The 172,251-nt window shown below is 29.3% G+C and carries 182 protein-coding genes, 3 tRNA genes and 5 pseudogenes; 133 read left to right on the top strand and 57 right to left on the bottom strand.

Annotated features, from left to right (window positions below; all coding sequences use genetic code 11):
* Positions 1 to 155: 155 nt before the first annotated feature.
* Positions 156 to 231, top strand: a tRNA-Ala gene (locus FMM56_RS02995).
* Between the two features lie 109 nt (positions 232 to 340).
* Here the strand turns inward: FMM56_RS02995 and gdhA are convergent.
* On the bottom strand, positions 341 to 1,705 hold the full coding sequence (gdhA, locus tag FMM56_RS02990; RefSeq protein ID WP_150141309.1) for an NADP-specific glutamate dehydrogenase: 1,365 nt from the start codon (positions 1,703 to 1,705) through the stop codon (positions 341 to 343).
* 133 nt (positions 1,706 to 1,838) lie between these two features.
* Between gdhA and corA the strand changes: the two genes are divergently transcribed.
* The gene (gene corA / locus FMM56_RS02985) at positions 1,839 to 2,810 is read left to right on the top strand and encodes a magnesium/cobalt transporter CorA (RefSeq protein ID WP_150141307.1); all 972 of its coding nucleotides are present in this window, start codon (positions 1,839 to 1,841) and stop codon (positions 2,808 to 2,810) included.
* Positions 2,810 to 3,340: a molybdopterin adenylyltransferase gene (mog, locus tag FMM56_RS02980; RefSeq protein WP_150207754.1), complete on the top strand. Its 531-nt coding sequence runs from the start codon at positions 2,810 to 2,812 to the stop codon at positions 3,338 to 3,340. The genes corA and mog overlap by 1 nt, the downstream gene beginning before the upstream one ends.
* A 1-nt stretch (position 3,341) precedes the next feature.
* Here the strand turns inward: mog and FMM56_RS02975 are convergent, their stop codons facing one another.
* The 8 genes from FMM56_RS02975 to FMM56_RS02940 are packed head-to-tail and all read right to left on the bottom strand — an operon-like array spanning position 3,342 to position 9,241.
* Complete coding sequence (locus FMM56_RS02975) at positions 3,342 to 3,827, bottom strand: HIT family protein (RefSeq protein WP_150141303.1); 486 nt, start codon at positions 3,825 to 3,827, stop codon at positions 3,342 to 3,344.
* A complete protein-coding gene (gene trpC / locus FMM56_RS02970) occupies positions 3,828 to 4,613 on the bottom strand; it encodes an indole-3-glycerol phosphate synthase TrpC (RefSeq protein ID WP_150207752.1) in 786 nt (261 codons plus the stop codon).
* Complete coding sequence (locus tag FMM56_RS02965) at positions 4,610 to 5,881, bottom strand: tetratricopeptide repeat protein (RefSeq protein ID WP_150141300.1); 1,272 nt, start codon at positions 5,879 to 5,881, stop codon at positions 4,610 to 4,612. Before FMM56_RS02965 ends, trpC begins: the two co-directional genes overlap by 4 nt.
* Positions 5,854 to 6,228 carry a YkgJ family cysteine cluster protein gene (locus FMM56_RS02960; RefSeq protein WP_150141298.1) on the bottom strand — a complete coding sequence of 125 codons (375 nt, stop codon included), beginning with the start codon at positions 6,226 to 6,228 and terminating at the stop codon, positions 5,854 to 5,856. The genes FMM56_RS02965 and FMM56_RS02960 overlap by 28 nt, the downstream gene beginning before the upstream one ends.
* Positions 6,218 to 6,919, bottom strand: coding sequence for a tRNA1(Val) (adenine(37)-N6)-methyltransferase (locus FMM56_RS02955; protein WP_150141296.1), 702 nt, complete (start codon positions 6,917 to 6,919; stop codon positions 6,218 to 6,220). The genes FMM56_RS02960 and FMM56_RS02955 overlap by 11 nt, the downstream gene beginning before the upstream one ends.
* The gene (locus FMM56_RS02950; RefSeq protein ID WP_150141294.1) at positions 6,916 to 7,509 is read right to left on the bottom strand and encodes an IMPACT family protein; all 594 of its coding nucleotides are present in this window, start codon (positions 7,507 to 7,509) and stop codon (positions 6,916 to 6,918) included. The genes FMM56_RS02955 and FMM56_RS02950 overlap by 4 nt, the downstream gene beginning before the upstream one ends.
* Positions 7,506 to 7,802: a hypothetical protein gene (locus FMM56_RS02945; RefSeq protein ID WP_150141292.1), complete on the bottom strand. Its 297-nt coding sequence runs from the start codon at positions 7,800 to 7,802 to the stop codon at positions 7,506 to 7,508. The genes FMM56_RS02950 and FMM56_RS02945 overlap by 4 nt, the downstream gene beginning before the upstream one ends.
* Before the next feature lie 23 nt (positions 7,803 to 7,825).
* Positions 7,826 to 9,241, bottom strand: a complete 1,416-nt coding sequence (locus tag FMM56_RS02940) for a replicative DNA helicase (protein ID WP_150141290.1) — start codon at positions 9,239 to 9,241, stop codon at positions 7,826 to 7,828.
* Positions 9,242 to 9,355: 114 nt separating this feature from the next.
* Here FMM56_RS02940 and FMM56_RS02935 point away from each other — a divergent pair, with 114 nt between their 5' ends.
* On the top strand, positions 9,356 to 10,273 hold the full coding sequence (locus FMM56_RS02935; protein WP_150141288.1) for a DUF2860 family protein: 918 nt from the start codon (positions 9,356 to 9,358) through the stop codon (positions 10,271 to 10,273).
* Here FMM56_RS02935 and FMM56_RS02930 read toward each other — a convergent pair.
* A complete protein-coding gene (locus FMM56_RS02930; protein ID WP_150141286.1) occupies positions 10,270 to 10,605 on the bottom strand; it encodes an AraC family ligand binding domain-containing protein in 336 nt (111 codons plus the stop codon). The genes FMM56_RS02935 and FMM56_RS02930 overlap by 4 nt on opposite strands.
* Positions 10,606 to 10,801: 196 nt before the next feature.
* Between FMM56_RS02930 and FMM56_RS02925 the strand changes: the two genes are divergently transcribed.
* The 12 genes from FMM56_RS02925 (at position 10,802) to FMM56_RS02870 (ending at position 21,238) form a co-directional block, all read left to right on the top strand.
* A complete protein-coding gene (locus FMM56_RS02925; protein WP_150141284.1) occupies positions 10,802 to 12,052 on the top strand; it encodes a response regulator in 1,251 nt (416 codons plus the stop codon).
* Positions 12,043 to 12,849 carry a TatD family hydrolase gene (locus FMM56_RS02920; protein WP_150141282.1) on the top strand — a complete coding sequence of 269 codons (807 nt, stop codon included), beginning with the start codon at positions 12,043 to 12,045 and terminating at the stop codon, positions 12,847 to 12,849. Before FMM56_RS02925 ends, FMM56_RS02920 begins: the two co-directional genes overlap by 10 nt.
* Positions 12,846 to 13,994 carry a lytic transglycosylase domain-containing protein gene (locus tag FMM56_RS02915; RefSeq protein WP_150141280.1) on the top strand — a complete coding sequence of 383 codons (1,149 nt, stop codon included), beginning with the start codon at positions 12,846 to 12,848 and terminating at the stop codon, positions 13,992 to 13,994. Before FMM56_RS02920 ends, FMM56_RS02915 begins: the two co-directional genes overlap by 4 nt.
* The gene (locus FMM56_RS02910) at positions 13,942 to 14,766 is read left to right on the top strand and encodes a septal ring lytic transglycosylase RlpA family protein (protein ID WP_150141278.1); all 825 of its coding nucleotides are present in this window, start codon (positions 13,942 to 13,944) and stop codon (positions 14,764 to 14,766) included. Before FMM56_RS02915 ends, FMM56_RS02910 begins: the two co-directional genes overlap by 53 nt.
* Positions 14,767 to 14,771: 5 nt before the next feature.
* A complete protein-coding gene (locus FMM56_RS02905) occupies positions 14,772 to 15,260 on the top strand; it encodes an HAD-IIIA family hydrolase (RefSeq protein ID WP_150141276.1) in 489 nt (162 codons plus the stop codon).
* Positions 15,251 to 15,760 carry an LptA/OstA family protein gene (locus tag FMM56_RS02900; protein ID WP_150141274.1) on the top strand — a complete coding sequence of 170 codons (510 nt, stop codon included), beginning with the start codon at positions 15,251 to 15,253 and terminating at the stop codon, positions 15,758 to 15,760. The genes FMM56_RS02905 and FMM56_RS02900 overlap by 10 nt, the downstream gene beginning before the upstream one ends.
* Entirely contained in the window at positions 15,745 to 16,203 is a 459-nt protein-coding gene (lptA, locus tag FMM56_RS02895; protein ID WP_150207750.1) for a lipopolysaccharide transport periplasmic protein LptA, read from the top strand. Before FMM56_RS02900 ends, lptA begins: the two co-directional genes overlap by 16 nt.
* Positions 16,200 to 16,787 (top strand): ribosome biogenesis GTP-binding protein YihA/YsxC, encoded by a 588-nt coding sequence (gene yihA / locus FMM56_RS02890; protein WP_150141270.1) that lies wholly within the window; start codon positions 16,200 to 16,202, stop codon positions 16,785 to 16,787. The genes lptA and yihA overlap by 4 nt, the downstream gene beginning before the upstream one ends.
* Positions 16,784 to 17,278, top strand: a complete 495-nt coding sequence (locus FMM56_RS02885) for a hypothetical protein (protein WP_150207747.1) — start codon at positions 16,784 to 16,786, stop codon at positions 17,276 to 17,278. The genes yihA and FMM56_RS02885 overlap by 4 nt, the downstream gene beginning before the upstream one ends.
* Positions 17,275 to 19,047 carry a penicillin-binding protein 2 gene (gene mrdA, locus FMM56_RS02880; protein ID WP_150207745.1) on the top strand — a complete coding sequence of 591 codons (1,773 nt, stop codon included), beginning with the start codon at positions 17,275 to 17,277 and terminating at the stop codon, positions 19,045 to 19,047. The genes FMM56_RS02885 and mrdA overlap by 4 nt, the downstream gene beginning before the upstream one ends.
* Positions 19,048 to 19,193: 146 nt before the next feature.
* A complete protein-coding gene (locus FMM56_RS02875; protein ID WP_150207743.1) occupies positions 19,194 to 20,789 on the top strand; it encodes a methyl-accepting chemotaxis protein in 1,596 nt (531 codons plus the stop codon).
* Positions 20,790 to 20,797: 8 nt separating this feature from the next.
* On the top strand, positions 20,798 to 21,238 hold the full coding sequence (locus tag FMM56_RS02870; RefSeq protein ID WP_150141262.1) for an META domain-containing protein: 441 nt from the start codon (positions 20,798 to 20,800) through the stop codon (positions 21,236 to 21,238).
* On the opposite strand, the gene FMM56_RS02865 is transcribed toward FMM56_RS02870, so the two are convergent.
* From FMM56_RS02865 to tgt, 3 genes are all read right to left on the bottom strand, one after another.
* Positions 21,235 to 21,852: a YggS family pyridoxal phosphate-dependent enzyme gene (locus FMM56_RS02865; protein ID WP_150207741.1), complete on the bottom strand. Its 618-nt coding sequence runs from the start codon at positions 21,850 to 21,852 to the stop codon at positions 21,235 to 21,237. The genes FMM56_RS02870 and FMM56_RS02865 overlap by 4 nt on opposite strands.
* Before the next feature lie 27 nt (positions 21,853 to 21,879).
* A tRNA-Arg gene (locus tag FMM56_RS02860) sits at positions 21,880 to 21,956 on the bottom strand.
* Positions 21,957 to 21,990: 34 nt separating this feature from the next.
* Positions 21,991 to 23,112, bottom strand: coding sequence for a tRNA guanosine(34) transglycosylase Tgt (gene tgt / locus FMM56_RS02855; protein WP_150141258.1), 1,122 nt, complete (start codon positions 23,110 to 23,112; stop codon positions 21,991 to 21,993).
* A 31-nt stretch (positions 23,113 to 23,143) separates the two neighbouring features.
* On the opposite strand from tgt, the gene FMM56_RS02850 reads away from it, so the two are divergent.
* The 25 genes and pseudogenes from FMM56_RS02850 (at position 23,144) to FMM56_RS02750 (ending at position 47,186) form a co-directional block, all read left to right on the top strand.
* A complete protein-coding gene (locus FMM56_RS02850; protein WP_150207739.1) occupies positions 23,144 to 24,535 on the top strand; it encodes a COG3400 family protein in 1,392 nt (463 codons plus the stop codon).
* Positions 24,536 to 24,574: 39 nt separating this feature from the next.
* Positions 24,575 to 25,630: a 3-dehydroquinate synthase gene (gene aroB, locus FMM56_RS02845; RefSeq protein WP_150141254.1), complete on the top strand. Its 1,056-nt coding sequence runs from the start codon at positions 24,575 to 24,577 to the stop codon at positions 25,628 to 25,630.
* Positions 25,627 to 27,183, top strand: a complete 1,557-nt coding sequence (locus tag FMM56_RS02840; RefSeq protein WP_150141252.1) for a mechanosensitive ion channel family protein — start codon at positions 25,627 to 25,629, stop codon at positions 27,181 to 27,183. Before aroB ends, FMM56_RS02840 begins: the two co-directional genes overlap by 4 nt.
* Positions 27,180 to 28,427 (top strand): tRNA (N(6)-L-threonylcarbamoyladenosine(37)-C(2))-methylthiotransferase MtaB, encoded by a 1,248-nt coding sequence (mtaB, locus tag FMM56_RS02835; protein WP_150141250.1) that lies wholly within the window; start codon positions 27,180 to 27,182, stop codon positions 28,425 to 28,427. Before FMM56_RS02840 ends, mtaB begins: the two co-directional genes overlap by 4 nt.
* Positions 28,417 to 30,021, top strand: a complete 1,605-nt coding sequence (locus tag FMM56_RS02830) for an AAA family ATPase (protein ID WP_150141248.1) — start codon at positions 28,417 to 28,419, stop codon at positions 30,019 to 30,021. The genes mtaB and FMM56_RS02830 overlap by 11 nt, the downstream gene beginning before the upstream one ends.
* A 112-nt stretch (positions 30,022 to 30,133) precedes the next feature.
* A pseudogene (locus FMM56_RS09160) lies at positions 30,134 to 30,715 on the top strand (DNA cytosine methyltransferase).
* 52 nt (positions 30,716 to 30,767) lie between these two features.
* The gene (locus FMM56_RS09155; protein WP_263312602.1) at positions 30,768 to 31,298 is read left to right on the top strand and encodes a hypothetical protein; all 531 of its coding nucleotides are present in this window, start codon (positions 30,768 to 30,770) and stop codon (positions 31,296 to 31,298) included.
* Between the two features lie 31 nt (positions 31,299 to 31,329).
* On the top strand, positions 31,330 to 31,677 hold the full coding sequence (locus FMM56_RS09150; protein WP_263312601.1) for a hypothetical protein: 348 nt from the start codon (positions 31,330 to 31,332) through the stop codon (positions 31,675 to 31,677).
* Positions 31,649 to 31,915, top strand: coding sequence for an Eco57I restriction-modification methylase domain-containing protein (locus tag FMM56_RS09290; RefSeq protein ID WP_317845769.1), 267 nt, complete (start codon positions 31,649 to 31,651; stop codon positions 31,913 to 31,915). The genes FMM56_RS09150 and FMM56_RS09290 overlap by 29 nt, the downstream gene beginning before the upstream one ends.
* Positions 31,916 to 32,056: 141 nt before the next feature.
* On the top strand, positions 32,057 to 32,302 hold the full coding sequence (locus tag FMM56_RS09140; protein ID WP_263312600.1) for a hypothetical protein: 246 nt from the start codon (positions 32,057 to 32,059) through the stop codon (positions 32,300 to 32,302).
* Between the two features lie 258 nt (positions 32,303 to 32,560).
* Positions 32,561 to 32,740, top strand: a complete 180-nt coding sequence (locus FMM56_RS02820; protein ID WP_150207736.1) for a hypothetical protein — start codon at positions 32,561 to 32,563, stop codon at positions 32,738 to 32,740.
* Between the two features lie 203 nt (positions 32,741 to 32,943).
* A complete protein-coding gene (locus tag FMM56_RS09385) occupies positions 32,944 to 33,216 on the top strand; it encodes a hypothetical protein (RefSeq protein WP_150207734.1) in 273 nt (90 codons plus the stop codon).
* Between the two features lie 317 nt (positions 33,217 to 33,533).
* Positions 33,534 to 33,779 (top strand): hypothetical protein, encoded by a 246-nt coding sequence (locus FMM56_RS09380; RefSeq protein WP_150207732.1) that lies wholly within the window; start codon positions 33,534 to 33,536, stop codon positions 33,777 to 33,779.
* Positions 33,780 to 33,926: 147 nt separating this feature from the next.
* Positions 33,927 to 35,312 (top strand): CitMHS family transporter, encoded by a 1,386-nt coding sequence (locus FMM56_RS02805; protein WP_150207730.1) that lies wholly within the window; start codon positions 33,927 to 33,929, stop codon positions 35,310 to 35,312.
* 46 nt (positions 35,313 to 35,358) lie between these two features.
* Positions 35,359 to 35,853 (top strand): shikimate kinase, encoded by a 495-nt coding sequence (locus FMM56_RS02800; protein WP_150207728.1) that lies wholly within the window; start codon positions 35,359 to 35,361, stop codon positions 35,851 to 35,853.
* Positions 35,850 to 36,809: a tryptophan--tRNA ligase gene (gene trpS, locus FMM56_RS02795; protein WP_150207726.1), complete on the top strand. Its 960-nt coding sequence runs from the start codon at positions 35,850 to 35,852 to the stop codon at positions 36,807 to 36,809. Before FMM56_RS02800 ends, trpS begins: the two co-directional genes overlap by 4 nt.
* Positions 36,810 to 36,818: 9 nt before the next feature.
* A complete protein-coding gene (gene serS / locus FMM56_RS02790; RefSeq protein WP_150141240.1) occupies positions 36,819 to 38,054 on the top strand; it encodes a serine--tRNA ligase in 1,236 nt (411 codons plus the stop codon).
* A gap of 10 nt (positions 38,055 to 38,064) precedes the next feature.
* On the top strand, positions 38,065 to 40,548 hold the full coding sequence (locus FMM56_RS02785; protein WP_150207724.1) for a tetratricopeptide repeat protein: 2,484 nt from the start codon (positions 38,065 to 38,067) through the stop codon (positions 40,546 to 40,548).
* Between the two features lie 19 nt (positions 40,549 to 40,567).
* Entirely contained in the window at positions 40,568 to 41,317 is a 750-nt protein-coding gene (locus FMM56_RS02780; protein WP_150180520.1) for an SDR family NAD(P)-dependent oxidoreductase, read from the top strand.
* Complete coding sequence (gene trmA, locus FMM56_RS02775; RefSeq protein ID WP_150141234.1) at positions 41,317 to 42,360, top strand: tRNA (uridine(54)-C5)-methyltransferase TrmA; 1,044 nt, start codon at positions 41,317 to 41,319, stop codon at positions 42,358 to 42,360. The genes FMM56_RS02780 and trmA overlap by 1 nt, the downstream gene beginning before the upstream one ends.
* A gap of 131 nt (positions 42,361 to 42,491) precedes the next feature.
* Entirely contained in the window at positions 42,492 to 43,883 is a 1,392-nt protein-coding gene (fumC, locus tag FMM56_RS02770) for a class II fumarate hydratase (protein ID WP_150141232.1), read from the top strand.
* 68 nt (positions 43,884 to 43,951) lie between these two features.
* Complete coding sequence (locus FMM56_RS02765) at positions 43,952 to 44,623, top strand: response regulator transcription factor (protein ID WP_150151473.1); 672 nt, start codon at positions 43,952 to 43,954, stop codon at positions 44,621 to 44,623.
* Complete coding sequence (locus FMM56_RS02760) at positions 44,610 to 45,839, top strand: sensor histidine kinase (protein WP_150207722.1); 1,230 nt, start codon at positions 44,610 to 44,612, stop codon at positions 45,837 to 45,839. The genes FMM56_RS02765 and FMM56_RS02760 overlap by 14 nt, the downstream gene beginning before the upstream one ends.
* A 152-nt stretch (positions 45,840 to 45,991) precedes the next feature.
* A complete protein-coding gene (locus tag FMM56_RS02755; RefSeq protein ID WP_223811461.1) occupies positions 45,992 to 46,831 on the top strand; it encodes an adenine-specific methyltransferase EcoRI family protein in 840 nt (279 codons plus the stop codon).
* A gap of 133 nt (positions 46,832 to 46,964) precedes the next feature.
* Positions 46,965 to 47,186: a hypothetical protein gene (locus tag FMM56_RS02750; RefSeq protein ID WP_190319010.1), complete on the top strand. Its 222-nt coding sequence runs from the start codon at positions 46,965 to 46,967 to the stop codon at positions 47,184 to 47,186.
* A gap of 582 nt (positions 47,187 to 47,768) precedes the next feature.
* On the opposite strand, the gene FMM56_RS02745 is transcribed toward FMM56_RS02750, so the two are convergent.
* From FMM56_RS02745 to flgH, 4 genes are all read right to left on the bottom strand, one after another.
* Positions 47,769 to 48,944 carry a molybdopterin molybdotransferase MoeA gene (locus tag FMM56_RS02745; RefSeq protein ID WP_150207718.1) on the bottom strand — a complete coding sequence of 392 codons (1,176 nt, stop codon included), beginning with the start codon at positions 48,942 to 48,944 and terminating at the stop codon, positions 47,769 to 47,771.
* A gap of 1 nt (position 48,945) precedes the next feature.
* Positions 48,946 to 50,208, bottom strand: coding sequence for a UDP-N-acetylglucosamine 1-carboxyvinyltransferase (gene murA, locus FMM56_RS02740; RefSeq protein WP_150207716.1), 1,263 nt, complete (start codon positions 50,206 to 50,208; stop codon positions 48,946 to 48,948).
* Positions 50,209 to 50,321: 113 nt separating this feature from the next.
* A complete protein-coding gene (locus tag FMM56_RS02735; protein ID WP_150141214.1) occupies positions 50,322 to 50,852 on the bottom strand; it encodes a hypothetical protein in 531 nt (176 codons plus the stop codon).
* A gap of 108 nt (positions 50,853 to 50,960) precedes the next feature.
* The gene (gene flgH, locus FMM56_RS02730) at positions 50,961 to 51,659 is read right to left on the bottom strand and encodes a flagellar basal body L-ring protein FlgH (protein ID WP_150207714.1); all 699 of its coding nucleotides are present in this window, start codon (positions 51,657 to 51,659) and stop codon (positions 50,961 to 50,963) included.
* 111 nt (positions 51,660 to 51,770) lie between these two features.
* Between flgH and pta the strand changes: the two genes are divergently transcribed.
* Positions 51,771 to 53,270, top strand: a complete 1,500-nt coding sequence (gene pta / locus FMM56_RS02725; protein ID WP_150207712.1) for a phosphate acetyltransferase — start codon at positions 51,771 to 51,773, stop codon at positions 53,268 to 53,270.
* 10 nt (positions 53,271 to 53,280) lie between these two features.
* Positions 53,281 to 54,468, top strand: a complete 1,188-nt coding sequence (locus FMM56_RS02720) for an acetate kinase (RefSeq protein WP_150207709.1) — start codon at positions 53,281 to 53,283, stop codon at positions 54,466 to 54,468.
* A 32-nt stretch (positions 54,469 to 54,500) separates the two neighbouring features.
* Here the strand turns inward: FMM56_RS02720 and FMM56_RS02715 are convergent, their stop codons facing one another.
* On the bottom strand, positions 54,501 to 55,232 hold the full coding sequence (locus tag FMM56_RS02715) for a hypothetical protein (RefSeq protein WP_150207707.1): 732 nt from the start codon (positions 55,230 to 55,232) through the stop codon (positions 54,501 to 54,503).
* Entirely contained in the window at positions 55,229 to 56,110 is an 882-nt protein-coding gene (locus tag FMM56_RS02710; protein WP_150207705.1) for a DNA-methyltransferase, read from the bottom strand. The genes FMM56_RS02715 and FMM56_RS02710 overlap by 4 nt, the downstream gene beginning before the upstream one ends.
* Positions 56,111 to 56,319: 209 nt before the next feature.
* Here FMM56_RS02710 and FMM56_RS02705 point away from each other — a divergent pair, with 209 nt between their 5' ends.
* Positions 56,320 to 56,931 carry a trimeric intracellular cation channel family protein gene (locus FMM56_RS02705; RefSeq protein ID WP_150207703.1) on the top strand — a complete coding sequence of 204 codons (612 nt, stop codon included), beginning with the start codon at positions 56,320 to 56,322 and terminating at the stop codon, positions 56,929 to 56,931.
* A gap of 12 nt (positions 56,932 to 56,943) precedes the next feature.
* Positions 56,944 to 57,180 carry an EexN family lipoprotein gene (locus FMM56_RS02700; RefSeq protein WP_150207701.1) on the top strand — a complete coding sequence of 79 codons (237 nt, stop codon included), beginning with the start codon at positions 56,944 to 56,946 and terminating at the stop codon, positions 57,178 to 57,180.
* Between the two features lie 29 nt (positions 57,181 to 57,209).
* On the opposite strand, the gene FMM56_RS02695 is transcribed toward FMM56_RS02700, so the two are convergent.
* The gene (locus FMM56_RS02695) at positions 57,210 to 57,467 is read right to left on the bottom strand and encodes a hypothetical protein (protein WP_150206292.1); all 258 of its coding nucleotides are present in this window, start codon (positions 57,465 to 57,467) and stop codon (positions 57,210 to 57,212) included.
* Complete coding sequence (locus FMM56_RS02690) at positions 57,451 to 57,633, bottom strand: hypothetical protein (protein ID WP_150141195.1); 183 nt, start codon at positions 57,631 to 57,633, stop codon at positions 57,451 to 57,453. Before FMM56_RS02690 ends, FMM56_RS02695 begins: the two co-directional genes overlap by 17 nt.
* 162 nt (positions 57,634 to 57,795) lie before the next feature.
* Between FMM56_RS02690 and FMM56_RS02685 the strand changes: the two genes are divergently transcribed.
* The 14 genes from FMM56_RS02685 to argS all read left to right on the top strand — a co-directional run bounded on the left by FMM56_RS02685 (position 57,796) and on the right by argS (position 69,605).
* The gene (locus FMM56_RS02685; RefSeq protein ID WP_150207699.1) at positions 57,796 to 59,499 is read left to right on the top strand and encodes an acetolactate synthase large subunit; all 1,704 of its coding nucleotides are present in this window, start codon (positions 57,796 to 57,798) and stop codon (positions 59,497 to 59,499) included.
* Positions 59,496 to 59,960: an acetolactate synthase small subunit gene (ilvN, locus tag FMM56_RS02680; protein ID WP_150141191.1), complete on the top strand. Its 465-nt coding sequence runs from the start codon at positions 59,496 to 59,498 to the stop codon at positions 59,958 to 59,960. The genes FMM56_RS02685 and ilvN overlap by 4 nt, the downstream gene beginning before the upstream one ends.
* Complete coding sequence (lpxD, locus tag FMM56_RS02675) at positions 59,957 to 60,910, top strand: UDP-3-O-(3-hydroxymyristoyl)glucosamine N-acyltransferase (protein WP_150141190.1); 954 nt, start codon at positions 59,957 to 59,959, stop codon at positions 60,908 to 60,910. The genes ilvN and lpxD overlap by 4 nt, the downstream gene beginning before the upstream one ends.
* 212 nt (positions 60,911 to 61,122) lie before the next feature.
* Positions 61,123 to 61,389: a hypothetical protein gene (locus FMM56_RS02670; protein WP_150141188.1), complete on the top strand. Its 267-nt coding sequence runs from the start codon at positions 61,123 to 61,125 to the stop codon at positions 61,387 to 61,389.
* Positions 61,390 to 61,478: 89 nt separating this feature from the next.
* Positions 61,479 to 61,682 (top strand): hypothetical protein, encoded by a 204-nt coding sequence (locus tag FMM56_RS02665; RefSeq protein ID WP_150207697.1) that lies wholly within the window; start codon positions 61,479 to 61,481, stop codon positions 61,680 to 61,682.
* Between the two features lie 146 nt (positions 61,683 to 61,828).
* A complete protein-coding gene (locus tag FMM56_RS02660) occupies positions 61,829 to 62,068 on the top strand; it encodes a hypothetical protein (protein WP_150207695.1) in 240 nt (79 codons plus the stop codon).
* A gap of 254 nt (positions 62,069 to 62,322) precedes the next feature.
* Positions 62,323 to 63,114 (top strand): 30S ribosomal protein S2, encoded by a 792-nt coding sequence (rpsB, locus tag FMM56_RS02655; protein WP_150141182.1) that lies wholly within the window; start codon positions 62,323 to 62,325, stop codon positions 63,112 to 63,114.
* A complete protein-coding gene (tsf, locus tag FMM56_RS02650; protein WP_150141180.1) occupies positions 63,114 to 64,190 on the top strand; it encodes a translation elongation factor Ts in 1,077 nt (358 codons plus the stop codon). The genes rpsB and tsf overlap by 1 nt, the downstream gene beginning before the upstream one ends.
* A gap of 1 nt (position 64,191) precedes the next feature.
* Entirely contained in the window at positions 64,192 to 64,827 is a 636-nt protein-coding gene (locus FMM56_RS02645) for an ABC transporter ATP-binding protein (protein ID WP_150141178.1), read from the top strand.
* Positions 64,814 to 65,581 carry a flagellar biosynthetic protein FliR gene (gene fliR, locus FMM56_RS02640; protein ID WP_150141176.1) on the top strand — a complete coding sequence of 256 codons (768 nt, stop codon included), beginning with the start codon at positions 64,814 to 64,816 and terminating at the stop codon, positions 65,579 to 65,581. The genes FMM56_RS02645 and fliR overlap by 14 nt, the downstream gene beginning before the upstream one ends.
* A 53-nt stretch (positions 65,582 to 65,634) precedes the next feature.
* Positions 65,635 to 67,161 carry a hypothetical protein gene (locus FMM56_RS02635; RefSeq protein ID WP_150141174.1) on the top strand — a complete coding sequence of 509 codons (1,527 nt, stop codon included), beginning with the start codon at positions 65,635 to 65,637 and terminating at the stop codon, positions 67,159 to 67,161.
* Positions 67,158 to 67,775, top strand: a complete 618-nt coding sequence (gmk, locus tag FMM56_RS02630) for a guanylate kinase (protein WP_150141172.1) — start codon at positions 67,158 to 67,160, stop codon at positions 67,773 to 67,775. Before FMM56_RS02635 ends, gmk begins: the two co-directional genes overlap by 4 nt.
* 15 nt (positions 67,776 to 67,790) lie before the next feature.
* Entirely contained in the window at positions 67,791 to 68,006 is a 216-nt protein-coding gene (gene tatA, locus FMM56_RS02625) for a twin-arginine translocase TatA/TatE family subunit (RefSeq protein ID WP_411675305.1), read from the top strand.
* 3 nt (positions 68,007 to 68,009) lie between these two features.
* Complete coding sequence (gene argS / locus FMM56_RS02620) at positions 68,010 to 69,605, top strand: arginine--tRNA ligase (protein ID WP_150141168.1); 1,596 nt, start codon at positions 68,010 to 68,012, stop codon at positions 69,603 to 69,605.
* On the opposite strand, the gene hemW is transcribed toward argS, so the two are convergent.
* Complete coding sequence (gene hemW / locus FMM56_RS02615) at positions 69,602 to 70,657, bottom strand: radical SAM family heme chaperone HemW (protein ID WP_150151487.1); 1,056 nt, start codon at positions 70,655 to 70,657, stop codon at positions 69,602 to 69,604. The genes argS and hemW overlap by 4 nt on opposite strands.
* Before the next feature lie 91 nt (positions 70,658 to 70,748).
* Between hemW and FMM56_RS02610 the strand changes: the two genes are divergently transcribed.
* The 10 genes from FMM56_RS02610 to cmoA are packed head-to-tail and all read left to right on the top strand — an operon-like array spanning position 70,749 to position 79,928.
* The gene (locus FMM56_RS02610; protein WP_150141164.1) at positions 70,749 to 71,219 is read left to right on the top strand and encodes an RNA pyrophosphohydrolase; all 471 of its coding nucleotides are present in this window, start codon (positions 70,749 to 70,751) and stop codon (positions 71,217 to 71,219) included.
* On the top strand, positions 71,219 to 72,418 hold the full coding sequence (locus FMM56_RS02605) for an aspartate kinase (protein WP_150141162.1): 1,200 nt from the start codon (positions 71,219 to 71,221) through the stop codon (positions 72,416 to 72,418). Before FMM56_RS02610 ends, FMM56_RS02605 begins: the two co-directional genes overlap by 1 nt.
* A gap of 1 nt (position 72,419) precedes the next feature.
* Positions 72,420 to 72,953 (top strand): HobA family DNA replication regulator, encoded by a 534-nt coding sequence (locus tag FMM56_RS02600; protein ID WP_150141160.1) that lies wholly within the window; start codon positions 72,420 to 72,422, stop codon positions 72,951 to 72,953.
* 9 nt (positions 72,954 to 72,962) lie between these two features.
* The gene (locus FMM56_RS02595) at positions 72,963 to 73,574 is read left to right on the top strand and encodes a DNA polymerase III subunit delta' (RefSeq protein ID WP_150141158.1); all 612 of its coding nucleotides are present in this window, start codon (positions 72,963 to 72,965) and stop codon (positions 73,572 to 73,574) included.
* Positions 73,571 to 74,725, top strand: a complete 1,155-nt coding sequence (gene folP, locus FMM56_RS02590) for a dihydropteroate synthase (protein ID WP_150141156.1) — start codon at positions 73,571 to 73,573, stop codon at positions 74,723 to 74,725. Before FMM56_RS02595 ends, folP begins: the two co-directional genes overlap by 4 nt.
* On the top strand, positions 74,722 to 76,668 hold the full coding sequence (gene ligA, locus FMM56_RS02585) for an NAD-dependent DNA ligase LigA (protein ID WP_150207693.1): 1,947 nt from the start codon (positions 74,722 to 74,724) through the stop codon (positions 76,666 to 76,668). Before folP ends, ligA begins: the two co-directional genes overlap by 4 nt.
* A gap of 31 nt (positions 76,669 to 76,699) precedes the next feature.
* A complete protein-coding gene (locus tag FMM56_RS02580) occupies positions 76,700 to 77,650 on the top strand; it encodes a hypothetical protein (protein WP_190319009.1) in 951 nt (316 codons plus the stop codon).
* Entirely contained in the window at positions 77,640 to 78,398 is a 759-nt protein-coding gene (locus FMM56_RS02575; RefSeq protein WP_150141150.1) for a TlyA family RNA methyltransferase, read from the top strand. The genes FMM56_RS02580 and FMM56_RS02575 overlap by 11 nt, the downstream gene beginning before the upstream one ends.
* A complete protein-coding gene (locus FMM56_RS02570) occupies positions 78,367 to 79,227 on the top strand; it encodes a bifunctional riboflavin kinase/FAD synthetase (RefSeq protein WP_150141148.1) in 861 nt (286 codons plus the stop codon). Before FMM56_RS02575 ends, FMM56_RS02570 begins: the two co-directional genes overlap by 32 nt.
* On the top strand, positions 79,224 to 79,928 hold the full coding sequence (gene cmoA, locus FMM56_RS02565; protein WP_150141146.1) for a carboxy-S-adenosyl-L-methionine synthase CmoA: 705 nt from the start codon (positions 79,224 to 79,226) through the stop codon (positions 79,926 to 79,928). Before FMM56_RS02570 ends, cmoA begins: the two co-directional genes overlap by 4 nt.
* 86 nt (positions 79,929 to 80,014) lie before the next feature.
* Here cmoA and tpx read toward each other — a convergent pair whose 3' ends face one another.
* Both tpx and FMM56_RS02555 read right to left on the bottom strand, forming a co-directional pair.
* Positions 80,015 to 80,530: a thiol peroxidase gene (tpx, locus tag FMM56_RS02560; protein ID WP_150207689.1), complete on the bottom strand. Its 516-nt coding sequence runs from the start codon at positions 80,528 to 80,530 to the stop codon at positions 80,015 to 80,017.
* Positions 80,531 to 80,604: 74 nt separating this feature from the next.
* A complete protein-coding gene (locus FMM56_RS02555; RefSeq protein WP_150207687.1) occupies positions 80,605 to 82,629 on the bottom strand; it encodes an ATP-dependent helicase in 2,025 nt (674 codons plus the stop codon).
* 106 nt (positions 82,630 to 82,735) lie between these two features.
* On the opposite strand from FMM56_RS02555, the gene FMM56_RS02550 reads away from it, so the two are divergent.
* The 19 genes from FMM56_RS02550 to FMM56_RS02460 all read left to right on the top strand — a co-directional run bounded on the left by FMM56_RS02550 (position 82,736) and on the right by FMM56_RS02460 (position 102,306).
* Complete coding sequence (locus FMM56_RS02550; protein ID WP_150207685.1) at positions 82,736 to 83,620, top strand: hypothetical protein; 885 nt, start codon at positions 82,736 to 82,738, stop codon at positions 83,618 to 83,620.
* A gap of 21 nt (positions 83,621 to 83,641) precedes the next feature.
* Positions 83,642 to 86,254, top strand: coding sequence for a valine--tRNA ligase (locus tag FMM56_RS02545; protein ID WP_150207683.1), 2,613 nt, complete (start codon positions 83,642 to 83,644; stop codon positions 86,252 to 86,254).
* The gene (locus tag FMM56_RS02540; protein ID WP_150141136.1) at positions 86,251 to 87,264 is read left to right on the top strand and encodes a methionine ABC transporter ATP-binding protein; all 1,014 of its coding nucleotides are present in this window, start codon (positions 86,251 to 86,253) and stop codon (positions 87,262 to 87,264) included. Before FMM56_RS02545 ends, FMM56_RS02540 begins: the two co-directional genes overlap by 4 nt.
* Positions 87,254 to 88,171, top strand: a complete 918-nt coding sequence (locus FMM56_RS02535; RefSeq protein ID WP_150141134.1) for a methionine ABC transporter permease — start codon at positions 87,254 to 87,256, stop codon at positions 88,169 to 88,171. The genes FMM56_RS02540 and FMM56_RS02535 overlap by 11 nt, the downstream gene beginning before the upstream one ends.
* Positions 88,172 to 88,233: 62 nt before the next feature.
* A complete protein-coding gene (locus FMM56_RS02530) occupies positions 88,234 to 89,004 on the top strand; it encodes a MetQ/NlpA family ABC transporter substrate-binding protein (protein WP_150151489.1) in 771 nt (256 codons plus the stop codon).
* A gap of 6 nt (positions 89,005 to 89,010) precedes the next feature.
* Entirely contained in the window at positions 89,011 to 89,778 is a 768-nt protein-coding gene (locus FMM56_RS02525; protein WP_411675341.1) for a MetQ/NlpA family ABC transporter substrate-binding protein, read from the top strand.
* Positions 89,779 to 89,781: 3 nt separating this feature from the next.
* Positions 89,782 to 90,441 (top strand): flagellar basal body P-ring formation chaperone FlgA, encoded by a 660-nt coding sequence (gene flgA / locus FMM56_RS02520; RefSeq protein WP_150141128.1) that lies wholly within the window; start codon positions 89,782 to 89,784, stop codon positions 90,439 to 90,441.
* Positions 90,438 to 91,001, top strand: a complete 564-nt coding sequence (locus tag FMM56_RS02515; protein ID WP_150141126.1) for a UbiX family flavin prenyltransferase — start codon at positions 90,438 to 90,440, stop codon at positions 90,999 to 91,001. The genes flgA and FMM56_RS02515 overlap by 4 nt, the downstream gene beginning before the upstream one ends.
* Before the next feature lie 53 nt (positions 91,002 to 91,054).
* Positions 91,055 to 91,531: a pantetheine-phosphate adenylyltransferase gene (coaD, locus tag FMM56_RS02510; protein WP_150141124.1), complete on the top strand. Its 477-nt coding sequence runs from the start codon at positions 91,055 to 91,057 to the stop codon at positions 91,529 to 91,531.
* Entirely contained in the window at positions 91,522 to 92,097 is a 576-nt protein-coding gene (gene tmk / locus FMM56_RS02505; RefSeq protein ID WP_150141122.1) for a dTMP kinase, read from the top strand. The genes coaD and tmk overlap by 10 nt, the downstream gene beginning before the upstream one ends.
* The gene (gene hisS / locus FMM56_RS02500; protein WP_150141120.1) at positions 92,090 to 93,313 is read left to right on the top strand and encodes a histidine--tRNA ligase; all 1,224 of its coding nucleotides are present in this window, start codon (positions 92,090 to 92,092) and stop codon (positions 93,311 to 93,313) included. Before tmk ends, hisS begins: the two co-directional genes overlap by 8 nt.
* Positions 93,310 to 95,139 (top strand): biosynthetic arginine decarboxylase, encoded by a 1,830-nt coding sequence (gene speA / locus FMM56_RS02495; RefSeq protein ID WP_150207681.1) that lies wholly within the window; start codon positions 93,310 to 93,312, stop codon positions 95,137 to 95,139. The genes hisS and speA overlap by 4 nt, the downstream gene beginning before the upstream one ends.
* Positions 95,136 to 95,771 (top strand): serine O-acetyltransferase, encoded by a 636-nt coding sequence (cysE, locus tag FMM56_RS02490; protein ID WP_150141115.1) that lies wholly within the window; start codon positions 95,136 to 95,138, stop codon positions 95,769 to 95,771. The genes speA and cysE overlap by 4 nt, the downstream gene beginning before the upstream one ends.
* Before the next feature lie 331 nt (positions 95,772 to 96,102).
* Complete coding sequence (locus FMM56_RS02485) at positions 96,103 to 98,178, top strand: TonB-dependent receptor plug domain-containing protein (RefSeq protein WP_150151866.1); 2,076 nt, start codon at positions 96,103 to 96,105, stop codon at positions 98,176 to 98,178.
* A 33-nt stretch (positions 98,179 to 98,211) separates the two neighbouring features.
* The gene (locus tag FMM56_RS02480) at positions 98,212 to 99,156 is read left to right on the top strand and encodes an ABC transporter substrate-binding protein (protein WP_150141111.1); all 945 of its coding nucleotides are present in this window, start codon (positions 98,212 to 98,214) and stop codon (positions 99,154 to 99,156) included.
* A complete protein-coding gene (locus tag FMM56_RS02475) occupies positions 99,153 to 99,896 on the top strand; it encodes a class I SAM-dependent methyltransferase (protein ID WP_150141109.1) in 744 nt (247 codons plus the stop codon). The genes FMM56_RS02480 and FMM56_RS02475 overlap by 4 nt, the downstream gene beginning before the upstream one ends.
* Positions 99,897 to 99,900: 4 nt before the next feature.
* Entirely contained in the window at positions 99,901 to 100,893 is a 993-nt protein-coding gene (locus FMM56_RS02470; RefSeq protein WP_150141107.1) for a FecCD family ABC transporter permease, read from the top strand.
* On the top strand, positions 100,887 to 101,636 hold the full coding sequence (locus tag FMM56_RS02465) for an ABC transporter ATP-binding protein (protein WP_150141105.1): 750 nt from the start codon (positions 100,887 to 100,889) through the stop codon (positions 101,634 to 101,636). Before FMM56_RS02470 ends, FMM56_RS02465 begins: the two co-directional genes overlap by 7 nt.
* Entirely contained in the window at positions 101,629 to 102,306 is a 678-nt protein-coding gene (locus FMM56_RS02460) for an energy transducer TonB (protein ID WP_150141103.1), read from the top strand. Before FMM56_RS02465 ends, FMM56_RS02460 begins: the two co-directional genes overlap by 8 nt.
* 1 nt (position 102,307) lies before the next feature.
* Here the strand turns inward: FMM56_RS02460 and FMM56_RS02455 are convergent, their stop codons facing one another.
* A complete protein-coding gene (locus tag FMM56_RS02455; protein WP_150141101.1) occupies positions 102,308 to 102,724 on the bottom strand; it encodes a PepSY-like domain-containing protein in 417 nt (138 codons plus the stop codon).
* 100 nt (positions 102,725 to 102,824) lie between these two features.
* Here FMM56_RS02455 and FMM56_RS02450 point away from each other — a divergent pair, with 100 nt between their 5' ends.
* Together FMM56_RS02450 and FMM56_RS02445 are read left to right on the top strand one after the other, a co-directional pair.
* The gene (locus tag FMM56_RS02450; RefSeq protein ID WP_150207679.1) at positions 102,825 to 103,361 is read left to right on the top strand and encodes a rhomboid family intramembrane serine protease; all 537 of its coding nucleotides are present in this window, start codon (positions 102,825 to 102,827) and stop codon (positions 103,359 to 103,361) included.
* Positions 103,358 to 103,852: a SixA phosphatase family protein gene (locus tag FMM56_RS02445; protein ID WP_150207677.1), complete on the top strand. Its 495-nt coding sequence runs from the start codon at positions 103,358 to 103,360 to the stop codon at positions 103,850 to 103,852. Before FMM56_RS02450 ends, FMM56_RS02445 begins: the two co-directional genes overlap by 4 nt.
* On the opposite strand, the gene FMM56_RS02440 is transcribed toward FMM56_RS02445, so the two are convergent.
* Genes FMM56_RS02440 through FMM56_RS02420 form a run of 5 tightly spaced genes read right to left on the bottom strand, consistent with a single transcriptional unit; the run spans position 103,842 to position 108,098 of the window.
* Positions 103,842 to 104,762 (bottom strand): glycosyltransferase family 9 protein, encoded by a 921-nt coding sequence (locus FMM56_RS02440; protein WP_150207675.1) that lies wholly within the window; start codon positions 104,760 to 104,762, stop codon positions 103,842 to 103,844. The genes FMM56_RS02445 and FMM56_RS02440 overlap by 11 nt on opposite strands.
* 42 nt (positions 104,763 to 104,804) lie before the next feature.
* A complete protein-coding gene (locus FMM56_RS02435; protein WP_150207673.1) occupies positions 104,805 to 105,560 on the bottom strand; it encodes a flagellin in 756 nt (251 codons plus the stop codon).
* 34 nt (positions 105,561 to 105,594) lie between these two features.
* Entirely contained in the window at positions 105,595 to 106,065 is a 471-nt protein-coding gene (locus tag FMM56_RS02430) for a DUF4149 domain-containing protein (RefSeq protein ID WP_150151887.1), read from the bottom strand.
* Between the two features lie 51 nt (positions 106,066 to 106,116).
* Positions 106,117 to 106,914: a HemK/PrmC family methyltransferase gene (locus FMM56_RS02425; RefSeq protein WP_150141089.1), complete on the bottom strand. Its 798-nt coding sequence runs from the start codon at positions 106,912 to 106,914 to the stop codon at positions 106,117 to 106,119.
* Positions 106,911 to 108,098, bottom strand: coding sequence for a M48 family metallopeptidase (locus FMM56_RS02420; RefSeq protein ID WP_150151890.1), 1,188 nt, complete (start codon positions 108,096 to 108,098; stop codon positions 106,911 to 106,913). Before FMM56_RS02420 ends, FMM56_RS02425 begins: the two co-directional genes overlap by 4 nt.
* Before the next feature lie 75 nt (positions 108,099 to 108,173).
* Here FMM56_RS02420 and FMM56_RS02415 point away from each other — a divergent pair, with 75 nt between their 5' ends.
* The 3 genes from FMM56_RS02415 to FMM56_RS02405 all read left to right on the top strand — a co-directional run bounded on the left by FMM56_RS02415 (position 108,174) and on the right by FMM56_RS02405 (position 110,052).
* Complete coding sequence (locus FMM56_RS02415; protein WP_150141085.1) at positions 108,174 to 108,356, top strand: molybdenum cofactor biosynthesis protein; 183 nt, start codon at positions 108,174 to 108,176, stop codon at positions 108,354 to 108,356.
* Positions 108,357 to 108,424: 68 nt separating this feature from the next.
* On the top strand, positions 108,425 to 109,396 hold the full coding sequence (locus FMM56_RS02410; protein ID WP_150151891.1) for a hypothetical protein: 972 nt from the start codon (positions 108,425 to 108,427) through the stop codon (positions 109,394 to 109,396).
* Entirely contained in the window at positions 109,396 to 110,052 is a 657-nt protein-coding gene (locus tag FMM56_RS02405) for a DNA/RNA non-specific endonuclease (RefSeq protein WP_150151894.1), read from the top strand. Before FMM56_RS02410 ends, FMM56_RS02405 begins: the two co-directional genes overlap by 1 nt.
* Here FMM56_RS02405 and FMM56_RS02400 read toward each other — a convergent pair.
* Genes FMM56_RS02400 through FMM56_RS02385 form a run of 4 tightly spaced genes read right to left on the bottom strand, consistent with a single transcriptional unit; the run spans position 110,041 to position 112,390 of the window.
* Complete coding sequence (locus FMM56_RS02400) at positions 110,041 to 110,649, bottom strand: DedA family protein (RefSeq protein WP_150151897.1); 609 nt, start codon at positions 110,647 to 110,649, stop codon at positions 110,041 to 110,043. The genes FMM56_RS02405 and FMM56_RS02400 overlap by 12 nt on opposite strands.
* A 15-nt stretch (positions 110,650 to 110,664) precedes the next feature.
* Positions 110,665 to 111,174, bottom strand: a complete 510-nt coding sequence (locus tag FMM56_RS02395; RefSeq protein WP_150151900.1) for a peptidylprolyl isomerase — start codon at positions 111,172 to 111,174, stop codon at positions 110,665 to 110,667.
* A 10-nt stretch (positions 111,175 to 111,184) separates the two neighbouring features.
* Entirely contained in the window at positions 111,185 to 111,889 is a 705-nt protein-coding gene (locus FMM56_RS02390; protein ID WP_150141075.1) for a YebC/PmpR family DNA-binding transcriptional regulator, read from the bottom strand.
* 51 nt (positions 111,890 to 111,940) lie between these two features.
* The gene (locus FMM56_RS02385) at positions 111,941 to 112,390 is read right to left on the bottom strand and encodes a methylated-DNA--[protein]-cysteine S-methyltransferase (RefSeq protein ID WP_150141073.1); all 450 of its coding nucleotides are present in this window, start codon (positions 112,388 to 112,390) and stop codon (positions 111,941 to 111,943) included.
* Positions 112,391 to 112,445: 55 nt separating this feature from the next.
* Here FMM56_RS02385 and FMM56_RS02380 point away from each other — a divergent pair, with 55 nt between their 5' ends.
* From FMM56_RS02380 to FMM56_RS02350, 7 genes are all read left to right on the top strand, one after another.
* Positions 112,446 to 114,992, top strand: a complete 2,547-nt coding sequence (locus tag FMM56_RS02380) for a bifunctional aconitate hydratase 2/2-methylisocitrate dehydratase (RefSeq protein WP_150207671.1) — start codon at positions 112,446 to 112,448, stop codon at positions 114,990 to 114,992.
* Positions 114,993 to 115,109: 117 nt separating this feature from the next.
* The gene (locus FMM56_RS02375) at positions 115,110 to 116,333 is read left to right on the top strand and encodes an ankyrin repeat domain-containing protein (RefSeq protein WP_150207669.1); all 1,224 of its coding nucleotides are present in this window, start codon (positions 115,110 to 115,112) and stop codon (positions 116,331 to 116,333) included.
* A gap of 6 nt (positions 116,334 to 116,339) precedes the next feature.
* Positions 116,340 to 116,660 carry a DMT family transporter gene (locus FMM56_RS02370; RefSeq protein WP_150207667.1) on the top strand — a complete coding sequence of 107 codons (321 nt, stop codon included), beginning with the start codon at positions 116,340 to 116,342 and terminating at the stop codon, positions 116,658 to 116,660.
* Entirely contained in the window at positions 116,657 to 116,968 is a 312-nt protein-coding gene (locus FMM56_RS02365) for a DMT family transporter (protein WP_150141064.1), read from the top strand. The genes FMM56_RS02370 and FMM56_RS02365 overlap by 4 nt, the downstream gene beginning before the upstream one ends.
* A 48-nt stretch (positions 116,969 to 117,016) precedes the next feature.
* The gene (locus FMM56_RS02360) at positions 117,017 to 117,961 is read left to right on the top strand and encodes a cation diffusion facilitator family transporter (protein WP_150151903.1); all 945 of its coding nucleotides are present in this window, start codon (positions 117,017 to 117,019) and stop codon (positions 117,959 to 117,961) included.
* Positions 117,951 to 118,145, top strand: coding sequence for a heavy-metal-associated domain-containing protein (locus tag FMM56_RS02355; RefSeq protein WP_150141060.1), 195 nt, complete (start codon positions 117,951 to 117,953; stop codon positions 118,143 to 118,145). The genes FMM56_RS02360 and FMM56_RS02355 overlap by 11 nt, the downstream gene beginning before the upstream one ends.
* Positions 118,145 to 120,271, top strand: a complete 2,127-nt coding sequence (locus tag FMM56_RS02350) for a heavy metal translocating P-type ATPase (RefSeq protein WP_150207665.1) — start codon at positions 118,145 to 118,147, stop codon at positions 120,269 to 120,271. The genes FMM56_RS02355 and FMM56_RS02350 overlap by 1 nt, the downstream gene beginning before the upstream one ends.
* On the opposite strand, the gene FMM56_RS02345 is transcribed toward FMM56_RS02350, so the two are convergent.
* Both FMM56_RS02345 and FMM56_RS02340 read right to left on the bottom strand, forming a co-directional pair.
* Positions 120,268 to 121,443 carry a MalY/PatB family protein gene (locus FMM56_RS02345; RefSeq protein ID WP_150207663.1) on the bottom strand — a complete coding sequence of 392 codons (1,176 nt, stop codon included), beginning with the start codon at positions 121,441 to 121,443 and terminating at the stop codon, positions 120,268 to 120,270. The genes FMM56_RS02350 and FMM56_RS02345 overlap by 4 nt on opposite strands.
* Before the next feature lie 9 nt (positions 121,444 to 121,452).
* A complete protein-coding gene (locus FMM56_RS02340) occupies positions 121,453 to 123,267 on the bottom strand; it encodes a Na/Pi cotransporter family protein (RefSeq protein ID WP_150151911.1) in 1,815 nt (604 codons plus the stop codon).
* A gap of 288 nt (positions 123,268 to 123,555) precedes the next feature.
* Here FMM56_RS02340 and FMM56_RS02335 point away from each other — a divergent pair, with 288 nt between their 5' ends.
* From FMM56_RS02335 to dnaK, 3 genes are read left to right on the top strand one after another with little or no spacing between them, the layout of a single operon-like run.
* Positions 123,556 to 124,341: an HrcA family transcriptional regulator gene (locus FMM56_RS02335; RefSeq protein ID WP_150141052.1), complete on the top strand. Its 786-nt coding sequence runs from the start codon at positions 123,556 to 123,558 to the stop codon at positions 124,339 to 124,341.
* Positions 124,338 to 124,856 carry a nucleotide exchange factor GrpE gene (gene grpE, locus FMM56_RS02330; protein ID WP_150141050.1) on the top strand — a complete coding sequence of 173 codons (519 nt, stop codon included), beginning with the start codon at positions 124,338 to 124,340 and terminating at the stop codon, positions 124,854 to 124,856. Before FMM56_RS02335 ends, grpE begins: the two co-directional genes overlap by 4 nt.
* Positions 124,857 to 124,877: 21 nt before the next feature.
* Positions 124,878 to 126,755, top strand: coding sequence for a molecular chaperone DnaK (gene dnaK, locus FMM56_RS02325; protein WP_150141048.1), 1,878 nt, complete (start codon positions 124,878 to 124,880; stop codon positions 126,753 to 126,755).
* Between the two features lie 175 nt (positions 126,756 to 126,930).
* Here dnaK and FMM56_RS02320 read toward each other — a convergent pair whose 3' ends face one another.
* The 5 genes from FMM56_RS02320 to FMM56_RS08885 all read right to left on the bottom strand — a co-directional run bounded on the left by FMM56_RS02320 (position 126,931) and on the right by FMM56_RS08885 (position 128,379).
* Positions 126,931 to 127,113, bottom strand: a complete 183-nt coding sequence (locus FMM56_RS02320; protein WP_150141046.1) for a hypothetical protein — start codon at positions 127,111 to 127,113, stop codon at positions 126,931 to 126,933.
* Positions 127,114 to 127,208: 95 nt separating this feature from the next.
* Positions 127,209 to 127,679 carry a hypothetical protein gene (locus tag FMM56_RS02315; protein WP_150141044.1) on the bottom strand — a complete coding sequence of 157 codons (471 nt, stop codon included), beginning with the start codon at positions 127,677 to 127,679 and terminating at the stop codon, positions 127,209 to 127,211.
* A gap of 42 nt (positions 127,680 to 127,721) precedes the next feature.
* Positions 127,722 to 127,862, bottom strand: a complete 141-nt coding sequence (locus FMM56_RS08665) for a hypothetical protein (protein WP_190319008.1) — start codon at positions 127,860 to 127,862, stop codon at positions 127,722 to 127,724.
* A gap of 142 nt (positions 127,863 to 128,004) precedes the next feature.
* Entirely contained in the window at positions 128,005 to 128,181 is a 177-nt protein-coding gene (locus FMM56_RS08890; RefSeq protein WP_223811460.1) for a hypothetical protein, read from the bottom strand.
* A gap of 54 nt (positions 128,182 to 128,235) precedes the next feature.
* The gene (locus tag FMM56_RS08885) at positions 128,236 to 128,379 is read right to left on the bottom strand and encodes a hypothetical protein (RefSeq protein WP_190317961.1); all 144 of its coding nucleotides are present in this window, start codon (positions 128,377 to 128,379) and stop codon (positions 128,236 to 128,238) included.
* 241 nt (positions 128,380 to 128,620) lie between these two features.
* On the opposite strand from FMM56_RS08885, the pseudogene FMM56_RS02305 reads away from it, so the two are divergent.
* The 6 genes and pseudogenes from FMM56_RS02305 to FMM56_RS08655 all read left to right on the top strand — a co-directional run bounded on the left by FMM56_RS02305 (position 128,621) and on the right by FMM56_RS08655 (position 132,227).
* Positions 128,621 to 129,478, top strand: a pseudogene (locus FMM56_RS02305) (hypothetical protein).
* 114 nt (positions 129,479 to 129,592) lie between these two features.
* On the top strand, positions 129,593 to 130,135 hold the full coding sequence (locus FMM56_RS02300; RefSeq protein ID WP_150207661.1) for a hypothetical protein: 543 nt from the start codon (positions 129,593 to 129,595) through the stop codon (positions 130,133 to 130,135).
* A 268-nt stretch (positions 130,136 to 130,403) separates the two neighbouring features.
* Positions 130,404 to 130,565, top strand: coding sequence for a hypothetical protein (locus tag FMM56_RS08660; protein ID WP_190317959.1), 162 nt, complete (start codon positions 130,404 to 130,406; stop codon positions 130,563 to 130,565).
* A gap of 529 nt (positions 130,566 to 131,094) precedes the next feature.
* On the top strand, positions 131,095 to 131,292 hold the full coding sequence (locus FMM56_RS02295; RefSeq protein ID WP_150207658.1) for a nitric oxide synthase oxygenase: 198 nt from the start codon (positions 131,095 to 131,097) through the stop codon (positions 131,290 to 131,292).
* An 18-nt stretch (positions 131,293 to 131,310) separates the two neighbouring features.
* Positions 131,311 to 131,901 (top strand): annotated as a pseudogene (locus FMM56_RS02290) (cysteine peptidase family C39 domain-containing protein).
* A gap of 179 nt (positions 131,902 to 132,080) precedes the next feature.
* On the top strand, positions 132,081 to 132,227 hold the full coding sequence (locus FMM56_RS08655; protein ID WP_190318968.1) for a hypothetical protein: 147 nt from the start codon (positions 132,081 to 132,083) through the stop codon (positions 132,225 to 132,227).
* Between the two features lie 304 nt (positions 132,228 to 132,531).
* Here the strand turns inward: FMM56_RS08655 and FMM56_RS02285 are convergent, their stop codons facing one another.
* The 4 genes from FMM56_RS02285 to FMM56_RS02275 form a co-directional block, all read right to left on the bottom strand.
* Entirely contained in the window at positions 132,532 to 132,756 is a 225-nt protein-coding gene (locus tag FMM56_RS02285; RefSeq protein ID WP_150141036.1) for a hypothetical protein, read from the bottom strand.
* Between the two features lie 113 nt (positions 132,757 to 132,869).
* The gene (locus FMM56_RS08650) at positions 132,870 to 133,022 is read right to left on the bottom strand and encodes a hypothetical protein (protein ID WP_190317957.1); all 153 of its coding nucleotides are present in this window, start codon (positions 133,020 to 133,022) and stop codon (positions 132,870 to 132,872) included.
* 412 nt (positions 133,023 to 133,434) lie between these two features.
* Positions 133,435 to 134,316, bottom strand: coding sequence for a polysaccharide deacetylase family protein (locus FMM56_RS02280; protein ID WP_150141034.1), 882 nt, complete (start codon positions 134,314 to 134,316; stop codon positions 133,435 to 133,437).
* A complete protein-coding gene (locus FMM56_RS02275; RefSeq protein WP_150207656.1) occupies positions 134,295 to 135,161 on the bottom strand; it encodes a carbon-nitrogen hydrolase family protein in 867 nt (288 codons plus the stop codon). Before FMM56_RS02275 ends, FMM56_RS02280 begins: the two co-directional genes overlap by 22 nt.
* Before the next feature lie 132 nt (positions 135,162 to 135,293).
* Here FMM56_RS02275 and radA point away from each other — a divergent pair, with 132 nt between their 5' ends.
* Together radA and FMM56_RS02265 are read left to right on the top strand one after the other, a co-directional pair.
* Complete coding sequence (radA, locus tag FMM56_RS02270; protein WP_150141030.1) at positions 135,294 to 136,631, top strand: DNA repair protein RadA; 1,338 nt, start codon at positions 135,294 to 135,296, stop codon at positions 136,629 to 136,631.
* Position 136,632: 1 nt separating this feature from the next.
* Positions 136,633 to 137,010 carry a hypothetical protein gene (locus FMM56_RS02265; protein ID WP_150141028.1) on the top strand — a complete coding sequence of 126 codons (378 nt, stop codon included), beginning with the start codon at positions 136,633 to 136,635 and terminating at the stop codon, positions 137,008 to 137,010.
* A 13-nt stretch (positions 137,011 to 137,023) separates the two neighbouring features.
* On the opposite strand, the gene FMM56_RS02260 is transcribed toward FMM56_RS02265, so the two are convergent.
* The 3 genes from FMM56_RS02260 to FMM56_RS02250 are packed head-to-tail and all read right to left on the bottom strand — an operon-like array spanning position 137,024 to position 140,912.
* The gene (locus FMM56_RS02260) at positions 137,024 to 139,189 is read right to left on the bottom strand and encodes a DEAD/DEAH box helicase (protein WP_150207654.1); all 2,166 of its coding nucleotides are present in this window, start codon (positions 139,187 to 139,189) and stop codon (positions 137,024 to 137,026) included.
* Positions 139,189 to 139,872, bottom strand: a complete 684-nt coding sequence (locus FMM56_RS02255; protein WP_223811459.1) for a DNA methyltransferase — start codon at positions 139,870 to 139,872, stop codon at positions 139,189 to 139,191. Before FMM56_RS02255 ends, FMM56_RS02260 begins: the two co-directional genes overlap by 1 nt.
* Positions 139,851 to 140,912 (bottom strand): DNA methyltransferase, encoded by a 1,062-nt coding sequence (locus FMM56_RS02250; protein ID WP_150207651.1) that lies wholly within the window; start codon positions 140,910 to 140,912, stop codon positions 139,851 to 139,853. The genes FMM56_RS02255 and FMM56_RS02250 overlap by 22 nt, the downstream gene beginning before the upstream one ends.
* A 190-nt stretch (positions 140,913 to 141,102) precedes the next feature.
* Here FMM56_RS02250 and FMM56_RS02245 point away from each other — a divergent pair, with 190 nt between their 5' ends.
* The 11 genes and pseudogenes from FMM56_RS02245 (at position 141,103) to FMM56_RS02195 (ending at position 152,141) form a co-directional block, all read left to right on the top strand.
* The gene (locus tag FMM56_RS02245) at positions 141,103 to 142,323 is read left to right on the top strand and encodes an argininosuccinate synthase (RefSeq protein WP_150141022.1); all 1,221 of its coding nucleotides are present in this window, start codon (positions 141,103 to 141,105) and stop codon (positions 142,321 to 142,323) included.
* Between the two features lie 13 nt (positions 142,324 to 142,336).
* On the top strand, positions 142,337 to 142,780 hold the full coding sequence (rplI, locus tag FMM56_RS02240) for a 50S ribosomal protein L9 (protein WP_150141020.1): 444 nt from the start codon (positions 142,337 to 142,339) through the stop codon (positions 142,778 to 142,780).
* Positions 142,780 to 143,322 (top strand): ATP-dependent protease subunit HslV, encoded by a 543-nt coding sequence (hslV, locus tag FMM56_RS02235; protein ID WP_150141018.1) that lies wholly within the window; start codon positions 142,780 to 142,782, stop codon positions 143,320 to 143,322. The genes rplI and hslV overlap by 1 nt, the downstream gene beginning before the upstream one ends.
* Entirely contained in the window at positions 143,319 to 144,638 is a 1,320-nt protein-coding gene (gene hslU, locus FMM56_RS02230; protein WP_150152108.1) for an HslU--HslV peptidase ATPase subunit, read from the top strand. Before hslV ends, hslU begins: the two co-directional genes overlap by 4 nt.
* A complete protein-coding gene (gene era, locus FMM56_RS02225) occupies positions 144,635 to 145,510 on the top strand; it encodes a GTPase Era (RefSeq protein WP_150207648.1) in 876 nt (291 codons plus the stop codon). Before hslU ends, era begins: the two co-directional genes overlap by 4 nt.
* Positions 145,507 to 146,595, top strand: coding sequence for a hypothetical protein (locus FMM56_RS02220; RefSeq protein ID WP_150207647.1), 1,089 nt, complete (start codon positions 145,507 to 145,509; stop codon positions 146,593 to 146,595). Before era ends, FMM56_RS02220 begins: the two co-directional genes overlap by 4 nt.
* Complete coding sequence (locus FMM56_RS02215; RefSeq protein ID WP_150206253.1) at positions 146,588 to 147,145, top strand: hypothetical protein; 558 nt, start codon at positions 146,588 to 146,590, stop codon at positions 147,143 to 147,145. Before FMM56_RS02220 ends, FMM56_RS02215 begins: the two co-directional genes overlap by 8 nt.
* Before the next feature lie 3 nt (positions 147,146 to 147,148).
* The gene (locus tag FMM56_RS02210; RefSeq protein WP_150152117.1) at positions 147,149 to 148,957 is read left to right on the top strand and encodes an aminopeptidase P family protein; all 1,809 of its coding nucleotides are present in this window, start codon (positions 147,149 to 147,151) and stop codon (positions 148,955 to 148,957) included.
* Between the two features lie 48 nt (positions 148,958 to 149,005).
* Positions 149,006 to 149,173 (top strand): annotated as a pseudogene (locus FMM56_RS02205) (glucose-1-phosphate cytidylyltransferase); the annotation flags it as partial.
* A gap of 62 nt (positions 149,174 to 149,235) precedes the next feature.
* Positions 149,236 to 150,834, top strand: a complete 1,599-nt coding sequence (locus tag FMM56_RS02200; RefSeq protein ID WP_150207645.1) for a glycosyltransferase family A protein — start codon at positions 149,236 to 149,238, stop codon at positions 150,832 to 150,834.
* Positions 150,831 to 152,141 (top strand): glycosyltransferase family 8 protein, encoded by a 1,311-nt coding sequence (locus FMM56_RS02195; RefSeq protein ID WP_150207643.1) that lies wholly within the window; start codon positions 150,831 to 150,833, stop codon positions 152,139 to 152,141. The genes FMM56_RS02200 and FMM56_RS02195 overlap by 4 nt, the downstream gene beginning before the upstream one ends.
* A gap of 268 nt (positions 152,142 to 152,409) precedes the next feature.
* On the opposite strand, the gene FMM56_RS02190 is transcribed toward FMM56_RS02195, so the two are convergent.
* Positions 152,410 to 153,786: a sodium-dependent transporter gene (locus FMM56_RS02190; protein WP_150207641.1), complete on the bottom strand. Its 1,377-nt coding sequence runs from the start codon at positions 153,784 to 153,786 to the stop codon at positions 152,410 to 152,412.
* Positions 153,786 to 155,471 carry a protein-disulfide reductase DsbD gene (gene dsbD, locus FMM56_RS02185; protein ID WP_150207639.1) on the bottom strand — a complete coding sequence of 562 codons (1,686 nt, stop codon included), beginning with the start codon at positions 155,469 to 155,471 and terminating at the stop codon, positions 153,786 to 153,788. The genes FMM56_RS02190 and dsbD overlap by 1 nt, the downstream gene beginning before the upstream one ends.
* A gap of 107 nt (positions 155,472 to 155,578) precedes the next feature.
* Here dsbD and ppk2 point away from each other — a divergent pair, with 107 nt between their 5' ends.
* Complete coding sequence (gene ppk2 / locus FMM56_RS02180; RefSeq protein WP_150207637.1) at positions 155,579 to 156,550, top strand: polyphosphate kinase 2; 972 nt, start codon at positions 155,579 to 155,581, stop codon at positions 156,548 to 156,550.
* Between the two features lie 2 nt (positions 156,551 to 156,552).
* Positions 156,553 to 157,737: a M20 family metallopeptidase gene (locus FMM56_RS02175; protein WP_150207635.1), complete on the top strand. Its 1,185-nt coding sequence runs from the start codon at positions 156,553 to 156,555 to the stop codon at positions 157,735 to 157,737.
* A 98-nt stretch (positions 157,738 to 157,835) separates the two neighbouring features.
* Here FMM56_RS02175 and FMM56_RS02170 read toward each other — a convergent pair whose 3' ends face one another.
* The gene (locus tag FMM56_RS02170) at positions 157,836 to 158,744 is read right to left on the bottom strand and encodes a hypothetical protein (protein ID WP_150207633.1); all 909 of its coding nucleotides are present in this window, start codon (positions 158,742 to 158,744) and stop codon (positions 157,836 to 157,838) included.
* Between the two features lie 51 nt (positions 158,745 to 158,795).
* Positions 158,796 to 159,068: a 30S ribosomal protein S15 gene (gene rpsO / locus FMM56_RS02165; protein WP_150140992.1), complete on the bottom strand. Its 273-nt coding sequence runs from the start codon at positions 159,066 to 159,068 to the stop codon at positions 158,796 to 158,798.
* 147 nt (positions 159,069 to 159,215) lie between these two features.
* Between rpsO and FMM56_RS02160 the strand changes: the two genes are divergently transcribed.
* Genes FMM56_RS02160 through FMM56_RS02140 form a run of 5 tightly spaced genes read left to right on the top strand, consistent with a single transcriptional unit; the run spans position 159,216 to position 163,683 of the window.
* The gene (locus tag FMM56_RS02160; protein WP_150140990.1) at positions 159,216 to 159,620 is read left to right on the top strand and encodes an Rrf2 family transcriptional regulator; all 405 of its coding nucleotides are present in this window, start codon (positions 159,216 to 159,218) and stop codon (positions 159,618 to 159,620) included.
* The gene (gene flhA / locus FMM56_RS02155; RefSeq protein ID WP_150140988.1) at positions 159,607 to 161,778 is read left to right on the top strand and encodes a flagellar biosynthesis protein FlhA; all 2,172 of its coding nucleotides are present in this window, start codon (positions 159,607 to 159,609) and stop codon (positions 161,776 to 161,778) included. Before FMM56_RS02160 ends, flhA begins: the two co-directional genes overlap by 14 nt.
* Positions 161,779 to 161,790: 12 nt before the next feature.
* Positions 161,791 to 162,828 carry a DHH family phosphoesterase gene (locus tag FMM56_RS02150; RefSeq protein WP_150140986.1) on the top strand — a complete coding sequence of 346 codons (1,038 nt, stop codon included), beginning with the start codon at positions 161,791 to 161,793 and terminating at the stop codon, positions 162,826 to 162,828.
* Positions 162,821 to 163,051 (top strand): hypothetical protein, encoded by a 231-nt coding sequence (locus tag FMM56_RS02145; protein WP_150140984.1) that lies wholly within the window; start codon positions 162,821 to 162,823, stop codon positions 163,049 to 163,051. Before FMM56_RS02150 ends, FMM56_RS02145 begins: the two co-directional genes overlap by 8 nt.
* Positions 163,048 to 163,683 carry a hypothetical protein gene (locus FMM56_RS02140; RefSeq protein ID WP_150140982.1) on the top strand — a complete coding sequence of 212 codons (636 nt, stop codon included), beginning with the start codon at positions 163,048 to 163,050 and terminating at the stop codon, positions 163,681 to 163,683. Before FMM56_RS02145 ends, FMM56_RS02140 begins: the two co-directional genes overlap by 4 nt.
* Here FMM56_RS02140 and FMM56_RS08645 read toward each other — a convergent pair.
* The 3 genes from FMM56_RS08645 to FMM56_RS02130 form a co-directional block, all read right to left on the bottom strand.
* Entirely contained in the window at positions 163,680 to 163,820 is a 141-nt protein-coding gene (locus FMM56_RS08645; protein WP_190317956.1) for a hypothetical protein, read from the bottom strand. The two genes, FMM56_RS02140 and FMM56_RS08645, sit on opposite strands and share 4 nt — an antisense overlap.
* Before the next feature lie 82 nt (positions 163,821 to 163,902).
* Entirely contained in the window at positions 163,903 to 164,538 is a 636-nt protein-coding gene (locus tag FMM56_RS02135; RefSeq protein WP_150152135.1) for a disulfide bond formation protein B, read from the bottom strand.
* A 1-nt stretch (position 164,539) separates the two neighbouring features.
* Positions 164,540 to 165,166 carry a thiol:disulfide interchange protein DsbA/DsbL gene (locus FMM56_RS02130; protein WP_150152138.1) on the bottom strand — a complete coding sequence of 209 codons (627 nt, stop codon included), beginning with the start codon at positions 165,164 to 165,166 and terminating at the stop codon, positions 164,540 to 164,542.
* A 601-nt stretch (positions 165,167 to 165,767) separates the two neighbouring features.
* On the opposite strand from FMM56_RS02130, the pseudogene FMM56_RS02125 reads away from it, so the two are divergent.
* The 4 genes and pseudogenes from FMM56_RS02125 to FMM56_RS02110 form a co-directional block, all read left to right on the top strand.
* Positions 165,768 to 166,829: pseudogene (locus tag FMM56_RS02125) on the top strand (tyrosine-type recombinase/integrase); the annotation flags it as partial.
* A 150-nt stretch (positions 166,830 to 166,979) separates the two neighbouring features.
* On the top strand, positions 166,980 to 167,357 hold the full coding sequence (locus tag FMM56_RS02120; protein WP_150139705.1) for a hypothetical protein: 378 nt from the start codon (positions 166,980 to 166,982) through the stop codon (positions 167,355 to 167,357).
* A gap of 3 nt (positions 167,358 to 167,360) precedes the next feature.
* The gene (locus FMM56_RS02115; RefSeq protein WP_150139707.1) at positions 167,361 to 167,735 is read left to right on the top strand and encodes a hypothetical protein; all 375 of its coding nucleotides are present in this window, start codon (positions 167,361 to 167,363) and stop codon (positions 167,733 to 167,735) included.
* Between the two features lie 61 nt (positions 167,736 to 167,796).
* Positions 167,797 to 167,871, top strand: a tRNA-Gly gene (locus tag FMM56_RS02110).
* 207 nt (positions 167,872 to 168,078) lie between these two features.
* On the opposite strand, the gene dnaE is transcribed toward FMM56_RS02110, so the two are convergent.
* Complete coding sequence (gene dnaE, locus FMM56_RS02105; RefSeq protein ID WP_150207628.1) at positions 168,079 to 171,669, bottom strand: DNA polymerase III subunit alpha; 3,591 nt, start codon at positions 171,667 to 171,669, stop codon at positions 168,079 to 168,081.
* A 66-nt stretch (positions 171,670 to 171,735) separates the two neighbouring features.
* A complete protein-coding gene (locus tag FMM56_RS02100; RefSeq protein ID WP_150139711.1) occupies positions 171,736 to 172,146 on the bottom strand; it encodes a hypothetical protein in 411 nt (136 codons plus the stop codon).
* Positions 172,147 to 172,251: the final 105 nt, after the last annotated feature.

Genomic DNA, 172,251 nt, shown 5'->3' with positions numbered 1-172,251 from the left:
ATAAGTGAAAAATATGGGCTTTATAATTTTTAATAACAGGCTTTTTTAAAGGTTTTAAAAATTCAATACTATTTTTTTTAATTTATAAAATTTATCTAAATGTAAATTTAAAATAAAATTTAAGCAAAATTTAGGCATAATTATACTTTTGGAATGGGGCATTAGCTCAGCTGGGAGAGCACAACGCTGGCAGCGTTGGGGTCAGCGGTTCGAACCCGCTATGCTCCACCATTTTATATTGCTTATATATTATCATAGGGCTTTTTTAATAGAATTTCAAAGATTAGGTTTTAAAAATTTAGTAGCTTTTATAAAAAAGCTGCAAGTTATTGCAGCTTTTTTATACATAGCCTTGGTCTATCATCGCATCAGCTACCTTTCTAAAGCCTGCGATATTTGAACCTAGCACTAAATTTCCTTTGTCGTTAAATTCAACAGAGGTATCATAACTTTCATTAAAGATATTTATCATAATTTTATGAAGTTTATTGTCTACTTCTTCAAAGGTCCAAGATTGCATACTGGCATTTTGAGACATTTCAAGTCCACTAGTAGCAACGCCACCTGCGTTTGCAGCCTTAGCAGGACCAAATAAAAAGTCTTTTTTAGCCAACATAAAATCAATGGCTTCAAGTGTACTTGGCATATTTGCACCCTCACAAACTAAGCGACAGCCATTGTTATAAAGGGTTTTAATGTCTTCAAGGTTAAGTTCATTTTGTGTAGCACTAGGAAAGGCTGCATCACAAGGTATGGACCAAACGCCATTAGTACCACTTTTATACTTGCTAATTGAGGTAAATTCAACGCCTTTTTTTGCATTAGCATAAGCACTAAGTTCTAGTCTTTTAACTTCTTTAATCTCTTTTAATAAAGCTACATCAATGCCATCTTTATCATAAACAAAGCCTGTAGAATCACTCACCGTAATAGGCAAAGCCCCAAATTGATAAAGTTTTTCAGCTGTATAAATGGCTACATTTCCAGCCCCACTAACTGAGCATTTTTTACCTTCTAAGCTTGAATTTGCTTTTTTTAGCATTTCATTAGCAAAATAAACTGAACCATAACCAGTGGCTTCAGTTCTTGCTAGGCTACCACCCCAGCTTAAACCTTTACCTGTTAATGCCCCATCAAAGCGATGAGTTAATTTTTTATATTGACCAAACATATAGCCTATTTCTCGCCCTCCAACGCCTATATCACCGGCTGGAACATCTTTTACATCACCTATCATTTTAAATAATTCATTCATAAAGGCTTGACAAAATCTCATAATCTCGCCATCGCTCTTACCCTTAGGGTCAAAATTTGCCCCTCCTTTTCCACCACCAATATTAACACCAGTAAGTGAGTTTTTAAAGATTTGTTCAAAGCCTAAAAATTTGATAATATCAAGGCATACTGATGGGTGAAATCTTAATCCTCCCTTGTATGGTCCAAGGGCTGAGTTAAATTCTACCCTGTAACCAAAGTGCGTACAAGGTTCGTTTTTATCATTCATGTAAGTAACTCTAAAAATATTTGTTCTTTCAGGCATTACGATACGTTCTATGATTCTGTGTTTTAAATATTTTTCCTGTGCTTCTAATAGGGGCTCTAAGCTATGTAAAACCTCTGTTGCAGCTTGTAAAAAGGTATTTTGACCAGGACTACTTTGTTTAATGCGTTCAAGCGTGTAGTTAATGTATTCTTTAACATTCATTTTAAACCTCCGAAAATAATTTGATTTAAATTATATTAAAATTTTTTTTAAAGCTTTATTTAATTTTGAGATTTTTTAAAAATTTTAAGCAAATGCTAGTATAATACCTTAAAATGCGAAAAGGGGGTATAAAATGCTTTATATTTATATTAAAACTCAAGATGCTCTTGTAAAAAGGATAGAATTTAAGCCAGAAGGAAGTTTGCCACCTGATATTTTATGGATCGATTTACTTCACCCTAGTACAGATGAGATTATTTATATTTCATCTAAATTTAAATTGAAATTTCCAAATAAAGAAGAAAGAGAAGAGATTGAACAAAGTTCTAAGTATTGGGAAGATAATATAAATATCACCATTAATGCAAATTTTTTGGTTAGGGATTTTAGCTCAGATGAAGATAATTTTAGATTAAAAAGCGAGGTTATTACCTTTGCAACTGCTAAAAAGGTACTTTTTACCATTAGATATAATGAATTTAGCACCTTTGAAGAAATTCAAGCAAGGATTCTTGCAAGTCCTAAGAATTTTGAAGATGGTTATGATATTATCGATAAAATGTTTGAGGTACGCGTTGAAAAGGATGCGGATTTGCTTGAGTGGATAGATAAAGAGGCAAGACGTCTTAGGGCAAATGTTTTAAAGAAAAAAGATGAGTATAGTTATGATGAAATGCTAAAAGATATCTCTTCTTTGCAAGAATTAAATATGAGAATAAGGGATTCTTTATTTGATAAAAGACGGGCTATGACCTCCTTGCTTAAAAGTGACAAGATAGACAAGGATATTAAGCAAAATTTAACTATAGTTTTAAAGGACTTAAATTCCTTGGTTGAATTTGGTATTTCTCAGTTAAATGTGCTAGATAACATACAAACTATTTTAGCAAATCAGATTAATATAGAACAAAATAAGACTATAAAATTATTCACGGTTGCCACTGTGGCTATGATGCCACCTACCTTAATAGGCACGGTTTATGGAATGAACTTTGAATTTATGCCTGAACTTGATATGCCTTATGCTTATCCTATAGTGCTTAGCATAATGATAATATCTATTATAGCACCTGTGATATTTTTCAAAAAGAAAGGTTGGTTGTAATGGATATTATAAATATAGGAATTCTTACCCTGAGCGATAGGGCTAGTAGTGGACTTTATGAAGATAAGGCTACACCTGTTATAGAAATGCTTTTAAAATCTTATATAAAAAATGATATTGTTTTTCATAAAATTTTAATTGCTGATGAGTATAAAAAAATCATTAAAACATTAAAATTTTTAAGCGATAAAAAGCATTGTGATTTGATTATCACAAGTGGTGGTACAGGACCTGCATTAAGGGATGTAACGCCAGAAGCTACAAAGGCTGTTTGTAAGAAAATTTTGCCAGGTTTTGGCGAACTTATGAGAAAGGAAAGTTTAAAATATGTTCCAACTGCTATTTTGTCACGTCAAGTAGCTGGAATTCGTAAAAAAAGCCTTATTTTAAATTTGCCCGGTAATCCAAAGGCTATAAAGGAGTGTTTAGAACCTGTCTTTCCTGCGATTGCTTACTGCATAGATTTAATTGGTGGGGCTTTTATACAGGCAAATGAAGAAGTGATTAAGGTTTTTAGGCCTAAAAAATAGTTTATAAATTTTGCTTAAAAGCACTCAGTAATTTTTCGTATAATTTATCAAAATCAACCCCACAAACTCTAGTTTTTGCTATTGTGGTAATGAAATTTGTATCGCCATTATATCTTGGTACTAAGTGATAATGACAATGTGGGGCTATTCCTGCCCCTGCCATATTGCCTAAATTCATACCTATATTTACGCCCTTTGCCTTTATGCTATCTTTTAAAATTTTAACGCCTATTCTTACAAAAAAGCTCATTTCTTGCCAGGTTTTTTCATCTAAATTTTCTATATTTTCTTCGTGTTTATAAGGAATTATCATAAAATGACCTGGTGAGTAAGGATATTTATTCATAACGCCAAAACAAAACTTAGCACGAAATAAAATACCAAATTCATGGTCTTTTTCTTCGTTTTCAACGCATTTACAAAAAGGACAACCTTCTTCTTTCTTTGTAAAATAAATCTCTCTCCAAGGTGCGTATAAGTGTTGCATTTATTTTCCTATAAATTCTTTTAATGCAAGTCCTTCATCTTTTTGTCTCATAAAATATTCACCAACTAAAAAGGCATCAACCCCACATTTTTGAAGGTGTTTAATAAAGTTTTTATCATTACTTAGTCCACTTTCTGCTACTATTATCTTAGAATTTGGAATATGTGGAATTAATTTATCGCACAAATCAAGATGCATTGAAAAATCATTTAAATCTCTATGATTAATGCCTATTATATCAGCACCTGCAAAAATAGCCTTTGTTAAGTCATTTAAATCATGAATTTCAACTAAGACCTCTAAGCCTAAGTGTCTTGCAAATTCAAGCAGTTTTTTAAGTTCTTTTTTACTAAGCATTTTTGCTATTAAAAGTGCAAAATCAGCCCCATAGACTAGGGCTTGTAAAAGTTGATACTCATCAAAGATAAAGTCTTTTCTAAGTAGTGGAATTTTTGTGTACCTTCTAATCATGCTTAAATATTCAAGCTCACCCTTAAAAAAGAAAGGTTCAGTTAAAACAGAAATTGCACTAGCATTGTTTTTTTCATAGTTTAAGGCTATGTTTAATGGTTCAAAATCTTCTCTTATTATGCCCTTGCTAGGACTTGCTTTTTTTACTTCTGCTATAACTCTTATCTCTTCACCTTGCCTTTTTAAAGCACTCTTAACATCTTTTGGAAAAAAAGGATTTGACGCAAGGGACCTACCCAGCATATCATAAGGCAATTCTTTTTTTTGTTTTTCTAAGGCCTGTTTAGTTGTTTCAAAAATTTCGTCTAAAATCATTTCATACAAGCCTTAATTGCCCTAATGTGTGCTTTACTTTCATTAGAGTTTTTAAATTCAAGGTCTTTAAAGGTTTGACTTATAATCTCGTAAGCCTTATTGCAATCTCCAAGTTTATAATATCCCCAAGCTAAGGAATCAATATAATATAAATTCCCCGGGTCCTTTTGAAGTGCTAATTCAACTAATTTCATGCCCTTTTCAATCTCTAAATCATTATCTATTAGCAAATAACCATAATAATTTAAATATAAATCATCGCTATTTTCATTAATCATTTTTTCAAATTTTTCTATCACGGGTTTAATAGTGTTTTTATTAACTTGTTTTTTAAGGCTTAATTCTTCAAATTCAAACATGGCGGCTTGTAAAATAAACTCATCATCCTTTTTTTCTTCGTAAAGTTGTAAACAAAGTTCCTTTGCTTTGTCATAAAATTTTAAGGATTGATACAAATATAATTTAATTTCATCGTTTAAATCATATTTTAAAGCTAAATCAAGGGCCTCTTTTTTTTCTTCTTTAAAATCAAACATTCTAACCAAGCTTAAAATAAAGTCTTGATTTGAAGTAATATCATAAAGTTCTATGTAAAGTTCTTTTAAGGCTCTTAAATTTTGTTCTTCGCTGTAAATTTTGCCTAAGATTAAGCAAGTTTTTATGGTACAACCATTGCTTTGTCTAAAATTTTCAAGCATAATTTTTGCATTGTTTTTATCATTTAATAGGGCATAAACACTCACTATTTTTAACAATAAATCCTCATTTACATTCCCTGCGTAAGCTAAACGATAATAAATTAAGGCCTCTTTTAATTTATTTTTTCTTATTAAAACATCTGCGTAAAGTTCGAAATTTCTAGGGTCATTATCCTTTTTAGCAAGTAGTTCAAGGCATAATTTTTGAGCGTAATCAAGATTTAGAGTTTGTAAGGCGTAAAGTACGCTTAATCTTTTTAAATTATCACTTCTATATAAATTTTGCTTAACTAAATTTTCTAACTCATCTGTTTTATCTAAATTATGTGAAAGGGTGATTAAATAGGCATTTTCTAAAAAGATTGTGCTATTGTAATCATTAAAAAGTTCTAAAAATTTAGTTCTAGCTTCTTTTGATTTTCCTACTTTTTCATAGTTAAAAGCTTGCATAATGCGTTTATTTATGCTAGTTTCATTGCTTTCATATTCTTTATAAACAACTATGTTTTTAGTGGTACAAGCACCTAAAAATAGGGCGACAATTAAGATAAAAAACAAATTCCTATACATTCTTTTTTTACTTCCTCAATATGTGTTTTATAATATTCCCAAAAGGGAAAACTTTTGCACTGGCTGGGTCTTAGTGCGTAAATTGAACAACAAAGCCTTTTTGTATCAAAGAAAATACAAGCAAAGCCGTTTTTAAATTCAACCTCTTTAAAACTAAGTCTAAAACCAACTTTTTTTAAAAATTTATCTTTAAATTCGTCTTTTTCTAGACTCAAATGCTTTCTTATAAGTTCTAATTCTTCTTTACTTGCAAATATATTTCCACTCTCTCCCGTGCAGCATTTGCCACCACATTTTTTACAAGCATTTTCATTAAAACTATAAGGAAAATTTTTTTCAAAAATCATAGCTTAAAATCTTAAACTTTAAGCAAATTTCTTTCATTTTCTTGCTTAAATTTTTATTTTTAAAAATATAAAAGGGTTCTAAAATTTCACAAGGGCTTTTAACACCCTTTCTAGCTTGTATTAACACAAATTTAGCAGCTTGTTTTGGTTTAGAATGAACGCATTGTAATTTTGTAAGCTTAAATTTTTTATCTTCTAAAAGAAAACAAATTTTATCAATTGCTAGGGCCTCGTAGCAAAAATATAAAATCCCTCTAGGTTTTAATAAAGAGTTGGCCTTGCTTATTAAGGTAGATAGTGGCAAAAATTGAGCAGTTTTGCTTATATTTTTATGATTATTTTCACTTTGTAAGACACCTTGTCTGTAAAATGGAGGATTGCAAATTATAATATCAAATTTTTTATCACTTTCAAAGTCCTTAAAATCACAGCAAAAAAGCCTTGCGTTAATATTATTTTCTTTTAAATTTTTTTCTATAAGTTTTATATTTTCAGCTTGAATTTCAAGTAGGTTTAAATTTAAATTTTTACACTCATTTTTAAGAAGTATGCCTATAATTCCACAGCCACACCCCACATCTAAAAGTTCGTTTTTAATCCCAAGTTTTAGGGCAAAATTTGTTAATATTAAAGAAATGCTATTGTATCTATAAGCATCTTTAAATTGTGCAAATTTTAGTGTTTTTTTCAAGACTCATTCTCGTTTTTTAATTGTTGTGGTGAAAATTTAGAACAAAAAGCAAACAAGCTTTCTTTTTGCAAATTTGTAAAATATATAGTTAAAAGTACTTTTTTTTCGTTAAATTCCTTTTCAAATTCGATTTTTTTATCTTTTAAAAAATATTCCATTTTGCTTAAAAGACCTATATCAAGGCAAAGTTGAAGTTTTTCTTTAAATTCAAAGTCTAATAATTTTGCATTTGCTATGGCTAAGTTTGTAGCATCTGAGTACGCCCTTACAAGCCCACCAACGCCAAGCTTTATGCCACCAAAATAACGAACCACTATAACCCCACATTCTACTAAATTTATGCCCCTTAACGCGTTTAAGCAAGGCATAGCCGAACTTCCCTTTGGTTCTTTATCATCGTTTTTATTTTCTATTAATTGCTTATTTTCGTTAAATTTTCTATATGCCCATACAAAATGAAGAGCCTTTGGGTGTTCATTTTTAAGCCTTTCAAGCATATTTTTAAAGTCCTTAAAAGGACATAAAAAGGCTAAAAATATAGATTTTTTAATTTCTAATCTGCTGGTAAAACACTCATTTATGATTTTCATTTACAATTATTTTCACACAAGGTAATAAAGGCATTTTTGCAATTATTTACATTAATGCTATCAAGTCCTTTATTTTCATAAAGTGTTCTTAAAATTTTATTGCGTTCATCTTTATGAAGTAAGTCTTTATGTAGTTCTTTATCAGCCTTTTTAAAGCACCATTTTACCTTAGTTAAGGCCTCTTCTTTATTTGAGTAAGTTTTTAGCTTATCATCGTGCAAGGTATCGTTTTGACAGGCAAACAAAAGGTAAGAAAATAAGCATAAAACAAGACATAAAAACAACTTTTTCATTTTTTCTCCTTAAATTTTAAAAATCACTCACTCAAAAATTCAGTTTGTGTAAAACTGCCTTCATAATTATCAAAGTTATCAATTGCTTCTACAAAATGAGAATTTTCTTTTCTAAATGTAGCCTTTATCATACCTATTGGTCCATTGCGATTTTTTCCTATTATAATCTCAGCTTCTTCTTGGATTTGATTTATTTTAAGTTGGTCTAATTCCTTTTTTAATTTATTCATTACTTCTATTTTGTTATTTGTAGCCTTTAATTTTTCCCTTAAATCATTTTCCCTATAAACACAATCTCTATAAACAAATAAAATAGTATCTGCATCTTGTTCTATAGCCCCACTTTCCCTTAAATCACTAAGCATAGGACGTTTATTTGAACGACTTTCTAAGGAGCGGTTTAGTTGAGAAAGTGCTATTATAGGAATATCAAGTTCCCTTGCTAAAAGCTTTAAACTGCGAGAAATTTCAGCCACCTGTAAGTGCCTATCGCTAAAATTTGAATTACTCATCATAAGCCCTATATAATCAATCACGCAAAGTCCTAAATTTTTATATTGATTTTTAAGTTTTCTAGTAATAGCCCTAACATCATTAACCGTTACATAACCACTATCATAAATAAAAAAACTGCATTTTTCATACTCATTACAAGCATCTTGAATTTGCATGTATTCTTCATCATTTAAATCACCAGCTAAAATTTTTTGCAAGGCAAGAGAGGTTTTAGCAGCCAACATTCTTTGTAAAATTTGCAAAGCAGGCATTTCTAAGGAAAAAAACACCACGCCCTTATCTTGCTTTAAAACACTATCGATAAAATTTAAACAAAGCGTGGTTTTACCCATTGAAGGTCTTGCAGCTATGATAATTAATTCTCCACCCTTAAAGCCCTTTGTCATGGAATTTAATTTAGAAAAACCTGTATTAAGCCCTATAATATCTTTGTCTTTATTTTCTTTTTGTCTTTTAAATTCTTCTAATAACTCCCCAACTACTATAGAAACATTCTTAATATCCTTTGCATGGGCAGAATTTGTAATCTCAAAAAGCTTTTGTGCAAACTCATCGGCTATATCATTTACATTGCGATTTTCATTTATCTTGCTTGGCAAAAGGTGTGCTAATGCTAAGAGTTGCTTTTTTATAGATTTTTCTTTAAGTTCTTTAGCATAAAATGCTATATCATCAATTGCGGTTATGTTTTTAATCTTGAAAAGTTCTTCTTCATCAATCTTTGCATGTTTTTTTAAAAAGGTATCTTCTAATGGCTCGCCAGCATTAATACAAGCACCAATAGCCTCAAAAATGATTTTATTAGCTTGCAAGCTAAAATCATTTGAATTTATCTCATCACAAATTGTAGAATATACATACTCGCCACCATTTATACATGAGCTTAAAATAGTTCGTTCTAGTGTTAAATCGCTGTGTTCCATTTATACTCTTTAAAAATTTTGTGAATTGTAATTGTATCTAAAAAAACTTAAAGTTGTTAATAAATGTTAATAAAAAGTAAGTAAGATTACACGAAATTTTTTAAAGGATAAAATGTGAAAAAAATATTTTTTATTTTTAGTTTATTTGCTTTTTTAAGTGTTGCTTATGCTAAGGTAGAGGATGGGTTTAACGCAAATTTAAGTGCAGGGGTTGGTTTGCGTGATATAAAAAGCAATATTTCTCCACTTGCAAATAGTGATTATTTAAATTCTTATAGTAGCGATAATGATGATTTATCCTTTACTGGCTTTGTAGGCATTGAACTTAGTTATGGTGGCTTATTTGGCAATGATATGATTTATTTAAAAAATCACAATGGCAGAAATTTTAGTGGTCTAGCACTTGGTTATGAAATGGGTCAAAATCAATTTTCAACTAGTATTGATTTTGTAACTTCCCTTAGAGAGAGTGCTTATGCAAATCCTTATTTAATAGGCAATAGAGAAGAAATTGATGTTAAAAAATATGGGGTTAAATTTACTCAAAATTATTATAGTGATATTGGTGATTTTTCGGGTTCTTATTTGTTTTCTATACAAGATTATGAAAAAGATAGTGTTCCTTATAGTTCTTTAAAAAGGGAAGGTTATTATCATGGCTTTGAACTTGCTTACAAAAATAAGCTTTTTAATGTAGGTGTTCATTATGATTATAACGATGCTGATGGCAAGGCTTCAAGTTATACAAGATATGGCTTTAACGCTGGTATAAACTTAGCCATACAAGAATATATTTTAAGTCCAAATTTTGCTTATGCTATACAAGATGCAAGTGGAACAGACCCAGTTTTTGCAGCAAAACAAGATGCAAACATTTATAAAATAGGCGTTAGGGTGCTTAAAAATAGATTATTAAATTATGATAAATTATATGGTTTTGTAAATTATGGTATAGAAAAACGCAATAACGATATAAATTTTTATGATGAAACCTTTCAAATTTTCCTTGTAGGACTTGGTTATAAATTTTAATTTTTTAACACAGCACTTATCCTTTGAATTTTATCAAATTTGCTAAGGGATAATCTTACAATGCTATTATTTAGGGCTAATAAAGAATGCGTGATATTTGGGGCTAGGCTTATTAAATCTAGTTCCTTTAAAATCATTGTTTCATTATTTAAGGTAAATTTAATCTCTCCTTTTAAGACTTGAATTCTTACTGCAAAGGGTGCTTTATGTTCTTTCATAAATGCGTTTTTTCCAAAGATTATTTGAATTTCTTTGCCAAATTCATCATCTACTAAGCAATTAATATTAACTTTATTTTCTATAAATTCAGCTTTCAAAAAGGGTACTATCATCTTTTATCCTTTATAAAATTTGAAAAATTATATAAAAAAAATTTTTTATAAATTTTAACCTTTGTTAAATTAATTTAGCAAAATATCTAAAAAAAACGAAAAAATTTTTATTAAAGTTTACTAATTTTTTAATTTTTTTTGATAAAATAGCGATTTTAAGCTTAAATTTATGTTTTATCCAAAAGGATTTATAGTTATGAGTAAAAGAATTTTAATAGTTGATGATAATAAAATGCTTAGCAAACTTTTAGCAAAAAAAATTGAGTTTACCTTTAAATATGAAGTGGATATTGCCTTTGATTATGCCCAAACTGCCGAGTTAATCGCACAGAATAATTATTTTTTAAGCTTTGTTGATTTATGTCTGCCTGATGCCTTAAATGGTGAAACTATTGATTTTCTTATAGGAAAAAATATACCAGTTGTCGTTTTAACTGCAAATAATGATAAAAAATCTAGGGATGAATTTATGGAAAATAAGGAAATTTTAGACTATATTTTTAAAGAAGATGATGATTGTATAGAACAAATTTTAAATTCCATTAAAAGATTAAAGCATTGTGATAAAACAAAAATTATAGTAGCAATGCCAAAACTAAATGAACGCAATCAAATCAAAAAATATCTTTCAAGAAAGCTTTTTAATGTCTTACTTGCAGCCCATGGCGAAGAAGCCTTAAGTTATTTACAGGATAATGATGATGTTAAAATGGTGATTTGTGATGTTAATATGCCTGTGATTAATGGTATAAATTTCTTAAAAGAAGTTAGAAAGCAGTATGATAAAAACAATATTTCAGTTGTGATTTTAGGCGAAAAAGATGATAGCTTGGAAGCTCAGACTATTAAGGAAAAGGCAAATGATTTTATAATAAAGCCCTTTAATAAAGACTTGTTTTATCGCCGTTTAGATAGGGTTATGGATCATGCTGAGAATACAAATTTTTTAAGGGTTTATAAGGATATTGACCATATTTCAGGACTTAAAAATTATAATAGCTTGGTTGCTGATATAAGTGATTATTTAAGCAACATTTCAAAACATGATGAAAATTTCGCCTTTGCCTTTTTAAATATAGATGAATTATCTGTTATAAATGATGAATATGGCTACAATATAGGCGATGATGTGGTTAAAATTTGTGCAAATGAGATTAAAAATGAAACTAAGGGATGCGATATAATAGGTCGTTATGATAAGGAAAGATTTTGCATAGTTTTAAAGAATTTAACAGAAGAAAAGGCTATAAAAATATTCTTAAAAATACTTGCAAATATTAGAAAAAAAGGCATTTTGATAAATTTGGATGAAATTTATTTTACAGCTAGTATAGGTTATGTTTTTGCAAATTCAAGTACTGGTTTAAAAGAACTTACAACAAAGGCAAATGAGGCCTTGATTAGTGCTAAAACAAATGGTAAGGATAGAGTAGAAGTATGTTCTTAAATTTAGAGTTTAATAATAATGAAAAAATAATCGACACGCATTGTCATTTAGATAGTGAAAGCTTTTATGATGATTTAGATGAAATGCTTTTTCATGCTTTTAATAATGGCATAGAAAAAATTATAATTCCTGGTGCTGATATTAAGGACTTAGCAAGGGCTAGGGAATTAGCTATGAAATATAAGCAAATTTATTACGCAGCAGGTGTTCATCCTTACGAAGTTGATGGCTTTGATGAAGAAATTTTAAGAGAGCATTTAAGTAATGAAAAATGCGTAGCTGTTGGGGAATGTGGGCTTGATTATTATCGTTTAAAAGCTGGTGATGAGTTAGAAAAAAATTTACAAAAAAAGATTTTTAAAGCCCAGCTAGAATTAGCTTGTGAATTTGAAAAACCTGTGATTATACATTGTAGGGAGGCAAATGAGGATATTTATGGAATGTTAATTGCTTATGTGTCTAGGTTAAAGGGTGGAGTGTTACATTGTTTTAATGCAAGTAAGCATTTATTGCAGTTAGCAAATAATGGTTTTTATTTTGGAATAGGCGGGGTTTTAACTTTTAAAAATGCTAAAAATTTATTGGAAATTTTGCCCTTAATTCCAAGGGATAAATTATTAATCGAAACAGATGCACCTTATCTTAGCCCAGAACCTTTTCGTGGTAAGAGAAATGAACCTATTTTAACGCATTTTGTAGCACAAAAAATGAGTGAAATTTTAAAACTTTCAAAAGAGGAAGTTTTAAAACTTTGCTTTGCAAATTCAAATAATTTATTTTTTAAAGGCTATGTATGAAAAAATTAATATGTGCATTATTACTTAGCGTAAGCTGTGCTTTTTCACAAATTTACGCCCCAGAACATTATGAAAATCAATTAAATGTGTTAAGAAATTTAGATATACACCCTAGTTTTATAAGTGATGTTATCTTTGTCGAGGCCAGGACTGATATAGAGTCAAAACATTCTAAAACCTTGATTAATTCTGTGCAAAATTTCACAAAATTAACCCCTATGATAAGAAAAATTTTAGCATCAGAAGAAGTACCTGAAGAAATTTTATATCTAGCTATGGTAGAATCAGGACTTAAATCAAAAAGCGTTTCTCGTGCTAAGGCCGTTGGGGTATGGCAATTTATGCAACCAACTGCTAAAATGTTAGGACTTAGAATAGATTCTTATGTTGATGAAAGAAGGGATTTAGTAAAGTCAACCCATGCAGCTGCACAATATTTAAAAGATTTAAAAACTGAATTTGGAAAATGGTATTTAGCAATTTTAGCTTATAATTGTGGCAGTGGTAAGCTAAGAAAGGCTATAGCACAGGCTGGTACGGATGAGCTTAAAGTATTAATCGACCCTGATAAAAAATATTTAGCCTTAGAAACTAGAAATTACATAAGAAAAATTTTAACCCTTGCTTTCTTGTCACAAGATAGGGAATTTTTACTTGATAAAGATGAATCAGTTATGAACTATGCTGTTTATAATGAATTTATTAAGGTTGATATACCTTCATCAGTAGCCTTAAAAGATATTGCAAAAAGTGCAAAATTGGACCTAGATACGCTTAAAAAATATAATCCTCAATTTAAACATAGCTTTACACCCCCTGGAAATGGTTATTATATGTATATTCCACTTGATAAGGTGGCAAATTTTAATAAATATTTTGAAGGAGAGAGTTTAAGTAAGGTTGATACAAGATTACCAGTGCCTACAAGGGTAACTAAAAATAAAATTTATATAGTAAAATCAGGCGATACCCTTTCAAGCATATCTAAAAAATATGGCGTTAAGGTTAAGGATATTCAAAATTTAAATAATTTAAAAGGAACTAAATTAAGCCTTAAGCAAAAATTGATTTTACCAACAAAGGAAAGTAAAAATGCAAATTATCAAAAATCAAAAAATACCTATTCTCAAGTTTTCAATCGCTAGTTTAAGCTTAGTTTTTTTTACAGCTTGTTCTGATTTATTTACTAATTCATCAAGTGTTGATGTTTATTATGCAGGAACAAGTAATGATTTTAAAAGTAGTCCAAGTAGTTCAGGTACTAGTGGGACAATGAAACCTTATACTATAAATGGAAAAACTTATTATCCTACTGCTGTTGCTGTTGGTGAAACAGCTGATGGGATTGCTTCTTGGTATGGTCCTGGTTTTCATGGTAAAAAGACAAGCAATGGCGAAACATATGATCAAAACGGCTTAACAGCAGCTCATAAAACTCTGCCTATGAATACGGTGGTTAAGGTTACAAATTTAAATAACAACAAACAAACAACGGTTAGAATCAATGATAGAGGTCCCTTTGTAACAAATCGTATTATAGATTTATCAAAGGGTGCTGCTAGTCAAATTGATATGATTAGTGCAGGAACTGCCCCTGTTAGACTTGAAGTTGTAGGTTTTGGAAGTACTACTTCTACAAGTTCTAGTACTAGTTCTTCAAGTGGCAACATAGTAAATAATGGCACTATTTACGAGGGTGGAAATTTCATGGTTCAAATCGGAGCATTTAGAAATTTAGAAGGGGCTAAAAGCATAGCTGCAAAATACAAAACCTATAGAACTTATACCTCTACCATAAGGACAAGTTCAGTTGATGGCTTAAATCGTGTCTTTTTAACAGGCTTTAGGAGTATAGAAGAGGCTAGAGATTTTGCTTTAAGTGGTGCATTTAGTGGGGCCTTTGTAGTTAGGGATTAAAAGCGATGATAGAACTTATTTTTTTAGATATTGATGGTTGCTTAACTGATGGAAAGATTATTTATACGCAAGATTCAAAAGAGATAAAAGAATTTGATGTTAAGGATGGAGCTGCAATAGAAGCTTGGTTAAAGCTTGGTAAAAAAATAGTTATTATCACGGGAAGGACCAGTCCTTGCGTTAGCCAAAGGGCTAGCGATTTAAAAATAGACCTTGTTTATCAAGGAATTAAAGATAAATTAAGTTGTGCTAAAAATATTTTAGAAAGCTTGAATTTAAATTTTTCTCAAAGTGCAGCAATAGGGGATTATTTAAATGATTCAAAATTGCTTGAAAATGTTGGACTTAGTTTTAAGCCAAAGGATGGGCATAAAAAATTAAAGGTTGATATTAAGCTTAGTAAAAAAGGTGGTCGTGGGGCTGTTTCTTCTATGATTGAGTATATCGTTAAAAAAAATGGAATGCAAAAAGAATGGGATAAGCTTTGGCTATAAGAATTTTTTCAATTTTAATCGCCCTTTTTACTATAAGTTTTACTATAATCAGCTTACAAGACCCTTATTCTTTGAATATTCAAAATTACAATCTTGATTATAAGCAAATACAAGCTTATAATATAAATGCTTATGAGTTAAATTCTAGTAATACAAAATCATATTACAAAGCAAATTCTTGGACTAGATATAAAGAAAAAGATGAATTTAAGGATTTTTACACAAGGCATTTAGATTTTAATATAAGTGCCAATAGTTTAGAAATTTTAAATGATAATAGCAATAAAATCATATTTAAAGACAAGGTAACTTATATAGGGGATGATAAAAAAATAACAAGCGATGAAGTAATTTATGAACAAGATAAAAGATTTATTACTTCAAATTCGGGCTTTAAGGCATATATCGGTAAAAATATCATTAATGGAAATGTGCTAAAGTATGATTTAAATAATAAAATTTTAGAAGTTCAAGGGGCAAAGGCGTGGTTAAACAACTAGTTTTACTTATATTTTTTAGCATTTTTGCCTTTGGTGATCAAATTGAAATTCAAGCAGATAATTTTTACGCCGATGAAAACACGGGAAAAAGTACACTTAGTGGCAATGTTACCATAAAGCAAGGAAGCGATATATTAAGTTCTGATAAGGTTATAATCTATATGGATAAAAACCGAAAACCTCTTCGATATGAGGCTATTAATAATGCTAAATTTAGTCTTAATTTAAAGGGTAAGCTTTATAATGGAAGTGGGGATAAATTTGTTTATAATGTAAATCAGGATACCTATGAGATTAATGGAAATGCCTTTATACACGAAATTAACACAGATAAAAAGCTTTATGGAGAAAAGATTGTAGTTGATAGAAAAAATAATGTTTATAGAGTTCAAAGCAAGGATAAAAAGCCGGCACGTTTAGTTTTTGATGTGGAGCAACAATGATTGTGGGGGCAAAATTTATTACTTCTTTTGAAAAATTTTATGAAAATTTTAATTCTAATATAAGCGAGATAGCCTTTTTAGGTCGTTCAAATGTAGGAAAAAGTTCTTTAATAAATGCCCTTTGTAAACAAAAAAATTTAGCAAAATCTTCTTCAACTCCTGGAAAAACAAGGCTTATTAATATTTTTGAAGTAAGGTGTAAAAAAGATGAGGATAGCTTTAATATAAATTTTATTGATTTACCTGGCTTTGGTTATGCTAGGGTTAGTAAAAGTATGAGAGAAAATTGGGATAAAAATTTGGATTTATTTTTGAAAAAAAGAAGTTCTATAAAACTTTTTGTCCATTTAATCGATTCAAGGCATACAAATTTAGAACTTGACTTAGATATACAAAATTACTTAAATTCTTTATTAAAGCCAGACCAAACACTCTTAAAAATTTTTACAAAATGCGATAAATTAAATCAAAGTCAAAAAAGCAAACTTAAACAAAATTTTAAAGATGCTTACCTTGTTTCAAATCAGGGTCAAAATTTAGACAATATTGAAAATTTATTAATTAATAAGGCTTTGGGATTATGAGAAAAACTCAAGTTTATGATAGCGTTAATTTAAATTTTGGCTATATAATCGCCGGGCTTTTTTTAATATTTTATGAGATAATAAGTTCTGTTTTTGCGTATTTTCCTATACTTTATGGGGTGTTTTTTTGCTATATGTTTAAGCTTTTAGAAGAAAGAGAATACAATGTCTCAAGCCTTGATTTTCGCTGGTATTTTTCTTTATTTTTCCTTGCATTTTGTGACATAACACATAGTTTTTTTATCTTTTCATCTTGGTTAGCCTTTTTGATATTTTATATAGCTTGTGCAGAATGGGTGCAAACAAATTTAAAGGTAGGTAAACTAACTGCTCCCATACTTGTACTTATAAGTTACGCACTTATATTTTTAATTGATTATATTTTTTCTTATGTTATAGACCAACATTTTAAAATATTAAGCTATGAAACACCTATAACAATACTTATAGAAGCCTTGATTGCTTTTATATTTTTTAAGGATAAATTTTGAAAGTTCGAATAGTTATAGTCTTTGTATTGATTTTTTTTATTTTTTTATTAAGTAGAGTTTATTATTTAAGCATTAAATCAAATATTTATTATGAAGAACTTGCAAAGCAAAATGCTATTAAGACAAAATTTCTAGCCCCAGCCCGTGGTCAAATCATAGATAGAAACGGCACTCACTTAGCCATTAATGATTTAAGTTTTAGTATATCAATAAAGCCTTATTTGCATATAAGAAAGAAAAATCGTCCTATCTTAGAAAGAGAAATTAATAACATAGTCCATTTTTTCCCTGATTTAAATGCAAGTACTCTAATGAGAAATTATGTGGCTGGTGATTCTTATTATAATCAAGAATTTATAAAGGTTGTTGACTTAGTAACCTATGATGCGATAACTCCTCATTTTTCAAATTTAAGCTTAAATGATAATATAAAAATTGAGCCAATTATTACTCGCAAATATCCATTTAATAGCCTAGCATCTCATATTATAGGTTATGTTGGCAAGTCAAATTTGCAAGATATAAGCGAAAATGAGATTGCAAAACTAGCAAATTATACGGGCAAAAGTGGGATTGAACGTTATTATAATACCATTTTGCAAGGTACAAAGGGAATTCAAACCTATAAGGTTAATGCCTTAAATAAGATTGTTGAAGAAGTAACTTATAATATACCTGAAAGTGATAATATACACTTAACTATTGATTTTGAGCTACAAAAATACTTAAGTGAGTTATTTAATGAAAATGCCGGTGCTGTTGTTGTAATGGACGTTAAGAATGGAGAAATTTTAGCAGCAGGGTCCTTTCCTGAGTATGATTTAAATCCCTTTGTTACAGGAATTTCGACTAAAGATTGGAATGAACTTACTAATAACTTAGACCACCCTTTTTCAAATAAGTTAATAAATGGACTTTATCCTCCGGGTTCAGTTGTAAAAATGGGTGTTGCCTTGTCTTTTTTAAATACAAATTCTATTAATCGTTTTACCTCTTTTTATTGTTCGGGTGGGGTAGAACTTGGAGACCGAGTTTTTCGTTGCTGGAATAGAACAGGACATGGTAGGGTTGATTTAAAACATGGAATTCAACATAGTTGCGATGTGTATTTTTATGAAGGAAGTATTAGAGCAGGTATTACTCAAATAAGTTCTACACTTGGTAGAATTGGCTTTGGAGTTAAAACAGGTATAGATTTACCTAATGAATTTGTAGGGACCGTTCCTAGTAGGGAGTGGAAACAACAAAAATTTAAACAACCTTGGGTGCAAGGCGATACATTAAATACTAGCATAGGGCAAGGTAATTTTTTGGTAACCCCTATGCAAATAGCAAGATATACAGCCCAGATTGCAAGTGGTAAAGAGGTGATTCCTCATTTAAATAAAGAATTAAAATATGATAAAAAAGATGTTTATACCCTTGTTGAACAATCAAATTTGCCTTATATTAGAGAGGCAATGTATGCAGTAGCAAACGAACCAGGTGGCACGGCCTTTCGTTATTTAAATAATCTACCCGTAAAAATTGCTGCAAAAACAGGTACTGCACAAGTTGTAGGCTTTTCTCAAAAGGATAAAAATAGGGTTATTGAGTCAATGCTTGAATATTACACCCGTTCTCATAGTTGGCTTACAGCTTATGCCCCTTATGATAATCCAAAATACAGCATAACGGTTCTTGTAGAACATGGAGGGCGTACTATTACTTCTGGCGTAGCAATGGCAAGTATTGTTAGAAAAATGAATGAAATGGGATATTTTAAATAAATGTAACAAAAAATACAAAATATTTACAAATTTATAAGCAAAATTACGCAAAATAAAGAATTCAAGCTTTTTAAAAATAAACAAAGTTTATAAAATGTATAATAATTTGAACTTAGGAATTTAAGGATTATTTATTAGGAGAAAATATGTTTAAAAGTATAGGATTTAAGGTTTCAGTAGCTATATTACTTGTTTTATTGCTTAGTTTTATCATTGTTCAAATTATCATAAATTTAGATTTCAAAAATTCAGCTAACAAAATGAGTAGGGAAAATCTTGACACGGTGAGTACTTCTGTTTTTCAAACCCTGCGTATGTCTATGAATTTAGGAGATCCTCAGGTCATACACGATGCCATTGAAAATGCAAAGAAAATAGAGGGCATTAGTGATGTTATTATCTACCCTTCAAAAGAAATTATCGAACTTTTTGAAATTCAAAATCCAAATACCACAAATGAGACATTAATCGTAGAACAATTTAGCAAACCAGAGCTTAAAAGTTTGCAAACCGAGATTAATGGTATAAATTACATAAGGCTTATTAGACCCTTAATAGCCGATGATGAAACCTGCCTTACTTGCCATGCTACTACAAAATTGAATGATGTTATGGGCGTTATGGATATTTATCATTCTTTAGAACATGTAGAAAACGATATAGCAAAGGCAAGTAGAAATTATATTATTATTTTTAGCTTAGCCTTGATAATCACCGTTGCAGTGGTACTTTTTATGTTAAAGATTGTAGTTGGAAATCCTATTGTAGAACTTTTAAATCATGCAAAAGAACTTGCACAAGGTGATGGAAATTTAAGAGCTAGAATTAAGATAAAAGGAAAAGATGAAATAGCCGGGGCTTGTTCTTATATCAATCAATTTATAGAAAAAACGCAAAAAACGGTTAGTTCAGTACATAATAGCTCAAAAAAGGTTGAAACACAGGCTAAAACGCTAAATTCAAATGCTATAGCCCTTGATGAAGTAACAGAAAAAAGCCATAAAAAAATAGATGAGGGCTTTCATTTAAGTGAAAATGTAGGTACAGAACTTGGAGAATTAGCCACTCTTTCAAGCGAGGCAAGTAAGGCAAATGATAAATCTTATGAGGTCTTAACTCAAATGCTAAATTCGCTTTCAAATGTTGCAAATAAAGTAACTAGTGCAGTTGATAATGAAAATTTATTAGCTGTAAAGGTTAAAAACATGATGGAACAAGCTAGTAATATACAAAAAACGGTACAGATGATGGATGAAATAGCTGATAAGACAAATTTACTTTCATTAAATGCTGGTATTGAAGCAGCTAGAGCGGGTGAGCATGGACGTGGTTTTTCTATTATTGCAGAAGATGTTCGCATTTTAGCACAAAATAGCGAGGAATTTGTGGGTTCTGTTACTCAAATAACCAAAGAGCTTTTAGCAAGTATGAAAGAAGTAAGTGATGAATTAACTAAGAATGCTGAAAATATAAATTCCTTAAATGATGATACTTCGCTTTTAGTAAATGATGCAAACGAGGTTCAAATTTCAAATAAAAGTGCTAGAGACCTTGTTTTGCAATGTACTGACAAGATAAAATCTGCACAAGAAAATATGCAAAATTTACTTTCTTGTATGCAAGAAAATGTCGAGGCTAGTGAGCAAAATGAAGGAATTGCAAAATTATTGCTTGGCGTTGTTGATGAGTTAAAAATAGTATGTAATAATTTAGAAAAAGAATTAAAACAATTCGAAGTTTAAGGAACACTATGAAAAAACTCTTAATTTTATTTATATTTTTATTTTTTATAAGTTGTGCTACTAAAAATTCAGCTATTACAACCCAAAACACTACTATAAAAGACAAGATAAATATACAAAATCAACTTTTTGAACTTGAAAAATTTAGTTATTCTTATAAAATTTATAGTAGTGAGAATTTTGAAGAAAAACCAAATTTGCGTTTTGAAAATGGGCGATTTTATGGGGATACTGCTTGTAATCGCTTTTTTGGAACTTATATAATTGATGGAGATATTTTAGAGATAAGAGATGGTATGGGTGTTACAAAAATGCTTTGTGCGTCCGGTGAGTTAATGGAATTTGAAGATAGTTTTTTGAAAAATTTTAAGGGCAGTTTTGAAATTTCAAAAGAAGAAAATTATATAGTGCTAGTTAACGATAATATGAAGCTTTATTTAAAATTTTAATTAAATAAAATGCTACCAAGCCTAATCATATTAGAACCACACTTAATGGCTAGTTCAAAGTCATTACTCATGCCCATAGAACAAATTTTAGCCCCTTCTTTTTGCAATTTTTCATAAATTTTAAAGGTATTTTCAAAGCTTTTGATAATATCTTTTTCATCATCACTTAAAGCCCCTATACTCATAACTCCACAAAGATTTAAATTTTTACATTCTTCTTTGATTTGTAAATATTCTTCAATTGCTTTCTCGCTTTCAATGCCATTTTTTGAAAACTCATTAGCTGAGTTTATTTCAAGCAAACAATCAAGCTTATAATCAAGCCTTGAATTTACAGCCCTTGCAATCTTTATACCATTACAAGATTGCCACAAAGTAGGTCTTTGTTTTAATAAAAGATTTATTTTATTGCTTTGTAAATTTCCTATAAAATGCCAAATGATATCTTCATTTTTTAAGCTTTCTTTTTTACTAGTTAGGGCTTGTACTTGATTTTCCCCAAATTCTTTAACTCCTTTTTCAAAAAGTGCTTTTATAGCTACAAAATCTACATACTTACTAGCTGCAACTAAGCGAACATTCTTTGTTTTTTCTAAAAGTTCTTCTAAATTCATTGAAAATTCCTAAGTAGATTAAGAAAGTGGTGCGCTCTAGGGGATTCGAACCTCTGGCCTTTTGAACCGCAATCAAATGCTCTATCCAGCTGAGCTAAGAGCGCGTAAATAAAAAGGGTAATTATAAAAAAAATTTTCTTAAAAAGCCCTTTTTAAGTAGAATTCTTTTTTAAATTTCGCAAATGAATTTAACCTTATAGCTTCTTGCATTTGCTTAACTAAGCTTAAATAATAATGTAAATTATGCAAACTAGCAAGGCGAAAAAAGGTTAACTCCTTAGCCTTAAATAAATGATTTAAATAAGCCCTTGAAAAATGAGTACAAGTATAACAACTACAACCCACTTCAATAGGCTCATTGTCATTTATAAACTCACTTCTTTTTATATTTAACTTGCCAAAATTTGTAAATAAGGTCCCATTTCTAGCATTTCTTGTAGGCATAACGCAATCAAACATATCAATCCCTCTTTCAACATTTTCAACTAAGTCCTCAGGGGTTCCTACACCCATTAAATAGCGAGGCTTATCGTGTGGTATTAGCGTGGTTAAATTATCAACCACCTCATACATTTTAGCATTTTCTTCCCCAACGCTTAAACCTCCAATTGCAAAGCCATCAAAATCAAGTTCGCAAATGTTTAAAGCACATTCTTTTCTAAGCTCTAAGTCAGTTCCACCTTGCAAGATAGCAAAAATATTTTGTTTTGTGCCTATGCCTTGATTTTGCTTTATTTTATGATAAGTTATAGCTTCTTTTGCCCATTTTATAGTCCTTTCAATTGAAAGCTTAAGTCTTTTTTTACTAGCTGGTAAGGCTACTAAATCATCTAAAATCATCATAATATCAGAATTTAAAGCATACTGAGTATCTAGTACGCTACTTGGGGTAAAAAGGTGCTTAGACCCATCAATATGGCTTTTAAATAAAATTCCTTCTTCGCTTTGTTTTGAATTTTTACTTAAAGAAAAGGCTTGAAAACCTCCACTATCAGTTAAAAAACTTCCATTAAAGCCGGTAAATTTATGCAAACCTCCACAATTTTTAACCACACCTGCTCCTGGTCTTAAATATAAATGATAGGTATTTGCTAAAATAATCTTTACATTAAGTAACTTTTGCAAGTCTATAAAATCAAGACTTTTAACACAAGCACTTGTTCCAACAGGCATAAAAATAGGGGTTAAAAAAGAAGAATGAGCTGTTTTTATCTCACAAACTCTAGCATTTTCATTTTGATACCTTACTTTAAATTCCATTTGCTATAATTCCTTTTTTTTGGAGTTAAAAATGAATAATGTCTTAATAATAATCGATGGTATTTTAGCAAAGCATTTCTTAGAAAGGCTTTGTTTTGAAAATGGTTTAGGGTATTTTTTTACTATAATTAGTCCTAATGCTTTAAGTATAGAGTCATCAAATACGCCTTTTGAAATTCATCATTTTGACCCTACTAGTAGACCTCGCCTTGAACTTATTATGAAAGATTATAAACTTGCCTTTATTTATATGAGAGATAAGTTTAACACTCAAAAAAGTTATGAAGCTTTGCGTTCTTTGGATTTAAATTTAGAAATAGATATTATGGATTTTTGGGGCCTTAGCTTTGAGGATAAAAATTGTCATATCATAGATGGACGCACTACCTTAACTAAACGTTTGGTTGATTATCTACCAGATATTGCTAAAACAGCACAATATATAGGACTTGGCACAGGTGAGATAATGGATGTTAAAATTCCCATAGGTTCAATTTTTGCATATAGACATATTAGTTCTATTCAGCAAAAAAGGTGGAGAATAGTATTAATTTATAGGGATTCAAAGATAAATTTCGTTCGCCCTAGCTTTGTTTTGCAACCAAATGATAGAATTTTAATAGTAGGCGACCCCATTGTTTTACAAAATGTTTTTAGGATAATTAAGGCAAATGAAGGTCAGTTTCCAGTACCCTTTGGTAGTAATATATTTACCTTAATTGATATGGTTAATATGAGTGAAAAAACTCAAATTTTACTCATTAAAACAAGCCTTTATTTAAGGCAAAAAACAAATGCTAAAAAGGCATTTATAAGGGTCATTAATCCAACTTTAAATGAAAATTATAGCTTGATTAAAAAATTAATTGATGAAAATGAAAATATCATTATTGATTATAAAAATACCAAATTTAACATAGACAAAGAAAGGATTAAAAACCATGATATAGGACTTTTTCTTACTGATACAAATCATTTTGAAAAATTTAAAAAAAGCTTTTTTGAACTTAAAATTCCTATTTTAAAAGTAGGGGAGATTGATTTTGAAGAAGTAAGGCAGAGTGTTATTTTAAGTGCTAATGAAAGTGAGCTAGAAAATCAAGCAAATGTGATAATTGATTTAAGTAAGCAGTTAAATTTAAGTGTAAATTTGCACTATTATAACCCAAATATAAAGGATACTAGTGGCATAAAAGAGTATTTTGCAAGTTTATCTAAGCTTTATGAAAAGCATATAAATATTAATGATAAAAACGATATCAATCCACTTTTAACCTTGTGTGATGAGAATAATTTACTGCATTTTGTATTTTTTGAAAAAAAGCTTTTAAAAAGCAAAATACATAGAAATTTAAGTGTGAACTTAAATAAACATTATTATAAAATGTCTAAAAATTATCAGCTTTTTATTCCTGCTGATTAATAAAAAATTGTATAATTTATTTTAAAAAACGAGGTTAGCATGCAAATAGAAGTAAAATTAAGTCAAAATCCTTATAAAGTTTATGTTGATGAGTTAGAAAATTTAAGCTTTGATTGCAAGGTAGCAATCTTAACAAATCCCAAAATTTCAGGGCTTCATTTAAAAAATTTATTAAATAAAATAAAATGCAAAGAACTTTTTATAATAAGCGTAAAGGATGGGGAAGAATATAAAAATTTAAGCACTATTGAAGAAATTTTAAATCAAATGTTTAATTCAAAGCTTGATAGAAAAAGCCTTTTGATAAGCTTTGGAGGTGGGGTTATCTCTGATATGGGTGGCTTTGTGGCAAGTATTTATCAAAGAGGCATTGATTTTATAAATATACCTACTACCTTACTTGCTTGTGTTGATGCTGCAGTTGGTGGAAAAACAGGGGTTAATAATGCTTTTGGAAAGAATTTGATAGGTTCTTTTTATCAACCAAAGGCAGTTTATTGTCAAAGTGAGTTTTTAAGGACCTTGCCACAAATAGAACTTAGTGCTGGGATGGCTGAGTTTATAAAAATGGCTATGGTTTTTGATAAAAGTTTGCTTGAATTTATTGAAAGTATTGATGCTGATGCTTTTTTAAATGCTAAAATAGATGATGAAATTTTAAGAAAAATCATAGCAAAAAGCGTTGAATTAAAGGCAAAAATCGTTGAAAAAGATGAAAAAGAAGCAGGACTTAGAATGCTTTTAAATTATGGTCACACTTTTGCACACATTATAGAAAATCAAACAGCTTACAAGCAGTACTTGCACGGAGAAGCTGTAGCAATTGGTATGAATATGGCAAATATTTTAGCCTTAAATTTAGGATTTTTACAAAAAAGTGATTGCCAAAGACTAGAAAAAATTTTGCTTAAATTTAAGCTACCTACTACTTACAAAATACAAGATATAAACGAATTTTATAACGCCTTTTATTTGGATAAAAAAAGCTTAAATGCAAAATTAAATTTTATAATTTTAAAGAACTTAGGAAAGGGCATTATAAAAGATGATATAGATAAAAGCATTATTTTAAAATGCTTAGAGGTCTTTACATGAGAAAGATTATCTTTTTTTTAGTGTTTTTTGTTTTTACTTATGCTGAGCTTAATCAAAGCAAGTTAGATGATTTTGAAGATAAGATTAATAAGCTTGATGCCATTATTAATTCAAGTATTTATAATATTAGATATGAAAATTTTATAACCTATCAAAAAATAAATGATGAGTTGATTTTATTAAATTTAGAACTAAAAAAGCCAAATTTAAAACAAAGTGATTTAGATGAATTAAAAAGGCATATTAGCACTTTAGAAGAACAATTAAATTTATTAAGTGAGTATAAGGACTTAAATTTTGCTCAAAGTTTGAGTGCCCCTGAAAATGTAGAAATTTTACCAAAATTAACAAACCCTCTTGCTATAATTAGTGGCTTTTCTCATATTAAAAAATTAAAGGGTGGAAAAGAAGAGGTTAATCAAAAATTAAATGATTTTACAAGCTTGGTTGAAAAAATTAAAGAAAAAAATACCCAACTTAAAGAAGAAAGTCACAAAAAGCCCCATATTATAGATAGTGCAAGGATTAAAAATTCAGATAAAAAGCTAGATGAATTTAATCAAGCCTTGCAATTTGCTAAGGTTTCTTATTCTATTTATGAGAAAAAAATCGATGATGAGATAGCTAGGATTAATTTGGAAATTAAAATTCAAACCCTAAGGGCCATAAATATCCTAATTGCCATTGTTTTAAGCATAATCATATCTTTTTCTTTAAAATTTGTAGCAAAAAAGTATATAAAGGATATAGAGCGTTACTACATGGCTACAAAGATTATAAATTTTATAAATATAAATGTGATTTTTTTAATCTTGCTTTTTGCTTATATAGAAAATATTACCTATCTTGTTACCATACTTGGTTTTGCATCGGCTGGCCTTGCAATTGCTATGAAAGATATGTTTATGTCAATGCTTGGGTGGTGTGTTATAGTCTTTGGTGGCAGTTTAAGAACAGGTGATAGAATCAAAGTTATACAAAACAACCTTACTTATGTGGGCGATATCATAGATATTTCTTTTTTAAGGATTACCATTTATGAAGATATAACCCTTGAATCTTACGTGAAAAATCGCAGAAGTGGACGCATTATTTTTATACCAAATAATTATGTTTTTACGCATTTAATCTCAAATTACACTCACCATGGAATGAGAACAGTGCTTGATGGAATCGATATAACAATTACCTTTGATTCAAATTTAGAAAAAGCACAGCAAATTGTTGAAAATATAGTTAAATTTCACGCAAAGGGCTATACTGAACTTGCTAGAAAGACTATGCAAAAATTACAAAATGAATATAGTATTAAGGATATAAAGGTAGCTCCTAGATTTTTTATATTTTTTGAACATTGGGGCATGAGAATTTCAGCTTGGTATATGACAAATTCTTACGCAGCCCTAGCCCTTAGAAGCGTTATTTGTAAGGATATTATAATTGAGTTTAACAAGCATAAGGATATTAAAATAGCATATCCTTCACAAAATCTTTATATGTCAAAGAATTTACCTCCTGATGAGTTTAAAGAACTTGCAAAGGACAGCTTTTGAAAGTTTTTTTTAAAACATTCGGGTGTCGCACAAATATCTATGATACTGAGCTTTTAAAGTCTTATGTTAAGGATTTTGAATTAACAAATGATGAAAATTTAGCCTCCATAGTTGTTATAAATTCTTGCACGGTTACAAATGGGGCAGATAGTGGTTTGCAAAATTATGTAAATTCCTTGCAAAAAAAGGGCATTAAGGTCTTAATTACTGGTTGTGGGGCATTTTCAAAAGGACAAAACCTTTTGAAAAGGGGTGAAATTTTTGGAGTTTTTGGAGCATCTAAAAAGGAAAAAATAAATGAGTTTTTAAAGGCAAAAACAAGCTTTTTAGAACTTGGAAATTTGGAATTTATAGATAAAAATATAGTTACAACTTACAAAAATCACAGCAAGGCCTTTGTTAAAATTCAAGAAGGTTGTAATTTTTCATGTTCGTATTGTATTATTCCAGCAGTTCGTGGAAAATCAAGAAGTGTAGATGAAAAAACTTTACTTAATCAAATTAAAATTTTAACTCAAAATGGCTTTAATGAAATCATTCTAACAGGCACAAATATAGGCTCATACGGACAAAAAATGGGTACAAATTTAGGTCTTTTACTTCAAAAAATAGGAAAGATTAACGGCGTTAAAAGGGTAAGGCTTGGGAGTTTAGAACCTAGTCAGCTAAATGAGGATTTTTTTGAAATTTTAAATGAACCTTGGATAGAAAGGCATTTACACATAGCACTTCAACATACAAGTAATCAAATGCTTAAAATTATGAGAAGAAAAAATCGCTTTGAAAGTGATTTAAAACTCTTCGAATTTCTAGCTAGTAAAAATTATGCCTTAGGAACTGATTTTATCGTAGCACATCCCGGAGAAAGTGATGAAATTTGGAAAGAAGGCTTAGATAATTTTAAAAAACTTCCACTTACTCACTTACATGCCTTTATTTTTAGCCCTAGAAATAATACTTATTCAGCTATTTTAAAAGAGCGTATAAATGGTAAAATAGCAAAGCAAAGGCTAAATTTATTAAAAGAAATAGTAGCAAAAAATAATTTTGAATTTAGAAAAAAGCAAAAAGGCTTAAATGTCTTGGTTGAAAGCCTTAAAAATGATTATTATGAGGGCTTTGATGAATTTTATAATAAAATGAAAATTAAAAGTAAAAATGATATTAGCAAAACTTGGGTAAATATTGAAAACTACATAGTCCAAAGTGAATTTAATCTAGCAAAGGAAAGCTATGAAAAATAAAAAAATTATAATAAGTTCTTTTTTAATTCTTTGTATTTTACTTGGAATTTTATATTTTAAAAATGATGCAAAGTACATAGACAAAGATCTTTATACGAGTTTATTGGAACAAAATTTAATACAAAAAGCAGTATTAATTGATAATGAGGTTTTACTTCATACAAGGGGTGAAAAATACATTATCATAAAAGATGGCATTGACTTAAACGAACTTTTAAAACGCGTTCCCATAGAAGTTAACAAAGACAATAGTAGCTGGGTTTTGTTTATCTTACTTTTTTTCTTATTAATTTTATTTTTATCTACAAATTATTTTTTAAGAAAAAAAGAACTTGCAAAATATCCTATTTCTAAGAATTTAAACAATCAAAACTTAAATACAAATTTAGAAAGCCTTAATATAAAGCCTGTGATTTCAAATATTACTTTTGAGGATGTGGCAGGGGTTGATGAAGTTAAAATGGAGTTAAGTGAGTTAGTTGATTTTTTAAAAAATCCTCAAAAATATAAAGAATTTGGTGTTAAAATGCCTAAAGGTGTTTTAATGATAGGACCTCCAGGGGTTGGTAAAACCTTAATCGCAAAGGCTGTTGCAGGAGAAGCCAATGTGCCTTTTTTTTATCAAAGTGGTTCAAGCTTTGTTGAAATTTATGTAGGAATAGGAGCTAAACGCGTTAGAGAGTTATTTTCTAGGGCAAAAATGACAGCTCCAAGCATTATTTTTATAGATGAGATTGACGCAGTTGGTAAGGTAAGAGGCGAAATGTCAAATGGCGAAAGGGATAGTACCTTAAATCAGCTTTTAACGCAAATGGATGGCTTTGAGGATAATAGTGGCGTTATAGTAATAGCAGCTACAAATAAGATAGAATTAATCGACTCAGCATTACTTCGCTCAGGTCGTTTTGATAGGCGAATTTTCCTTTCTTTACCCGATTACAAAGATAGGCTTAAAATTTTAGAAATTTACATGAAAGATAAAAAAAATAATGTAAATTTAAATAATATTGCAAAGGCAAGTGTAGGTTTTAGTGGGGCAGGGCTTGAAACTTTGGTAAATGAAGCAGCCATAAATGCGTTAAGAAGAAATTCAAATTTGGTAGAAGAAAGTGATTTTTACGCAGTTTTAAATAAGGTTTTATTAGGTAAAAAGAAAATTTTAAGCTTTAATGATGATGAGAAAAAAATTCAAGCTACCTATCAAAGTGCAAAGGCTTTGAGTGCTTATTATTTTGATATAGCCTTTGAAAAAATCACTCTTATTGAGGATAGATTTGATGAATTTGAACATAGTATTAAGTCAAAATCTGAGTTAATCAATAAAATAAAGGTGCATTTAGCAGGGTCTGTGGCTATGAAGTTAATATTTAATGAAAGCTATACAAATTCGCAAAATGACTTTGCAAAAATCAAAGAAATGCTTGAGTTTATGATGAGTTTTGGTATGCTTGATGATGTTAAGCTTGATGTTTTAAAAGAAGAGATTGAAGAATTATTATTTCCTATGAAAAATAAAATTTTAAGCCTAAGCGAGCTTTTACTTGAAAAAGAAAAACTAGAATACTTAGACATTAAAAAACTTATGCAGGTGTGAGCATGATTGTTTATAAGCTTGATTTTATGGATTTTGTAGGCTTATTTAAGTAAAGAAGTTTGTTTTGATTAAGTTTTTAAGATTAAAATACTTCATAAAAAAAGGCTTTATCGTGTTTAATAAAATTCCAACTTATATTTCTTTATTTTCTTCTGCTGGCGTAGGTTGTTATGGTTTTAAAGAACTTGGATTTGAATGTATTGTAACAAATGAATTTATAAACAAAAGACTTGAAATTCAAAAAATAAATAAAAAATGTAAATATGAAAATGGTTATATTTGTGGCGATATAAAAGATGAATATGCAAAGAATAAAATTTTAGAACAAATTAAATTTTATAAAAATTTGGGTAATGATAGAGTTAATGTGCTAATAGTTACTTCACCATGTCAAAGGTATGAGTGTAGCAAATCATAAAAAAAGTACTAATGAGATTAATCGTAATTCTTTGGTTGTAGAAAGTATTGAATTAATAAGTTTAATTAATCCAAGATTTTTATATTAGAAAATGTATCTAGTTTTTATAAAACAGCTTGTATTGATAAAAATAATAATGTGATTAGTATAGGCTCTATGATAGAACGTGATTTATCAAAAAATTATTCTATTTATGATGAAATTATTAATTTTAAAAATTATGGAGCAAATTCAAGTAGGACAAGAACGCTTGTAATTGGTGTTTGTAAGAATTAAAAAATTTTATTTCTGCTATTGAACTTTTTCCAAATTTTACGAAGAAAAAACTTTGAAAAAAGTTATAGGAAATAAAAAATCTTTAGAATGGGGAGAAATCGACAAAGATGACTTTTACCATGGTTTTAGAATTTATTCATCACATATGAGGGAATGGATAAGTGATTTAAAAGAAGGGCAAAGTGCTTTTGATAATAAAGAAGATACAAAAAAACCACATAAAATAGAAAATGGTAAAATTATTATTAATACTTCAAAAAAAAGACAAAAATGGAATAATGTAGCACCTTGTATTCATACAAGAAATGACCAAATGGCATCGCAAAATACAGTTCATCCAAGTGATGATAGAGTATTTTCCATTAGAGAATTAATGCTTATGATGAATATTCCACAAAATTTTAAATGGTTGCCTTTTGATTTAAAACATTTAAATTCTTTAAGTATTAATGAAAAACAAAGACTTTTAAAACAAAATGAAATGAATATTAGACAAAGCATAGGAGAAGCCGTACCGACAATTATATTTCAACAAATTGCTAAAAATATTTCAAATTTTATGTTTAAAACATTTAAACAATAAAGAAATAATAGTTTTAATAGAAAAATTTAATTTGTCAAATTTAAGCAATTTAATATCCTTTTTAAAAGATAATTTAGATAAGTATAATATGGCAAGTTTATCAAATTTAGTTGAAATTGCAAATACAAGAAGAAAACAAAATTCAGCTTATTTTACAAATAAGTTTATTATTGGTGAAATAGTAAAAACCTTGCCAAATTTTACAAAAGATACCATTACTATCTTAGAACCAAGCGTTGGAAGTGGAAATTTTTTACCTATTTTATTTAAAAAGTATGCACATATCAAACAAGTAATTTTAAAATTAATTGATATTGATAAAGCAAATATAGAAATTTTAAAAATACTTTATCTCAAACAAATTCCAAAAAATTTTTAAAATAGAATTTATTTGTGATGATTTTTTAAAATTTGAGTGTGAAAATATTGATTTAATTATAGGAAATCCACCATTTACTAAAATAAATAAAAATAAAAATTTAGCGAAATTGTTTTTGGAAAAAGCTTTACAAATGGCTGATTTTATATCTATGATAATGCCTAAAAATTTACTTAATACAAATGAATATCAAAGCACAAGAGAAAAGCTAGAAAAAAAGGAGCAAGTCATATTATAGATTTTGGTGAACTAGGATTTAATGGCGTATTAATAGAAACAATAAATATAATTACTGGCAAAAATAAAGAGATATGCGTAAAATCATTGCCACTTAATTTAAGATTAATGCAAAAAAAGTTCGTATATTTTTGACAAGAATTTGCCTTATTGGGTTATATTTAGAAATGATTTTTTTGATAATATTTTTACAAAATTAAAATTTGGAATTTTTGATAGTTTTAGAGATAGACAACTTACAAATTCAAATACAAGCAATAATAAAAGCGATATAAGAATTATCAAATCGTGTAATATTAGCAATGATGGAAGACTTTTAGATATACAAGGATATGATAGTTATATTGCTAAAAATGAGTTAAATAAATTTAAAGTCTCTATGTTTTAAATAGAGATGATGTTTATCTAACACCGAATATGACTTATAGCCTTAGACTTATAAAAAAGAAAAAAAGGTTTTGTTATTAATGGTTCTGTAGCTATTTTAATTCCTAAAATATAAATTAATTTGACAAAAAAGGACCAAGATTATATAGCAAGTGAAGAATTTAGAACATTTTATAAAATAGCTAGAAATTATCAAACAAGAACGTTAAATATTGATAGTACAAGTTGTTTTTGGTTTGGTGTAAAAAAAAGATAAATAATGCTTAATGCTGATATTATAGAATTTATAAATTCTTTTAATTATGATATTAAAAAAACCAATAATGCAAGATGGATTGACCAAAAATGTATACCTGATGTTATATCAATAGTGGCTGATTGTATTTTAGAATTTACAAATTATGATGAAAATATAATTTTTAAAATTAGTGACATTTGATTAAATGAATATACAAAACAAAATGTAATGATGATTTTTGCAAAACCAAGTACAGATTTAAATGAAACAAGCAATGAATATGATAAATTTTTTGCCCAACCTATAAATTTATTAACATATGGGGTGTTTTAGAACATGTAGGCAAATGTAAAAATATCAATATTTTTAAAATTCATAATTTAAATTTGCTTGAATATATTGCAATGCGTGATACAAATGCTTTAAATTTTTTAACTTTATACATTAAAAAAGTTTTACAAGATAGTGGTCTTTTAAATGTATTTAATGATTTTTTAAACAATCAAAATAAGGAAAGTTTTAAAAAATTAAAAGATATTTTTATTGATTTCACTATTAAACATATAGCTATAAATGGTAAAACAGAATGTGGTCGTATATTTACTAAAATTTTAAATCCACTAGCTTTTATAAATAATAAAAAGGTACTAGACGTGGATTTTTATCATCTACTATAATCACATTTGATGAATTAAAATATAATAGAATAAATTGGATAGATAAGTTAAGTGGCAAATATAAACATATTACAAGGATTGAATACGAACAAATAAATCCACAAATTAGACAAAATGCAAATTATCAAATTCAAAAGGCTAAAAAAATTGTTCATAGATATAATGATAAATTTAACAATAAACTTTCAGAAATTAAACAAGTAAATGAAAGAGCTATAGCTATACAAATTCATTATATTTTTCCAAATTCTGAATTCCCACAAATAAGTGATTATATAGAAAATTTAATTGCTCTTACACCAAATCAACATTTTTTAATGGCTCACACAAATAATCAAACAACATATATAGACAAAGATTTTCAATATATTTGTTTGATTGCTAAAACACATACAATTATGAATGATACAACACAAACTTATAATTTTGATTGTTATAAATTTGTGTTAAATACTGGTTTAAATACTGATAAATTTAGTGAAGTTGTTGATTATCATAATTTAATTTTATTGCTTGATTATTTTTATCCAAATTTCAATAATAAAAAATTTAATTTGATTTAGTTATTTTTTTAAGCTATATGATTTAAACAAAAAAAAATCAAGCTTATAAGCTTTACTTAATGTAACAAAAAAATATTTTTATCATAAAAAATGTGCTTTTATTTATCTTTTTTAATTAAGATTTTATAAAAACAAAAAGGAAAGCTAGTGGAAATTTTTTTAGCATTCGTGGGCTTTTTTTCCCTTATTTTTATAATCTATCTTTTGTTAAAGGACAAAACCTCTCCTGCTATTGCTTTTATCATAGTTTCAGGCGTGGTTGGCATTGTCTTTTGCTTACTTGATATGTATGCAAATTTTGGCATAGGGTCCTTTTTAAAAGAAAGGGTTCAAACAAAGTATTTTTTAAATATTCAAAATCCTATTTTTGATTTTAAAGCCCTTAGCTTTTTCATAAAATCAGGCATTTCAAGCGTAAGTTCAACTGCTGTTTTGTTTATCTTTTCTATATTATTTTTTGGAATTATAAATGAAACTGGCCTTTTTAATAAAATCATAAATGCCTTACTTAAAACTAGTAAAAATAATGTTTATAGCATTTGTGTTTTAACCGTTATTATCGCTGTAGTCGCACACTTAGATGGTTCAGGTGCGTCCTCATTTTTAATAGCCATTCCTGCACTAATGCCTATTTATGAAAAACTTGGTATGCAAAAAACTACCTTAATGACTATTTTAGCAGTATCTCTTGGGGTTATGAATTTGTTGCCTTGGGGAGGACCAACCGTTCGTGCTGCTACTATTATAAGTGCCGAGGCAAACGATATTTGGCTAAGATTAATCCCTATTCAAATTACTGGCCTTATATGTGCTTTGATAATTGCTTTAATACTAGCTAGAATGGAAGTGAAAAAAGGGGCAGGTTTAATAAATTTGAATGAAACTTATAGCGTAGAAATAGGGGTTCACAATCAAGATAAAAAATTTATTATAAATATTATTTTGTTAATAGGCGTAGTTATCTTACTTGTTTTAAATATCTTTCCTGGATATTTTCCCTTTATGATGGGATTTTGCCTTGTTTTGTTTATAAATTATCCAAATTTAGAACTAGCCCAAAAGTTAATAAATAAATACGCAAAAAGTGCTATGATGATGGCTACTACATTGTTTGGGGCTGGAATTTTAATAGGCGTTTTTGATGCAAGTGGGATTATGAAGGTTATGGCTATGTTTTTACTTCATATAATGCCTGAAAGTGCCTTAAGTTTAATCCCTTTAATAGTAGGCTTAACAGCCGTTCCTATGGCCTTGATTTTTTGTACAGATTCTTATTTTTTTGGCATTATGCCTATAGTTGTTGGAATTACAAGCGTTTTAGGCATTGATTCTTATAGCATTGCTATTATTATGATAGTGGCTAGAAATTGTGCTACCTTTATATCGCCTGTGGTACCTGCTGCACTTTTGGGTTGTGGTTTAGGAAATGTTAGCATAAAAGAACATATCAAAAAAAGCTTTTTTTGGGTCTGGGGAGTGTCTATTGTATGTTTATTTGTAGGATTTTTGTTAGGAATCATACATTTTTTTTAAATTTATTAGTAAATTAATGCTAAAATAAGCCTTAAAGGACTGCAAAATGATAGATAAAAATATTTTTTTTGTAGGCTTTATGGGCTGTGGAAAAAGCACGATAGCTAGAGAATTTGCCTTAAATGAAAATTTAATTTTCCTAGATAGTGACCAGCTTATAAGTTTGCAATTTAATCTTAGCATAAAAGAAATTTTTGAAAAATTTGGTGAGACTTTTTTTAGAAAAGAAGAAGAAAAAATGGCAAGGTTTTTTGGGGATATAAAGGGGGCTAGTATAGCAACAGGAGGAGGCTTTATAAACGCTAATAATTTAGACAGAATAGGACTTTGCGTGTATTTAAAGGCTGAATTTGAGTATTTAAAAAATCGCTTAAATAAAGAAGAAATTGCAAAAAGACCCCTTTTTTTTGATGAAAATAAAGCGAAAAAATTATATAATGAAAGACTCAATTTATATAAAAAAAAGGCAAATTTAATCATGGATATTACAAATAAAAGCGTTAAAGATATAGTTAAAGAACTACAAGAGAAGGTAAAATGAGAGTTTTAAGTGGCTTGCAACCTAGTGGGGATTTACATATAGGAAATTATTTTGGGGCTATTAAGCAAATGCTTGATAGACAAGAAAATAGCGATTTATTTATATTTATAGCAAATTATCATGCTATGACCTCAAGCAAGGATGCAAATAAATTAAAAATGGATACCCTAAAAGTGGCAGCAGCTTTTCTTAGCCTTGGAATTGACCCTGAAAAATGTACCTTTTGGCTACAAAGCGATGTTAAAGAGGTCTTAGAACTTTATTGGATTCTATCACAATTTACACCCATGGGCTTACTTGAAAGGGCTCATAGTTACAAGGATAAAATAGCAAAAGGCATAAACGCAAGTCATGGGCTTTTTTCATATCCTGTTTTAATGGCAGCTGACATACTTCTTTATGATAGCAATTTAGTCCCCGTTGGGAAGGATCAAATTCAACACATTGAGATTACAAGGGATATTGCTATAAAAATAAATAATGAATTTGGTGAAATTTTTACAATACCTGAACCTCAAATAGATGATAAAATCGCTGTTATTTGTGGAACTGATGGTGCAAAAATGAGTAAGTCTTATAAAAATACCATTGATATTTTTGCTGATGATAAGACAAGAAAAAAGCAAATTTCAAGCATAATAACAGATAGCACCCCCCTTGAAAGCCCTAAACAATGGCAAACTTGCAATGTCTTTAACATAGCTAAACTTTTTTTAAATGAGAATGAAATTTCAAGCTTAAAAACTCGCTACGAAAATGGCGGAGAAGGTTATGGGCATTTTAAGCAGTATTTAAATGAACTTGTTAGTGAGTATTTTTTAAAGGCAAATGAAAAATATAATGCTTATTTAAAAGAACCTAATAAATTAAGAGAAATTTTAGAATTTGGTGCTTTAAAAGCTAAAAAAATAGCTAGTCAAAAAATGGCTAAAATTTATGATAAAATAGGACTTTAAAGGGTAAAAATGCTAGATTTAAAAGCCTTGCAAAATGATTTTGAAAATATAGCCTTAAAATTAAAGGCTAAAAAGGTTGAAGAGGATTTATTAAAGGCGTTGAGTGCCTTATTTAGCGAGTTAAAAGAAGAAAAAAATAAGCTTGAAAATTTACAAGCTTTTCAAAATAAATTCTCAAAAGAACTTGCCACCTCAAGCGACAAAGAGATCTTAAAAAAAGAACTTAGCTTAAATAAAGAAAAAATTTCCTTGCAAAATAAGGTAGTTTTAAGTCTTGAAGAAAGACTTGAAAATATTTCTTATTCTATACCAAATATCCCTGATGATTGCGTGCCAGTTGGTGATGATGAAAATGAAAATGTGGAGCTTAAAAGGGTTTTGGATATTCCTAAATTTGACTTTGAAGTAAAAGAACATTTTGAACTAGGCGAAAAGCTTGATTGGCTTGATTTTGTAAGAGGGGTTAAAATTTCTCAAAGTAGATTTTGCGTACTTAAAAAGGATGGGGCTAGATTAAATAGGGCCTTGATAAATTATATGATTGATTTTAATCAAAATAGAGGTTTTGAACTTGTAAATGTCCCATTTTTAATAAATTCAAATACCATGTTTGGTACGGGTCAACTTCCTAAATTTAAAGATGATGCTTATATGGTAAGGGACGAGGATTTATATTTAATTTCAACTTCTGAAATTCCACTTACAAATTTATATAATGATGAAATTTTATCAAGTGAAATTTTGCCCTTAAAAATGACTGCTTATAGTGCTTGTTTTAGAAAGGAAGCAGGTAGTGCAGGACGTGATACTAGGGGCATAATAAGACAACACCAATTTGAAAAAGTAGAACTTGTAAGCATTACAAGACCCGAACAAAGTGATTTGGTATTTGAAGAAATGCTAAATTGTGCTAGTGATTTATTAACTAGCCTTGGACTAGCCCATAGGCATTTAATGCTTTGTACGGGGGATTTAGGTTTTAGTGCAGCTAAGACCATTGATTTGGAAGTTTGGTTACCAGGACAAAATAAATATAGAGAGATTAGTTCGGTTTCTAATTGTAGGGATTTTCAAGCAAGAAGGGCTAAAATTCGTTACAAAAATGAAAGGGGTAAAAATGCCTTAGTGCATACCTTAAATGGTTCAAGTTTGGCAGTTGGTAGGACCTTAGTGGCGATTATGGAAAATTATCAAGAAAACGATGGTAAAATTCGCATTCCTGATGTACTTAGAAAATATTTTTAAGAGTTGAACAATGGCAGAAGAAATTATCTTAGAAGAACCTGAAGAACAACCAGAAGAGCAAAAAAGCGAAAATGTTATCGATGATAATGTTGATGATGGTTTTGAAGACTTGCAAGGAAAGGCAGGAGAAGCACCAGAAGAAGATGAGTTAACCTCGCTTGATGATGGTGGAGGAGGCTTTAATTTTACAAGAGAGACAGCCCCTGTTGAAAAACCAGCCCCTGTTGAAGATGAACCAACTTATGAAGAATCATATGACTCAAATTCTGATGTTTGGTATAAAGATAAGAAATTTATGTACTTGCTTGGACTTTGTATAAGCGTAGTTTGTATTTTAGTTTTTGTGCTTTTTTATCTTAGCTTTGATGATGGGCAAATTCGGGCTGATTATGTGGCTACAAAGGTGGTAGAAACGGGTGTTGTTAGTATTGATGAGTCTTATAATTATAATGATATGACTAAGATTGATAGCATGATTCAAAAGGCAAATACTCTTTATTTAAGAGGCGAAGTAGAACAAGCCTTAAAGCTTTACGAACAAGTTTCAGTTTATAATGAATCGCTTTCTAATTATAATCTTGGCGTTTCTCAAATGAATGATGGAGACTTCGCACACGCTTTTGATAGCTTTAAAAAGGCTATTGCAAATGGCGAACATCAAAGCGTTTCTTGCATTAATGCTGCGGTTTGTTCTTTGATTTTAGGAGATAGTGAAAAATTTAAATATTATATAGACTTAGCCGAGGTTTACTTGCCAAAAGAAGGAAATTCTAAGCTTTATGGTTATTATTTAAGCCTTATAAATTATTATAAGGGCTATTATCCTGAGGCCTTGCAAATGCTACAAAAGGTAAATGTTGAACCTTACACAGATACAGCAAAATACCTTTCAGCTAAAATTTTTACAAAGCTTGATTTAACAAATAAGGCAATTGAGGCCTTAAATACTCAAGGAAGTTATGAATCAAGTCTTTCGTTAGGGCTTTTATATGCTAAGATAGGTGAATTTGAAAAGGCTAAAACTGCCTTAAATACAGCTATGAAAATAGATAGAGATTTTAATAAAAGCCTAGCAGCTATAAATTTAGTGGATTTAAAAATGGGTAATTATCAAAATGTCCTAGATCGTTTAAATGCATCTTTTAATACAGACCTAGAAAGATATAAAATTTTAGATATGCATAAGATTAAAGTAAATTTAAACAAAGAACTTTTTAATATACACTTAGCACAGGGTAATTTTTCTAAGGATTTATTGCAAAACCCAGAAGACCAGTTTGACTTATTATTTTACTTTGCCCCTTATCAAGTATTTGACTCAAAACAAGCATCCCTTTATATTAAAAAGGCAAATATTGTAGGCTTTGTAGAAGATAGCGAAGGCAATGAAAATTATTTAAACATAGGAAAAACACTTTCATCAACTAATATTAAGATAGCAAATATCATAAATTTAGCCCTTAATCAACAATTAAGACAAGCAAATTTGCAGTTTCAAGCCCTTTTAAATGATTACCCAGAACACAGCATTTTACATTATAATTTAGGGCTTACTTACGCACAGCTTAAAAATTATGACCAAGCCTATAAGCATTTTTCAAGTTCTTATCATCTTAATCCAAAAAATTATCAAGCAGGTGCCTTTGCAATGTTTGCAGCAAAATTAAGTGGTATTGATACAGCTAAATTATTTAATGAAATTTTAGAAAATATAGCAAGTGATAAAGAATTTAAGGCAAATTTACAAAGAAGTATGCTTTTTTTAGCAAATTCTAATCACGCAGCTATGATTCCATATTTAGAAGAGAATAAAGATGATAGTCCACTTAGCTTAATGTTTGATGTAATCATTGCTAAAACAAATAATTTAAGTCAGGTACTTGACACTAAAATAGACCAGTTAAGGAGTGCTTTGCCAGAAGATATTTTGACAAATATTTTATATTTTAATGCAAAAAATGAAAATTTAAATATACAAGAATACGCCCAAAATGCCCAAATTTATTTTGAAAATTTAAAGCTTGATTATCGTAGCATTTTTGGTGGTGCAAATGTGGCTAGGGAAATGTATGTTTCTTTAATGCAAGTTTCAGGGCTTTTAAATATAGAAAGGCAAAAATTTAAAAAACTTGCAAATGCAAGTACTAAAAATGAAGAAGGCGTTATTCAAACCCTGGCATATTTAGATATCTTTGCAGGGCAATATCAAGAAGCATACGCTTTATATAGTATGTTAATTGATGAGTATAATGTGCAAGATTCAAGGACGCTTTTTTTAGCAGCAGTAGCTGCAACTGGTGCCGATAATCCAAATTCAGCCATAGCCCTTTTACAACTTTCTAAGTTAAGTGATAGGACTAATAGAGAAAGCAAGGTAGCACTTGGACTTTTATATCAAGAAGCCCAAAATTACGAACCTGCACTTAATCAATATAAAGAATTGCCAAATAATTTTAAAAGCAAATTTTTTAGTTTTGATATAAGTCAGAGTTAAATTTAAAAAAGGATAGATTATGAAAACAGCATTTATTACAGGGGCAAGTTCAGGTTTTGGACAAGCTTGTGCTAGAGTTTTAGCCAAAAATAACTATAAAATCATAGCCCTAGCAAGAAGAAAGGAAAAACTACAAGAATTAAAAGAAGAATTTAAAGATAGGGTTCATATTTTAAATATTGATGTAAGAGATAAAGATGCCATTTTTAATGCCGTTAAAAACTTGCCTAGCGAGTTTATGGATATTGAAATTTTATTAAATAATGCTGGACTTGCCCTTGGCCTTAGTGAATTTGATAAAGCAGATATAGAAGATATTGAAACAATGATAGATACAAATGTAAAGGGTTTTTTATATGTAGCAAAGGTACTTATTCCTATACTTAGAAAGCAAGAAAGTGCGTATATTTTTAATATAGGTTCAGTAGCAGCTAGAAATCCATACTTTGGAGGCAATGTATATTGTGGTACTAAAGCATTTGTAGGTCAATTTTCATTAGCTCTTCGCAATGATTTAAGGGATTCAAATATCAAGGTTACAAATATAGCCCCTGGACTTTGTAAAACTGAATTTAGCGAAGTTCGTTTTCATGGCGATAAAAAAAAGGCTGATGCAGTCTATGAAAATACTAAATATTTAAGTGCTGATGATATAGCACAAGTTATTTTAGCCTTGATAAAACTTCCATCTCATATAAATGTAAATGAGATAGAATTAATGCCTCAAACGCAAACTTGGGCTGGTTTTCACATTCAAAAATTAAATTAATGAACGATAAAATAGCCTTTTTTAAAGATTTTTTCAAGGATGATTTTAAGGGTGAGTTTGAAATTTTTAACTCGCCTTTAAAGCATTTTAGAACAAGGGCTGAATTTGCTTTTTTTCACGATAATAATAAACTTTTTTATGCTATGTTTGATAAGGATACAAAAAAGAAAATTATAGTTGAAAAAGTCGAGTTTGTAGATAAAAAAATTTATGATTTAATGCCTATTTTGCTAACCTATATTAACGAAAATGAAAATTTAAAACAAAGGCTTTTTGGGGTTGAATTTTTAGCCACTAAGCAAGATATTAGCACAACCTTGCTTTATCATAAGGATATTTTTTTAATAAAAAATGATTTAGAAAAGCTAAGCAAGGATTTAAATTTAAAATTAATCACAAGGTCTAAAAATAAAAAATTAATTTTTAAACAAGAAAGTCTAAGTCAAAAATTAATCATTAATAAAAAGCCCATTTTTTATACCTTTGATAATGATTGTTTTGTACAACCAAATACCTATATAAATGAGAAAATGATTGAATATATACTTTCAAAAATCATTTTACAAGATAGAAAAGATTTATTAGAACTTTATTGTGGTTATGGAAATTTTAGCATTGCTTTAAGTGTTTTTTTTGAAAATATAATGGCCACTGAAATAAGTAAAAAAAATATAGAATACGCCCTTAAAAATTGTGCTTTAAATAATATCTTAAATATAGATTTTGTAAGGCTTGCAAGCGAGGAGCTAGTGAGTGCTTTAAAAAAAGAGAGAGAATTTTTTAGATTAAAAAATGTAGATTTAAATAAATTTAAGTTTTCTCATATTTTACTTGACCCACCAAGGGTAGGACTAAGTTTTGAAGTAATGAATTTAGCAAAAATGCACAATTTTATAGTTTATATATCTTGCAATCCTTATACGCTTAAAGAAAACTTAAAATTTTTAACACAATACCATGAAATTTTATATTTTGCCTTTTTTGACCAATTTGTAAATACCCCACACCTAGAAAGCATAGTTATACTAAGAAAAATTCCTTAAAATCACAATTTAAAGCCTTTTTAAAAATATGTAAAATTTACCAAGATTTAGGCAATTTATTAAAAATTTTATTTTGTTTTATGCTAATTTTTGTTTAAATTTAAAACATATTTTTTTTAAAAAGGATTATTATGGAATACAGAATCGAACACGATACTATGGGTGAAATTAAGGTCCCAAATGACAAATATTGGGGTGCTCAAACTGAAAGAAGTTTTGAAAATTTTAAAATAGGTTGTGAGAAGATGCCAAAGGTTTTAATTTATGCCTTTGCTAATCTTAAAAAGTCACTCTCCATTGTTAACAATAAACTAGGTAAATTAGACGATGCTAAGAAAAACGCTATAGTACAAGCTTGCGATGAGATTATAGCTGGTAAATTTGATGATAATTTCCCACTTGCTATCTGGCAAACAGGTTCTGGTACTCAAAGTAATATGAATATGAATGAAGTTATAGCAAATCGTGCTACTGAGATTATGGGTGGGGATTTTAGAAAAGAAAAATTAGTTCATCCAAATGACCATGTAAATATGTCTCAAAGTTCAAATGATACTTTCCCTACGGCTATGAGTATAGTTTCTGTAGAACAAGTTGAAAAAAAGCTTATCCCTGCTATTGATGAGTTAATCGCTACCTTTACAAAGAAAGTTAAGGAATTTGAAGGCATTATTAAAATAGGTCGTACTCACCTTCAAGATGCAACTCCTCTTACTTTGTCGCAAGAATTTAGTGGTTATTTATCTATGCTTGAACATTCAAAAGAACAAATCATAGCGTCTTTGCCAACTTTAAGAGAATTAGCCATAGGTGGTACTGCTGTTGGTACTGGACTTAATGCACACCCTGAATTAAGTCAAAAGGTAAGCGAAGAATTAACAAGATTGATAGGTACAAAATTTGTTTCAAGCCCTAATAAATTTCACGCCTTAACAAGCCATGATGCTATAAATTTCACACACGGGGCTATGAAAGGATTGGCTGCAAATTTAATGAAAATAGCAAACGATGTTAGGTGGCTTGCAAGTGGTCCAAGATGTGGTCTTGGAGAACTTATCATACCTGAAAATGAACCGGGTAGTTCTATAATGCCTGGTAAGGTTAATCCTACTCAGTGCGAAGCAATTACCATGGTGGCCGTGCAAGTTATGGGAAACGATGCTGCTATAGGCTTTGCGGCAAGTCAAGGAAATTTTGAACTTAATGTATTTAAACCTGTGATTATTTATAATTTCTTACAAAGCCTTGATTTATTAGCTGATTCAATACATTCATTTAATATACATTGTGCTGTGGGTATTGAACCAAATAAAGCAAAGATTGATCATAATTTACATAATTCTTTAATGCTAGTAACTGCTTTAAATCCACATATAGGCTATGAAAATGCTGCAAAGGTGGCCAAAAATGCTCATAAAAAGGGAATTTCATTAAAAGAAAGTGCTAAGGAATTAAATTTAGTAAGCGAAGAAGACTTTAATAAATTTGTTGACCCTAGCAAAATGATAGGTCCAAAGGCTTAATTTAAAATCTGCCTTAGGGCAGATTTACTAAAACTTGCTAAAATTGCGTATTTTTATTAGGACACAATATGGCAGCTAAAATTTTACTACTTGAAGATGATTCTAGTTTAAATGAGATTGTTGAAGAGTATTTAAGCGATGAAGGTTATGAAGTAAGTGTTTGCGAGGATGCACAGCAAGCACTTGACTTAGCCTATGAAAAGCATTTTGATTTATGGATTTTAGATGTTAAGGTGCCCTTGGGAGATGGCTTTTCTTTGCTTGATGAACTTAGAAAAAGTGGTAAAAATACCCCGGCTATCTTTATGACTTCTCTTAATACCTTGCAAGACTTGCAAAGTGGGTATAATGTAGGGTGCGATGATTATATAAAAAAGCCTTTTGAATTAGCAGAATTAGCAATGAGGGTTCAAACATTGTTAAAAAGGGCATTTTCTCATAATAATGATGATTTTGTAACACTACCAAATGGCTTTAAATTTAATTTAAATTCTCAACTACTTTACCAAAATGATAAAAGCATAGTCTTACCTAGTAAAGAAATAAAGCTTTTAACCATGCTTTTAAAAAATAAGAATAATTTTTTAACACAAGAACAAATTTTTGAAGAATTATGGGAGTATGGTGAAGAACCAAGCGAGTTAAGTTTGAGAGTCTACATTAAGAATTTGCGAAAGATTATAGGCAAGGATGCAATAATCAATCAAAGGGGCAGAGGGTATTGTTATGTCGGAAGCTAAAAGGGTTATCCGTCAAATTTTACTCATTTATCTAACTACAACAGGCATTTTTTTAGCGATTTTTTTTAGTATTTGGTATGCAAAGTTTTATGAAGAATTGATAAATAATAATTCTTTAAGCCTTCGACAAACACATAGAAACATAGCTATAAACATTCAAAACGCCCGTTTTATACCACTTGAAGAAAGCACTTCAAATGTAGCAAAAAGTTCAAATGTAAAATTTGCCCTTTTTGATGATAATAAAATTTTTTTTAATAATCTTGATATAAATTTAAGCAAGGCAAAAAACGCTAAAACTTTTTATGGTAAGGGAATGTATGATAATTTTATTTTTTACATAGCTCCATTAAATTCGCATGAGTTTTCACTTATACAAGGCATTAAAGAATCTCCAAGAAAAAATGAACTTCAAATTTTAGTACAAGGTGAAAACGCAAAAAGAGATATTATATTTATTTGGACTAAGGTTTTGGGTGGGGCTTTAATATCTTTCATTATTTTAGCAATCATAGCTTATATTTTGGTAAAAATCGCCCTAAAGCCCTTAGAAGAGAAGATTAACACCCTAAATCGCTTTATAAAGGATTCTACCCATGAAATTAACACACCTTTAAGTGTGATTTTAATGAGTATCGAACAGCTTGAAAAGCAAAATTTAGAAGAAAGTGCTAAATTTAAACGTATAAAACTTGCAGCAAAGACTCTAACGCAAGTATTTTCTGACCTTATATTTTATAATTTTCCAAGCACATTAACAAGTGAAAAAGAAGAAGTAAACTTAGAAATTTTAGTTAAAGAAAGGCTTGAATTTTTTGATTTATTTTTTAAACAAAAAAAGCTTGAAATAAGAACAAAGTTAGAAAGTGAAATTTATATTTTTATCAATAAAAGTCATCTATCAAAGCTTATTGATAATCTTTTAAGCAACGCAGTAAAATACAATAAAAAAGGTGGTTTTATAGAGGTTATTTTAAGTAAAAACTCACTTAGCATAGGGGATAGTGGTTGTGGCATTGATAAAAAAAATCTTAAAAATATTTTTGAATATTACACTAGATTTAATCAAGACCAAGGAGGCTTTGGCATAGGTTTATCCTTGGTTAAAAAGGTATGCAAGGATAATAATATAAAAATTCATTGCGAGTCAGTTAAGGATGAAGGAACTATATTTACTTTGAATTTTGAACCACTAAAAAGATTAAAAAATGAGTAAAAATAATAGCACTAATCTAACAAGTGCAAAAATAAATAAAAAAGATGAGTTTTATACAAGTTATTTTGATATGGAAAAATAAATAAATACTTATTTAGCATACAATAAAAATATCTTTAAAGATAAGATTATCTTACTACCTTGCGATACTAATGAAAGTAATTTTTTTTGCTTATTTTATGATTAATTTTAAAAGGCTAGGTATAAAAGAATTAATAGCCACTTCTTACAATGCAAGTGGTAGGGGTACAATGGCAAATATAAGTATAAATAAAAAGCATCTTAGCAAACTAAAAAGTGATGGCGATTTTAGAAGTAAGGAAGTGGTAAAACTAGGAAATAAAGCAGATTTTATTATAAGAAATCTTCCTTTTTCACTTTTTAGAGAATTTATAAAATGGTGTGATGAAAGCGATAAAAAATTTGCTATCATAGGTAATTTAAATGCAATAAGCACTAAGGATATTTTTCTTTTTTTTCAACAAAATAAATTATGGCTAGGAGCTAGTATCAATAGTGGAGATAGGAAGTTTTTAGTACCAAATGATTATGATTTAAATGCTATTGGTTGTGGCGTGAATAAGGATGGAAACAAATATATTAAGGTTAAGGGTGTAATGTGGTTTACTAACATAGAAAGCAAAAAAAAGAATGAATTTTTAAGTCTTAATACAATGGCTGATAATCTAAATAACGATAAAAAGCTTATAAAAAAGAATGCTTATAAGCAATATGACAATATAAAGGCCATTGAGATACCAACAACAAAGGCTATACCTAGTGATTATAATGGAGTGATGGGCGTGCCTATATCTTTTTTGGATAAATATAATCCCAAGCAATTTAAAATTATAGGAATTGATTTTCAAGTAAAAGATGGGTTTTTAAATGAGTTAAAAGTAAATAAATGGCAAGGTAAGTTAGATAGGGCTTATTTAAATGGAAAAAGGCTTTATTCTAGGATTTTTACAAAAAAAGAAAATTTGTTATGAATATATGTTAAGTTGATTGTAATAAGGCTTTGATTTTAAAAAATGATAATAATGAAATTTTAGAAGATAGTTTTTTTTACCATTTAGAATTATAAAAATTGTATTAAAAAAGGATAATGCTTTTACAAAATCATTGCTTGATAAGGCAAAAAATAGATTGCAAGAAATAAATTTTAATAAGGCTGATTCAGCAGGCCTAAAAAGAAATGATGATGAGATTAAATTTAAAGCATATTCTGGTTTGATAATAGAACAATTATGTTTTATGTTGTTAAAGCATTATAATAAAAATTCAAATGTTGAAGTTTTGCTTGATAATTCAAATAATTCAATCAATCAAGTAGATTTAAGATAATTAAAAATATTCTTAATCAAAATGGTTTTTTAATACAAATAGTAAAATCAGTGGAAATAAGGTCATCATTTCCATTTAAACCTATAGAAAAAGCTGCGGTTAATGATTTTGATATTTTAGGTTTTTATAAAAAATAATGTAAAAATTGATGAAATACAAAAGGATTTTTATCTTAGATTTTTGTTTTTTTTAAATTATCCAAAACAATTTTACATTTTAAATAAAAATAAGAAAGTAGATTATAGTAAAACAGCAACAAATGCCTTAAAAAATTTCTATTTTAACGATAAGCTAGACTTGTTAAATGATTTGATTATTTTTTTTGTTGGCGGGGGCTACTAGAGATGATGAACGATGAGAGTATATCTTATTATGGTTCTATGCAATCTTTAAATTTTAATCAAAACAATAATGGAATTTTTTAAAAAAATCAAATTTAAAAACGCACTATATAGCATTTCAATCATGCAATTAATGCTTGGTACTATAACAAATGAAGCATAAGTAGCTAAGTAAAAATCAGTCATAAAAATTAAAAATTTCTAATGTTTAACAAATTTCAAAGCGAAACATAAAGTTTTTCTAAACAAGCTTTATAATCTCAACTTCTTGGTTTTGTTGTAGTTCCTTTTCTTCCTTTTTGCTTATTAATAAAAATTCGCTTTGTACTATCGGTAAAATCATAGATGAGCTAAGCTTTCCTTTGTTGGTAGGTATAAACACGCCATTTTCTAAATTTCCAAGTATTAAGTTGTTTCTACCTTCTTTCAAATTTACATGAAAGGCCATTTTTGCTACGATTTTGTTTAATTTACCTAAATTTCCACTTAATAAAGAAGTGATTTTAAGACCAAAAATGAAACAGCCTAAAAAAGCAGACATAGGATTTCCTGGTAGTATTAATACTAAAGTTTTATTTTTTTTAAATAATTTTGTTGGCATAGTCATTTTTGTTCTTACATTTTCAAAAAGTGGTGTGAATTTTAATTCTTTTAAAGCCTTTAGCATAAAATCAGCCTCGCCCACACTGGCACCACCACTTGTTATTAATAGATCAAAATTCTCATTATTTAAGGCTTTTTTTGTGGTTTCAAATTCATCTTTCATAATGCCAAGATAAGAACATTCAAAGCAGTTTTTTGAAAATATCTGCCTTATAGCAGTAGCATTTGCGTTATAAATTCTATTTTCATCGCATTCTTGCCAAGGTTCGCTTAATTCATTGCCACTTGAAAAAACTCCAATTTTAATTTTGCGAATTACGTAAATTTTATAAATTCCTTGTGCCGCTAAAAGCGTAAGTTTAGAAGCATTTAGGCACTCTCCCTTTTTAAACAGAAATGCATCTTTTTTAATCTCTTCTGCCTTAAATCTAATGGCATTAAATTGCTTAATGTTTTCATCTATAAATAATTTTTCGTCCTTAAATTTAACATCTTCAAATCTTATAATAGTATCAGCATTTTCTGGTATTTTAGCCCCTGTCATTATCTTATAGGCTTCATTTTTTTTAAGTTTATAGCTTTTTTTATCACCTGCAAAAATGCTTTCTTTAATATTAAGGGGTGAAAATCTATCATTAAAATTAAAAGCATAGCCATCAAGTGCACTATTATCATAACTTGGCATATTTTTCCTAGCATAAATATCAACTGCTAAATATCTATCCTTTGCCTCATCTATGCTAATTAATTCATAATCTTTTAAGGACTTAATATTTTCTTCTAAAAAGCTAAGACAAGCCCAAGTATCCATCATTTTATGCTCTTTCCTTAAGTCTTGTGATTTTTGCACCTAAATTTTTAAATTTTTCTTCTAAATTTTCATATCCTCTATCTAAATGATAAATTCTATGGACCTTGCTAACCCCTTTTGCTGCAAGTGCTGCAAGGATTAATGCTGAACTAGCCCTTAAATCAGTGGCCATAACATCGGCTGCATTTAATTCCTTACCCCCGTTAATAGTAGCTATATGTCCGTTTAATTTTATATCAGCTCCCATTCTTAAAAGCTCACTTACATGCATAAAGCGATTTTCAAAAAGCCTTTCATCGATAATGCTAGTTCCATTTGCCCTAAGGGCTAGTGCCATAAATTGTGCTTGCATATCTGTTGGAAAACCTGGGTACTCGCTAGTTAATATCTCAACAGGTTTTATTTCCTTAGCAGGTAAAATGCTAATTTTATTTTCCTTTGTTTCAATGCCAAAACCCATAGTTTCAAATTTAGCCAAAACTGCACTTAAATGCGTAGGGTTAGTATTTGTAACTGTGATTTTAGAATTTGTAATTCCTCCAGCACAAAGATAGGTCCCAGCTTCGATTCTATCAGGGATTACCTTAAATGGTTTAATCTCAAGTAATTCTCCATTTGTCCCATGAATTTCTAACTCATCACTTCCTATGCCTTTAATGTCTAATCCCGCATTTGCTAAAACTTCACAAATTTGAACGACTTCTGGTTCTTTGGCCACATTTAAAAGCCTAGTTTTGCCCTTTGCAAGTGCTGCTGCCATTATTATATTTTCACTGCCTGTAACTGTGATTTTATCAAAAATAATTTCAGCCCCTTTTAACTTACCACTCGCCATTACATAGCCTTGTTTTATATTAATATTTGCCCCCATTTTTTCAAGGGCTAAAAGGTGTAAATCAATAGGTCTTTGTCCTATAGCACAACCTCCAGGCAAAGAAACCTCGCATTGTCCAAAGCGAGAAAGCAAGGGACCTAAAACCAAGATTGAAGCCCTCATTTTTCTAACTATGTCATAGGTAGCCTTTGTGTGCTTTAAATTTTTAGTACAAATTTTTGCAAAATTGTTTTCAAAACTATAGCTAGCTCCTAAATTTTCAAGCAATAAAAAAAGAGTTTTTATATCAGCAACGCAAGGAATATTTGAAATTTCAAGCTCATTTTTAGCTAGTATGCTTAAAGTTATTAAAGGCAGTGCAGCGTTTTTAGCACCACTTATTGAAACTTCTCCACTTAGATTATTTGTCCCTTCAATCTCTAAATAAGTCATTTTTGTCCTTAATTTATGTGTAAGAAAAATATCTAAGGATTATAACAAAATTTTAAATAATTTTAAATTTAAATTTTTATAGATTTGTTCAAGGAAAAACCTTGAACAAGTTTTTAATCAAAAAGTTCAGCTAACATATAGGTAAAATTCATTATAAAATCAGTATTTGTATATACTGCATATTCATAAGCTATAAAGCTAAGCAATACAAAGCTTATAAAGCAAAAGAATAAAAAAAGTAAAAAAAGATATTTAAAATATAATTTAAAAACACTTTCATCATATTCCTTGCAAAGCTTATTATTAAGGCTAAGATAATCAAAAATCACTTCTTTATTAAAAAATAAAAGTGCTAAAAATACAAAACCTACTATAAAAAATAAAAACACAGCTCCATAAGCAACTTGCGTGTAAGCATACATTTCAACCTCTATTTTTAAGATTAAATAATATACATAAATTCCAAGCAAGAAAGTTGCTATAAAAGCAAGGAGAGTTGAAAATTTAACAAATTTAGTTTTTGCATCAAGTTTTGAGTTATACTCTTTTTTGATAGCATAATTTGCATTATAAAAACTAAGTCCTCTGTCCTTTAAAGCCTTAATCTTCTCACTAGCTTCGTTTATAAATAAAGCATTTTGCATGATGAATCCTTTTAATAAAATTTAAGGTATTGTAAAAAAAATAAGTGAAGTGAAAGTGAATTTAAAAAATAAATTATAAAAGCTAGGATTAACCTAGCTTTTATGAGTTTAGAAAGGCCATATAGCTTCGATAAATCTTGTTCCCCAAGGCTTAGTAGTGCTCCTTTGAACCTCGCCTTCTGTCTTATAAACTATCTTAGCATCTGCTATATAACGGCTATCAATAGTATTATCTTGTTCTATATCATAAGGGCGAATTACACCACTAAGTTGTATGATTTGCTTTTCTCCATTTATTAAAAGCTCCCTTGAACCTTCTATAAAATAATTGCCATTTGATAAAATTTTAACCACCCTTGTAGAAATTGTAGTACTAAAGCTTTCGTTTCTGCTTTGAGAACCGCTACCTGTAAAGCTATTTGAACTATTAGTTGTGTAACCTAAGTTTCCTCCATACTTATTTACTTGTGAAATCGCACTTGAAACAGGACCTGCTCCACCTGTTAAAACACCACCACTAAGATTTGAAGTATTTGTTCTGCTTGTTGCTTTATTTGCTTGTGTAGTTTGTGTTGTGCTTTCTTCTATTATAACAGTTACTAAGTCATTAACATTAATGGCCTTTTTATCAGAAAATAAAGGATTATCACCCTTACCAAATAAAGAACCAGGTGCTTCTATGTTATTAGATTGCTTTGGTGGCAATTCTTCCACGTAAGCTGGTGGCCTCATTGAAATTTCAGGGTCAACCGTGTAAGCACACCCAAAAAATACTAATGGTAACATATAGAAAAAAATTTTTTTCATTTTCTATCCTTTTAAATATTTTTCTTATCTATTCTTAGTTAAAATCATTTTAGACTTTGTTGAAATAAATAAAGCAAAGAGTGTTCCAATTTTATTTTACAAGGAGAAAAAATGACGAATCTTTATTTAATTAACTCAAAACAAAAGGCTTTAAATTTAGCTGTTATTAAAAGGGTTTTAACAATCTACACACAAAGTGGAAAAAGCGTTGGGCTTTATTGTCCTGTTATTAAGAAAAAAGAGCTTGGTCGTTATGGTTCTTTAGCAAATGAATTTAAGCTAAATCAAGAAAATATATTTTTCAGTTTTACTTTAAGAGATGCTTTATTAGCCTATAATAATGGTAAAAATGATTTTTATTCAAAAATCATTAAAGATTATGAAGAAATTAAGGCAAAATATGATTTTGTAATCATAATAGGCTTAGCAAATTTATCAATCTTTGATACCTTAGCCACACATGTAAAAATTGCTAAAAATTTAAATACAGCCGTTGCTTATGTAAGCGATGATAAAAATAAAGACATAGCTTGTGGTTATTTAAACGAGGCCCTAAGGGGTGAGAATTTTGCCATTTTAAACGAAGATTTTGAAGAAAAAGAATTAGAAAAACTTAAAGAATATGATTTTCTTACAACCTATCGTTTTAAATTTAAGCTTACAGAACAACTTGTAGCAAGTAAAAAAACTATAGTTTTGCCTGAAAGCGATGATGATAGAATTTTAAAAGCAAGTGATATTTTGCTTAAAAATAATTTAGTCAATTTAATTTTATTAGGAGATAAAGAAAATATAGACAAAAGAAGTAAAGAACTTGGCTTAAATTTGCAAGATATGAAGGTTATAAATCCTTTAAATTCCGAATTTAACGATGAATTTGCAAATATACTTTTTGAACTTAGAAAGGCAAAGGGCTTAACCCTTGAAAAAGCACAAGAGTTAATTAAAGATAGAAACTATTTTGGTACTATGCTAATACACACTCAAAAGGCCGATGCTATGGTAAGTGGTGCTTCTACTACTACAGCAGATACTATAAGACCAGCCTTGCAAATAATCAAAACAAAAGAAGGTATAAATTCGGTTTCAGGTATCTTTTTTATGGGACTTGAAAATGATGTTTTTGCTTTTGCTGATTGTGCTGTTAATCCAAATCCTACCCCTGAACAATTAGCACAAAGTGCCTATGTAAGTGCGATTACAGCAAAATCTTTTGGGCTTGAACCTCGCATTGCAATGCTTTCTTATTCAACTGGTACTAGCGGACAAGGACCAAGTGTGGATTTAGTAAATGAAGCCTTAAAGATAGCAAAGGAAAAATACCCTGATTTACAAATTGACGGACCTTTGCAATTTGACGCTGCAAATGACAAAATAGTAGCTAAGAAAAAATTGCCAGATTCTAAGATTGCAGGTAGGGCAACTGTTTATATCTTCCCTGATTTAAATGCGGCAAATATTTGCTATAAGGCAGTTCAACGCACTGCAAACGCTATTGCTATGGGCCCATTATTACAAGGTCTTAAAAAGCCTGTTAATGATTTAAGTCGTGGTTGTTTGATAGAAGATATTGTAGATACCGTGCTTTTAACAGCTATTCAGTCACAATAAAGGAGAAAATATGAAAATTTTAGTTTTAAACTCAGGCTCATCTTCTATTAAATTTAAACTTTTTGTAAACCAAGAGGTTGTAGCTAGTGGCTTAGTTGAAAAAATAGGTAATGAACAAGGTAAAATAGAACTTAAAAATGTTAAAACTCAAACTAAATTAAGGCGAGATACATATATAAGCAATCACGAAAAGGGCTTAAAATTAGTAAAGGAACTTTGTGCTGAATCTGGAATTTTAAAGGATTTTAATGAGCTTGATGGCTGTGGGCATAGGGTTGTACATGGTGGTAGAAATTTAACAGAACATTGTTTGGTTGATGGTTTTGTCTTAGAAGAAATTGACAGGGTAGGGGCTATAGCACCCTTGCACAATCCAGCCCACTTAGTAGGCATAAAAACTATGATAAAGGCAGCCCCAAATGTGCCAAATGTTACTATTTTTGATACAGCCTTTCATAAAACTATACCTGATTATGCTCATATGTATGCCTTGCCTTATGAGTATTACACAGAATATAATATAAGAAAATACGGCTTTCATGGTACTTCTCATTCTTATGTAAGTAAAAGGGCGGCCGCACTTTGTGGTAAAAATTCTGATGAGTTTAATGCTATTAGTGCACATCTTGGTAATGGGGCTAGTATTTGTGCTATTGAAAATGGAAAAAGCGTTGATACATCTATGGGCTTTACCCCACTTGAGGGCCTAATGATGGGAACTAGATGTGGAGATATAGACCCAGCAATCTTGCCTTTTATAGCAAATGCTAAGAATTTAAGCCCAAATGAACTTGATACTATGATGAATAAAAAAAGTGGCCTTTATGGGGTTTGTGGGTATAATGATATTAGAGATGTGGAAAAAGAAATTCAAAGTGGAAATAGCCTTGCAAATTTAGCATTGAATATGTATTGTTACCGAATGTCTAAGTATATAGGCTCGTATTTTAGTATATTGCCACGTACTGATGCCTTGATTTTTACAGCAGGGGTTGGTGAAAATGCTGTAAATGTTCGTAAAATGGTTTGTAATAGAATCAAGCATTTAGGCATAGAAATTGATGATAGCTTAAATGAAAATAGCACAAATGAAGAAAGAGAGATTAGTTCTAAAAATTCAAAGGTTAAAATTTTTATCATTCCTACCGATGAAGAACTTGAAATCGCCAAAATCACAGAAAGAATTATCAAAGCTTAGCCAAGGAATTTTATTCTTTGGCTTTTGAATTATTATTTTATCTTTAAAAGCCTTTTTAATAAATCTAAAAAATATTCTTTTGTATTTTTACTAACTTTTTTTAAATATCTTTCAACCACTCTTTTGCCATCATCTGAATTGGCGATTTCTATCGCTCTTCCCGTTTTATCATAGATAAATCTATCTCTATCGGGACGATTGCAAACTTGACATTGCGGAATGATATTGCCAAAAACTAGCGGTTTAGACGGATTCATATGTCCGGCTTGAAGCTTTGTGATTTCGTTATTTCTTATATTATGAGGTTGATTTTCTATCGAGCCACAGGTCGCGCATCTGTAATTATATTGCTTTTTTAAACCCTCAAAATCCTTGGCATTAATCCCGCTTCGCCTATCTTGTTTAAACGAAGGATACGGATATTCCAAATTTAGCAATTTATATGACGCGGGTGCGATTTTCTCATTTATATCGCCTCGCGTGCCAGAAATAATGTTATAGCCTTTTTGCTTCGCCAAATGCCTTGCTTGTTGCACATCGCTCACATTTGGATAAAACTTTCTTACAAATTCCGTAAGCTCTTGTTTTGAAATTGCCTGAGTTTTCGGATAATCCCTTGCAAGATAAACTAACACCAGCGCGTCTTTCGTGTAATTGCCATTTTTAGCTTTTAAATTTATCTTTTTGACGCCAAATTTTTTTAAATTAGATTCGTATTTTTCGCTTATCAAGCGATAGATTTTCTCTATTTCCTCATCGCTCATTTCACCTCTTTTTTAATTCGCTCGTTTGCGATGTCAAAATATTTTTTCTCTATCTCAAAGCCAATGAATCTTCGCTTATTGTTTAGTGCCGCAATTGCACTCGAACCACTTCCTAGAAATGGATCTAAAATTAGCTGATTTTCTTGCGTGAAAAGTCGGATTAAATGCGCAATCAAACTCACCGGCTTTCTTGTCAAATGCTCGATTTTCTCCTCGCTTTCGCTGTTTCTAGCACTTTTTGGAATTTCCATTACATTGCCCGGAAACTTTGAATCCAAGCTTTCTTTTGTGTTGATAAGTCCTAATTTATATCGTTGCCAATTTTGCACAAAAGTGCCAATTTTTGGTTTTTGTGCTAATACCATAGGCTCGATTTGTGGCTTTAACTGCGGTGTTTTCATACCTTCTAATTCTTTTATTAAAATCTCTTTTTGCATCGATGAGAGATTTTTGTCCTTTTTGATAAAATGCGTTTGTGAAAAAGCCTTCGCCTGTCCTTCATACTTCCACGCGAGCATATCTCGTATTTCAAATCCCGCTAAATCCAAGCTCATTGCCATTCGATGATAAAGCCTTGCTTGCGAAAACACCACGCAAAAACCGCCGGGCTTCAAAATCCTATAAAATTCCTCCGCTAGCGGATTCATAAATTCTTGCAATTTTACGCCTTGATTTCTATCGAATTTCATTCCTATGGGCAAACTACCGATGACGCCAGATTTTGATGCCTTATTTGTTAAATTATTATCATTCCATTCGTTTCCCATTCCATCGATAAAATACGGCGGGTCAGTTACTATAAAATCAATAGAATTTTCTGCTAAATCCTTTAAAGCAATTCTACAATCTTTATGAAAAATAAAAAAACTTTCTTGCATATTAACCAACTTAAATTTAATATTTAAAATTATACCAAATCTATACCTTAAATAACATTATACCCATTTTTGTAGTGTGATAACATTACATTATTCTTTAAGTACTTTTTTCTTTTTAACTAAACTTTTAACCCAAAAAAATTAAAATTTTAAAGAAAGTTATAGCAAAATAATAATATATTTTTAAAAATCATTATTAAAGAAAGCTTGTGTTACTTACTATACTTTATATTATCGGAATTAGTGCTGAGGGAATGACCGGGGCCCTAGCAGCTGGACGGCATAAAATGGATTTATTTGGCGTTATGTTTATAGCCCTTGTAACAGCTATTGGAGGAGGTAGTATAAGAGATGTGCTTTTAGGGCATTTTCCACTTACCTGGGTTAAACACCCTGAATATGTGATTTTAATTTGCATTTGTGCCCTAATTGCTACAAAAATTCCCGCGTTAGTTGTTAGGCTTGAAAGCGTTTTTTTAAGCCTTGATGCCGTTGGTTTAGTGGTATTTAGCATACTTGGGGCACAAGTTGCAATAGATGAAAATTTAGGCTTTATAATAGCCATTTCAGCAGCCGTTATAACAGGGGTTTTTGGTGGTATTTTAAGGGATATTTTATGCATGAGAATTCCCTTAGTTTTTCAAAAAGAAATTTATGCAGGTGTTGCTATAATTGCAGGTGGAATTTACTATGGTCTTTTAATGTGGGCTGGTTTAAATGCTTTAATTTGCACGCTTATAACCTTATTTTTAGGAGTTTTAATGAGACTTTTAGCTATAAAATATAAGTGGTCCTTGCCTGTATTTAGCTATAATTCTTAAAAAAGGATTAGTATGAAAATTTTATTTTTTATTTTTTTATCTTTGTTTTTGGTATCTTGCCAAGAAACTAAAAGTGTGGAATTTTATAAGGCAAATCCCGAACTTGCCAAGGAAAAAACCTTAAAATGTAAAAAATATAATCTCATTAGTCAAGATTGCATAAATGCCTATAAAATAGCCATTGAAAAAGAAGAATGGAAAAGTAAGTTAGAACAAAATATTAGCAAAGAAATAAATTCAACTTTTTAAAATGCGAAATGTAAATTTCGCATTTATCATTAAAATTCTACTTTAGTGCCTGAACTATTTTGTCCTTTTGTAAATACATATTGTATAAGTTTGTCATTTTTATCAAACCATAAATATATAAAAGTGTTTTCGCTTTCATTGCTTCCTATTAAACCACCAACAACTGGTACATAACTTGCCGGATTTGCCCCACCTTCTATATAGCTATAATTAATAGAATTAAATGCGACTATATTTTTTCCACCAACATCTATTGTTTCACCAGCAGCATTATATACTTTCATCATTTGGCTTTCTAAATTTAGCAATTATTTCTTGTTTTGTAATTTTATTGAGAGGTAATTCTTTTTGAATACTTGATTTATCGTGCATTTCTAAAAATTCACTACCACCTTTATAGCCACAACCACTCAAAACTAAAAGCACCACTAAACTTGCACAAATTTTTTTCATATATTCTCCTTGAAAATTTTTAAAAATGATATTTTTTTAATATTTGGTTAAATTTACTGATTGAAACATTTTTTTATACTAATGCTAAATTTAAAGCTTGTATTTTGTTTTATATGTTACAATTGTTCGCAAAATTTTTTATATGAACTTTAAGGATACAAAATGAGTAAAATAAGTGGTTCAGCGATGATATGTGAAGCCTTAAAAGAAGAAAATGTTGAAGTAGTTTTTGGGTATCCAGGAGGGGCTGCTTTAAACATTTATGAAGAAATTTATAAACAAAATTATTTTAAACACATACTAGTTAGACACGAACAAGCCGCAGTTCACGCAGCCGATGGTTATGCTAGGGTTAGTGGCAAGGTTGGCGTTGCCATTGTTACAAGTGGACCCGGTTTTACCAATGCCATTACAGGACTTGCTACTGCGTATAGTGATTCAATCCCTCTTGTTTTAATATCAGGGCAAGTTTCTACTTCTTTAATAGGTACTGATGCCTTTCAAGAAATTGATGCAGTTGGCATTTCAAGGCCTTGCGTTAAGCATAATTATCTTGTAACTCATATTGATGAATTGCCACGCGTTTTAAAAGAGGCCTTTTATATAGCAAAAAGTGGACGTCCAGGACCTGTTCATGTTGATATACCAAAGGATGTTAGTGCTTATCTTGGGACTTGGGAGTATCCTAGTGAAATTTCAATGAAAACTTATAAGCCAACTTATAAGGGCAATGCAAAGCAGATTAAAAAGTTAGCCGAGTTGTTAAAAGAGGCTAAAAGGCCATTATTTTATCTAGGTGGAGGCTGTATTAGTTCAAATGCAAGTGATAGTATAAGAGAATTAGTTAAACTTACTCAAATTCCAGCTGTTGAAACCTTAATGGCCTTAGGTGTTTTAGCAAATGATGATAGTTTAAATTTAAAAATGGCAGGAATGCATGGAAGTTATGCTGCTAACATGGCACTTAGTGAATGTGATTTGTTAATATCTATTGGGGCTAGATTTGATGATAGGATTACGGGCAAGACAAGCGAATTTGCTAAAGCTGCAAAGATAGTTCATATAGATATTGACCCAAGTTCTATTTCTAAGATAATTGATGTGCATTTTCCTATAGTTGGTGATATTAGATGCGTTGTGGATGAGCTTTTACTTGAACTTAAAAAAGAAAAATTTAATCCAAATGATAAAGAATGGCTTGAAACCTTGAAAAGATATAATAATCTTTATCCTATGTCTTATGATGATAGTGATGAAATTTTAAAACCTCAATGGGTTATACAAGAATGTGCTAAGATAGTCCCAAATGCTAGGATTATAACTGATGTTGGTCAACATCAAATGTGGGTTGCACAATTTTTCCCATTTAATTATCCTAGGCAGTTTTCAACAAGTGGTGGGCTTGGTACTATGGGTTATTCTTTACCTGCAGCCCTTGGTGCAAAATTAGTTCTTAAAGATGAGGAGGTTATTATAAATTTCGTTGGAGATGGTGGCGTTTTAATGAATATACAAGAATTAATGACAGCTAACGAATATAAGATTAAATTTATAAACATTATTTTAAATAACGCATTCTTAGGCATGGTTAGACAATGGCAAAGTATGTTTTATAACGAACATTTTTCAGAAACTAATCTACAAAATCAACCTGACTTTGTAAAAATCGCAGAAGGTTTTGGTTGCGAGGGCTTTGATATTAAAAGCAAGGATGAATTTATAAACGCCTTTAATAAGGCCTTAAAAAGCGATAAAACAGCAGTTTTAAATGTACAAATTGATCGCTTTGAAGATGTTTTACCTATGGTTCCTGCCGGAACTGCTATTTATAATATGATTTTACCAACAGCAAAGGATAAAAAATGAGAAGAATTTTATCAGTTATAGTTTTAAATGAACATGGGGTTTTATCTCGCATTGTTGGGCTTTTTTCAGGTAGAGGTTATAATATAGATAGCCTTACGGTTGCACCCATTGTTTCAAGCGAATTTTCCCGTGTAAATATAGTAACTTCGGGCAATGAAAAGGTATTTGAACAAATAGTAAAACAACTTCATAAATTAATCCCAACCTATAAGGTTATAGAAAGTGGAGAATTTATAGAAAAAGAAATGGCCCTTGTTAAAATTCCACTAAATGAAAATTTAGGAGGGCTTGACGCAGTATTAAAGGCGTATAATGGAACGATTGCAAATAGTAATGAGAATTTTTTATTTTTAATGGTAGCTGATGATGCAAATAGGATTGATAATTTTATCAAGACTATTAAAAAATACAATCCAAGCGACATAGTTCGCAGTGGTTCAGTTTTAATGGAGATAAAATGAGATTAAGTGAGATTGCTGAATTTTTAAATCTTGACTATAAGGATGAGGATATTGATATTTCGGGTTTAAATTCCTTATCTAAGGCAAATTTTACCGAACTTACCTATTGTGATGGGGATAAAAACGCTAAGGATATCACAAATACAGGTGCTGGCGCGATTTTGGTTTTAAAAGAGCATGAAAATTTGGTGCCAAAGGATACTAAGGCTATTATAAGCTCTAATCCTCATTTAAGCTTTGCCTTTTTAAGTAGAATTTTTGCTAAGCCATTAATAACAAATGTTAAAGAAAAAAAACATGAGATTGCAAAAAGTGCTACTATAATGCCAAATGTGTATATAGGGCATAATGTTAGTATAGGTGAAAATGTTGTTATAATGGCTGGGGCTTACATAGGTGATAATGTTAGCATAGGAGATGATAGTATCATTCATCCAAATGTAGTTATTTATAATGATAGTAAAATTGGTAGAAAATGCCACTTACTTGCAAATTGCGTTATAGGGAGTGATGGCTTTGGATATGCACATAGCAAGGGTGGGGAACATTATAAAATTTATCATAATGGCAATGTTATCTTAGAAGATTATGTAGAAGTCGGGGCTTGTAGTACTATTGATAGGGCTGTTTTTGATAGTACTATTATAAAAGAAGGCACAAAGATAGATAATCTCGTTCAAATAGGACATAATTGCAAACTTGGTCAACATTGTTTAATAGTTTCTCAAGTTGGAATTTCAGGTTCTACAGAACTTGGTAGAAATGTAATAATGGGTGGACAAAGCGGAACGGCTGGACACCTTAAAATAGGTGATTTTACAAGCATTGCTGCAAGAGGTGGAGTTTCTAAGAATTTAAAAGGTGGTAATGCCTATGGAGGCTATCCTTTAATGCTACTTAAAGACTGGTTTAAACTTCAAGCTAAGATTGTAAAGGCTTTTAAGAAGTGATTGTGTTTGAATTAGGCAATTTATCTTTAGCTTAAGAAGTTAGAGTTTTTTGCCTAATTTTGATAAAAAATAATATTTAAACCTAACAAAAATAACTTATAATTGTATTTTTAACTTTTTTAAATTTGCCTTAGTTCTAAAATATCCCATTATAATTTAAAACAAAACCTAAGCAAAAAGAAAGTATAATTTACAAAACTAAAAGGGGCACAATGTCAAATATCTTAAATAAAATATATGCGAGTGATTTTGGAGTATATAAGGGAAAATCTTACCTAGTAATAGACAAATATAGCAAAGAAAGGTTATGTCTTAGAAAAGTCTTTGAAGAATGTTATATTAACGAAAATGAGTTTAACGAACTGCATAATAAAATGGAAACAAACTATAAAAATATGACTTATAGGGAATTAAAACCTTTATACATTAATGCTAAAAAGGCAAGGACTAATAAGCTATTTTTGATAATAGGGGCATAATACAAGACCTTTATAAACAAGGTTTAGGAAACACACAAATACTAGCTAAACTTGCCATTTTAAAACCTGAACTAAAAGAATTAAATGCTATGTTACTTGGTGCTTTAAATAAATACATAGGGTATAATCCACTTTTAAAGGTTAGTGAAAAATACTTAGCCGAAGTGAGTGAGTTATTTAAACAAGGTTATAGCAGATACGCTATTACTAAGGGCTTAATAGAAAAGTATAACGATAAAAATATAGTCTTTCAAACCTTATATAATCGTTTAGAATTACTAGAAAAGAACTAAGCGAACAAGGCATTATAACAAAGTATAAAAGAGCTTCAAAGGCAATAGCTTATAAAGATGAATTAACTTACTTAGCCAAGGCTACACAATAAACTACGCAATAGATACCATAATGGCTAAAAAGGATTACACTGCTACTAAGAACCTTGCAAGATTTAGCAAGAAAGCTACAAAAAGAGCTTAACTATGAACCAACACAAAAAAGACCTAAGATTGCAATACTATACAAAAAATATAATGTGGAAATATCTCAACTTCTACAACAAGGCAATACAACTAACCAAGTAGCTAGTTATTTAGCTAAAAGAGATAATATAAGCTATACTGCTATTTATTTTAGGGCTTTAAAAATAAATAAGGATTTGAAAAGGGATAATAATTTATAAATGCTTAAATAATCCTATAAATTTCGATAAAAAATAAATTTAAAAAATTTGAAAAAGCTATAAATTAAAAGTAATAAAAACTACATAGGAAAAATTAAAATAATTTGAAAATTTTCAAATTTTAAACTTCAAATAAGTAAAAAATAAACTTAACTTTGCTAAAATACGGCTTTTATTTCACACGCATCAATCCTTTTTAGCTTGGTTATTTTAAGGGATGCGGAGGTAAAAAGCTAAATTTAAAAGGAGAAGTTATGGTTAGCATGAGAGATTTACTCGAATGTGGTGTGCACTTTGGGCATCAAACAAGACGTTGGAATCCTAAGATGAAGAAATTTATCTTTGGCGAAAGAAAAGGCATTTATGTTATTGACTTGCAAAAAACTCTAAGATATTTTAGATATACCTATAATATAGTTAGAGACGTTGCTGCTGAGGGTAAGACTATACTCTTTGTAGGTACTAAAAAACAAGCTGGTGGGGCTATTAAAGAATATGCTGAAAAATGTGGAATGCCTTATGTTAATCATCGTTGGCTCGGTGGTATGATGACAAATTTTGGCACTATTCGTCAATCTATACGTAAACTAGAAGTTATTGAAAAAATGGAAGAAGATGGCAGTATAAAGCTTTTAACAAAAAAAGAAGCCTTAATGCTTAGTAGAAAAAAGGAAAAATTACTTGCTTATCTTGGTGGAATTCGTTACTTAAAAACTCAACCTGATATGATTTTTGTTATTGACACAGTTAAAGAAAAAATAGCTGTTAAAGAGGCAAATCGTTTAAAAATTCCTGTAATTGCACCTCTTGATACAAATTGTGACCCCGATTTGGTTGATTATCCTATACCTGGTAATGATGATGCAATTCGCTCAGTACAACTTTTTTGTCAAGAAATGGCAGAAGCGATTTTAGAAGGTAAAAGTTTAAGAGAACAAGATGCAGAAGAAGGCGAAGAAAAGATTAAAGAAGTTAGTGAGAGTGAAAAACAAGAAGTCATTGAAGAGGCTATGAAAGAAGAAGATTTTGAAAGCGAGGAAGAATAATGGCTGAAATTTCTGCACAAATGGTAAAAGAACTGCGTGAAAGCACTGGCGCAGGTATGATGGATTGTAAGAATGCTTTAAAAGAAACAGATGGAGATTTTGATAAGGCTGTTCAATTGCTAAGAGAAAAAGGGCTTGGCAAGGCTGCTAAAAAAGCAGATAGATTAGCGGCTGAAGGGCTTGTGAGTGTGGTTGTAAGTGATGATTTTAGTAGTGCTACTGTTAGTGAGATAAATTCAGAAACAGATTTTGTAGCTAAAAATGAACAATTTATAGCACTTACAAAGGATACTACAGCACACATTCAAAGTAAGAGTTTACAAAATGTAGAAGAGCTTCATTCAAGCGTTATAAATGGGGTTAAATTTGAAGAATATTTAAAAAGTCAAATCGCTACTATAGGCGAGAATTTAGTTGTTAGAAGATTTGCTACCTTAAAGGCTAATGAAGGTGGCATTGTAAATGGATATATCCATACAAATGGACGCGTAGGCGTAATTATAGCTGCAGCTTGTGAAAATAAAGAAGTAGCTCAAAAATCAAAGAATTTCTTAAAACAACTTTGTATGCATATAGCTGCTATGAAACCTGTTTATTTAAGCTATAAAGAACTTGATTTAGGCTTTATTGAGAGTGAGTATAAGGCTTTGGTGGCTGAGCTTGAAAAGGATAATGAAGAAAGAAGAAGATTAAAAGACCCTAACAAGCCAGAACATAAGATTCCTAAATTTGCAAGTAGAAAGCAATTAAGCGATGATATTTTAAAGAGAGCCGAAGAAGATATTAAGGCTGAGTTAAAGGCACAAAATAAGCCTGAAAAAATTTGGGATAAAATCATACCTGGAAAAATGGAAAGTTTTATAAATGATAATTCTCAACTTGATAGTAAACTTACTTTAATGGGTCAATTTTATGTAATGGATGATAAAAAGACCATTGAACAAGTTATCAAAGAAAAGGAAAAAGAATTTGGTGGTTTCATAAAAATAGCTGAATTTATTCGTTTTGAAGTGGGTGAGGGCTTAGAAAAGAAAAATGAAGATTTTGCTGCTGAAGTAGCTGCACAAATGAGTTAAAATGGAGCTTTTAAGAGCGGAAAATCTTACTCAAAGCTTTGATTATCCGCTTTTTTCAAATTTAAATTTTACTTTAAATTCAAAAGAATCAGTAGTTATTCAAGGTAGTAGTGGTTGTGGTAAATCTACACTTTTACATATTTTAGCTACTCTTTTAAAGCCAAATTCTGGCAAGGTTTTTTACAAAGATAAGGACCTTTACTCATTAAAAGAAAATCAAAGAAATGAAATTCGCCGTTTTAAAATGGGTATAATCTTTCAAACTCATTATCTTTTTAAAGGCTTTTCAGCCTTAGAAAATGTCGAACTTTCAAGTGTTTTATCGGGCAATAGTTTAGATGAAAATATTTTAAAAAAACTAGGTATTGATATGCTTTTAAATCAAAAGGTATCAAAATTAAGTGGAGGACAACAACAAAGGGTTAGTATAGCAAGGGTACTTTGTAAAAAGCCCGAGATTATTTTTGCTGATGAGGCCACTGGAAATTTGGATTTTGAAAACGCAAAGAATGTTATAGAAATCCTAATTGATTATGTTAAAACAAATAACGCAGCTTTATTTTTTGTAACCCATGATAGTAAGCTTGCTTCTTTTTGTGATAGAATTTATACCCTAAAAAATTATGGAATTTGTTAATTATTTAACGGATAAAAATGTCGCTACCTTTATGCTGTTATTTGCTAGAATGAGTGGCTTAATCGTTTTTTTTCCATTTTTTTCTCACAATGCCGTTCCACTTACCATTAAAACTTGCATAGCACTTTTTTTAACTATTTATTTATTTCCACTTGCAAGGCTTGATAATGTTCATTTAGATAGCTTTTTAATCTTGCAAATTTTAGCTGAAATTTTATTTGGTATGGTTGCAGGTCTTATGCTAGACCTCGTTTTTTATATAATAATGATGGCAGGTGAGGAAATAGCCTTTAATATGGGCTTAACTATGGCAAATGTTGTAGATCCTAGTACTGGTTCTAGTGTGCCCTTAACTTCGCAGCTTTTGCACCTTTTAGCTATTCTTGTATTTTTAGCCTTTGACGGGCATCATTTAATACTTTTATTTATGGGCTATAGTCTTGATTATATAGAACTTGGCGTATTTTTTCCGGGTGAAGATTTCTTACATTATATAAATAATGCTATGTTTAAGGTATTTTTAATAGGTTTCACAATGGCCTTTCCAATTACTGGCATTATTTTACTAGCTGATGTTATCTTTGGGCTTTTAATGAAAACTATGCCACAATTTAACTTACTTGTAGTTGGTTTTCCTATAAAAATAGGACTTGCAATAGCAGTTGTGATTGTAATTTTATTTGCAATGATGCAGTATTTTAAGGAACTTATCTTAGAAACTTTTTCAAATATGCAAGTACTTTTTTTTACATAAGCTAAAAATAAATTAATTTATCATAAAATAACGAACAAATTTAAGGATAGACTATGAAAATTTTACTTCTTAATGCAAATCCTGTTGTATCAAGGCTTGTAAATCTTAGCGTACAAAAACTTGCCTATAAAATTGAAGAATTTGAAGAATGCCCAAAGGACCCAAGTGGTTTTGATGTGATTATCTTAGATAGTGATATTCAAGCTGATTTACATTTTTTAAAAACTAAGTGTAAACGCCTTATTTATTTAATACCTCGCAATAAAGAGTGTGAAGAAAAAAATGTAGAATTATTACAAAAACCATTTTTGCCGACTGATTTTATAACACTTTTAAATAATAAGCCTATGAAATTTGATGATAGTGTTATTGTTGAACCTGTCAAAGATGCGATTGAACCAGCTGAAAGTTGTGATATAAATCCTTATGATGATTTGCAAATAAATTTTGATGATTTAAATTTAGAAGATTTGCCAGATGATAATTCTGTTATAAATCCTTTGGAGATTGATGATAAGGATATAAAAGAAGAATTAGAGGACTTAGATAATGATAAAAAGGATGATGAGGGCTTTGAAGAAGAATTAAACATAGATGATTTAAATTTAAGCGATGATGAAGATTTTAAAGACCTTGGCGAAGAAAAAGAACCTGAAGAATGTATAGAAGAAGCCAAGGAAGAAGAAAAGATTGAAGAAGGTATAGAAGAAGTAGATGATTTTAAAGATGATTTGGCGAATTTTGAAGAAGAGATAAGGGATGAAAATTCCAAAGAAATTAGTGAAGAAGTTAGCAAGGATGAGAATTTAGAAAGCGAGAAATTAGATTTTAGTGAAGATTTAGAAGATGATGAAAATTTAGATGAAGAGAAATTAGAAAAAGAAAATTTCGAAGATGTTGTAGCAAGCATACCAGAAGAAGAAGATTATAAGCATGTAGAAAAGATTAAAGATGTTAGCTTAAAAGAGGTGGATACTAAGATTAAAGATGAGACTCCAAGCGATGTACCAAGCGTTGATGAAAAGGAAAAAGAACTTGATTTTGATGACTTGCCAGAAGATGCTAAATTCCTAGGTCAAAAAAGCGAAGTTGATGAATTTAAGGATGATTTAGCACCTATTATAGAAGAAGATGATATTAAAAATATAGATGATACTAAAGAATTAAGCGTACAAGAACAAATCAAAGAAGAATTGGCCCAAATTGATGAACTGGATATGGAAATCTCACAGGATAATAGCACTAAGGTTTTAGAAAATTTTAAAGAAGAACCTATATTAAATACTGATGAGTTAGGCGTTGAAAATGAAGACTTAGTCGTACCCGTCTTGCCTGAAAATGATTTTGATGAGTTAAAAGAAAGTGATATACAAGAAGCCTTAGGCGAAGAAGTTAGCGAACATGCCATTAATATAAGCACTGGTATTAGTGGTAAAAATGATGAAATCGAACGAGAATTAAGCCAAAGCATAGCTAAAACAATTGCCTCAAGCATAAATGATGATACACTAAAAGCTGCTTTAAAGGGTATGAATATGAATATAAATATTAAAGTAAGCTTTGAAGAAAGTAAGAAGTGAAACCTTATATCTTGCTTGTATCAGGGCCAAGTGGTGCCGGTAAATCCACGCTTTTAACGAGATTATTTGCTGAATTTGAAAAGGATTTGTATTTTTCTATTTCTTCAACTACTAGAGAACCAAGAATGAGTGAAATTCATGGGAAAGATTATTTTTTCGTTACTCAAAAGGAATTTGAAAGAGATATAAAAGAAGGAAATTTTTTAGAATATGCTAAGGTACATGGTAATTATTATGGTACTTCTTTAAAGCATACCTTAAAGGCGTTAGATAGTGGCAAAATAGTAGTTTTTGATATAGATGTACAAGGCTTTTTTATAGCTAAGGAAAAAATTGGTGAAAAGATAGTTTCAATTTTTATAACCACTAAAAACGAGGCTAAATTAAAGCAAAGGCTTTTTAAACGAAATGCTGATAAAATGTCTGATTTGCAAAAAAGACTTGATAACGCAAAGGACGAAATGAAGGCTTTAAAAGATTATGATTATTTGATTATTAATGATGATTTAGAAAAAAGTTATAAGCTTTTAAGGGCGATTTTTTTAGCACAAAGGGCTAAAATTACAAATCAAAATTTAAACGAACTTCAAAAGTTATGGGAAAAAGGAGATTAAATGGGTATTAGTTCAATAGGTGTATGGCAATGGGTCGTTATTTTATTGATAATTGTTTTACTTTTTGGGGCTAAGAAAATACCAGAACTTGCTAAGGGTTTGGGTAAGGGCATAAAGACCTTTAAAAGTGAAATGAATAGCGATGAAGATATTAAAAAAACTGAAAAATTAGAAGAAAAAGCTGACTTAAATCAAAATGATGCTAGCATTAACGAAAATAAAAAAGCTTAAATTTTGAAAAATATAGTTTATAAAGAAATTTATCAAATTTTAAATCGTGATTTTATCCTTGAGAATCCTAAGGATAAAAATTTAGCTCATTTTGCTACGCCACTGGCTTTTTCTTTGGCTAAGGAATTTAAAAAATCCCCTAATGTAATAGCACAAGATTTAGTTTGTAAATTCAAGGAAAATGATTTATTTGAGAGAGTTGAAGCGGTAAATGGCTATTTAAATTTTAAACTTTCAAAAGGCTTTTTAAATACACTTGCTACAAAGTCCTTAACAAATTCAAAGGATTTTGCAAGGGGTAAAAAAAAGGATAAAAGTTTCTTACTTGAATATATTAGTGCAAATCCTACAGGACCTCTTCACATAGGACATGCAAGAGGGGCTATCTTTGGCGATAGTTTAACTCGTATTGCAAGGCATTTAGGGTATAAATTTGACACAGAATATTATATAAATGATGCTGGAAATCAAATAGCCTTGCTTGGAAAATCCGTATTTTTAAGGGTAAAAATAGACTTATTGAAAGAAAATGTAAGCTTTGATGATGATTGTTATAAGGGCGATTATATACTTGATTTAGCAAAAAAGGCTTTAGCCAAATTTAACGAAGTTTTTTTTAAAGATGGTAGTAATATTAAAGAACTAGCTGATTGGGCAAAGGATGAAATGCTTATTTTAATAAAGCAAGATTTAGAAAATGTTAGAATAAAAATTGATTCTTATGTTAGTGAAAAATCCCTTTACAATGCTTTAAATTCCACGCTTTTAGCCCTAAAAGAAAGTGGTGGTACCTATGAAATGGATAATAAAATTTGGCTAGCATCTACAAGGTACAAAGATGAAAAGGACCGCGTTATCATAAAGGATGATGGGAGTGGAACTTACCTTGCAGCTGATATTGTTTATCATAAGGATAAAATGAGTAGGGGTTATGATAAGTGTATTAATATCTGGGGGGCTGACCACCACGGCTACATAGCTAGAATGAAGGCTGCCATGGCATTTTTAGGCTTTAACCCTGATAATTTAGAAGTTATATTAGCCCAAATGGTTTCTTTATTAAAGGATGGCAAGCCTTATAAAATGAGTAAAAGGGCAGGGTCCTTTGTATTAATGAGCGAGGTTATTGATGAAATAGGGGTTGATTGTTTGCGTTTTATGTTTTTAAGCAAAAAATGCGACACTCACTTAGAATTTGAATTAAATGCCCTTAAAAAACAAGATAGCTCAAATCCAGTTTTTTATATAAACTATGCACACGCACGAATTCACCAGCTTTTCATAAAGGCAGAACTTGACATAAAGGATATTATAAACGAGGATTTACAAGGTTTAAACGAAGATGGTATAAATTTACTTTTTGAGAGTTTAAATTTATCTTCTGTTTTAAATGATGCCTTTGAAAGTAGGTCCTTGCAAAAGCTTTGTGATTATTTAAAAAATTTAGCCTCTTTGTTTCATAAATTTTATAATGAAAATCGTGTAGTTGGTAGTAAGTATGAAAAAATGCTTTTAAAGCTTTTTGCAGTGGTATCTTTAAGCATTAAAACAGCTTTTGATTTAATGGGTATAAAAGCCCTTGATAGAATGGAACATTAATCGCTTAAAAAAAGAACTAATTCATCGCTTAAAAGGTAGTTTGTATTATAAAATTTATTATTTTTAAATTCTAGCTTTTTTTTCTTTGTTAAAAAAAGTGCTTTTTCAAGCTGGGTTTGATTAAGCCTTTTTTTATCTATGCCAACTATAGAGCGAAGTCCTAAAAATAAATGTTCTAAATTTAAATCCTTTTTATTTAATACTTCAATATCCCTAAAACTTGGATTTTTAATATAATCTTTTAAATTAGACTTTGTATAAAATCTAGCATTATTCATAAAACTAACCCCACTAAGCCCACAAGCTAGATAATTTTTACCCTGCCAGTAAGAAAGATTGTGTTTGCAAATTTTACCAAAATTGCTTACTTCATATTGTTTAAAACCTAAATTTTCAATACTACTTATAAAAAAACGCATTAAATTTGAGGTATTTTTTTTAAAATAATCCTTTTTGTAAAAACGAGTATTTTTTTCTATACTAAGATGATAAGCACTAATATGTGTTAAAATGTGCTTAAAATTTTCTAAATTTTTTAACTCGTATTCAAGCATTTTTTTATTATCTAATTTTGTATCATATATTAAATCCAAATTTATATTTTTAAAACCTATTTTATAAGCATTTTCAAGGGCTTTTATAATCTCATTTTTTAAGTGATTACGGCCTAAAAATTTAAGTTTTTCCCTGTTAAAGCTTTGGGCTCCAAAAGAAATTCTATTTATATTAAAATTTTTCATTTGATAAAGCCAGTTATAGCTAGCAGAATTTACATTTGCTTCTATTGAAATTTCAGCTTTACTTAATAGGAAATTTTCTAAAAATTTAAAAAGTTTTTCATAATAAACAGAAGGTACTACACTTGGTGTTCCACCTCCAATAAAAAGGGTCTTAATAGAGTTTTTTTTAATATTAAAATAAGTAAATTGAAATTTTAAATCATCAAGCAATGCGTTAAAATAAGGCTTTTCTAGTCCATTTTTCTTTAAAGAGGTAAAAGAACAATAAAAACATTTTTGTTCGCAAAATGGAATATGTATATATAAATGCAAATTAAACCTTAATTTATCTTTTTATATAGCATTTTAATCAAATTTTGATTTTATTTAAGTTAAAATCACGCATTAAATTTTAGGAAAGGGTATGCAAAAAGAAAAAAATTATAGACCAAATGTCGCTGCTGTTGTTCTTTCAAATGCATATCCTTTCGAGTGTAAGCTTTTTATTGCTAAAAGAAGCGATATGGAAAATATCTGGCAATTTCCACAAGGTGGCATTGATAAGGGAGAAGATATTAAAAGTGCTTTGTTTAGGGAGTTAAAAGAAGAAATTGGTACTGATGAGATTGAGATTATTGCTGAGTACCCTGAGTGGTTAAGTTATGATTTTCCTGCTAAAGTTGTTCATAAAATGTATCCTTATGATGGGCAAATTCAAAGATATTTTTTAGTACGTTTAAAACAAGATGCTAAGATTAATATACATACTAAAAATCCAGAATTTGAAGATTATCGTTTTGTTGATATGAAAGAAGTTTTCGCACTTACTAATCATTTTAAAAAAAAGATTTATTGTAAGGTTTTAAAATATTTTGAGGAGAAAGGTTATATTTAATGCTTATAGTTCAAAAATACGGAGGCACTAGTGTTGGCGACTTAGAACGTATCGAAGCAGTGGCTAAACGTGTTATTAAAAATATAAATGAAGGTCATCAACTTGTAGTTGTCGTTTCTGCAATGAGTGGGGTTACTAATCAACTTATAGATTATGCAAATTATTTTAGTTCTTTACCAAATGGAAAAGATATGGATATGCTTTTAAGTAGTGGTGAAAGAATTACTTCAGCCTTACTTTCAATAGCCTTAAATGAAAAAGGCTATAAGGCGGTTGCTTTTTCGGGTAGAAATGCAGGAATTATGACAGATAGTATATTTACAAAGGCTAGAATTCAGCACATTGATACTAGTATGATTAAAAATGAACTTTCACAAGGTAAGGTTGTGGTAATTGCTGGTTTTCAAGGAGTTGATTCAGATGGTAATGTTACGACTTTGGGTCGTGGTGGAAGTGATTTGAGCGCTGTGGCTGTTGCAGGGGCTTTAAATGCTGATTTGTGTGAAATTTATACAGATGTTGATGGGGTTTATACAACAGACCCACGCATTGAACCTAAGGCTAAAAAGCTTGATAGAATTTCTTATGAGGAAATGCTTGAACTTGCAAGCCTTGGGGCTAAAGTGTTGCAAAATCGCTCTGTCGAACTTGCCAAAAAATTAAATGTAAATTTAGTTACAAGAAGTAGTTTTAATGATAATGAGGGAACAATGATTACAAAAGAAGGAATGGAACAGGTCTTAGTCAGTGGTATAGCTTTGGATAAAAATCAAGCAAGGATTACTTTAAGAAAGATTAAGGATAAGCCAGGTATAGCAGCTGAAATTTTTACCTCTCTTGCTAAGGCAAATATAAATGTGGATATGATTATTCAAAATGTCGGGGTAGATGGGGCCACAAATTTAGGCTTTACTGTGCCTGAAAATGAGCTAAACTTGGCAACTAAAAATATGCGTGAAATTTTAGGAGAAGACGCTGTTATTGAAAGTGATATAGCTGTTGTAAAAGTTTCAGTGGTTGGCGTTGGTATGAAATCTCATTCTGGCGTGGCTTCAATGGCATTTAAAGCTTTGGCTGATGAAGGAATTAATATAGGCATGATTAGTACAAGTGAGATTAAAATTTCTATGATAATTAATGAAAAGTATGGAGAATTAGCCGTTCGCACCCTGCATTCTGTGTATGGTTTGGATAAATAAAATGGGAGATTTGCATAGTTTTAGCCTTGATTATATTAGAAACAATGGGGTTTTTTATTCTTGGATGGAAACTCGCCGTTTAGAATGGGCTCCCTTAATGCAAGCAAGATTAAAATTACTTTTAGAAGGACGTACTTTTATTTTAATATGCGATGATTCTCGTTTATGGTATGAAAATTATTTTTTACAATCCATTAACGCAAATCCAGCTAGACCTATGCTACCCTTTGTTTCTTTAAGGGCATTTTATGATAAGAAATTTCAAAACAAAGAAGATATAGCCCTTTTAAATGATATGCTAGAAATCGCCTTTCCAAATGGTTTTGTATATTTTTATATAGGCTCAATACACGATAAAAAATCTCAAATAGCAAGGTCAAGGGATGATAGCTTGTTGTGGATTTTTGATGAACAATTGCAAGATAGTTTTTATCTAAATTCAAAGGATAAGGATTTAGATATGAAATTAATCGTTCTTTTTAAACTTCTTGATAAAAGCTTAGATGCGATTTTATTTTCTAAGATTAGTATTTAAGGATCTTTTTTGTTTATTAGTAAAATTTTAATTAGCGAAGATTTTGACAATATAAAAGCAGATATGATTAAAAAATATGGACTTAATAATCTTCGTTTTATCCCAAATTTAGTAGCACCAAATTTTTTAATAGAACACGCAAGGGCTGTTGAAAAGGAAAGCTATATAGCCGAAAAAGATGAAAAAATCATAGTTTTAATGGCACAACACTACGAAGTAGAAGCACAAAATTCCTTATTAAAATTATTTGAAGAACCTCCTAAAAATATTAAATTCTTACTAGTTGTTCCATCTAAGAATTTATTACTTCCTACTATAAAATCTCGTTTGATTTGCGAAAAAGTACGAGTACAAAAAGAAGAAAGAAATTTAAATTTAGACCTTAAAAAGCTTGATTTAAAAGCAATTTATGATTTTTTAGAGAAAAATGAAAGATTAGAAAAGAATGTTTTTTTAGAAAAAATTGTTCTTTTATGCAAGGAATGCTTGAAAATCACAGATTTTAACGAAGAAGAGCTTGAATTTTTTTATGAAAGCTATGAGTTAGCAAAGCTAAATTCTAAAAGTGGGGTGATTTTTGCTACACTTTTGCTTAATTTTTATTTAAAAGACAGGAAATGATTTTTTATAAACTAAACGAAGAAAGCGACTTTAATCTTTTATGCGAATTTATCAAACCTCACAAAATGGGGCAAGAGATTATGTCAAAAAAGACAAAGACGCATTTTATATTTATTAAGGATATAAGTTGTAGTGCTGCTAATATCTTAAAACAAGATTCTTTAAGGGTTGGTGCTGAATTAGTTACAAATAAAGATATAATAAGTTGTTGCAAGGAAAATACAAATGCCCTTTTACTTGCAAATGAAGAACAAATTTTAAAATTAATCCAAAAAGAAAAAAAGCAAGATTTTAAGCTAAAAAATTTAGCCCTTTTTTTGCAAAGTCATTTTTCAAATTCAAATACAAATTTGAAAAGCCCTAGATTAATGGCTATAATAAATATAAATGAAGATAGTTTTAATGCTGATTCTAGGGTGAGTGAAAAGGCATTTGAAAAAAGATTAATCTCTTTTTTAGAATTAAAGCCTGAATTTATTGATATTGGAGCAGTTTCATCTCGCCCTGGGAGTTTGTATTGTGGGGAAAAAGAAGAATTTAAAAGACTTAAAAATTGCCTTGATTTAATCTATAAAAAAAATTATTATAAAGAGTCAAATTTTAGCCTTGATAGCTTTAATGAGTATTGCCTTGAATATGCCTTAAATAAGGGCTTTAATTTGATTAATGATATAACTGGTTTAAAAAATGAAAATTTAGCTAAACTAGCACAAAATTATAAGGCAAGTTATTGCTTAATGCATATGCAAAATGACCCCCTTACAATGCAGGAAAATCCTTATTATAATGACTTGATAAGCGAGATTAATGATTTTTTTGGAGAAAAGCTTGAAATTTTAGCTAAGTATAAAATCAAAGAAGTAATTTTAGATGTTGGCATTGGTTTTGGAAAAAGCCCAGTTCATAACATGCTTTTAATCAAGCATTTAGGACATTTTTTGCATTTTAATAAGCCCTTATTAATCGGGGCAAGCAGGAAAAGCGTTATAAATGCTTATTTTAAAAGCGAAGTAAAAGAACGACTAGCAGGGACTTTGTATCTACATTTACAAGCCTTTAAAAATGGGGCTAATATAATTAGGGTGCATGATTTATACGAACATAAGCAAATGTTTGCTTTAAACTTGGCTATGGGGGAGCTTATTTTATGAACTATGATGAGTATTTACAAAAAATAAATTTAGCAAATGAATGGATGAGGACGTACTATGAAAAGGATATGCCCTTAGCAAGTGATGCAGAATACGATTCTTTAATTAGAGAACTAAAAGAATTTGAAAGCAATAACAAAAATTTAATAAATGCAAATTCCCCAACTCAAAAGGTAGCCCCCTTAATACAAAGTGAGTTTCATAAAATCAAGCATTTAGCGAGAATGTGGTCAATGGAAGATGTTTTTAACAAAGATGAATTAAGGGCTTGGATGAAAAGGATAAAATGTGAGAATGATTTTTTCATTGAGCCAAAATTTGATGGGGCTAGTTTAAATTTACTTTATGAAAATGGACATTTGATAAGTGGGGCTACAAGGGGTGATGGCGAGATTGGAGAAGATATTAGCTTAAATGTTTTTGAGATTGAAAATATCCCTAAAGAACTTTCTTATAAAGAAAAGATTGAGATAAGAGGCGAGGTTGTTATATTAAAAAAGGATTTTGAAAGCTTAAATCAAAAAAGAATGAGTGAAAACAAAGGTCTTTTTGCAAATCCTAGAAACGCAGCAAGTGGCAGTTTAAGGCAACTTGATACGAGTATTACTAAGCAAAGGAATTTAAAATTTTATCCTTGGGGCGTGGGTTTTAACACTTTAAAATTTACAAAACATAGCCAGGTAATGGAGTTTATAAGAGAACTTGGCTTTTTAAAGGATGATTTTGTAGGACTTTGTAAGGATTTTGATGAAGTTGTAAAAGCCTATGAAAGCTTACTTAAAAAAAGAGATGAAAAGCCTATGATGATGGATGGAATGGTAGTTAGGGTTGATGATTTAGCACTTTGTGAAAGTTTAGGTTATACCATTAAATTTCCAAAGTTTATGGCAGCTTTTAAATTTCCACCTCTTGAAAAAAGCACAAAATTAATTGATATAAATTTGCAAGTTGGAAGAAGTGGAGTTGTAACGCCTGTGGCTGTTTTAGAACCTGTAAATTTAGATGGGGTTATAGTTAAAAATGCTAGTTTGCATAATTTTGATGAGATAAAAAGGCTTGATTTAAAAATTAATGATTATGTAAATGTTATTAGAAGTGGGGATGTAATCCCAAAAATTACAAATGTTTTTAAAGATAGAAGAACTGGGATAGAAAATGATATTAAACGACCTAAATTGTGTCCAGTTTGTAGTAGCATTTTGCTTGATGAAGGGGCTTTGATAAAGTGTCAAAATTTAGACTGCAAGGCAAGATTGGTAAATTCTATAATTTATTTTGTTAGCAAAAAATGCCTTAATATAGATGGGCTTGGAGAAAGCATAGTACAACTCTTATTTGAAAAAGGCAAAATTTCAAGCGTTGAAAGCATTTTTTATTTAAAATACGATGATTTTAAGGATTTAGAAGGCTTTAAGGATAAAAAGATAAATAATTTATTAAACGCCATTGAAAACGCTAAAAATTGTGAGTTGACCCGTTTTATAAATGCCTTAGGTATTGAACATATAGGAGAAGTAGCGGCTAAAAAACTAGCTACAAGCTTTGGTTTAGAGTGGTTTAAGCAAGATGAAAACGCACTTTTAAAGCTTGATGGTTTTGGTATAGAAATGGTTAAAAGCATTTTGGACTTTGTTAGGGTTAATGAAGAAAGAATTTTACATTTTTACGCACTTTTAAAATTAAGTGTTGAAAAAAATGACATAAATGAAGAAAGCATATTTTTTAATAAAAGTTTTGTAATAACAGGCACTTTAAGCAAGCCAAGGGATGAATTTAAGACCTTGATTGAAAAAATGGGAGGTAGGGTTAGTTCTAGTGTTTCAAAAAAAACTGATTATGTGCTTTTTGGTGAAGAGGCTGGTTCCAAGCTTGATAAGGCAAAGGCCTTAGGCGTTAATTTGCTTGATGAAAATGCCTTTAATGCCCTTTTAAATAATGTTTAAAATTCTAGCTCTGCTTAGTCCTTTTTGCTTTTTGATAAGTTGGCAGCATTTTGTTTTTGCCCCATTTTTTTTATTTTTTAGCTTTTATGGAATTTTTGTTGAATTTAAAAGCTTTTTACAAGCTAAAAAACAAATTTTAAAAACTGCAACTATACTTGAAGAAAGCCTATTTTATAAGCTTACAAATGGAAATTTTTTTATATATTTTATGACATTTTTTTTAAGTTTATTTTGCATTTTAAGCTTATTTGTAAATTTGCTTAATCTTGAAAGTATAGATTATGTTTTTTTATTTGTTTTTTTGCCATTATTTTTACTAATTTTTAAAAAAAGCTTTTTTTCTCAGTTTAAAAAAAATGCTTATAATGATTTTAGAATTATCATTTTTACTAGCTTTTTAATCGCCTTAATTTACGCACTTTTTAAGCTTTTTTTTATAGAAAATCAGCCTCAAAATTTAAGCATATTAAGCGATAATATTAAATTTTATAAGGGTTCTAAGCTTTTATTATTAGATAAACTTTCTTATATTTTAAATATGCTTATGAGTTTAAAGCTTTTTTTGCTTTATTATTTGGGTAATTTTTATTTTAAACTTTTTTCTTTTATTTTTGATTTTATGAATTTTTTTATATTAAGTTCTATTATAGCATATTTATATAATTATTGTTTTAAACTTAAATTTAAATTTTTAATCCTTAGTCTAAGCCTTATTTTATGCACCCTTAGCCTTTATACCATACCTTATAAAAACGCTGCTAGTCTTGATTATAATAAAGAATTAATCTTTTTAATAGATAATTTACAAAATTTAAAAGAACAAAATTTAAGCAAAATGCAAGAAAATACAAAAAATTTAAACAAGCAATTAAAAGAGATTGAAAAAGTGCTTAATAAAAACACTTACGAGCTTTTTAAGTGGTGGTTTTCTGATGAAAAAAAAGAGTTACAAAAAATGCTAAGGGATTTAAATGAGATTTGACACCTTTATAGCTTTGCGTTTAAATATAAGTAAAAATAAAGCAAAAGAATTAATATTAGTAGGTCAAATTTCTTTAAATAATGAAAATTTTAAACCATCTTTTAATGTTAAAAATTATTTATCAAGCTTAGATAAAAAAGCCATTTTAAACGATGAAGAGATACTTTTTTCAAATCTTTTAAATCTTAGTTTAAAGGATGAGTTTTATGTAAGTAGGGCAGCCTTAAAATTAGAAGCCTTTTTAAAAAATCATTTTGTAGATATTAAGGATAAAAACTGCTTAGATATAGGAACGAGTACTGGAGGTTTTGTACAAATTTTACTTAAAAACGGGGCTAAATTAATTACAGCAATTGATGTTGGAACAAATCAACTTCATAAAAGTCTAAAAAATAATCCAAGGATTAAAAGCCTTGAAAATATGGATTTAAGGGATTTTAAAAGCGATGAGAGTTTTGAGTTAATTACTTGCGATTTAAGTTTTATCTCGCTTTTAAAGGTCCTTATTTATATTGATAATTTAGCCTTAAAAGATATAATTTTACTTTTTAAACCTCAATTTGAAGTTGGAATAAAGGCTAAGAAAAGCACTAAGGGCGTTGTGCTTGATAAGGATGAAATTACAAGGGCTAGAAAGAATTTTGAAAAAGCTTGTGAAAATTTGGGCTGGGTTTTAAAAAAATGCGAAGAATCGTTAGTTAAAGGAAAAAATGGAAATGTTGAATATTTCTACCACTATGAAAAATAGGGTCAAAAGCCTAGCAATAGGCTGTTTTGATGGCCTTCATTTAGGACATAAAGAACTTATAAAGCATTTAGATGAAAATGGAATTTTATTAATCATTGATAAATTTAAGGGCTTAGTACTTTGCGATAAAGAAGATAAACAAAAATTAAGCAAAAAAGAACTTGTAGAATTAAATTTTAATGAGATTAAAAACTTAAGTCCTTTAAAATTTTTAATAATACTTAAAAAAGAATTGCCAAAACTTGAAAAAATAGTCGTTGGATATGATTTTACCTTTGGTAAAAATAGGCTTTGTGGGGCAGGTGATATTGAAAAATTAAGTGGCATAAAAACTATAATAGTGCCCGAAATTAAGCTAAATGGCATAAGCATTCATTCAAGTTTAATAAAGGAATTTTTACAAAATGGCGACATTGATAAGGCAAATGCTTTTTTAGGTAGATTTTATAAGATAAAGGGCTTTGTAATAAGTGGTCAAGGTCTTGGAAAAAGGGCTTTATATCCTACCTTAAATTTAAAAAATGATTCTTATTTTGTGCCAAAAATGGGGGTTTATGTAAATTTTACCCGTATTAAAAATACTATTTTTAAAAGCGTTTCTTTTGTAGGAATTAGAATGAGTGATGAAAATTTTAGCATTGAAACGCATATAATAGAAAATTTTAAGCTTGATATAAAAGAAAATGAAAAAATTGAGCTTTTTTTTGTTAAATTTCTAAGAGAAAATGCTAAATTTAGTGATTTAGATGCCTTAAAATTTCAAATTTCAAAGGATATTAAACTAAGTTTAAAATTCCTTGAAAACATAGATAAAAAGGAGCTTTTATGAGAGATAAACTTTTTCAAAAAACACCACAAAAACAATTTGAATTTGATAAAAATGTAGCTAGTGTTTTTGATGATATGTTAAAACGTTCTATACCTTTTTATAGTGAAAATTTAAATCTTTGTGCTAATATCATAGCAAAAATGGCAAAAAAGAACGCTAAGATTTGTGATTTAGGCTCATCAACAGCAAATTTATTAATAAAACTTTTTGAATTAAGAAAGGATTTTTTACTTTGTGGAGTTGATGAGGCAAGTGCTATGCTTGACCTTGCAAGGACTAAGGCTAAGGCTTATGGGACAAATATTGAGTTTATACAAGCAAATTTAAACGATTTTAATTTTTTTAAAAATGATATATTTATTGCAAGTTATACCCTGCAATTTATAAGACCCATGCAAAGACAGGCCTTGGTTGATAAAATTTATAAATTTTTAAATAAGGGAGGTTTTTTTATTTTAAGCGAAAAAATACTTTATGAGAACGCAAAAATCGCAAAAATAATGATAGAACTTTATTTTGAGTTTAAACAAAGGCAAGGATATAGCGAATTTGAGATTGCATCAAAAAGGGAGGCCTTAGAAAATGTATTAATCCCTTACACTCAAAAAGAAAATATTAAAATGCTTGAAAACGCAGGTTTTTCACGCATAGAAAGCATTTTTAAATGGGCAAATTTTGAAAGTTTCATAGCTTTTAAGTAAGGCTTATTTGAGTCTGTGAAAAATTTAAAGATAAAAAATTAAAATTTAAGTATAAAAACAATTTTGGGCTAAGATAGCCCAAAAACTTAGTGACAACCACAACCTGAATTTTTTGCAAAAAATTCATCAAGTGCTGTTATATTTGGCATATTTGTAATTTCGCTAACTATTTCCTTATAAGCGATTTTGCCATCTTTTATAACAAAAACAGCCCTTGCTAAAAGTCCTTCAAGTGGGCTATCTTCTAGTAAAACTCCATATTTTTTGCCAAATTCTTTATTTAAAAAATCACTTGCAACGACTAAATTTTCTATGTTTTCAGTAGAACAAAATCTACCCATTGCAAAAGGTAAATCCATACTTACAACAACAACTTCTGCACTCTTATAACTTGCTATTTTTTGATTAAATTCTCTAGCCTCAGTAGCACACACAGCCGTATCAAGGCTTGGTAAAGACAAAATAATTTGAGTTTTTCCACTTGGGGCTATTTCAACTAGGCTTAAATCCTTTGCCTTTAAATTTAGTTTTGGAGCACTATCTCCTACATTTACTGCATTTTCGTTTAATTTTACAGCGTTACCTTTGAAAGTTACCGACATTTTTTCTCCTAATTTTAAAATTGTGCGAAAATTATAACCAAAAAATATTAAGCAAAAATGACTTATGTTAATTTTTATATAAATTCGCCCTTGCTAAGTCCTGCTTCTACTAAAAAACAAGATGGTGCAAAGCTTGTTTTTTTATTATTATCATAACGGGCATAACTTAGATAAAGCCTATCCTTTGCCCTAGTAACTGCTACATAAAAAAGCCTTCTTTCTTCTTCTAAGCTTCCACCCATTGAGATAAGTTTTTGATTAGGAAAGCGACCCTGTGCTAAGTCTATAACAAAAACAAGGCTAAATTCCAAGCCCTTACTAGCATGAACGCTTAATAAATTTACCCCACTTCCACTACTTATCTCACTAGCCCCAAGGGTTAAAAAATTATAATACTTATCTGCCTTTGTGTAATCTTTTGAAAGATTTTTTAAGATTAAAAGCTTAGCTTTAATCTTTTCTAAATTTTCACTCTTTTTTAATATATCAACTTGTCCAGCTTTATTTGTAGCCCTTTTAGTAGCTAAAATTTCGCAAATATGCTTAAAAAAAAGATTATTATAAATTAATTCAATCAAAAATAAGGGATTGTTTTGATTAATGCCATTTTTTATATATAAAAAGAGTTGTTCTAAATTTTTAGCACAATTTTCATTTATCTTTGAAAGCTTTAAAATAGGGTGTTTGTTAAATTCACTTTGCAAAGAAAATCTTGTTTCATTTTCAAAAATATCAAGTCCTGCAAAAAGCCCTAAGTCATAATTGCTTTGCAAGGTACCTTGTAAATTTACATCTTTGTCAGGTTCTAAAAAGCCCTTTATTAAATTTCCATGACCTAGTTTTAAAAGCCCGTCAAAAATTGCTTTTGCTAAAACTGAGCCCACACCAGCAGTATATTGCATTAAGTGCATAAAGGCCATTATATCTTTATTATTAATTAAAAGGCAAAACATAGCACAAAATGCCTTTATTTCAAGGCTATCAAAAAAACTTCTACTATCCTTTCTAAGACTAGGTATTCCAAGATTTCTCAAAGCTATTTCAATATCATCAGCACTAGAATTATTACGAAAAATCACAGCTATTTTATTATGTGAAACCCCACTTGTTTGTATCATTTTAGCAATTTCTTTACATTGTAAAATATTATCGCTAAAGCTAAGCAAAACAGGGGCCTTAAATTCACCTTCTCTGGTAACTATAAGTTCTTTTGGATAAAGCCTTTCATTGTTTATAATAACTTTATTTGCAAGGGCTAAAATGCTTTTAGTTGAGCGGTAATTTTTATTAAGAGAAAAAATTTTAGCATCCTTAAAACGTTTATCAAAGCTACCTATAATGCTAATATCAGCACCATTAAAGGCATAAATACTTTGGTCATAATCACCTACGCAAAATAAACTTTTACTTTCAAAGGCCTCTATTAATGAACTTTGTAAGGAATTTGTATCTTGATATTCATCTACTAAAATTTCTTCAAAATCATATTTATTTTCTTTTAAGTGATTTTTAAGATTAATTAATAGATCGTTAAAATCAAGATAATTAAAACGTTTTTTTTCACCCTTGTACTCTAAAAAAATATCTTCATAAATTTGGGCAAAAACGCTTTGTTCTTCGTAATTTTTACAAAACCATTCTTTAAAATCCTTATCAAAAGCAGTATTGCAAAACAAAGAATAGATATCATATAAATAACTTGCTTGATAAGGTTTTAATTCGCTTAAATGAGAAAATGAACGTTTTTCACAAAGGCTTTTTAATAAAAGTTTTAAATCAGCTGCAGTTTTTAAGCTAATATTTTTATCTATCTTTTTAAGCAAGGTATAAGCAATGCTATGAAAGGTACCTGCCATGATTTTACTTGTAATTTCCTTGCTAAAATAATTATTTAATCTTGCTATCATCTCGCCACTTGCCTTATTCGTAAAGGTTAAAAGCATGATTTTATCAGCAGGTATTTTTTTATTTAATAAAAAGGCTATTCTAGCTACTATGGTTGAAGTTTTGCCAGTACCTGCACTAGCTATTATTAGATTATGTCCTAGTGGGGTAGTTGCAGCTCTTAGTTGCTCATCATTTAATTTTGAAAGTGGCATTTGTGTCCTTAAAAAGCTGAAATTATAAAAAAAAATTGCTTAAAAAATATAAATTTTAATTATCTTGTTATATAATTTATTTTTGATAACTTTTAAGGATTGAATAATGAATTTAAAGATTTTTTCTATTATAGTAGGCTTTTTTATAATTATCTTAGTAGTACTTGGTGGGACTTATTATTATTTATTTGAAATGCCAGAAGAAGAAACGATAAAGGTTGCTACTCCAAGCTTCAATAGTATAAATAATCAATTTTTAAACACTGATACAATTAACGAACAAGCTTTAAACAATAAAGAATCAAATTCAAATTTAGCCTTAAATGAAAATTTAAGCACATTAAACACAAATGAAACAAAGGAAAATCCAAAGGTTAAAGAATTAAAAAAAGAACTAAAAAAGGAAGTTAAAAAAGAAATTTTAAACGAAGATAATATACACTCAGTTACAAATACAAAAACGTCTCAAAAATTAAGCTTTAAAAAGACAAGTGAAAAAACGCCAAATTTAAATACTATTAAAGAATATCAACAAAGGGGTAAGGATTCAAGATTAGAACCATTTTTAAGCACTGAAAATGTAAAGGTTTATATAATGGAGGGAAAGTCCTTGACAAATTATAGAAAGGGGCTTTTAAAGGATATGCTTTCTCCTATTCAAAATCGCTCAAAAGATTATAATTTAAGCGTTTTTATACAAATGCTACCTAAAAATAAAATGGATATTAGCATTTACAATAAAGATATAATTTTTTCAGAAAAGAAAAAGGCTTATAAATACATTACTTTAAATGATATAAGTGATTATAAAAACGACTTAAAACACCTAAATGAAAGGGTTAAAAGAGAAGAGATTATAAAAAAAGTGAATTTTAAGCACAATGTAAATTTAAAGGGAAGTGATTTTGCTAAGCATATTAAAAACTTAAAACAAGGCATTAGCGAGGCACAATATTATTTTCCATTTTGTGAGATTATACAAATTAATTAAGCTATAAATCAAGGTTTTAACATGTATGATAAAAATATAGAAGAAAAATATTATTCAATTTGCGAAAATAGGGGATATTTTGAAATAGATGGAAATAAGGCTATTCAAAAGAAAAATAAAACTTTTTGTATAATGATGCCCCCACCCAATGTAACAGGAATTTTACATATAGGACATGCTCTAACCTTTACCTTGCAAGACATAATGGTTCGTTATAAAAGAATGGATGGCTATAAAACGCTTTATCAACCTGGGCTTGACCATGCAGGTATTGCTACTCAAAATGTGGTTGAAAAACAGCTTTTAAGTCAGGGTATCAAAAAAGAAAATTTAAGTAGAAGTGAATTTATAGACAAAGTTTGGCAGTGGAAAGAAAAAAGCGGGGGTCAGATTTTAAATCAAATGAGAAGTTTAGGTATAACTCCTGCTTGGTCTAGGCTTCGTTTTACTATGGATAGTGGCCTTGTAAATGCAGTTAAAAAGGCCTTTGTAAATTTGTATAATAAGGGCTTGATAGAACGTGGCAATTACATGATTAATTGGTGCACTCATGATGGGGCACTTAGTGATATAGAGGTAGAATACAAAGAAAATTATGGAAAACTTTATCATATAAGGTATTTTTTTAAAGATAGTAAGGATTATTTAGTAGTAGCTACTACAAGACCTGAAACCTTTTTTGGTGATACAGCAGTAATGGTAAATCCAAACGATGAAAGATATAAAAAATTTATAGGAAAAGAGCTTGTTTTGCCACTATCTAATAAGATTATTAAAATAATTGGTGATAATCATGTGGATATGGAATTTGGAACAGGCGTGGTAAAGGTTACACCAGCACATGATATGAACGATTATGAGGTAGGTTTAAGGCATAATTTAGAATTTTTAAGCATATTTGATGAAAAGGGAATTTTAAATGAACATTGCTTGGAATTTCAAGGCTTAGAAAGATTACAAGCAAGGGATAAAATAGTAGCAAGTTTACAAGAAAAGAACTTTATAGAAGATATACAAGAACATAAAAATCAAGTGGGATATTGTTATCGTTGTAAAAATATCGTTGAACCATATATTTCAAAGCAGTGGTTTGTAAAAAAAGATATAGCAAAAGAAAGTATTGAAAAAGTAGCCTTAAAAGAAAGTAAATTTTACCCAGCACATTGGATAAATAGCTTTAATGCTTGGATGAAAGAACTTCGCCCTTGGTGTATTTCAAGACAGCTTTGGTGGGGTCATCAAATCCCTGTTTATTATTGTGCGTGTGGGAATGAATTTGCTAGTGAAGATAGCCTTAGTATTTGCCCAAAATGTGGCAGTAAAGATTTTAAACAAGATGAAGATGTGCTTGATACTTGGTTTTCTTCTGGTCTTTGGGCTATGAGTACCTTAGGCTGGGGCAATGGTGATTGGGGTAAAGATAAGCTTTGGAATGAGAATGATTTAAAGGAATTTTATCCAAATTCTTTATTAATTACGGGCTTTGATATTTTGTTTTTTTGGGTAGCTAGAATGATGTTTCAAAGCACAAATTTACTTCATAAGCTTCCCTTTAAACATATTTATTTACATGCACTTGTTAAGGATGAACAGGGTAGAAAGATGAGCAAAAGCCTTGGGAATGTGATTGACCCAAATGAAAGCATAAAAGAATATAGCGCTGATATTTTGCGTTTTACACTTGCTTTAATTGCCATTCAAGGCAGAGACATAAAGCTTAGTAATGATAAACTTTTGCAGGTTAGAAATTTTACAAATAAGCTTTATAACGCAGCGAATTACTTGCTTCTAAATGAAAATAAATTTGAAGATTTAGAAAATATAGAACTTAAAAGCAGTTTAGCTAAATTTATAAATGCTAAATTTCAAGATTGTGTTAAGGAAGTAAGGGAAAATTTAGATAATTATCGCTTTAATGATGCGGCAAATTGTTTATATAAATTTTTCTGGGATGATTTTTGCGATTGGGGCATTGAACTAAGCAAGGCTGAAAAATCAAGTGTAAAAGAACTTGGCAGTATTTTTAAAAGTGCCTTAAAGCTTTTGCATCCATTTATGCCTTTTTTAAGTGAGTTTTTATATCATAGATTAAGTGCTACTAGCCTTGAAAATTCTGATTCTATAATGATTTCTAGCTATCCAGTTGTAAATAAACAAGATGAAAAAATTAAAAATTTATTTGAACTTTTGATAGAAAGTATAGTTAGCATTAGAAGAACAAAGACCTTACTTGAATTAAAAAGCATTGAAAAAGCTTATATAAAATTAAATAATATGGGATTAAAAGAAGAGTTAAAAAATTTAGAAATTTTCATAAAAACCCTTGCAAAATGTCAAAATATAGAATTTACAGATAAGATTATAGAAAATGCAGTAAGGGATGTAAGTGAGAATTTAGAACTTTTCATAAGTTTAGAAAATGTGGATTTGAGTGCCATTATTGCAAGATTTAATAATCAAAAAGCAAAGCTTGAAAAAGAAATTAATAAATTAAACAACATACTTGGCAATGAAAAATTTATAGCAAACGCTCCTAAAGAAGTGGTAGCTACTAATAAGGAGGCATTAAAATCTTTAAATGAACAACTTGCTAAGATTGAAGAGGAATTAGATAAATTTAAGGTTAAAAATTGATTGATATTAAGAATTTAAAAAAATATTATGACAAAGAACTTGTAATAAATGATGTTTGTTTGCACATAAATAAGGGTGAAATTTATGCTATTGTTGGGCATAGTGGGGCTGGAAAATCCACGCTTTTAAGGTGTATAAATGGCTTAGAAGATTATCAAAGCGGTTCTTTAATGGTTTTGGGTAAAGAAGTTTCTAAGCTTAAAAATAGACAAAAAGAACTAAGAATTCTAAGAAAAGACATAGGCATGATTTTTCAAAATTTTGCCTTAATGAATTTAAAAAGTGTCTTTGAAAATGTAGCCATGCCTTTAAGGTCACATTATACGCAAAGTAAAAGCCTTGCTAGTCTTTTTAAAAAAGAATTTATGAGTGAAAAAGATGTCAAAAAACGCGTTTTAGAACTCTTAGACATAGTTGGGTTAAACAATAAAATAAGGGCATTTCCAAGGGAGTTAAGTGGAGGACAAAAGCAAAGAGTAGCCATTGCTAGGGCACTTGCTTTAAATCCCAAGATTTTATTAAGTGATGAGGCTACTTCTGCACTGGACCCAAACACTACTAAAAATATCTTAGAGCTTATCTCAAAGATAAATAAAGAATTTAATATAACCGTAGTTGTGGTAACGCATGAAATGGAGGTTGTAAAGGATATTGCTAAAAGGGCTATTTTATTAGAACATGGACAAATTATAGGGCAGGGCAGTATAGATGAATTATTTTTAAGGCCAAATGAAAAAATGAGAGAATTCTTAGGAGAGAGTGAGTATTTGCCAAATTCTGGTTTAAATATAAGGCTTTATTTTCCAAAAGAAGTAGCTCAAAATCACATAATTACACATATGGCAAGGAGTTTAAATATTGATTTTAACATAGTTTGGGGTAAGATTGAAAAGCTTGGCGATGAGGCCTTAGGAAATTTGGTTATAAATGTTGATGAAAAAGATAAGGAAAAAATATTAGTTTATCTCAGTCAAAGTGGCGTTTTATGGGAGCTTGCAAATGGAAAATAATTTTAGTGAAATTTGGGTTAATTTTAAAGAAAGAATTGCAAATTTTATAGATGAATTTTCCTTTGAAGGCATTAAAGAAGTAAGCATTAACTCCATCAAAACCTTTCCACAAAATTACGAAAATATCCTTAAACTAGCCCTTGAAGAAACTATTTATATGAGTTTAGTTTCTGTTATAGTTGGTTTTATTTTAGCTATTATTCCTGGAATTTTACTTGCTATTTGGGGAAAAGATGGTATTAGTGAAAATAAAATCGCTTATAATATCTTAGATTTTATCACAAATATTTTAAGGGCCTTTCCTTTTTTGATATTAATAGTAGTTCTTTTACCACTTTCAAAGATAATAGTAGGTACTAGCATAGGCACAAACGCAGCCATAGTACCTCTTTCAATAGGGGTTGCCCCTTTTTTAGCAAAAATGCTAGAAAGTGCCTTTAAAGAAGTAGATAAAGGCGTTATAGAAGCAGCTAAGTCTTATGGGGCTAGTAATTTTCAAATAATCTTTCGTGTAATTTTTATTGAGTCAATGCCAAGCATTATAAGTGGGGTTACCTTAGTTTTTATCTTTACTATAGGCTTTTCTGCATTAGCTGGCACGGTTGGAGGAGGTGGCTTAGGAGACGTGGCCATTCGTTATGGTTATGAAAGATTTAATCAAGAAGTAATGATACAAACTGTTGTTATTTTACTTATCTTAGTACAAATCGTTCAAATTTTAGGAAATTTATTTTATATGTGGGCAAAAAATAGCAAAACTATGTTAAGTCTTATAGTGCTTTCTTTGCTAGTATTGTTTAAATTTATCTTAGAACTTTCAAATGATGAAAGTCCTATTTTAATGAGTGTTTTACTCTTTTTTCTAGTACTTAGTCTCTTGTTTAGATTAAGGAAATTTAAGGCTTAGCTAAGTTTGTTTAAAGTAGAATTTTAAGTTTTTTAAGCCAAATTTATTGTAAAGGAAAAATTATGAATATCAAAGCTTTTTTGTTTTCTGCTTTTTTAGCACTTAGCTTAAATGCAGCAGAAAAAATCGTAGTTGCAGCTACTCCTGTTCCTCATGCTGAAATTTTAGAAGAGGTAAAAGCTGATTTAAAAGCACAAGGTTATGAACTTGTCATTAAAGAATTTAATGATTATATACAACCAAATATCGCAACTGATAATAAAGAAGTAGATGCAAATTTCTTTCAACATATACCTTATATGCAAGAATTTAATAATATTAGAAAAACTAAACTTGTGATTGTTGGTGGGATTCATATTGAGCCTATGGCTGTTTATTCTAAGAAATTTAAAAGTCTTGAAGACGTAAAAAATGGTGCTTTAATTGCCGTTCCAAACGACCCTACAAATGAAAGTAGAGCCCTTGATTTAATAGCCAAAACCGGTCTCATTAGCTTTAAAAATGATAATGCCTTAAAAACTCCACTTGATATAAAGGATAATCCTAAGAATCTTAAATTTAGCGAACTAAAAGCTGCCCAAGTACCAAGGGCGTTAAGTGATGCAGATTTTGCTATTATTAATTCAAATTATGCTCTGTCTGCAAAGCTAAATCCTGTAAAAGATTCTGTTTTAATAGAAAGTAGTGAAAGCCCTTATGTAAATGTCTTAGTTACAAGGCAAGGAAGAGAAAACGAGACTAAAATTCAAGCACTTTTAAAGGCCTTGCAAAGTCAAAAGGTAAAAGATTTCATACTTAAAAAGTATGAAGGTTCTGTAGTTCCTGCTTTTTAAGGTAGTATGATGAAAAAGATATTTTTATTTTTAAGTTTATTAAGCTTTATTTTTGCAAGTGATAAAACCATAGTAATTGGGGCTACACCTACTCCTCATGCTGAAATTTTAAAATTTAGTAAGCCCTTATTTGAGGCAAGAGGTTATAAGTTAGAGATTAAGGAATTTAATGATTATCTTATACCAAATTTTGCCCTAAATGATAAGGATTTAGATGCAAATTTTTATCAACATAAGCCTTTTTTAGATGATTTTAATAAAAATAAAAATACGAATTTAGTTTCTATCGAACATATTTTACTTGTTCCTATGGCTGTTTATTCTAATAAATTTAAAGATATTGCAAATATAAAAAATGGGGCAAGTATAGCTATTCCAAACGACCCTACAAATGAAAGTAGAGCCCTTGATTTGCTTGAAAAGGCTAATCTTATAAAGCTTGAAAACAAGGAAAATAAAACTCCCCTTGATATAAAGGAAAATCCTAAAAAACTTAAATTTATAGAATTAAAAGCAGCCCAATTACCAAGGGCACTAGGAGATGCAGATTTGGCTGTAATTCCTACTAATTACGCCTTGGGGGCTGGATTAAATCCTTTAAAAGATGGACTTATTATAGAAAGTAAGGATAGCCCTTATGCGATAGTAATTGCCGTTAGAAAGGGCGATGAAGATAAAGAAAAAAGCAAAATTTTAAAAGATGTTTTGCGTTCAAAAGAGATTAAAGAATACATAGAAAAAACATATCAAGGTTCGGTTATACCTACCTTTTAAGTTATGAGAAAATTTTTTATTCTTCTTTTATTTTTAAATTTTTTACAAGCTTCTAATTTGGAGCTTGTAAAATCTGCTTTGATACAAGAATTTAAATATAATTTTCCTCAAATCATTATTACAAAGGTTGATTTAAAGATTACTTCGTTGCCAAAGGACTTTGAAGAATACGAATTTATAAAGTTAGCACCTGGCAAATTTAATAGAGCACAAGGCTTTGTAAGGGCCGAGTTTAAAACCCCTAAAAATATAGCTAAAAATGTTTTTTTTCGCTATTTTATCAAAGGAAATTTGCAGGTATTAAGAGCTAGTAGGGCCATTAAAAAGAATGATAAATTAAGCGTTTTAGATTATAAAATAGTAATGCTTGATTTTGACAAGGTCCCTGCAAATGCTTTAAATTTAGAAGATAGTAATAATTTAATTTCCAAAACAAATATCTCAAAAAATGCCATTTTAAAAGAAAATATGTTTAAATCATCAGCCTTAATCAAAAAACACAGCAAAATTACAGGAATTTTGCAAGATGAAAATATAGATGTTTTAGTAGAATTAATAGCCCTTGAAAATGCCAATTTAAACGAAAAAATTCGTGCTAAAAACAAAGATGGCAAGGTAATGCAAGGCGTTGTAATTAGCAAAGATAGGATTTTAATAGAATGAAAATTTTATTAGGAATGTCAGGTTCAAGTAGTGTAAAATTAGGCTTTAAACTGCTTTTAAATTTACAAAATTCTCAAAATGAAATTTTTTGCATTGTAACTAAGGGAGCAAGGTTGAGTTTTAAGGCTGAAAACAGTGCTAATATAGATGAGTTTTATAAGGATAGTTTTAAAAAAGTAGCGTTTTTAAATGATGATGATTTAAGCAGTGGGGTTTCGAGTGGTTCTTTTGGCATTGATAAAACTATAATTGCACCTTGTTCTATTTCTAGTCTGGCTAAAATTAGTAATGGTCTTTGTGATAGCTTATTAACAAGGGCTTGTGGGGTTGCTTTAAAGGAAAGAAAAACTTTAATCTTAGGCGTTAGGGAAATGCCATTTTCAACCCTAAATTTAAAGCAAATGACTAAGCTTAGCAAAATGGGTGTTATCATAGCACCTCCTGTTATAGCATCTTATTCTGGGGCTTTAAATTTAGACGAGCTTGAAAATTTTATCATTGGTAAATGGCTTGATTTACTCGGTATTAAACATAATTTATATAAAAAATGGCAAAGATAATAGCTTTTAAGTTTTGTTTTGTTATATTTATGCTTATTTTTTGGAGAAAATTAATGACTTGTTTGTATCCTGGTACCTTTGATCCCATTACAAATGGGCATTTAGATGTGGTAAAAAGGGCCTTAAAAATTTTTGATAAGGTAGTTTTAGCAATAGCTACAAGTGAGCTTAAAAAGCCTTATTATAGTCTTGAAAAAAGAGAAAAATTAGCAAAACTTGCCACTAGTGATTTAGATAATGTTGAGATAATTTGTTTTGATAGTTTATTAGTAGATTTAGCTAAAAAATTAAACATAAAAACCATTATTAGAGGGCTTAGGGCTGTTAGTGACTTTGAGTATGAATTACAAATTGGCTATGCAAATAATGCTTTGTGGAGTGAGATTGAAAGCGTTTATTTAATGCCAAATTTACAAAATGCCTTTATTTCAAGTTCTATAGTGCGTTCCATTCTTGCTTATAATGGAGATGTGAGTTCACTTGTGCCAAAGGGAATTTTGCCATTTTTAAAGGATAAGTCTTGTATGTAGCATTTGAAGGCATTGATTGCATGGGGAAAAGTACCCAAATAGAACTTTTAAAAAATGATTTTAAGGATGCTATTTTTACAATGGAACCAGGTGGCACAGAATTTGGAAAGCATTTAAGAGAACTTTTATTAAATAAACCCTTTACAATCTCAAAAAGGGCCGAGTTATTTTTATTTTTAGCTGATCGAACCCAGCATTTTGAAGAAATTTTAAATGAAAATAAAAATAAGCTTATAATTAGCGATAGAAGTTTTATATCAGGAATTGCCTATGCTAAAGACTTTGACAAGGATTTTTTACTTAAATTAAATATTTTTGCCTTAAATGAATATATGCCACAAAAGATAGTTTTTTTAAAGGGTGATGAAAATTTAATAAATCAAAGATTTAAGCAAAAAAGCCTTGATAGCATTGAAAAAAGAGGGGTTTCTTATTTTTTAGATGTTCAAAAAAATATAGAAGAAGTGCTTTTTTTACTAAAAGATAAAACAAAAATTTTAACTTTAAATGCGAGTGATAGCATAGAAATTTTACATAAAAAAATAAAGGAATTTATCAATGATTAGTGCTTTAAAGGGTATGAAAGACATTAAGGATAAAGATGCTTTTTATTATGAAAAGATTGTTAAAATTTGCGAAGAAGTAGCTAAAAATTATGGCTTTTCTTATATCAATACCCCTCATTTAGAATTTTCTAAGCTTTTTAAAAGAAGTGTTGGAGAAAGTTCTGATATAGTCGGAAAGGAAATGTATGAATTTATCGATAAGGGAGAAAATGAAGTAAGCCTTAGACCAGAAGGCACAGCAGGAGTAGTTAGGGCTTACATAGAGGCTAAATTTGATAAAAGTTCAAGCCTTAAACGTTGGTTTTATCATGGTTCTATGTTTAGATATGAAAGGCCTCAAAAGGGGCGACTTAGGGAATTTCACCAATTTGGCGTTGAGTGTTTTGGCGAAAAAAGTGTTTATGAGGACGCTACTTTAATATTAATGTTAGTTGAAATTTTTAATCGCTTGGATATTAATTTTAATATTTTATTAAATTCCTTAGGTTGCGTGGAATGCTTACCACAATATAGACAAAAGCTTATTGATTTTTTAGATAAGGATGGTTTTTGCGATGATTGTATAAGACGTAAAAAATTAAATCCTATACGAGTTTTAGATTGTAAAAATGATAATTGCCAAAGCTTACTTGTTAATATGCCTATCATAAGGGATAATTTATGTCAAAATTGCAAAAAAGAATTTGAACTTTTGCAAGATATTTTAAGACAAGATAATATAAATTTTAAGCTTGATGATAAATTAGTTCGTGGGCTTGATTATTATTCTAAGAGTGCCTTTGAGTTTGTAAGCGATGAAATAGGGGCAAAGGCCTCAATTGCAGGTGGGGGCAGGTATGATAGATTGATTGAATATCTGGGTGGAAAAAGTGGCTATGGAGTAGGCTTTGCGATAGGCATTGAAAGGATAATTGCTATCTTAGAACAAAAAGAATTTGAAGAAAAAAGGAACGGGATTTATCTTTGTGCCTTGGATGAAAAGTATATTACTAAGCTTTTAAATATAGCTAGAATTTTAAGAAAAAAACATAAAGTGCTTTTAAATTATGGGCCTAAAAAACTTGCAAAACACCTTGCAAATGCTGATAATTTAAATACTGAAATATTTTTATGTATGGGTGAAAATGAGGCCTTACAAGAATCTTTGTTTTATAAAAATTTAAATACTAAAGAAGAAAAAATGCTTAAAATTTATAATTTGGAGAATAGCCTATGAATAATTATGGAATCGAACTTTGGGGGGATGATAATTTTGTTATAAAAAATGGCAAGGTTTGCATAAATTATGAAAAAAAACCAGCCATTATTGACATAGTAAAAGAACTTAGAGATGATGGTTATAGGGGGCCATTATTACTTCGTTTTCCTCATTTAATACAAAAGCAAATAGAAAATATTTACAAAAATTTTAATAAGGCTAGAAAGGAATTTGAATACAAGGGCAAATTTAACGCCGTTTATCCCTTAAAAGTTAATCAATATCCAGGTTTTGTTAAAAATTTAGTAAAGCTTGGGAAAAATTATAATTATGGTCTTGAGGCTGGTTCAAAGGCTGAACTTCTCTTAGCTATGGCTTATAACAATGAAAACGCTCCTATAACGGTCAATGGCTTTAAGGATAGAGAACTCATAAATATAGGCTTTATCGCTGCTGAAATGGGACATAATATAACCTTAACAATAGAGGGCTTAAATGAGTTAGAATCAATAATTGACATTGCAAAAGAACGTTTCAAACCAAAGCCAAATATAGGACTTCGCATAAGATTACATTCAACCGGTAGTGGAATTTGGGCAAAAAGTGGAGGCATAAATTCTAAATTTGGTCTTACTTCTACTGAGTTAATACAAGCTGTTAACATGCTAAAAGACAATAAACTTTTAGACCAATTTACCATGATTCATTTTCACATAGGCTCGCAAATTAGCGAAATTCACCCTCTAAAAAAGGCATTAAACGAGGCAGGTAATATCTATACTGAACTTCGCAAAATGGGAGCAAAAAATCTACATGCTATAAATTTAGGTGGTGGCCTTGCAGTTGAGTACTCGCAGTTTAAAAATGAAAATACTAGGAATTATACTTTAAGAGAATATGCAAATGATGTTGTTTTTATCTTAAAAAACATATCCGAACAAAAAGGCGACACAGAACCTGATATTTTTATAGAAAGTGGTCGTTTTGTAGCAGCCTCTCATGCAATTTTAGTGGCCCCCGTGCTTGAACTTTTTTCTCAAGAATACACAGAAAGTAAGCTAGTTTTAAAAAAGGATAATCCTAAGTTAATAGATGAACTTTTTGACCTTTATAAAAGCATAAAGCCATCAAATGCCCTTGAGTACTTGCATGATAGCGTAGAGCATTTAGAAAGTATATTAACTTTATTTGACCTTGGTTATGTGGATTTAAGTGATAGGTCCAATGCTGAAATTTTAACCCAACTCATAGCAAAAAAGGCTATCTTACTTCATAAAGAAAACTCAAGTGATTTATTAGCAATTCAGACTCAAATGCAAGAAAGATATCTAGTAAATTTTTCACTTTTTCAATCAATGCCTGATTTTTGGGGTTTAGGTCAAAATTTCCCTATAATGCCTCTTGACAAACTTGAAGAAGAACCTAGCAGAAGTGCTAGTATTTGGGATATTACTTGTGATAGTGATGGAGAAATTTCTTATCTAAAAAATAAGCCCTTGTTTTTACATGATGTAGACATTGAAAAGGAAAATTATTTTTTAGGCTTTTTTTTAGTGGGGGCTTATCAAGAAGTACTTGGAATGCGCCATAATCTTTTTACTCACCCAACAGAGGCAAGCGTTAGTATAAATGAAAAGGGTTATGAGATTGATAGCATAATCGAGGCCCAATCCATACTTGATACCCTTGAAGACCTTGATTATGACGTGCACTTAATAATGGATAATCTAAATGAGAAAATTTCAAATTCAAATTTAGTTAATGAAAAGCAAAAAAAGCAAATTTTAGGGGAGTTATATTTGTTTTTAAATGATAATGGATATTTGAAAAGTAAGGAGTTATAATGTTTTTTTCTATCATAAAAGAAGATTTTTTACAACCAAAAAAGCAAGACCCTGCCTTTAATTCTTTTATAGAACTTTTTTTTAATTATCCGGGGGTTTGGGCTGTTATAAATTATCGTTTTGCACATTTTTTTTATAAGAGAAATTTTAAAAGGATAGCCAGAATTATTAGTGGAATTTCATATTGTTTAACGGGGGTTGATTTGCATCCGGGAGCAGTTTTAGGTAGAAGGGTATTTATAGACCATGCAAGTGGGGTTGTCATAGGGCAAACTGCTATAATAGAAGATGATGTTTTAATTTATCATGGGGTTACGCTTGGTGGTACTAGCCTTGAAAAAGGTGTCAAAAGACACCCTACTATAAAAAGTGGCGTAGTAATTGGTACGGGGGCTAAAATTTTAGGGAATATTACCATAGGAGAAAATGCTAAAATAGGCTCAAACGCTGTAGTAGTTAAAGACGTTGCCCCAAATTTAACTGCTACTGGGATTCCTGCACATATTGTTAAATTTAAGCAAAAGGAAAAAAGTAGGGCTATTGATGAGTGTTGTGAGGATGAATTAATAAAACTTAAACAAAAGATACTTGAACTAGAAGATATAATTAAAAACAAACAAACAAATAAATAAATAATCTTTTAAATAAAATTTAATAAAGCTAAGAATAAAGCCATTAAAAATAAATTTTTTGTTACTTTTTGTAACATTTATAAAATTTGCTTAAAAATTTTTACATTTTATTTAATTAAACAATTATTAAACAGAGAATAAATTTATCTTATTTTAAGATTTCCTATTTTTACTTAATAAAATCGTTTTTTTTTTTTTTTTTTTTTTTTTTTTTTTGTATTTTGTAAATGAGTGCGATAAGGTATAAAATAAAATATGACTTTAAAAAATAATATACCTTTAAATAGTGCTAAAATAAGGTTGTATAAATTATTTTTAAAAAGGATAAAACATGAAAAGCGTTAGATTAAGTTTTGTTACTAGTATGTTTTTAGTAGGCTGTGTTTTTGCAAATGAGACTAATGAAAAGGCAAACCAGGGCGTTAATACCCTAGGTCAAGTTGAAATCGTAGCCCAAAAAACACCCGATGAAAATGAGATGGTCCATACCATTACAAAAGAAGATATAGAAAACTCAAATTCAAAGGATCTTGCATCTGCTTTAAGGTTTAGTCCTGGTATTTATTATCAAAGGGCTTATTCTCAAAGGGGCGAACCTAGTATTTATATAAGAGGGGAAAGTACTCCTGGTATCTTCTTAGATGGAATTCCAGTACACTCTATATATGATAAACAAACTGACTGGTCTCAATTTACTACCTTTGGACTTTCTCAAATTCTAATTTCAAAGGGCTATACTTCTCCTGTATATGGTTTAAATACAAAAAATGGGGCTGTTAATATAGTATCTCAAAAGCCTATTAAAAGCTTTGAGGCCATGCTTAAATATGGCTATGAAAGTCCAAATGAACACCAAATGGCTGCTCAAATTGGAGGTAGGTTGCTAGAAGATGAGAATTTATACTATCAATTTGACGTTTCTTATGTGGATAGGGATTATTATAAACTTTCACATAAATTTGAACCTGGTGGTAGTATTCCAGAATTACAACCTGATAGAAACAGAAGAAATAGTTATTATACAAATACAACCCTTAAAGGTAAGATAGGATATGAGTTAGAAAACGGCGATGAATATTCTTTAAATGTTATATATCAAGAAGGTGAAAAGGGTGGACTTTATTCAACAGATGGAGGAAACTGGTGGGATTGGCCAAATTATGATAAAACCACTGTTTATTTCTTAGGTAACACTCATTTTACCGATAATATAAGTTTAGATTCTAGGGTATATTATGATAGTTTTTATAATAAATTAAGAATGAATGGAAGGTATAGTCTTGATACTAGTGGTAATTTAACATTGGGAGGAAATGCAATAGGAAACTCCATTTATGATGATTATACTATAGGTGGTATTTTTGTTTTAAATTTTGATATAAGTGATGATAAGGTCTTTAAAATAGGTACAAATTTAAGAAGTGATAATCACGAGGAAGAAAGTCAAGATTTAAACGGGGTTCAAAATGCTCCACTTGAAAAAATTTCAGATTTTACTAGTTCTTTGTTTGCAGAATATGGACAACAAATCAATGATACCTTTCGTTTTGTAGTTAGTGGAAGTTATGAAAGAAATGATGTTACAGACCTTGAAAATGTTAATTATAGCAGTTCTTCTAGTGCTGTTAATAATGGTATTGTTACTGATAAGACGCATATTTGGGGTTATAATCTACAAGCTATTCTTTATGCCTATGTAAATGATATTACTACCTTGCATGTAAATGTAGGTAAAAAAAGCAATCTACCTACTCAAAAACAAAGATATTCTCAACGTTGGGGTAGGGCTGTGCCAAATGCAAATCTTGACCCAGAAAGCGTTATAAATAGTGAAGTTGGAGCCCAATTTGAATTTGGAAGTAGTTTAATATCAGTTAATGCCTTTTATGATTATCTAACTGATATGTGGGTTGATAAGAGCGTTGATAATTCTTTATGTGCAGAAGGTTCTAGTTGTTATATGACTGATAATGTTAAAGAGGGTTATTCTTATGGTGGTGAGTTAGAATATAGACAGGCTATGTTTGATAATAGAATTTTCTTTACAGGGTCATATTCTTATGTGCAAAAAAAGACAAGCCAAGAATACCTAGATGCTGGTGGAAGTGGGTCAAGGCATAAAATTTTAGGCGTTCCAAATAGTATTATAAACGCAAATCTTACCCTAAAGCCTATAAAAGAAGTGGATGTTATCTTTAATGTATCTTATCAAAGTGAGTTTTGGGAAAGTGATACCGCTGAAATTCCAAGCGTAACCTTAGCTGATGTTAGGGCAAATTATCGCTTTATAGATAATTTTCAAATTTATGTAGGGATAAATAATATGCTTGATACGAATTATTATTATAGTGAAAATAATTATATGCCCGGACGTAGTTTTGTAGCAGGCTTTGAATATAATTATTGAAATTTAGTATAATATGATTTTTAAAGGAAAAGTATGAAAAAAATATTTTTGATCTTAATCTTAGCATTACTGCCACTAATGGCAGATACTAAAAAGGTCTTTGGTGTAAGTCCAAATTTAACGCTTTTGCTTGAAATTTTATATCCTCAAGGTTTAATAGGGCTAAATTATAAGCCCTATGAAGAAGATATTGAGTTTATGCCCTTAAATGTAGCAAACTTACCAGTACTTGGTATGCCTTATAATGCTTCTTTTGAAAAGATAGTTTCTTACAAGCCTGATTTTATCTTTGCTGGGAAAAATTACCCAGAAGAATTAAAGAAAAAATATGAAAGCTTTAAGGTAGAAGTCGTTTTACTAGATGATAGTAATAAGGACGAACTTATAAGGACAATTTCTTCAAAGCTTGATATTAAAGAAAGGGGTGAAAGATTAATTAAAATTTTGCATAAAAATGAAGATTTATTAAAATCATTGCAAAGTAAAATCACAAAAAGACCTAAAATTTATCTAGCACAAGGATATAACGGGTTTGAAACCCAATGTGCTAAGGATAATGATAATTTAGAATTAGTTTTTTTAATGGGTGGTGAGAATTCTATAAAGTGTTCTTATTTTACGCAAAATGCAAGGAGATTGCAAGTAAATTTTGAACTTTTAAGCAAGTATGAACCTGACATGATTTTTGTAAGAGAGATTAGTTTTTATAAGGAATTAATGAATAATCCTAGCAAACAATGGGCAAATTTCAAAGCGGTTAAGCAAAAACAAATTTATTATGCACCATCAAGTCCTAGTAACTGGCTAACAAGGCCTCCTACTATAATGCAAAGTGTTGGGTTATTATGGGCTATGTCAAAGACTCAGCCAACACTTTTTAGCGATGAAGAAGCTAAAAAAATAGCACAAGAATTTTATAAGGAATTCTTACAAGAATTAAACTATGATGCGTATATAAGATTGCAAGGACTTAAATGAAATTTACAAAAGAACTTTGGGATGCAAAGGCAAAAAACTTTCCAAGATTTAAAAAGGACAACGAAGAAGTTATCGAGGTATTGTCCTTTTTTGAGAATAATGGGGTAGATTTTAAGGATAAAAATGTACTTGATTTAGGCTGTGGTACGGGTCGTTATGCCTTAGAATTAGCAAATAGGGCTAAAATGGTTTATGCAGCTGATATTTCAGATGAAATGCTTAGAATTTTAAATAAGGACGCAAAAAATTTTAATATAAATAATGTTAAAAGCATACTGTGCACTTGGGATGAATTAGATACAAGCCCTTTAAATTTAGATATTATCTTTGCATCCTTAACCCCAGCACTTTATAGTAAAGAAAGCTTTTTAAAGGCGTTAAATTCAAATATTAAAAGCTTCTGTTATATAGGCTGGGGTAGGTTTAAGAAAAGTGATTTTTTAGAAGAACTTTTAAACTTACATAACCTAGCTTTAAAAACTCCCCTTGGGCTTTCTAAGGTACTAACCTGGCTTGAAGAAGAAAATATAAAAGAACCTAAAATTGAATATGTTACAAAAACACATACCAAAACAAAGGACTTTGATGAAATGTTTAAGAGCATGTCTTGGCATGTAGAGGCTAATGGTGGGGTACCTAATGAAAAAATCATACATGATTTTTTAAAAAAATACGAAAAAAATGGTGAAATTTCTTACAGCGAACATAGGGAATTTGGCTATGCGTTAATTACTAAGTAATTACATGAATAAGCTTTATTTTATAGTTATTTTATGTATTTTACTTGTGATTTTAAGCATAATCGCCCTTGGGGTTGGAAGTTATAATATAAGTTCTTTAAATGCCTTAAAATTAATTTTTTCAAATGAAAACACTAACGAGACCTTAATCATCTTTCAAACAAGACTTCCTCGTATTATCTCAGCCATTGTGGTAGGGGCTAGTTTAGCAATGAGTGGGGCACTTTATCAAGGTGTAATTGCTAATCCTTTAGTTTCTCCTGGAATTTTAGGCGTTTTAAGTGGGGCTAGTTTTGGGGCTGCACTTGCCATGGTACTTGGCTTTTCTACGATTGGCATAGAAATTTTATGCTTTATTTGTGGAATTTTAGCAATGTGTGTTTCTTTATTTTTATCTATGATTTTTGATAAAAATAAAAGTATCTTAATGCTAATCTTAGGAGGTATTATAAGCTCATCTTTTTTTGGGGCTGGGGTTAGCGTAATTAAAATTCTAGCAGACCCTTATAATACCTTGCCAAATATCGTTTTTTGGTTAATGGGCTCACTAGCCTTTATAAAAGAATTACCCTTAATCATTTTAAGCTTATTTTTAATCTTTGCCTTGATATTTTGTATTTTAAGTGCTAGGGTTGTTGATATTTTAAATTTAGATTATGAAAGTGCAATGAGTCTTGGTATAAATGTAAAAAGAACAAGGCTTATTTTTATACTAATAGCTACCTTTTTAGCTAGTGCTAGTGTGGCACTTGGAGGACTTATCGGTTGGGTAGGGCTTGTAATGCCTCATATCGCCCGTTTTATAATAGGGGCTAATCATCGTTTAATGTTGCCATTTTGTGCCCTTTTTGGAGCCTGTTTTTTACTGATTTGTGATACACTTGCAAGAAGTATGACCCAAACTGAACTACCCATAGGTATACTTACAAGCGTTTTTGGAATTCCTATTTTTGCAAGTATACTTTTTATAAACAAAAAAAAGGCCTTGCAATGCTAGAACTTTTAAATTTAAGCGTTAGTATAGACAAAAAAAGCATTTTAAAAAATATAAATTTTAGCCTTGATAGTGGCGAGATTATGTGTATTTTAGGACAAAATGGTAGTGGAAAAAGTACGCTTTTAAAGGCTATTTTAGGGGTTATTGATTATCAAGGACAAGCTCTTTTTAAAGGCGTAAATTTAGCTACTTTAAAGCCTATAAAAAGGGCTAGAATTTTAAGCTTTGTACCTCAAATTCAAAATATTACCTTTCCTTTTACCTTGCTTGAAGTAGTACTAATGGGTCGGTATGCAAGAAGTGAAGGTTTTTCTTATAGTAAAATTGAAATTGCAAAGGCACTTGAAGTACTTTGTATGCTTGAAATACAACATTTAAAAAATCAAAATTTTTACACCCTTTCAGGAGGGCAAAAACAACTCGGCTTAATCGCAAGGGCTATATTGCAAGATGGGGAAATTTTAATGCTTGATGAGCCCATGAGTGCACTTGATTTATCTTATGTTTTTAAGCTTGAAATTCTTTTAAAAAAGCTTAAAAAAAGTATAATTTTTTCATCTCATCAGCTTGATACTTGCTATATATCTAATAAAATTTTAATGCTTAAAAGTGGAGAGGTCATGTGCTGTGGGTTAAGAGATGAAATTTTAAATGAAAAAAATGTAAATGCCCTTTATGATGTCAATGTTAAAAGTATAGTTTTACCAAATTATCATAAGCATTTTTTTAGACCAAATGCATAAAATTCAAGCCTTTATCATTACTTGCATAGTTTTTTTACCCTTATATGTAAGTTATTTTTATGTAGATATTTTTAAGGTGCAAAATTCTTTTAAGCAAAGCATTATAACTCTTTCTTTTAAGAATTTTGCAAGTAATGAAAATAGTGAAAATTTAGAACAAAAAAGTTTAGAAAATCAAAATTTAGAAGAAAATTTAGTAGAAGAAAAAGAAAAGATTATAGAAAAAAAAAGAAGAAAAAAGCCAGAAAAAATAGTAAAAAATGATCCAAAAAAGATAAAGCAAAAAATAAATCAAGCCTTAACATCGCCAAATTCTCAAAATACAAGTATAAATAATAATTATGGGGCCTTAGCAAGTGGGGGACAAGGTGGTGGTGAAGGCGATAGTGGTGAGTATGATAATTTTTTAAGTCAGGTTAAAAGCATAATCAATAAAACTGCTAAAAAGCATTATCCAAAAGAAGCCATTAATGCTAAGATTACAGGTCTTGTAAGGGTGCAATTTAGTTTAGTAAATAATGAGTTAAAGGATTTAAAAATAATAAGTAGTTCAAATTATAAAATTTTAGACAATAACAGCCTTCAAGTGATAAAAAAGGCGTCAAAATACTTTCCAAAATATCATAAAAATGTAGTACTTAGTATAGAATTAGCTTATAAATTAAAATAATTTAATCATATTTTGCATTTAATATAGTCCCATTAAAGTCCATTATAACTTCTAAATGGTTAGTAAGTTCTATTTTATAGTAGTTCGCCTTGCGTTTGATTTCTATTATGGCTGTGTTTGGAAAATTATTTTGCATAATACTTGCAAGATTTGGAGGCAGTATATTAAAGCTTATTACATTAAATTTAGCCTCAATTTCTTTCCAATTGCCATCAATGTAAAATTCTAATTCAGTTCCATCGGTTAAATATACCTCGTAGGTATTTTTATCCATTTGAACCATGCCAATTTGAGCGTTTGAAAAATGTTTAGCTATAAATTCTTTTGCAAGTTGAGGCAGAGCATCAGGGGATAGTATAAAACCTCCACTAAGGCATTTGCTAATTAAAATACTAATAATTAAAAATTTAAATTTCAAAAATTTATCCCTATATTTTTTTGGTTTTTATTCTAACAAATTTTATGTGAATTTAAAGTGAAATTTATAACAATTAAGGGATTTTTTTAAAAGGGTATTTTTGCTTACAAATTTTATAATTTTAATTAATGTTTTAATATATATTTTTATGCTTTTTTATGATGATGAATTTTATGTTTTACTCGGGCTTAATATCTTATTTTTCAAGGCAAATTTTTTCTGGCAGGTGTTAAGTACTATGTTTGTGCATGGAAATTTTATGCATTTATTTGTAAATATGGTGGTTTTATTTCAATTTGGTAGAATTTTAGAAAAATTTTTAGGTAGCTTAAAATTTTGTTTTCTATACTTTGTCGGTGGTTTGCTTTGTTCTTTTTTAAGTGCTTTTTATGTACTTTTTGATTATAATTTTTTCTTGCAAAGTACAAATTTAGTCGGGGCAAGTGGGGCAATTTGCGTTTTGATAGGGGCCTTTGCTGCTATTGATAAAGAAAGCTTAAAGGGCTTAATTATAGCCGTTTTATTAATGAGTTTTGCACCCTTATTAATGGGTATAAATGTGGCTTGGTATGGCCATATTTTTGGCTTTGTTTGTGGTTATTTGTTGGTTAAATTTTATATCAAAGGAAAAAGATGAAAAAAATTTATTTATTAAGACATGCAAAGGCTGAAAAAAACGCTATTTGCGATGATTTTGATAGAAAAATTACACAAGAGGGCAAGGAAGACTTAAAACGACTTGCTTTGAGATTAAAAAATTATGACATAAGGCTTGATAGCATAATTTCAAGCTCGTCAAAACGAACAAAAATGACAGTAAAACGTTTTGCTAAGGCTGTGGGCTTTGATAGTGAAAATATAATTTATAAGGATGAGTTATATTTAGCTAGTACGAATGAAATTTTTACCATTTTACAAGCATTAAGCGATGATATAACAGAGGTTGCTGTAGTTGGGCATAATCCTGGAATCTGTGAACTTATCGAGTTTTTAAGTCCTTTATGTGTTGAAAATTTTGCAACTTCTGCTTTTTTATGCCTTGAATTTGATATAGTTAGCTTTAATGAACTTAGCAAGGATAGTGGTAGAGTGGTATTTTTTGAAAATGTAAGAGAGCTTAAAGCTTAAAATATTTATTAACCACATTTAAGGCAATATCAGGGGTTAAATCCTGCATACATTTATGGTGTTTTAAAGGACAGGTCCTTTTCATACAAGGCATACAAGGTAAATTTAAATGAATTATTTTAGCGTTTTCATTATTAAAAGGCGAAGTTTGCTTGAAATTTGTAGGACCAAAAAGTACTAGGGTTTTTATTTTATAAACTGTTGCAATATGCATAGGACCACTATCATTTGTTATAAAAAAATCAAGGCTTGAAATGTGTTCACAAAGTTCTTTTATGCTAGTTTTGCCACAAAGATTAAGCACATTTTTATTTTCTTTTTTAAGTAAATTTTCAATATCGTTGCATAGTTCTAATTCACTTTTAATGCCAAAAATTAAAATTTTATAGTCCTTAAAATACGTAGCAAGAGTGGCAAAATACTCACTATTCCAACGTTTTGCACTGCCATATTTTGCACCAGGGTTTATGCCAAGGATTTTTTCATTTGTTTTAATGGGCTTTATAGGTAGCCATAAATTAAGATTTTTTACCTTTAAATTTAATTTTTTTTCTACGAAATAAACATATTTTAAAACTTGATGCATGCCTTTATTTTCATTTTTATCAAAATAAAATCTTTTTTTAGCCTTGATTAAATTTAATATAATCTTACTTGAAAAAGCAGAACGAAAAGAAAGGGCTAGGTCGAATGTTTCAAGTTTGTTTCTAAGTTTTAAAATTTGAGTATAACGTTTTTTTTCAGACACGATTATATCGCAGTTTGGCAAGCTTTTAAATAGTTCACAACTTGCAAAAGAACCATAAAGTACGAACTTAGCATCAACAAATTCATCAAAAATAGCCTTTAACGCAACGCTACTCATAACGCAATCGCCAAGCCAAGTAGGAAGATTAATAAAAATTTTCAAGTTAAAGCTTTTAATATATGGGGTAAGAGTCCCTTAGGACTCTTAATCGCCGATTAAGGCAGATAATTTAGTTTCTAAATTTAAATTAGATTGAGCCATCATAAAGGCGGCTGAATTTTCTTTAAGATAAGCAGTGTTAAGTTCAGTAGTATTAACGCCTAAATCATCATTTAATAAATTTGCCTCGCTACTTTTTGCACTTAGGCTATTTTGCACACTTGCGTTAATATTTGAAGTAATAGCATTAATACCTGCTCCTATTTCTGAACGCAATGAACTAAGTTGCTTTACAAAACTTTCAATGCTTTCTTGATTGCTAATATCTAAACCACTACTATCAATGCTATTTAAGCTAGTACTTTCTACTCCACTTCCTACGACAAAATTCATAGTTTGAAATACATTTTTACCATTATAAGTAGCGTTATTAAAAGAATCTTCAATGGATTGTTGCAAACGATTAGCCTCAGTTTGTAACATAGATTTTTGAGAATCATTTAAGACTGCATTATTCATTTGTACAGAAAGTTCGCTTAATCTATCAGTAGTTTCAGCAATGCCTGTTAAACTGGCATCAGCAATCTGTAAAACTCCAATTGCATCATAAGCATTTGCTATGCCTTGGTCTATAGTACTGGCTTGAGTTCTCAAAGAATCGGCAATGGCTAAATTTGCACCATCAACGCCACTAATAGCCCTAATCGCAACAATATCACCTAAAGCCTTGTCATAACTCTGTTGAGCATTATTAAGATAATAATTTTGTTGCAAAGCAGTTGCATCATTGTTAATCTTCATAATCTACTCCTTTTCGTAGTTTTATTAGATTATATCACTTTTTTGCCATTTTGTAGCTTAAAAAGTATAAAAACATTTGTGCGACAACGATTATTTTCATCACCACCTCACTAGCTGAGTGAATTTTTTGAAAATTCTCATCATTAATCATACTTTCACCAGCATTTTGTGTGCCAACTATGTAAGCAGTAAAATAAAAAACAAAACTAAGGCTTAAAACTAAGATAATGCTACTTAACATGAGACTTGAAAATTTAAGCTTGAAAGTTATTTTATTTGTAAAAAAATTAAATAATTCATAAATAAAATTTATAATACTTACCACTAGTAAAACATAGCCAAATTTAACGAAAATTTCTGTCATCATTAAACCACTTTGAAAATGTGTTAAAATATTATCTCCTATTAAATTTTGTGGATAAAAAATAACAGGGGCTACCACTATGCCTAAGATTAATTCAATGCCAACTAAACTTGCTAATAAAAAAAGATTTATAGCTTTCATAAAAATATCCTTTTAAAAATTAATAATATTTATCATAATATATAAAGGTTTCTACTTGGTATTAATGGCGTAAAAAACCCTATCAAAATTATTTTCATCCTTGAAAAATTCTGCTTTAAAATGCTTTTTTTTAAGGATTTTTTTTAAAATTTCTTTTTGATCATGCCCAAATTCACAGGCTAAAAACTTAACCCTTTTTTTATAAGAAAAATCAATAATATCTTGCAAAATTTCATATCCCCTAACCCCTCCATACAAAGCCTTTTTAGGTTCGCTAAGTACCCATTTATCAAGCTTATAAGTATTTTTTATATAGGGTGGATTTGAAAAGATAAAATCAAAATTTCCCTTAATCTTTTTAAAATCCATTAAAACAAAATTTATTAAATGTGAAACTTGGTGTATTTTAGCATTTTTTTTAGCCATTTTTAAAGCTCTTTTGCTAATATCACAAGCAGTTATTTTACAATTAAATTTTTTAGCTAAAATTATACTTAAAATTCCACTTCCAAAGCCTATTTCTAGGATTTTTTTAGGTTTATATTTTTTATAAATTTCACATATTTTAAGCAATAAAATTTCACTATCATAGCGAGGTATTAAAATGCCTTTTTTAATCTTAAAATCAAGCCCATAAAAATTAGCTTTTTTAAATAAATACTCAAAGGGCACCCCTTTTTTAAATCTTTTTATTAACTTAAAATAGGGCTTTTCATTAAATTCTTTATTTTCATTTAAAAAAAGCCAAGTTCTATCTTTTTGCAAATACTCACAAAGTATAAATACAGCTTCTTCTTTGTGAGTATTTAGACTTGATTTTGCAAGAGTCAGGGCGTTTTTTATTGTCAATTTAAGGCCCTTAATCTATCGCTTATACTTGGGTGAGTTAAATGAAAAAAGGTATAAATTTTACTTGTTTTAACAAAGGCCTTATTTTCTTTTGCAAGGGCTATTAAGGCATTTTTCATATCTTCTTTTGAAGTCATTAAAGCCCCGTGTTCATCGGCCTTAAATTCATTTTTTCTACTTAAAAAATTTATTAAAGGTGATATAAAAAATACAAAAACTGGTCCAAATATAATTAAAAGCACGAAAACACCAGCGTTAACTTCGTTTAAATTACTTTCTTCATAAACAAAATTTGGCAAATGAGCAAAGATAAAAAAAAGCACAAAAAGCATTAAGGCACTGCTTGTTAATAATTTGATTAAATCTTTATGCACGAAATGCCCTAATTCATGTCCTAAAACTGCTATTAATTCTCTTTGATTTAAGGCGTTTAAAAGCGTATCAAATAAAACCACTCTTTTACTCTTAAAAAGCCCTCCAAAATAAGCATTTAAACGTTTATCTCTCTTACTTGCATCTATTACAAAAACGCCATTTGAGTTAAAGCCACAACGTTTCATTAAAGAAGAAATTTCATTAAGTAAATTTTCATCGTCAAGTTTTTGCATTTTATTAAACATAGGCACTATTATTAAAGGATAAATTATTTGTACGCATAAGATTATACAAAAGGCAAAAATAAAGGCAGCTAACCACCAAAAAGAAGCAAAAAAATCATAGCAAAAAAGCAAACCATAGATAATTAAAAAGCCAAAAATTATGAGTAAGATTAAAGATTTTATATTATCCACTATAAAAAGCTTTGTGCTTATATTTGAAAAGCCTTGTTTTTTGTTTTTTACAAATTGTTCGTAAATGCTTAAAGGAAGAGTTAAAAGGCTTAGTATTATAAGATAGATAAGCAAAAATAGGGTATTTTCAAGACGTGAGTTTTCTTGTATTAAAAACTCTTTTAAGTACAAAAAGCCAAAACTTAGCCATAATATATTTAAAAATAGGGTGTAAAGATTAGAAAATATATTGAATTTAGTATTTTCAATGCTAATATTTGCAGCATTTATATAATCATTTTGACTTAAAATTTCAGCCTTTTTATCTCTTTCTTTTTTTAAAAAATTAAGTTGAATAAAATCAATACTTAAATAAATTAAGGTATATACACATAAAATAGTGATTAAAATCATTTTTTTCCTTTTTTTAAAATTTTTTGTGGAAATTTTAGCTAAAATTAATAAATCAAGATTTTATAAAGGTTGAAAATGTTTTTTAAAAAAGATAAAAAAAATGAAATGCAAAAACCAAAATTTAAGGCAAGTGATTTAATAATGGATGATAGACTTTATGAATTTACTCAAAAGATTAAAACACTTAGCAAGGACGAGGCAAGTGCTACCTTGTTAGCAAAGCAGTTAAGTAGATTAATCGAAGCTGATAAGATTTAATCAAGTTATTTTAGTGGCAAATTACTTACGTGCTCTATGTGAGATTTAGTTTAAAAATAAGGAATGTTATGAAAAAATTGTTATTAATTTGTGTTTTTGTACTTTGTGCGTTTGGTTTAGAAAGGGTAAGTTATAAAGAAATTTTAGACTTTGAAAATGCAAGGTTAAAAGAGGCTAAGGATAATAAAATAAATGATGCAAAATTATCTTTTATTCAAGCTACAAATAAAGAAGAAAGTTGTAAGATAGCTTATAGGGCTGATGAAATATATGCTAAGGGTTTTAATTTTTTTTGGGATGGGGTCTGCAAGGATGGCTTTGCTGATGGGCTTGGAGGACTATTTATAAAGGATAAAAGAGGAAGCTTTGTATTGCAACAAATCGTACAAAATTATACAAATGGTAAAGTAGAAGAATATTTTATTTGCGATTTTGAACACAATCTTTTTAAATTTATAGCAAATTCAAGGGCTAGTGAAAGTTATAAGCTTTTAAAAAATGATATTGTGGTAGAAAAAACTTTGATTGATGATTTAGCAATTTATAAAAGAATGGAAACCTTATTGTATGGCAAGATTACGCATTCAAAGGATTATTCAAATTTTTCTTATTTAGTGCTTGATTTAACACAAACCCTAAATTCTACAAATACGACAAAATACATTTTCACGCCTGTAAATTATGATTTTAGAAAGGATGGCTATGTGGTCTTGTTTCAAAAAAATGGCAAGCAAAATATAAGTTTTTATAAAGATGATGAAAAGCTAAAAGATATAGAAGTGGTTAAAGAATATGTTGATTATGCAAATTACATAAAAGATGAAATACAAACAAAGTTAAAAGGCATTGAAAGCCCTTTAAAAGTAGCTAAGCAAAGGGTTGAAGATTATAAAAAAAGAATTTGTAAAAATGATATAAAAGTTGATTTTGCAAGCGATGCAGAATATAAAGAAATTTGCGAACTTAACAACAACCTTAACAAAAGCAAAAAAGAATTAAGTGACAGAAGAAAAGAGATTAAAGAGACCTTAAAAGAATAATGCGTAAATGCTTTTTTATCCTTTGTTTAGCCTTAAATTTAGCCTTTTGTAAATATGAAATGAGTGATGAATTTAAGCCTTTTTTTAGTAAAAAAAATTGTTCTTTAATCATGGATAAATATTTTTATGTAAATTGCTATGATTACGCATTTAAGGGCACAAAGGCTATAGCTTATGAAATTCTAGCTTTAAATTTATATAAAGAACAACTCAAAAAAAGACCAAAATTTGAAGATGATACAAACATCGCTAAAAAGTATCGCTCGTCCTGGTCTGATTATAAAAATAGTGGCTATGAAAGAGGTCATATAGCCCCAAATGCTTCTTTTTCTTATAGCGTTTATTCTCAAAGAAGCACCTTTTTAATGAGTAATATAACCCCACAAAATTCAAATTTAAACTCAGGCGTATGGGCTAAGATAGAAAAAAGGGCTAGGCAATTAGCTAAAAAATATAAAAGGGTGGAGGTGTTAAATTTAATTATTTATGATAAAAAACCAAAATTTATTAAAAATAAAATAGCCATTCCAAAGGCCTATGTTAAGGTGATTAAAACGCCAAAATTTAAAGAATGCTATCAAGTCAGTAACAAAGAACTTAAAAATCAAAATATTAATAAATATAAAAAATCTTGCAACGCCCTTTTAAATTTTTGATTTTTTAAAAGGCTTTTTAATCTTAATATAAATAATACTAGCAAAAAATACAAAAATTACAAGTGCTATTAAAATTTGCTTTAAATAAAGGGCTATTAATTCTTGATTTTCCCCTATAAAATATCCTAAAAAGGCTAATATACTTACCCAAATTCCACTTCCAGCAGCGGTAAAAATGATAAAATTTAAAAGCTTCATTTTTACAAGCCCAGCAGGCATTGAGATATATTGGCGAATTCCAGGTAATAAACGACAGGTAAAGGTTGAAAATTCGCCATTATCATTAAAAAATTTTTCAAATTTGGAAAATTTCTTTTCGTTAATGCCAAAATATTTACCAAATTTTAACACAAAATCTTTTCCCCAAAAAAAGCAAATATAATAATTTATTAATGCCCCAAATACCGAACCAAGCATTCCACATATTATACAAAGGCTTAAATTTAAATCCCCTTTGTGTGCTAAATAACCAGCAGGAATCATTACAACTTCGCTAGGAAATGGCACAAAGCAACTTTCAAGAGTCATTAAAAAGATAATGCCTACATAACCCCAATCGCTACAAAGTTGTACTAAAAAATCAACTATTTGTGACAAAAACTACCACCAAATTTAGCTATCTTCTTTTTTAGTTTCGCTTTTTTCTTCACTAAGTATGATAATATCTAAAATTTTATCCCCAGCCTTTATAGAATCAAGCGTTTTAAAACTTTCTTCATCTTTTCTATCAATTTGTCCAAAAACGGTGTGAACTCCATCAAGGTGAGATTGAGGACTATGAGTAATGAAAAACTGACTCCCACCCGTATCGCGTCCTGCATGTGCCATTGAAAGCGTACCTCTTAAATGCTTGTGTTTTTGTCCATCGCACTCACAAGCTATTTCATAACCAGGACCTCCAGTACCAGTTCCATAAGGACAACCTCCTTGGATAACAAAATTTGGTATCACTCTGTGAAAGGTTAAATTCTTGTAAAAGCCATCATTTGCTAAATTTGCAAAATTGCACACTGTTTGTGGGGCTTCCTCGCCAAAAAGTTTAAGCTTAATATCACCTTTTTCGGTCTTTATGATAGCAAATTTATACTCTTGTACCTTGCTAACATCAATTTCTTTAAGCATTTTTTCTCCTTTATTCTATATTTGTATAAACAGCACAAACATCATCATCATCATCTAATTTATCGATTAATTTTTCTATATCTATGAGTTGATTTTCATCAAAGTTAACAGGATTATTTGGTATAAATTCAAGCCCGGCTTTTTTAATTGTTAAATTCTTAGCACAAATTGCGTTACTAAGTTCTCCAAAGGCAGTGTAATCGCCTATTATTAATAATTCTTCATCTTGTTCAAGTTCTTCAAGTCCAGCATCTATTAAGTCAAGTTCTAATTCTTCTAAATCCCCGTTAAATTTTTCTAAATGAAAAACTGCCTTTCTTGAAAACATAAAACCTAAAGAACCATTTTGAAGTATCTCTCCTCCGTTTTTGCTAAAAATTGCCTTTACATTAGCAACTGTGCGAGTTGGATTATCACTCATGCACTCAACTATAATTAAAGCCCCGTGTGGTGCCTTTCCTTCATAATGAATTTGTTTAATATCAGCACTATCCTTACCACTTGCCCTTTTTATAGCAGCGTCTATATTATCTTTTGGCATATTATTTGATTTAGCAGTGGCTATCGCACTTCTTAATTTTGGATTCATTTCAGGGTCTATTCCACCTTCTTTAGCAGCTACTTGTATGGCCTTTGCAAGCTTTGGAAAAAGCTTACTCATCTTATCCCATCTAGCCTCTTTTGAAGCCCTTCTATATTCAAATGCTCGTCCCATTATTTTTCCTTAAATTTAAAAAATAAAAGTATATACTAAAAAAACAAATAATTAAATATTTTTTCTTTCAAGCTCTAATAAAAATTTCTTAAATTCAATACCTAAATTATAACCTCCAAGCCCGTTACTTGCAAGTACTCTATGACAAGGTATAAAAAGGGGTAAGGGATTATTTTTATTTGCATTGCCAACTGCTCTAAATGCTTTTGGATTTTGTATTTTTATAGCTATATCCTTATAAGTAGCAGTATGCCCATAAGGAATTTTTAGTAATTGTTTATAAACCTTTGTTTGAAAGTTAGTTGCATTTAAAAATAGGGTAGTTTTAAATTCTTTTAATTTTCCTTTAAAGTATAAATCAAGTTCATTCTTAGCAAAATTTAGTAAATCACAACTTGAATCTGAAAGCATTTTTTCACATTTTTCAATGCTTATTAGCTTATTTTCGTTGCTTTGTAGCAATAAGTAACAAAAAGGCGATTTATAATATAATTTAAACATTTTTTATCCTTTAAGTAGCTAAAATTATAACAAATTTTTTTGACAAGGAGTATAAATGTCTTTTATGCAAGAATATAGCAAGTTAGTAGAAGAAAGGGCGACCCAAAACATACCACCACTTCCATTAAATGCAGAACAAACAAAGGAACTTTGTGAATTGCTTAAAACAAATAAAGATGAAGAATTAGTAAGTCTTTTACAAAATAGAGTAAATCCGGGCGTTGATGATGCAGCCTTGGTTAAATGTGAATTTTTAGATTCTATTTTAAAGGGTAAAGTAAATGCACCAGCAATTGATAAAGATAAAGCCCTATCCATGCTTGAAACCATGCTTGGTGGTTATAATGTAAAGGTTTTAATCGATGCTTTAAAACAAGATGATACAGCAAAAAAAGCTGCAAATGTTCTTAAAAATATAATTTTTGTACATGATAATTTTCATACTATTGCTGAACTTAGTAAAACTAATGCTTATGCAAAGGAAGTTATTGAAAGTTGGGCAAATGCTGAGTGGTTTACTCAAAAAGAAAAATTACCTGAAAGCATTAAATGCGTAGTATTTAAGGTACCTGGCGAAACAAATACTGATGATTTAAGCCCGGCAAGTGATGCCTTTACTAGAAGTGATATTCCATTACATGCTAATGCTATGTTAAAGGTTAGACAAAGTGGTTCTTTGGAAAAGATAAAAGAACTTAAAAAGTTAGGTCGAGAAATCGTTTATGTTGGCGATGTCGTAGGAACTGGTTCAAGTAGAAAATCAGCTATAAACTCAATTCAATGGCATTTAGGAAAAGAAATTAACGGCGTTCCAAATAAACATAGTGGCGGTATAGTTATGGGTTCAACAATAGCCCCTATATTTTTTAACACAGCACAAGATAGTGGGGCTTTGCCTATAATTTGTGATGTTAGTAAGCTTGAAATGGGTGATGAATTTGAGTTAAAAGTTTATGAGGGTAAAATTTTAAAAAATAATGAAGTAGTAAGCGAATTTAAACTTACACCAAATACTATCTTAGATGAAGTTAGGGCAGGAGGTAGAATTCCTTTGATTATAGGCCGTGGACTTTGTGCTAAGGCTAGAGAATTTCTAGGGTTAGAGAGTGAAAAAATTTTTGTTAAACCTGAACAACCAAAAGCTAGTAGTGGAGGATATACCTTAGCTCAAAAAATGCTTGGTCGTGCCTGTGGAGTTGAAGGAGTTAGGGCTGGAATGTATATAGAACCACTTACCTTAACAGTTGGTTCGCAAGATACTACAGGACCTATGACAAGGGATGAGATTAAAGAACTAGCTAGCCTTGGTTTTAATGCTGATTTTGTTATGCAAAGTTTTTGCCATACAGCTGCTTATCCAAAGGTAAGTGATTCAAATTTACATAAAACCTTACCTAGCTTTATGACAAGTAGAGGTGGGGTAAGCTTAAAGCCGGGTGATGGAGTAATTCACTCTTGGTTAAATCGTTTTGTATTGCCTGATACTGTTGGAACAGGTGGGGATTCTCATACAAGATTTCCTATAGGTATATCCTTTCCTGCAGGGAGTGGCCTTGTAGCCTTTGCAGCGGTGACTGGTTCTATGCCTTTAAATGTACCAGAAAGCGTTTTAGTACGTTTTAAAGGAGAATTACAACCTGGTATAACATTAAGGGATTTGGTAAACGCTATTCCTTATTATGCTATAAAAGAAGGGCAATTAACAGTTGAAAAGAAAAATAAGAAAAATATCTTTGCTGGAAAAATTTTAGAGATTGAGGGTCTGCCAAATTTAAAGGTAGAACAAGCCTTTGAATTAAGCGATGCCTCTGCTGAAAGAAGTGCGGCAGCTTGTAGCGTTGATTTAAGCGTAGAAAGTGTTAGCGAGTATATTAAATCAAATATAGTATTAATTGAGGCTATGATTGCTGCAGGCTATGAAAATAAAGCAACCCTTGCAAGACGCGCTGAAAAAATGAGAGAATGGCTAAAAAATCCTACTCTTTTAAGGGCTGATAAAGATGCAAAATATGCTTATGTTTTTGATATAAATTTAAATGATATAAAAGAACCTATCCTAGCTTGTCCAAATGACCCTGATGATGTGGCTACATTAAGTGAAATTTTAAATGATAGTAAACGTCCTAAGAAGATTGACGAGGTTTTTGTTGGTTCTTGTATGACAAATATAGGACATTACAGGGCTTTAGGAGAAATTCTAAAAAATAAGGGCATGATAAATACGCGTCTGTGGGTAGTACCACCTACAAAAATGGATAAGGCCCAACTTACAAGCGAGGGTTATTATAGTATATTTGGGGCTGCTGGTGCTAGGATTGAGGTGCCTGGTTGTTCTTTATGTATGGGTAATCAAGCAAGGGTTAATGATAATGCTGTGGTATTTTCTACTTCAACTAGAAATTTTGATAATAGAATGGGAATGGGTGCACAAGTTTATCTTGGCAGTGCTGAACTTGGTGCTGTTTGTGCCTTGCTTGGAAAAATTCCAACCCCACAAGAATACCTACAAATCGTTAGTGATAAATTAAGCGATGCCCATAAGGCAAATATTTACAGATATCTAAATTTCAACGAGATTAAGAATTTCAAACTTGAAAGCTAAATTTTAAACTTGAAATTTTAAGTCCCTTTGGGCTTGAAATTTCAAGCTATTTTAAAGTAATTTTAGCTTTAATTATAAAATGTTTTAATAAAACAAATAAATTTTTAAGGCCTTACTTTGAGAATTTTAACTATTTTATTTTTCTTTGTATGTTATTTAACAGCACAAAATATTACTTGTGAATACATTGAAAAAAATCCTACTTATTTAAAAAATGTAGATTATACGAATCAAAATATACAAAATATAATAGCAAGTTGTAAAAGTTCTCTTAAAAATCAAGCTTTTACTCAAAAACTTTATAAACTTGCAAATGATATTAGAGGTAGCAATAGTTCATGTTCTGGCATTTCTTACATGCCAAAGCTAAATCATTTTAATAGCTTACTCTTAGAATTTGCCCTTAATCCTAGAAGCTTAAATAATAAAATTTCAGAAGAAAAAAATAAAAAATTAAAGACTTATTTTCGCTATTGGGGTTATCAAACCATAGGAAATTATAGGCTTTATACGCAGTTTTGGAGTGAATACGAAAAAACCTTTGAAAAATTAAAACAATATTTTCAAACAAATTTTAGCTTTAATGCAAATGAAAATACCTTGTACGCAAATAATGTTTTAAATGAATTTTTAAACTGGGCAGTTGGGGAAACAAAGATTATAAGGGATATTTCGCCTATTTCAAAGGTCTTTGTAGATAAAAATTATAATCTTACGAAATTACAAGAATATATTTATAAAAATAACCCAACAAGAGAAGAATTAACCCTTGGTCTACATACTGCACTTTTAAAAGGAGTTTCAAAAGATAGTATAGAACTACTTTTACAAATGGGGGCACAACTTGAAGCAGGGTACGAAAGTGCTATTTTTTATGCCTTGGAAAATTATGAAAGTGTTAAATTTTTAATTGATGAGGGTGCAAATGTAAATTTTACAAATGTATTTGGAAAATCGCCCTTATTTTATGCTATTGAATTTGGACAAAAGGACATTGTAAGGCTTTTAATTGCAAACGGGGCAAATGTAAATCAAAAATACATAAACAATAACGAAAAATTAGCCCTTAGTACAAATAATACTAATGCTCCATATTTTATAACCTTTTGTGCCTTAGAACATACCTCAAAAAATGTTTTAATGCACGCTGCTGCTTATGGTGATGTTGAAATTTTAAAACTTTTGGTTGAAAATAGGGCATTGTTAAATGAGATTGATGATTTAGGCTTTAATGCCCTTGACTTTGCCTTGGCTGCTAAAAAAGATGAAAATGTAAAGTATCTTTCAACTTTGGGTTTAAAAGCAACTGATAATTTATATTATGGTGGTACTTTAGAATAAGATTTTATGAAGTTAGCTTTTTTACTGCTTTTTCTTGCCATTGTTTTTGAAAGTATAGGCACAGCCTTTTTAAAGCTTGAAAATATGCTTTTTGCACTTACTCTTACTTCTATTTTTATAAGCATTTCTTATGTTTTAATGTGCTTTTCGTTAAAAAAAATTCCAGTAGGCGTAGCCTATGCTATGTGGGAGTTAATAGGAACTATATTTGTACTTTGCATAGCCTTTTTTATTTTTAATGAAAAATTAAGCAATACTCAAATTTTAGGAGTAATACTTGCAATAATTGGAATTTTAATGATAAATTATAAGGTTTTTAAACCATGAATTATTTTTTAATTATCATTCTTTCAGCCTTGCTTGATATATTTGCAAATTTAATGCTTAAAAAATCAAATGCCTTTGAAAATAAATTTATAGGAATTATCGCTATTTTATTAGCTGTATTAGCCTTTATAGCCTTATTTTTTGCTATAAAAATCATGCCTTTAAGCATAGCTTATAGCACCTGGGGTTGTATAGGTATAATTGGTACTTTTTTAGGTGGCTTTATATTTTTCAAAGAAAAGCTTGATATTATAGGCTTTTTAGGGCTTTGTTTGATTATTATTTCTGTATTGCTTTTAAATTTATAACTTTTCATTTAATAAAGCGTATTATAAGGCTTAAAAAAAGGAGATTTTATGCCAGAAATTTTACTTCATACACCATTAATTGATAGTTCTTGTAAGCACGAATACAAACATACTCACACACATAACCATAATCATGACGCAAGAAAAATGGATAAAAAAATTTTATTAATATCATTAATTATGACCTTTTCAATGATGATAGTTCAATTTATTTATGCCCTTTTATTAAATTCACTTGCCCTGCTTAGTGATACCTTGCATATGTTTTCTGATGTTTTTGCCCTGTCAATGAGCCTTTTAGCTATATTTGCCATACAAAAATTGCATAATAAAGAAAAAAGTTTTGGATATTTTCGCCTTGAAATTTTAGTAGCCTTTATAAATTCACTAACCATTATAGTTTCTGCAATTTATATCATTTATGAAGCTATTATTAAGCTTTTATATCCTGTTAGTATTGATGCAAAAAGCTTAATGATAATCGCACTTATTGGCCTTTTGGTAAATGCTATTAATGCCTTTATGATGCTAAGGGGTGCCAATTTAAAAAATATAAACATGAAATCGGCTTTTTTACACATGCTAAGCGATTTATTAGGTTCTTTGTTTGTGTGTATAGGTGGGGTGATTGTATATTTTACAAATTTTGTCTATATTGATACAATTTTAGCACTTATTTTATCGCTTTTATTGCTTAGATGGGCTATAATTTTACTTAAAGAAAGTGTAAATGTCTTGCTTGAGGCCTCTCCTATTAATACAAAAGAGGTTGAAAAAAAGATTTTAAGCCATAGAGAAGTTAGTGAAATTTTAGATTTACACATTAGTCAAATTACGTATAAAATGCTTATTGCAACTATGTATTTAAGGGTACATCTTAAAAGCCTTGATGAGTTTGAAACTTTGGCAAAAGAACTTTCAAGAGAGCTTTTACACGACTTTGAAATAGGGCATTGCACCATACAACCATTAAGGAGTAAAAATGAAATTTAAGGTAGCAAAGGTAAATTGCCAAAACTGCGTTAATCTTATCAAAAATAGCTTAGAAGATGATTTTGGTAAGATTGATATAAATTTAGAAGATAAAATTTTAAATGTTGAGATTAGCGAAAATGATATAGAAAAATTGTGCAAAGAGATTAAAGAGTTAGGATTTGAACTTTTAGAGCGTTTATAATGAAAGAACTTCGTCTTAAAATTGGCAAAATGACTTGTACTAATTGTAGTAACGGCATTGAAAAGGTATGTAAGAAGATTGATGGTGTTGAAAATGCCAGTGTTTCTTATATAAATTCAAGTGGTGTTTTTTTGCTAAGGGATGAAAATATTATTAATACCATAAAAAATAAAATCATAAGCCTTGGTTATGAAATTTTAGAAGATGAATTTGGACTTAATAAATTCAAGCAAAAAGAACTGAAAAAGCTTAAATTCAAGCTTTTTTTAAGTTTTACTTTAAGCATTTTAATAATGTATTTTGAAATGTTTGTAAGTGGTGAATTTTCTGCTTTGATACAGGGAATTTTAAGTATGTTTGTGATTTTTTATTGTGGAAAAGATTTTTTTAAACACGCTTTTTTAGGTGTTAAAAATAAAAATTTAGATATGAATACTTTGATAGTACTAGGAAGTTTAAGTGCTTTTTTGTATTCTTTAATGGCTTATTTTGGCTTATTTGGTGAAAATTCTCAACTTTATTTTAGTGGCGGGGCTATGATTATTAGCTTTGTTCTTTTAGGTAAGGTTATTGAAGAAAGCATTAAACAAAGGGCAAGTACTTATCAAAATAACTTAAATAAAATAAACGCAAATAAAACTCTAGTGCTTGATAAAAACAATGAATTTAAAGAAAGTTTAAGTTCTTTTGTCAATATAGGGGATGAAATTTTAGTAAAAGAAGGTCAGTGTGTGTGCGTTGACGGCGTTATTTTAAAGGGTCAAGCACAAATTGATATGAGTTTTTTAAATGGGGAATTTTTGCCAGTTTTAAAAAAAGAAAATGATAAAATCGAAGCTGGTAGTATTTTAATAAATGGAAATTTACACATTAGGGCTAGTAAAAAGGCCATGGATAGTACGCTTGAAAGGCTAAAAGACTTAGTTTTTAAGGCTAGTAGTATTAAAACGCCATTAACAAAATTAGTAGATAAAATTTCAGCTTATTTTGTTGGTAGCATTATAATAATCGCCCTTTGTGTCTTTATTTTTTGGCTTATAAAGGTAAATTTAAACTTAGCCTTACTTCATGCATGTGCCACGCTTTTAATATCTTGTCCTTGTGCGTTAGGACTTGCAACGCCTATAGCTTTAAGTTTAGCCTTTAGCAAAGGTGCTCGCAATTTTATACTCATTAAAAATCCAGTAGCCCTAGAACTTTTAAGCAGTATAAAACTCGTTCTTTTTGATAAAACAGGTACCCTAACCACTAATGATTTAAATATTTTTAAGCACAATTTAAGCGATGAAGATTTTAATAAATTAGCACAAATTGAAAGCCAAAGTTTTCACCCTATTGCAAAGGCTATTGTTAAAAAGGCAGGTATTAAGGAAAATAAACTTTTAGGAGAAAGTGAGGTTTTATTAGCAAAGGGTATAAAATATAGTGAAGAAGGCGAAATTTATATAAGTGGGAATGCTGATTTTTTGCAAGAAAATTATATAAATATTGATAAAACAAGAACTTTTTTAAATGAATTTGAAGAAAGGGCACCAACCCAGCTTTATTTTGCAAAAAATAAGCTTTGTCTTGGTGGACTTTGTTTTGAAAATTCCATTAAACAAGGGGCAAAAGAATTAATTTCTTATTTATATAATAAAAAAATTTCAAGCATTATTTTAAGTGGAGATAATGAAAAAAGCGTAAGTAAGATTGCTAAGGAACTTGGCATTAAAGAATTTTACTCAAAATTAAGTCCTGATGATAAGCTAAATTTTTTACAAAAATGCAAAAAAGAAGTTTTATTTATAGGCGATGGTATAAATGATGCGGCCTGTTTAAGTAGTGCAAATGCTAGTATGAGTTTTGCAAAAGCAAGTGAGTTAGCTCAAAAATCAGGTGATTTTATATTAATGAAAGATGATTTAAGATTAGTTATATTTGCTTTTAAACTTGCAAATAAAACAAAAACTATCATTAAAGAAAATCTTTTCTGGGCCTTTATTTATAATACTTGTTGTATACCTATAGCAGCAGGGGCTTTGCCTTTTATTACGCTAAGCCCTCATATTGCTGCCCTTGCTATGTGTTGTAGTTCAATAACTGTTGTATTAAATTCGCTTAGATTAAAGGCTTTAAAATTTTAGTTAAGTTCTTTGATATTGATATTATTTTCATTACAATACAACTCAACCCCTCTTACAAGCCTTTTTAAGCCATCTTGTAATCTTTCTTTTTGAGTGGCTATATTTATGCGTATAAAGCTTTTTCCATTTTTACCAAAATCAATACCCTTTGATATAAAAAGACCTGTTTTTTCTCTTAAAAACGTGGCAAAATTCGTAGTATCCTTGCAAATTGTTGAACAATCAACCCATAGTAAATAAGTAGCATTTGAAGGTACTACCTTTAACGGAGTGTGCATTTTTATATAAATTTTAGCATAGTTTTTATTTTTAGTAATCACTTCATTTAAGGCATTTAGCCATTCTTCTTGCTTATAAGCACAAATACTAGCCTCAACGCTAAAAGCACCAACATCAGCGATTTTATCGGCATTAAAGGCAATATATATCTTTCTTTTTAAATGTGGATTTGCAGTAAAGGCACTTGCACTATGTATACTTGCTAGATTAAAGGCCTTGCTAGGCGAGATTAGAGTAATTGAGTTATGATTATCTATGCTAGCAAAGGGAGTATAACTATCTTGAGTTATATCACAATGAATTTCATCACTTATCACTAAAACCTTATATTTTTTACAAAGTGTAGCGATTTTTTCTAAATCCTGTCTTTGCCAAATTTTACCTATTGGATTGTGAGGGTTACAAAGTATCATTATTTTAGTTTTTGAGTGTTTTAGTTTTTTTTCAAGATCTTTAAAATCTATCTTGTAAGCATTATTTTTATAAATTAGTGGATTTTCAAGCACCTTTCTATTATTAGCCTTAATACACTTATAAAAGGTCCCATAAACTGGGCTTTGTACTAAAATAAAATCATTTTTCTTACTAAATGCTTTAATAATCGAACAAATAGCAGGAACAACTCCATAAACAAAACAAATATATTCTTTTTTTAATTCTAAATTATGCCTTTTTTTCCACCAATCTATAATGCTTTGATAAAATTCATCATTTACGATTTTATAGCCATAAAGCCCACTTTTTGCACAATCTACTATTGTCTTTACAACTTCTGGTGCACTTTCAAAGTCCATATCTGCAACCCACATAGGAAGTTCGTTATCTAAGACATTGAATTTTAAAGAATTTGTATTAAGCCTATTTGTAAGCTTAGAAAAATCAAAATCACTCATTTTAAACCCTTAATCTTTATGTATTTCTTCATCTATTAATTTTTGAGATGAATCGCCTAATTTATCATTCATGTGATAAACTAAAATTTCACTAGAATGCGTTAAATCATTTGCTATACTTTTTGCTAGTGCCATATCATTCATAATAGAACTTGCTATTGTATCGGTGATTCTATTATATCTAATGTGAGAATCAAGAGAACTTGATGATATAGAATCATATTTTTTAACATTATAATTAAGTTCTTCAATCAACTCCTTAACCCCTTCATTATCTTGTGCTTCAATGAGTGCTTGGGCTAATCTAAGTGTCCTTAATAGATTTTTTCTAATCCCATCATACTCATTTTTTATAACCTCGTTTGTAGAAAAGGCATATTTTATAATATTTATTTGCAAGGTTTGGGCTGATTTTATAGCTGTTGCCATAAATAAATTTGCCCTTCTTAAATCCATAAATTCAGCACTTATTTCAGAATCATCACTTAAAGCACTTGCATCCACTGCAAATTCTAAGATATTAGAATAAATTCCTTTAAATTTGTTTTGATATTCTTCGTCAAAATTCATCTCAATAGGGCGATTCCTACGAGATATTAACTCATCAACATTTTCTTCTGTGTAAATATCACCCGAATTTAAACTAATTGCCCTTGATACTAAATTTGTAGTATTTTTAAACAAATGCTTACTTTCAAGATATAAAACCTCTAAGGCACTATCGCTAAATTCTAAGGCACTTTCAGTAAGATAAACTGGTTGTTCGATATGTGATTTTCTAGGATTTACCTTTATTATTTTATTTAAAAAGGTACACATTTGAGATATAAAAGGATAGAAAATAACCACGCCTATAATGTTAAAAATAGTAGCAAATAATGAAAGTTTTAATACTAAATCATCACTTGCAATGCCTACAAGTTCAGCCCCCACTTCAGTCATCCAAAGATAATATTTAAAGAAAACAATGGCTAAAAGTGCAACAGCTATATTAAAAAATACATGCGTTGCAGTAAGTTTTTTACCCTCAATATTTGAATTTAAGGAACCAATAACGGTCATAATGGTACTTCCCACATTTGCCCCTATTACTATGGCTATTGAGTTTTCATAAGAAATTTCACCAGCATTTAAGGCAACTATTGCTAGGGTTAGGGTAGCGTGAGATGATTGGGTTAGGGTCGTGATAAAAAAGCCTATTAAGACATAAACTATAAGCCCTAAAAAGCCTTGCATTTGAAATTGAGAAATATCAATGCTTTCTTTGAAATTTTCAAAACCTTCTTTCATATAAGAAATGCCTAAAAATAAAAAGCCAAGTGATAATAAAAATAAGCCCAGTCCCTTTACTTTTTTGTGTTTATTTATGAAAAATAAGACCCCAAAGACTATTAAAGGCATTGCATAAAGTGAAATTTGAGATTTAACACCGAAAAAACTCATAATCCAAGCACTAAGAGCTGTGGATAAATTCACCCCATAAATCATTGCCACGCCAGAACTTAGAGTAATCAAACTAGCACTTAAAAAAGAAATGGCAATAACTGAAACAAGACCACTAGATTGCACAAAGGTAGTTAGCACAAAGGCAAAAATGAAAGATTTAAAATTCGTATTTGCTACCTTGTCTAAAAACTGGTCTAAAATTCCACCAGATAATATTTTAAAGCTTTCTTGTAAAAGAGTCATTGCAAATAAAAATATACAAATTCCGGTAAAAAGCGTTAAGAATGAAGTATGTTCTAGTAAAATTGTAAGTAAAAACAAAGATAAAATTGTTGGTACTATAATTCTAAATATGGTCCATGCTCGTTTTTTAGTCATTAATCTACCTTGTGATTTTTAAATAAAGTATAATTATACTTTAACTAAACTTAAAATAAGCATTAAATTTTAAATTTCATTGTAAATTTATTACAAAATTACAGCTTTTAAATATTTTTTTAAGTTTTTTAATACTTTATAAATATATACTAATTTAAATTGAGTTTATAAGACTAAATAAAATTAAGTGAAATTTTTTATAATTATACTTGACAAATTAACACTCAATGTTATATAATGCTGTTAGCACTTTAAGAAAGGAGTGCTAAATTTAAAGGATAAAGCTTAATGAAAAGTAGAAATAAAAGGGATTTGATTTTAGAATCTATAATTCAAACCTATTTGCTTGATAATGTTCCTATAGGTTCAAATGAGTTAAATTCCACCCTTTGCATACCAGCTTCTACAATTCGCGTTTATCTTAAACAATTAAGCGATGAGGGAATTTTAAGTAAGATTCATTTAAGTAGTGGGCGAATTCCTACCATTTTAACTATGCAAAATTACTGGGAAAATAACCTTGATACTATGTTTGAATTAGATATTAAGAATATAGATTTTTTATATGATTTAAGTAAGAAATTTGAAATTTATTGTCTAGTTTATGCAGGCAGGGATATAATCTTTAAGGAATTATTTAGCTTAAATAATAAATTTATAATTTTGGACTTTGAAGAAAGTGAAATAGCCTTAAAATATCAAGATGAAGCCTTTAAATTTTTAAAAACATTAATAGGCTTTGATTTATTTAGTCTTGAAGCCTTAGCATTAAGATTAAAATTTTTTGAATTAGTAGAAAAAATTGATAGCTTAAAGCAAAATTTACTTATGTTTAGAAGTAATGAAGAAAGGGCTTATCAAATATATAAAAATGATGATTTTGTAAGGCTTTTAGATAGTGGAATTAATCGTTATTTTACAAAAAATATAGAATTTGAACCACTTTTTAAAGAAGGCTTTATGGGTCTTAAAATAGATACTAAATTTTTAGGAAAGAATGCAAATATTATATTAGCAGGTAGTGTTTATACAGATTATAAAAAGATATTAAATCAATTAAAGGAGGTAGCGTGAGCGAAGAAGTCAATTCACAAGATACGCAAAAGGATGAAAATTTAGAAGAAGGTGCACAAGAACTTCAAATGCACAAGGAGGAGATTTTACAAAAAGAACTTAATGATTTGCGTGATAAGTACATGAGGGCAAATGCTGAATTTGAAAACATTAAAAAAAGAATGGAAAAGGAAAAGCAAAACGCTTTAATTTATGCAAATGAAAGCTTTGCTAGGGATTTGCTTGAAGTAATTGACGCATTAGAAGCAGCTATTCGCGTAGAGGCTAATGATGAGATTAGTAAAAAAATCAAAGAAGGAGTTGAGATTACTTTAGAATTATTTTTAAAAAAACTTGAAAAACATGGGATTAAGGCTATAGATGACTCAAAGGAATTTAACCCTGATTTACACGAGGCTATGTATCATATTGCGAGTGAAAATCATAAAAGTGGTGAGATAATTGAGTCCTTACAAAAGGGTTATACAATTGCACAGCGTGTGATTAGACCTACAAAAGTTAGTGTTGCAAAATAAATTCAATAAAAAGGATAAAAAATGAGTAAAGTTATAGGCATAGACTTAGGAACAACAAATTCTTGTGTTTCTGTTTATGAAAGGGGTGAAAGCAAGGTTATACCAAATAAAGAAGGTAAAAATACAACACCTTCTGTAGTTGCTTTTACTGATAAGGGTGAAATTTTAGTAGGCGATAGTGCCAAAAGACAAGCTGTTACAAATCCTGAAAAGACTATTTATTCTATTAAAAGAATTATGGGCTTGATGATTAATGAAGAAGCAGCTAAGGAAGCAAAGGATAGATTGCCTTATCATATTACTGATAGAAATGGTGCTTGTGCTATTGAGATTGCAGGTAAAATTTATACTCCTCAAGAAATTTCAGCTAAGGTTTTAATGAAACTTAAAGAAGATGCTGAAGCCTTTTTAGGAGATAAGGTAATAGATGCAGTTATAACCGTTCCTGCGTATTTTAATGATGCTCAAAGAAAGGCTACAAAAGAAGCAGGGCAAATTGCAGGGCTTAATGTTTTGCGTATTATAAACGAACCAACAGCAGCAGCCCTTGCTTATGGGCTTGATAAAAAAGAAAGTGAAAAAATCGTAGTTTATGATTTAGGAGGTGGTACCTTTGATGTTACCGTGCTTGAAACAGGGGATAATGTAGTAGAGGTACTTGCAACTGGAGGTAATGCGTTTTTAGGAGGCGATGACTTTGATAATAAATTAATAGACTTTTTAGCATCTGAGTTTAAAAACGATACTGGCATGGATATAAAGGGCGATTTTATGGCTATGCAAAGGCTTAAAGAAGCAGCAGAAAATGCTAAAAAAGAGTTAAGCTCAGCTCAAGAAACAGACATAAATCTACCTTATATAACAGCCGATGCAAGTGGTCCTAAACACCTTGTTAAAAAGCTTACAAGGGCTAAATTTGAATCAATGATTGAAAATTTGGTTAAAGAAACAATTACAAAGATTAATGAGGTTGTAAAAGATGCCGGGCTTAATAAGGGCGATATTAAAGAAATCGTTATGGTAGGGGGTTCTACACGCGTTCCTCTAGTACAAGAAGAGGTTAAAAAAACTTTTGGAAAAGACCTTAATAAATCAGTTAATCCTGACGAAGTAGTAGCCATTGGTGCTGCTATTCAAGGTGCGGTAATTAAGGGTGATGTTAAGGATGTGCTTTTACTTGATGTTACGCCACTTTCGCTTGGTATTGAAACATTAGGTGGGGTTATGACTAAGATTATTGAAAAGGGTACTACTATTCCTACTAAAAAAGAACAAACTTTTTCAACCGCTGAGGATAATCAAAGTGCAGTTACTATCAATGTTTTACAAGGTGAAAGAGAATTTAGTAGGGATAATAAATCCTTAGGAAATTTCAATTTAGATGGCATTCCACCAGCTCCAAGAGGTGCACCACAAATTAATGTTACCTTTGATATTGATGCAAATGGAATTTTAACCGTGTCAGCAAAGGATAATGCTACAGGTAAGGCACAAGAGATTAAAATCACAGGTTCAAGTGGATTAAGCGATGAAGAGATTAATAGAATGGTAAAGGATGCTGAAATTCACAAAGAAGAGGATAAAAAACGCAAGGAAACAGTTGATGCTAGAAACCAAGCTGATAGTTTAGCACATCAAGTAGAAAAATCTTTAAGTGAGCTTGGTGAAAAGGTACCTAGTGAAGATAAGCAAAATATCCAAAAGGCATTAGATGAGCTTAAAGAAACACTTAAAAATGAAAATGCTACAAAAGAAGAGATTGAAAGCAAAATGAAAACTTTAAGCGATTATTCTCATAAGTTAGCTGAATCTATGTATAAAAAAGATGACAATAATCAAGCAGACACATCTAAACAAAATAAAAAAGATGATGATGTAATCGACGCTGAAGTCGAGTAATCTTTACTCTAACCTTTAAGGTTAGAGTTTAAGTTTTTATATCAATTTTAAAATTTTTTACATTATGCAATTTTTCTAAAAGTTTTATTATGCTTGTTCCCTTATTTTTTCAACTTCTAAGAAATTTAAGAAAAAATTTTTAGCTATATTATCTTTTGTGTAAGTTTGAGTGTTTTTACTTTTGCTTTGTATGGGCGTGAAAGTTATTATTTTTAGACTCATTTTCATTATTTTCATTACTAAGTATATCGTTATTAATTTGAGTATTTTGCTTTTCTTGTAAGGTTTTATTATTTAATTCTTCTAATTTTAACCATTCTTTCTTAAATTCTTCAATATCATTCATTGTCATAGACATAAGCAAAACTTGTCTGAAAATTTCACTATTGCCAACTTCTGTTATAGAATGTTCGTCTAAAAATTGACCTAAGACTTTTATTTTATCAAGTCCGTTTATTTACCTATTATAATAGTATCTCCTTGGGTTATATGATAACTTGCATTAATTTCTTTATCCAAATTTTTAATAAAAAGCACTAACGCATCGCCCTTACTTATGCTTTGATTATTTTCAATATCAAAATTTATTGAAGCTTCAATTTTAAAATTGCATCTATCTTCTTTTGATTTTGTAACATTCATAAGTTCATTTTTATTTTCATATATTTTTGTTATATTAAAATTTTGAGTATCATATTGAAAGTATTTAGGAATATTTTCAAGTACTTCTTTGCTTAATTTTGTATTTTCATCATCAGATATAAGCTGTAAAAACAGCTTATATGCGTTAGATAAGGTTTTGTTTATATCAATACTTGTAAAAAAAGCATTATTAATAGAACTCTTTTGGCTAATAATGTTTACATATTCTTGTATATCCTTAGCATAAATTTTTATAATCACTTGGGATTCCTGTACTTTCATTAAAATCACTTGTAAAATATCCTTGACTATCTACTCCAAAGCCTAAATTTCACTTACAGTTTGTGATTTATTGTTTACTAAATTTGAAGATTGATTTAAGGTATCAGTGTTTAAATTTTCTTCTTTTGCATATTGCATGTTAGTTTGATAATTTAAATTTGTATGATTTATGTTATTTATCATCTTAATCTCTTTTTTAATAAATTAATTTTATGTCAAATCGGTATAAACATGTTTATTTTAAACCACCAAAATATTTATCAAATTGATTTTTATACTGAATGCTTAGTTGTCTAATTATTAAATTATTATTTAAAACTTGTTTTTATTGTTTATGTATGCGTCCAGTTCTTAAATCATAAATTATTGCATCATAAGTAAAATAGTTGTATTTGTGCCCTGACTTTGATATTGTCCAATTATTTTTAGCCATAAATCCAACAAATAAATATAAATCTCCATTGGTTAAAGCGTTCCATTCTATATTCTCTCTATATGACATAGTATTAAATGATTTTGTGCGATTTGCAAGAGCGTAACATGAAGTTGTACCACATTAGTATAATGTTCCATAATACCCACCCTTAATCTCTTTCATCTCTTCATAACTAAGCTTTTTAATACCTGGCGAGTTATTACTTACTGTCCCATTTGTAATCTTTGCTAAAAAATCATCTGCTAAAGCAGATACTAAAACCAAGCTACTTAAAATAGTCGCACTAAGAAATTTTTTTTATTTTTTTATCCTTAAAATAATTTTTAAACTAATTAAATTATAACATAAAAAATTTTTATTTTTTGTAATTTATTTGTAATTTGTTTTAAAAGTAGTTTCCAAATTTATACATTTAAAAAATATACAAAGTTATAAAACATTGACTTCTTTTTAAATTTTTATAAACTTGATTTTTTTCTAAAAATCAAACTTTTATGTAGTAATAATGAGAAATTTTAAAATATTTTTAAGTTCTATTTTTGCATTTAATCTACTTTTTGCAAGTGATGAATTAAGCATTGTTTCTCTTTTTAAAAAGCAAATAGGCTTAAGAAGTATAACAAATTTATTACTTCTTAGTACAGGAAATGCAAATTCTTATTATTTTTATCTAAATATTACAGTAAGTGGAGATCCTACTATTTGGAATGATACTAAGCAATTAAGCTTAAATCAAAGTTTTGTTTCTATCTTGCATTCTAAATTTGATATATTAATATCAGGTGGTGGAAGTTATATAAGGCAAGAATATACGTATTTTTATACAAATGATTATTCAAGTGAAAATTCCTTTAAATTTGATTCATTATGGCTAGGTTTTATATACACCTTTGATAGTGTTGCAGACTTCATTCCACGGCTTACCTTTTAATCAGCCTTAATGCAAAGAGAAAAGGCAGTAGATGAAACAAAGAATTTTTATTTAAAATCTCAAAGCATACAAAGGACTTTAAGAGAATACAGCGACCCAGTTGTTTATAGCGTTTATACTGGTTTTGGATACAATGCAAAAAGAAAGTTTGATTTTGCTAGCGTTGAATACGGAAATAGTTTTTATATAGGTGGAGATTTATTCATAGTTTTAAGCCCAAAAATTACCTTAGATTTAGGAGCTGAACAAAGATTTCAAAATAAACAAAAGATTAATGGGGTACAAAACTCAGAATTAAGGTCAATTCCTACCTTTTCTATATTCAACCTATAGCTTAAATTCTAATACTGCTATGTCTGTAAATGCTAGCATAGGTGGAAGTTCTGCAACCTTGATTCTATATTTGCCTTAAGCTTATGGAAAAAATTTTAAAAATATAACAAATTTATACAAGATATAAGCATATTTAATAAAAAGATTAAATTTTTTAAAATAAGTACGATTATTGTGTTAGGATTTAATAAATTTTAGTTTAAAGTGGAAAAGATGAAAAAATTTATTAGTGTGGCTATTTTAAGTAGTTTGGTTTCAATGTTTGCTTTAGCAGATGATTTTTTAGCAAAGATTACAAACGGGACAGTAAGTGATAACTCACTAGGGGTTAAAAAACTTAGTTATGAAAAGATGAAAGAGATTAAGGGTGGTTATAATATTTCAAATCCTGTACTTTTTCAAAATGCAAATTCAGGTTTTGGTGGTTTTATAGCACAAATCGGTGTAGTAATTCTTCCTGATATAGATAACGAAGTTAGTAATGGTGTAATGTGTGGATATGGTTATTCGACTTGTTCTTCTTATACAAATAAACAAGGATTTAATGAATTTGTTGATATAGCAGACCCAAGACAACATCAGTATTTAGCTATTACTGCTACAAAAACTATATCTGTTGGTGCTTTTGGGATACCACAATATACTTTTTCAAATAGTGGGATAGTTGTTGATTTAAATTCTAATGGAAGTGTTTATAAAATAAGAAATGCTGCTATTAAGGGCTATGTTGCTAATGATGTTTCTATTAAGAGTTAAAAATGATTTAAATAGAATTTTAACAACTTAGTACTAGTGTATTATATAAATTTTCTTTTAAGAAATATATGAGTTTTAATTTAATAAATAGAGCTGTAATATGTTAACTTCGAACTATCAAAATTATAATACTAGTTTAAATATTAATTTAAATACGCAAAGCAAAGGTTTAAAAGATTCAAGCCAAAGCGTAGCCTTAAATTCATAAAATACTAAAATTCAAATTTAGTAACTGATAAATCACAATCAGTAAGTGAAAGTTTAGGTTATGGAAGTGGATAAGGATGGATATTTTACAAGTGATTTTAACGAGGTTGCAAATATCTCAAGTGATATAAAATTTCATTCTTCAACCATGGAAAGCATAGTAAGGGCAAAGACTCAAACAAAAGCACCTTTTTATAGATTCTATAAAAGTAGATATAGCTAAAACAATAGGTAATGCTTATAATATGCTTATAGTATTGTAGGCGAGGATGTATTAAATTCAAAGGATAGTTTTACACTTAATGATATTTCTAATTTTCCACAAGGTTATGAGTATAACACAAAAACTCTTGAAGTTACACAAATTTATAGCAATAAAGAATTTACAAGTGCAGACCTTTTATATAATTACAACAATAAGGAAAATAAACTTATAAATTCTTTATTTTTCAATACTTCAAGCCTAAGTCAAATATTAAATAATAATAGTGGTGGTAAAGAATATTTAAATGTCGGCTTTTTGATTTCACTGCCACAAAATATATAAATGGCGATACATAACAAAGGTGGGCTTTTAATAGGGTTAATAGGCAAATTACAGCGTTATAGAAAGTGAAATAACAATCACAGGAAAGCTTACAGGACATGACAAAAGTATAGATGAGACAAATTTAAAGTCTTGGGTACAAGCCCAAGGAATTTTTATAATTGATATTAATGATACACAAGCTCAAATTAAATTAAATGATATTATGTCAAATACTGATATTTCTAAATTTAAGCAAGAATTTAGCGTCTTTGTTAAAGAACAACAAGATAAATATAAAAAAGATGAAACCAGCATTGATAAGGACCCTTTAAGTTTAATCTTTGAAGAAATAGATAGGGCAAGGAAGGAGATGTTACAAAGATTAAAAGAAATTCAACAAAGCATAGATATCAAGGATTAAAAGGTGTAGGTTGAAAGTATATTTTATTATATTTTTTTTATAAGTATTAATCTTTTAAAAGCTGATTTTATCGTTAAATCTTATCAAGAAATTAAAAATGAAAGGGTGATAAGGTAAAATTATGAAGAAAGTTGCGGTGCTACGTCATTAACTACTATTTTTAATTTAATTGATAATAGCACTTTTAGCGAACTTGATATTTTACAAATGATAAATTCAAAAGATTTATACACAGATAAGCTAAGTTTTGCAGAATTAAAAGATATATCTAAAAAATTAGGTTTTAAAAGTAATTCTTATAAAACCAATAAAGAAATTTTAAATCAGCTTTTAAATATTCTTATTTTATTAAAAATATAAGATGACCCACGTTATCCAGATTTTATAGTAATTATAAATCACAAGGGTAATTATTTACAAGCACTTGACCTAAGTCATGGCGAATATTTTAGTTCTAAAAATCAGTTTTTTAGCATATGGGACAGGTATAATAATGGTTGTTATACCCCAATCATAGCCCCAAAGAAAAAATCAAAATTTTTACTTGACATTTCTAAATCTTTGAATTTTGATTTTAAGTCTTTTAGCTTATTAATCTTTATACTTTAAAATTTATCATTTGCGATAAAATTTTAAAAAGGAAAAATCAAATGAAAAATAACTTATTTGCACTTGCATTAAAAAAACATTCTATAAGAAGCTATAAAAATACGCGAATTGATAATTATATTATAAATGATATTATATAAATAGCACTTAGCACGTCAACTTCTTTTGGGTATAAGGGCATGGAATTTGTAGTTGTTAGAAATAAAGATATTATTTATAAAATAGGTGAGTGTAAAACATTTGGTGGTTCTCAAATCAATGGGGCTGATAGCGTAATAGTAGTAATGGTAAAAACGGCTGATAAAAGGCAAAGTGATTTTGGATAGAAGATGGGGCTATCGTATCAACATATATACTTTTAGCTACCGAATAATATAATCTTGGTACTTGTTGGGTACAAATTCGAAATAGAATAGGGTGATATGAGATCTCTGATGAAGAAATTTGCAACTTACTTAAAAAACCAAATGGCTATACCATTTTTAATCTTATCGCAATAGGTGAAAAAAACGAAATGAAAGCAGCCTATAAAGAAAGTGATTTAAATATGAACCTTGTACATAATGAAGCGTTTTGAAATCTTTGCAAAGTGCTTTGATTGTAATTTAAAATTTATTTTTATTTATAAACCTAAGTTTTTATATCAATCTTAAAATCATCTATATTATGCAAATTTTCTAAAAGTTCTATTATACTTGTTTCTTTGCTTTTTTCATTTTCTAAGAAATTTAAGAAAAAATCTTTTATTAAATTATCTCTTGTGTAAGTTTGAGTACTTTTAGCTTGTATAGGCACGAAATTTTTAGTATCTTTAACAACTAAATTATCTCCCATTGCCACTTCAAACTCTTGCACAAATTCATCATGCCTTTGTTTAAAATCAAGATATTTTTCTTTAAATTCATCAAGGCTTAAATCTTCTTTTATAAGTTCATTAAATTCATTTATAAAATCATTTGCTTTTTGTGTTATACTAGAATCAAGTTTAAAACTAATAGCATAGAAACATAAGCTTGTAATTTAGTTTTTTCTCTATCTAAACCTATAAAATCATTGCTAAGAATATTTTTAAAGGATGATTTTTCTATTTTATTAGGGTCTTTTAACTCATTTTCTTTCATAAAAAAATATTAAAAGAGTGCATTTGTTTTTCATCTATATTATTATAAGGTCCTAAAATTCTAATATTTATATCTAATTTTTTACCACGATAATCAGGTTCTTTAATATTTGATTGATTTTGTACTTCTAAATTATTTTCTTGTTTAATTTGAGTGTTTGAGATAATAGGACTATAATCTAAACTAGAATTTATATTTATTATTTTATATCCTTTATAAATTTTTATTTATAGGCTGATTTTTTAAATTTTAATACTTTTATATTATTTTAAAGTCAAATTTAAATCATAACACAAGTATCATTTTTATTTTAAAAAATTTAATTTTATATTTAAATATATTGCTATATTATATAAATTTATTACATTTTTAAGTTAGTGATTAAAAAGCACTTTGCCCAAAGGGGCAAAGTTTATTTTCTAGGAAAGTGTTTTAAGAAATGATTAGCCATAGTATCAAGTGTTACCCATTTAACGCCACTATGTTTATTTATATGTTTAATGATTCTTTCATGCATTAATAAAACCTGAGGTCTGCCACTTACATCAGGGTGAATTGTCATAGGAAATACTGCATAATCCATATTTTCATATACCCAATCAAACTGGTCAATCCACATTTTGCCAATATCTCTTGGAGAAATGAAACCAAAGCTGTTTGGAGATTTTTTAATAAACATCATAGGAGGCAAATCATCTAAATACCAATTAGCAGGAATTTCTACTAAATCAGTTTCTTCCCCTCTAATCAAAGGTTTCATCCAATCCTTAGCCTCGCCACTATAATCAATCTTAGTCCATTTATCCCCAACCCTTACATAATAAGGAGTAAAATCATTATGCATAAGACTATGGTCGTATTTTATACCATGTTTTAATAAAAGCTCATTTGTAATATTTGAAAATTCCCACCAAGGTGCTACATAACCAGTTGGCTTTTTGCCTGTTAATTTTTCTATCAATTCTATATTTTTAAGCAACACATCTTCTTCTTGCTTAGCACTCATAGCTATAGGATTTTCATGAGAATATCCGTGTGCCCCTATTTCATGCCCTGCATCAACTATCATTTGCATTTGTTCAGGGAAAGTTTCAATAGAATGCCCTGGAGAAAACCAAGTAGCTTTAATTTTGTATTTTTTAAAGAGTTTTAAAAGTCTAGGAATTCCAATCTCACCAGCAAAAAGACCTCTTGAAATATCATCGGGAGAATCCTCGCCCCCGTAACTTCCAAGCCAACCTGCAACAGCATCAATATCTACACCATAACCAACTAAAATTTCTTTTTTAGCCATTTTTTCTCCTTGATAATTTTTTTTAAGATTTTGCTATTAAGTTTTAAATCTATATCTTTAAGATAAGGCAAATTCTCCCTTTGAATAGCAACTTCTTCTAAGTCTATTTCCCTTATTAACACACCTTCTTTTTGAGTAATTTTTCCTAAAATTTCTCCTTTCGGATTAATTATCCTTGAATTTCCTGCAAATAAAAGTTCTTCTTGACTTAATTTTGAAATCTCGCTTCCACTTCTATTGCAAGCTAGAATAAATTGCCCATTTTCAAGAGCTCTTACCTTACTAGCAAGGTCCCAAACATAGTTTCTAGCTTTTCCAAAGGCAGCCATATAACAAAGAATTTCAGCCCCCTTTAATGCTAAAAATCTAGCCCCCTCTCCAAAGCCTATCTCATAGCAAATTTGCAAACCTACCTTAACACTAAATTCATCAAAATTAAGCTTAAAAACAGGATATTCATTTCCACTTTTAAATCTTTTTATCTCATCGCCCCAAAGATAAATTTTTCTATATTTGCCTAAAATGCCTTTTTTGCCAATTACATAGGCAGTATCATAAAGCTTTGATTTTACCTTTTCTATGCTACAAGCTATCATATAAGCCTTATATGTTTTAGCAAGTTCTAAAAGCTTAGAAAAAATTTCATTTTTGCTAAAATCAAGCCCGAATTCTTTATCCCTATCCTCAATACAATAACCACTATCAAAAAGCTCAGGAAAAAGAACGATTTTTGCCCCGTCTTCAAGTGCGTTTTTTGCTAAATTTAATGATTTTTTAAGATTGGCTTTTCTGTCGTAAGATATCGGTGAAAATTGAATTAGAGCTACTTTTAAAATTTTACTCATTTACCATCCGTTTTTTTATTTTAATTTTGTAATAAAGATTATACTTTTATATTATTAAATAAAACTTAGATGAAAATTTATATTAAATAATTTATGTTAAAATTTTTAAAATTAGTGTAAAAATGGAAAGTTATGGCTAAAAAGGTTATTTTTGAATGCGAAGCCTGTGGCAATCAGCAAAGCAAATGGCTAGGAAAGTGCCCTGATTGTGGTGCTTGGGATAGTTTTGTAGAATTAAATCAAGCCCAAATTCAAGTTTTAAAAGAAATCGCAAATGCAAGCTTAAAGCCTAGTGTGGCAGTTTGCATAAAAGATATAGAATTAGAAAATTTTAGTAGAATAAGCACAGAAGATGACGAGCTTAACATAGTTTTAGGTGGTGGCTTAGTAGAAGGTTCTTTAGTTTTAATAGGTGGTAGCCCCGGTGTTGGTAAATCCACGCTTTTGCTTAAAATAGCATCAAATTTAGCTAAAAATGGAAAAAAAGTACTTTATGTAAGTGGGGAAGAAAGTAAATCTCAAATTAAACTCCGTGCTGATAGACTTGATGCAAATACTGAAAATTTGTATCTTTTAACTGAACTTTGCTTAGAAAATATCCTAGAAGAACTTCATAAAAATAAGTATGAAATTTTAATAGTTGATTCAATTCAAACAATTTATTCTAACAAGATAAGTTCAGTTGCTGGTAGCATAAGTCAGGTTAGAGAGATAACCTTTGAATTAATGCGTTTAAGCAAGGCAGAAAATATTTCTACTTTTATAATAGGACATATCACAAAGGATGGTAGCATTGCAGGACCAAGAGTTTTAGAACATATGGTTGATGTGGTACTTTACTTTGAAGGCGATGCAAACCGAGAAATTCGCTTACTTCGTGGCTTTAAAAATCGCTTTGGAGGAACTAGCGAGGTAGGAATTTTTGAAATGAGTTCAAAGGGCTTAATATCTGCAAAAAACATAGCAAAACGTTTTTTTACAAGAGGAAAGGCAGTTTCAGGTAGTGCCTTAGGCGTTGTTATGGAAGGAAGTAGGGCGTTAATCTTAGAAATTCAAGCCCTTGTTTGTGAAAGTTCTTATCCTAAACGAAGTAGCACGGGCTATGAAAAAAATAGGCTAGATATGCTTATAGCCTTACTTGAAAGAAAGCTTAATATCCCCTTGGGTCATTATGATGTTTTTATAAATGTAAGTGGAGGCGTGAAAATTACAGAAACCGCCGCTGACTTAGCCGTGGTGGCTGCGATAATTTCAAGCTTTAAAAATAGACCACTAAGCAAGGATAGCGTTTTTATAGGAGAACTTAGCTTAAATGGTGAAATTAGAGATGTTTTTAGCCTTGATATTCGCTTAAAAGAAGCCAGTATGCAAAAATTTAAAAATGCTATAATTCCAGTAAAACCTTTACAAGACATGGGCTTAAAATGTTTTGTAACAAGTGAATTAAGTCAAGTTATAGAATGGATGTAAGATGCTTATTTTTGGACATAAACTTATAAAAAGTGATGAATTTATTTTTTTTCAAAAGGATTTTGATAAGGAAAAAATCAATTGTTTTAGCTTTGATGAAAAAAAACTTTTACTAGCAAAGACTCTTAATATTAAATGTGCAATCTATGTTAAAAATATTAATGAGGCTATTCTTTGCAATGCTTTAAATATTGAATTTATAATAAGTGATGATAAAAAATTAAGTAAAAAACTTAGTAAAATAGCCCAGTTTTACCTCTTTGATACAAAAACTTTATTTTTAGCAAATGATTTAAACGCCATTAAAACAGCTATTAAATGTAAAAGCGACGGATTATTGCTTAAAAATTTTATTATTGATTTTAAGGAATTTGAGTAGTCTTATAAGCAATTTAATTTTGTGATATTGCTTTGATTTGTTCTTCAAAATCAAGCTTATTTAAATCTTCTTTAAATTGTTTTTCATTATAAAAGACCTTACTATAAATTTTTTTACTATCTACTCTACATAACATAATTACAAGTTTTTTCTCAAATAATGTTTCTTTAGTGTTTTTAAAATAATCATCATACGCACTTTCTAAAAGTTTAGTTTTATTAGAATCTATATCTTTTTCATTGCTTTTGACTTCGATATATAAATAAACTCCATTTTCAAATAGCACAATAAAGTCAAAATAACTTCTTTTTATGCTATTTTCATCATCTAAATATTCTCCATAAATATTTGAGGTAGTTAGATTCTTAGCCCAAATTTTTATTGCTTCACTATCAAATAACTTATCATAGATTATTCTTTCTGGCTTAGAATCTAGTATTTGTCTATTTCCATTTTTTGATTTTATATCAAATAAATACTCCTTATTTATTTTTTCTCCTTCTTCTTTGCTATAAATTTCTCTATATTCTAGTGGATTATAACTTTCCTCTTTTATCTCATATTTTGGGCTTATTTTTCTAGTTTGTTTTAACAAGCTATTTAAATCAGTTCTAAGCTCATCAAGCAAAATTGTCATCACAAATTCACTTTGCTTCTTATTTTTTTTAGCAAACTCCTTAACACTATCAGCGATATTGTCATACAAAAATTTATTCGTATTAATAAGTTTTTTATATTCTTTTAAAAATACAAAAGCATTTGTGATATTGCTATAAATCACATTTGCACCTACATTCATTGCGATTTTCTTATACACGCCATTTACAAATCTAGCATTAATTCTTTGCATTATTTTATTGCTTTCACAGCTTAGATATTCTTGCACTTTTTCTTTAAAAGCCCTGATATTTTCACTCGCTTTTAAATCCTCTGCATTGCTTACCTCGATACGCAAAAACTTCTCATCTTTGAATCTATCCCTTACTTTATATTGATATTGCACCACTTCATTATCACTAAAATTTGAAAATAAATAATATTTATCTGTTACTTCATTTTTCTCCAAATTTGGATAAGGATTGCGTTTAATTCTACCTATTGTCTGAGTGTTTAGTTTTGTGGAGCTTACATTGCGAAGTTGCACGAGCATACACGCCCTTGGTATATCCCAGCCAGTCGCAGGTCCGATTTTAAAGATAATCACATCTATATCATTATTATTTTTAGTAATATTTTCGAGGTTAAAATTATCCTTATATACTCGATTTGAATCTTTATCATCACCAAAATATTGAATCCATGATAAATTTGCCACATTTAAAGCTTTTTTGATATTTTCTAACTCTTTCCTATATGCCTTCTTTTTCTCCATATCGCTTGGCTCATTATCGATTTGAATTAGCATTGCAGGATTAATGCTTATTTTTGCATTTTTATATTCTTGTTGAATATCCTTAAATTTTTTGATTGAAGTTTCTAGCACTTCATTATCATTCACATCATTATCTAATATGGATTCAAAACTCGTCTTAAGCAAAAATTTTCCATTATTTAAAGTTTCATTATTTAAATCTTTTTCACTCATTATCACTTGATGAGTCCCATTTTCAAAACTAGGTGTTGCTGTCATTTTGAGGATAAAATGTGCGTTAGTGTTTAATAATTTTTCAAAATTATTGTCGCTTTTAGAATCCACTTTATCTGTCCCTATATGCGCCTCATCTCTTATATAAATTATTTTATATCCACTTTGTTTGCTTGATTTTATAAAATCATCAATGATTCCATATTCGCTTAGGATTCTATTTTTACCAAAACTCGCCTTACCAAAAATATAGACTTTATTTCGCTCTGGTTTTATCATAGGGATAGATTCACTTTTATCATTTTTGCTTGATGAGGGCGACTTGATATATTCTACTTCAAAGTGTGCATTAAAGTCTATTTTATAGCGATTGAGTTTGGATTCAAATGCTTTTGGCAAATCCGCCGAGCTTGGCGTAGCAATGATAAAGATAAATCTACCGCCACTCTCAATTAGTCTGGCTATCAAGCTACTTGCCATTAGTGTTTTGCCACTACCTGTTGGGGATTTAAATTCAACGATAGATTTATTTTGTGGATTGTAATATCCAAAAATATTATCTACCATTTGTTCTTGTAAGTTTGTCAGTTGCATTACTTGTCCTTTTGTGGATTAAGCGAGGCAAGCTCACTATATATTTTTAGCTCATCGTTTATGTCATACTCAGGATTTAATTTTTGTAATTCGCCTTTGGCAATGTTTGTTAAATCTTGAGCCTTTTCTAAATCGTTTAAACTTAATTCGTGCGTTTCTATTTCAAAAACTCTAACAGAATTACCTTCAAGGCATTTTTTATCCTTAGAATATTGCCACTTTATATCCTCGCCCTTACTTCCTTTGCCATTGATTATGCGATAAAGCCTCTCGCGTGTAACATTAATAGCGATGTTATTTTCATTATTCGTAACCAAAATACACTCTCTTTTGCCTCCGTCCTCGGCATTTAATTCCATAACCGCCTGCGCCGTAGTGCCACTGCCTGCAAAAAAGTCTAGAATGATTGAATCTTTATTTGTTGAAATTTTTAATAAATGCTTAATTAAATTTGTAGGTTTGGGATTATTAAAAACTTTGTTATTAAATATATCTTTTAATTCACTCGTGCCTTTTCCACTCCCTATAAAATCTATAAAACTTTTTGGCGGGCTTAACTTATCTAAAATTGCATAGAATTCGCCGTTTTCTTTTTGTTTCACAAATTTAGATTCTATAAATTCTTTACGCAAAACAGAAAATCCATTTTTAGTTTCTTTGATTAAAATTCTATCAATTTCCAAAAGCGTTTTTTCCAACGCCCATTTCCAACACCCATTTTTGGAGGGCGTATAGGGATATAGCCCTGCTTTATTAGATTCTTGTCATCTTTATAAATTTCATTTCCTAAAATATTTTTTACTTCATTTTTATCATAGTCGATAATTGGTTTTATATCTTTTGTATTTGGATTATAATAAAATGTATAACCTAAATTTGGGCGATTTTCTAAACTTCCACCATCACCGCCCCCCATAGAAAGCCCTGCCCCTTCATAATAAAATTTGTCATTTTCTTTAAAAATTTTTACTTCTTGTTTGCTTTGAATTTTACAAATAGGAGTTGTATTGATATTTTTAGCATAACATAAAATATACTCGTGGTTTCTTTGGATTGTATCAGCATCATTTTGTGCGTTACCCTTAAGCCACATAATACACGCCACAAAATTCCCCTCCCCAAAAATCTCATCGCAAAGCACTTTTAAATAAGCTTGTTCGCTATCATCAATTGAAATAAAAATCACGCCAGTATCTTTTAGAAGTTTCCTTGCAAGTTTAAGCCTCTCATTCATCATATTTAACCAACCATTGCGTGTGAATTTATCTCGATAAATAAATTTATTTGCGCTAATTTCATCTTTATAGTCATTGCCATCACCTTTCATCGCCTCTGTGTTATAAGGTGGGTCGATATAAATCACATCAATTTTCTCATAATGAGTTACTAATAAATTTTTAAGCGCATCATAATTTTCACCGATAATGAGTTTATGTTCTATATTTCCAGCCAAATTTTCTAAATTCGTGATATTGATATTAAGATTCTCATTTTCCCTTACAAAAGAAACAGCATTGTGATTAACCTCGGGGGCTTCATCAAATACAAAGCCTAGCTTTACTCTTTGCGTAATAAAGTTAAAAACCTCGTGCAAGTCCGAATCTGGCGTATTTTCTATGATTTTCTTAGCGATTGCCTTTTGCTCTTGATTAAAAGAAACACTAGCTATATCATCAATTTCTCTTATTTTTTCTTTTTGCCCTTCGCTAAGTTTTGTACCCATTGCATACTCCTAAAAATATTTTTGATATTTTAGCTTTTTTCTTTAAATATGTGCGTAATTAATTATTATTAATAAGAATTTCAAAATTAATAAGAATTTCAAACAAATTTTTAAAAAAATTTCCTTTTAAAATCTTAGCTTAATTAAAATTAGATACAATTTTACAAAATTTTATTTCTAAGGAAAAAATATGAAAAATAGCGTTAAAAAGGTTGTTTTAGCATATTCTGGTGGGCTTGATACAAGTATTATTTTAAAATGGTTACAAGATGAGTACAAATGTGAAGTGCTTACTTTTACAGCTGATATAGGACAGGGCGAGGAACTTGAACCTGCTAGAAAAAAGGCTTTAAGCTTAGGAATTAAAGAAGAAAATATTTTTATAAAAGATTTAAAAGATGAATTTGTTAGCGAGTATGTTTTTCCTATGTTTAGGGCTAATGCTATTTATGAAGGCGAATACTTACTAGGTACTAGCATTGCAAGGCCTTTGATTGCAAAGACTCAAGCAAATATAGCAAATATGACAAATGCCGATGCAGTAAGCCATGGGGCCACTGGTAAGGGAAATGACCAGGTTCGTTTTGAGTTAGGGTACTTAGCCTTTAATCCAAATTTAAAGATTATTGCACCTTGGAGAGAATGGGATTTAAATAGTAGGGAAAAATTACTAGCTTACGCACAAAAACATGGCATTGATATTTCTAAAAAAAAGGGAAAATCGCCTTATTCTATGGATGCAAATTTACTTCATATATCTTATGAGGGCTTGATTTTAGAAGACCCAAATGCAGCACCTGAAGAAGATATGTGGCGTTGGACAAAGAGTTTAAAAGATGCAAGTAATGAAAGTGAAATTATAGAACTTGAATTTAAAAAGGGTGATTTAGTAGCTATAAATGGTGAAAAAATGAGCCCGGCAGGGCTTTTAGCAAAATTAAACGAACTAGGAAGCAAGCATGGAATTGGTCGTTTAGATATAGTTGAAAATCGTTTTGTAGGTATGAAAAGTAGAGGTTGTTATGAAACTCCAGGGGGCACAATCTTACTTAAAGCTCATAGGGCACTTGAAAGTATAACCCTTGATAAAGAAGCAGCTCATTTAAAAGATGAATTAATGCCAAGATACGCTCATTTAATTTATAATGGCTTTTGGTTTAGCCCTGAAAGGATAATGCTACAAGCTTTGATTGATGAGAGTCAACGCTATGCAAATGGGGTTGTTAAACTTGAATTATATAAGGGAAATGTGATTGTAAGGGGTAGATTTAGTGCAAATGATAGTTTATTTAATACTGCATATTGTACCTTTGAAGAGGATGAAGTTTATAATCAAAAGGATGCGGGTGGCTTTATAAAATTAAATGCTTTGCGTTTGATAATAGCAGGTAAAAATGGACGTAAATTTTAATTAAGGAAAAATAATGAAGGTATTATTAATAAAAGATGTAAAAGCACTTGGAAAGGCAGGTGAAGTTAAAGAGGTAAAGGATGGCTATGGTCAAAATTTCTTAATAGCTAAGGGCTTTGCTAAACTTGCTACAAATGAGGTTTTGAAAAAATTTGAAAGTGATAAGAAAAAAGAGGCTGAAAATTTGCGTTTTGAACTTGCAAATTTAGAAAAATTAAAAGAAGAATTAGAAAAAATTACCATTGAAATTTTTAAACCCGTTGGGGCAAATGGTAGCTTGTTTGGTGGGGTTACGAAGGATGAAATTATACATGCTTTAAAAGAACAAAAAAAATTAGAACTTGATAAAAAAAGTTTGGAATGCGATACCCTAAAAAGCATAGGTTTACACGAAGTTTCTGTAAAGCTTGGTCATGCCATTCATGCTAAATTTAAAGTAGATTTAAAGGCTGAGTAATGTTTCATGCAACTACTATTTTAGCATATAGGGGCGAAAACAAATCAGTAATTGGAGGAGATGGTCAAGTAAGCCTTGGAAATACTATTTTTAAAAACACGGCTGTTAAAATAAGAAAATTGCAAAATGGCAAGGTTTTAGCTGGTTTTGCAGGAAGTACGGCCGATGCCTTTAATTTATTTGACATGTTTGAAAATTTACTTCAAAGTTCAAAGGGAGATTTAGAAAAGGCTGTTATTGATTTTTCAAAATCTTGGCGTAAGGATAAGTATTTAAGACGTTTAGAGGCTATGATGCTTGTTTTAGATAGAGAAAATATCTTTGTGCTTTCTGGTACAGGTGATGTTATAAAACCAGATGATGGCGCCATTGCAGCCATTGGAAGTGGTGGAAATTACGCACTTTCAGCAGCTCGTGCCTTGCATAAATACGCAAAATTAGACGAAGAAGTACTAGTAAAACAAAGCCTTGAAATAGCAGGTGAAATTTGCATTTATACCAATACAAATATACAAACTTATGTAATCGAGGATGAAAAATGAATTTAACACCAAGGCAGATAGTTCAATTTTTAGATGATTATGTAATGGGGCAAGAACAAGCAAAAAAGATAATAGCGATAGCCCTTAGAAATCGTTATCGTAGAATGAAATTAAGCAAAGAATTACAAGATGATATTATCCCTAAAAATATCTTAATGATAGGTTCAACCGGTGTTGGTAAAACAGAGATTGCAAGAAGATTATCAAAAATGCTTGGTTTTCCCTTTGTAAAAGTAGAGGCTAGTAAATATACAGAGGTGGGCTTTGTTGGTAGGGATGTAGAAAGCATGATAAGGGATTTAGCTAATGCAGCCTTAAATTTGGTAAAACAAGAAGAAAGGGAAAAGAAAAAAGATAAGATTGAAGAATATATAGAAAATAAAATTTTAGAAAAGCTTTTACCTCCACTTCCAAAAGGGGTTAGCAAGGAAAAGCAAGATGAGTATCAAAATAGCCTTGAAAAATTGCGTTTAAAGCTTAGAAATAATAGCTTAGATGATAATATCATAGAAGTAGAACTTACTCAAAGCACTCTTGAATCAGAGTCAAATTTACCACCAGAACTTGGGGCTATGCAAGATATGATAAGGGTTATTGGCGTGGGTTCAAAACGCGTTAAAAAAGAGATGAAAATAAAAGAGGCTAAGCAAGTTTTAAAAAACGAGGCTAGTGAAAAAATTTTAGATATAGAAAGCATTAAAATTGAAGCTTTAAAAAGGGCTGAAAATGAAGGGATTATCTTTATAGATGAGATTGATAAAATAGCCGTTTCAAGCACAAACTCAAGCAGACAAGACCCTAGTAAAGAAGGCGTTCAAAGGGATTTGTTGCCTATAGTTGAAGGAAGTAGCGTTCAAACTAAGCTTGGAAGTTTAACGACAGACCATATCTTATTTATAGCAGCAGGAGCCTTTCACCTTAGTAAGCCAAGTGATTTAATACCAGAATTACAGGGCCGTTTTCCTCTAAGGGTAGAACTTAATAGCCTTGATGATAAGGCACTTTATGCTATCTTAACTAGACCTAAGAATTCGCTTTTAAAGCAGTATGAAGAACTTTTAAAAACCGAAAATGTTACGCTTAAATTTGAAGAAGAGGCCATTATGGAGATTGCTAGGATAGCAAGTGTTGCAAATGATGAAATGCAAGACATTGGGGCTAGACGTTTGCACACTGTTATAGAAAAATTGCTTGAGGATTTAAGTTTTGAGGCCGATTCTTATGTTGGAGAAAGCTTTGTTGTAGATAAAAAAATGGTAGAAGAAAAACTTGGAGATATTATAGAAAATAAAGACCTTGCAAGGTATATTTTGTGAAAAGTGGCTTTGTGAGTGTTGTTGGTAGGACAAATTCAGGCAAAAGTTCTTTAATAAATTTTTTACTTGATGAAAAGATAGCCTTTACCTCTCACAAGCAAAATGCCACAAGACGCAAAATTCAAGCCATTATAATGCATGAAAATAATCAACTTATTTTTATAGATACACCAGGACTTCATAAAAGTAAAAATTTGCTTAATCAAATGATGATTGAAAGTGCTATTAAGGCTATACAAGATTGTGATGTGATTTTATTTGTAGCTAGTATTTTTGATAAAATTGATGAGTATGAAAATTTCTTAAATTTAAAGCCTAAATTTCCACATATCATTCTTTTAAACAAGGTTGATTTAGCAAAAAATGAGGAGGTTTTAAATAAGCTTAATGAATATGCTAAATTTAGCGAGTATTTTAAGGCGATTTTGCCCTTTTCTTGCAAACAAAAAACTTATAAAAAAGCCCTTTTAGATGAACTTTGCAAGTATATCCCAGAACATCCTCATTTTTTTAATAGTGAGTTTTTAAGCACAAATTCGCAAAAAGAATTATTTAAGGATTTTATTTTAGAGGCTATCTTTGAAAATGTTAGCGAGGAATTGCCATATTCTAGCGAGGTCTTAATATTAAACATAGAAGAAAAAAAAGAACTTTTAATAATAAATGCAAATATTATCACAGATACAAATTCTCACAAAGCCATGCTTATAGGAAAAGATGGCCTTACTCTTAAAAGAATAGGCAAAAGTGCAAGATTTAAAATAGAAAAATTAGCACAATGTAAGGTTTTATTAAAATTATTTGTGCAAGTTAAAAAGCACTGGCAAAAAGATGAAAGCTTTTTAAAAGAACTTTTAAATTTAGAAAAATGAAAAAGATAGAAGCTGAGATTATAACTTGCGATAAGCTTTATTATACCTTTTTAAAGGGTGAATTTGATGAGGAAAATTTATTTTTAAGGGCAAGTGAGAATTTAAAATTAAATCTTGCTTATCAACATAAAATGGCTTTTGTAAAAAATGATGATATTTATCATATTTTTTTTACTCATTTTTCAAATTTAAAGGCAAAAAATGCCTATCCTTTGCCCTTTATTTTTAAGCTTTTAACGAGTTTAAATTTAATCAAAGAAAAAAATTTTTGCATACTTTGTTTTGAAAAAAAATATTCTTTTATTTGTTTTTATGAAAATGATAATTTTACAAATTTTAAAACCCTGCCACAATTAGAAAATAAAGATATTACTGGTTTTAAAAGTTTATGCGAGAATGCTAGGATTTTAAAATTGTTAAATCATTATAAAAGTGAGCTTTTAATAAGTTTAAATGATGAGCTTAATTTAGCTAAGTTTTTTGATGAAAAAATTAAAATTTTAAAGCTAGAAAGCCTTTATAAAAAGCCATTAAATGAACTTTTAAAGCAAAGTTCTTTGCTTAGTAAGAATGAAAATTTCATAAAAGAAAAAGAAATTGATAAAAAGCCCTTTATTAAATTAGCCTTTGGCTTTGTTGGCGTTTACATTCTTTTTTTATTAATCTTTTTGCTTAGTTCTTATCCTAAGTATAAGGAGCATAAAAATACAAAATTATATAATCAAAATATGCAAGATACACTTTTAAAACTTGATGAAAATATAAGCTTTTTAAGTTTAAATTTAAAAGATAGCAAGCAAAAATTAGAAAATATTAAATTTTTAAATGATGAAAAAATGGGTCGTATTGAAACTTTTAAAAATGCCTTAACAAATGATAAACTTTTAATACTTTCAAAGCTGATTTTATTTTTAAATGAAAATGGCTTAAAAATTTCTGCCTTAAATATTGATGAAAATATAAAACTTAGCTTTAATAATAAAGATGCCTTTAAAAAGGCTAGTATGCTTTTTAAAGAAAATGCAAATTTTAAGCTTTTAAGAAGTAGCGAAAAAGAACTTTTCTTAGGTTTTAAAAATGAATAAAATAATGGCTTTTTTAGATAAAAGAAGCAAAAGAGAAAAGGTACTTTTAATTATTTTAAGCCTTGTGGTGGCTATTTTTCTTGCATTTAAAAGCTATGAGTTTATATTTTTAAAATTTGTTGATGAAGTGATTTTTTTTGAAGAAAATGCCTTAATAGATGATAAAAAAGAAGAAATTTTAGCCTTAAACAAGCAGTTAAAAGAAGTAAATTTAAAATTAAATGAAGAATTAGAAAAAAATAAAAACTATAATGAATTTTTAAGCACCTTTATAAAAAAATATGAAAATTATATAGATGAGCTTACAAATATCGCAAAAAGTGAAAATATAAGCTTAAAAATTAATGATGAAAATGAGCTTAGCCTAGAAAATTCTCGTTTAATTAAGCTTGATTTAATGATAAATGGGGAGTTTAATTCTATATTAAAAGCACTTGAAAGATTGTCAAATTCAAGGCTTATTTTTATCTTTGAAAAGATTGAGTTTTTAAATATGAAAAGCATAAATTTAGAATTAAATTTAATACTAAAATTTATTATTTTGGAGTGAAAAATGAGTATTTACAAGCAAAGAATTAAGCATTTACAAGGCATTATGCAAGATGAAAAAATAGATATATGTGTATTTTTTAATACAGATTGCCATTTAAGCGAATATATAAGTTCGTTTTGGCAAAATATAGCCTTTTTAAGTGGCTTTACTGGGTCAAATGCTACCTTGATTGTAACTCAAAAAAAGGCCTTTTTATTTACTGATGGTCGTTATTTTTTACAGGCTAAAAACGAGCTTAATCAAAGTGAAATTATTTTAGAAAAACTAAGCCCTGAAAATAGCATTTTTACTTGGTTTAAACAAAATTCTAAGAAAAAAATGCGTTGTGGTATAAATTTTTATACCCTTTCTTATAAGCTTAAAAAGGACTTAGAAAACTTTTGCAAACTCACTCATAAGGATTTTATGCCTTTTTTTAAAGAAAAAAAAGATATTTTAAAATTTAATGAAATTTACGAACACAAAGAGGAATTTATCGATAAAAGCAGGATGGAAAAATTAGAACAAATTAAAGAAATTTTGTGTCAAAAAAATCTTAAAAATCACTTGATTTCTAGCCTTGATGATATAGCTTATTTGCTAAATTTAAGGGGCAGTGATATTGAGTATAATCCTGTCTTTTTTTCTTATTTGCTTTTTATGAATGAAAAAATCATACTTTTTATAAATAAAAAAAGTCTAAATTTAAGCTTACAAAATGAGTTAAAAAAGGATAATATCAAAATTTTATCCTATGAAAAAATCACTTCTTATATGAGAAAAATCAAAGAATCGATTTTAATTGATAGTGAAAAAACTACGGCTTTTTTGATTAAAGAATTAAAACAAGGTGTAAAAATAATAAATGATGATAATCCAAGTTCTATTTTAAAGCTTTCCAAAAATGCTAAGCAAATTAGCCATATTAAACAAGCTATGATAAGTGATGGGGTTGCTATGTGCGAATTTATGGCGTATTTTGAAGAAAGCCTTAAAGAAAATGTTATTTTTAGCGAATTTGATATAGAAAAAAAATTGCAATCTTTTAGAAAAAAAGCTAAATTTTATATAAGCGATAGTTTTGCTAGTATAGTTGGTTTTAATGAAAATGGGGCGATTGTTCATTATAGGGCAAATGAAAAAAGTGCTAAATTAATCGATAAAAATGGACTTTTATTAATTGATTCAGGGGCACAGTATCAAAATGGCACCACTGATATAACTAGGGTTTTAAGGGTAAAAAAGGCAAGTATAAGGCAAAAAAGGGCATATACTCTTGTTTTAAAAGCACACATTAAAATGACAAGTGCGATTTTTCCAAAAGGAGTTAGTTTAGCTTTAATTGATAGCGTAGGCAGGAGTGTGCTATGGAACGAACATTTAGATTATAAACATGGCACAGGCCATGGGGTAGGGTATTTTTTAAATGTACATGAAGGAAATTTAAGCCTTTCTTATACTAGCAAAAATTTACAGGCCTTTAAGCCCTTTATGCTACTTTCTATAGAACCTGGCCTGTATTTTGAAAATGAATTTGGCATAAGGCTTGAAAATCTTGTTTTAATAGTACCAAGTCATAAGTATAATTTAGCTTTTAATGAATTTGATGAAAAGTTAATGAACGAAGAAAAGAGCGAATTTGGGGCTTTTTATCGTTTTGAAAGTCTAACTCTTTGTCCATTTGAAAAGGCTTTGATACTTGAAAATTTATTAGATGATTTTGAAAAAAACTGGCTTAATGCTTATCATAAAAAGGTATATGATGGTTTAAGCCCGTTTTTAGATGAAAAAACAAAAAAATGGCTTAGTGTAAAAACTGCTAAAATTTAATTTTTTGTTTAATATGTTAAAATCTTGTTTTTAAATTTAGGTTGGTGTATGAAAGTTTTAATTTTAGCCGGTGGGTTTGGCACACGTTTATCAGAAGAAACAGGTTTTATGGTTGAGATAGGCAACAAGCCTATTTTATAGCATATAATGAAAATTTATAGCTTTTATAACTTTAATGAATTTGTTGTTTTAACTGGCTATAAGGGTCATGTCATATAAGTAAATGAAAAATTAGTTAAAATTATACAAGAATAATTAAATTTAAAATAAGGATTTTAGTGGAAAATATGCTTTATTCAGATAAAGAATTTAATAGAATTTTTGAAAAAATTTATAATAAAGAAAATTTTAGTTTTTTGCGTTATGGCGATGGAGAAAAACGATTTTTAAATGAAGAACATCATATTTTTGAAAAAAATCCTATAAACGATTCAAATTTTAGAAAAGAATTATTTGAAAGCTTAAAATTAGAAGATGAAAAAATTCTTTATGGAATACCTAGCACCCTTACACCCTTTACTAGTGTCTTAAATTTTTATTTTAACATGCACATAAAATCAAAAAATATTACTTTTGCAGAACTTTTTGTAAATAAAAATTATCAATATTTTAAAAAATATTTTGAAAAAATAGAAGAAGATGTAGTGTTAATAGCAAATTATAGAGCAAAGGGCAAAAAAATAGGAAATTTAAATATATTAAAACATTATGAAATAAGCGATGATTTAGATGATTTTTATAAAAATGAATTTGACAAAATGATAGAAAATATAAAAAATGATTTTGGAAATAAAGAAAATTTACTTTTTGTTATATCAGCAGGACCTTTAGCTGAATTGATAATTTATAGACTTTTTTTATCAAATCCTAATAATAGATATATAGATTTTGGCTTAGCCCTTTCAAGTGCATATTATGAAAAAACAAATAGAACATATTTAAAAAGAAAAGTTATTAAAAAATTACCCAATGTTGTTTCTATGCCTTGTAAGCAAGAATATGAAAATACCGATATATCCGTTGTTTTAAATCTTTATAAAAGACCACATGCCCTAACAAATCAATTAAAAGCCATACAAGCACAAAGCTTAAAGCCAAAAGAGATTATCTTATATCAAGATGGCGTATTTGAAGGTATTGAAATTCCAAAAGATATAAAAAATGAATTTGATTTAATAGAAATTTCAAAGGAAAATAAAGGTGTTTGGGCTAGATTTGATTTTGCTAAAAGAAAAGCAAACTCAAAATTTGTTTGCGTTTTTGATGACGATATTATACCAGGGTGTGATTTTTTAGCAAATTGTTTTGTTCAAATGCAAAAAAAAGAGGGTTGTTATGGTGCCTGTGGGACTATTTTAAATGTGCCTGAGGACCACCATGTACACAATGGCATGTTTAGAATAGGCTGTGCTACTCCAAATGAAGAAAGCGTGGAGGTTGATTATGTGGGTCATTCTTGGTTTTTTAAAAAAGAATGGCTTGATGATTTTTTTACAGATACTATAAGTTTGCAAAAATATAAACTTGCAGGTGAAAATATGGGCTGGTCGCTTTCCTTACAAAAAAAAGGTATAAAAATTTTTGTTCCACCACACCCAAAAAACGAAAAAGCTATGTGGGGTACAGATAGAAAACTAGGTCAAATTTATGGAAAAAAAGGTATTTCATCGCTTAAAAGCAATGTGGATAGATTTGATGAAGTTATGAGAGAGGTATTAAAGCTAGGTTTTAAACCTATGATTGAAACTGATAAAGCCTTACATGCTAAACTTCGTAAAAAATATGCCAAAACAAAGCCTTTATGGGTAAAGAATTTTATGTATCCATTTAGACAACCTAGAAAGGCTTTTAAAAGAATGTTAGGCTTAAACAAATGATGAATATATTTTTTAATGCAGATGAAAATTACATAAAATACCTAGCTGTTTTAATAACTAGCATAGTTAAAAATACAGATAGTAAAAAAAGCTTTAAAGAATTTTGCGAAAAACCAGCTTTTAAAGCTAACAAGGATAGTTTTTTAAGTTCTTATGAAAATGTAAATTTTGAAATTTTAAGCGATGAAGACAAAAAAGAAGGTTATATTTTTCACATTTTAACAAATTTTATAAGCGATGAAACCAGGGATAAATTGCTTTTAACCTGTCAAAATTTAAACGCTCTTTATCCTTGTGAAGTTCGCATTCACCTAATAGACGATAATGAATTTAAAGGCTTTAAAAAGACAGGGGCGGCTAGGGAGAATTATTTGCCTTATTATAGGTTAAAGGCTATGTCCTTTGTGGATAAAAATGTAAGTAAGGTTCTTTACCTAGATGTTGATATGCTTGTTTTTTGTGATTTAAGAGAGTTATTTGCTATTGATTTAAAAAATTATATAGTAGCTGCTGTTAATGATTGTGGTTCTAAAAAAAGAACTATGTGCTTTATGGAAAATGGCAAGGTAAATAATTATATCTTTGATAAAAATTATTTTAATTCTGGCTTTTTATTTATAAATGTAGACGAGTATAAAAAATTTAATATTGAAGAAAAATGTATTCAAATAGCTAAAAATATGATAAGTTCAAAGACGGCTGATCAAAATTTGTTAAATGCAGCAATTGCTAGTGATAAAATCTTAAATTTAAGTTTTTCTTGGGATTTTATGGTTATAGCCCTTGCTTTTACAATATGCAAGGATGAAAGCCAAAATCGTTTGCAATATACAAGGGCTGAATTTATGCAAAGCATAAAGGATATTAAAATTTTTCATTATGGGGAAAAACCTTGGAAATTTTTAAAATCTTTTATAGATATAAAGGGTAATAATATCAATGATTATTGGTGGCAAATGGTAGAACAAACTCCAGCTTTTAAAAATGAGCTTTTAAAGGAAAAAGAAAGCATTAAGTATTATTTAATACTAGCTTCTCTTGGCTTTGAAAGCTTAAATTTGATTAAAAAATTTAGGATTTTTTCTATTAATAAATTAATAAAAGATGAAAGTAAGGATTTAGAAAGGATAGAAAGATTAAAGCAGATAAAGGATGATGATTTTAGCATTTATATAATACTTGGCGAAATGATAAATCATGCAAGAAAGTCTAAAAAAGATGGTTTTAGTGTGTTTTTAAAAGGCATTAAGGCACTTTATCTTTTCAATAAATACTCCACTCAAAAATTCATTAAAAAGCTAAAATAAAATTTTTTTCAAAGTTTGATACAAAATTAAAGTATAATATGTAAATTTTTATCAAAATTTTGATAAAAATTTAAAATTTTGAATTTTTCCCAAGATTTGACACAAATTTAAAAAAAGAGTATGCAAATTTGTTTCAATATTTGATACAAATTTGAAAATGTCCTCGCGAATTTGTATCATTTTTTGAGAAAAATTTCAATAAATCATAAATTAAGCTATTAAAATACATTAAAATAACTAATAAAGTGTTTTATCAAAATTTGAGAAATTAATTAAAAACCCCAAAATAAAAAATCAAGGCTATAACAAAGGGTAGTATAAATTTAACATAATAAAACCATATATTTAACCAGATTGTTTTTATTTTGCCATTGTTTGAAAGCTCTTTTAAGCTTTGTTCTTTACCCATTACAAAGCCAAGATAAATGCAGCATAAAAAGGCAGTTAAGATAAATAAGATATTGCCGCTCACAAAATCAAAGCTATCAAAGATATTTTTATCTTTGATTATAGTTATATCACGCCAAGGTCCATAGCAAAGTATGCAAGGTAAGTTTCCTAAGATGAAAATTAAGCCCAAAGTTAGATTAATGGCTGTTTTTTTACTAAGCTTAAATTTTTCTTCTAAAACGCTAATTATTACTTGATAAATAGGCAAACTAGTAGTAAGGGCTGCTATTAATAAAAGTGTGAAAAATATAGCACAAACTATACTTCCAAAAGGCACATAAGAAAAGGCTATCGGCAAGGTTTCAAAGACTAGAGATGGACCCTTATCGGGCGTTAAATTTGCACTAAATAAAACAGGGAAAATCATAAAACCTGCCAAAACTGCTATTAAGGTATTTAAAATCCCTGTATAAATTGCCGTTTTAATCATATTTTCATTTTTTTTAAGGTGAGATGAAAGGGTTATCATAACGCCAAAGCCAAGAGAAAGAGCAAAAAATACTTGCCCTAAGACATCTATAAAAAGCTTAGTATTAAACATATCGCTTATTGAACTTGCATTAAAATTTATAATCTTTGATAAATCAGGTTTTAAATAAAATTCAATCCCCTTAAAAGCCCCGTCCAAGCTTAAATTTCTAAAAATTACAATTAAAAGGCAGATAAAAAGCCCAGGCATTAAAAATTTAACCGATTTTTCAATGCCATCAATTATGCCCTTTCTTAAAATTATATAATTAATTAAAACAAAAATGCTAGTAAAAATCCCAACTCCAAGGGGATTAAAGGCGATATTTTGCGTATAAAATTCTTGAGTAAAGGCTTCATTTATAGGGCTATTTAGATTAAATTTGCCTATTAATAAAGAAAAAATATAAACTAAGACAAAACCACCTAAGACCATATAATAAGCCATTATCCCAAAGCTACCAAGCAAACCCATATAGCCTATGCCTTGCCATTTTGGCTTAAAGCTATCAACGCTATTTTTTAATGAACTTCGCCCTATAACATTTTCAACTAAGATAACAGGAATTCCTATTATTATCATGGCTATACAAAAGACAAGTACATATGCCCCACCTCCATTTTCACCCACCAAATAAGGAAAACGCCAAGTAGCTCCAAAGCCAATAGTAGCACCAGCCACGGTTAAGATATATGTTAGGGTATTGCTCCAAGTTTGTCTAGCCATTATTTTTCCTTATCTAAAATATTTAAAAGTTCATTTGCACTTATAAAACCTGTGATTCTTGTGTTTTCAACGCCCTTATTAAAAAAGAGTATAACAGGGGGTGCAAAGACATTAAATTCTTTCATTAATCTTAAATTTTTTTCGCTACTTTGTGTAATATCAATCTTTACAAGCTTATAAGAATTTAAAATATTTTTTACTCTTTCATCCTTAAAAGTAAACTCATCCAAAAGCTTACAATTTTCACACCACTTAGCCGTAAAATCAAGCATTAAAAGCTCTTCTTTTGCAATTAATTCCTTTATATCATTTAAATTTGAAAGATAATTAAAATTTAAGCTTGAATTTTGAGTATTATTAAATTCAAATGGTCTTAAAAAGCTTTTTGCCCCAAAAATTCCTGCTAAAAATATACTTAAAGAATAGCTTAAAATAAGTATTAAAACGCTTTTTTTGATCTTTTCAAAAGCACTTTCATTTTTCTCAAACAACCCCATAAATACCACAAAAAACACGCCCAAAATTCCAAACATTATTAAAATAAATCTTGTATCAATAATGCGTGAAAGTATCCAAATACTAAGCCCTAGCATAATAAAACCAAAGAAAATTTTAATTTTTATCATCCAAGGACCTGGTCTTAAAAAGCCTATGCCAAAGCCTATAAATAAAAGTGGGGTTCCCATGCCAAAACTCATTATAAATAAGCTAAGACCACCTATTAAAATATCATTTGAATTTGCTATGTAAAGTAGGGCACCTGCAAGAGGTGGGGCTATGCAAGGACCTACTATAAGGGCTGATAAAAAGCCCATTAAGGCTATGCCAAAAATGCCTTTTTTCTTATTGCTTGTGTTATAAATAAAGCTTTGAAATCTTAAAGGAAGTTCAAATTTAACTATATCAAACATAGCAAAGGCAAAAAATACAAAGAGCAGGGCAAAGATTATCAAAACGTTTGGCTTTTGCAAAAAGACTTGTACGCTTGTGCCTAAAAAACTTGCTAAAATTCCAGCCAGTGCATAGGCTAAGGACATAAAAAACACATAAATAAAGGCTAAGAAAAAGCTATATTTTTTTGAAAGTCCACTTTGTGCTATGATAAATGATGATAAAATAGGAATCATAGGTAAAACACAAGGAGTTAGGGACAAAAGCAAACCATAGCCATAAAAGCTTAATAAAATCACAAAAATATTAGAATTTGCTAAAAAAGAAGCTATTGAATTTTCGCTATTTTGATTATTTTCTTTTTTAATAGGTGCTTGTAAGCTAGAAAATTCGTAAAATTCATTGTTTTTAACTATATTAAAAAGCCTAGTTTGAGGCTGATAACAAAGCCCGGCTGTTGAACAACCTTGAAAGCTAAATTTTAAAATATTTTCTTTTTCCGTGTAATTTTGTAACAATTCATTAGAAAGAGTTACATTTAAGTCATTATAATGAACATATTCTTCGCCTTTTTTAACGGGTTTTTTTAAATTTAAAAGAGAAGTTATATCCTTATCGTTTAATAAAATTTTGATTTTATCATCATAAAGATAGATATTTTCTCCAAGTATTAAATTTATTTTAATACCTTCTTTAGTGGTGTTATTTTCGATTTTAAAGGCTTGTTCTAAAGTTAAAATATTATTAGAAAAGGCTAAGCAAATAAAAGAAAACAAGATAAAAATAAAACGCATTGTAAATCCTAAATAAATATTAATAAAATTTTATAAATTTTTCAGCTTTAATTATAGTTAATTATGGTAAATTTTAAATCGTTATTTAAAATTTTAAGGAGTTGGCGATGAGCGAAGAGCTTTTAGAAAGAGAAGAAGAACAATTTAAAGAACTTAAAGATGATTTAAAGGATGAAAAAGAAGAGAATGAAAAAAAAGAAAATGAAAAAGACAATAAAAAATATGTCACTATAAAAAAGAAAAAAAGCACTATTAAGTATGAGAATAATTTAAGATTGCTTCAAATTGAACTTTTAAAATTTCAAAACTATGTAAAAGCACAAGGCTTAAAGGTGCTTTTAATAATGGAAGGTCGCGACGCTGCAGGAAAGGGCGGGACGATTAAAAGAATAATTGAACATTTAAATCCTAGGGGTTGTCGCACAGTAGCCCTTGAAAAACCAAGTGATGTGGAAAAAACTCAATGGTATTTTCAAAGATATATAGCACATTTGCCATCAGCTGGTGAAATAGTTATCTTCGATAGGTCTTGGTATAATAGAGGTGGAGTTGAACCTGTAATGGGCTTTTGTACTCCTCAACAACACAAGGATTTTTTAAGAGAGGTGCCACTTTTTGAAAATATGCTAGTTAATAGTGGAATTATCGTTTTTAAATTCTATTTTTCAGTTTCACAGGCCGAACAAAAAAAGAGATTTGATAAACGTCGCAAAGACCCACTTAAACAATACAAACTTTCACCAGTTGACCAAAAATCTCAAGAATTATGGGATAAATACACACTAGCAAAATATTCTATGCTACTTGCTTCAAATACAGAAGAATGCCCTTGGACTATAATTCGTTCTGATAATAAGAAAAAAGCTAGATTAAATACCATTAGACACATGCTTTCTAGGGTTAATTATGAAGATAAGCAAGAAGGCGATTTTTCTGTGATGAATGAGGACTTAGTTTTAAGTGGCGAACAAGAAATTCATAAAATGGAAGCAAATTTAGGCAATGCTAGTATAAATTTAAAAAATGGCAAAAAGAAGAAAGATAAATATACTAGCGAAAAAATTCAAAACATGGATTAAAATTGCAAGAAAAATTGGCAAAATTAGCCCAGAAGTATTATGATGAAGTTGTAGAACTTAGACATAGGATTCACGAGGAACCTGAGCTTGAATTTGAAGAATTTAATACTGCCAGGCTAATTTGCAAAATTTTAGATAAATACAAAATTCCTTACAAAAAAAACATTGCAAAAACGGGTATTTTAGCGTATATTAATGGAAAGAACCCTGGAAAATGCGTTTTATTTCGTGCTGATATGGATGCATTGCCTGTGCAAGAAGAAACAAATTTGCCTTTTTCTTCAAAGATTAAGGGTAAAATGCATGCTTGTGGGCATGATGGACATTGTGCAGGACTTGTTGGGGCTATGCTTGTTTTAAATGAGTTAAAAAATGAATTTAGTGGTACTATTAAATTTATGTTTCAACCTGCCGAAGAGGGAAGTGGTGGGGCATTGCCTATGATTAAGGAAGGAATTTTAGAAAATCCTTATGTAGATGCAGTTTTTGGTTGTCACTTGTGGGGTAGTGTGCTAGAAAATCAAGTTCAAATTGTAAGTGGAGAAATGATGGCAGGGGTGGATATTTTTACCCTTGAATTTATAGGACAAGGAGGACATGGGGCACACCCTCATACTACAAAGGACCCCATAATAATGGCTGCTAAATTTATCAACGATATACAATGTGTTATTTCAAGACGTTTAAGGCCTGTTGATGCAGGAGTTATAACAATAGGTAGCGTTAGGGCTGGGACTACTTTTAATGTTATACCACAAAATGCCATTTTAAAAGGCACGGTTCGTTTTTTAAATGAAGAAAATCATAAGCTTTTAAAAAGCAATATTGAAAGGATAGCAAAGGCAGTTGCCTTGGAATTTGAAGCTGAATTTAAGCTTGATTATGTAAGGGAGTATCCTCCCTTAATCAATGATGATAAAATGGCAAAACTTGCAAGAAAGGCACTTTCAAAGATAATAAAAGATGAAAATATCATAAAAGAAGCTAAAGCTGATATGGGGGCTGAGGATTTTGCTTTTTTAACGAAAGAAAGACCAGGGGCTTATATCTTTGTAGGCATTGCTAAGGATATTAATAATCCTATCTTACACCATAGTTCAAATTTTTGCTGGGACGATGAAAATTTAAAACTTTTAATGAAAACTCACTGCGTTATAGCACTGGATTTTTTAGCTAGTAAAGATTAAAATTTAAGTTCTTAAAAATTTATCTTTCATAGTTTTATAAATTTTTGCAATCAAATTTTAAATATTATACAAAAATATTTTAAGTTATTTAAAAAAAATCAACCACCCTTGAACAAATCAATAGTATCTTTAACTATACTTATAGCACCTGCTAGGGTTATAATAAAGGCGATTAAATTTATTCTATTGTCCCTTTTTCTTTGTTTATTATCATCATATTCTTTTTGCTCAATTTCAATAATATCTATAATATCTTCTGCTTGTGCCTTTATCTCTGCGTATTTATTGCCTATTTTATAATACTCTTCTATTATATTCCAAAGTACATGAAGTTGTTGTCTGCTGTGTTTTACTGGATTTGTAAAAAAGTGCTTTAAGCCAAAGATATAAATTTGTTTTCTAATATCACTTGCATTTTTATGTTTTTTGTCAAAATAAAGAGTAGAGGTATTTTGTAAAAACTCATCAATTTTTTCCATATAAGCTATATAAAGGGCATAAAGAATCAAGGTATTTTCAAATTTTTCATTTTGTTCGTTTTTAGAATCTGCATCAATATTTACAAAATTGTTTAAAAATAAAAATCCACTTTCTCCAAAAACTACCTTAATATCAGGGTTATCATAACAATTTTCATCATTAATTGTAAGTGTAAATGAATTTCTTAAATGTTGAGAAATTCTTGCATTTTCTATATTTTTATAGTTTGAAATTTCGCTTTGGTCCATATTTTTACAATCCATTTTCCTACTAAAATAATAAACCTTGCCCTTATTATCACTTCCTTTAAAAAGAGAGGCTTGAATTCTTATATTAAAAAATTCAAAGACATATTCTTTATATATGTTTATATAGCATTTAAAATCATCTTTTAAAAGTCCATGTAAGAAATTAGCCTTTTTATCTTGGTTAAGTTCGTATCCCTTTGGTATATTATTTACAACATTTATAAAAAATTCTTTTTCAGGTATAAAAAATTCGTCTTTTTTTTCCTGTTCTTCATTCATGCTAATCCTTTGTAAGAAAAATTTGGATTAAGCTAAGCCCTAGAATAGGGCTTATTTATCTCTAAGATTTAATTCATTAATAAGTTTGCTATAGCTTGTATAATTCTTTCTTTTAAGATATGCTAAAAGTCTTTTTCTACGACCTACAAGCTTTAAAAGCCCAAGTCTTGATGAAAAATCTTTTTTGTAAATTTTTAAATGTTCAGTAAGTTCTGAAATTCTAGTACTTAATAGTGCTACTTGAACCTCAGTTGAACCTGTATCTCCAGGTTTTCTAGCGAATTTCGCAACAATTTCTGCTTTTTTAGCCGAATCCAAAGCCATTTTAGACCTCCTGATTGGTGAATTTAAAACTGCGATTATAACCCAGAAAAACAAAAAAAAAGCTGAAATTACACAATTTTAAATGATTTTATAAGATTAATTTATTATAATTAGCCATACTTTATTTATTTTTTTAAGGAGTTTTTCGTGCTTTTTACCAAGGCTAGCGAATATGCTTTACTTTCTTTGATTTATATTGCACAAAAAGAAACACCACAAGATGTCGATACAATGGCTATTGAACTTGATATTCCTAAGAGTTTTTTAGCTAAGATTTTGCAAAATTTGGCAAAAAATGGTTTATTAAAATCTTTCAAGGGTGCAAAGGGTGGTTTTATACTCATTAAGGACCCAAAAGAATATACTTTAAAGGAAATTATAAATGTAGCTGAAAAAAAGGAGGTAAATGTGTTTGAATGTAGCAGTGGAATTTGCCCTAATCAAAAAGGTGATTGTGGCTTATTGTCTATGTTAGTGAATTTACAACACAAGATTGATGAATTTTTACTTTCTATTTCTTTAGCAGATATTATAAATAATGGCAAAAAATAAAATAGTTGATTTAGTTTTCCCATTTTTAGGACCTTTAATAGCCCCTATTGTAAAGGCAAAAAGCCTTACTATAGTAGGTTTTTTAGTTTGTATTTTAGCTATTATAATAGTCCCTTTACCTAGTGCCTTACTTGATTTTTTCTTAGCACTTTCTATTTCTTTGTCTGTGTTGATTATTTTAATTTCAATTTATATACCAAAGCCAACCGACCTTACTACCTTTCCAACGCTTATTTTGATTATAACCTTATTTAGATTATCATTAAATATCGCAACTACTCGTATGATTTTGAGCGAAGGTCAGAATGGACCAGAAGCAGTTAGTGAGATTATAGCGGCCTTTGGGAATTTCGTAGTTGGTGGAAGTTATGTTATAGGTATTATCATTTTTTCTATCTTAGTTTTAATAAATTTTATGGTAGTTACAAAGGGTTCAACTCGTGTAAGTGAAGTGCAAGCAAGATTTACGCTTGATGCTATGCCAGGTAAGCAAATGGCGATTGATGCTGATTTAAACGCAGGTTTGATTGATGAAAATACTGCCCGTGCTAGAAGACAAGAAATAATAGCTGAGGCAAATTTTTACGGGGCAATGGATGGTTCTAGTAAATTTATAAAGGGTGATGCAGTTGCTGGGATTATCATAACAATCATAAATTTAATAGGTGGCTTTTTAATAGGATCTTTTCAACACGATATGAGTTTAAGCGATGCAGCAGAGGTCTTTACAAAATTAACCATAGGTGATGGGCTAGTTTCTCAAATTCCTGGACTCGTAACTTCAACTGCTACTGCTATTATAATTACCCGTGCTAGTAAGGATGAGGATAACTTTGCAGAAGGTTCATTAAAACAGCTTTTAAATGAGTATAGAACCCTTTTAATAGTAGGCTTTATTTTATTTATCTTTGCCCTTGTACCTGGACTTCCTCATTATTCTTTAGGCTTTATGGCATTGGTATTTTTAAGCCTTGGCTATCTTACAAAACAAGTTCAAGAAGGAAATATTGACATATCAATTACTAAAAAGGCAAAACCTGCAGCTCAAAAGGGTAGCGAGGCTACTGCAGGACAAACCTTACAAGCCCATAAGAAAAGTGAAGAAGAAATCATAAAAGAAGAAGAACATAAAATCAATGATATCTTAAAGGTTGAAATTTTAGAACTTGAATTAGGTTATGGCTTGATTAAACTAGCAGAAAGCGAACTTACTGAAAGAATTCGTTCTATGCGTAGAAATATAGCCGAAAGCCTTGGTTTTTTAATGCCTAAGATTAGAATTAGAGATAATTTAAATTTAAAGCCAAATGAGTACAACTTTAAATTCAAGGGAAATTCTCTAGCCCTTGTTGAAATTTACCCTGATAAATATTTGGCTATGGATAGTGGTTTTATTACAGAAGAAATTGAAGGCATTGCTACAAAAGAACCTGCTTTTGGTACGGATGCACTTTGGATTGATGCAAATTTAAGAGACGAGGCTACCTTAAATGGTTATATAGTTATAGAACCAGCCAGTGTAATAGCTACTCATATGAGTGAGCTTATAAAGGCCCATGCTTATGAGCTTTTAACTAGACAAGAGGTGCAGAATTTACTTGAAAAGGTTAAGGCTGATTATCCTATCATAGTTGATGGGGCAGTGGGGGCTACTTCTCTTGGAATGATACAAAAGGTGCTCAAAGACTTGTTAAAACATAAAATTCCTATTAAGGATATGCTAACTATCTTAGAATCAGTGCAAGACGTTGCAGAAGTAAGTAAAAGCTTTGATACCATTATAGAACATGTAAGGGCATCGTTAGCAAGGACTATTACAAATATGTATTTAAATGATAAGGGAATTTTAGATATCTTTATGCTTGATTCTGGAATTTCTAGCGTTTTAATGCAAAATATACAATTTAAAGATGGTGTTTATCATTTGCCTTTAAGTGTGGCCCAAACTGGCGTTATTGTTGAAACCTTAAAGCAAGAATATGCTGCAGTTGCAAATGGTCGGATTAAGCCTTTTATTTTATGTGTTGATCCACAACTTAGAAAATTCTTTTCTAATCTTTGTTTTAATTTTAATCTTAATATCGTGGTTATTAGCTTTGCTGAAGTGGCTGAAAATACGAATTTTAACACAGAAGGAATTATTAAGATAGAATTTTAAAAAAGGAAAAAAATGAAAATTTATCACTTATCACATACGGATTTAGATGGTTATTCTTGTCAATATATTACAAATTTTTATTTTAAAAATTTAAGATTTTATAATTCAAATTATGGAAAAGAAATAAATGAAAATTTTAATATCATTTTAGAAGATATTAAAAACGATGAAGAAAAAAAGGCTTTAATCTTAATTACTGATTTAAATTTAACCCTTAATCAATGCGAGGAATTTGATAAAATTTGCAATGAAAAAAATATAAAAATTTTATTGCTTGACCATCATCAAAGTGGGCTTGAATGTATGCAAAAATTTGATTGGTATTTTTTAGATTCTACTCGTTGTGCTACTAAAATTGTATATGATTTTTTTTCTAAAATTTGCGTAGAAAATGAAGAACTTAGCGAATTTGCAAGGGTTGTAAATGCTGTTGATATTTGGCTTAAAGAAGATAAATACTTTGAACTAGGTAAGGTTTTTTTAAATTTAATCGCAAATGCAAAGGAGATTAATCGGGTTATGTTTAAAAACGAAAGCATTAATTATTTTTTCTTTTTACTTAAAAATGCTTGTAAATTTATACATAAAGAAAATGCAAATATAGCACTGGATAATGCCATTTATTTTATAAAAAAAGATTATTTTTCTTCTTTAAATGATGATACTTTAGCAAATTTAATATCTTGCTTTGTGGTTGAAATTCTAAGCAAAGAAAAAGAAAGGTTTAGAATTTATTATGAACGCAAAAAGGGCATTTTAACCTATAATATAGGCAGTACTTCCATAATAGGCAATGATTTTTTAGTTAAAAATCCTGATTATGATTTTTTTGTTGATATAAATTCTAGAAAGGCTGTAAGTTTTAGGGCAAATGGGAATTTTGATGTAAGTTTAATGGCTAAAAAATTAGTAGGAGGAGGAGGGCATAAAAGTGCAAGTGGTGGGCTGTTTGCAGGATTTAAGGATAGCAGTAATTACAATTATATAAGGGCTCAATTTATCGATTTAATCAAGTCAAAAGAAGTAAAAAAGGAAGAAAAAAGTGAGTGAGAATTTAAAAGAGATTATAGATAATTTACAATATGAATTAAGCATCACCCTTGAAGCCTTACTTTTAGTTTTTGGGGTAAAAAGGGATAAATTAGAAGATGCAATTGAAATTTATATAGAAAATATAGATGAAGTGCTTAAAGATTCAAAAAATGAAGGGGTTGATGAAATTTTAGAAATGCTTGAGTATCTTAAAAAAGAACACAAAGAACTTTTTAAGTGAGAATTATCTTTTTTTTGTTTTTTATGATTTTATCTTTAGGGGCAAATGAAATTTATAGTATTTTAAATGATTTTGCCTTTGAAAAGAAAGAAAGTAAAAATTTAAACATTGTTGAAAGTAGGGTGCTTACCCTTAAAAAAGATAATCAAAAATGCCTTGAAATCTTGCTTAATGATAAGGAAGTTAGAATTTTAAATATCTTTGAATATTGTGAGAATTTAAGCAAGAATAGTGCTTTTAAAGCTTATTTAGAAAATGAGTTTTTTGACCTTTATAAAAATGATTATAGCGAATTTATAAACTTGCAAATTAAAAATTTACAAAGGGCCATGCAAGATATTATGCTTTATTATAAACTACACTTAACTTTTACAAATGATTTAAAAACAATGAGTAAGCTTGATAATTTAAAGCTTGAAAATTTAGATAAAAAAGAAGGTGGTAATATTTATTTTTTAGTGGAAAATAGGGCGTGTGTTGAACTTTCTTTTTTAAGGATTAATGAAAAAATGGCAATGTTTGTAAAAGCCTTAAAAAGCAATGAAAAAAATTGTCAAATTTTAACAAATTCTCCAAGTTTTAAGCAATTAAGCCTTATTAAAGATGAAGTAAAAAGCTATATTTTAGACTAATTTTTACTAAATAAGGTTTTTATTTTTGAAAACAAAGCATTAAAAAAAAGTGCTAACTGGCATTTTTCCTTTTTGCCTAGGGTTTGAAAGACGCAAGTATCTAAATCTCTTTTTTCTTGTATACTTAAATTTTTCATAAAATATAACCTTGTTATAAAAAATTGATTAAGTTAGAATTATAGCATATATATCATAATATGTGACATTTTTTTAAGAATTTTAAGAACTTTTTTTAACTTTAAAAATATTTAAAAAATAAAGATAAAAAGATATAATCCATATTATAAGAAATAGCATAAAAAAGATAAGGCAAAACTGGGGCATATTTATAAGATTAAGCTTTGGGATTAAATACCAGCCATTTTCATAAATACCACCATTTCCTATAAAAAATTCTTGCAAAGAGCTTAATATGGTATCTTGGCTTATATATGGTCTATCGTTTCCACATTCTGCTAAGGGCAAAAAAAAGCTTGGGAAATACTCATGTAAGGGTAGATTAAAGATAAATTCAGGTATTTGCTTACAACCACTTAGTGCTGCAAAGGGATTTAGCTCATCCATTGCCTTATAAATTTTTGTTAAATAAAAACTATGTTTTAAGCCTAAAATTAAGCCAGAAAAGCCTAAAATTGCACAAATAAAGCTTATTAAAAAATTTGGCTTAAAAAGCATTATAAAACTAGCAAATATTAAAATTAAAATATCAAAACGAATATAAACGCATTGTTCGCAAGGTCTCATAAAAAGGTATTTTTGGAAGAAAAAATGCGATAATAAAAAAGGAATTAAAAAAAATAAAAAAAGCAAAAACCATATAAGTCTTTGCTTTGAAAATAGAGCATTTTTTAGCATTTTATTCTTTTTTGCTAAGTTCTTCTATTAAATTTTGTAAGGCTTCAAGGGAGATAACTGCTTCTGGCTTGATTTGATACTTACCATTTACCACAAAAGCAGGGGTCCCAAAGGTCCTAGCAACTTCATTTGCGTAAGCATATTCATTTAAAATATTTTTTGCCTTATCACTTTGCAAGGTTTTATTTAGTTCTTCCTTTGAAATTTTCAAGCTTTGCAAACTAAAATTTACAAAAGCATCAATATCATTAAATTCTTGTTTATTAACAAAATAAGCCCTAAAATAAGCATCTGCAAGTTGCTCGCTTAAAGAGTTTTTATCACTAGCATCTGTATTATTTTCCTTATCTTTAAGATAGGCATAGGCAAAAAATTCATTCATTTGACTAGCGATTTTACCATTCATAAGACTTACTGGGTAAATATTAAAGCTTAAATTTGGAAGGGATTTTTTAAGCTTTTGAAGTGTGCCAAAATGATGATGATTGTAGCAGTGCCCACACCTATATGCAAAGATCTCAATAACTGAATTTTTAGCGTTATTAAAGGGCTTTTCTAATACTATATAATCTTCACAAAAACCCAAAACAAAAGCTGAACATAAACAAAGTATAGCCTTTTTAAACATTTCTTTCCTTTAAATTAAATTCAAAAAGCAAATTATAATGAAAAAAACTTAACTTTTTAAAAATTTTGCAAAATTAAGTAAAAAATTTAAAAAATAGGGTGAAATTTATAAGCCTAAATTTTATCAATTTTAGTATTTTTTGATAATTATATAAATATAAAATTTGACTTAATAGTATAAAATTTAATTTTTTATTTATAAAATTTTAAAGTAGCTTGTAAAATAATGCAAATAAATTTACTCATTTTTATATGCTAAATTTTATGGATAAATTTTTTTCACACAAAAGGTAAAGTTACCAAAAACCTATAAATTAAGGCTTAAATTTTTAGTGGGGGAGAAATATATGAAAATAAAAAAAAGTTTGAAAATTATAGTTTTCAATACAAAATTATAAATTTAACTTAGATTTTACCTTTTATCATATTATTATGTGTATAAATTAAGATTAATTTTATATTTATTATAATAGTAATATAATTATAATTTTAAAAATTATATTTTTAAAAAAAAGCTTTTTTTTACTAAATTAATATTAAAATATCAAAATATTTTTTAAAGCCATTCTAGGCTAATTTTTAAAACTTAGGAAAATTTTTTAATGAAATATCCACTTGATTGTGAAGACAATTTTGAAAAATCTCTTTTATTTTGGTTAATGCGTTATGTTAAATTTAAACTTAGTTCTTTATCTAATAAGGAGCTTAAAAACCCAGAAGCACTTGGAGAGGTAAATTTGATGCTAAATCGTGGCGTTAAAAATATAGAAGAACTAGACGCCCTTACAAAAAAGGCTAGAAATGCTGGATTAAACGGCGTTAATACCTATTTTAACCCCTTAAAAAAATTATATGAATATCTTTGTCATTATAGGCTTTATTCTTTAAAGCAAATTGATGAAAATTTGATTATTGAAATCCTTGCAAGTATCACAGGTTCGCTTTCTGATGCAAGTAAGAAAAATTATCGTATAGCCATGATTAATTTTTTTGATTATTTAGATAAAAATAATGAAGAGGATGAAAAGGCACATGTTTTTGATATAAGCCTTAAAAATTGGGCAGGTGTGGCAGGTTATAAAGGCGTTAAATTGCCTGAGTTTATGAGCGAGGATGAACTTAGTAAATTTCTTAATGCCATTGAAACTACCGATTTTAAAAGCAATACTATTAGAAATCGTTTAATACTTAAAATTATCATTTTTACAGGTATTAGAGTAAGCGAGGCCTTGCATATTAGAATGAAAGATATAAACGAAGAAAATGATTTATATACCATTAGAATTCGTGGTAAGGGCAATAAATACCGCGTTGTAATGATTAAAAAAGAATTGATAGAAGAACTTTTAAAAAATGTAAAGATTAACTATGCTAGTCAGGACGCCTTACTTTTTGTTAATAAAAAAGGAACCCCACTAACTCAGGCTTATATCAGCCGTATAGTTGAACAAATTTTATTTCGTGCTGGAATTCGTAAGCAAAAAAATGGTGCACATATGTTAAGGCATACCTTTGCCACTCTACTTTATAAAAAACAAAAAGACCTTGTATTAGTCCAAGAAGCCCTAGGTCATGCAAGTGTTAGCACCTCTAGGATTTATACGCATTTTGATAATGAAAAATTAAAATTAGCAGCAGAGGTCGCACAAGAATTAAACAATAATAAAACAAATGATGATTTTTTTAATATAGATGATGAAAATTTAGATATTGATGAAAATAATTTAAAATTAGATGAAAAAAATGAGCAATAAATTTATTTTTGCTTAAATTTTTTGCTAAAATATTTTTAAAATTTCACAAAAGGAAAGAAAATGAAAAAAGACTACGGCACTTGGCTTTTAGAAAAAGGCGTTAGTAAAGATGAAGAGGTGAATTTTCACCAAGTACCTCTTGATTTAATAGGTATTTCAGGTCCAAATTCATTTGTTTTTATGGTTGAAACAGATGGAAATGAAGAAGAATACGGCATTGCATTTTCTTTTGATGAAAATATTTTAAATGATTTAATTATTCTTGATGAAAGTTGTGAAAATAAGATAAATGAGCTAAAAAATGGTAAAATTCCAAATGTAATTAAACTTGATAAAACCATAACTATACCCCTAATTACTGCTAATATAGGTGAAGAAATTCAAAATGAAGAACAAGTTTTTGTACCCTTAGTAATTAAAAAAATTAGTAAAGCTTAAAAAATGCAAGATTATGGCTTATGGCTTTTAAAAACTGGCAAGGTCGGTAAGGATAGCAAGGGGCAAGATAAGGAAATAAAACTCTTTGATGTTCCTTTAAATAAATTAATTATCATTGATAAAAATCTTTTTTCAGCACAAGGTATGATAAAGGATTACGAGGTTAAATTTGATTTTGATGAGCATATTTTAAAAGAAATTTTAATCTTAGATGATAGTTTAAAATTTGAAGAAATTAATTTTAACAAAACTCCACAAAGCTTTAATTTTGAAAAAGCCTTAATTATCCCTTGTATAACTTGCGTTCTTGGACAAAATTTGGTAGGTGAAAATTTTATACCCCTAGTTGTAAGGAAAATTAGTAAAGATAAGGTTTAATTGCCCTATTTTTAAAAAATCTTGACAAAGGCTTGAAAATTTATTATAATCATATTTTTTTGCGGGAATAGCTCAGGGGTAGAGCATAACCTTGCCAAGGTTGGGGTCGCGAGTTCGAATCTCGTTTCCCGCTCCATTTTAAATATAATTATATTTTAAAATATCAATTTTTTATTTTAAAATATTTTTTAAACTTCAATTAGCATTAAAAATTTAAAGTTTTTAAGGGTAAAATTATCTTGTTTTTTAAAATTTTATTTTTTAAAATAAATTAAAAAATATATAATCCCTTTAAGAGCTATTTAAAAAACTAGTCTCACAAAGCTAAAGAATTTTAATAAAATCAAATCGCCCTATTTTCATACTTTTCAAGTTCTTGCATGGTTTGTTCAGGTATTATAAAATTTGTATGATAAAGCAGACAAGAATCAGTGCTTACAACGCGTAAAATAAGCTTTTTATTGCCCTTTTCATAAGGATTATGTTTTTTTGTGGCAAGTTCATAAATTTGATAAATTATATCTTTATTTAAGGTGCTTAAATCAAGTTTTATAACCTTACTTTCAAACTCTAAAGGCTCACTAGTGAAATTTTCTTTATAAGTTTGCTTTTTCTTTTTAGGTTTTATATTTAAATTCTTTAATTCATCAAGCCTTTTAATATCCTTTATAAAAAAACTAAGCTCCCCTTCTTCGTTTTTATAGCTTAAAATAAAACCATAGGCTAAATTTTTGCTTTCATTATTTTCATAAATTTTTTCAATTAAATATATATTTGATTCAAAAATCATAGCCTCAAAACTAGAATAAAAATCCAAAATTTCAACTCTCCCATATCTTTTAGTATTTTTACTTATTAAGGACTTAAAATTTTCAATTCTTCCTATGCTTAAAAGTTCCCCATAACCACTTAAATTTTCAAATTCAATACTCTTTGTATATTCTATATCTTTAAATTCATCATAAAATTTATCCAAAGGATGACCTGATATATAAATACCTAGAATTTCCTTTTCAAAACCTAGTTTATCCATTAAATCAAATTCATCATCGTTTTTTTTAATATCTACCTTAATGCCACTTGTAAGCTCACTTACGCTAAATAAAGACTGACTAGCCTCCTTTCTAATATTAGCCATTTTTCTAGAACTTTCAGCCATAATATCAAGATTATTAAAAAGGCATTTTCTAGTATAATTAAACTCATCAAAGGCTCCTGCTTTTACTAAGGCTTCTATGGTTCTTTTATTAACTTTAGCTGGATCAATTTTATTTAGAAAATCATCAATATCCTTAAATTCGCCATCTTTTCTAGCTTCTAAGATATTTTCCACAGCCCCTATTCCAACGCTTTTAATAGCCCCAAGCCCGTAAACTATAGCATCTTCTTTATCATTTATAGCAACAGCACTAAATTCCCTTATAGCCTTATTTACACTAGGTGGTAAAAGTTTGATATTCATTTTTTTCATCTCATCTATGTAAATAGCTACCTTATCTACATTATTTTCTTCGCTTGTTAAAAGTGCGGCCATAAATTCACTAGGATAATAAGTCTTTAAAAAAGCCGTTTGAAAGGTAATCATAGCATAGGCTGCTGAGTGAGATTTATTAAAGCCATAACCTGCAAATTTTACTATTAACTCCCATAATTCTTCTGCTTTTTTTCTATCATAGCCTTGATTTTGTGCTCCATTTGCAAATTCATCTTTTAATTTTGCCATTTTTTCAGGGTCTTTTTTACCCATAGCCCTACGAACCACATCAGCCCCACCCAAAGAAAAGCCACCTATGATTTGTACTATTTGCATAACTTGTTCTTGATAAACAATAACCCCATAAGTTGGCTCAAGCACTTCTTTTAAGTTATCAAAAGGATAAACTATTTTTTTATGCCCATGTTTTCTTTCTATAAAATCATCAAGCATACCCGATTCCATAGGTCCTGGTCTATAAAGTGCCAAAACAGCGATAATATCTTCAAATCTTTCAGGTTTTAATCTCGCATTTAAGCTTTGCATACCTCCTGATTCTATTTGAAAAATTCCTAAGGTATTACCACTTTGTATAGTGTTATAAACCTTTGAATCATTTACATCTATACTTTCCCAAATTATTTCTTTATTATATCTTTGCTTAATAAGCCTAATGGCATTGTCGATTAAGGTTAAGGTTTTAAGTCCTAAAAAATCAAATTTGATTAAATCAACACTTTCTAAATAATCCTTAGAATACTGCGTTACTAAGTGATTTTCATCATTTTTTGCCTGTCTAAAAAGAGGGGTTTTATTCCATAAGGGCTCATTTGATATAACCACACCAGCTGCGTGCATTCCCGCGTTTCTATTAAGTCCTTCAAGGGCTTGGGCGTATTCCCAAACCTCTGAACCCTTTGGGTGATTGTTTATAAATTCTCTAATCTTTGGTTCTTTTTCATAGGCTTCTTTTAATGTAATTTTAAGCTCATCAGGTATAAGCTTTGCAAGTGCATCAGCATCGGCTATTGACATATCGCAAACCCTAGCCACATCTCTAATTACTCCCTTTGCTAGTAATTTACCAAAGGTAATAACCTGTGCTACCTTATCACTTCCATATTTTTCAATTACATAATCAATAACCTCCCCTCTTCTATCCTGACAAAAATCCACATCAATATCAGGCATTGACACTCTTTCAGGATTTAAAAAACGTTCAAAAAGCAGGTTATAAGGCAAGGGGTCAATATCTGTTATTTTAAGGCAATACGATACCAAACTTCCAGCAGCTGAGCCCCTACCCGGTCCAACTGGAATTCCTTTGTCCTTTGCAACCTTTATAAAATCATGTACTATTAACATATAGCCTGAAAATTTCATTTCTTTAATGATTTTAATCTCTCTTTGAAGCCTTTGCTTATATTCTTCATGTTTATTTTCATCAACAAATTTTAATCTTTCTTCAAGTCCTTTTTCACATAAAAACTCAAAAATCTTATCATCATTATCAAAGCTAAATTCCTTAAATTCTTCATCTAAACTAATATTAAATTCTTTTGCGTAATTTCTTGTAAATTTAAAATTTGGAGGGGTTGCATCGCCTAGTTTTATTTCTAAATTACATTTTTGAACTATTTCTTGGGTATTTGATATAGCCTCTGGGATATCTAAAAAAATTTCACTCATTTGGGCTGGAGTTTTTACATAAAATTCATGTACGCTATGTCTTAATCTATCAGGGTCATTTAGCTTTTTTCCCATTGCTATACACATGAAAACTTCATGTGCGCTTGCCCTTTCTTTAAAGGTATAATGCGTATCATTTGTAGCTATTAATTTTATATCAAGTTCTTTGGCTAATCTTATAACATCATCATCAATTAATCTTTGATCTTCTATCCCATGCCTCATAATCTCTAAATAAAAATCATCCTTAAAAACACTCTTATACCACAAAGCAATCTCTTTTGCCACCTCGTAGCCTTTCGCACCAAATTTAACATTTCTTTCATTATGTATATTTAAGTGCCAGTTTATCTCACCTTGCAAACAAGCAGAAGAACAAATAAGCCCTTCGCTATGCTTTGCTAGAAGTTTTTTATTAATACGAGGATAATAATAAAGCCCCTTTATATAACTTTGTGAGCTTAAATACATTAAATTCTTATACCCTACTTCGTTTTTTGCATAAAGACAAAGGTGGAAACGTTGGCGAGAGCTTTTATCACTTATATCATCGTTATTATGTAAGTATGCTTCAATGCCAATTATAGGCTTTAAGCCGTATGATTTCATAGTCAAAAAAAAATCAATAGCCCCAAACATATTACCATGGTCTGTCATTGCAACGCTGGTTGCCCCTTGTTCTTTTAAGGTTTGGGCTAGTTCTTTAAGTTTATTTGCCCCGTCTAAAAGCGAGTATTCTGTATGTAAATGAAGGTGTGTAAATTCACTCATTTTTATCCTTAAAGGCTAGTTTTATAAATGCAATTATAGCCTTTAAATTTTTTAATTTTGCTAAAATTATATAAAAATATAGTTCATTAATTTAGCCAAAATAACGATAAAAAAGCATATTATAAAAACAATAGGATGAACAAATTTTCCAAGATGGTTAGGTTTTTTTAATAAAAAATAATAAGTTAAAGAAAAAATAACTAAACAAAATATAATGGCTGCTAAAAGCATTTTTATTAAAAAAAGTAAATTTAAGGGATTAAAATGAAAACTAGCCATAGCCCCACCACTTAAAAATAAAAGCAAAACTATAAAGGGCATAATTTTTACTGCATTATTTTTAAAAAACTCACTTCCTAAATTTGCATTTTTCCTTTTAATAGGACCTAGAATAAATAAATCAACAAATAAATAACCTATAAAAAATATCGCACAAAATAAGTGCAAGATTAAAATATAAGGGTAAAGTTCTAACATAATATCTCCTTTTTTTAAGTGATTTTACAAAAAAATATTTTAAAAAAAATTAGCCTTTGTTAAAAATTGATTAAATTTAAGCAAATTGTATTATAATTTAGCTTT

The sequence above is a fragment of the Campylobacter sp. LR264d genome (assembly GCF_008633895.1).
Taxonomy (GTDB): domain Bacteria; phylum Campylobacterota; class Campylobacteria; order Campylobacterales; family Campylobacteraceae; genus Campylobacter_D.
This window is presented reverse-complemented; position numbering and strand designations above follow the sequence as displayed.

Excerpts from the sequence above, each read along its gene's own strand:
- trpC (WP_150207752.1), bottom strand. The coding sequence starts at position 4,613 with ATGATTTTAGACGAAATTTTTGAAACAACTAAACAGGCCTTAGAAAAA.
- FMM56_RS02940 (WP_150141290.1), bottom strand. The coding sequence starts at position 9,241 with ATGGAACACAGCGATTTAACACTAGAACGAACTATTTTAAGCTCATGT.
- fumC (WP_150141232.1), top strand. The coding sequence starts at position 42,492 with ATGGAATACAGAATCGAACACGATACTATGGGTGAAATTAAGGTCCCA.
- FMM56_RS02555 (WP_150207687.1), bottom strand. The coding sequence starts at position 82,629 with ATGCCACTTTCAAAATTAAATGATGAGCAACTAAGAGCTGCAACTACC.
- FMM56_RS02695 (WP_150206292.1), bottom strand. The coding sequence starts at position 57,467 with ATGATGAAAGTATATAATGCTGCTGGTGAAACAATAGATGTTGGTGGA.
- coaD (WP_150141124.1), top strand. The coding sequence starts at position 91,055 with ATGACTTGTTTGTATCCTGGTACCTTTGATCCCATTACAAATGGGCAT.
- FMM56_RS02535 (WP_150141134.1), top strand. The coding sequence starts at position 87,254 with ATGGAAAATAATTTTAGTGAAATTTGGGTTAATTTTAAAGAAAGAATT.
- FMM56_RS02665 (WP_150207697.1), top strand. The coding sequence starts at position 61,479 with ATGTTACTTGGTGCTTTAAATAAATACATAGGGTATAATCCACTTTTA.
- FMM56_RS02295 (WP_150207658.1), top strand. The coding sequence starts at position 131,095 with ATGTCAAATACTGATATTTCTAAATTTAAGCAAGAATTTAGCGTCTTT.
- FMM56_RS02335 (WP_150141052.1), top strand. The coding sequence starts at position 123,556 with ATGAAAAGTAGAAATAAAAGGGATTTGATTTTAGAATCTATAATTCAA.
- FMM56_RS02370 (WP_150207667.1), top strand. The coding sequence starts at position 116,340 with ATGAAGTTAGCTTTTTTACTGCTTTTTCTTGCCATTGTTTTTGAAAGT.
- mog (WP_150207754.1), top strand. The coding sequence starts at position 2,810 with ATGGATATTATAAATATAGGAATTCTTACCCTGAGCGATAGGGCTAGT.
- FMM56_RS02395 (WP_150151900.1), bottom strand. The coding sequence starts at position 111,174 with ATGCTTAAAGAAATTGATGTTAGCAAGGTACAAGAGTATAAATTTGCT.
- FMM56_RS02120 (WP_150139705.1), top strand. The coding sequence starts at position 166,980 with ATGAAAAAAGACTACGGCACTTGGCTTTTAGAAAAAGGCGTTAGTAAA.
- aroB (WP_150141254.1), top strand. The coding sequence starts at position 24,575 with ATGCAAATAGAAGTAAAATTAAGTCAAAATCCTTATAAAGTTTATGTT.
- FMM56_RS02525 (WP_411675341.1), top strand. The coding sequence starts at position 89,011 with ATGATGAAAAAGATATTTTTATTTTTAAGTTTATTAAGCTTTATTTTT.
- FMM56_RS02910 (WP_150141278.1), top strand. The coding sequence starts at position 13,942 with ATGCAAATTATCAAAAATCAAAAAATACCTATTCTCAAGTTTTCAATC.
- FMM56_RS02865 (WP_150207741.1), bottom strand. The coding sequence starts at position 21,852 with ATGAATTTAGAAGAACTTTTAGAAAAAACAAAGAATGTTCGCTTAGTT.
- FMM56_RS02930 (WP_150141286.1), bottom strand. The coding sequence starts at position 10,605 with ATGATAGTACCCTTTTTGAAAGCTGAATTTATAGAAAATAAAGTTAAT.
- folP (WP_150141156.1), top strand. The coding sequence starts at position 73,571 with ATGATTTTTTATAAACTAAACGAAGAAAGCGACTTTAATCTTTTATGC.
- dsbD (WP_150207639.1), bottom strand. The coding sequence starts at position 155,471 with ATGCGTTTTATTTTTATCTTGTTTTCTTTTATTTGCTTAGCCTTTTCT.
- FMM56_RS02515 (WP_150141126.1), top strand. The coding sequence starts at position 90,438 with ATGAAAATTTTATTAGGAATGTCAGGTTCAAGTAGTGTAAAATTAGGC.
- FMM56_RS08665 (WP_190319008.1), bottom strand. The coding sequence starts at position 127,862 with ATGATAAATAACATAAATCATACAAATTTAAATTATCAAACTAACATG.
- FMM56_RS02745 (WP_150207718.1), bottom strand. The coding sequence starts at position 48,944 with ATGATGGATACTTGGGCTTGTCTTAGCTTTTTAGAAGAAAATATTAAG.
- corA (WP_150141307.1), top strand. The coding sequence starts at position 1,839 with ATGCTTTATATTTATATTAAAACTCAAGATGCTCTTGTAAAAAGGATA.
- trpS (WP_150207726.1), top strand. The coding sequence starts at position 35,850 with ATGAGAGTTTTAAGTGGCTTGCAACCTAGTGGGGATTTACATATAGGA.
- FMM56_RS02785 (WP_150207724.1), top strand. The coding sequence starts at position 38,065 with ATGGCAGAAGAAATTATCTTAGAAGAACCTGAAGAACAACCAGAAGAG.
- FMM56_RS02380 (WP_150207671.1), top strand. The coding sequence starts at position 112,446 with ATGTCTTTTATGCAAGAATATAGCAAGTTAGTAGAAGAAAGGGCGACC.
- flhA (WP_150140988.1), top strand. The coding sequence starts at position 159,607 with ATGGCAAAAAATAAAATAGTTGATTTAGTTTTCCCATTTTTAGGACCT.
- FMM56_RS02220 (WP_150207647.1), top strand. The coding sequence starts at position 145,507 with ATGAAAAAGATAGAAGCTGAGATTATAACTTGCGATAAGCTTTATTAT.
- flgA (WP_150141128.1), top strand. The coding sequence starts at position 89,782 with ATGAGAAAATTTTTTATTCTTCTTTTATTTTTAAATTTTTTACAAGCT.
- FMM56_RS02350 (WP_150207665.1), top strand. The coding sequence starts at position 118,145 with ATGAAAGAACTTCGTCTTAAAATTGGCAAAATGACTTGTACTAATTGT.
- FMM56_RS02545 (WP_150207683.1), top strand. The coding sequence starts at position 83,642 with ATGTATGATAAAAATATAGAAGAAAAATATTATTCAATTTGCGAAAAT.
- FMM56_RS02470 (WP_150141107.1), top strand. The coding sequence starts at position 99,901 with ATGAATAAGCTTTATTTTATAGTTATTTTATGTATTTTACTTGTGATT.
- FMM56_RS02210 (WP_150152117.1), top strand. The coding sequence starts at position 147,149 with ATGAGTATTTACAAGCAAAGAATTAAGCATTTACAAGGCATTATGCAA.
- FMM56_RS02550 (WP_150207685.1), top strand. The coding sequence starts at position 82,736 with ATGAATTTAAAGATTTTTTCTATTATAGTAGGCTTTTTTATAATTATC.
- FMM56_RS08660 (WP_190317959.1), top strand. The coding sequence starts at position 130,404 with ATGGAAGTGGATAAGGATGGATATTTTACAAGTGATTTTAACGAGGTT.
- FMM56_RS02920 (WP_150141282.1), top strand. The coding sequence starts at position 12,043 with ATGTTCTTAAATTTAGAGTTTAATAATAATGAAAAAATAATCGACACG.
- hslU (WP_150152108.1), top strand. The coding sequence starts at position 143,319 with ATGAATTTAACACCAAGGCAGATAGTTCAATTTTTAGATGATTATGTA.
- FMM56_RS02170 (WP_150207633.1), bottom strand. The coding sequence starts at position 158,744 with ATGAATGAAGAACAGGAAAAAAAAGACGAATTTTTTATACCTGAAAAA.
- FMM56_RS02755 (WP_223811461.1), top strand. The coding sequence starts at position 45,992 with ATGAAAGTAATTTTTTTTGCTTATTTTATGATTAATTTTAAAAGGCTA.
- FMM56_RS02405 (WP_150151894.1), top strand. The coding sequence starts at position 109,396 with ATGCGTAAATGCTTTTTTATCCTTTGTTTAGCCTTAAATTTAGCCTTT.
- FMM56_RS02475 (WP_150141109.1), top strand. The coding sequence starts at position 99,153 with ATGAAATTTACAAAAGAACTTTGGGATGCAAAGGCAAAAAACTTTCCA.
- FMM56_RS02670 (WP_150141188.1), top strand. The coding sequence starts at position 61,123 with ATGTCAAATATCTTAAATAAAATATATGCGAGTGATTTTGGAGTATAT.
- FMM56_RS02530 (WP_150151489.1), top strand. The coding sequence starts at position 88,234 with ATGAATATCAAAGCTTTTTTGTTTTCTGCTTTTTTAGCACTTAGCTTA.
- FMM56_RS02645 (WP_150141178.1), top strand. The coding sequence starts at position 64,192 with ATGGAGCTTTTAAGAGCGGAAAATCTTACTCAAAGCTTTGATTATCCG.
- FMM56_RS02315 (WP_150141044.1), bottom strand. The coding sequence starts at position 127,679 with ATGAAAGTACAGGAATCCCAAGTGATTATAAAAATTTATGCTAAGGAT.
- FMM56_RS02365 (WP_150141064.1), top strand. The coding sequence starts at position 116,657 with ATGAATTATTTTTTAATTATCATTCTTTCAGCCTTGCTTGATATATTT.
- FMM56_RS02965 (WP_150141300.1), bottom strand. The coding sequence starts at position 5,881 with ATGTATAGGAATTTGTTTTTTATCTTAATTGTCGCCCTATTTTTAGGT.
- FMM56_RS02735 (WP_150141214.1), bottom strand. The coding sequence starts at position 50,852 with ATGCAAAATGCTTTATTTATAAACGAAGCTAGTGAGAAGATTAAGGCT.
- FMM56_RS02975 (WP_150141303.1), bottom strand. The coding sequence starts at position 3,827 with ATGCAACACTTATACGCACCTTGGAGAGAGATTTATTTTACAAAGAAA.
- FMM56_RS02320 (WP_150141046.1), bottom strand. The coding sequence starts at position 127,113 with ATGTCTATGACAATGAATGATATTGAAGAATTTAAGAAAGAATGGTTA.
- hslV (WP_150141018.1), top strand. The coding sequence starts at position 142,780 with ATGTTTCATGCAACTACTATTTTAGCATATAGGGGCGAAAACAAATCA.
- FMM56_RS02570 (WP_150141148.1), top strand. The coding sequence starts at position 78,367 with ATGTTGAATATTTCTACCACTATGAAAAATAGGGTCAAAAGCCTAGCA.
- FMM56_RS02340 (WP_150151911.1), bottom strand. The coding sequence starts at position 123,267 with ATGACTAAAAAACGAGCATGGACCATATTTAGAATTATAGTACCAACA.
- FMM56_RS02685 (WP_150207699.1), top strand. The coding sequence starts at position 57,796 with ATGAGTAAAATAAGTGGTTCAGCGATGATATGTGAAGCCTTAAAAGAA.
- tsf (WP_150141180.1), top strand. The coding sequence starts at position 63,114 with ATGGCTGAAATTTCTGCACAAATGGTAAAAGAACTGCGTGAAAGCACT.
- pta (WP_150207712.1), top strand. The coding sequence starts at position 51,771 with ATGACGAATCTTTATTTAATTAACTCAAAACAAAAGGCTTTAAATTTA.
- FMM56_RS02915 (WP_150141280.1), top strand. The coding sequence starts at position 12,846 with ATGAAAAAATTAATATGTGCATTATTACTTAGCGTAAGCTGTGCTTTT.
- FMM56_RS02195 (WP_150207643.1), top strand. The coding sequence starts at position 150,831 with ATGATGAATATATTTTTTAATGCAGATGAAAATTACATAAAATACCTA.
- flgH (WP_150207714.1), bottom strand. The coding sequence starts at position 51,659 with ATGAAAAAAATTTTTTTCTATATGTTACCATTAGTATTTTTTGGGTGT.
- FMM56_RS02905 (WP_150141276.1), top strand. The coding sequence starts at position 14,772 with ATGATAGAACTTATTTTTTTAGATATTGATGGTTGCTTAACTGATGGA.
- FMM56_RS02850 (WP_150207739.1), top strand. The coding sequence starts at position 23,144 with ATGAATAATGTCTTAATAATAATCGATGGTATTTTAGCAAAGCATTTC.
- FMM56_RS02100 (WP_150139711.1), bottom strand. The coding sequence starts at position 172,146 with ATGTTAGAACTTTACCCTTATATTTTAATCTTGCACTTATTTTGTGCG.
- FMM56_RS02190 (WP_150207641.1), bottom strand. The coding sequence starts at position 153,786 with ATGGCTAGACAAACTTGGAGCAATACCCTAACATATATCTTAACCGTG.
- rplI (WP_150141020.1), top strand. The coding sequence starts at position 142,337 with ATGAAGGTATTATTAATAAAAGATGTAAAAGCACTTGGAAAGGCAGGT.
- FMM56_RS02875 (WP_150207743.1), top strand. The coding sequence starts at position 19,194 with ATGTTTAAAAGTATAGGATTTAAGGTTTCAGTAGCTATATTACTTGTT.
- FMM56_RS02480 (WP_150141111.1), top strand. The coding sequence starts at position 98,212 with ATGAAAAAAATATTTTTGATCTTAATCTTAGCATTACTGCCACTAATG.
- dnaE (WP_150207628.1), bottom strand. The coding sequence starts at position 171,669 with ATGAGTGAATTTACACACCTTCATTTACATACAGAATACTCGCTTTTA.
- cmoA (WP_150141146.1), top strand. The coding sequence starts at position 79,224 with ATGAGAGATAAACTTTTTCAAAAAACACCACAAAAACAATTTGAATTT.
- FMM56_RS02150 (WP_150140986.1), top strand. The coding sequence starts at position 161,791 with ATGAAAATTTATCACTTATCACATACGGATTTAGATGGTTATTCTTGT.
- FMM56_RS02460 (WP_150141103.1), top strand. The coding sequence starts at position 101,629 with ATGCATAAAATTCAAGCCTTTATCATTACTTGCATAGTTTTTTTACCC.
- FMM56_RS02605 (WP_150141162.1), top strand. The coding sequence starts at position 71,219 with ATGCTTATAGTTCAAAAATACGGAGGCACTAGTGTTGGCGACTTAGAA.
- FMM56_RS02265 (WP_150141028.1), top strand. The coding sequence starts at position 136,633 with ATGCTTATTTTTGGACATAAACTTATAAAAAGTGATGAATTTATTTTT.
- FMM56_RS02355 (WP_150141060.1), top strand. The coding sequence starts at position 117,951 with ATGAAATTTAAGGTAGCAAAGGTAAATTGCCAAAACTGCGTTAATCTT.
- FMM56_RS02280 (WP_150141034.1), bottom strand. The coding sequence starts at position 134,316 with ATGGCTAAAAAAGAAATTTTAGTTGGTTATGGTGTAGATATTGATGCT.
- radA (WP_150141030.1), top strand. The coding sequence starts at position 135,294 with ATGGCTAAAAAGGTTATTTTTGAATGCGAAGCCTGTGGCAATCAGCAA.
- FMM56_RS02275 (WP_150207656.1), bottom strand. The coding sequence starts at position 135,161 with ATGAGTAAAATTTTAAAAGTAGCTCTAATTCAATTTTCACCGATATCT.
- FMM56_RS02415 (WP_150141085.1), top strand. The coding sequence starts at position 108,174 with ATGTTTTTTAAAAAAGATAAAAAAAATGAAATGCAAAAACCAAAATTT.
- FMM56_RS02485 (WP_150151866.1), top strand. The coding sequence starts at position 96,103 with ATGAAAAGCGTTAGATTAAGTTTTGTTACTAGTATGTTTTTAGTAGGC.
- hisS (WP_150141120.1), top strand. The coding sequence starts at position 92,090 with ATGATTAGTGCTTTAAAGGGTATGAAAGACATTAAGGATAAAGATGCT.
- FMM56_RS02420 (WP_150151890.1), bottom strand. The coding sequence starts at position 108,098 with ATGATTTTAATCACTATTTTATGTGTATATACCTTAATTTATTTAAGT.
- FMM56_RS02600 (WP_150141160.1), top strand. The coding sequence starts at position 72,420 with ATGGGAGATTTGCATAGTTTTAGCCTTGATTATATTAGAAACAATGGG.
- FMM56_RS02360 (WP_150151903.1), top strand. The coding sequence starts at position 117,017 with ATGCCAGAAATTTTACTTCATACACCATTAATTGATAGTTCTTGTAAG.
- FMM56_RS02215 (WP_150206253.1), top strand. The coding sequence starts at position 146,588 with ATGAATAAAATAATGGCTTTTTTAGATAAAAGAAGCAAAAGAGAAAAG.
- FMM56_RS02715 (WP_150207707.1), bottom strand. The coding sequence starts at position 55,232 with ATGAGCGATGAGGAAATAGAGAAAATCTATCGCTTGATAAGCGAAAAA.
- FMM56_RS02435 (WP_150207673.1), bottom strand. The coding sequence starts at position 105,560 with ATGAAGATTAACAATGATGCAACTGCTTTGCAACAAAATTATTATCTT.
- FMM56_RS02710 (WP_150207705.1), bottom strand. The coding sequence starts at position 56,110 with ATGCAAGAAAGTTTTTTTATTTTTCATAAAGATTGTAGAATTGCTTTA.
- FMM56_RS09380 (WP_150207732.1), top strand. The coding sequence starts at position 33,534 with ATGGCTCACACAAATAATCAAACAACATATATAGACAAAGATTTTCAA.
- FMM56_RS02445 (WP_150207677.1), top strand. The coding sequence starts at position 103,358 with ATGAAAAAAATTTATTTATTAAGACATGCAAAGGCTGAAAAAAACGCT.
- FMM56_RS02780 (WP_150180520.1), top strand. The coding sequence starts at position 40,568 with ATGAAAACAGCATTTATTACAGGGGCAAGTTCAGGTTTTGGACAAGCT.
- lpxD (WP_150141190.1), top strand. The coding sequence starts at position 59,957 with ATGAGATTAAGTGAGATTGCTGAATTTTTAAATCTTGACTATAAGGAT.
- FMM56_RS02765 (WP_150151473.1), top strand. The coding sequence starts at position 43,952 with ATGGCAGCTAAAATTTTACTACTTGAAGATGATTCTAGTTTAAATGAG.
- FMM56_RS02925 (WP_150141284.1), top strand. The coding sequence starts at position 10,802 with ATGAGTAAAAGAATTTTAATAGTTGATGATAATAAAATGCTTAGCAAA.
- tgt (WP_150141258.1), bottom strand. The coding sequence starts at position 23,112 with ATGGAATTTAAAGTAAGGTATCAAAATGAAAATGCTAGAGTTTGTGAG.
- FMM56_RS02720 (WP_150207709.1), top strand. The coding sequence starts at position 53,281 with ATGAAAATTTTAGTTTTAAACTCAGGCTCATCTTCTATTAAATTTAAA.
- FMM56_RS02385 (WP_150141073.1), bottom strand. The coding sequence starts at position 112,390 with ATGTTTAAATTATATTATAAATCGCCTTTTTGTTACTTATTGCTACAA.
- yihA (WP_150141270.1), top strand. The coding sequence starts at position 16,200 with ATGATTGTGGGGGCAAAATTTATTACTTCTTTTGAAAAATTTTATGAA.
- FMM56_RS02610 (WP_150141164.1), top strand. The coding sequence starts at position 70,749 with ATGCAAAAAGAAAAAAATTATAGACCAAATGTCGCTGCTGTTGTTCTT.
- FMM56_RS02575 (WP_150141150.1), top strand. The coding sequence starts at position 77,640 with ATGAGATTTGACACCTTTATAGCTTTGCGTTTAAATATAAGTAAAAAT.
- ppk2 (WP_150207637.1), top strand. The coding sequence starts at position 155,579 with ATGAGCGAAGAGCTTTTAGAAAGAGAAGAAGAACAATTTAAAGAACTT.
- FMM56_RS02410 (WP_150151891.1), top strand. The coding sequence starts at position 108,425 with ATGAAAAAATTGTTATTAATTTGTGTTTTTGTACTTTGTGCGTTTGGT.
- gdhA (WP_150141309.1), bottom strand. The coding sequence starts at position 1,705 with ATGAATGTTAAAGAATACATTAACTACACGCTTGAACGCATTAAACAA.
- FMM56_RS02465 (WP_150141105.1), top strand. The coding sequence starts at position 100,887 with ATGCTAGAACTTTTAAATTTAAGCGTTAGTATAGACAAAAAAAGCATT.
- murA (WP_150207716.1), bottom strand. The coding sequence starts at position 50,208 with ATGACTTATTTAGAGATTGAAGGGACAAATAATCTAAGTGGAGAAGTT.
- FMM56_RS02130 (WP_150152138.1), bottom strand. The coding sequence starts at position 165,166 with ATGTTTAAAAAGGCTATACTTTGTTTATGTTCAGCTTTTGTTTTGGGT.
- FMM56_RS02115 (WP_150139707.1), top strand. The coding sequence starts at position 167,361 with ATGCAAGATTATGGCTTATGGCTTTTAAAAACTGGCAAGGTCGGTAAG.
- FMM56_RS02820 (WP_150207736.1), top strand. The coding sequence starts at position 32,561 with ATGCTTAATGCTGATATTATAGAATTTATAAATTCTTTTAATTATGAT.
- FMM56_RS02345 (WP_150207663.1), bottom strand. The coding sequence starts at position 121,443 with ATGAGTGATTTTGATTTTTCTAAGCTTACAAATAGGCTTAATACAAAT.
- FMM56_RS02800 (WP_150207728.1), top strand. The coding sequence starts at position 35,359 with ATGATAGATAAAAATATTTTTTTTGTAGGCTTTATGGGCTGTGGAAAA.
- tpx (WP_150207689.1), bottom strand. The coding sequence starts at position 80,530 with ATGTCGGTAACTTTCAAAGGTAACGCTGTAAAATTAAACGAAAATGCA.
- FMM56_RS02300 (WP_150207661.1), top strand. The coding sequence starts at position 129,593 with ATGAAAAAATTTATTAGTGTGGCTATTTTAAGTAGTTTGGTTTCAATG.
- FMM56_RS02690 (WP_150141195.1), bottom strand. The coding sequence starts at position 57,633 with ATGAAAAAAATTTGTGCAAGTTTAGTGGTGCTTTTAGTTTTGAGTGGT.
- FMM56_RS08650 (WP_190317957.1), bottom strand. The coding sequence starts at position 133,022 with ATGAAAGAAAATGAGTTAAAAGACCCTAATAAAATAGAAAAATCATCC.
- FMM56_RS08890 (WP_223811460.1), bottom strand. The coding sequence starts at position 128,181 with ATGTCATATAGAGAGAATATAGAATGGAACGCTTTAACCAATGGAGAT.
- rpsB (WP_150141182.1), top strand. The coding sequence starts at position 62,323 with ATGGTTAGCATGAGAGATTTACTCGAATGTGGTGTGCACTTTGGGCAT.
- rpsO (WP_150140992.1), bottom strand. The coding sequence starts at position 159,068 with ATGGCTTTGGATTCGGCTAAAAAAGCAGAAATTGTTGCGAAATTCGCT.
- FMM56_RS02635 (WP_150141174.1), top strand. The coding sequence starts at position 65,635 with ATGAAAATTTTACTTCTTAATGCAAATCCTGTTGTATCAAGGCTTGTA.
- FMM56_RS08645 (WP_190317956.1), bottom strand. The coding sequence starts at position 163,820 with ATGAAAAATTTAAGTATACAAGAAAAAAGAGATTTAGATACTTGCGTC.
- FMM56_RS02260 (WP_150207654.1), bottom strand. The coding sequence starts at position 139,189 with ATGCAACTGACAAACTTACAAGAACAAATGGTAGATAATATTTTTGGA.
- FMM56_RS02245 (WP_150141022.1), top strand. The coding sequence starts at position 141,103 with ATGAAAAATAGCGTTAAAAAGGTTGTTTTAGCATATTCTGGTGGGCTT.
- FMM56_RS02430 (WP_150151887.1), bottom strand. The coding sequence starts at position 106,065 with ATGAAAGCTATAAATCTTTTTTTATTAGCAAGTTTAGTTGGCATTGAA.
- FMM56_RS02760 (WP_150207722.1), top strand. The coding sequence starts at position 44,610 with ATGTCGGAAGCTAAAAGGGTTATCCGTCAAATTTTACTCATTTATCTA.
- dnaK (WP_150141048.1), top strand. The coding sequence starts at position 124,878 with ATGAGTAAAGTTATAGGCATAGACTTAGGAACAACAAATTCTTGTGTT.
- FMM56_RS02700 (WP_150207701.1), top strand. The coding sequence starts at position 56,944 with ATGAAAATTTTATTTTTTATTTTTTTATCTTTGTTTTTGGTATCTTGC.
- FMM56_RS02830 (WP_150141248.1), top strand. The coding sequence starts at position 28,417 with ATGAAAAATAAAAAAATTATAATAAGTTCTTTTTTAATTCTTTGTATT.
- fliR (WP_150141176.1), top strand. The coding sequence starts at position 64,814 with ATGGAATTTGTTAATTATTTAACGGATAAAAATGTCGCTACCTTTATG.
- FMM56_RS02945 (WP_150141292.1), bottom strand. The coding sequence starts at position 7,802 with ATGAAAAAGTTGTTTTTATGTCTTGTTTTATGCTTATTTTCTTACCTT.
- ilvN (WP_150141191.1), top strand. The coding sequence starts at position 59,496 with ATGAGAAGAATTTTATCAGTTATAGTTTTAAATGAACATGGGGTTTTA.
- FMM56_RS09385 (WP_150207734.1), top strand. The coding sequence starts at position 32,944 with ATGCGTGATACAAATGCTTTAAATTTTTTAACTTTATACATTAAAAAA.
- FMM56_RS02135 (WP_150152135.1), bottom strand. The coding sequence starts at position 164,538 with ATGCTAAAAAATGCTCTATTTTCAAAGCAAAGACTTATATGGTTTTTG.
- FMM56_RS08655 (WP_190318968.1), top strand. The coding sequence starts at position 132,081 with ATGGAATTTGTAGTTGTTAGAAATAAAGATATTATTTATAAAATAGGT.
- speA (WP_150207681.1), top strand. The coding sequence starts at position 93,310 with ATGAATAATTATGGAATCGAACTTTGGGGGGATGATAATTTTGTTATA.
- FMM56_RS02870 (WP_150141262.1), top strand. The coding sequence starts at position 20,798 with ATGAAAAAACTCTTAATTTTATTTATATTTTTATTTTTTATAAGTTGT.
- FMM56_RS02885 (WP_150207747.1), top strand. The coding sequence starts at position 16,784 with ATGAGAAAAACTCAAGTTTATGATAGCGTTAATTTAAATTTTGGCTAT.
- FMM56_RS02960 (WP_150141298.1), bottom strand. The coding sequence starts at position 6,228 with ATGATTTTTGAAAAAAATTTTCCTTATAGTTTTAATGAAAATGCTTGT.
- FMM56_RS02390 (WP_150141075.1), bottom strand. The coding sequence starts at position 111,889 with ATGGGACGAGCATTTGAATATAGAAGGGCTTCAAAAGAGGCTAGATGG.
- ligA (WP_150207693.1), top strand. The coding sequence starts at position 74,722 with ATGAACTATGATGAGTATTTACAAAAAATAAATTTAGCAAATGAATGG.
- FMM56_RS02950 (WP_150141294.1), bottom strand. The coding sequence starts at position 7,509 with ATGAAAATCATAAATGAGTGTTTTACCAGCAGATTAGAAATTAAAAAA.
- serS (WP_150141240.1), top strand. The coding sequence starts at position 36,819 with ATGCTAGATTTAAAAGCCTTGCAAAATGATTTTGAAAATATAGCCTTA.
- FMM56_RS02840 (WP_150141252.1), top strand. The coding sequence starts at position 25,627 with ATGAGAAAGATTATCTTTTTTTTAGTGTTTTTTGTTTTTACTTATGCT.
- trmA (WP_150141234.1), top strand. The coding sequence starts at position 41,317 with ATGAACGATAAAATAGCCTTTTTTAAAGATTTTTTCAAGGATGATTTT.
- FMM56_RS02250 (WP_150207651.1), bottom strand. The coding sequence starts at position 140,912 with ATGGGTACAAAACTTAGCGAAGGGCAAAAAGAAAAAATAAGAGAAATT.